Annotated in this window: 212 protein-coding genes, 4 tRNA genes and 1 pseudogene (2 of these 217 only partly in view); 110 read left to right on the top strand and 107 right to left on the bottom strand. The window is 63.2% G+C overall.

The features are described from left to right. From VVT58_RS11755 to VVT58_RS11745, 3 genes are all read right to left on the bottom strand, one after another. Nucleotides 1-37: the beginning of a type II toxin-antitoxin system death-on-curing family toxin gene (locus VVT58_RS11755; protein WP_327753146.1), read on the bottom strand. The gene continues 344 nt to the left of window position 1, outside the view; the window shows 37 of its 381 coding nt (coding positions 1-37); the start codon lies at nt 35-37; its stop codon lies off the left edge, out of view. 4 nt (nt 38-41) lie between these two features. Then, the gene (locus tag VVT58_RS11750) at nt 42-269 is read right to left on the bottom strand and encodes an AbrB/MazE/SpoVT family DNA-binding domain-containing protein (protein ID WP_084466085.1); all 228 of its coding nucleotides are present in this window, start codon (nt 267-269) and stop codon (nt 42-44) included. Nucleotides 270-506: 237 nt separating this feature from the next. Next, nucleotides 507-581, bottom strand: a tRNA-Gly gene (locus tag VVT58_RS11745). A 254-nt stretch (nt 582-835) separates the two neighbouring features. On the opposite strand from VVT58_RS11745, the gene paoA reads away from it, so the two are divergent. Genes paoA through VVT58_RS11720 form a run of 5 tightly spaced genes read left to right on the top strand, consistent with a single transcriptional unit; the run spans nt 836 to nt 7,569 of the window. Beyond that, entirely contained in the window at nt 836-1,468 is a 633-nt protein-coding gene (gene paoA, locus VVT58_RS11740) for an aldehyde dehydrogenase iron-sulfur subunit PaoA (RefSeq protein ID WP_327753137.1), read from the top strand. Beyond that, the gene (locus VVT58_RS11735; protein WP_327753136.1) at nt 1,465-2,415 is read left to right on the top strand and encodes an FAD binding domain-containing protein; all 951 of its coding nucleotides are present in this window, start codon (nt 1,465-1,467) and stop codon (nt 2,413-2,415) included. The genes paoA and VVT58_RS11735 overlap by 4 nt, the downstream gene beginning before the upstream one ends. A 3-nt stretch (nt 2,416-2,418) precedes the next feature. Continuing rightward, nucleotides 2,419-4,635: an aldehyde oxidoreductase molybdenum-binding subunit PaoC gene (paoC, locus tag VVT58_RS11730; protein WP_327753135.1), complete on the top strand. Its 2,217-nt coding sequence runs from the start codon at nt 2,419-2,421 to the stop codon at nt 4,633-4,635. Between the two features lie 54 nt (nt 4,636-4,689). Next, nucleotides 4,690-6,723: a TonB-dependent receptor domain-containing protein gene (locus VVT58_RS11725; RefSeq protein ID WP_327753134.1), complete on the top strand. Its 2,034-nt coding sequence runs from the start codon at nt 4,690-4,692 to the stop codon at nt 6,721-6,723. A gap of 60 nt (nt 6,724-6,783) precedes the next feature. After that, a complete protein-coding gene (locus tag VVT58_RS11720) occupies nt 6,784-7,569 on the top strand; it encodes a S1/P1 nuclease (protein WP_351999979.1) in 786 nt (261 codons plus the stop codon). 165 nt (nt 7,570-7,734) lie between these two features. Here the strand turns inward: VVT58_RS11720 and VVT58_RS11715 are convergent, their stop codons facing one another. Next, the gene (locus VVT58_RS11715) at nt 7,735-8,202 is read right to left on the bottom strand and encodes a low molecular weight protein-tyrosine-phosphatase (protein ID WP_066553957.1); all 468 of its coding nucleotides are present in this window, start codon (nt 8,200-8,202) and stop codon (nt 7,735-7,737) included. Next, on the bottom strand, nt 8,199-9,650 hold the full coding sequence (locus VVT58_RS11710; RefSeq protein ID WP_066553960.1) for an ATP-binding protein: 1,452 nt from the start codon (nt 9,648-9,650) through the stop codon (nt 8,199-8,201). Before VVT58_RS11710 ends, VVT58_RS11715 begins: the two co-directional genes overlap by 4 nt. 136 nt (nt 9,651-9,786) lie before the next feature. Here VVT58_RS11710 and ppc point away from each other — a divergent pair, with 136 nt between their 5' ends. From ppc to VVT58_RS11695, 3 genes are all read left to right on the top strand, one after another. Beyond that, a complete protein-coding gene (gene ppc / locus VVT58_RS11705) occupies nt 9,787-12,486 on the top strand; it encodes a phosphoenolpyruvate carboxylase (RefSeq protein WP_327753131.1) in 2,700 nt (899 codons plus the stop codon). Between the two features lie 347 nt (nt 12,487-12,833). After that, entirely contained in the window at nt 12,834-13,424 is a 591-nt protein-coding gene (locus VVT58_RS11700) for a hypothetical protein (RefSeq protein WP_327753129.1), read from the top strand. Beyond that, nucleotides 13,424-14,095, top strand: coding sequence for a hypothetical protein (locus VVT58_RS11695; protein ID WP_327753127.1), 672 nt, complete (start codon nt 13,424-13,426; stop codon nt 14,093-14,095). The genes VVT58_RS11700 and VVT58_RS11695 overlap by 1 nt, the downstream gene beginning before the upstream one ends. Here VVT58_RS11695 and VVT58_RS11690 read toward each other — a convergent pair. Continuing rightward, nucleotides 14,082-14,534: a peptidylprolyl isomerase gene (locus tag VVT58_RS11690; RefSeq protein ID WP_327753125.1), complete on the bottom strand. Its 453-nt coding sequence runs from the start codon at nt 14,532-14,534 to the stop codon at nt 14,082-14,084. The two genes, VVT58_RS11695 and VVT58_RS11690, sit on opposite strands and share 14 nt — an antisense overlap. A 145-nt stretch (nt 14,535-14,679) precedes the next feature. On the opposite strand from VVT58_RS11690, the gene mgtE reads away from it, so the two are divergent. Together mgtE and VVT58_RS11680 are read left to right on the top strand one after the other, a co-directional pair. Further along, complete coding sequence (gene mgtE, locus VVT58_RS11685) at nt 14,680-16,107, top strand: magnesium transporter (RefSeq protein ID WP_087576330.1); 1,428 nt, start codon at nt 14,680-14,682, stop codon at nt 16,105-16,107. Between the two features lie 40 nt (nt 16,108-16,147). Next, nucleotides 16,148-16,546: a DUF1489 family protein gene (locus VVT58_RS11680; protein ID WP_066553972.1), complete on the top strand. Its 399-nt coding sequence runs from the start codon at nt 16,148-16,150 to the stop codon at nt 16,544-16,546. Between the two features lie 87 nt (nt 16,547-16,633). Here VVT58_RS11680 and VVT58_RS11675 read toward each other — a convergent pair whose 3' ends face one another. From VVT58_RS11675 to VVT58_RS11660, 4 genes are all read right to left on the bottom strand, one after another. Continuing rightward, on the bottom strand, nt 16,634-16,822 hold the full coding sequence (locus VVT58_RS11675) for a hypothetical protein (protein WP_327753122.1): 189 nt from the start codon (nt 16,820-16,822) through the stop codon (nt 16,634-16,636). After that, nucleotides 16,815-17,279 carry a hemerythrin domain-containing protein gene (locus VVT58_RS11670; RefSeq protein WP_327753120.1) on the bottom strand — a complete coding sequence of 155 codons (465 nt, stop codon included), beginning with the start codon at nt 17,277-17,279 and terminating at the stop codon, nt 16,815-16,817. Before VVT58_RS11670 ends, VVT58_RS11675 begins: the two co-directional genes overlap by 8 nt. Nucleotides 17,280-17,331: 52 nt before the next feature. Continuing rightward, nucleotides 17,332-17,628 carry a hypothetical protein gene (locus VVT58_RS11665; RefSeq protein ID WP_405053740.1) on the bottom strand — a complete coding sequence of 99 codons (297 nt, stop codon included), beginning with the start codon at nt 17,626-17,628 and terminating at the stop codon, nt 17,332-17,334. 189 nt (nt 17,629-17,817) lie between these two features. Then, nucleotides 17,818-18,576, bottom strand: coding sequence for a class II aldolase/adducin family protein (locus VVT58_RS11660; RefSeq protein WP_087575580.1), 759 nt, complete (start codon nt 18,574-18,576; stop codon nt 17,818-17,820). A 223-nt stretch (nt 18,577-18,799) separates the two neighbouring features. Here VVT58_RS11660 and rpsU point away from each other — a divergent pair, with 223 nt between their 5' ends. Beyond that, nucleotides 18,800-19,006 carry a 30S ribosomal protein S21 gene (gene rpsU, locus VVT58_RS11655; protein ID WP_004208618.1) on the top strand — a complete coding sequence of 69 codons (207 nt, stop codon included), beginning with the start codon at nt 18,800-18,802 and terminating at the stop codon, nt 19,004-19,006. Between the two features lie 84 nt (nt 19,007-19,090). Further along, nucleotides 19,091-19,654: an FKBP-type peptidyl-prolyl cis-trans isomerase gene (locus VVT58_RS11650; RefSeq protein ID WP_087575581.1), complete on the top strand. Its 564-nt coding sequence runs from the start codon at nt 19,091-19,093 to the stop codon at nt 19,652-19,654. A gap of 389 nt (nt 19,655-20,043) precedes the next feature. Here the strand turns inward: VVT58_RS11650 and lepB are convergent, their stop codons facing one another. From lepB to pyrE, 4 genes are read right to left on the bottom strand one after another with little or no spacing between them, the layout of a single operon-like run. After that, nucleotides 20,044-20,934: a signal peptidase I gene (lepB, locus tag VVT58_RS11645; RefSeq protein ID WP_087575582.1), complete on the bottom strand. Its 891-nt coding sequence runs from the start codon at nt 20,932-20,934 to the stop codon at nt 20,044-20,046. Nucleotides 20,935-20,965: 31 nt separating this feature from the next. Further along, on the bottom strand, nt 20,966-21,367 hold the full coding sequence (gene acpS, locus VVT58_RS11640; protein ID WP_066553988.1) for a holo-ACP synthase: 402 nt from the start codon (nt 21,365-21,367) through the stop codon (nt 20,966-20,968). After that, nucleotides 21,364-22,101 (bottom strand): pyridoxine 5'-phosphate synthase, encoded by a 738-nt coding sequence (locus tag VVT58_RS11635; protein ID WP_066553990.1) that lies wholly within the window; start codon nt 22,099-22,101, stop codon nt 21,364-21,366. The genes acpS and VVT58_RS11635 overlap by 4 nt, the downstream gene beginning before the upstream one ends. A 6-nt stretch (nt 22,102-22,107) precedes the next feature. Next, nucleotides 22,108-22,689: an orotate phosphoribosyltransferase gene (gene pyrE, locus VVT58_RS11630; RefSeq protein ID WP_087575583.1), complete on the bottom strand. Its 582-nt coding sequence runs from the start codon at nt 22,687-22,689 to the stop codon at nt 22,108-22,110. 274 nt (nt 22,690-22,963) lie between these two features. Between pyrE and coxB the strand changes: the two genes are divergently transcribed. The 10 genes from coxB to VVT58_RS11580 all read left to right on the top strand — a co-directional run bounded on the left by coxB (nt 22,964) and on the right by VVT58_RS11580 (nt 31,689). Then, a complete protein-coding gene (gene coxB, locus VVT58_RS11625; protein WP_087575584.1) occupies nt 22,964-23,971 on the top strand; it encodes a cytochrome c oxidase subunit II in 1,008 nt (335 codons plus the stop codon). 18 nt (nt 23,972-23,989) lie between these two features. Continuing rightward, nucleotides 23,990-25,657 carry a cytochrome c oxidase subunit I gene (gene ctaD, locus VVT58_RS11620; protein WP_066553993.1) on the top strand — a complete coding sequence of 556 codons (1,668 nt, stop codon included), beginning with the start codon at nt 23,990-23,992 and terminating at the stop codon, nt 25,655-25,657. Nucleotides 25,658-25,774: 117 nt separating this feature from the next. After that, the gene (locus VVT58_RS11615) at nt 25,775-26,695 is read left to right on the top strand and encodes a heme o synthase (protein WP_066553995.1); all 921 of its coding nucleotides are present in this window, start codon (nt 25,775-25,777) and stop codon (nt 26,693-26,695) included. After that, nucleotides 26,692-26,823: a hypothetical protein gene (locus VVT58_RS11610; protein ID WP_254911587.1), complete on the top strand. Its 132-nt coding sequence runs from the start codon at nt 26,692-26,694 to the stop codon at nt 26,821-26,823. Before VVT58_RS11615 ends, VVT58_RS11610 begins: the two co-directional genes overlap by 4 nt. Continuing rightward, nucleotides 26,823-27,398, top strand: coding sequence for a cytochrome c oxidase assembly protein (locus VVT58_RS11605; protein WP_327753115.1), 576 nt, complete (start codon nt 26,823-26,825; stop codon nt 27,396-27,398). The genes VVT58_RS11610 and VVT58_RS11605 overlap by 1 nt, the downstream gene beginning before the upstream one ends. A gap of 36 nt (nt 27,399-27,434) precedes the next feature. Further along, complete coding sequence (locus VVT58_RS11600; RefSeq protein WP_327753114.1) at nt 27,435-28,265, top strand: cytochrome c oxidase subunit 3; 831 nt, start codon at nt 27,435-27,437, stop codon at nt 28,263-28,265. 72 nt (nt 28,266-28,337) lie between these two features. After that, complete coding sequence (locus tag VVT58_RS11595) at nt 28,338-28,748, top strand: DUF983 domain-containing protein (RefSeq protein WP_327753113.1); 411 nt, start codon at nt 28,338-28,340, stop codon at nt 28,746-28,748. Beyond that, on the top strand, nt 28,745-29,371 hold the full coding sequence (locus VVT58_RS11590) for an SURF1 family protein (RefSeq protein WP_327753112.1): 627 nt from the start codon (nt 28,745-28,747) through the stop codon (nt 29,369-29,371). The genes VVT58_RS11595 and VVT58_RS11590 overlap by 4 nt, the downstream gene beginning before the upstream one ends. A 44-nt stretch (nt 29,372-29,415) precedes the next feature. After that, nucleotides 29,416-30,816, top strand: a complete 1,401-nt coding sequence (thrC, locus tag VVT58_RS11585) for a threonine synthase (RefSeq protein ID WP_327753111.1) — start codon at nt 29,416-29,418, stop codon at nt 30,814-30,816. A gap of 3 nt (nt 30,817-30,819) precedes the next feature. Beyond that, complete coding sequence (locus tag VVT58_RS11580) at nt 30,820-31,689, top strand: class I SAM-dependent methyltransferase (RefSeq protein ID WP_327753110.1); 870 nt, start codon at nt 30,820-30,822, stop codon at nt 31,687-31,689. Between the two features lie 206 nt (nt 31,690-31,895). Here the strand turns inward: VVT58_RS11580 and VVT58_RS11575 are convergent, their stop codons facing one another. The 6 genes from VVT58_RS11575 to VVT58_RS11550 all read right to left on the bottom strand — a co-directional run bounded on the left by VVT58_RS11575 (nt 31,896) and on the right by VVT58_RS11550 (nt 38,094). Then, nucleotides 31,896-32,405 (bottom strand): beta-carotene hydroxylase, encoded by a 510-nt coding sequence (locus VVT58_RS11575; RefSeq protein WP_327753109.1) that lies wholly within the window; start codon nt 32,403-32,405, stop codon nt 31,896-31,898. Nucleotides 32,406-32,509: 104 nt separating this feature from the next. Further along, nucleotides 32,510-33,283, bottom strand: coding sequence for a TorF family putative porin (locus VVT58_RS11570; RefSeq protein WP_327753108.1), 774 nt, complete (start codon nt 33,281-33,283; stop codon nt 32,510-32,512). Nucleotides 33,284-33,539: 256 nt separating this feature from the next. Then, complete coding sequence (locus tag VVT58_RS11565) at nt 33,540-34,796, bottom strand: mechanosensitive ion channel domain-containing protein (protein WP_327753107.1); 1,257 nt, start codon at nt 34,794-34,796, stop codon at nt 33,540-33,542. After that, entirely contained in the window at nt 34,793-35,998 is a 1,206-nt protein-coding gene (gene metC / locus VVT58_RS11560) for a cystathionine beta-lyase (RefSeq protein ID WP_327753106.1), read from the bottom strand. Before metC ends, VVT58_RS11565 begins: the two co-directional genes overlap by 4 nt. Then, the gene (sseA, locus tag VVT58_RS11555) at nt 35,995-36,840 is read right to left on the bottom strand and encodes a 3-mercaptopyruvate sulfurtransferase (RefSeq protein ID WP_327753105.1); all 846 of its coding nucleotides are present in this window, start codon (nt 36,838-36,840) and stop codon (nt 35,995-35,997) included. Before sseA ends, metC begins: the two co-directional genes overlap by 4 nt. A gap of 69 nt (nt 36,841-36,909) precedes the next feature. Next, complete coding sequence (locus VVT58_RS11550) at nt 36,910-38,094, bottom strand: hypothetical protein (protein ID WP_327753104.1); 1,185 nt, start codon at nt 38,092-38,094, stop codon at nt 36,910-36,912. A 115-nt stretch (nt 38,095-38,209) separates the two neighbouring features. On the opposite strand from VVT58_RS11550, the gene queF reads away from it, so the two are divergent. Further along, nucleotides 38,210-38,668, top strand: a complete 459-nt coding sequence (gene queF / locus VVT58_RS11545) for a preQ(1) synthase (protein ID WP_066554028.1) — start codon at nt 38,210-38,212, stop codon at nt 38,666-38,668. A gap of 212 nt (nt 38,669-38,880) precedes the next feature. After that, complete coding sequence (locus tag VVT58_RS11540; protein WP_327753103.1) at nt 38,881-41,526, top strand: M1 family metallopeptidase; 2,646 nt, start codon at nt 38,881-38,883, stop codon at nt 41,524-41,526. Between the two features lie 46 nt (nt 41,527-41,572). On the opposite strand, the gene VVT58_RS11535 is transcribed toward VVT58_RS11540, so the two are convergent. Both VVT58_RS11535 and VVT58_RS11530 read right to left on the bottom strand, forming a co-directional pair. After that, nucleotides 41,573-42,892: an acetyl-CoA hydrolase/transferase C-terminal domain-containing protein gene (locus VVT58_RS11535; protein ID WP_327753102.1), complete on the bottom strand. Its 1,320-nt coding sequence runs from the start codon at nt 42,890-42,892 to the stop codon at nt 41,573-41,575. Nucleotides 42,893-43,008: 116 nt separating this feature from the next. Further along, nucleotides 43,009-44,082, bottom strand: a complete 1,074-nt coding sequence (locus VVT58_RS11530; RefSeq protein WP_327753101.1) for a phytase — start codon at nt 44,080-44,082, stop codon at nt 43,009-43,011. A gap of 181 nt (nt 44,083-44,263) precedes the next feature. Between VVT58_RS11530 and VVT58_RS11525 the strand changes: the two genes are divergently transcribed. Beyond that, nucleotides 44,264-47,044 (top strand): TonB-dependent receptor, encoded by a 2,781-nt coding sequence (locus VVT58_RS11525; RefSeq protein WP_327753100.1) that lies wholly within the window; start codon nt 44,264-44,266, stop codon nt 47,042-47,044. 232 nt (nt 47,045-47,276) lie between these two features. On the opposite strand, the gene VVT58_RS11520 is transcribed toward VVT58_RS11525, so the two are convergent. The 3 genes from VVT58_RS11520 to hspQ form a co-directional block, all read right to left on the bottom strand. Continuing rightward, on the bottom strand, nt 47,277-49,214 hold the full coding sequence (locus VVT58_RS11520) for an OPT family oligopeptide transporter (protein WP_405053739.1): 1,938 nt from the start codon (nt 49,212-49,214) through the stop codon (nt 47,277-47,279). A 109-nt stretch (nt 49,215-49,323) separates the two neighbouring features. Then, nucleotides 49,324-50,115 (bottom strand): GDSL-type esterase/lipase family protein, encoded by a 792-nt coding sequence (locus VVT58_RS11515; protein ID WP_327753098.1) that lies wholly within the window; start codon nt 50,113-50,115, stop codon nt 49,324-49,326. Next, nucleotides 50,072-50,443, bottom strand: a complete 372-nt coding sequence (hspQ, locus tag VVT58_RS11510; protein ID WP_327753097.1) for a heat shock protein HspQ — start codon at nt 50,441-50,443, stop codon at nt 50,072-50,074. Before hspQ ends, VVT58_RS11515 begins: the two co-directional genes overlap by 44 nt. Nucleotides 50,444-50,565: 122 nt before the next feature. On the opposite strand from hspQ, the gene VVT58_RS11505 reads away from it, so the two are divergent. The 8 genes from VVT58_RS11505 (at nt 50,566) to VVT58_RS11470 (ending at nt 62,871) form a co-directional block, all read left to right on the top strand. Beyond that, nucleotides 50,566-50,655 (top strand) — tRNA-Ser (locus VVT58_RS11505). A 153-nt stretch (nt 50,656-50,808) separates the two neighbouring features. Then, nucleotides 50,809-52,131 carry a phage integrase central domain-containing protein gene (locus VVT58_RS11500; protein WP_327753096.1) on the top strand — a complete coding sequence of 441 codons (1,323 nt, stop codon included), beginning with the start codon at nt 50,809-50,811 and terminating at the stop codon, nt 52,129-52,131. Between the two features lie 295 nt (nt 52,132-52,426). Further along, nucleotides 52,427-52,636 (top strand): helix-turn-helix domain-containing protein, encoded by a 210-nt coding sequence (locus tag VVT58_RS11495; RefSeq protein WP_327753145.1) that lies wholly within the window; start codon nt 52,427-52,429, stop codon nt 52,634-52,636. Further along, the gene (locus VVT58_RS11490; RefSeq protein ID WP_327753095.1) at nt 52,636-55,380 is read left to right on the top strand and encodes a DUF499 domain-containing protein; all 2,745 of its coding nucleotides are present in this window, start codon (nt 52,636-52,638) and stop codon (nt 55,378-55,380) included. The genes VVT58_RS11495 and VVT58_RS11490 overlap by 1 nt, the downstream gene beginning before the upstream one ends. After that, entirely contained in the window at nt 55,380-56,369 is a 990-nt protein-coding gene (locus VVT58_RS11485; protein WP_327753094.1) for a hypothetical protein, read from the top strand. Before VVT58_RS11490 ends, VVT58_RS11485 begins: the two co-directional genes overlap by 1 nt. Before the next feature lie 12 nt (nt 56,370-56,381). Beyond that, a complete protein-coding gene (locus VVT58_RS11480) occupies nt 56,382-59,585 on the top strand; it encodes a hypothetical protein (protein WP_327753093.1) in 3,204 nt (1,067 codons plus the stop codon). After that, nucleotides 59,582-60,082 (top strand): hypothetical protein, encoded by a 501-nt coding sequence (locus tag VVT58_RS11475; RefSeq protein WP_327753092.1) that lies wholly within the window; start codon nt 59,582-59,584, stop codon nt 60,080-60,082. The genes VVT58_RS11480 and VVT58_RS11475 overlap by 4 nt, the downstream gene beginning before the upstream one ends. Before the next feature lie 11 nt (nt 60,083-60,093). Continuing rightward, on the top strand, nt 60,094-62,871 hold the full coding sequence (locus VVT58_RS11470; protein WP_327753091.1) for an SNF2-related protein: 2,778 nt from the start codon (nt 60,094-60,096) through the stop codon (nt 62,869-62,871). Nucleotides 62,872-63,057: 186 nt separating this feature from the next. On the opposite strand, the gene VVT58_RS11465 is transcribed toward VVT58_RS11470, so the two are convergent. Beyond that, nucleotides 63,058-63,246, bottom strand: coding sequence for an AlpA family phage regulatory protein (locus VVT58_RS11465; RefSeq protein WP_327753090.1), 189 nt, complete (start codon nt 63,244-63,246; stop codon nt 63,058-63,060). 127 nt (nt 63,247-63,373) lie between these two features. Continuing rightward, nucleotides 63,374-64,873 carry a hypothetical protein gene (locus VVT58_RS11460; RefSeq protein ID WP_327753089.1) on the bottom strand — a complete coding sequence of 500 codons (1,500 nt, stop codon included), beginning with the start codon at nt 64,871-64,873 and terminating at the stop codon, nt 63,374-63,376. A 155-nt stretch (nt 64,874-65,028) separates the two neighbouring features. Here VVT58_RS11460 and VVT58_RS11455 point away from each other — a divergent pair, with 155 nt between their 5' ends. The 7 genes from VVT58_RS11455 (at nt 65,029) to VVT58_RS11425 (ending at nt 72,750) form a co-directional block, all read left to right on the top strand. Beyond that, on the top strand, nt 65,029-65,481 hold the full coding sequence (locus VVT58_RS11455; protein ID WP_327753088.1) for a hypothetical protein: 453 nt from the start codon (nt 65,029-65,031) through the stop codon (nt 65,479-65,481). Nucleotides 65,482-65,577: 96 nt separating this feature from the next. After that, nucleotides 65,578-65,757 carry a hypothetical protein gene (locus tag VVT58_RS11450; RefSeq protein WP_327753087.1) on the top strand — a complete coding sequence of 60 codons (180 nt, stop codon included), beginning with the start codon at nt 65,578-65,580 and terminating at the stop codon, nt 65,755-65,757. Nucleotides 65,758-65,905: 148 nt separating this feature from the next. After that, nucleotides 65,906-66,667 carry a division plane positioning ATPase MipZ gene (locus tag VVT58_RS11445; protein ID WP_327753086.1) on the top strand — a complete coding sequence of 254 codons (762 nt, stop codon included), beginning with the start codon at nt 65,906-65,908 and terminating at the stop codon, nt 66,665-66,667. Then, on the top strand, nt 66,664-67,248 hold the full coding sequence (locus VVT58_RS11440; RefSeq protein ID WP_327753085.1) for a hypothetical protein: 585 nt from the start codon (nt 66,664-66,666) through the stop codon (nt 67,246-67,248). Before VVT58_RS11445 ends, VVT58_RS11440 begins: the two co-directional genes overlap by 4 nt. A 292-nt stretch (nt 67,249-67,540) precedes the next feature. Then, on the top strand, nt 67,541-67,864 hold the full coding sequence (locus VVT58_RS11435) for a plasmid mobilization protein (RefSeq protein ID WP_351999977.1): 324 nt from the start codon (nt 67,541-67,543) through the stop codon (nt 67,862-67,864). After that, the gene (locus VVT58_RS11430) at nt 67,861-69,360 is read left to right on the top strand and encodes a relaxase/mobilization nuclease domain-containing protein (RefSeq protein ID WP_327753082.1); all 1,500 of its coding nucleotides are present in this window, start codon (nt 67,861-67,863) and stop codon (nt 69,358-69,360) included. The genes VVT58_RS11435 and VVT58_RS11430 overlap by 4 nt, the downstream gene beginning before the upstream one ends. Before the next feature lie 201 nt (nt 69,361-69,561). Beyond that, entirely contained in the window at nt 69,562-72,750 is a 3,189-nt protein-coding gene (locus tag VVT58_RS11425; RefSeq protein WP_327753081.1) for a hypothetical protein, read from the top strand. A gap of 110 nt (nt 72,751-72,860) precedes the next feature. On the opposite strand, the gene istB is transcribed toward VVT58_RS11425, so the two are convergent. The 9 genes from istB to VVT58_RS11380 form a co-directional block, all read right to left on the bottom strand. Next, complete coding sequence (gene istB / locus VVT58_RS11420) at nt 72,861-73,589, bottom strand: IS21-like element helper ATPase IstB (RefSeq protein ID WP_031304487.1); 729 nt, start codon at nt 73,587-73,589, stop codon at nt 72,861-72,863. Further along, nucleotides 73,576-75,090: an IS21 family transposase gene (gene istA / locus VVT58_RS11415; RefSeq protein ID WP_021238707.1), complete on the bottom strand. Its 1,515-nt coding sequence runs from the start codon at nt 75,088-75,090 to the stop codon at nt 73,576-73,578. Before istA ends, istB begins: the two co-directional genes overlap by 14 nt. 299 nt (nt 75,091-75,389) lie before the next feature. Continuing rightward, nucleotides 75,390-76,169, bottom strand: a complete 780-nt coding sequence (locus tag VVT58_RS11410; protein ID WP_327753208.1) for a reverse transcriptase domain-containing protein — start codon at nt 76,167-76,169, stop codon at nt 75,390-75,392. Next, on the bottom strand, nt 76,169-76,663 hold the full coding sequence (locus VVT58_RS11405; RefSeq protein ID WP_327753207.1) for a hypothetical protein: 495 nt from the start codon (nt 76,661-76,663) through the stop codon (nt 76,169-76,171). The genes VVT58_RS11410 and VVT58_RS11405 overlap by 1 nt, the downstream gene beginning before the upstream one ends. Before the next feature lie 838 nt (nt 76,664-77,501). After that, complete coding sequence (locus tag VVT58_RS11400; protein ID WP_327753206.1) at nt 77,502-77,954, bottom strand: cyclophilin-like fold protein; 453 nt, start codon at nt 77,952-77,954, stop codon at nt 77,502-77,504. 146 nt (nt 77,955-78,100) lie between these two features. Next, nucleotides 78,101-78,361, bottom strand: coding sequence for a hypothetical protein (locus tag VVT58_RS11395; RefSeq protein WP_327753205.1), 261 nt, complete (start codon nt 78,359-78,361; stop codon nt 78,101-78,103). A 74-nt stretch (nt 78,362-78,435) separates the two neighbouring features. Further along, the gene (dmpG, locus tag VVT58_RS11390; protein WP_327753204.1) at nt 78,436-79,455 is read right to left on the bottom strand and encodes a 4-hydroxy-2-oxovalerate aldolase; all 1,020 of its coding nucleotides are present in this window, start codon (nt 79,453-79,455) and stop codon (nt 78,436-78,438) included. After that, the gene (locus VVT58_RS11385) at nt 79,452-80,384 is read right to left on the bottom strand and encodes an acetaldehyde dehydrogenase (acetylating) (RefSeq protein ID WP_327753211.1); all 933 of its coding nucleotides are present in this window, start codon (nt 80,382-80,384) and stop codon (nt 79,452-79,454) included. Before VVT58_RS11385 ends, dmpG begins: the two co-directional genes overlap by 4 nt. Nucleotides 80,385-80,386: 2 nt before the next feature. Beyond that, entirely contained in the window at nt 80,387-81,172 is a 786-nt protein-coding gene (locus VVT58_RS11380) for a fumarylacetoacetate hydrolase family protein (RefSeq protein WP_327753203.1), read from the bottom strand. Between the two features lie 86 nt (nt 81,173-81,258). On the opposite strand from VVT58_RS11380, the gene VVT58_RS11375 reads away from it, so the two are divergent. After that, complete coding sequence (locus VVT58_RS11375; protein WP_327753202.1) at nt 81,259-82,029, top strand: IclR family transcriptional regulator; 771 nt, start codon at nt 81,259-81,261, stop codon at nt 82,027-82,029. Nucleotides 82,030-82,169: 140 nt separating this feature from the next. Here VVT58_RS11375 and VVT58_RS11370 read toward each other — a convergent pair whose 3' ends face one another. From VVT58_RS11370 to VVT58_RS11330, 9 genes are read right to left on the bottom strand one after another with little or no spacing between them, the layout of a single operon-like run. Next, complete coding sequence (locus VVT58_RS11370) at nt 82,170-83,138, bottom strand: 3-carboxyethylcatechol 2,3-dioxygenase (protein WP_327753201.1); 969 nt, start codon at nt 83,136-83,138, stop codon at nt 82,170-82,172. Between the two features lie 39 nt (nt 83,139-83,177). Beyond that, nucleotides 83,178-84,050 carry an alpha/beta fold hydrolase gene (locus tag VVT58_RS11365; RefSeq protein WP_327753200.1) on the bottom strand — a complete coding sequence of 291 codons (873 nt, stop codon included), beginning with the start codon at nt 84,048-84,050 and terminating at the stop codon, nt 83,178-83,180. Nucleotides 84,051-84,085: 35 nt separating this feature from the next. Continuing rightward, a complete protein-coding gene (locus VVT58_RS11360; protein WP_327753199.1) occupies nt 84,086-84,832 on the bottom strand; it encodes an SDR family NAD(P)-dependent oxidoreductase in 747 nt (248 codons plus the stop codon). A gap of 15 nt (nt 84,833-84,847) precedes the next feature. After that, nucleotides 84,848-86,242 carry an amidase gene (locus tag VVT58_RS11355; RefSeq protein WP_327753198.1) on the bottom strand — a complete coding sequence of 465 codons (1,395 nt, stop codon included), beginning with the start codon at nt 86,240-86,242 and terminating at the stop codon, nt 84,848-84,850. Between the two features lie 60 nt (nt 86,243-86,302). Then, the gene (locus VVT58_RS11350) at nt 86,303-86,830 is read right to left on the bottom strand and encodes a cupin domain-containing protein (RefSeq protein ID WP_327753197.1); all 528 of its coding nucleotides are present in this window, start codon (nt 86,828-86,830) and stop codon (nt 86,303-86,305) included. 26 nt (nt 86,831-86,856) lie between these two features. Further along, entirely contained in the window at nt 86,857-87,960 is a 1,104-nt protein-coding gene (locus tag VVT58_RS11345; RefSeq protein WP_327753196.1) for an alcohol dehydrogenase catalytic domain-containing protein, read from the bottom strand. Between the two features lie 24 nt (nt 87,961-87,984). Next, nucleotides 87,985-89,313, bottom strand: a complete 1,329-nt coding sequence (locus VVT58_RS11340) for an acetylornithine deacetylase (protein WP_327753195.1) — start codon at nt 89,311-89,313, stop codon at nt 87,985-87,987. Then, on the bottom strand, nt 89,310-90,347 hold the full coding sequence (locus VVT58_RS11335) for a ring-hydroxylating dioxygenase ferredoxin reductase family protein (protein ID WP_327753194.1): 1,038 nt from the start codon (nt 90,345-90,347) through the stop codon (nt 89,310-89,312). The genes VVT58_RS11340 and VVT58_RS11335 overlap by 4 nt, the downstream gene beginning before the upstream one ends. Nucleotides 90,348-90,350: 3 nt before the next feature. Further along, a complete protein-coding gene (locus tag VVT58_RS11330) occupies nt 90,351-91,697 on the bottom strand; it encodes a Rieske 2Fe-2S domain-containing protein (protein ID WP_327753193.1) in 1,347 nt (448 codons plus the stop codon). Nucleotides 91,698-91,881: 184 nt separating this feature from the next. On the opposite strand from VVT58_RS11330, the gene VVT58_RS11325 reads away from it, so the two are divergent. Next, nucleotides 91,882-92,460 (top strand): winged helix DNA-binding protein, encoded by a 579-nt coding sequence (locus tag VVT58_RS11325; protein WP_327753192.1) that lies wholly within the window; start codon nt 91,882-91,884, stop codon nt 92,458-92,460. A 26-nt stretch (nt 92,461-92,486) separates the two neighbouring features. Here VVT58_RS11325 and VVT58_RS11320 read toward each other — a convergent pair whose 3' ends face one another. The 9 genes and pseudogenes from VVT58_RS11320 to VVT58_RS11280 form a co-directional block, all read right to left on the bottom strand. Further along, on the bottom strand, nt 92,487-93,431 hold the full coding sequence (locus tag VVT58_RS11320; protein WP_327753191.1) for an XdhC family protein: 945 nt from the start codon (nt 93,429-93,431) through the stop codon (nt 92,487-92,489). Nucleotides 93,432-93,458: 27 nt separating this feature from the next. After that, on the bottom strand, nt 93,459-94,124 hold the full coding sequence (locus VVT58_RS11315) for an SRPBCC family protein (protein WP_327753190.1): 666 nt from the start codon (nt 94,122-94,124) through the stop codon (nt 93,459-93,461). A 16-nt stretch (nt 94,125-94,140) separates the two neighbouring features. After that, the gene (locus VVT58_RS11310; protein WP_327753188.1) at nt 94,141-96,531 is read right to left on the bottom strand and encodes a xanthine dehydrogenase family protein molybdopterin-binding subunit; all 2,391 of its coding nucleotides are present in this window, start codon (nt 96,529-96,531) and stop codon (nt 94,141-94,143) included. Further along, a complete protein-coding gene (locus VVT58_RS11305) occupies nt 96,528-97,052 on the bottom strand; it encodes a (2Fe-2S)-binding protein (RefSeq protein ID WP_327753187.1) in 525 nt (174 codons plus the stop codon). Before VVT58_RS11305 ends, VVT58_RS11310 begins: the two co-directional genes overlap by 4 nt. Beyond that, entirely contained in the window at nt 97,052-97,906 is an 855-nt protein-coding gene (locus VVT58_RS11300) for a xanthine dehydrogenase family protein subunit M (protein ID WP_327753186.1), read from the bottom strand. The genes VVT58_RS11305 and VVT58_RS11300 overlap by 1 nt, the downstream gene beginning before the upstream one ends. A gap of 41 nt (nt 97,907-97,947) precedes the next feature. Beyond that, nucleotides 97,948-100,344, bottom strand: coding sequence for a TonB-dependent receptor domain-containing protein (locus VVT58_RS11295; RefSeq protein ID WP_327753185.1), 2,397 nt, complete (start codon nt 100,342-100,344; stop codon nt 97,948-97,950). Between the two features lie 886 nt (nt 100,345-101,230). Further along, complete coding sequence (locus VVT58_RS11290; RefSeq protein WP_327753184.1) at nt 101,231-102,559, bottom strand: type II toxin-antitoxin system HipA family toxin; 1,329 nt, start codon at nt 102,557-102,559, stop codon at nt 101,231-101,233. A 1-nt stretch (nt 102,560) separates the two neighbouring features. Beyond that, nucleotides 102,561-102,809, bottom strand: coding sequence for a helix-turn-helix domain-containing protein (locus tag VVT58_RS11285; RefSeq protein WP_327753183.1), 249 nt, complete (start codon nt 102,807-102,809; stop codon nt 102,561-102,563). 164 nt (nt 102,810-102,973) lie between these two features. Further along, nucleotides 102,974-103,297 (bottom strand): annotated as a pseudogene (locus tag VVT58_RS11280) (tyrosine-type recombinase/integrase); the annotation flags it as partial. On the opposite strand from VVT58_RS11280, the gene VVT58_RS11275 reads away from it, so the two are divergent. From VVT58_RS11275 to VVT58_RS11235, 9 genes are all read left to right on the top strand, one after another. Then, nucleotides 103,266-104,339 (top strand): autotransporter outer membrane beta-barrel domain-containing protein, encoded by a 1,074-nt coding sequence (locus VVT58_RS11275; RefSeq protein ID WP_327753182.1) that lies wholly within the window; start codon nt 103,266-103,268, stop codon nt 104,337-104,339. The pseudogene VVT58_RS11280 and the gene VVT58_RS11275 overlap by 32 nt on opposite strands. 188 nt (nt 104,340-104,527) lie before the next feature. After that, the gene (locus tag VVT58_RS11270) at nt 104,528-104,818 is read left to right on the top strand and encodes a hypothetical protein (protein WP_327753181.1); all 291 of its coding nucleotides are present in this window, start codon (nt 104,528-104,530) and stop codon (nt 104,816-104,818) included. A 58-nt stretch (nt 104,819-104,876) separates the two neighbouring features. Beyond that, complete coding sequence (locus tag VVT58_RS11265) at nt 104,877-105,194, top strand: MbcA/ParS/Xre antitoxin family protein (protein ID WP_327753180.1); 318 nt, start codon at nt 104,877-104,879, stop codon at nt 105,192-105,194. Nucleotides 105,195-105,499: 305 nt separating this feature from the next. Continuing rightward, the gene (locus tag VVT58_RS11260; RefSeq protein WP_327753179.1) at nt 105,500-106,684 is read left to right on the top strand and encodes a Fic family protein; all 1,185 of its coding nucleotides are present in this window, start codon (nt 105,500-105,502) and stop codon (nt 106,682-106,684) included. A 323-nt stretch (nt 106,685-107,007) separates the two neighbouring features. After that, nucleotides 107,008-107,883, top strand: a complete 876-nt coding sequence (locus VVT58_RS11255) for a M12 family metallopeptidase (protein WP_327753178.1) — start codon at nt 107,008-107,010, stop codon at nt 107,881-107,883. Beyond that, on the top strand, nt 107,883-110,978 hold the full coding sequence (locus tag VVT58_RS11250) for a hypothetical protein (protein ID WP_327753177.1): 3,096 nt from the start codon (nt 107,883-107,885) through the stop codon (nt 110,976-110,978). The genes VVT58_RS11255 and VVT58_RS11250 overlap by 1 nt, the downstream gene beginning before the upstream one ends. Continuing rightward, nucleotides 110,975-114,586: a hypothetical protein gene (locus tag VVT58_RS11245; RefSeq protein ID WP_327753176.1), complete on the top strand. Its 3,612-nt coding sequence runs from the start codon at nt 110,975-110,977 to the stop codon at nt 114,584-114,586. The genes VVT58_RS11250 and VVT58_RS11245 overlap by 4 nt, the downstream gene beginning before the upstream one ends. 666 nt (nt 114,587-115,252) lie before the next feature. After that, nucleotides 115,253-116,239 (top strand): GSU2403 family nucleotidyltransferase fold protein, encoded by a 987-nt coding sequence (locus tag VVT58_RS11240; protein WP_327753175.1) that lies wholly within the window; start codon nt 115,253-115,255, stop codon nt 116,237-116,239. A gap of 429 nt (nt 116,240-116,668) precedes the next feature. Further along, nucleotides 116,669-116,917: a hypothetical protein gene (locus VVT58_RS11235; RefSeq protein WP_327753174.1), complete on the top strand. Its 249-nt coding sequence runs from the start codon at nt 116,669-116,671 to the stop codon at nt 116,915-116,917. A 412-nt stretch (nt 116,918-117,329) separates the two neighbouring features. Here the strand turns inward: VVT58_RS11235 and VVT58_RS11230 are convergent, their stop codons facing one another. Beyond that, the gene (locus tag VVT58_RS11230; RefSeq protein WP_327753173.1) at nt 117,330-118,532 is read right to left on the bottom strand and encodes a phosphatidylserine/phosphatidylglycerophosphate/cardiolipin synthase family protein; all 1,203 of its coding nucleotides are present in this window, start codon (nt 118,530-118,532) and stop codon (nt 117,330-117,332) included. Between the two features lie 120 nt (nt 118,533-118,652). Here VVT58_RS11230 and rpoZ point away from each other — a divergent pair, with 120 nt between their 5' ends. Further along, nucleotides 118,653-118,997 carry a DNA-directed RNA polymerase subunit omega gene (rpoZ, locus tag VVT58_RS11225; protein WP_007688625.1) on the top strand — a complete coding sequence of 115 codons (345 nt, stop codon included), beginning with the start codon at nt 118,653-118,655 and terminating at the stop codon, nt 118,995-118,997. A gap of 149 nt (nt 118,998-119,146) precedes the next feature. Beyond that, entirely contained in the window at nt 119,147-119,773 is a 627-nt protein-coding gene (locus VVT58_RS11220) for a cation transporter (protein WP_327753172.1), read from the top strand. Here VVT58_RS11220 and mprF read toward each other — a convergent pair. The 4 genes from mprF to VVT58_RS11200 are packed head-to-tail and all read right to left on the bottom strand — an operon-like array spanning nt 119,770 to nt 125,093. Then, nucleotides 119,770-122,445: a bifunctional lysylphosphatidylglycerol flippase/synthetase MprF gene (mprF, locus tag VVT58_RS11215; RefSeq protein ID WP_327753171.1), complete on the bottom strand. Its 2,676-nt coding sequence runs from the start codon at nt 122,443-122,445 to the stop codon at nt 119,770-119,772. The two genes, VVT58_RS11220 and mprF, sit on opposite strands and share 4 nt — an antisense overlap. Next, entirely contained in the window at nt 122,442-123,863 is a 1,422-nt protein-coding gene (locus VVT58_RS11210; protein ID WP_327753170.1) for an AcvB/VirJ family lysyl-phosphatidylglycerol hydrolase, read from the bottom strand. The genes mprF and VVT58_RS11210 overlap by 4 nt, the downstream gene beginning before the upstream one ends. Continuing rightward, nucleotides 123,860-124,291: a DUF2147 domain-containing protein gene (locus tag VVT58_RS11205; RefSeq protein WP_066554341.1), complete on the bottom strand. Its 432-nt coding sequence runs from the start codon at nt 124,289-124,291 to the stop codon at nt 123,860-123,862. The genes VVT58_RS11210 and VVT58_RS11205 overlap by 4 nt, the downstream gene beginning before the upstream one ends. Before the next feature lie 43 nt (nt 124,292-124,334). After that, on the bottom strand, nt 124,335-125,093 hold the full coding sequence (locus VVT58_RS11200; protein WP_327753169.1) for an AcvB/VirJ family lysyl-phosphatidylglycerol hydrolase: 759 nt from the start codon (nt 125,091-125,093) through the stop codon (nt 124,335-124,337). 381 nt (nt 125,094-125,474) lie between these two features. Between VVT58_RS11200 and VVT58_RS11195 the strand changes: the two genes are divergently transcribed. The 3 genes from VVT58_RS11195 to VVT58_RS11185 are packed head-to-tail and all read left to right on the top strand — an operon-like array spanning nt 125,475 to nt 127,942. Then, complete coding sequence (locus tag VVT58_RS11195) at nt 125,475-126,683, top strand: glycosyltransferase family 1 protein (RefSeq protein WP_327753210.1); 1,209 nt, start codon at nt 125,475-125,477, stop codon at nt 126,681-126,683. A 7-nt stretch (nt 126,684-126,690) separates the two neighbouring features. Beyond that, nucleotides 126,691-127,215, top strand: a complete 525-nt coding sequence (locus VVT58_RS11190; protein ID WP_327753168.1) for a sigma-70 family RNA polymerase sigma factor — start codon at nt 126,691-126,693, stop codon at nt 127,213-127,215. Then, nucleotides 127,208-127,942: an anti-sigma factor gene (locus VVT58_RS11185; RefSeq protein WP_066554337.1), complete on the top strand. Its 735-nt coding sequence runs from the start codon at nt 127,208-127,210 to the stop codon at nt 127,940-127,942. Before VVT58_RS11190 ends, VVT58_RS11185 begins: the two co-directional genes overlap by 8 nt. Nucleotides 127,943-128,000: 58 nt before the next feature. Here the strand turns inward: VVT58_RS11185 and VVT58_RS11180 are convergent, their stop codons facing one another. After that, a complete protein-coding gene (locus VVT58_RS11180) occupies nt 128,001-128,594 on the bottom strand; it encodes a nitroreductase family protein (protein WP_327753167.1) in 594 nt (197 codons plus the stop codon). 103 nt (nt 128,595-128,697) lie between these two features. Continuing rightward, complete coding sequence (locus VVT58_RS11175; RefSeq protein ID WP_066554327.1) at nt 128,698-128,877, bottom strand: hypothetical protein; 180 nt, start codon at nt 128,875-128,877, stop codon at nt 128,698-128,700. A 221-nt stretch (nt 128,878-129,098) separates the two neighbouring features. On the opposite strand from VVT58_RS11175, the gene VVT58_RS11170 reads away from it, so the two are divergent. The 4 genes from VVT58_RS11170 to VVT58_RS11155 all read left to right on the top strand — a co-directional run bounded on the left by VVT58_RS11170 (nt 129,099) and on the right by VVT58_RS11155 (nt 135,148). After that, entirely contained in the window at nt 129,099-132,428 is a 3,330-nt protein-coding gene (locus VVT58_RS11170) for a glycosyltransferase (protein ID WP_327753165.1), read from the top strand. A gap of 62 nt (nt 132,429-132,490) precedes the next feature. Continuing rightward, nucleotides 132,491-132,892 carry a PDZ domain-containing protein gene (locus VVT58_RS11165; RefSeq protein WP_327753164.1) on the top strand — a complete coding sequence of 134 codons (402 nt, stop codon included), beginning with the start codon at nt 132,491-132,493 and terminating at the stop codon, nt 132,890-132,892. Beyond that, nucleotides 132,889-133,587 (top strand): response regulator transcription factor, encoded by a 699-nt coding sequence (locus VVT58_RS11160; RefSeq protein ID WP_327753163.1) that lies wholly within the window; start codon nt 132,889-132,891, stop codon nt 133,585-133,587. The genes VVT58_RS11165 and VVT58_RS11160 overlap by 4 nt, the downstream gene beginning before the upstream one ends. 238 nt (nt 133,588-133,825) lie before the next feature. Further along, nucleotides 133,826-135,148: a sensor histidine kinase gene (locus VVT58_RS11155; RefSeq protein ID WP_405053703.1), complete on the top strand. Its 1,323-nt coding sequence runs from the start codon at nt 133,826-133,828 to the stop codon at nt 135,146-135,148. 14 nt (nt 135,149-135,162) lie between these two features. On the opposite strand, the gene VVT58_RS11150 is transcribed toward VVT58_RS11155, so the two are convergent. Next, the gene (locus tag VVT58_RS11150) at nt 135,163-136,104 is read right to left on the bottom strand and encodes an IS110 family transposase (RefSeq protein ID WP_327754298.1); all 942 of its coding nucleotides are present in this window, start codon (nt 136,102-136,104) and stop codon (nt 135,163-135,165) included. Nucleotides 136,105-136,737: 633 nt separating this feature from the next. Here VVT58_RS11150 and VVT58_RS11145 point away from each other — a divergent pair. Further along, complete coding sequence (locus VVT58_RS11145) at nt 136,738-137,727, top strand: LacI family DNA-binding transcriptional regulator (RefSeq protein WP_327755060.1); 990 nt, start codon at nt 136,738-136,740, stop codon at nt 137,725-137,727. A 156-nt stretch (nt 137,728-137,883) separates the two neighbouring features. On the opposite strand, the gene VVT58_RS11140 is transcribed toward VVT58_RS11145, so the two are convergent. Beyond that, nucleotides 137,884-138,741 (bottom strand): SMP-30/gluconolactonase/LRE family protein, encoded by an 858-nt coding sequence (locus VVT58_RS11140; protein WP_327755059.1) that lies wholly within the window; start codon nt 138,739-138,741, stop codon nt 137,884-137,886. A gap of 10 nt (nt 138,742-138,751) precedes the next feature. Next, on the bottom strand, nt 138,752-139,909 hold the full coding sequence (locus tag VVT58_RS11135; RefSeq protein ID WP_405053702.1) for an aldose epimerase family protein: 1,158 nt from the start codon (nt 139,907-139,909) through the stop codon (nt 138,752-138,754). Between the two features lie 115 nt (nt 139,910-140,024). On the opposite strand from VVT58_RS11135, the gene VVT58_RS11130 reads away from it, so the two are divergent. Beyond that, on the top strand, nt 140,025-141,329 hold the full coding sequence (locus VVT58_RS11130; protein ID WP_327755057.1) for a sugar MFS transporter: 1,305 nt from the start codon (nt 140,025-140,027) through the stop codon (nt 141,327-141,329). A 155-nt stretch (nt 141,330-141,484) separates the two neighbouring features. Here VVT58_RS11130 and VVT58_RS11125 read toward each other — a convergent pair whose 3' ends face one another. After that, complete coding sequence (locus tag VVT58_RS11125; RefSeq protein ID WP_327755055.1) at nt 141,485-142,249, bottom strand: FadR/GntR family transcriptional regulator; 765 nt, start codon at nt 142,247-142,249, stop codon at nt 141,485-141,487. A gap of 248 nt (nt 142,250-142,497) precedes the next feature. Between VVT58_RS11125 and araD1 the strand changes: the two genes are divergently transcribed. The 6 genes from araD1 to VVT58_RS11095 all read left to right on the top strand — a co-directional run bounded on the left by araD1 (nt 142,498) and on the right by VVT58_RS11095 (nt 151,774). Next, nucleotides 142,498-143,490, top strand: coding sequence for an AraD1 family protein (gene araD1 / locus VVT58_RS11120; RefSeq protein ID WP_327755054.1), 993 nt, complete (start codon nt 142,498-142,500; stop codon nt 143,488-143,490). Nucleotides 143,491-143,494: 4 nt separating this feature from the next. Beyond that, the gene (locus VVT58_RS11115) at nt 143,495-144,421 is read left to right on the top strand and encodes a Gfo/Idh/MocA family oxidoreductase (protein WP_327755053.1); all 927 of its coding nucleotides are present in this window, start codon (nt 143,495-143,497) and stop codon (nt 144,419-144,421) included. Between the two features lie 17 nt (nt 144,422-144,438). After that, nucleotides 144,439-146,001: an alpha-N-arabinofuranosidase gene (locus VVT58_RS11110; RefSeq protein ID WP_087576047.1), complete on the top strand. Its 1,563-nt coding sequence runs from the start codon at nt 144,439-144,441 to the stop codon at nt 145,999-146,001. A gap of 159 nt (nt 146,002-146,160) precedes the next feature. Then, nucleotides 146,161-147,174, top strand: coding sequence for an arabinan endo-1,5-alpha-L-arabinosidase (locus tag VVT58_RS11105; RefSeq protein WP_405053701.1), 1,014 nt, complete (start codon nt 146,161-146,163; stop codon nt 147,172-147,174). Between the two features lie 93 nt (nt 147,175-147,267). Beyond that, nucleotides 147,268-148,692, top strand: coding sequence for a glycoside hydrolase family 43 protein (locus tag VVT58_RS11100; protein WP_327755052.1), 1,425 nt, complete (start codon nt 147,268-147,270; stop codon nt 148,690-148,692). 244 nt (nt 148,693-148,936) lie between these two features. Continuing rightward, complete coding sequence (locus VVT58_RS11095) at nt 148,937-151,774, top strand: TonB-dependent receptor (protein WP_327755051.1); 2,838 nt, start codon at nt 148,937-148,939, stop codon at nt 151,772-151,774. A 251-nt stretch (nt 151,775-152,025) separates the two neighbouring features. On the opposite strand, the gene VVT58_RS11090 is transcribed toward VVT58_RS11095, so the two are convergent. Both VVT58_RS11090 and VVT58_RS11085 read right to left on the bottom strand, forming a co-directional pair. Next, on the bottom strand, nt 152,026-154,209 hold the full coding sequence (locus tag VVT58_RS11090; RefSeq protein WP_327755050.1) for a TonB-dependent receptor domain-containing protein: 2,184 nt from the start codon (nt 154,207-154,209) through the stop codon (nt 152,026-152,028). A gap of 470 nt (nt 154,210-154,679) precedes the next feature. Further along, nucleotides 154,680-155,033 (bottom strand): hypothetical protein, encoded by a 354-nt coding sequence (locus VVT58_RS11085; RefSeq protein WP_327755049.1) that lies wholly within the window; start codon nt 155,031-155,033, stop codon nt 154,680-154,682. Between VVT58_RS11085 and VVT58_RS11080 the strand changes: the two genes are divergently transcribed. Beyond that, nucleotides 155,023-155,241, top strand: coding sequence for an SDR family oxidoreductase (locus VVT58_RS11080; RefSeq protein WP_327755048.1), 219 nt, complete (start codon nt 155,023-155,025; stop codon nt 155,239-155,241). The genes VVT58_RS11085 and VVT58_RS11080 overlap by 11 nt on opposite strands. A 127-nt stretch (nt 155,242-155,368) precedes the next feature. On the opposite strand, the gene VVT58_RS24415 is transcribed toward VVT58_RS11080, so the two are convergent. From VVT58_RS24415 to groES, 3 genes are all read right to left on the bottom strand, one after another. Further along, on the bottom strand, nt 155,369-155,575 hold the full coding sequence (locus VVT58_RS24415; RefSeq protein ID WP_405053700.1) for a hypothetical protein: 207 nt from the start codon (nt 155,573-155,575) through the stop codon (nt 155,369-155,371). A 464-nt stretch (nt 155,576-156,039) separates the two neighbouring features. Continuing rightward, nucleotides 156,040-157,659 carry a chaperonin GroEL gene (gene groL / locus VVT58_RS11075; protein WP_327755047.1) on the bottom strand — a complete coding sequence of 540 codons (1,620 nt, stop codon included), beginning with the start codon at nt 157,657-157,659 and terminating at the stop codon, nt 156,040-156,042. 55 nt (nt 157,660-157,714) lie between these two features. Then, nucleotides 157,715-158,029 carry a co-chaperone GroES gene (gene groES / locus VVT58_RS11070; RefSeq protein WP_072596869.1) on the bottom strand — a complete coding sequence of 105 codons (315 nt, stop codon included), beginning with the start codon at nt 158,027-158,029 and terminating at the stop codon, nt 157,715-157,717. Between the two features lie 249 nt (nt 158,030-158,278). Between groES and VVT58_RS11065 the strand changes: the two genes are divergently transcribed. The 3 genes from VVT58_RS11065 to VVT58_RS11055 are packed head-to-tail and all read left to right on the top strand — an operon-like array spanning nt 158,279 to nt 159,152. After that, the gene (locus VVT58_RS11065) at nt 158,279-158,515 is read left to right on the top strand and encodes a hypothetical protein (protein WP_062061345.1); all 237 of its coding nucleotides are present in this window, start codon (nt 158,279-158,281) and stop codon (nt 158,513-158,515) included. Then, the gene (locus tag VVT58_RS11060; RefSeq protein ID WP_062061348.1) at nt 158,512-158,781 is read left to right on the top strand and encodes an usg protein; all 270 of its coding nucleotides are present in this window, start codon (nt 158,512-158,514) and stop codon (nt 158,779-158,781) included. The genes VVT58_RS11065 and VVT58_RS11060 overlap by 4 nt, the downstream gene beginning before the upstream one ends. Next, nucleotides 158,778-159,152: a hypothetical protein gene (locus VVT58_RS11055; protein ID WP_062061351.1), complete on the top strand. Its 375-nt coding sequence runs from the start codon at nt 158,778-158,780 to the stop codon at nt 159,150-159,152. The genes VVT58_RS11060 and VVT58_RS11055 overlap by 4 nt, the downstream gene beginning before the upstream one ends. Nucleotides 159,153-159,195: 43 nt before the next feature. On the opposite strand, the gene VVT58_RS11050 is transcribed toward VVT58_RS11055, so the two are convergent. From VVT58_RS11050 to VVT58_RS11035, 4 genes are all read right to left on the bottom strand, one after another. Next, nucleotides 159,196-159,747 carry a hypothetical protein gene (locus tag VVT58_RS11050; protein WP_327755045.1) on the bottom strand — a complete coding sequence of 184 codons (552 nt, stop codon included), beginning with the start codon at nt 159,745-159,747 and terminating at the stop codon, nt 159,196-159,198. 47 nt (nt 159,748-159,794) lie between these two features. Further along, on the bottom strand, nt 159,795-160,172 hold the full coding sequence (locus VVT58_RS11045) for an NADH dehydrogenase ubiquinone Fe-S protein 4 (protein ID WP_327755044.1): 378 nt from the start codon (nt 160,170-160,172) through the stop codon (nt 159,795-159,797). A 94-nt stretch (nt 160,173-160,266) separates the two neighbouring features. Further along, nucleotides 160,267-160,788, bottom strand: a complete 522-nt coding sequence (locus VVT58_RS11040; RefSeq protein ID WP_062068276.1) for an Hsp20/alpha crystallin family protein — start codon at nt 160,786-160,788, stop codon at nt 160,267-160,269. Nucleotides 160,789-160,872: 84 nt separating this feature from the next. Further along, nucleotides 160,873-161,346 carry an Hsp20 family protein gene (locus VVT58_RS11035; RefSeq protein WP_327755043.1) on the bottom strand — a complete coding sequence of 158 codons (474 nt, stop codon included), beginning with the start codon at nt 161,344-161,346 and terminating at the stop codon, nt 160,873-160,875. Nucleotides 161,347-161,790: 444 nt separating this feature from the next. On the opposite strand from VVT58_RS11035, the gene VVT58_RS11030 reads away from it, so the two are divergent. Genes VVT58_RS11030 through VVT58_RS11020 form a run of 3 tightly spaced genes read left to right on the top strand, consistent with a single transcriptional unit; the run spans nt 161,791 to nt 162,912 of the window. After that, nucleotides 161,791-162,429, top strand: coding sequence for a Bax inhibitor-1/YccA family protein (locus VVT58_RS11030; protein ID WP_327755071.1), 639 nt, complete (start codon nt 161,791-161,793; stop codon nt 162,427-162,429). A gap of 16 nt (nt 162,430-162,445) precedes the next feature. Beyond that, nucleotides 162,446-162,595, top strand: a complete 150-nt coding sequence (locus tag VVT58_RS11025; RefSeq protein WP_327755042.1) for a hypothetical protein — start codon at nt 162,446-162,448, stop codon at nt 162,593-162,595. Next, nucleotides 162,592-162,912 (top strand): hypothetical protein, encoded by a 321-nt coding sequence (locus VVT58_RS11020; RefSeq protein WP_327755041.1) that lies wholly within the window; start codon nt 162,592-162,594, stop codon nt 162,910-162,912. Before VVT58_RS11025 ends, VVT58_RS11020 begins: the two co-directional genes overlap by 4 nt. Before the next feature lie 43 nt (nt 162,913-162,955). Here VVT58_RS11020 and VVT58_RS11015 read toward each other — a convergent pair whose 3' ends face one another. Further along, nucleotides 162,956-163,468, bottom strand: a complete 513-nt coding sequence (locus tag VVT58_RS11015) for a hemerythrin domain-containing protein (RefSeq protein WP_327755040.1) — start codon at nt 163,466-163,468, stop codon at nt 162,956-162,958. A 121-nt stretch (nt 163,469-163,589) separates the two neighbouring features. Between VVT58_RS11015 and VVT58_RS11010 the strand changes: the two genes are divergently transcribed. The 5 genes from VVT58_RS11010 (at nt 163,590) to VVT58_RS10990 (ending at nt 167,177) form a co-directional block, all read left to right on the top strand. After that, entirely contained in the window at nt 163,590-164,216 is a 627-nt protein-coding gene (locus tag VVT58_RS11010) for an isochorismatase family cysteine hydrolase (protein ID WP_327755039.1), read from the top strand. A 116-nt stretch (nt 164,217-164,332) separates the two neighbouring features. Continuing rightward, a complete protein-coding gene (locus VVT58_RS11005; RefSeq protein ID WP_327755070.1) occupies nt 164,333-164,989 on the top strand; it encodes a DUF6766 family protein in 657 nt (218 codons plus the stop codon). Continuing rightward, entirely contained in the window at nt 164,872-165,510 is a 639-nt protein-coding gene (locus tag VVT58_RS11000; RefSeq protein WP_327755069.1) for an alginate export family protein, read from the top strand. Before VVT58_RS11005 ends, VVT58_RS11000 begins: the two co-directional genes overlap by 118 nt. Before the next feature lie 67 nt (nt 165,511-165,577). Beyond that, the gene (locus VVT58_RS10995) at nt 165,578-166,780 is read left to right on the top strand and encodes an ATP-dependent DNA ligase (protein WP_351999974.1); all 1,203 of its coding nucleotides are present in this window, start codon (nt 165,578-165,580) and stop codon (nt 166,778-166,780) included. Continuing rightward, nucleotides 166,773-167,177 (top strand): GFA family protein, encoded by a 405-nt coding sequence (locus tag VVT58_RS10990; RefSeq protein WP_327755037.1) that lies wholly within the window; start codon nt 166,773-166,775, stop codon nt 167,175-167,177. The genes VVT58_RS10995 and VVT58_RS10990 overlap by 8 nt, the downstream gene beginning before the upstream one ends. A 146-nt stretch (nt 167,178-167,323) precedes the next feature. Here the strand turns inward: VVT58_RS10990 and VVT58_RS10985 are convergent, their stop codons facing one another. Together VVT58_RS10985 and VVT58_RS10980 are read right to left on the bottom strand one after the other, a co-directional pair. Continuing rightward, nucleotides 167,324-168,130 carry a phage integrase central domain-containing protein gene (locus tag VVT58_RS10985; protein WP_327755036.1) on the bottom strand — a complete coding sequence of 269 codons (807 nt, stop codon included), beginning with the start codon at nt 168,128-168,130 and terminating at the stop codon, nt 167,324-167,326. 182 nt (nt 168,131-168,312) lie between these two features. Beyond that, nucleotides 168,313-168,403: transfer RNA gene (locus VVT58_RS10980), tRNA-Ser, on the bottom strand. Between the two features lie 285 nt (nt 168,404-168,688). Here VVT58_RS10980 and ald point away from each other — a divergent pair. The 5 genes from ald to VVT58_RS10955 all read left to right on the top strand — a co-directional run bounded on the left by ald (nt 168,689) and on the right by VVT58_RS10955 (nt 175,967). Next, nucleotides 168,689-169,804 (top strand): alanine dehydrogenase, encoded by a 1,116-nt coding sequence (gene ald, locus VVT58_RS10975; RefSeq protein WP_327755035.1) that lies wholly within the window; start codon nt 168,689-168,691, stop codon nt 169,802-169,804. 417 nt (nt 169,805-170,221) lie between these two features. Further along, a complete protein-coding gene (locus VVT58_RS10970; protein WP_066554529.1) occupies nt 170,222-171,052 on the top strand; it encodes a sulfite exporter TauE/SafE family protein in 831 nt (276 codons plus the stop codon). 207 nt (nt 171,053-171,259) lie between these two features. Then, a complete protein-coding gene (locus tag VVT58_RS10965) occupies nt 171,260-171,625 on the top strand; it encodes a hypothetical protein (RefSeq protein WP_066554530.1) in 366 nt (121 codons plus the stop codon). A gap of 51 nt (nt 171,626-171,676) precedes the next feature. Further along, nucleotides 171,677-173,434 (top strand): sulfotransferase, encoded by a 1,758-nt coding sequence (locus VVT58_RS10960; protein ID WP_327755034.1) that lies wholly within the window; start codon nt 171,677-171,679, stop codon nt 173,432-173,434. Between the two features lie 130 nt (nt 173,435-173,564). After that, nucleotides 173,565-175,967, top strand: coding sequence for a TonB-dependent receptor (locus VVT58_RS10955; protein WP_327755033.1), 2,403 nt, complete (start codon nt 173,565-173,567; stop codon nt 175,965-175,967). Nucleotides 175,968-176,128: 161 nt separating this feature from the next. Here the strand turns inward: VVT58_RS10955 and VVT58_RS10950 are convergent, their stop codons facing one another. The 6 genes from VVT58_RS10950 to ung all read right to left on the bottom strand — a co-directional run bounded on the left by VVT58_RS10950 (nt 176,129) and on the right by ung (nt 184,370). After that, complete coding sequence (locus VVT58_RS10950) at nt 176,129-177,019, bottom strand: transglutaminase family protein (protein ID WP_327755032.1); 891 nt, start codon at nt 177,017-177,019, stop codon at nt 176,129-176,131. After that, a complete protein-coding gene (locus VVT58_RS10945) occupies nt 177,016-179,493 on the bottom strand; it encodes a circularly permuted type 2 ATP-grasp protein (RefSeq protein WP_327755031.1) in 2,478 nt (825 codons plus the stop codon). The genes VVT58_RS10950 and VVT58_RS10945 overlap by 4 nt, the downstream gene beginning before the upstream one ends. After that, on the bottom strand, nt 179,490-182,819 hold the full coding sequence (locus tag VVT58_RS10940) for a transglutaminase family protein (protein WP_327755030.1): 3,330 nt from the start codon (nt 182,817-182,819) through the stop codon (nt 179,490-179,492). Before VVT58_RS10940 ends, VVT58_RS10945 begins: the two co-directional genes overlap by 4 nt. 66 nt (nt 182,820-182,885) lie before the next feature. Next, nucleotides 182,886-183,317 carry a DUF488 domain-containing protein gene (locus VVT58_RS10935; protein WP_327755068.1) on the bottom strand — a complete coding sequence of 144 codons (432 nt, stop codon included), beginning with the start codon at nt 183,315-183,317 and terminating at the stop codon, nt 182,886-182,888. A gap of 94 nt (nt 183,318-183,411) precedes the next feature. After that, nucleotides 183,412-183,675, bottom strand: coding sequence for a hypothetical protein (locus tag VVT58_RS10930; protein WP_087575341.1), 264 nt, complete (start codon nt 183,673-183,675; stop codon nt 183,412-183,414). Then, the gene (ung, locus tag VVT58_RS10925; RefSeq protein WP_327755029.1) at nt 183,672-184,370 is read right to left on the bottom strand and encodes a uracil-DNA glycosylase; all 699 of its coding nucleotides are present in this window, start codon (nt 184,368-184,370) and stop codon (nt 183,672-183,674) included. The genes VVT58_RS10930 and ung overlap by 4 nt, the downstream gene beginning before the upstream one ends. 92 nt (nt 184,371-184,462) lie before the next feature. On the opposite strand from ung, the gene VVT58_RS10920 reads away from it, so the two are divergent. The 3 genes from VVT58_RS10920 (at nt 184,463) to VVT58_RS10910 (ending at nt 186,961) form a co-directional block, all read left to right on the top strand. Then, the gene (locus tag VVT58_RS10920; protein ID WP_327755028.1) at nt 184,463-185,434 is read left to right on the top strand and encodes a serine hydrolase; all 972 of its coding nucleotides are present in this window, start codon (nt 184,463-184,465) and stop codon (nt 185,432-185,434) included. A gap of 66 nt (nt 185,435-185,500) precedes the next feature. Further along, nucleotides 185,501-185,866: a DUF962 domain-containing protein gene (locus tag VVT58_RS10915; protein WP_327755027.1), complete on the top strand. Its 366-nt coding sequence runs from the start codon at nt 185,501-185,503 to the stop codon at nt 185,864-185,866. Between the two features lie 39 nt (nt 185,867-185,905). Continuing rightward, entirely contained in the window at nt 185,906-186,961 is a 1,056-nt protein-coding gene (locus VVT58_RS10910; protein ID WP_327755026.1) for a GNAT family N-acetyltransferase, read from the top strand. On the opposite strand, the gene VVT58_RS10905 is transcribed toward VVT58_RS10910, so the two are convergent. Continuing rightward, entirely contained in the window at nt 186,939-187,778 is an 840-nt protein-coding gene (locus tag VVT58_RS10905; protein WP_327755025.1) for a cupin-like domain-containing protein, read from the bottom strand. The genes VVT58_RS10910 and VVT58_RS10905 overlap by 23 nt on opposite strands. A 10-nt stretch (nt 187,779-187,788) precedes the next feature. Beyond that, nucleotides 187,789-188,904, bottom strand: coding sequence for a GNAT family N-acetyltransferase (locus tag VVT58_RS10900; protein ID WP_327755024.1), 1,116 nt, complete (start codon nt 188,902-188,904; stop codon nt 187,789-187,791). A 339-nt stretch (nt 188,905-189,243) separates the two neighbouring features. Between VVT58_RS10900 and VVT58_RS10895 the strand changes: the two genes are divergently transcribed. The 4 genes from VVT58_RS10895 (at nt 189,244) to VVT58_RS10880 (ending at nt 193,163) form a co-directional block, all read left to right on the top strand. Continuing rightward, nucleotides 189,244-190,239 carry an NAD-dependent epimerase/dehydratase family protein gene (locus tag VVT58_RS10895; protein ID WP_327755023.1) on the top strand — a complete coding sequence of 332 codons (996 nt, stop codon included), beginning with the start codon at nt 189,244-189,246 and terminating at the stop codon, nt 190,237-190,239. Between the two features lie 330 nt (nt 190,240-190,569). Next, nucleotides 190,570-191,577, top strand: coding sequence for an SIS domain-containing protein (locus VVT58_RS10890; RefSeq protein WP_066554567.1), 1,008 nt, complete (start codon nt 190,570-190,572; stop codon nt 191,575-191,577). 148 nt (nt 191,578-191,725) lie between these two features. After that, complete coding sequence (locus tag VVT58_RS10885) at nt 191,726-192,547, top strand: 3-deoxy-manno-octulosonate cytidylyltransferase (protein WP_327755022.1); 822 nt, start codon at nt 191,726-191,728, stop codon at nt 192,545-192,547. Nucleotide 192,548: 1 nt separating this feature from the next. Beyond that, entirely contained in the window at nt 192,549-193,163 is a 615-nt protein-coding gene (locus VVT58_RS10880; protein WP_327755021.1) for a histidine phosphatase family protein, read from the top strand. On the opposite strand, the gene VVT58_RS10875 is transcribed toward VVT58_RS10880, so the two are convergent. The 3 genes from VVT58_RS10875 to VVT58_RS10865 are packed head-to-tail and all read right to left on the bottom strand — an operon-like array spanning nt 193,138 to nt 194,965. Continuing rightward, nucleotides 193,138-193,692 (bottom strand): LptA/OstA family protein, encoded by a 555-nt coding sequence (locus VVT58_RS10875; RefSeq protein WP_327755020.1) that lies wholly within the window; start codon nt 193,690-193,692, stop codon nt 193,138-193,140. The genes VVT58_RS10880 and VVT58_RS10875 overlap by 26 nt on opposite strands. Further along, nucleotides 193,692-194,339 (bottom strand): LPS export ABC transporter periplasmic protein LptC, encoded by a 648-nt coding sequence (locus VVT58_RS10870; protein WP_066554580.1) that lies wholly within the window; start codon nt 194,337-194,339, stop codon nt 193,692-193,694. Before VVT58_RS10870 ends, VVT58_RS10875 begins: the two co-directional genes overlap by 1 nt. A gap of 8 nt (nt 194,340-194,347) precedes the next feature. Continuing rightward, on the bottom strand, nt 194,348-194,965 hold the full coding sequence (locus VVT58_RS10865) for a ribonuclease D (RefSeq protein ID WP_066554583.1): 618 nt from the start codon (nt 194,963-194,965) through the stop codon (nt 194,348-194,350). A 244-nt stretch (nt 194,966-195,209) separates the two neighbouring features. Between VVT58_RS10865 and VVT58_RS10860 the strand changes: the two genes are divergently transcribed. The 3 genes from VVT58_RS10860 (at nt 195,210) to VVT58_RS10850 (ending at nt 197,113) form a co-directional block, all read left to right on the top strand. Next, complete coding sequence (locus VVT58_RS10860; protein WP_327755019.1) at nt 195,210-196,028, top strand: cold-shock protein; 819 nt, start codon at nt 195,210-195,212, stop codon at nt 196,026-196,028. 202 nt (nt 196,029-196,230) lie between these two features. After that, on the top strand, nt 196,231-196,878 hold the full coding sequence (locus VVT58_RS10855) for a DUF433 domain-containing protein (protein WP_327755018.1): 648 nt from the start codon (nt 196,231-196,233) through the stop codon (nt 196,876-196,878). Nucleotides 196,879-196,897: 19 nt separating this feature from the next. Further along, nucleotides 196,898-197,113: a DUF5615 family PIN-like protein gene (locus tag VVT58_RS10850; RefSeq protein WP_350339866.1), complete on the top strand. Its 216-nt coding sequence runs from the start codon at nt 196,898-196,900 to the stop codon at nt 197,111-197,113. Between the two features lie 171 nt (nt 197,114-197,284). Here the strand turns inward: VVT58_RS10850 and VVT58_RS10845 are convergent, their stop codons facing one another. After that, a complete protein-coding gene (locus VVT58_RS10845; protein WP_327755017.1) occupies nt 197,285-198,688 on the bottom strand; it encodes a short-chain fatty acyl-CoA regulator family protein in 1,404 nt (467 codons plus the stop codon). A 124-nt stretch (nt 198,689-198,812) separates the two neighbouring features. On the opposite strand from VVT58_RS10845, the gene VVT58_RS10840 reads away from it, so the two are divergent. Continuing rightward, nucleotides 198,813-198,980: a hypothetical protein gene (locus tag VVT58_RS10840; RefSeq protein WP_169576117.1), complete on the top strand. Its 168-nt coding sequence runs from the start codon at nt 198,813-198,815 to the stop codon at nt 198,978-198,980. A gap of 61 nt (nt 198,981-199,041) precedes the next feature. On the opposite strand, the gene VVT58_RS10835 is transcribed toward VVT58_RS10840, so the two are convergent. From VVT58_RS10835 to VVT58_RS10820, 4 genes are all read right to left on the bottom strand, one after another. Beyond that, nucleotides 199,042-200,043, bottom strand: a complete 1,002-nt coding sequence (locus VVT58_RS10835; protein ID WP_327755016.1) for an anion permease — start codon at nt 200,041-200,043, stop codon at nt 199,042-199,044. 18 nt (nt 200,044-200,061) lie between these two features. Continuing rightward, nucleotides 200,062-201,177, bottom strand: a complete 1,116-nt coding sequence (locus VVT58_RS10830; RefSeq protein ID WP_087574831.1) for a DUF47 family protein — start codon at nt 201,175-201,177, stop codon at nt 200,062-200,064. A 105-nt stretch (nt 201,178-201,282) separates the two neighbouring features. Next, entirely contained in the window at nt 201,283-203,397 is a 2,115-nt protein-coding gene (locus tag VVT58_RS10825) for a TonB-dependent receptor domain-containing protein (RefSeq protein ID WP_327755014.1), read from the bottom strand. A 128-nt stretch (nt 203,398-203,525) separates the two neighbouring features. Next, nucleotides 203,526-204,449 carry a LysR family transcriptional regulator gene (locus VVT58_RS10820; RefSeq protein WP_327755013.1) on the bottom strand — a complete coding sequence of 308 codons (924 nt, stop codon included), beginning with the start codon at nt 204,447-204,449 and terminating at the stop codon, nt 203,526-203,528. 112 nt (nt 204,450-204,561) lie between these two features. On the opposite strand from VVT58_RS10820, the gene VVT58_RS10815 reads away from it, so the two are divergent. The 7 genes from VVT58_RS10815 (at nt 204,562) to VVT58_RS10785 (ending at nt 210,304) form a co-directional block, all read left to right on the top strand. Further along, nucleotides 204,562-204,635, top strand: a tRNA-Gly gene (locus tag VVT58_RS10815). A gap of 27 nt (nt 204,636-204,662) precedes the next feature. Further along, a complete protein-coding gene (locus VVT58_RS10810) occupies nt 204,663-204,857 on the top strand; it encodes a DUF4169 family protein (protein WP_327755012.1) in 195 nt (64 codons plus the stop codon). Between the two features lie 234 nt (nt 204,858-205,091). Beyond that, complete coding sequence (locus VVT58_RS10805) at nt 205,092-205,973, top strand: hypothetical protein (RefSeq protein ID WP_327755011.1); 882 nt, start codon at nt 205,092-205,094, stop codon at nt 205,971-205,973. 161 nt (nt 205,974-206,134) lie between these two features. Next, nucleotides 206,135-207,352 carry an argininosuccinate synthase gene (locus VVT58_RS10800; RefSeq protein WP_176597416.1) on the top strand — a complete coding sequence of 406 codons (1,218 nt, stop codon included), beginning with the start codon at nt 206,135-206,137 and terminating at the stop codon, nt 207,350-207,352. A gap of 180 nt (nt 207,353-207,532) precedes the next feature. Continuing rightward, the gene (locus tag VVT58_RS10795) at nt 207,533-208,162 is read left to right on the top strand and encodes an EF-hand domain-containing protein (protein ID WP_327755010.1); all 630 of its coding nucleotides are present in this window, start codon (nt 207,533-207,535) and stop codon (nt 208,160-208,162) included. Between the two features lie 73 nt (nt 208,163-208,235). Beyond that, entirely contained in the window at nt 208,236-208,955 is a 720-nt protein-coding gene (locus VVT58_RS10790) for a response regulator (RefSeq protein ID WP_066554609.1), read from the top strand. Next, nucleotides 208,952-210,304, top strand: coding sequence for an ATP-binding protein (locus VVT58_RS10785; protein WP_327755009.1), 1,353 nt, complete (start codon nt 208,952-208,954; stop codon nt 210,302-210,304). The genes VVT58_RS10790 and VVT58_RS10785 overlap by 4 nt, the downstream gene beginning before the upstream one ends. Before the next feature lie 302 nt (nt 210,305-210,606). Here VVT58_RS10785 and VVT58_RS10780 read toward each other — a convergent pair whose 3' ends face one another. The 14 genes from VVT58_RS10780 to flgB form a co-directional block, all read right to left on the bottom strand. Further along, nucleotides 210,607-211,206 (bottom strand): hypothetical protein, encoded by a 600-nt coding sequence (locus VVT58_RS10780; protein WP_327755008.1) that lies wholly within the window; start codon nt 211,204-211,206, stop codon nt 210,607-210,609. 102 nt (nt 211,207-211,308) lie between these two features. Next, complete coding sequence (locus tag VVT58_RS10775; RefSeq protein WP_066554617.1) at nt 211,309-212,364, bottom strand: flagellar motor protein MotB; 1,056 nt, start codon at nt 212,362-212,364, stop codon at nt 211,309-211,311. A gap of 3 nt (nt 212,365-212,367) precedes the next feature. Then, nucleotides 212,368-213,231 (bottom strand): flagellar motor stator protein MotA, encoded by an 864-nt coding sequence (gene motA, locus VVT58_RS10770; protein WP_066554621.1) that lies wholly within the window; start codon nt 213,229-213,231, stop codon nt 212,368-212,370. A 244-nt stretch (nt 213,232-213,475) separates the two neighbouring features. Beyond that, nucleotides 213,476-214,321, bottom strand: coding sequence for a flagellin (locus VVT58_RS10765; RefSeq protein ID WP_327755007.1), 846 nt, complete (start codon nt 214,319-214,321; stop codon nt 213,476-213,478). Between the two features lie 18 nt (nt 214,322-214,339). After that, nucleotides 214,340-215,674, bottom strand: a complete 1,335-nt coding sequence (gene flgK / locus VVT58_RS10760; protein ID WP_327755006.1) for a flagellar hook-associated protein FlgK — start codon at nt 215,672-215,674, stop codon at nt 214,340-214,342. Continuing rightward, entirely contained in the window at nt 215,671-215,994 is a 324-nt protein-coding gene (locus tag VVT58_RS10755; protein WP_327755005.1) for a rod-binding protein, read from the bottom strand. The genes flgK and VVT58_RS10755 overlap by 4 nt, the downstream gene beginning before the upstream one ends. After that, on the bottom strand, nt 215,994-217,247 hold the full coding sequence (locus tag VVT58_RS10750; RefSeq protein WP_327755003.1) for a flagellar basal body P-ring protein FlgI: 1,254 nt from the start codon (nt 217,245-217,247) through the stop codon (nt 215,994-215,996). The genes VVT58_RS10755 and VVT58_RS10750 overlap by 1 nt, the downstream gene beginning before the upstream one ends. Beyond that, nucleotides 217,247-217,924 (bottom strand): flagellar basal body L-ring protein FlgH, encoded by a 678-nt coding sequence (locus tag VVT58_RS10745; RefSeq protein WP_327755067.1) that lies wholly within the window; start codon nt 217,922-217,924, stop codon nt 217,247-217,249. Before VVT58_RS10745 ends, VVT58_RS10750 begins: the two co-directional genes overlap by 1 nt. An 8-nt stretch (nt 217,925-217,932) precedes the next feature. After that, on the bottom strand, nt 217,933-218,721 hold the full coding sequence (flgG, locus tag VVT58_RS10740) for a flagellar basal-body rod protein FlgG (protein WP_327755001.1): 789 nt from the start codon (nt 218,719-218,721) through the stop codon (nt 217,933-217,935). A 63-nt stretch (nt 218,722-218,784) separates the two neighbouring features. After that, complete coding sequence (gene flgF, locus VVT58_RS10735; protein WP_327755000.1) at nt 218,785-219,528, bottom strand: flagellar basal-body rod protein FlgF; 744 nt, start codon at nt 219,526-219,528, stop codon at nt 218,785-218,787. Nucleotides 219,529-219,600: 72 nt separating this feature from the next. Further along, nucleotides 219,601-220,443: a flagellar hook-basal body complex protein gene (locus VVT58_RS10730; RefSeq protein ID WP_327754999.1), complete on the bottom strand. Its 843-nt coding sequence runs from the start codon at nt 220,441-220,443 to the stop codon at nt 219,601-219,603. 54 nt (nt 220,444-220,497) lie between these two features. Continuing rightward, on the bottom strand, nt 220,498-221,154 hold the full coding sequence (locus tag VVT58_RS10725) for a flagellar hook capping FlgD N-terminal domain-containing protein (RefSeq protein WP_327754998.1): 657 nt from the start codon (nt 221,152-221,154) through the stop codon (nt 220,498-220,500). Continuing rightward, nucleotides 221,151-221,561, bottom strand: coding sequence for a flagellar basal body rod protein FlgC (gene flgC / locus VVT58_RS10720; protein ID WP_327754997.1), 411 nt, complete (start codon nt 221,559-221,561; stop codon nt 221,151-221,153). The genes VVT58_RS10725 and flgC overlap by 4 nt, the downstream gene beginning before the upstream one ends. Before the next feature lie 2 nt (nt 221,562-221,563). Further along, on the bottom strand, nt 221,564-221,932 hold the full coding sequence (gene flgB / locus VVT58_RS10715) for a flagellar basal body rod protein FlgB (RefSeq protein WP_066554657.1): 369 nt from the start codon (nt 221,930-221,932) through the stop codon (nt 221,564-221,566). Between the two features lie 260 nt (nt 221,933-222,192). On the opposite strand from flgB, the gene VVT58_RS10710 reads away from it, so the two are divergent. The 7 genes from VVT58_RS10710 to flhA form a co-directional block, all read left to right on the top strand. Next, entirely contained in the window at nt 222,193-222,861 is a 669-nt protein-coding gene (locus VVT58_RS10710; protein WP_327754996.1) for a MotA/TolQ/ExbB proton channel family protein, read from the top strand. After that, entirely contained in the window at nt 222,858-223,343 is a 486-nt protein-coding gene (locus tag VVT58_RS10705) for a flagellar motor protein MotB (RefSeq protein ID WP_327754995.1), read from the top strand. Before VVT58_RS10710 ends, VVT58_RS10705 begins: the two co-directional genes overlap by 4 nt. A 65-nt stretch (nt 223,344-223,408) precedes the next feature. Beyond that, complete coding sequence (locus tag VVT58_RS10700) at nt 223,409-223,957, top strand: flagella basal body P-ring formation protein FlgA (protein ID WP_327754994.1); 549 nt, start codon at nt 223,409-223,411, stop codon at nt 223,955-223,957. 46 nt (nt 223,958-224,003) lie between these two features. Next, entirely contained in the window at nt 224,004-224,285 is a 282-nt protein-coding gene (gene flgM / locus VVT58_RS10695; RefSeq protein WP_327754993.1) for a flagellar biosynthesis anti-sigma factor FlgM, read from the top strand. An 8-nt stretch (nt 224,286-224,293) separates the two neighbouring features. Continuing rightward, nucleotides 224,294-224,602, top strand: coding sequence for a hypothetical protein (locus tag VVT58_RS10690; protein ID WP_066554674.1), 309 nt, complete (start codon nt 224,294-224,296; stop codon nt 224,600-224,602). Nucleotides 224,603-224,759: 157 nt separating this feature from the next. Beyond that, nucleotides 224,760-225,581: a flagellar biosynthesis protein FlgJ gene (locus VVT58_RS10685; RefSeq protein ID WP_087574571.1), complete on the top strand. Its 822-nt coding sequence runs from the start codon at nt 224,760-224,762 to the stop codon at nt 225,579-225,581. A gap of 9 nt (nt 225,582-225,590) precedes the next feature. Then, nucleotides 225,591-226,490 carry the 5' end (the start) of a flagellar biosynthesis protein FlhA gene (gene flhA, locus VVT58_RS10680; RefSeq protein ID WP_327754992.1) on the top strand. Its footprint extends 1,233 nt past the window's final position, so the window shows 900 of its 2,133 coding nt (coding positions 1-900); the start codon lies at nt 225,591-225,593; the stop codon falls past the right edge of the window.

Below are 226,490 nucleotides of genomic sequence, written 5' to 3'. Positions count from 1 at the left end.
TGGCGACTGCGACCGTGACCCATATCCAATTCTGCACTGATTTATTTGGCGAGTTCACGGAGCGCGCGCTTGCGCCGAAGCATTACCTCGCGAGCAGCGGCCATCTGGGCTTCAAAATCAGGTGCCGCTGCACTCAACTCGATGCCTCGAGGAGTCGTAACCAGTGAAAGGGTTTCACCCACCTGGACATTGAGGTGCGCCAGAACATCGCGGGGCAGGATGACGCCCGCGCTATTTCCAATTTTGGTAATTTTAAGAGCGCTGTTCATACTGGCGTTATAACGGAAGCAGATATTGAAGACAAGTGGGCCAGGGTGAGCCGAATCCAGTCAGAAGGTCCAGGTGCTTCGTTTATGACGCATGATTTGCCGTTGCACTATTCCAACGGACGCAGGCGCACATTGATGGCCAATTTTACTCGGTGGTAGACGGGTGGTAGACGAGCCGAAAATGAAAAAGGCCGCCGGTTGGCGACTCTTTTAAGTTCTTGTTTTCCTTGGGAAAACTGGAGCGGGCGAAGGGATTCGAACCCTCGACCCCAACCTTGGCAAGGTTGTGCTCTACCCCTGAGCTACGCCCGCTCTGGCGGCCGGAGGAGGTGTCCTCTCGGCGGGTGGGGGGGCAACTAGCAGCGGCTTCCCACCTCGGCAAGGGAGAATCTGCAGGAAGCCATTTTTTTCTCCGCGAAGCCATTTCGTCCCAAATAGCGGAATCATGCATTGCGCCTTGGCGCTGCGTTGCGATATGCTACTGTTCATTCCCTAAATCTCTGACGTACTGACGGATATAATCGCCTCCCATTTCGTATCGCATGGGGATTAGGAGGAGTGCAGCTATGACCGCCGAACCATTGACGCGCCGCAGCCTGCTCCAGGGTAGCGCCGCTGCCGCCGCCGCGATCCCCGCTTTGGGAGAGGCGCAGGCGGCTCCCGCCAGACGCAAGGAAGGAGCGCCGATGACGCCTGTAGGACTGACCGTGAACGGCCGCGAAGTGCATCTTCAACTCGACCCGCGCACGACGCTGCTCGATGCCCTGCGCGAACATTTGCACCTGACCGGCACGAAGAAGGGCTGCGATCATGGGCAATGCGGTGCCTGCACGGTGATTGTCGAGGGGCGGCGGATCAATAGCTGCCTCACCCTCGCCGTGATGCATGAGGGCGATCATGTGACCACCATCGAAGGGATCGGCACGCCGGAAAAGCTCCATCCCATGCAGCGCGCCTTCATCACTCATGACGGCTATCAATGCGGCTATTGCACGCCTGGCCAGATCTGTTCGGCGGTGGCGGTGCTGGAGGAGATCGAGGCGGGCATCCCCAGCCACGCCACGCAAGAGCTCGACCGCGTCGCCTTTTCCGAGAGCGAGGTGCGCGAACGGATGAGCGGCAATATCTGCCGCTGCGCCGCCTATCCCAACATCGTCGCGGCGATTCGCGAAGTCGCGGAGGAGGGGGTAAAGGCATGAGGCCATTCACCTACAGCCGCGCAGCTAGCGTCGAGGAAGCGGCGAAGACCGCCGCCGCGACCCAGGGCGCGCGCTTCATCGCGGGCGGCACCAATCTGCTCGACCTGATGAAGCTCCAGATCGAGACGCCGGCCCATCTGATCGACGTCAATCATCTGGGCCTCGACCGCATCGAGCCGACGGCGGAAGGCGGCCTGCGGATCGGGGCGATGGTCCGCAATACCGATCTCGCCGCCGACAAAGCGGTTCGCCGCGATTATGCGGTGTTGAGCCGCGCTCTGCTGGCGGGCGCGTCCGGGCAACTCCGCAACAAGGCGACGACGGGCGGCAACCTGCTCCAGCGCACCCGCTGCCCTTATTTCTACGACACGCGCATGCCCTGCAACAAGCGCAAGCCGGGCAGCGGTTGCGGCGCGCTAAAGGGCATGAGTCGCAGCCTCGCCATCCTGGGCACCAGCGAAGCCTGCATCGCGCAGCATCCCTCCGACATGGCGGTGGCGCTGCGCCTGCTGGATGCCAGCGTCGACACGGCGAGCGCCGACGGCAGCCGCCGGACGATCCCGATCGCTGATTTCCACCTCTTGCCCGGCGATACGCCGGAGGTGGAAAATGCGCTGAGGCCCGGCGAGCTCATCACTTCGGTCACTTTGCCCAAGCCGCTGGGCGGCACCCATGTCTATCGCAAGGTGCGCGATCGCGCTTCCTATGCGTTCGCTTTGGTGTCGGTCGCGGCGGTGTTCGCGACGGACGGGCATGCGCGTTTCGCCTTCGGCGGTATAGGGACCAAGCCCTGGCGCACCGACTCCGCCGATGCGGCAGCGCCGTCCGGCGCGGCCGCCGTCGCGGAGGCGGCGCTCAGCGGCGCGCGCCCGACCGCGCACAATGCGTTCAAGCAGCAACTGACCGCCCGCACCCTTGCCTCGCTCTACCGTCAGAAGGGGGGCTGAGCCATGAAGTTCGACACGCCAGCCACCATCAACCCGATCGACCGGGGCCGCGTCATCGGCATACCCCATGACCGGATAGACGGCGCCGCGAAGGTCACCGGCACCGCGCCCTATGCCTATGAACGGCATGATGCCGCGCCCAACGCCGCCTATGGCTGGATCGTCGGTTCGGCCATCGCCAAGGGGCGGATCGGCGCCATGGACCTGCGCGCAGCGGAGGCCGCGCCCGGCGTGCTGGGCATCGTCACGCACCAGAATGCGGGGCCGCTCGGCAAAGGTAATATGAACACCGCCCATCTGCTCGGCGGGCCGCAGATCGAACATTATGAGCAGGCGGTGGCGCTGGTGATCGCGGACACGCTGGAAAATGCGCGTGACGCCGCCCAGCTCGTCCGCATCGACTATGCCGTGGAACAGGGCCGGTTCGACCTTGCGGCGGAGCGCATGAACGGCGTCCCGCCCGAAGGCGGCTTCGGCGGGCCTGCCGACACCAGGGCGGGCGATTTCGATGCCGGCTTCGCCAAAGCGGCGGTGAAGATCGACCAGAGCTATACCACCCCCGACCAAAGCCATGCGATGATGGAGCCGCATGCGACCATCGCCGCCTGGAACGGCGACAAGCTCACCCTCTGGACCTCGAACCAGATGATCGCCTGGAGCGTGGGCGAGATGGCGAAGACGCTGAAGATTCCCAAGGAGAATATCCGCTTCGTCTCCCCCTATATCGGTGGCGGCTTCGGCGCGAAGCTGTTCCTGCGGGCGGATGCGTTGCTGGCGGCGCTCGGGGCGCGCATGGTCGGCCGTCCGGTCAAAGTCGCGATCGCCCGGCCGCAAATCCCCAACAACACCACTCATCGTCCCGCCACCATCCAGCGCATCCGCATCGGCGCCGACAAGCATGGCGTGATCGACGCCATCGCGCATGAGGTCTGGTCGGGCGACCTGCCCGGCGGCGGGGCGGAGACGGCGGCGCAGCAGACGCGTCTGCTCTATCGCGGCGCCAACCGGCTGACGACGCATCGCCTGTCGACGCTGGACCTGCCGGAGGGCAACGCCATGCGCGCGCCGGGCGAGGCGGTTGGCCTGCTCGCGCTGGAAGTCGCGATGGACGAGCTGGCCGAGGCCTGCGGCGTCGATCCGGTGGAACTGCGCATCCGCAACGATGTGCAATATGATCCGGAAGCCGGACCGCAGCGTCCCTTTTCCAGCCGCAAGCTAGTCGAGTGTCTGCGCGAAGGCGCGGAACGCTTTGGCTGGAACCGCCGCAATCCCAAGCCGGGGCAGGTGCGCGACGGTCGCTGGCTGGTCGGCATGGGCGTCGCCTCCGCCTTCCGCAACAATCTGGTCATGAAATCGGGGGCGCGCATCGGCGTCGATGCCAGGGGGCATGTCATCGTCGAAACCGACATGACCGATATCGGCACCGGCAGCTACACGATCATCGGCCAGACCGCGGCGGAAATGCTGGGCGTGCCGCTGGAGGCCGTGATCGTGCGTCTGGGCGACAGCCGCTTTCCCGCCTCGGCCGGGTCGGGCGGGCAATGGGGCGCCAACAGCGCCACGGCGGGCGTCTATGCCGCCGCCATGGCCCTGCGCGCGAAGCTGGCGGAAAAGGCGGGCTTCGCGGTGGACCAGGCGCTGTTCGAAGATGGCCTGGTGCGCCTGGGCAACCAGTCCCAGCCGCTCGGCACGCTTGCGGGGCGCGAGGGGCTTTGGGCGGAGGACAGCATCGACTTTGGCGACCTCGCCAAACGTTATGCGCAGGCCACGTTCGGCGCGCATTTCTGCGAGGTCGGCGTCGACATCGACACCGCCGAAGTCCGCGTCCGCCGCATGGGCGGGGCCTTCGCCGCCGGGCGCATCCTCAACCCCAAATCGGCGCGCAGCCAGGTGATCGGCGCGATGACCATGGGGGTCGGCGCGGCGCTGATGGAGGAACTGAGCGTCGACACCCGATTCGGCTTTTTCGTCAATCACGACATGGCCGAATATCTGGTGCCGGTGCATGCCGACATTCCTGATCAGGACGTGCTGTTCGTCGAGGAACTGGACGACAAAAGCTCGCCCATGAAGGCCAAGGGCGTCGGTGAACTGGGCATTTGCGGTGCGGGGGCGGCGGTCGCCAATGCGATCTACAATGCCACGGGCATAAGGCTGCGCGATTATCCGCTGACGATCGACAAGATTCTGGCCGCGTCAATCGGAAAAAGGGTCGCTTGAACTTCTCCGTCGGTGCCCCTAGTCCCCTCCGCAAAAGAGGTGGGAAAGGGCGCCATGAAATATCTTCCGCTGTCACTGGCTTTGGCCGCACTACCGACCGTCGCGGTCGCCGAGACGGAGGCGCCCGATCCGGCCCGCATCGTCGTGACGGGGGAGGGGCTTTCCCTGCCGCCCGGAACGCCGGCCTATGGATCAGTGATCATCGACCGGGATCGGCTGACCAACAGCGCCTCCGGCCGGATCGAAAACGTGCTGGGCGATGTCGCCGGTTTCCAGCAGTTCCGCCGCTCCGACAGCCGTTCGGCCAATCCTTCGGCGCAGGGGGCGACATTGCGCGCTCTGGGCGGCAATGCGTCCAGCCGGACGCTGGTGCTGCTCGACGGCGTGCCCATGGCCGATCCCTTTTTCGGCTATATCCCGTTCAGCGCGCTGGTGCCCGACCGCCTGTCGGTGGTGCGGGTGACGCGGGGTGGCGGGATAGGAGCCTTCGGCGCGGGCGCGGTGGCGGGGACCATCGAACTGGCCAGCGCCACCCGTGACCAGCTCCCGACCTTCGGCGCCAGCGCCTTCTACGGCAGCAGGGACGCGACCGAACTCTCCGCCAGCCTGACCCCGGATCTGGGCAACGGCTATGTTTCGCTGTCGGGCCGTTGGGACCGGGGCGACGGGTTCCAGACCACGCCCAAGGACCAGCGCGTCGCCGCCACCGCGCCCGCCGCCTATGACGGCTGGTCGACCAATTTGCGCGCCGTCGCGCCGCTTTCCGCCACATCGGAAATCCAGTTTCGCGGCACCATCTTCCACGATGAGCGTACCCTGCGCTTCAAGGGCGCGGACAGTATGAGCGAGGGGCAGGACGCCAGCATCCGCTTCATCTCCCGCAGCGCGTGGCAGGTCGATGCGCTGGCCTATATCCAGGCGCGCAACTTCTCCAACATCGTGATCTCGGCCTCCAGCTTCCGCAAGTCGCTCGACCAGCGCAACACGCCCTCGACCGGCATCGGCGGCAAGATCGAGCTGCGCCCGCCGGTCGGTCCCGATCATGTGCTGCGCATCGGCGCCGACACCCGCTTCGCCACCGGCGACATGTTCGAGGACGCCTATAACGCCAATATCGCCGCCAATCCCGTCACCGCCCGGCGCCATGCGGGCGGCGAGCAGATGACCACCGGCCTCTTTGCTGAGGATGACTGGACGCTGGGCCGCCTGGTCCTGACCGGCGGGGTGCGGGCGGATCGCTGGACGATCAGCGACGGCTTCTTCCGCGCCACCGGCACGGGCGCGGCGAACAACAGCTTTGCCAATCGTTCCGACTGGCAGTTCTCCGGAAGGGCGGGTGCGCTTTACCGGATCAGCGATGCCGTCGCCCTACGCGGCGCGGGCTATACCGGCTTTCGGCTGCCGACGCTCAACGAACTGTACCGGCCTTTCGTGGTCAGTTCTGCCACGTCGATGGTGACTACTAATGCCAACCCGGCACTTGAAAGCGAGAAGTTAAAAGGTGTTGAGGCAGGTGTCGATGTAACGCCCGTTTCCGGTGTAAGCCTGTCAGCGACCGCCTTCTATAATCGCCTCGACAACGCCATTGGCAATGTCACCCGGAGTTCAACGGTTGTGGCAGGGCGACAAATCATTGTACGGGAACGCCAGAACATTGATGCCATCATTGCCAAAGGCTTTGAGCTCACGGCATCCGCTCGAGCAGGCGATTTCCTGCTTTCGGCTTCCTACGCCTATAGCCACAGTAGCGTGCATGCGCCGGGCATGGCCTTTGACGGCCTCACCCCCGCGCAAAGCCCGCGTCATGCCGCCAGCGCCACGCTCGCCTGGGAGCCGAAGCAAGGTCCGGCGCTCTCCGCCACGATGCGCTATGTCAGCAAGCAATATGAGGACGATCTCCAGACCGATGTGCTGCCCCACGCGCTGACGGTCGACGCGGTGGCGCGCTTGCCCCTCGGCCATGGCGTGACCCTGGTCGCGCGCGGCGAGAATCTCTTCGACGAGGAGGTGATTACCCGCAACGCCGGAGGGTCCATCGACCTTGGCACGCCCCGGACGCTGTGGATCGGTTTCCGTTTCGCAAGCTGAAGCGCAACCCTCTGAAAAAGCGCGCTGGCTGAGGCCGGGCAAAGCTGTATGAGGGACGCCATGCGCCTTTCATTCCTCTTCGCCCTGCCGTTCCTCGCCGCTTCGCCCGCCCAGGCCTGGGGGCCGATCGGTCACCGGATCGCCGGCGCCATAGCCGACCAGAATCTGAGCGGCGCGGCGCGCGCCCAGGTCCGCCTGCTGCTGGGGACGGAGGATCTGGCGGAGGCGTCGACCTGGCCCGACGACATGCGGTCCGACCCTGCCGAATATTGGCGCAAGACGGCCAGCCCCTGGCATTATGTCACGGTCAAGCAGGGCGATCACTACAGCCCATCCGACGCCCCGAAGGAGGGCGACGCGATGACCGCCCTGACCCGCTTCACCGCAATCCTGCGCGATCCCAAGGCGTCGCTGGACGACCGCCGCCAAGCACTGCGTTTCGTCGTTCACATCATCGGGGATCTGCATCAACCGCTGCATGTCGGCGGCGGCGATGACCGTGGCGGCAATGATGTGAAGGTCACCTTCTTCGGTGCGGCGACCAATCTGCATTCGGTCTGGGATTCGGGCCTGATCGAGCAGCGCGCCCTGTCCTATTCGGAATATGCGAACTGGCTGTCGCGTTCGATCACGCCGCAGCAGATGATCGCCTGGAGCATCTGCGATCCCGATAGTTGGACTCGCGAAAGCATTGCGCTGCGCAAGACCGTCTATCCGGCCGATCCGGCTTTGTCCTGGGACTATGTCTATCAGCATCGCGCCGAGCTGGACGACCGGCTGCGCCGTGCGGGCGTCCGCATCGCCGCCTGCCTGAACGCAATTTTCGATTCCCCGCAACAGCCCTAAGGCCAATCGACATTCAGCCCTGACGGCCTGCAAATGGCGCTTTTCCGTGCTTCCGGTGCTCACGTACTTTTAGTACGCTGCGCTCCGGGTCACGAAAAACCACCATTTTCGGCACGTCATCATCTGAATGTCGATTGGCCTTAGGGCTTGGCTAAGCAGCCCGCGCTAATCCCGATCCCGCAACCGCTCCACGATCGCCCTGGCGGCGCGTGTCACATCATCCCAGGTCACGTCGAACCCGGCATCGTCGCCAAAATAAGGATCGGTGACCCCGCTCCCTTCGCGTCCCGGCACCAGGTCCATCAGCAGCCGCAATTCCGCTGTGCCATCCGAAGGCCGCACCCGCCGCAGGTTCCGCAGATTCTCCGCATCCAGCGCGAAGACATAATCGAACCGCTGGAAATCCACAGCCGTCACCTGCCGCCCGCGATAGCCCGAAATATCGATCCCATGCCGCAGCGCCACCGCCTGCGCCCGGTTATCCGGCGGCGATCCCACATGCCAGTCCCCGGTTCCGGCCGAATCCACCTCGACCGCCAGCCCGGCCCGCTCCGCCTCCGCCCGCAGAGCAGCCTCCGCCAGCGGCGACCGGCAGATATTGCCCAGACAGACGAAGAGGATCGAAGCGCTCATCCCTCTGCCGCCGTGCTCAGCCCCAATTGGGGCACGCCAAGGGAACGCCGCCCGCCGAAATCGGTCCGCGCCACGATCACGCCCAGCTTCTCCATATAGTCGATCAGCCGCCGCACCCGGCCCGGCGAACTGGTGCCATAGGCCCGCGCCAGCGCCACGTCATCCGGACAGGGCAGTCCCTCCATCGCCGCCCGCGCAATCAGCAGGAAGGGCGCCAGCATATCCTCCGGCAGAGGCTCCGCAGCACGCATCGCATCGTCCCAGCGTGGATCGGCGGCGTCGAACATCCCCGCCTGCGCCATGGCAAAACGCTTGCGGAAGGCGGGCAGGTCGAGCGGCGGCGTCCGCAATCCCTTCATCCGGCACCGCACGCCGAAATCCTGATAGAGCGTCGACACGCTCGGCTGCGCTTCGCCCAGATCAGCGACGATTTCCTCCAGCACGGCGATCACCACCGGCTCATTCTGCCCGAAATCCAGTTCCGGCGCGGCAGGCTTGGCCGAAGGCGCGGCGGCCAGCGCCCGCATCAATTCCTCGGCGGGCAGCGGTGGTGGCTCGGCTCGCGGCGGGGGAGAGAGCAGGCTTTCCTCTTCGCCCGCGCTTGCGAACAGCAACTCCTGCAAATCCCCGGTGGTCGCGACCGGCGGCGGCATCAGCTTGTGGGTGCCGCCCCGCGTGCTGGTCTTGACCGATCCGATCTTCACCGCCACCGGCCGCCGGCAGATCGCCGGACCCAAAGCCAGAAATCGCCCGCGCTCCAGATCGCGGATCTGCTCGGCCTGCCGCCGCTCCATGCCCAGCAGGTCAGCCGCGCGCGCCATGTCGATGTCGAGGAAAGTGCGCCCCATCAGGAAGTTCGACGCCTCCGCCGCGACATTCTTGGCGAGCTTGGCCAGCCGCTGCGTCGCGATCACGCCCGCCAGCCCGCGCTTGCGCCCCCGACACATCAGGTTCGTCATCGCCGCCAGCGACAGCCGCCGCGCCTCGTCCGATACGTCGCCCGCCGCCACCGGAGCGAACATCTGCGCCTCATCGACCACCACCAGCGCGGGATACCAGTGATCGCGCGGTGCATCGAACAGGGTCGAGAGGAAAGTCGCGGCGCATTTCATCTGCGCCTCCAGCTCCAGCGATTCGAGACTCAACACCACCGAGGCGCGATGCTCGCGAATCCTTGCCGCCATCTTGACGATCTCGCGCTCATTATAGTCGCCCGCGTCGATCACCACATGGCCATATTCGTCGGCCAGCGTGACGAAATCGCCCTCCGGATCGATCACCACCTGCTGGACCAGCGCGGCGCTTTCCTCCAGCAGCCGACGCAGCAGGTGCGACTTGCCCGACCCCGAATTGCCCTGAACGAGCAGTCGGGTGGCAAGCAATTCCTCGACATCGACCAGAACGGGATTGCCCGATCCGTCATTTCCTATGCTGATGCTGGCGGTCACGGCTTTCCTTTGGCGCATGCCGGGGTATTCGCGCAACCCTGCTGTCAAAACCGGAAGGCAGGAGCACAGCATCTCTCTCGGCAAGGGTGCGGATTCCCTTGACCATCCCATTGTTGCGATGCAGCATCGATCCATCATGGCGACTCTTGCACCCTCTTCCGCGCCTGCGGTCACGCAGAACCCCGATATCCGCTATCTTGGCCGCCTGCTGGGCGACGTCATCCGCGCCTATGGTGGGGAGAAGATCTACAAACAGACCGAATATATCCGCTCCGCCTCAGTCGACCGGGCGCGTGGGTTGCATGGCGCGGATGTGGTCGATACTGGTCTCGACGCGCTTAGCCTGGACGACACCTTGTCCTTCGTGCGCGGTTTCATGCTGTTCTCGATGCTTGCCAATCTGGCCGAGGATCGCCAGGGCGTCGCCGCCGAACCCGGCGCCGATGTCGCCTCCGCCGTGGAGAAGCTCGAATCGCACGGCATCGACCGCGAAGCGATCCTCTACCTGCTTTCCCATGCGCTGATCGTCCCCGTCCTCACCGCCCACCCGACCGAGGTGCGGCGCAAGAGCATGATCGATCATAAGAACCGCATCGCGGACCTGATGCTGCTCAAGGATGGCGGCCGGACGGAAACCGACGAGGGCGAAAATCTCGACGAGGCGATCTTCCGCCAGATCGCGCTGCTCTGGCAGACGCGCCCGCTGCGCCGCGAAAAGCTGTTCGTCGCGGACGAGATCGAAAATGTTCTCGCTTATTTCCGCGACGTCTTCCTGCCGGTGCTGCCCGCCCTCTATGCCCGCTGGGAACGGGTGCTGGGCGCCCGCCCGCAAAGTTTCCTGCGCGTCGGCAACTGGATCGGCGGCGACCGCGACGGCAATCCCTTCGTGCAGGCGCCACAGCTTCGCCTCGCGCTCGCCAAAGGCTGCGAAGCCGCGCTGAGCTTCTATATGGATGCGCTCCACGCCCTGGGCGCGGAACTGTCGCTCTCCACCGAACTGGCCCATGTGTCGCAGGCGGTGCTGGACCTGGCCGACGCCAGCGGCGACATTTCGCCCAGTCGTCAGGACGAGCCCTATCGCCGCGCCATTTCCGGCATCTACGCCCGGCTCGCCGCCACCTACCGGGCGCTGGCGGGCAAAGATCCGTCCCGCCCTTCGACGCTCAAGGGGGAGCCTTATGCCAACCCCGCCGACCTGCGCCGCGATCTGGTAACGGTCGCGCAAGGCCTGGCGAGCGAAGGCAATGGCGCTTTGGCGACGGGAGGCGCGCTCGGCCGCCTGATCCGCGCGGTCGAAACCTTCGGCTTCCACCTCGCTACGCTCGACATGCGGCAGAACAGCGACGTCCACCAGAGCGTCGTGGCCGAATTGCTGAAAGTCGCCGGGGTCGAGGCCGACTATGCCAGCCTCGACGAATATGCCCGCATCGCCCTGCTGCGGCGGGAGCTGGCGAACAACCGGCCGCTCGGCACGGCCTTTTTCGAATATTCGGAACAGACCGCCTCCGAACTCGCGATCGTCCATGCCGCCGCCGAAGCGCACCGCATCTACGGCCCGCAATGCATCACCCATTATATCATCTCCAAGGCGGAGAGCGTTTCCGACCTGCTCGAAGTCAACATCATCCTCAAGGAAGCGGGCCTTTGGCGCGCCGGCACCGATGGCGCGCCGCCGCAGGCCGCGATCATGGCCGTGCCCCTCTTCGAAACCATTGCCGACCTTGAGGCCGCGCCCAAGATCATGGGCGCCTATTTCGGCCTGCCCGAAATCGCGGGGGTGGTGCAGGCACGCGGCCATCAGGAAGTGATGATCGGCTATTCGGACAGCAACAAGGATGGCGGCTACATCACCTCCACCTGGGGGCTGTTCCAGGCGAGCAAGGCGCTGGCTCCGGTCTTTGCCGACGCCAGCACCGCGATGCAGCTTTTCCACGGCCGCGGCGGCGCGGTCGGGCGCGGCGGCGGCTCCTCCTTCGCGGCGATCCAGGCCCAGCCCAAGGGCACGGTGCAGGGCCGCATCCGCATCACCGAACAGGGCGAGGTGATCGCCGCCAAATTCGGCACCCGCGACGTCGCCATGACCAATTTGGAGGCGATGACCAGCGCGACCCTGCTCGCGTCGCTGGAACCCGAAGCGATTTCAGACCGCGACGCCGCCCGCTTCGCCGCGGCCATGGATGAACTGTCGAAAACCGCCTTCGCCGCCTATCGCGGCCTGGTCTACGGGACGGAGGGTTTCAAGGAATTCTTCCGCCAGTTGACGCCGATACAGGAAATCTCCGGCCTCAAAATCGGCTCGCGCCCTGCCAGCCGCACCAAAAGCACCCGGATCGAGGATCTGCGCGCCATCCCCTGGGTGTTCAGTTGGGCGCAGGCCCGCGTGATGCTGCCGGGCTGGTATGGCGTGGGCCATGCGCTCAACGCCTTTGAGGACAAGGCGCTGCTGGCCGACATGGCGCAGCACTGGTCCTTCCTGCAATCCGCGCTTGCCAATCTGGAGATGGTGCTGGCCAAGTCCGACCTCGGCATCGCCGCCCATTATCTGCCGCTGGTCGAGGATCAGGCACGGGGGACCGAGATTTTCGACCGCATCCACGAAGGCTGGGACATGACCCATGACGGCCTGCTCGCCGCCACCGGCCAGTCGCGCCTGCTGGAGAAGAATCCGAAGCTGGACACGTCGATCCGCCTGCGCCTGCCCTATATCGAGCCGTTGAACCTGCTTCAGGTCGAACTGATGAAGCGCCACCGCAGCGGCGAAGACGACCCGCGCATCAAGGAAGGCATCGAACTGTCGATCAACGCGATTGCGACGGCTCTGAGGAACAGCGGCTGATAGGGGTGGGAAGCGGACTTTCGGTTTCCGTTCGCCCTGAGCTTGTCGAAGGGTCTTGCTGAGCGAAGGCGAAGCATGGGAGCCTCGCTCCGCTCGGCTGAGGGCTTCGACTTGCCGAAGGCAAGTTTATCCTGAGCGCCTGCCTTGGCAGGCAGACGAAGGGCTCAGCCCGAACGGATATCACGCGTCAGCTTTTGGCCAAACCCTGTCCCACCTACCCAATTTCCCATCCTGCAGCCTCTGATCCACGTCAGATCCAATCCGCCCACCCAAATCCCAGCCATTCACAACCAATTCAAACAGCCCGCGTTATGCATGGGATGGATGCAGGATTAAGGAGAAAGGCGATGGCCTGGACCGGACAGAGGTTCCTCGCCGCAATCGGCCTTGCCGGCGCGCTGGCCTTGGGCGGCTGCGCTTATGACGATGGCTATTATGGCGGCGTGAGTGTCGGCAGCGGCTATTATGGCGGCGGCTATTATGATGATGCCTGGGGGCCGGGCTATTATCGCCCCGGCTATTATAGCGGCTGGTATGACGGCTATTACTATCCCGGCAGCGGCTATTATGTGTACAACCGCAGCGGCCAGCGCCAACGCTGGAACGACGGTCAGCGCCGCTATTGGGAAGGCCGCCGTGAAACCCGCCGCGAAGAGGGCAGGCGCGGCGACTGGAACGATGGCGCGCCGCGCCGGAGCTGGCGGGAGCGTTCCGGTGGCGACGGCAATCGGTGGAACGGAAATTGGAGGAATGCCCGTCAGGGCAATCCCTCCGCGGGCGCTCCGGCGCCGCAGCCAGGAAGGGGGCAAGGGGATATGACGACATCACGACCCGAACGCAATTGGGGCGATGCGCCGCGCGCGCGCTCCGATGGCGGTGCGCGATCCGATGGCGGCGGCAGGTCGCGGCGTGACGGCTGGCGAGGCCGGCGCGACTGATGCGGGTTCGGTACAGCGCGGCCCTATGCCTGCTCCTGCTCGCGGCCTGCGACGGCCGGGAGGAGAGCGCGATCGACAATCTGGCTAATGGCGCGAACGCGGCGCAGGTCGAAAATACTGTCCGGGCGGAGGCGCAGGCGGCGCTGGAGCCGCTCAATCCGCCCGCGCCCGGCACGCCCGGCGGCCTGCCGGTCGACCCCCAGCCCGTGGTGGAGGAAGATTCGATCGACCCCAAGGGCGCGCAGGGCGCCGCCCAGGTCGTGCAGGGCTATTATGGCCTGCTGGAGGAAAAGCGCTATGACGACGCGCAGGATCTCTGGAACGACAACAGCGCTATCGGCGCCGAGGATGATGTGCGTTTCGCCGCCCGCTTCCGCGGGTTCAGCGAGGTTCACGCCCATGTCGGCGCACCGGGGCAGATGGAGGGCGCGGCGGGATCGCTGTTCGTGACCGTGCCGGTGCAGGTCTATGGCCGCATCGCGGCGAACGGCAAGCCCTGGTATCGGCTGCGTCAGGTGACGCTGCGCCGGGCCAATGACGTGCCCGGCTCCAGCGAGGCGGACCGCCGCTGGCATATCGAAAGCATCGGTCCCTATGAACCGCCTGCGCAGGAGGCGGCGGAGACGGGCAATGCCATCTCCGCCACTGACGGACTTCTCAGGAAACCGTAGCCTTCACGATCTTGCCGGGGGTCTTGGGCGGCTCACCCTTGGGCAGGGCGTCGACATGTTCCATGCCGGACGTGACTTCGCCCCAGACGGTGTACTGGCCATCAAGGAAGGTGGCGTCGTCGAAGCAGATGAAGAACTGGCTGTTGGCGCTGTTCGGGTTCATCGCGCGGGCCATGGAGCAGACGCCGCGGACATGCGGTTCACGGCTGAATTCGGCCTTGATGTCGGGCAGCTTGGAACCGCCCATGCCGGTGCCGGTCGGGTCGCCGCCCTGCGCCATGAAGCCGGGGATGACGCGGTGGAACACGACGCCGTCATAAAAGCCTTCCTTGGCCAGCGTGGTAATGCGCTCGACATGGCCGGGGGCAAGGTCGGCGCGCAGCTTGATGACGACGTCGCCGCCGCTGTCGAGGCTAAGGGTCAGGGTATCGTCAGCCATGAAAAATCCTCTCTTGGGGGAAAATGGGAATGATCGACCATATAAAGCGTTAAGGCCGGGATGGAAGCGTCTTGGGGCATTGCAATTATGACGAGCATCGGCAAAAGCGGGCGAATGTTACAGGAACCGGACAGTAGGGGACGCGATGAGCGAACGAGCCGATACGGCCGAACCCCGGCCGGACGAATTGGGCGATATTGCCGCTGAGCAGGCCGAATCCCGCCATGACGAGGATGATCGGCTGAAGGGTCAATTCGTCTCCGCCGTGCTCGACGCGGTGGAGGAGGATGATCGCGACCGCGCGCGCGAACTGGTCTCGCCGCTGCACCCCGCCGACATTGCCGACCTTCTCGAACTCACCCCGTCCGAACGGCGCGGGGCGGTGGCGGCGGCGCTGGGCGATCTGGTCGGCGCGGAGGTTCTTTCCGAACTCAACGACTATGTCCGGGAGGATATTCTCGACGCGCTGCTGCCCGAGCAGGTGGCGGAGTTCGCCGCCGAACTCGACACTGACGATGCCGTCGCCATCATCGAGGATATGGAGGAGGCCGACCAGCAGGCCGTCCTCGAAGCGATGGAACCGGAAGACCGCGCCGCGATCGAAAGCGCGCTGTCCTATCCGGAGGAATCCGCCGGCCGCCTGATGCAGCGCGACCTGGTCGCGGTGCCGGAGCATATGACGGTCGGGCAGGTGATCGACTATCTGCGCGACAATCGCGACCTGACGTCGGATTTCTGGGAAATCTTCGTCGTCGACGAAGCGCATAAGCCGATCGGCACCTGCCAGTTGAGCTGGGTGCTGACCTGCCCGCGCAGCGTCGCCATGGCCGACCTGATGAAGCGCGAACAGACGCTGATCCCGGTCGACATGGACCAGGAGGAAGTCGCGCTGCGCTTCCAGAAATATGCGCTGATCTCCGCCGCTGTGGTGGACGCCAGCGGGCGGCTGGTCGGCATGATCACGGTCGACGACATCGTCCACATCATCTCCGAGGAAGCGGGCGAGGACATACTCCGCCTGTCGGGCGCGGGCGAGGGCGACATCAACCAGCCGATTCTGGAAACCGTGCGCACGCGTTTGTCCTGGCTGGTGGTCAATCTGGGCACCGCCATTCTCGCGGCATCGGTGGTCGGGCTGTTCCAGGCGACCATCTCCAAATATGTCGTGCTCGCCGTGCTGATGCCGATCGTGTCGGGCATGGGCGGCAATGCGGGGACGCAGACCATGGCTGTGGCGGTGCGCGCGCTCGCCACCAATCAGCTCACCAGTTCCAACACCATCCGCCAGATCGTCCGCGAATTCCGCATCGCCAGCGCCAACGGCATGGCGCTGGGCATATTGATCGGCGTTGCGGTGGGGTTGATCTACGGCAATCATGATCTGGGCATCGTCATTGCGCTGGCCATGCTCATCAACAATCTGGTGGCGGGTTTGTCGGGCATATTGATCCCGGTCGCGCTGGATCGGGTGAATGTCGATCCCGCCGTGTCATCCGCCGTGTTCGTGACGACGATGACGGACGTGATGGGTTTCTTCTCCTTCCTCGGCCTCGCCACGGTCTGGGGCTTGTAACGGGCCTTGACCGCCGCCGGTCAGCGCCCATCTTCGCTCCATGCCGCTCCACCTCACCAAGATCGCCTTTCAGAGCGAAAGCCCCGCCACGCTCCGCGCCTGGCTGGAAAGCCATGCGGAGGAAGCGCGCCTGACCACGCGCTATCTGCCCAAGCGGCTGGAGGAATTGGCAGGCGGCTCGCTCTACTGGATTCACGGGCATCAGCTTGTGGGCCGCAGTCCGATCTTGGGCTTTCAGGAAACCGGGCAGGGCCGCTATTGGATCAGGCTCGAACCGCGCCTGATCCCGGTCCGCGCGCAGCCCAAGCGCGCCCATCAGGGCTGGCGTTATCTAGAGGGCAAGGACGCGCCGCCCGATCTGGGTGCGGGCGAGGCCGATGATCTGGATGCGATGCCGACCAGGTTGCTGGGGGAGCTGTCGCGGTTGGGATTGCTGTAAGGTCTTGGTTGCCGTGTTCCTGCGAAGGCAGGAACCCAGTCCCGCCGTCTGAACTGGGCTCCTGCCTTCGCAAGAGCATGCTGGTCATCAGACGAGCATCTTCACCCGCTCTCCAATCTCTCGCAACTCCTTCACGAAGCGCGCTCGTTCCTCCATTTTGCGCGTTTCATCCGGCACTCGCGGCAGATAGCTGGAGCCTCGGGCGCCGCTCTCCAAAGCGATCGGCGTACCGCCGTAGCGCCCAGGGACTCTCCTCGCGCAGATGGCCCTACTCATCCGCTTCCGCGCGCTGCAATTCGGCCGGTTTGCGCTTCGCGAACAGCGCCGCCAGCTTCTGCTCCTCCTCGGCGGTCAGCTCCCCAGCCGCGTCGGGAAACATCTCCTTCTCTTCCTCATCGATATGGTGAAGATAGCGCTGCTTGAGCTGGGCGAAGACGCCGTTCCACTCCTCGCCATTGAAGGAAAGGCTGGCTAGTTCCTCCAGATAATCGTCGATTTCCTTATGCTCGGAAACGCTGTGCTGGGCATCTTCGCGCAGATCGGGCCGCGCCAGCATGGTGGCGTAGAGCGTCTCTTCCTCCGCCGCCGCATGGGCCGTCACTTCCACCTTGAACTGTTCGAACAGCTTTTCCAGCCGGTCGGGCTGGTCCTTCGCATCGGCCATCTTGTCGAATATCTGGCGATGCGCGTCATGATCCTGTTTCAATCGGTCGAAAATGCTGGCGTCGGCCATGGACATGCTCCTTCTCGTCAGGAAGGAACAACGATGGATCGCGGCTTTGGGTTCAGCCGAAAAGGGCGCGAAAGATGATCGCGACGGGAATCCAGAGCAGCCCGCCGATAACGCTGGCGGACCAGAGCTGCACCAGGTCGCGGCGGAAGCGCACCGCCAAGCCATGCGTGGACAGACCGCTCCGGTCGAGCATTTCCCAGCGCCGTTCCAGCCCCCGCGCCGCGACGGCGAAGCCGCCGATCGCGATGATGATGCCCAGATGCAACAGCAGCGATCCGCCCATCTTGGCGACGATGAAAATCTGAAGCACGCAGAAAACGACCAGGGCGGCGGCCAGATGGGTGCTCATCCGCCGGGAATGACCCGTGCGGCGGGTTGCGCCATCGTTCCACTTCGTCGCCAAAAAACCGACCCCTTCCTTGCGTCGGACAAGGAAAACATGAACGCCCGCATCGATCAACGGCAAAATGCGGGCGACTCACGGAAAAAGCTCATATTGGGTGGTGGGCGGCGCGACGTTCAGGTGCAGCCGAACGGCCTAATCGCGCCAGCTCGAATCGATGCGGTCGATCCGGCGGACCATCGCCTCGAAATCGGGAACGCCGGGGCCGGCGGGCAATTGCACGCCGCTCAGGTCGCGCTGATGCACGGCGACGACCTCGGGCGGAATCTCCATCGGGGTTCCCGCCGCGCCGGTCGCCACCTGAATCTCGCAGGCGCGCTGGAGCATCCACTGGGTCAGAAAGGCTTCCGGCAGCGACTTCGCCATGACCAGCGTGCCGTGATTGCGCAGCATCATGATGCGGCGGGCGCCCAGATGGGCGATCAGCCGCTCGCCCTCTTCGGGACGGATCGTGACGCCTTCGAAGTCATGATAGGCGATTCGGCCGGTGAAGGCCGCGGCGTAGAAATTGGTGGGGGTTAGCCCCTCGCGTGTGGCGCTCACCGCCATGCCGGCGGTGGTGTGGGTGTGGATGATGCAATGGGCGTCGGGCAGATGGCGATGGAAGATGCTGTGCTGGGTGAAGCCGGCGCGATTGACCGGATAGGGGCTGCCGTCCAGCACATGGCCGTCAATGTCGATCTTGACGAGGCTGGACGCGGTCACTTCGCTGTAGAGCAGGCCGAAGGGGTTAATCAGAAAGGCGTTTTTCTCTTCCGGCACGCGCAGGGTGATGTGGTTGTAGATCAGCTCCGACCAGCCCAGATGATCGAAAATGCGGTAACAGGCGGCAAGTTGCTGGCGGGCGGCCCATTCCGATGCTGACATGTCGGGGCGTTTGGCGGCGGTTGCCATGGCGATCCTCCTTGCTATTTTATGGTGCCGACTATCCCCCTTGCGCCGGGCTGTGTCGAGAGGGGCGGCTTTTGGGTTGAATTTGCGCGACTCTGCTGGTAGGGCGCGCCCCACACGGCGCAGGGTGACCTGCGGCGACTCACCGCTATTTCATTCGGGTGGCCCGTCGGGAAGGGTTATTTCCTGGCGATCCGTCCGTTTTCGACTGGAGTTTGACTGGCTTATGCAAATCATCGTTCGCGACAACAATGTCGACCAGGCCCTGCGCGCGCTCAAGAAGAAGCTGCAGCGTGAGGGCGTGTATCGCGAGATGAAGCTGCGCCGTCACTATGAGAAGCCCTCGGAAAAGCGCGCCCGCGAAAAGGCAGCGGCCGTTCGCCGCGCCCGCAAGCTGGAGCGCAAGCGCGCCGAGCGCGACGGCGTCCGTTAAGGACTGCCGTTTCCGGGACGGTCGCCTGATCGTCCCTTTCTCCTGCTGAAAACGTCACCCGCATCAATCCGCGAGGCATAGCGCATGTCCACCACGGCCGTTCCCCTTCGTCCTATCGCCAAGGGGTCGCTGACGCGTCTCTGGATCGGTGTCGCCGCGGTCGCGCTGGCTGCCGGTGGTTTGGCCTGGGCCGGGCAGCAGGGCGTGAAGCCCTCGCCCACCAGCTTCCTGGTGCATAATGGCGGCGAAGAGGGCGTGGTGACGACCGAATCGGGCCTGCAGTACAAGGTGCTGGAGGAAGGCGCCGGTCCCAGCCCGACCGCCGCCGACGTGGCGCTGGTGGGCTATAAGGGCACGCTGCTCGATGGCACGGTGTTCGACGAGAATCCGCAGACCGCGATGCCGGTCGACGGCGTGGTTCCCGGCTTCTCCGAAGGCCTGCAGAAGATGAAGAAGGGCGGCAAGTACCGCCTGTGGATTCCGCCGCAGCTTGGCTATGGCGAGCAGGCGGCAGGTCCGATCCCGGCCAATTCGGTGCTGGTGTTCGACGTCCAACTGCATGATTTCAAGTCCAAGGCGGACATCATGCGGATGCAGCAGATGATGCAGCAGCAGGGCGCGATGCCGCAGGGCATGCCGGGCCATTGAGTTCGGCATAGTTGGAAAAGCCAAAAGGGTCGGGATTTCCCGGCCCTTTTTTCTTGGAATGTCTCCTGTTCGGTGTGACTCGTGCTCCTGCGCAGGCAGGAACCCAGTTCTGCCGCCCGATCCGACACTTGTTTCGTTCGGGGGTCTTCGCAGCAGTACGCGGTTCTCAACGGCTATCCCGGAACAGGAACCGCACTCCTCTCAGCCCTCGGCGCCCATGATCAGCAAGATCGGCTGCTCTAGGCCTTTGTTTTGCCGCGTTTTCCGAGTCAGCAGATGATTTTATCTGCTTAGAAAACGCTCTAGCAGAACGAGCAGCGCCATTCGCTGGGGCCGGATTCCTCGATGCGGTTTTCGTCCCGCTTAACCCAAGCCCCTATCCGAAAAGCTTATTTCGGCGGAGTAACGCTCGCCGGGCGCAGGCTGTTCCCCGCGCGTCCGCCGCGGAAGGCATGCAGCCAGCTCAGCGGGTTCCAGGACGAATCGCCATCCAGGGAAAAGGTGATGAACTCCGCCCGGCCGCCAATGGCTTCCCACGGCACCGGTCCGCCCAGCCCATTTTCCTCCAGCGGCGCGCGGCTGTCGGCGCTGTTGTCGCGATTGTCGCCCATCAGGAAAACATGATTCGCCGGGACGCGCACCGGCCCATACCAGTCGAGCGTGCTCGGCCCCATGTCGATGGTGACATAGGTCTTGCCATTGGGCAGCACTTCCTGGCGCACCGGCAGTTCGCACCAGCCTTTGCCGTTCACGTCCGTCACCAGCGCGCCGGGGAATTGCGTGGGCGGGCAGGGAGCATTGCCGTCCACCGGAATGCGGATCGGTTTCAGCACCTTCTGCGGCACCGGCACGCCGTTCAGCACGACCTGGCCGCTGCGCACCTCCACTATATCGCCCGGCAGGCCGATGACCCGCTTGATATAATCCTCCCGCTTGTTCTGCGGCGAGACGATGACGATGTCGCCGCGTTCCGGCATGCGCCCGAAAATCCGCCCTTTCAGGAACGGCAGCGGGTGGAAGCTGGGCGAGACATAGGACCAGCCATAGGGAAATTTGCTCACCACCAGCCGGTCGCCCTTCAGCAGCACCGGCATCATCGATTCGCTGGGAATGTAGAAGGGCTTGGCGACGAGACTGTGGAAAGCCAGGACAGCCAGGATCAGCAGGGTGATGCTCTTGACCTCCTGCCACCAGTCGACCGAGGTCTTTTCCGGTTCGGATGCCGGGGCCGGCTGTTCGGAGGGGGCAGGGTCGTTCTGGGTCATGTCGGCTGCCGTCATGGGAGGATTTCCGGCTGGAGAGGCGCTGCGCTTATAACGGCAGAACTTCGATGATCACAAAGGCTTGTGCCCATGGATGATCGTCGGTTAGCGTCAAGTGAACGACCGGGCGATGTCCCGCCGGAACCAGCGAATCCAGCCGGGCGAGCGCCCCGCCGGTCAGGTGCAGCGTCGGCGCGCCGCTGGGGCCGTTGACGACGCCGATATCCTTCATGAACACGCCCTTCCTGAAGCCGGTGCCGACGGCCTTGGAAAAGGCTTCCTTGGCGGCGAAGCGCTTGGCGAGCGTGCCCGCCTTGGTGAAGGGGCGGCGATTGGCCTTGGCCCGCTCGACATCGGTGAACACGCGATTCTCGAACCGCTCCCCGAAGCGATCGAGCGAATTCTGGATTCGCTCGATATTGCAGAGGTCGGAGCCCAGGCCGATGATCAACGGGCCAGATCCATCTGGCGGCGCATTTCGCGGATGCTGCTCTCCAGCCCGCTGAAGATCGCCTCACCAATCAGGAAATGGCCGATATTGAGTTCTGCGACCTGCGGAATGGCGGCGATCGGCCCGACATTGTCGAAGGTCAGGCCATGGCCCGCATGCGGTTCTATGCCGTTTTTGGCAGCCAGTGCCGCCGCATCGGCCAGCCGGCGGAGTTCCTCGGCTCGTTCCGAGCCCTCCAGATGCGCATAGCGCCCCGTGTGCAGCTCAACCACCGGCGCGCCGAGGCGAATCGCCGCCTCGATCTGCGCCGCATCCGGCTCGATGAACAGGCTGACGCGGACGCCCGCCTGACCCAGCGCGCCGACGATCGGCCGCAACGCTTCGATCTGCCCTGCGGCGTCAAGGCCGCCCTCGGTCGTCCGCTCCTCCCGCTTTTCCGGCACGATGCAGGCGGCGTGCGGCCGATGCTTGAGCGCGATGCCCAGCATCTCCTGCGTCGCCGCCATTTCCAGATTGAGCGGCACGGTCAGCGCCGCCATCAGCGTGGCAATATCCTCATCGCGGATATGCCGCCGATCCTCGCGCAGATGAGCGGTGATGCCGTCGGCGCCCGCCTTGGCCGCCAGCAGCGCGGCCTTGACCGGGTCGGGATGCGCCCCCCCCCGCGCGTTGCGGATGGTCGCCACATGATCGATGTTGACGCCCAGGCGCAAAGGGGAAGGGGAGTGGGGCATGAGACTCTATTGCTTCCGGCTGCCGGGCTTGATCGCCGGGATCGCCGCCAGCTCGGGCGGGATCTGGTCGGCATCGTAGACCGGGAAGTTGATGCTGACGAGCGGGTAGAAGGGCACGCCCAATTCCACCTCGCCGGCCGATCGGTCGACCAGCGCGGCTTCGGCCAGGACGATGCCCCCTTCGGCCTCGACCGCTTCGATCGCCTGGCGCGAAGAGAGGCCCGTAGTCACCACATCCTCGACCATCAGCACCTTTTGCCCCGGCGTGATCGCGAAACCGCGACGCAGTTCGAATGTGCCTTCGGGCCGTTCGAGGAACACGGCATCCTTGTCGAGCGCGCGGCCGATTTCATGACCGATGATGAGGCCGCCCATGGCGGGCGAAACCACCAGGTCGATTTCCTGCCGCAGCTCGCGCGGCAATTTCTGCACGGTCGCGCGCGCCAGCCGGCCCGCGCGCTCCGCGTTCATCAGTACGCGCGCGCATTGGAGGTAATTGGCGCTGCGGCGGCCCGAGGACAGAATGAAATGCCCCTCCAGCAACGCGCCCGCAGCCCTGAATTCCGCTAATACTTCCTCGTCGGTCATCCGTGTCTTCGATCCATTCGCCCATGCCGTCCGCTGGCTTGCAAGACGGCATGCCTTCCCTGTCACAAGTCACCCCGTGATCGCGCCCCTGTGCGCGGGAAGCGAGATAGGCTCACCAACTAGGCGTTGCAACAGCGAAGAAAATCTGGTTGGGGAACCTTGAGGCGTAAAAAAAGATGCTTATAAGCCGCGGCAGACCGAAACGGGCGGGGGGACGTGCATGCGTGTGTCTTCGTTGCAGCGGCGCCAAGGGGTTACGGGGTAAGAAGACGCTATGAAAAAGGTGAAATCGCTCGTTCTTGCCGGGTTGTTGGCCTTCGCGCCCACGCTCGCGATGAACGGTCCGGTGCTGGCCCAGGAGAATGCCGCGGTCGCGGCTCCAGCCACCGGGAATGAGGCTGCTGCCGCCGATTCGGCCAGCAATGCCGCGGCGCCCGCCGCAGACGCTGCTCCCGCCGCCAAGGTGGCCGCCCCGCCGCGCATGAAGCCCACGCTGGGCATTGGCATGCCGATGCCGGGCGAAATCACCCTTCAGAAGCAGTTCTCGCCAACCGGCCACACAGCGCGCTGGCTGCATGACGTGCTGCTGCTGCCGATCATCACCATCATCTCGGTCTTCGTGCTGATCCTGATGCTCTATGTGATGGTCCGTTTCCGCCGCAGCGCCAATCCGACGCCTTCCAAAACCTCGCACAATACGGTGATCGAGGTGATCTGGACGGTGGTGCCGGTGGTGATCCTGCTGGCGATCGCGGTGCCCTCGATCGGCCTGCTCGCGGACCAGTACAAGCCCGCGCCCAAGGATGCGCTGACCGTCAAGGTCACCGGCTATCAATGGTATTGGGGCTATGAATATCCCGACAATGCCATTCCGGAATTCGTGTCCAACCTGCTGCCCAGGGATAAGGCGGAGGCGAATGGCGAGCCCTATCTGCTGGCGCCGGACAATCGCCTGGTCCTGCCGGTCGGCCGCCCGATCAAGCTGATCATCACCGGCGCCGACGTGATCCACAGCTTCGCGGTTCCCTCGCTCTGGGTGAAGATGGACGCGGTGCCGGGCCGCCTCAACGAGAAGAGCTTCACCATCGAGAAGCCGGGCGTCTATTACGGCCAGTGTTCGGAGCTTTGCGGCGCGCGCCACGGCTTCATGCCGATCGCGATCGAGGCGCTGGAACCCGCGCAGTTCGACCAGTGGCTGCTTTCGCAGGGCGGCAAGCTTCAGGGCGCTGCCGCAGCGACCACGGCCGAGGCTCCCGCGCCCGCCGCCCCCGCCAAGCTTTGATGTAAGGGCATAGACGCCATGACCACCATTACCGCAGATCATCACGGCGATCATGTGCATGAGCATCATGACGCCGACCACAAGCCGGCCTTCTTCCAGCGTTGGTTCATGTCGACCAACCACAAGGATATCGGCACCCTCTATCTGATCTTCGCGATCGTCGCCGGCATCATCGGCGGCGCGATCTCGGGCCTGATGCGCGCGGAACTCGCCGCGCCGGGCATCCAGTATCTCCAGGCCTGGGCGCAGTATAGCGACGGGCCGAGCGCCACGCTGGATCAGGCCTATCACCTCTGGAACGTGCTGATCACCGCCCACGGCCTCATCATGGTCTTCTTCATGGTGATGCCCGCGATGATCGGCGGCTTTGGCAACTGGTTCGTGCCGATCATGATCGGCGCGCCGGACATGGCCTTCCCGCGGATGAACAATATCAGCTTCTGGCTGCTCATCCCGGCTTTCGCCCTGCTGCTCGGATCGACCTTCGTGCCCGGCGGCACCGGCAACGGCGCGGGCACCGGCTGGACGGTCTATGCGCCGCTCTCGACCAGTGGGTCGGCGGGTCCGGCGGTCGACATGGCGATCCTCTCGCTTCACATCGCGGGCGCCAGCTCGATCCTGGGTGCGGTCAACTTCATTACCACCATCCTCAACATGCGTGCGCCGGGCATGACCCTGCACAAGATGCCGTTGTTCGTCTGGTCGGTGCTGGTCACTGCCTTCCTGCTGCTGCTCGCGCTGCCGGTTCTGGCCGCCGCGATCACCATGCTGCTGACCGACCGCAATTTCGGCACGACCTTCTATGATGCCGCCGGCGGTGGCGATCCGGAGCTGTACCAGCATCTCTTCTGGTTCTTCGGCCACCCCGAAGTGTACATCATGATTTTGCCGGGCTTCGGCATCATCAGCCAGATCGTCTCGACCTTCAGCCGTAAGCCCGTCTTCGGTTATCTCGGCATGGCATACGCCATGGTCGCGATCGGCGTCGTCGGTTTCGTCGTCTGGGCGCACCACATGTTCACCACCGGCATGTCGGTGAATGTGAAGATGTACTTCACCGCCGCAACGATGGTGATCGCGGTGCCCACCGGCATCAAGATCTTCTCCTGGATCGCGACGATTTGGGGCGGTTCGATCAGCTACAAGACCCCGATGGTCTGGGCGCTGGGCTTCATCTTCCTGTTCACCGTGGGCGGCGTCACCGGCGTGGTGCTGGCCAATGGCGGCGTCGACGACGTGCTGCACGACACCTATTATGTGGTGGCGCACTTCCACTATGTGCTGTCGCTGGGCGCGGTGTTCGGCCTGTTCGCGGGCTTCTACTACTGGTTCCCGAAAATGTCGGGCCGGATGTACAATGAATTCCTCGGCCATCTGCACTTCTGGGTGTTCTTCGTCGGCGTGAACATGCTGTTCTTCCCGATGCACTTCCTGGGCCTGTCGGGCATGCCGCGCCGCTATCCCGACTATCCGGAGGCCTTTGCCTATTGGAACAAGGTCGCGAGCCACGGCTATGAGATCATGGCGGTTGGCATGCTGATCTTCTTCGTCAACCTTGTCTGGTCGCTGGTCGCCGGCAAGAAGGCGGAAGGCAATCCCTGGGGCGAAGGCGCCACCACGCTCGAATGGACGCTGCCGAGCCCGCCGCCTTTCCACCAGTTCGAAACGTTGCCGGTCATCGACTGATCGCGACGACGGGCGTTCCGGTTTGCCGGAACGCCGGGATTGGCGTAAAGGCCGCCAATTCCTGGAAACAGGGCGATCCCGGCGCGGTCATCGTGCCGGGTGCCGCATGAGGAGACTATGGCAAGTACGCCGATCATGTCCGAAGGTTCGGCTTCCGTGATTCCCGCGCATTGGCGGGACTTCGTCGCGCTGACGAAGCCCAGGGTGATGACGCTGGTCGTCTTTACCGGGCTTTGCGGTCTGCTCGCGGCGCCAGGTCACATCCATCCGGTTCTGGCCTTCACGGCGATTCTCTGCATCGCGCTCGGTGCAGGCGCGGCGGCCACGCTCAACCAATGGTATGAGGCGGACATCGACGCGAAGATGAAACGCACGGCCAACCGTCCGCTGCCTGCGGGCCGGATGGACCGGCAGTCCGCGCTGCATTTCGGCGTCGGGCTATCCTTCTTCTCCGTGCTGCTCATGGGCATTGCGACCAACTGGCTGGCCGCGGCCGTGCTGGCTGTGTCGATCCTATTCTACGTCTTCGTCTACACCATCTGGCTCAAACCCCGGACCGCGCAGAATATCGTGATCGGCGGCGCGGCAGGCGCGTTTCCGCCGGTGATCGGCTGGGCGGCGGTGACGGGTGACATCAGCGCCTTGCCGGTCGCCCTGTTCATGCTGATCTTCTTTTGGACGCCGCCGCATTTCTGGGCGCTCGCCCTGTTCGTGAAGACGGATTATGCCGCAGCAGGCATTCCCATGCTGCCGGTCGTCTCCGGCGAAGTGGTGACGCGCCGCCAGATCTGGTTCTACACCGCGATCATGGCGGTGGCGGCGATGGCGCCGGTGCTGATGCATTTGACCGGGCCGATTTACGGAACAACCGCTCTGCTGGGCACCGCACTCTTCGTGATCATGGCCTTTCAGATCCTCCGCCGGCGCGAGAGCGACCCCGCGCGCATGGCGCCGGAAAGACGGCTGTTCAAATATTCGATCCTCTATCTCTTTCTGCTCTTTGGCGCGGTAGTCGTCGACCGGTGGGTGTTCGCATGACTCCAGAAGAAGACAGGCAGGTCCGCGCCCGGCAGAAATCCCGCGCCATCGTGACGGGGCTGCTATTGGGTGCTCTAGTCATCCTCTTTTACGCGATCACCATCGCCAAAATCGGTGGGGGGCATTGATGGCGAGCCTTCCCCCTTCACCCTTCGACCGGGATCGCCGCAATCGTCGGACGATGATCGCCATGGCGGGCGTGGGCTTTGCCATGCTGGGTCTCGGCTTCGCCTCGGTGCCGCTCTATCGCATGTTCTGCGAGCGAACCGGCTTTGGCGGCACCACGCAGCGCGCCGCTGCTGACGTCCAGGTCAGTGAGGCGGTGGGGCACCGCATATCGATTCGCTTCGATTCCAACGTGACCCCCGGCATGCCATGGCAGTTTTATCCCGAACGCCGCACCCAGACAGTGACGATCGGTGCGCGCAACATGGCGATCTTCGTTGCGAAGAACATGTCGGACAAGCCGGTCACCGGCAGCGCCAGCTTCAACGTCACGCCTTTGCAGGCGGGCGTTTATTTCACTAAGATCCAGTGCTTCTGCTTCAGCCAGCAAACGCTTCAGCCGGGACAGCAGGTGCGCATGCCTGTCATCTATTATGTCGATCCGAAGATATTGACGGATGCCGACAATAAGGACACGCAGGAAATCACGCTCAGCTACACCTTCTATCCTGTTGAGCAGGATAAAAAGCCAAGCTAAGGCTCAATTATAACGCGAACGGGGATGAGAAACGTCATGGCAGGCGCCAAGAACCACGATTATCATATTCTTCCGCCCAGCATCTGGCCCTTTTTCGGCTCCATGTCGGCGCTGGTCATGGCTTTCGGCGCGATCATGTGGATGCATCCCGATGCGATGCCGGCCGGTGGCGGCTGGGTTTTCCTGATCGGCGTCATGGGCGTGCTGTTCACCATGTATAGTTGGTGGGCCAATGTCATTGCAGAGGCCCATGCCGGCGATCACACGCCGGTGGTTCAACTCCACCTGCGCTACGGCATGATCCTGTTCATCGCTTCGGAAGTCATGTTCTTCGTGGGCTGGTTCTGGTCCTTCTTCGACTTCTCGCTCTTCCCCAGCCAGTTGGCGCCGATCGAGGGCATGTTCCCCTCCAAGGGCATCGAGGTGATGAACGCCTTCGAACTGCCGCTGCTCAACACGCTGATCCTGCTCTGCTCTGGCACGACCGTCACCTGGGCGCATCATGCGCTGATCCATGGCGACCGCGAAGGGTTGAAGAGGGGGCTGACGCTCACCGTCATCTTGGGCGTGCTCTTCTCGTCCATCCAGGCCTATGAATATGCCCATGCGCCGTTCCCGTTCGGCGGCAGCCCCTATAGCTCGGCCTTCTACATGGCGACCGGCTTCCATGGCTTCCACGTTCTTATCGGCACCATATTCCTGCTGGTGAACCTGATCCGCGCGCATAAGGGCGATTTCACCCCGCGCCAGCATTTCGGCTTCGAGGCTGCCGCCTGGTACTGGCATTTCGTCGACGTGGTGTGGCTGTTCCTCTTCGTCGCCATCTATGTCTGGGGCGGCTGGGGCGCGCCGGTCCACGGCGGTTGATCCTTCCGCTGATGATTTCGCGAATGACGGCCGGACCTGTTCCGGCCGTTTTCTTTTTGAGGAGCGGGCATTATGCCTGACGCCATGCCATCGCCTGAGCCTCAATCCCCCACGCCGCAGCCCTTGCTGGCCGCTGCGGCCATGGGCGCTTGTCCGCAATGCGGAGCGCAGACCCTGTTTGGGGGGCCGGTCCGTTTTGCGGCATCCTGTCGCTCCTGCGGGCTGGACTATGGCCAGTTCAATGTCGGGGACGGTCCTGCGGCGTTCCTGACCCTGATCATCGGCGCCCTCATGGTGGCGATGGCGTTGATATTGGAATTGAAGGTCCACCCTCCGCTCTGGCTGCACATCTTGCTTTGGACGCCGTTGACCGTGGCCGCAGTGATCGGGAGCCTGCGGGTGGCCAAGGGCGCGTTGCTGATTCTGGAATATCGCAACAAGGCGCGGGAGGGGCGCTTGACCGCGCCGGATCGCGACGCATGAGCCGCCGCCTGCCTCTCCTCCCGACGCTGATCGTCGCAGCGGCAGTGCTGGTGATGATCGGCCTTGGCGTCTGGCAATTGCAGCGCCGGGCCGAAAAGGATGCGATGCTCGATCTGGTCGCCTCCAATCCGGCCAAGCCGCCGGTCGCCTTTCCCGCTTATCCGCCGGTGCCATCCGAACTGTTGTTCCGTCGGTCGTCCACCCATTGCCTTCGCGTGGTCCGCTGGCACAGCGAAGCGGGGCGCGCAGCCGATGGCTCGGTCGGCTACCGCTATATTGCCGAATGCGCGACCGGCGCGGAGGGTCCCGGCGTGCTGGTGGCGGCGGGCGTGGCCAGGACGCCGGACGCGAAGCCCCAATGGCGCGGCGGCCAGATGCGCGGGTGGATAGGGGAAGAGCCCGATCATCGCTCGCTCCTGTCGCGGATCAGCGGCAGGGCAATGCCCCTGCGGCCGATGCTGATCGCGGGAGAGGCCGTGCCGGGCTTCAAGCCGCTCGCGCCGCCCACGGCCGCGGACGTGCCCAACAACCATCTGGCCTATGCCGTGCAGTGGTTTTTCTTCGCCGCAATCGCGGTGGTCATCTACCTGCTCGCCCTGCGCAAACGGACGGCGCTGCCTTAAAAGCTTGCCCGAAGGCGCGTCCAGCGCTACCGGGCTACCCCATCATGCAATATGTGAGCACCAGGGGGAGCGCGCCCGCGCTCGGGTTCGAGGATGTGACGCTGGCTGGGCTGGCGTCCGATGGCGGACTCTATCTGCCGGAAAGCTGGCCTGGCTTTTCCGCAGAGGATATTCGCGCGCTTGCGGGCCTGTCCTATGTCGAAACGGCCGTGCGGGTCATGGCGCCCTTCGTCGCCGGGTCGCTCAGCGAGGAGGAACTGCGCGAGCTGTGCACCGCCGCCTATGGCCGGTTCAGCCATGATGCGGTGACGCCGCTGGTGCAGCTCGACCACCGGCATTGGCTGCTGGAGCTGTTCCACGGGCCGACGCTGGCGTTCAAGGACGTCGCGCTGCAACTGCTCGGCCAGTTGTTCGAGCGCTTCCTGTCCCGCCGCGAGGATCACCTGACCATCGTCGGCGCGACCTCCGGCGATACCGGGTCGGCGGCGATCGATGCCGTCGCGGGTCGTGAGAAGATCGACATCTTCATGCTGCATCCCGAAGGCCGCGTGTCCGACGTCCAGCGCCGCCAGATGACCACGGTGCTGGCGCCCAATGTCTATAATATCGCCATCGACGGCAGCTTCGACGACGCGCAGGCGCTGGTGAAGGCGATGTTCAACGATGCGGCCTTCGCCCGCCGCTTCAACCTGTCGGCGGTGAACAGCATCAACTGGGCGCGGCTGATGGCGCAGGTCGTCTATTATTTCTACGCCGCCGTCCGCCTGGGCGCGCCGGAGCGGGCGATCGCCTTTTCCGTGCCCACCGGCAATTTCGGTGATGTGTTCGCGGGCTATGTCGCGGCGAAGATGGGGCTGCCGGTCGCGAAGCTGATGGTGGCGACCAACGTCAACGACATCCTCCATCGCGCACTGTCCGAAGGCGATTACAGCCAGGGTCAGGTCGTGGCGACCGCAACGCCCAGCATGGACATCCAGGTCAGCTCCAATTTCGAGCGGCTGCTGTTCGATGCGGGCGGGCGCGACGGCAAGGCGCTGGCGGAACAGATGAAGGGTTTCGAGGCGAGCAAGGCGATGCGCCTCACCAATGCGCAGCGCGACGGCGCGTCGGCGCTCTTCACTTCCGCCCGGGTCGATGCCGACAGCATGACCATGGCGATGCGCTGGGCCTATGACGCGGCGGGGCAGGTGATCGATCCGCACAGCGCGGTCGGGCTGGCGGCGGCGCGGGCGATCGATCTCGATCCGGCGGTGCCGGTGGTCACGCTGGCGACGGCGCATGCGGCCAAGTTCCCCACGGCGGTCGAGCGCGCCACGGGCATCCGTCCTTCGCTGCCCTCGCGCGTGGGCGACCTGTTCGCGCGGGAAGAGGCCTATGCCAAGCTGCCCGGCACCTTCGACGCGGTCACCGCCTATGTCGCGGAGCGGGCGACGCCGAGGAGCTGAGGCTTGGACCTTCAGACCCTCATTGGCGAGCCTTGGTCCGACTATGGCCTGATCGATTCGGGCCATGGGCGAAAGCTGGAGCGCTATGGCCGCTTCCGCTTCATCCGGCCCGAGCCGCAGGCCATGTGGGCGCCGGCGCAGGACGACTGGAAGGCGGACGGCGAATTCATTCCCGGTTCCGACGAGGAAGGCGGCGGCCGCTGGTTCTATGAGCGGCCCGTGCCGGCCGAGGGCTGGCCGCTGCACTGGAACGAGGTGACGTTCCAGTCGAGTTGCACGCCCTTCCGCCATCTGGGTTTCTTTCCCGACATGGCGCCGGTCTGGGACTGGATGCGCGGCAAGATCGCCGGGAAAGATCAGGCTCAGGTCATGAACCTGTTCGGCTATACCGGCGTCGGCACGCTGGCGATGGTGGCGGGGGGCGCGCAGATGGTGCATGTCGACGCCTCCAAGAAGTCGGTGGCGCAGGCGCGGGCCAATGCGGCGCTATCGGGGCTGGAGGACCGGCCGGTACGCTGGATCGTCGATGACGCGGCCAAGTTCGTGGCGCGGGAAGTGCGACGCGGGCGGCGCTATGACGGCATATTGCTCGATCCGCCCAAATATGGGCGCGGGCCGGATGGCGAGGTCTGGCGGCTGGAAGAAGATCTGCCGGGGCTCATCGCCAATTGCCGGCAGTTGCTGGATGGGGACAGCCGGTTTCTGTTCCTGACGGTTTATGCGGTCCGGATGTCGGCGCTGGCGATTGGGGAATTGTTGAGCCAAGCCTTTGCCGATCTGCCCGGCGCGGTGGAAGCGGGTGAACTGGCGGTGCGTGAGGAAGCCCGCGGGCTGATGCTGCCGACCGCGATCTGGGCGCGATGGAGCCGCTGAGCTTTTCAGGGCTGTCCGGTTGCTGAAATAGGGTGGCCGCTTTTGGCCATTTTCCGTCATTAAGCGCATCCGTGTTCCTGCGAAGGCAGGAACCCAGTCCCGCCGTTTGTAGATCATCGCAGCGCGGGAACTAGGCTCCTGCCTTCGCAGGAGCACGATGCGTTCCAAGGAAACGGCGCAAGTAGACCGCCCCCTATCCATCCCCCTCAACCCTCCAAACCACCCTTGGCCACTCGCAGGCCAGCCTTGCCGTTCGCGGCGAGTTCGCGCTTCAACTCTTCCGGGCGGGGCGCCACGAGGAAGCCGAAGCTGACACAGCCCTGCTTGCTCTCGACCGCATGATGCAGGCGGTGGGCCTGGACGATCCGCTTCATATAGGCAGAGCGAGGGACATAGCGGTGCGCGACACGGCGGTGGACGATGATGTCATGGAAGCCGAGATAGATGGCGCCATAGGCCGCGACGCCTGCGCCGACCACCGTCGCCCAATCGCCCCAATGCCACTGCACGCCGCCCAGCAGCAGCAGGATCGAGGGCATGGCGAAGATCACGAAATAAAGGTCGTTCGCCTCCCACCGGCCGGGACGCGCCCGGTGATGGCTGGCATGCAGGAACCAGCCCGGCCCATGCATCACCCAGCGGTGCATGACATAGGCGAAGCCCTCCATCGCGGCGACCGTGGCGAGGAAGATCAGGGCGAGCAGCAGGGCGTTCATGTGGCCACTATAGGGCGAGGCCCGCGCTCAGGCGACCCGCAAAGGGCAAGAAAAAGGCCGCGATCCATTGGATCGCGGCCCCCTTCGTGACTTTTGTCAGGTGATCAGAAGGACGCGGTGATCGAACCGACCACACCGGCCTTGCTGATGTTGCGGCCGCTGGGGCTGTAGAGCGACTTGTCGGTGTCGACATAGGACACGCCGAAGGTCAGGTGGCTCCAGGTGTAGGTCGCGCCGACGTTCCAGTCGGTATATTCCTTGCCGATGGTCAGGTAGCTGGGACCGAAGCTGTGGCCAAGGTGCGCCGACACGCCCAGCGGGGTGTTCGGGATGCTGGCCGACAGGTCACCGGCGACGTACAGATTGTCTTCCTTGGGGCCGCCGCCAGGAATCTGGCTGCCAAGGCCGATCGCGGCCTGCTTTGGCGCATAGGCAGCGCTCAGCTTGGCGGTTGCCGGGCCGAAGGTACCCTTGACTGAGGCATAGGGTTCGAAAAAGTCGGAATTGATACCGCCGGTACCGGGATAATAGTAGTACAGCACACCTGCGTCGAAGGTGGCCGCACCGACCGTCTTCGAATAGCCAGCGATCAGATCGAGTTCCTGGTCGCCGCCATTGTAGACATAATCATCGATCGAAGAACCCCAAACCGAGACATAGAAGCCCGATGCATGGGTAACGGTGATGCCGCCCTGCAGCGCGAAGCGCTTGTCGGTCTGCGAAATGCCGCGGAAGCGATAGTCGGTGACGACAGCCGCATTGCCGGTGACGGTCAGTTCCGGAGTGGGCTCGTCCTGGGCGAAGGCCGGTGCCGACACGGCGGCAGCCAGAGCGCATGCAAGAATGGGGGCCGAGAGGCCGAGAATGGACTTACGCATATGGTTTCCCCTTGGTCGTTATCTGCGATCGTCCCGCCTGCGTCATGGTCCCAAGTCTCTATCGCCCTGCACGGGATGGACCGGGTTGCCTCAACGGATTGAGGAAATGCCTTTCCCCGTTGCGGCGCACAAGATTTTATTGCCGTTACGTGTCGTTTGCTTCTTCAATGTTGCTGGCCTGCAACAAAATCAGGCATGATTATGGCGCTGCGCGGCGTTTCGCGCGCTTTCCGCCATAATTGTCGCGGGCGAGCGGTTATCGCAGCGGCGTGACATCGCGCGGCGCGTGGATGACGCGCTGCGGATAGGGGATGGTGATGCCATGCTCGCGGAACAGCAGCCACAGCCGGCCCAACACATCGGACTTCACATTGCCGACGCCGCTTTCCGGGTCGCTGATCCACACCAATATGTCATGTTCGACGCGGTTTTCGCCAAAGGCGGTGAGCCAGACATTGGGCTTGGGACTGCGCAGCACGCGGGGGCTTTCCTGCGCGGCGCGCAGCATCAGTTCCTGCGCAAGCTTGAGGTCGCTGTCATAGCCGATGCCGACGGGGATGCGGACGCGGACGTTGCGGTCGGAATAGGACCAGTTCTCCACCTCCTGCGTCATCAGATTCTCGTTCGGGATCAGATGTTCCTTGCCGTCGCGGGTGATGACGCTGACGGCGCGCACGCCGATCTTGTTCACCCAGCCGAAGCTGTCGCCCACCACGATGACGTCGCCCGGCTTGATCGAACGGTCCATCAGCAGGATGATCCCGGCGATGAGGTTGCCGAAGGTCTTTTGCAGGCCGAAGCCGACCGCCAGCCCCAGCGCGCCGGAAAAGACCGCGAAGGCGGTAAGGTCGATGCCGAGCAGGTCGACGCCGATGAAGAAGGCGGCGACCACCACGACGATGGCGGCCAGTTTCTGGGCCAGCAGCTTCTGCGTGGCGTCCAGGCCATGGGCGCGGGTGATGCTGCGCCCGACGATGCGGTTGGTCAGGCGCACCAGGGCGAAGAGCGCGACGCAGATGGCGGCCATGCTGACCAGGCCGAGCAGGGTGACGCGCCGCTTGCCGAGGTCGAGGCCGACGCCGTCGAGCATGTCGGCCACCGGGGCGAAGCCGCCGCTGCTGCCCGAAAGGACCATGACGAAGAGCAGCAGGGCGATGGGCAGGACGGCGAGGCGCGCTATGGCGAGGCTGCGCAGAATATGCACGGCAAGCAGCGAAAGCGACAGGGCAAGCGCCGCGCCCAGGATGAGATGCGCGAAATCCCCGATCGGCCAGAAGGCGACGGCGACCGCGATCATGGCGGCAGCGATGATATGGTGCAGGATCGGCCGCAAATGCCCCGCCAGCGCTTCGCCCAAGCCACGGAAGCGGCGGCGCAACCGCGGCGAGGCGAAGCGGGCGAGCGCGCCAGCGACCAGATAGAGGGCGACGGCCAGCGCCAGCGCGATCAGGGGATGGACGATGGCGGGATCGCCGGGCAGCCGGGACAGCAGCTCGGGCAGGCCCGGCGTCATCCGCGCGCGGCCCGGAAACGGGCGAGGCCCGCGTCGAGATCAGCGATCAGGTCGTCGGGGTCTTCCAGGCCGATTTGCAGGCGGACGGCGGGGCCTTCGGCTTGCCAGACGGTGGCCGTGCGGTAGCGGGCCGGGTCGACCGGGAGTGCGAGGCTTTCAAAGCCGCCCCAGCTGTAGCCGATGCCGAAATGGGCGAGGCCGTCGATCAGGGCGGCGCGGGATTGTTCGTTGCCGCCCTTGAGGACGAAGCTGAACAGCCCGCTGGAGCCGGTGAAGTCACGTCGCCACAGGTCGTGGCCGGGGCAGGAGGGCAGGGCGGGGTGGAGCACACGGGCGACGTCGGGCTGCTTAGACAGCCATTGCGCGATGCGCAGCGCGCTCGCCTGATGCTGGTTCAGGCGGACGCCCAATGTGCGCAGGCCGCGCGCGGCGAGCCAGGCATCGTCGGGGCTGGCCATCTGGCCGAACAGATAGGCGGCCTGACGGATTTTCGGGAAGAAGGCCGGGCTGGCCGTCACCGATCCCATCATCACATCGCTATGGCCGACAATATATTTGGTGCAGGCGAGGATGCTGATGTCGACGCCATGGGCCAGGGCGGGGAAGAAATAGGGCGTGGCCCAGGTGTTGTCGATCAGGGTCGCGATGCCCTTTTCCCGCGCTATGGCGGCGATGGCGGGCACGTCCTGCACCTCGAAGGTCAGGCTGCCGGGGCTTTCCAGGAAGATGGCGCGGGTGGTTTCCGTGATCAGGTCCGCAACGCCGCTGCCGACGGTCGGATCGTAATAGACCGTTTCTATGCCGAGCGGACGCAGCATCTGTTCGCAGAAATTGCGGGTCGGGTCATAGGCGCTGTCGACCATCAGCAACTGGTCGCCGGGCTTCAGCACCGCCATCAGCGCGCAGGCGATGGCCGCGACGCCCGAAGGATAGAGCATCGTGCCTTCGGCGCCCGGCTCCATTTCGGTAAGGGCGTCGGCCAGGCTCCATGACGTCGGCGTGCCCTTGCGGCCGTAGAACAGGCGTTCGTGCGTGCTGCGTCCCGCCGCGCTGCGCAGATGCGCGACATCGTCATAGAGGATGGTCGATGCGCGCCAGACCGGCGGATTGACGATGCCGCCGGGCTGGCCGGGCATGCCGGTCCATTCGGGCTTGCGGCCCGCCTGCGCCAGTTGGGTGAGAGGCTTGCGATCCTTGCTCATGCGGCCCCTGTCGCTTTCGGCGTGGCAGGGTCCAGGCCCCATTCGGACCAGCTTCCATCATAGAGGGTGACGTCGGTCTTGCCGAGCAGTTCCAGCCCAGAGAGGATGATCGCTGCCGTCACGCCGCTGCCGCAGCTCGTGATGATCGGGCGCGCAAAATCCGTGCCCGCGTCGAGGAAGAGGCGACGAAGCTCCTCGCCCTGTTTCATGCTGTTGTCGGCATTGTAGAAGGCGGAAGAGGGGATGTTGCGGCTGTGCGGGATATGGCCCGACGCCATGCCGGGCCGGGGCTCCTTTTCCTCGCCGGTGAAGCGCGGCGCGCCCCTGGCGTCGAGCACCTGTTCGGACTGGGTTTCGAGATTGGCCAGAAGGTCTTCCTTGGTGCGCACCTGGCCGGGGGCGCGGCGGGCGATGGCATTGCCGCGTGGCGGGGTGGGAATGCCGCTTTCCGTGGGGCGTCCTTCGGCCAGCCATTTGACGAGGCCGCCGTCGAGAATCGCGGCGCTCTTGCCCAGCCCGAAGAGGCGCATCATCCACCAGCCGCGCGCGGCGCTGTGGGTGGGGCTGTTGTCATAGACGATGATGCGGCTGTCGGCGTCTATGCCAAGCTGCCGGCAACGCTCGGTCATGAAGGCGTCGGTGGGCAGCATGCCGGGGCGCGGATCGTTCGGATCGGCCAGCGTCGGCAGGTCGAGAAAGGTCGCGCCGGGGATATGGGCGGCTTCGAACTCGGCCCTCGGGTCGCGGGGGGTGCCGGGGAGGAAAAGGCTGGCATCGACGATTCTAAGGTCGGGTTTGCCCAGCTCGTTCGCCAGCCAGTCGGTGGATACCAATATGTTCATGCGGCCTTTTCCTCTGTGCTTGCGTCCTTTTTAGGATCGGCAGGCGAAGGTGGGAAGGGCCGATCGACCTTAGCTGGCGAGGGAAAGCGCGGTCGCGCGGCTGCCGGGGGTGCGATATTGGCGCGGGCCAAGGTCCAGGCGGAAGGGCGAGAGGCGCTCGACCGGTGGCGATTGTTCCTCGCCCACGATGAAGGCGCGGCCGGTGCGGCCGATTCCTTCGCTGCCGCCCGTCCAGCGATATTGCGCATCAAAGGCGATCAGCGGGATCAAAAGGGCGCGCTGGCCCATCTGGATCGCGGCGATTTCCTGGGCGTTGAGCCGCATCTCTCCGGTCAGCCTCTGCGTCTCGCCCGGCGCGATCGAAACGATGGAATGGACGGGAAGCCCGGTTTCGCCTGCAAAAAACTGCTGGAACAGCGCCTGTTGCTGCGCGTCGGCATTCGCGATCAGGCTGCGGACGAGAATGTCCTCCGCTGTTTGCGTGCCCCGGTTGTGGAGCGTCAGCATGTAGCCGATCGTTGCGCCCATGAGTGTCAGGCGGGCGGCCTGCACGTCCATGGCGAGGTCAAGCCAGGGGCGGTCGGTGGCGGCGGGCGCGGGTTCGGGCTTGGCCGGGGCTGGAGGAGGGACGGGAGCCGCCTTGGGCTGCGCGGGCCGGGGCGCTGGCGGCGGGGGGGCTGGTTCGGGTTCGTAATAGGCTTCCTCGACCTCTTCCGGCTTTCGGCGGCGCAGCCAGAGGAAGGCGCCGATCAGCAGGGCGACACCGGCCGGGGCGGCGATCCAGGGCCAGTTGGCGGCGGGCTCTTCCGCAGGCGCTAGCGGAGCCACTTGTGGTGCAGGAGTTGCGCCATTGTCGGCAGGCGGGAAGGCTTGGTTCTCGACCGCCGGGGGTGCCGATGGGGGTTCGCCGGGAGCGGCGCTCTCGGGCGGCGTTTGGCTTTGAGGCGCCGGTCGAGGGGCGCGCCGGGGTTCGGCCGGGCGGCGTTGCTGCGGCTGCTGGGGCGCAGGCTGCGGCGTGGGAATGACGACTGGCGGCACCTGGATCGTCGGGGCGACGACCGGAGGCGGCGTCACCGTCGCGGGCGCGCCGCGAAAGACGTCGAGTTCCGGGCCTTGCCGGTTGGGATTGGTCGTTTGCGGCTGCGTCGTGCGCGGCAGGTTGAAAACCGGATCGGCGGCGTTTTCCTGCTGGGCGAGGGCGGACGTGGCCAGCATCAGCGGCGTGGCGAACAGAAGCGAGAAACGGAACCCCATGGGTCGCAGCCAAGGCATAAGCCCCAGTGAACCCGCCATGAACGAAAGGCAAGAGAGGAGACCAGAGGTTGCTGGGCGATGACATATGCCGTGCAATCGCGTAGATGGCCTGCCCATGACTGACATGCCGACTCCGCTCCATCTGGGCCAGACCAGTGCCCTGCCCGCACGTCCCGAAGACGCCGTGCTGGACTATGTGCCCAATCCCAGGCCGGGCAAGCCCTATCTGGTGCGCTTCACCGCGCCCGAATTCACCTCGCTCTGCCCGGTGACGGGGCAGCCGGATTTCGCGCATCTGGTGATCGACTATGCGCCCGCCGCGACCATCGTCGAATCGAAATCGCTGAAGCTGTTCCTGGGGGCGTTCCGCAACCATGCCGCTTTCCATGAGGATTGCACCGTGGGAATCGGGGAGCGGCTGTTCGTGGAGATGAATCCGCTCTGGCTGCGCATCGGCGGCTATTGGTATCCGCGTGGCGGGATTCCGATCGACGTGTTCTGGCAGTCGGGGGAGCCGCCCGCCGGGCTTTGGCTGCCTTCGCAGGATGTGCCGGGCTATCGCGGGCGGGGCTAAGTTCGCCCGAAGAGAATCGTGCTCCTGCCTTCGCAGGAGCACGGGATATTTGCGGCCCGGCCTGTTGTTTGACAAACGGACAACAACATTCGACCAACGACATCGGCGGCGGGACGCCCGGCTTGACCGACAGGCCGAAACAGCCGATCCCCCTGTCATCATGGCGCGCGCCCTTCGCCGCGCCGTTCCAACGTGTCGGAGTTGCGAACCTCATGTCCTTTTCGAAGATTCTTCCGCTGATGCTGGCGGCTGCGCCCCTTGCCATGGCGGTGCCGGCCTTGGCGCAGACGGCGCCTGCCGGCCCCGCTGCCGGCGTCACCACCCAATTGCCGCGTGGCGCCGCGCCCAGCCATTATGCGATTCAGGTCACGCCCGATGCGGCGAACCTCAAATTCACCGGCAAGGTGACGATCGACATCACCGTGGCGCAGGCCATGCCCGCGCTGGTGCTGAACGCCGCCGATCTGACGGTGAGCGGCGTCACGCTCACTCCCGCAAAGGGCAAGGCGGTGAAGGGAACCGCCAAGGTCGACGCCGATGCGCAGACCGTGACCTTCGATTTCGGCAAGCCGGTCCAGCCTGGCAGCTACAAGCTCGCCATCGATTATACGGGCACCATCAACACCCAGGCGAACGGCCTGTTCGCGCTCGACTATACCGACAATGACGGCAAGGCGAAGCGCGCGCTCTTCACCCAGTTCGAGGCGCCCGATGCCCGCCGTTTCGTGCCGAGCTTCGATGAACCGAGCTACAAGGCGACCTTCGACCTCTCCGCCGTCATCCCCGCCGACCAGCTTGCGGTCAGCAACATGCCGGTCAAGAGCAGCACCGATGCGGCCGGCGGCAAGAAGCTGGTCACTTTCGGCACCAGCCCCAAAATGTCCTCCTATCTGCTGTTCTTCGGCCTGGGCGAGCTGGAGCGCGCCACAAAACAAGCAGGCGCGACCGAAGTTGGCGTGATCACCGGCAAGGGCAATACGGGCAAGGCGCAACTGGCGCTCGACGCGTCGGCGGCGATCCTGCCTTATTATAACGACTATTTCGGCGTGCCCTTCCCGCTGCCCAAGCTGGATAACGTCGCCGGACCGGGCCAGAGCCAGTTCTTCTCCGCCATGGAGAATTGGGGCGCGATCTTCACCTTCGAACGCGCACTGCTGGTCGATCCGCGCTTTACCTCCGAAAGCACGCGTCGGGTGATCTACTCCATCGTCGCGCATGAAATGGCGCACCAGTGGTTTGGCGACCTCGTCACCATGGCCTGGTGGGACGATCTCTGGCTGAACGAAGGTTTTGCAAGCTGGATGGCCACCAAGGTCACCGACAAGCTCAACCCGGAATGGGAAATGCTGCTGTCCCGCGTCAATGGCCGCGAGCGCGCGATGAGCCTCGATTCGCTGGTGACGACCCATCCGATCCTCCAGAAGATCCATACCGTCGATGAGGTGAACCAGGCCTTTGACGACATCACCTATGAAAAGGGTGAGGCGGTCATCACCATGCTGGAGGGCTTTGCCGGGGAGGAGGCGTGGCGCTCGGGCATCCGCGCCTATATGAAGCAGCATGCCTATGGGAACACCGTGACCGACGATCTTTGGAAGGCGGTCGAGGGCGCGGGCGCCAAGGGCGTGGTCGGCATCGCGCATGACTTCACCAGCCAGCCGGGCATTCCGCTGGTGAAGGTGGACTCGGCCCAATGCCAGGGCGGTTCGACCCTGCTGTCGTTGAGCCAAGGCGAGTTCAGCCGCGATCGCAAGGACAAGACGCCGCTGCGCTGGAATGTGCCGGTCATGGCGCAGACCATCGGCGGGACGCAGCAGCAACTGATCCTCAATGGCAGCGCGCAGGTCACGCTGCCCGGTTGCGGCGCCTATGTGATCAATGCGGGGCAGACGGGCTATTATCGCTCGCTCTATCCGGAAGCGAACGTCAAGGCATTGGCGAAGGACTTCACCAAGCTCGCCTCCATGGATCAGATCGGCCTGTTGGCGGATAATTTCCAGTTGGGGTTGGGCGGCTACCAGCCCATGGGTCTGGCGCTCGACCTGATCGACGCGGTGCCCGTCAATGCCAGCCCGGCCGTGCTGGCCGAGGTGCCGGGCTATCTCGACAGCGCGCATAGCATGCTGGAGAGCGACAAGGCGGCGCAGGCGCGGGTCACGGCCTATGCCTCGAAGAAGCTGAGCCCGGTGCTGGCGACCGTCGGCTTCGACGCGCAGCCGGGTGAAAATCCGCAGGTGCCGGTGCTGCGTTCGGCTTTGGTGTCGACGCTGGGCGGCATGGGCGACAAGGCCGTGGTGGCCGAGGCGAACAAGCGCTTTGCCGCGCTGGCCGGCAATCCGGCGGCGCTGGATGGGCCGCTGCGCAACGTCTGGCTGCGGATCATCGCGGAAAATGCCGATGCCGCGACCTGGGAGAAGCTGCGTGGCCTCGCCAATGGGGCGAAGACGGACCTTGAAAAGAGCACGACCTTCGCGCTGTTGGGCGTCGCGAAGGATGAGGCGCTGGCGGCCAAGGCGCTCGACCTCGCCATGACCGACGAGCCGGGCAAGACCACCAGCGCGGCGATCATCTCCGCCGTGGGCGGGGAGCATTCGATGCTGGCGGTCGACTATGTGCTGGCGCATCGCCAGCAATATGAGGCGATGATCGACGTGTCGGCGCGGTCCCAGGCGATCGCGCGGCTGGGCGGCAACTCCGCCGATCCGGTGATGGTGACGAAGCTGGATGGCTATGCGAGCCAGTATCTGACGCCGGAATCGCGCAAGGTGGTGGATCGCTCCATCGCCGCGATCAAGACGCGGATCGAGACGCGGGCACGGCTGAAGCCCGCGCTGCTGGCCTGGTTCGCCAAGAAGTGAGATTGGGGGCGGTGGAGCGATCTACCGCCCTTCTTCTTGGAGCGCGCTACAGCAACCGCCGCTCAAACGCGCCCCGTTCCAGCTCTTCCCGGAAATCGGGATGAGCAATCCCGATCAGTGCGCGGGCGCGTTCCGATAGCGTCTTGCCCTTCATGTCGACCCAGCCATATTCGGTGACGACGATATGCGTATCGGTGCGCGGCGTCGTCACCGGCCCAGCGAGCCAGGGCACGATCCGCGAAACCGTCCCCTTGGCCGCAGTCGAGTGGCAGGCGATGATCGACCGGCCGCCCTTCGACGCATAGGCGCCGCGCACGAAATCGAGCTGGCCGCCAGTGCCGCTATATTGGCGCCCATTCATATATTCGGAATTGCAGGCGCCGCTCAGGTCGACCTGAATGGTGGCGTTGACCGAAATCACCCGGTCGTTTTGCGCGATGATGTGCGGTGCGTTCACATGCTCGACCGGATGCGCCGCCAGTGCCGGATTATCATGCAGGAAGTCGTAAAGCCCCTGGTCGCCCATGGCGAAGGTGAAGACCGAGCGGCCCGGATGGATGCTTTTCCGGCTGTTGTCGACCACGCCCGCCTTGATCAGGCTGACGAGGCCGGGGGTGAGCAGTTCGGTGTGGATGCCGAGCTGCCGATGATTCATCAGCGCGGCGCAGACCGCGTCCGGCACGGCGCCGATGCCCATTTGCAGGCAGGCGCCGTCCCCCACCATCTCCGCGATGATGGCGCCGATCGCTTCGTCATTGGCGGTGCGCGGCAGCGGCGGGATCTGCACCAGCGGGGCGTGGTTCTCGACGATCGCCGTGACTGCCGAGAGCGGGATTTTGCAGTCGCCATGGACATAGGGCATGGCGGGATTGACCTCGACGATCAGCCGGGCGCCGCTGCGTGCGACCATCAGCGCATAGTCGGTGTTGGTGCCCAGGCTGAAACAGCCGCCGGCGTCCATCGGCGAGACGGTGACGAACAGCGTGTCGACGCGAAGATGTTCGGTCAGGACGCGAGGAATCTGGTGGAACTGGACGGGGAGCGTCTCGACCAGACTGTGCGTGGTGCCGGCGCGCAGGGCGTCCGTGTTGCGTTCGACGCTGCCATGGAAGAGGCTGACATGGCGGATGCGGTCGCTGAGGTCGGGCGAAAGGATCGACTGGCTCGCGTTGGCGCAGGCGAGCATGCAGTAGAGCGTGCCGCCGGTGAGGTCGCCGGAGCGGACGCGGTCGGCCAACGCGTCCATCAGCGCGGGCGGATAGCTGACGGCGAGGCCGACCACCATCTTCGCGCCGTCGGGGACCAGCGCGGCCGCCTGCGCGGCGGTCATGGTCTTGGCGCGGTAATTTTCTGTGATGGGCATCATATTCTCCCCGGACTTTTGGGAGATTGTCGCGCTGTTCACACGAGAGCGCAATGGCGACGAAAGTAGGGGGTGGGCCTTAAAGGCCATCCCCCGACCCCGCCGAAGGGAGGGTGCCTTTAGCGGGCTATGCCGAGCGTCCTGGCGATGTCGTCCCACGCGACCAGCTTGAAATTCTGGGCCGCCGTGGCGTTGTGGCCGTCCTGGGCCACGAAGAGCCCGCCGGGATAGTTCGGCCCGAAATCCCCCAGCATCAGGTCGATGCCGTCGGTTTCCTCCGACCCACCAATGGCGCCGTCGACCACGCGGAATCGACCGGCATAGCGGTCGTCGCTCAGGCGATAGGCGACATAGGCGTTGTCGCCCTGGCTGGAGACGAGAACATAGCCGTCCTTCTCGCCCATGGGCGCGATGGCGACGCCTTCGGCATCCATGACAAGGTTCTTGCCGTCCGCCGCCGCGATCTTCGTCGGCGCGGCCGGGCCGGTCGGTCGGGCATCGAAGCGCCAGAGGCCGACATCCTCCTCCGCCACATAGAGGATGCCGGTGCGGTCATCGACCGCGCAGCCCTCCGACTGGGTGCCGAGCTTCATGGTCCGGACGATCCTGCCGGTCGGCGTGGCGCCCGAGGTTTCGAGGGCGATCTGGTTCACCGTGCCGTCCTTGAGCACGATGAAGGCGTAGGTCGCTTCCGGTGCGCCATAGAGGCAGATGCCATAGGCCTCCCCCTTGCCCGCATCGACCTTGCCGAGCGTCGTCAGCCGGGCGGTGGCGGGGTCGAGGCGGAAGAGGGCGAGCCTGGCATTCGTCACATCATTGCGGTCGCTGGCGACGACGAGGATGCCGTTCCGGCCGTTGATCGTCACATTGTCGCGCAGGTCGACATTGTTGACCCGTCCCGCGTCGAGAAAGTCGCGGGTCTTGCCGTCGAGGCCATAGACATAAAGCCCGGCCTTCTTGTCGGTGCCGACGATCAGGCTTTGCGCCGGGTTGGCGGCGTTGCGCCAGATTGCCGGATCGTCCGCCGCATCGGCATTGGCCGTGCCGACGGGTGCTGTTTCCCCCCGTGCCGTGACGTTCACGGCGGGAGTGGCGTTGGCGATGCGCTGGGCCAAGGGCGGTTCGGTCGCCGTGGTGGCGCAGGCGCCGAGCAGAAGGACGGCGCAAAGCCCGGCAAATGAGCATCTGGTCATGGATTTCCCCCGTTTCGAGATGCTTCCTGGACATGCTCCATGACAGGGATGTGACGGGACAGGCGCAAATATTGGTCCATATGTCACTGATCTGTCACCATAATTTCATCTGGTTGTATTCCTGCCGCCCTAGGTGCCCCGCCAAGCCATTTCGACAGGGCTGTTCCAACAGGGGGATATCATGCAGCATAAATTCGCCCGGCGCCGCGCCGGCGCCACATTCGTTCGCCTGAGCCTGGCATGCGGTATTGCGGGCTGGGCGCTGGCATCGTCCGACGCCATGGCCCAACCCGCAATGGCGGCGCCCGCCGCTGAAGAGGATATGGGCCAGATCGTCGTCACCGGCACCCGCCCGATCGCTGAATCCGAAGCCGCCGCTCTGGAAATCCAGAAGAACAGCGATTCTCTGGTCACGGTCGCCGCGTCCGATTCCGTGGGCCGCCTGCCCGACCAGAATATCGCCCAGGCCGCCAGCCGCCTGCCCGGCATCAGTGTCGAGCGGGATCAGGGCCAGGCCCGCTACATCAACCTGCGCGGCGCGCCCAAGACCTGGACCACCCTGTCGTTCGACGGCATCAATGTGGTCAGCCCGGAAGGCCGCGACGCCCGCTTCGATTCCATCCCGTCCGCCATCGCGGGCAAGATCATCGTGTCGAAGGCGGTGACGCCCGACATGCCGGGCGAAACGGTCGCGGGCAATGTCAACGTCATCACCCGGTCTGCCTTCGACTATGACGGCTTCCATCTGGCGGGCAAGGGCGGCCTTGGCTTTGCCGAGCTTGGCGACAAGCGGGAATATGAAGGGGCGCTGGTCGTTTCCAACCGCTTCCAGACCGGCATCGGGGAGATCGGCGTGCTGCTTTCGGGCAGCTATTATGAACGCAATATGGTCACCGACAATTTCGAGACCGACTATGAGCGGGTGGGCGCGCAGGATAGCCGTCCCGGCAACGAGACACGCTTCTGGGCGCACGAAGCCGAGAACAAGCTGTACCGGCTGACCCGCAAGAACTGGTCCGTATCGGGCCGGGTCGACTGGAAGCCGGACGCGCAGAACACGGTCTCGCTGCGTTCGATCTACACCATCTTCACCGACGACGAGGCGCGGGACAATTACCGCTTCGATCTGGACGACCGCCAGAGCGACGGCTCGACCTCCTCGGCGGCCTGCATGATCACGCCGAACGCGACGCCGACCAACAGCGGCTATGCCGATGTCTGCATCGGCAACACGCCGCAGCAGGGAACGGTCTACGGCATCGACATCCGCCAGCGCTCGACCCTGCGCGCCTTCCGCCAGTCGGTCTTCACCAACACGCTGGCGGGCGACCATGAATTCGCCGACGGCTGGAAGCTGAGCTGGATCGGCAACTACACCGAGTCGAAGGACGACCGTTCGGTCGTCGGTGAAGCGACCTGGGACAGCCCTAGCACGCGCAACCTGCGGCCGACCGTCGCCTATGATTTTTCCGACCCGAACCTGTCGCGCCTGACGCTCTACCGCACGTTGCAACTTGCCAGCCCGACGCGTTACACCGCCGGGGCGCAGGTCACGGACGTCGACAGCTTCACCAAGCCGCTCTCGGGCTTCACCGTGCTGGACGCGGTCGACACGACCAAGGCCTATACCGGCCGACTGGTGCTGGCGCGCGAACTGGAGCATGCCACGCTGAAGGCGGGCATCCAATATGACCGCCGAACCAAGGTCGCTGACGAACAGCAGATCACGCTGAGCGCCGCGCAGGCCGGGACGATCATGCCCACGGACTATAACCAGTTCTCGCTCGACCAGAAATTCCTGGGCGAGATCCCGATGGGCTACACCTTCCATTATTTCGACACGGACAAGATGCGCGCCGCGTCGAAGGCGGCGCAGGCGGCCTTCTCCTTCGCGCCCAACACCGGCAACAATTATGACGTACGGGAAGAAATTATTGCCGGTTACCTGATGGGCACCTTCCGCTACGACTGGGGTTCGGTCATCGGCGGCGTGCGCGTCGAGCATATCAAGAACCGCGGCTCGGCGGTCGGCACCATTGCGGGCGTCAGCGGCCTCGTCACGGCGGAAGCCACGCAGACGCTGGCCTTCCCCAGCCTGCACATCAATTACAATATCGACGACACGAAGAAGCTGCGCCTCTCCTTCAACAGCGGCGCCGCCCGCGCAGACTATGACCAGTTGCGTCCCAATGTCGTCGTCAACGACAGCAACGAGACGATTTCCGGCGGCAATCCGGCGATCAAGCCCGAGCGCGCCTATGGCGTCGACGCCTATTTCGAATGGTATCTGCGTCCGCAGGGCTATCTGATGATCGGCACCTTCTACAAGAAGATCGAGGATTTCCTCTACACCTCTTCACGCACTTTCAATTCGAGCGCGCTCAACAGCAACGGCATCGATCGTTCGGGCTACAGGTTCAGCGGCCTGGTCAACGGCGGTTCGGGCCGCATCTACGGCCTGGAAGCCGCCGCGCAGTTGCAGCTTGAGCCATGGACGGACAGCCTGGGCTTGCCCGAATTCCTCGGAGGCTTCGGCGTATCGGCCAATCTTACGCTTAATAATAGCAAGGTGAATCTGCCGGGCCGCACGCTCCGCCTGCCCGGCACGTCGGACTTCGTCTACAATATCGGCGGCTATTACGAGAAATATGGCCTGTCGATCCGTCTGCAATATCAGAACCGCAGCAAATGGCTGGATACGGTCGGTTCGCTGGCCGATGGCGGCGACACTTATTGGGACTCGGACGACGAGCTGGATTTCTCGGCGCGCTATGCGGTGACGAAGAATTTCGAAATCTATTTCGATGCGTCGAACCTGCTCAACCATCCGGGCCGCCGCTTCTCCGATCCGGGCAGCCTGCTGCGCGCGAGCGGCGTGCAGGCGCCCAACACCAGCAACCAAACGATCGAGTGGGAGCGCTTCGGCCGCCGCTATACGGGCGGCATCCGGTTCAACTTCTGATCCGGCGGAATGGGATTGAGAAGGGGGCTGCCTGGGGGCGGCCCCCTTTTTTATTGGATTCCAGGATGCATAGGATTTGGCCGAAAATCGTCAGTTGCGGATGCGTGAGTCCTCCCCTCCCCTTCAGGGGAGGGGATTGAGGGGTGGGGGCGTGCCCCACGCGCAAACTCGGCCTATGGGGCATTCCCCCACCCCAACCGCTCCCCTGAAGGGGAGGGGCTTAATGGCAGCTTCACCCCAGCGGGGCGCTAGCCCAATGCCTTAGCCTCCCGTAAAGCGCCGCAATCACGCCAAAGAAGGCGATCACCGAAAGCACCACAGCCCAGGGGTTCTCCGCTACCAAAGCCAGCGGCGCGTCGCTGTCTGTCGCCGCGACGATCCCCGCAAAGGCGACGCCGAACAGGCTTTCGCCCACGATGAAGCCGGTCGCCATCAGCACGCCCATGCGCTCGGCAAATTCGGGGTGGGACTGGCGCAGCGCCCAGCGGTTGTAGAAATGCCCAATCGCCGCGCCGACCGGGATCAGCAGGGTCAGCGCCATGGGCAGGTAGATGCCCATGCCGACCGCGAGCGGCGGCAGGCGCAGCTTGCCCGCCTTGCCCAGCGTCTCGTCAATGGCGACGACGACCACGCCGATCCCCGCGCCGAAGCCGATCAGCTTCCAGTCAAGATCGCCGCCCAGCACGCCCTTGGCCAGAGCGGAGATCAGTGCCGCCTGCGGGGCGGGAAGGGCGCTCGCCTTGGCGCCCGGCGCGCCCGCAAAGCCGAAGGCGCTGTTGAGCAGGTCCAGCACCGGCGGGATCACCAGGGCGCCAAAGATCACGCCGAGGACCAGAGCGACCTGCTGTTTCCAGGGGGTCGCGCCGACGAGCTGGCCGGTTTTCAGATCCTGCAAATTGTCGTTGGAGATGGTCGCGACGCCGAAGACGATCGCGGTCGTGAACAGGGCATAGGCGATGAGCGCCTGGCTTTGCTTAGGGTCGCCGCCCGAGCCGTAGATCGCCGCGAGGATCAGCGAGGCGCCCAGCACGGCGAGGATGCCGACGCCGGAAATCGGGCTGTTCGACGCGCCGATCAGGCCCGCCATATAGCCGCAGACCGAAGCGATGACGATGCCCGCGACCAATATATAGGCCAGCGTCAGCGCAATGATCGGCACGGGGTTGAGCGCGATCGGTCCGCCCTGCGCGAACACCCAGAGCAGGATGGCGATGGGAATGAGCGAAGCGAGGATGGTGCCGCCGACGATGCCGATCGGCAGATCGCGCTCGGTGATGTCGAGCAGGCCTGCATTGCCCGCCTTGCGGACCTTGGCGGCGGCGAGGGCGGAGCGGATGCCGCTGATGATGGGGCCAAGGATCTTGAGCAGCGTCCAGATCGCCGCCACGCCGATCGTGCCCGCGCCGATGAAGCGCGCCTTCATGCGGAAGGTGGTGCCGACCAGTTCCGAAAGGTCCGCGCCTGCGGGAAGCGGGGCGGTGAGATAGGGGACGAGGCCGACCCAGCTTATCAGCAGGCCGAAGAACATGGCGACGCCCACCGACAGGCCGACCAGATGGCCGACGCCGATCAGCGCCATGGAAAAGCTGGTGGAGACACTGGAGGCGCCCGCGCCGAATTTGAAGAAGGTGGCGGCTTCCTCCGCGATCAGCCTGGTCTTGGCGAGGATCGCGAAGGCGGCGGCAGCGACCGAACTGGCGATGATGGCGGCAAGGCCGCGCTTATTCTCCTCCAGCCCTTCGCGGGAGCCTGCGCCCACTTTCAGCACTTCGGCAGCGGCCACGCCCTCGGGATAGGGCAGGTCGGAGCCGGTAACGAGCGCGCGGCGAAGCGGCACCGAATACATGACGCCCAATATGCCGCCCAGCGCGATGGTGAAGGCGCTGAGCCAATAGGGGAAACCCTGCCACCAGCCGATGATCACCAGTCCCGGCAGCACGAAGATGATCGCGGACAGCGTGCCGGCGGCCGAGGCAATGGTCTGGACGATGTTGTTTTCCAGGATCGTGCCGGTCGCGAACAGCCGCAGCACAGCCATGGAAATGACGGCCGCCGGGATGGAGGTGGCGAAGGTCAGGCCGATCTTCAGCCCCAGATAGACGTTCGCCGCGGTGAACAGCAAGGTGATCAGCGCGCCCAATATCACGCCGCGAAGCGTCAGCTCCGCCATGGGGGCCGCCTTGGCCGAATCACTTGTCACTGGTCTGTCCCCTTGCCTGCGGCTGTTTTATCAACGTCCGGTAATAATGTTGCTTGAGCGTGGATCAATCGGAAAGTGCTCAGGAAGGAGAAGTGGGCTTGAGATCGGCGGCAACGGCCTCGTCCAGATAGGCGTCGACCAGCTTGGTCCAGAGCGTGTAGCCGCGAGGGTTCATATGCAAGCCGTCGGGACGGAACAGCGATGCATCGGGCAGGCCGTCAGCCGCCAGCAGCACGCGGCCGACATCCAGATAATCGAAGCGGGTCACGCGCGCCCGCGCCGCCACGGTCATGTTGACCGCCGCCATTTTCGGCCAGAGCGTCCAGCGGATCGGGCTGGGCTTCAGCGACAGATAGGCGATATGCGCCTTGGGATAATCGGTGCGAAGCTGCCTCAGCAGGGTCAGGATATTGTTCGCGACCTCGGCCGGGGCGGCTCCGGCGGCCAGATCATTTTCCCCGACATAGACCAGGATGGAGCGCGGCTTGGCCTTGGGCAGCAGGCGCTTGTAATAACGCAGCACATCCGGCGTGGTCGCGCCGCCAAAGCCGCGATTGACCGTGCCGACATCCGGAAAACTGCCGCTTATGTCCCACAGGCGGATGCTGGAACTGCCCAGGAACAGCGTGGCGTCGGTGACGGCCGGTCCCGCCTCATTGGCCTTGGCGAAGGCCTCGATCTCTCGCGAAAAGGGAAAGGCGGGATCGGGATTGACCTTGAGCGCCGATGCTGGAAGCGCCGATGCCGGCGGCGCGGCCTGCACCAGTCCGCCAGGCGCGAGCAGCAGGGCGAGCCCGAGCAGCGCCCGGCTCGCCTGGATGCCGCCCTTAATGGCGATGGAGCGGGCGTAGCTGATATTTGCCGTTCGCATAGGTGCCGAACATGTCGGAAATGGCGGGATGGTCGACAGGTTCCTCGCTGTCGTCCGCGATCAGATTCTGCTGGCTGACATAGGCGACATAGCTGCTTTCGTCATTCTCAGCGAGCAGATGGTAGAAGGGCTGGTCCTTGTCCGGCCGCGCCTCTTCGGGAATGGCCTGATACCATTCGTCGCTATTGGCGAAGACCGGATCGATATCGAACACCACGCCGCGAAAACCGAAGCGCAGGTGCTGCACCACGTCACCGATGCTGAAGCGGGCGTGGACGATCGGCGGGGCGGTAACATCGGGTCCGAAAATCTGATTCATGTTGTTCATATGACGCAATTTAGGATGCTTGCGGTACGAAACAAGAAAAATGCTCGCCGCTGCTTGGCAAGGTGGAAATCATTCGCTAATGGCCGCCGCTCGACCGGGACGGCACGCGCCGGACCTTCTGCGGAGAGGTGGCAGAGTGGTCGAATGCACCGCACTCGAAATGCGGCGTGCCGGCAACGGTACCGAGGGTTCGAATCCCTCCCTCTCCGCCACTTAAGCATCCGATCGGATCCAACAGTATCCATAAAAGCCCGTATTAACGGGATTTTAGGCGATTCGCGTGTCCAAGCGCATCCAGCGATATCCAGCCCAAGCCAGCGGCATTTGGGGGCATTTTGGGGGCATCGAATAGAGGATTTGGGGGCATGCTGACTGACGCTGCAATTCGCAAGGCGAAGCCTAGGGACAAGGACTACAAGCTTGCCGATTCCGGGGGGTTGTATCTGTTCGTAACGAAAGCCGGCCACCGCAGCTGGCGGCTCAAATACCGTTTCGCAGATAAAGAGAAGCGCCTCGTGTTGGGAAGCTACCCCGATCTGTCCTTGGTCGAGGCTAGGGACATGCGGGATGACGCCAAACGGATGTTACGGGACGGCCGCGATCCGGTGATCGAGGCGAAGAAGCGCAAGCTCGCCAACGTGGCTCAGATGGAGAACACGTTCGAGAAGGTGGGCAGGCAATGGTATGCCGATCAAGTGGCTCGCTGGAAGCCGGTCCACGCCGCGGATGTCATCACGAGCCTAGAGCGAGATATTTTTCCTGCCATCGGTGGGCTTCCGATAACCGACATCGATGAGCCTCTACTCCTCGCCACACTTAAAAAAGTTGAAGCGCGAGGGTCTATAGAGACCTCTCATCGCTTGCTACAGCGGTGTTCAGCGATATTCAAATACGGCAAGGGTCTTGGTGCGTGCCGCGAGAATCCTGCCGCTGATATGAAGGTCAGCCTGAAGGCCGTTCCCCCTGCACGCAGGTGGCCCGCGCTGACTGAGATGGATGAGATTCAGGCATTGATTCGTGCGGTTGATTGCTCGGCCTCCCATCCGATTACCCGTCTCGCATCAAGAATGATGGCGCTGACCGCTCAGCGGCCAGGGATGATTCGAACCGCGCCGTGGAGCGAGTTCGAAGGCATCGATTGGGATAAGCCAGATGAGCTTGCGGACAGGCCGCTGTGGCGTATCCCAGCTGCCCGCATCAAGCTCATGCTGGTACTCCGTGAAGATGAGGTGTTCGAGCATATTGTCCCGCTTTCGCACCAAGCTGTGGAGGTTCTGCGTGTCGCCCGTCTCCTTTCGGGTCGCGGCCCTTTGGCATTTCCTGGGGCGCGCAGCGGCTTGGAACCGTTGAGTGAAAATGCCGTCGGATATTTGTACAATCGGATCGGCTTCAAGGGGCGGCACGTGCCGCATGGATGGCGCTCGTCCTTCTCGACCACAATGAATGGCCTTGTGGAGCGATCGCATCCTGGTGCAGATCGTCTCCTGATCGATCGGCTCATCATCGACCTTATGCTGGCACATATTCCAGCTGGGATGTCAGGCAGTGAGCTGATCTACAATCGTGCCGCGTATATGGATCGAAGGAGAGAGCTGGCGCAGCAATGGGCAGACATGATCATGCAGGGTCAAGCTTCGGCGACCCACCTTGTGGGAGGGCCCCGGAGGTCACGGTCTAACACGCGCTAGTCTTAGAGCCAAGGATCGCTATTTGTGGAATCTCCGATTACCCTGAAGGAACTCGGATTTTGTTTAAACAGTAAAGCTGCTGGCACTGCGTCGGCGGCATATATCCGCCGTCGGCGCCTCGTCTCCTGCCCATAATGCTGCATTGATTTGCCGCTTTCAGCGATTGCTTCTCAGTCAGCTAAGCCACCGATTGTAACAGCTTAGACGGACAAGCTGCCTTAGGCTGTGTTCCATCAGGCTAGCAATTTTGAAGATTCTTGAATATTTTACCGTAGGGTTGCGCGAGAGGTCCACAGTGACCGACGAGATTTTGACTATCCGGGAAGTTGCCATCTTTCTGAAGGTGACAGAGCGGACGATTTATAGGCTTGCAGCGGAGGGCCAAATCCCTTCGTTCAAGGTGGGCGGCTCATGGCGCTTCCAGCGAACGGACCTTCTCCAGTGGATGAGGGATCAATCGCCGGAGCAATTTGACCGTCGGCCAGATGGGGGGAATGGCGAGTAATGTTGGGTTTGACGCTTCGGGAAGAATTTCGCAGCAAGCGCCTCAAGGGCACAGCGATCGAGCTTTCTAATGATTCCAACACCGGCGCCACCCAGATCGCCGCTCAGGAATTTCTCAATATCACTTATCCCACGCACGATCTGCTGAAGGGTATCGACGCGGTTGGTCCCGGCAAGGGCAGGCCCGTGGTCGTGATCGGCGAACGCGGCCTGGGTAAGTCGCACTTGATGGCCGCGTTGTATCATGCCGTCACTGATCCTGCTTCAACGCAAGCTTGGCTCACTAACTGGTCCCACACTCTGGGAGAACCCGGCCTTGCCTCCATTGGCCTGCGTGACGGCATGGAGGTGATTGGTGAGAGTCTTCACCGCCAAAGATACAAATTCCTGTGGGATCTTCTCTTCGACCGCCATCCCCACGGCACTTACATCAAGGGCAAGTGGGAAGGGATGGGATCGTCCAAAACGGACATTCCTTCGGATCAGCTCATTGTCGAGATGCTCGAAAAAGCGCCGGCCATGCTGCTGCTCGATGAGTTTCAGACCTGGTTCGACGGCCTGACCAACACCAAGCAATATCCTTGGAAGGTATGGGCGTTCAATTTCATCCAGATTCTATCGGAAATCGCCAAGGAGCGACCCGATCTCCTCGTGCTGGTTATCTCTGTCCGAAACGGCAGCAGCGACGCATATCAGCAGGTGCATCGAGTTAACCCGGTGGCGATCGACTTCCAAGCTGGCGGGAATGCAGAGCGAATCCAGCAAGATCGCCGGAGGATGCTGCTTCATCGGCTCTTCGATAATAGGTTGCAGATTGCCGATGGCACAATCTCCAGCCTCATAGACGCCCATGTTGCGGAGAATTTCCGCCTTCTCGACGTTCCTCCGGCTGAACAGGATCGCAAGTTGGCAGAATACAGGGAATCCTGGCCTTTTGCGCCGCACCTTTTGCGTCTCCTTGAAGAGCAAGTGCTGATCGCCACCGACGCGCAGGAAACGCGCGACATGATCCGCATTCTGGCGAACCTATATAAAAGCCGGGGCGAAACGGTTCCGGTGCTGACTGCGGCTGACTTCCGATTGGACGACGATGCTTCAGGCATCGGCGCGCTTCTCGATTCCGTTTCGAACGAGCATCACCGCACGCTGCGCGCGAAGGCCCAGCAGAACATCATATCGGTTACGGAGGCCGTCTCCAGCCACACCAGCTTCTTGCCACATTTGCAGGAAATCATTGGCGCTCTCTGGCTTCGATCCATCGCGGTCGGCAATCTTGCCGGTGCTGAGCCGGCAACCCTTCAACTGGACATAACCCGCGCCAATGCCGTTGACGACAATGCGTTTCAGGCGGAATTGGCCACCATCGTTGAGAACAGCTTCAACATCCATCAGGATGGCCTGCGTTTGGTTTTCCGCGAGGAAGAGAACCCACGCGCGAAACTCATGGCGTGCGCCCGTAATGATAAGCTGTTCACAGACGGATCAGATCAAGTCCAGCTCGCCAAACAGATACGATATGTCATCAGCGGTTCCGACGATGTGGCAAAGCAGTATCGAGTGATCGCGTTGCCGCGTTCGTGGCAGAGCGATCCTTGGTCGTCATTAGAGGAAGCCGAGCATCCCGACCGCTGGGACGACAGGATTCCGGTTCTCGTCCTTCCAGAAGAACCCGAAAATCTGCCGCCGATGCTCGGCCGCTGGCTGAAAGATCACCTGCAAAAGCGCCGCAATACGGTCAGATTCTTGCTGCCAAAATCTGGTTCGCTCAATGCCTTCCAGGATCGCGACCTGCTCATACTCGCGCGTGCAGAGATGAAGGCACAGGAATGGAGCGGGCAAAGCCCTGAATATAAAAAGCTTCACACCGAATTTCAGAATGCGCTGCGCGATATTCTCAGGAAGCGCTTTGACCGCTTCGCTGTGCTTCATCGCTGGAATTTCGCTGAGCCAGCGCAATGCCTGTTCAGCGTTGAAACACTCAAAAAGCAAGGCGCACAGATACCTGAATCGATCGAAGAAATTCTCATCAATGATTTGTTCGTGCCGGAGGATTTCGAGGCGCTCGTTCTGGAAGCCGCCGCAGACAATTCTTCGGTCGGCAAATTGCTGAAGGAGCTGCAAGAACCGCGGCCCGCTGGTCAGGATTGCATTCCATGGCTGGGGGAGACGGCGATGAAGGAGCGCATCGTCCGTCTCTGCGCTCGTGGCAAGATCGCCATCAATCTTCGCGGGATGGAGCTATTGCAGGCTCAATCCGGCGAGGACGACGAAAGCGCGTGGAAGCGTCTTCGTCCTAAACTCTCATTCACAGGGCGGCAGCTTGACGAAATTACGTTGATGCTGCCTTCGGCCGCTCCATCGACTGGCGGAAGCGCGCCAGCGCCCACGGCAGCGCAAACCGAGAGTCCCGCCGGTGGCGGTCTGTTCGACGCACCTTCCGACCAAGCGCCATTTAGTCCCGAAGGATCGTCCCCCGTGTCATCGGACCCAGGGGCGCCGACCAGTATTTTCGGCGGATCGACAAGCCAATCAGGAGCGAAGCCGAGACTGCCGCTCAGCACGCCGGCGACCTCACCGCTCAACTTGATCGGTAAACTGGAAGGGTGGGGCATAGGCCCGGCCACCAAGGTCGCGGACGTGGCCATCAAGGTATCAGCGGCCAACGGCGCCCAGCTCAAAGAGCTGCTTAAAAAGCTGCCCGATGGCATGACCTTCGAGATCAGCCTTGAGCGGGAGGACGACTGATGGCGCTCGATGCCGCCATGCTGACGGGCTTGGTCGAAGGCTCCGATGAGGAAGCTTGGCGCGTCATCATCAACCATGCGATCGACATAGCCGCTAAGCCCTTGCTACCCGAAAAAAGCACCGGCGAAGTCATAAGGCGGGAAAGGGAAATCGGCCTTCTCGATCATTTCCTTTCGTCCTCTGCGTGGGATCTCTGGCAGAATTTTGGTTCCGCCGTCGAGCGGACTTCCGACCGCTTGGTGCGGTGGTGGTCCGAGCCCTACAGTGCCAAAGCAATTCTTATCTTGGACGGCCTGTCGTTACGCGAGCTGCCGTGGCTTCTGCAAGGCGCGGAGCAGCACGGCTTCACGCTGCACAACGTCTCAGCCTTCGCTTCTGAATTGCCCGGCGAAACCAACGAATTTGCGCGCTCTCTCGGTTTTGGAAGCCGAAGCCAGTTGCAGAACAATGGGGGAGGGGGAGCGCACCGGCTGCAACAGACCGCAACCGAAACGGTAGATATGCCGTGGAAGGACTGCGAAGCACTGATAACGGCGGCCCAAAATTGGGTCTTCTGGCATCACTGGCCCGACAGCAAAATCCATGATGGGGCTGTAGCGGGCCAAGGGCTAGACACCTTAACTCGCGATGCCGCAGATCAGCTCACAAGCGCAGATTTCTGGTCATTTGTCGAACATCTTGCAACAGGTCGTCGCCTCGTCATCACCTCCGACCATGGCTATGCAGCGACCGGCTATTTTCCCGATGCGGAGGGGGAAGTTAGCCAATATCTCAAATCCACCTTCTCCAGCGGCAGAAGCGCAAAGGGGCAGGGCGAGACTGGTCCATTCGTTCCGCCGGTTGCGATGCAGATTGCAGGTCCGCACGGCGACCATCGCCTCGCTGTTGGCCGATGGAAATGGAAAAGCCCTGGCGGCTACCCGACACTCACTCACGGGGGACTCTCTCTGCTTGAGGTGCTGTCGCCGTTTGTCGAAATTACAAAGTAAGGACTGCCGCTAATGGCATCGAAGAAAGAACTGCTTGGGCAGGACGTTACGAAAGCGGTTGGCGCAGGAAAGATCGTCGCTCTCGAAACTGTCGATTTTAATGATCCTGCGCGTCCCAAAACCTGCCTTGAGGTAGATTTTCCAATCCTACCGGTGAATCAGGTCGCGATCATTGAGGGTAACGCTGGGAAGCCAATCTATCAAATGTCAAAGTGGTGGGCGAGGCGCCGTTCGAGCGTGTTTCGCTCCATGCTCATTGCCGCTGCTACCAAAGCGCCCGATGACCCATCCCACGCTTCTCGGCACGTTTGGGACAATTATTACGCCAACCATCAAAAGAAAGGCGCTTTCAAGAATTTGAAGGTTGCTGACGTGTTCATGGGGGGTGGGACCACGCTTGTCGAAGGCTCTCGCCTGGGTATGAACATGGTGGGGAACGATCTGAACCCTGTTGCCTGGTTTGTGGTAAAGCAGGAACTGGCCGACGTTGATCTCGACAATGTACGGTCACTTATCGCTGACATTGAATCTGAAGTTAAGCCGAAAATAATTCCGTACTATTATTGCGACGGACCTAACGGCGAAAAGGGTAAATGGACGCAGATTTCAACAAACAAAGTGATGCCTGTTGATTTCGACCCTTTAACTCTCAATGTCGATCAACGCAGCGACTACAGATATGATGGTCCAGAGGCCATCTATACATTCTGGTCGAAGCATGGCCCCTGTCAGGTTACAGGATGCGGCCATCGCACCCCCATAATGACCAGTCCTGTTATAGCCGTGAAAACCCTGACAGTCAGGCATTGGGAGCGTAAATGCGGTCATTGCGGGACTGGCTTTCACGTTGAAGAAGAAGCTGCACGCATGGCCCCGGACGTGCCGCTATATGTTGCGCCTTCGGAGTATCCATATTCGATACTCGACCGCAAAAAGGGGGCGATCTGCCCATCGTGCGGCAAGGCAGAACTGGCAAACCTCGGAAAAGGCTCGAATAAAAAGGTTTCTCTTACTCTCCTTGTTCACCCCCATTGGCTTGCCGGGAGTGCAAAGCGCGACGCAGATGGTCAGCCAATGGGTGGGTCAGCGCAGGATGAGCTTGCATCGACCATTCGATGGAATGATGCGCGAGCGGCCCAAATCGAATTGCTGGAGGTTCGTGGCGAGTTACCCGATGTCGTAACCTGCCCAAATTCTGGCGTCAGTTTTGCTCCTCAAAAGGGCACTGTGCCAAAAAAGTCCCATTATACTTGCGGTGCATGTGGCACTGTTCAAGATGTTCTCGACACCATCAAGGCATCTGGCAAAACCGGCCCAATGGCAGGTTATGCCGTGCAGGCATATTCCCCGGATCGCGACAAATCGGGCGCACCTTATGGGGGTCGCTTCTTCGCCCCATTCGATCAAAGGCAAGCTGCTCAATATGATGCCGCGCTGACCGAATGGGACGAACGCAAAGATGGGGATTTGGCCCCATACTGGCCTCGATCGGAGCTGCCATACGGCTTTATGACGCATCATCTACAAGGCGGCGTGCCCAACCATGGCTTCACGCATTGGTGGACGATGTTTAATCCCCGCCAGCTTCTCGTTCATACACAGCTTTTAAAAGCAATCGCAACCGTCGGTGACTACGATTGGGATGTGCGCGAATATGTGTTGGGTGCATTCCAAAACTATCTACGTAATCAGAGCATGTTTTCGTTTTGGCACGTGAAAAAGGATCATTTTGTTCCGGCCCTATCGAATAACAACTTTCATCCGAAATCAACTCTGATTGAGGTCGGAGTCTTTTCGCCTATGGGCTATGGGCCATGGTCTTCTACCGTCCCCCCCATAGTTGAGGGACGCGATTGGGCCATTAATCCTTGGGAAGCTGTCAGCGCAGAAGGGCTTTCACGGACGAACAGCGAACTTGGATCGAAAATACCTGGAAAAAGTCAGAAGGTTTATCCCGGTGATGCGGTTCGACCGGCGCGACAGACTTGCGGCTCATCTACGGACCTAAATTTTCTTTCCGATAACAGTTTCGATCTTGTCGTAACTGACCCTCCCTTTGGCGGCCTACTTCACTATTCTGAACTTGCAGATTACTTTTATGTTTGGCTTAGGCTTGTTTTGAAGGATCGCTATCCCGAATATTTTTCAGGTGAATATACCCCGAAATCATTGGAGGCGGTCGCCAACAGCGCGCGTGAACCAGAAGATCCTGATGGTTTTTATAAGCGCTTGCTTACCCAATGCTGGCGTGAGGCGCATCGTATCTTGAAGCCGGGAGGCATCCTAACTTTTACGTTTCATCATAGTGAAGATGAGCCGTGGGTTGCGGTTCTTGAGTCGTTGTTCGACGCGGGTTTTTATTTGGAAGCAACCTACCCCATTCGCTCTGACGAGACGAAGGGTGACGGTGAGTTTGGCTCCAAGACTATCGAATATGACATCATTCACGTTTGCCGAAAGCGAACCGAGGAGCCGACGCCGGTTAGCTGGGGTCGGATGCGGCGTGAGGTGATGGCAGACGTTCGACAGTTGCAGGCTATGCTGGAAAACCACGCCAAAGAGGGACTTCCTGCCGCCGACATACAGGTCATCCGGCGCGGCAAGGCGCTCGAATATTTCTCCCGCCACTATGGCCGCGTATATGTTGACGAGGATCGTAGCATCTCCGTCAAAGAGGCGCTCGTCGGCATAAATCAGCTCATTGATGAGGATGCCGACAAAGGGAAAGAGTCGCCCCCGGTCAATGCGGAACCCATAACGCGGCAGTTCCTTCGGACCTTTGGCACGGCCGTCGAGATGAAACGTGACCAGCTCCAGAAATTCCTCAAGGGGTCGATAACGACGCCTGACGAGTTTGAGCAGCGGGGTTGGTGTTCGGAAAAGAGCAAGGTTTTCACACGGGTTGATCCGCTCTCTTTTGCGCGGGATTGGTCGGGCCGACACAAGCGCCGGCTCACCTCCGATCTCGACCAGGCCCTTGTTCTGATAGGCTCATGCTTTGATGGAAGCGGTATCAACGCCTCTGACACCCTCAAGAATGAGAATTTCAAGCCGCATGTAGCGTTGAAGCCGCTCCTCGAATGGCTTCAGCGCAACGGTCCTGACGCAAAAAACCGAAATGCAGCCTCCGTTGCTTTGACGATCTACAACAGTTGGGCGGCAACCCAAGCGGTCAAGCCCCAGCAGGGATCGCTGTTTGAGGAGTATGAAGTTTGAAACATACCCTCGACACGGTATGGCAACGCCGCGGAACAAGCTGGATTTGGGACGAAGAGGCCCGCAACCAGGTCTGCACGGCGGGGGAGGTTTGGAGCCTGCGACAGTTTCTCCGGTGCGCGGGAAACTGGCCCGATGATCTTCCCAGCAATATGAACAACACACTGGTCGTCGCGGGCTTGGACGGGTGCCTCGACCTCCTGACACCGAGCGATGCGGAAGCGTGGTTGGGCGATACCGTCAAGCACGCCATTCTCTCATTCCAATCTCATTATGAGAGCGAGGCTGCGCTGATCTTCTGGCTTCCGTCGGGCCAAGGTCGGATCAAATTACACCCGGCTACGGATTCGATCGATTGGCGCTGCGCAGCTCCACACTCTGACCATTCCCTGGCGTTTGGCCGTATCCTCTGGGGCGAGGCGAACGAGTATCCTCAAGAAATTCTGCTGCGGGAAGGTGCCAAGCCCGCAGGTCTTTTCCATTTGCGCATCACCTGATGAGGTCCGGCGTGGAAGCCTTGCACCAGTTCCGGCCCGGCGAACGAATTACCCATCAGGAGTTTGGTCAGGGCGTCGTTCTTGAACCGGCTCATGACGGCTATCTGCGTGCCTTCTTCAGCGCGGGCGAGCGCAGAGTTTCGCTCTCGACGGTGCGGGCTGAGCTATCTCGGACTGAACGTGTCCTGCGGTCAGTAGATAGCGGAGACGAACGCGCTCGCCGGGCCTGGCTGTCATTTGAGGCTCAGACGCTACCCATTATGGAAAGTGCTTCGGCGCTCACCTCCGCGAAAATTGACCTGCTGCCTCATCAGGTCGTGCTAACTCATCGCGTTGCGACAGCCTCACCAAGACGGTTCCTAATCGCGGATGAAGTTGGCCTAGGTAAAACTATCGAAACTGCGCTGGTTCTGCGTGAATTGGCAAGTCGTGGAGAGCTAGAACGGGCATTGATGATTGTTCCTGCTGGCCTCGTGAATAATTGGCATCGCGAATTGAATGAGGTGTTTAATTTAGATTTCGAGGTTTTTGGCTCGGAAGGCGATATTACCGATCGAAAAACTAACGCATTTGCCAAGCATGATCGGCTAATTGCCAGCATCGACACACTCAAACGCCCTGCTCGCATCAAACGCCTTTTAGAAGCACAGCGCTGGGATCTCGTTGTTTTTGACGAGGCCCATCATCTGACCGCGCATCGTGTCGGTGGGAAGGTCCGTAAAACCGAGAATTATAAGCTCGCTGAGGCGTTGAAAGACCATGCCCGCGATCTGCTGATTTTGTCGGCCACGCCGCACCAAGGCAACCATTTCCAGTTTTGGATGCTGATCCAGCTTCTCAATCCGACGCTTTTTAATGCGCCAGATGAGATGATCGAACATCGGCATCGACTGAATACCGTCATGTTCCGGCGGACTAAAGCCGATGCCTGCCAACCTGACGGCTCCCCCCTATTTGCGCGTCGGTGGGTTCATACCGAGTCCTTTCTCATGAATGAGGCGGAACGGCATTTTTATGAGAAGCTCAGAGAGTATCTGGAAGACGGCTTCAATTTGGCGCGACGCCAGGGCGGGAAAGGCCGCGCCTTGGGCTTCCTCATGGCAATTTTCCAGAAGATCGCGGCATCAAGCTTTGCAGCGGTGCGACGGACGCTAAAACGCCGCCTTCTGATGCTCACGCTCCACGAGGCGCATCTTCGTGATAGGGACATGGATATTGAGGGCCGGGAGCGCCTGCTGGATGAGGCACGTGAACTGCTTCATGGCGAGTTCAACCTTGCGCACGATCCGATCGGGCGGAGTGAGGTCGATCGCATAATCGCTGATCTGAAATATCGCCTTGTGAAAAAGCTCGATGAAGAAGCTTTGGAAATGGCCTCCGATCCCTACGCGAGCGAGTTTTCAGCCATGCACGCTGAGGAAGCTGCGGCGGCAGTCGTGGACCTTCACCTCCCCGAAGAACGGCTTCGGATAGACGATCTCCTCCAAGCATTTCCGCCCCAGCGCGAAACCAAGGCCCAGAAATTGCTTGACGGCTTGGGCACGCTCTGGCGGCAAAACCCTCAAGAGAAGATAGTGATTTTCGCTACTTATCTCGGCACGGTGGACCTGATCGCGCAGGAGATTGAGCGTGCGTTCCCCGGTCAGGGGGTTGTCGTGCTGCGAGGCGGCGACCACGGGGCAAAGGCCGCAGCGGAGCGAAAGTTCCGGCAGAAGGATGGCCCTCGCGTCCTCGTTTGCACCGCTGCGGGGCGAGAAGGCATCAACCTTCAGTTCGCCCGTATCCTCTTCAATTTTGATTTGCCCTGGAACCCCATGGATTTGGAACAGCGGATCGGCCGCATCCATCGCTATGGGCAAAACCATACCGCTCAGGTCTACAACCTAGTGCTGTCAGATACGATTGAAGGTCGGATCTTCCTGCTCCTCGATGAAAAACTTGCGGAAATCGCGCGCACGGTAGGCAAGGTCGATGACCAAGGAAATGTCGCCGAAGATTTGAGGGCGCAAATCCTTGGCCAGTTGTCTGAAAGGCTAAACTATGACCGCCTATACCAAGAGGCTTTGTCCGATCCTGAGCTAAAGCGCACGCACGTTGAGCTTGAGGCCGCATTAGCGAACTCACGCGAAGCGCGAGAGGTCGTTTTCGATTTATTCCAGGATTTGGATGGGTTTAGTCTCGATGACTACAAGCCGTTCTCTGACATATCATCGAGTATGGATCGGCTCGTTCAGTTCCTTAGACGGAGCGTTGAGGATCAAGGCTCGACCCTGCGACCAACTGGCGCGGGCACTTATGTGTTGGAAGCCAAGGGCGCGCCCGCAGTGCAATTCACGACCGATCGAGACACGGCTAGCGCCTCAGACGGTGTGCAATTGCTGGGGCTGGATCATCCCATCATACATAATGCCTTGGATCGCTGGGCCAATCTTCCCCCCGAAGAAATTGGGCTTTCGGTGACGTCGGCAGAGGTGGATAAGCCTTCTGTTCTGTCGCTATGGAAAGTCACCAGCTCCACAGCAAGCGGCGAGCGCAGGGTCATCATGCAGCCGATCGCAGTCGGGGCAGACGGGACGCGCATTCCGGCTATCGAACGGCAGCTTGACCGCTATTGGCAAGCATCACCGTCCCCGCGCTCGCTCTCTGTCGAGCAGCGTATCGAGCTGTTTGCGACAGCAGTCGAGCCTACGCTACAAAGAGAACTTCGCCACAAGGGAACCGTCAACGCGGACGGGAGCTACGCGGCTGAACTTGTCGGCTACATTGAAATTTGTCCGTCGAATTTTTAGTGTTGATCGAGCGCAGGTTCGCAGGTTCGCTTGGTATAGCAACAAGCTTCTATATTTGTTGGAAAAAGCAATTTTCTACCATGCTGGCTCGCAGCGATATTCAATCTCAGATCTGTCGTCGGATCGGAGCGTGCGCTTTTTACCGAATGGGTGAATGGACGTTGATAGTATTGGTCTAACTGTTTCTTACGTCGGGTTGGTACACCACTCGTTTATCTCCTCTTCGCGCCAAGCGGCGCAGTTGCGCGAGATTTGAATTTGTGCCGGAAAGGAGCCAGCGCCTATTTTGTTGTACAACGTCGATCTCTTTAGCCCTGTCCGGCGCATGACTTCTGGAAGCCGCAGGAATGTTGAATTGGCTCCGCTCGTCGGCATCTTCGGCCCCGATGACGTCCCATATGACATGCATATGGGAAGGATAGCGGAGATGAGGCATTGCCGCTCTTTGGCGGGAAGATGGCTAAGTGCCTGTGCCAAGCTCGACACCAACTCCGCTACGTCGTCAGAATCGGCTCGGTGCGCGCGGATTGCTGCGCGAGCGGCGGACAATTGAGTATTTATTGCGCGGGCGTTGGACATGCCTAACCTTAGGCTCGGCCATGGCGCACTTCGCGGTAGATGATGGCAAATTTAATCCCAAGCGGTAGTCAGGCAACAAATCCAGCTCTTGCACTCCCACCAAGCCTATCGTGTCGGCGAGCGGCACAGTGCCTCGACTAATCGCACTTTTCATCGGGTAATCTCGCTTTGCATCCTTTAGCAGGGATATGCCGGCCACGTTGCCATCTTTCTCATGCGATTCCATTTGTTTTAACAGAGCGAGAGCATCTCCATTCGAGCTAAATCCTGTACCGGCTTGATCATCCTTCAGGATCAGTGTTCTAATAACGAAGAGAATTGCGGTGGCGTCCTTCTGCCTCTTGGCGGGCAAATCCGCCGTTAGCCATGCTTGAAAAGCGATCTCTCGTCGATTTGCATTGATCGATGTCAGATCTCTTTTTCTTCTCGATAAGTTAATTAGCCGGTGAGCGGCAAAGGCGATTTGAATCCCCGCGCTTACACCAAAAAAATAAGTAGATGCAGCTGTACTTTTGAATCTATCGCTTCCATGTTTCGGGGAAGCCTTAAAAGCTGGATCGGCTTTTACTTGGACAAGGTATTCTTTCATTTCGACGAAAAAGTCGTATATCTCTTTGCTGATATGACCGAAGCTCTCGTCGTGATCGATCTCGGAAATTCCTAGAGAACTTGCAGTTTGTTTCGCAAAGCTTTCATCGAATCTTTGAGCGAGCACGGGAGGTTGCCCCCGAAGCATTGGAAGCTCGTAAATTTTTCGTCTATTTTGCTCAAACCGATAGACATACGCATTGACGATGTCGAACACGAGGTCAAACGCAGCACGTTCCGTCACGTCAGTGTAGCCGAAAGGTAAAAATTTGCCCGCATCCAAAGCGACGGCTCGTGCTGCAATAAGTTGCATTTCGAACATCGAATAAAGCACCAGCAGGTCCGCAATGGACGAGTTCACCCGGGCCAGATGTTCTCCAGGCAACGCTGAAATTTCGATTGAATTTAGAGCGTCTTCTAAATTCCCGCTAATTATATCGACAAATAGCAGCGGATCTTTTTCACGAATCTTGATAAGATTTGATGCCAATTCCGGCAGCTGAATCTTTAAAGCTTTAGCAACAAGGTCCCGGCCCTCCGCATGAGGGCAGGCACATAGCATGTGGTTCAAAACATTGATAATGTGGTCTTGGCTTTTGTCCTCAAGGCTGAGGGCGAGATCGCGTGGCATTCGGATGCGATGGTCCATCAGGTGTCCGATGGGTAAACTAGCAAGATCCGTTTCTGTGAACAGGCGAGCTAGATACTGTTGTCGATCCATCCCATGCGTCTGACCCCGCAGCACGACGTCCCTCGCCATTGCGCGGATCATCTCCATGTCCACCGGTTCGCTTCCAAAGCCGCGCGGGAAAAAATCTGAAAGATCTTCGAACATGTATTTTTGCTCCGGTGGATTGGATCCAACCCCGTGGAGGAAGACCCTAAAGGTCTGATTAAAAATCGAATCGTATACCGCGCGGCGTTCCTCGATTCCTGTCTAACATCGTCCTCATCGAGCCACTGTGGTTCGGTTTAGATGAGGACGTAAAGATGACTAACGATGAAGCGGAGCTCGGCGCGGAGGTCGCGCGTGAGTTGCTGGCAGATCGCGAATTGCTTGCCGCGCCCCAGGTAGCGGCCGCCCGGTTCGTGAAAGCGCTACTGGCGGCGAACCCTCGGGTGAAACTGCCCGCGATTGTCGCCAACCAGAGGGCCAAGGATTGGATGGAGGCTGCGCGCGTTACGCCGTCGATCCTCCGTGAGGCGCTAGCTGCTGGTCGCAAGGAGTTGAAATCGGCTAGCGCTGAAACAGCGCTGAAAAGGCCAAAGAAGCGCCAGAAGTATGCGCCCGTCGACGCCGAGCCGGTCTCGACGCGAAATCCGCGGCAGCAAACCGCTTCGGGGACTTCAGTCCCTGCGGACGCGAGGAGCGCTCACAGCGTCATTGCTCCCAAGCGCGCACCTCACGCTGATCTCTACAGTGACGTGATGGTGCCGAACTAACTCTCCTTTCTAAAGCTTTTCATAAAAATGGCGGGCGCCTTGATCGTGTCATCTGCCCGCATCTTTTCGAAATGACGCCCAACAGGACTCAAAATCGTGACCATGATTATCGATCAAAATGCTGCCAATCACCGAGAGCTACATGCCGTTGAAGGTACTTCTGTGATCTTCGTCACCGGAGGCAAAGGAGGCGCAGGTAAGTCATTAAAGGCCTTAAACTTTATGCGTTTTTCTCCCACTAACCGGCCACAGGCTCCCTCGCAGAAATGGCGTTGAAAGCTCCGGCAAGCGCAGACTAGCTAGCGTATAACCCGCGCCGGCATGGATTGAAGAACTGCCGCCAGGCGCTCTGCGCTTCCGTCAAGAACGCTCATCAACTCGATCAGCGACCTACATTGATCAAATTTTTCGAGGAGTGCACGTTATGTCTGCAAAGACAGGATCAATTTGCCCTGAATTTCCGCCACTCGCGACTTCACCGCCTGCGCCTATCATTGTCGTCAATGGCGACAAGGGCGGAATCGGCAAATCTCTCATTGCGCGTATTTTGGCCGCATTTCTCCGGTCAGCCGGCTACCTTGTCATCGGCTTCGATTGCGATGCGCGCAATGCGCATTTGGATCGATATTATCGTAGCGTCATGCCCGTAACGAGGGCTTATCTTCGCCATACGGATGGTTGGGGACTGCTTCTTGATGGGTGGGAGAATTCCCCTTCAAACGCCGTCCTCCTCGTCGATATGCCCGGGAATATCGGCGACGCGCTGGAACGCGAGATGCACCGGGTGAATCGGGCCGTAGCAAAGCTCAATCGCGACATTTTGCATGTTTGGGTGATTGATGAGGAGCAGGACGGAATCACCCTGTTGAACCGCGTCAAAGATTTCGCGCCTCCAGAGCAAACTCTGATCGTGATGAACGGTCGGTTCGGTGACAGTCCCCGGTCATTTGTATTGTGGCACGAGTCCGAACTGCGTGACGAAATGCTTGCGGCTGGAGCGTCGGAAACGTTCATCCCGGCGCTGCAAATTCGGCCTCGTACGAAGATCGCCCGCGCACGTTGCCCGTTCGATGATTTGTCGATGTTGACGCTTAGCGTGTCCGAACAGGTCGACTTTGAGCTGTGGTGGGACGATCTCACCCGGGCCTTTCGTCCGTTTTGCGAACAATCGGGGTTGGTCCTATGAGGCAACTTGTCGAACAGATGTATCGTGACCTGTTGGAGCGCGAAGCAAGTTCCGAAGATTACGTCAAAATGGAAAAATTTCTCCGACGCCTTCCTGCGGGAATGCGGGATTCACCGGGTGTTCTTGCTGAGATAATCTTTCGGTTAGAACATATCCGCCAGATTGATGAAGTCGTCCAGCGGGCCTCATTCGAGGCGCAACAGACCGTTCATCGAGACCTACCAAAACGAGTTGAGAAGGCAGCGGAAACTGCCTTCTATACCTTTCGCGATCTGATGCCAGTCGATAGTCGAGATGCCATGGCGCGCCTCTATCGCTGGGGTGCATTTTGGATGCTGTTCGTCTTGATCTCTGGCTTCATCACTGGCGGCGCCGGCACCAAATGGTGGCTCTCACGTCCGGAAATCCGCCACCACGCAATCTCGGAAATCAATTTCAACCACTGCATTGATGCCACCTTCGGTGCAGCAGTGATCAAACTGCAGAGCCAGGGCAATGCTGCGGATTATGACGCTGAAAAGTTCCGCAGCGATTCTCGCATTTGTGCGGCAGAGTACGCCGATCGTCTCGCAAATCAGTAGTTAGAGGCCTGTGAGCTCAACGTTGTTGGGCTGACAGGCGCTTCCCTCCGCCTTCGGCTGCGTCCGCAGATGCCTGCGGGCTTAAGTTTAATGTGCTTTCAAACTAACGCGGGAGGAAATTAGCCAGGGCTGGCCAACGACTACCGCGCATCCGGGCGCTGGACGTCAGCTCTGTCGCGTGCCGCTCTGTCGCAGCCGTCGTCGTGGCCGGACCTGGCCGGGGAGGAGCGTTGCCCTCCCCTGGACCCCTCCCTCCGTGACGTACGAAACCCTTGTTTCTGGAGAAAATGAAATGACCCATCGCTCAGGCAGCGAGGTTCGAGTGCGCACCGTCGTGCTTCCGACGCGCTGGTCTCCTACCGAGTACGATCTCCTGCAGGAAATCGCAGAACATTCGGATGTCTCCGCTGCCGAGGTGCTCCGCCGCCTCGTGCGGCAATCGCACCCGCAGTTGATCCCTTCCCGCAGCCTTGTTCATGATGTTCGGCGCATCGGCCAGAACATCAATCAGATCGCGCGTCACGCGAATACTGCGCGTTCAGTCGAGCTTCTCGATGCGCTGCAATCCGCATATGCCGATTTGCTCGACGCTATCCGCCGGATGCTTGCGTCGTGATCCCCGCAATCAGCTGGGGGCGAAATTTCGCCGGCCTGGAGATCTATCTTGTCAAAAACCGCGATCACGAGATCCTGGAGCTGCGAGAAGTCTCATCGCTGCAAAACGCATCCGCCGAAATGGCCCTGGTCGCTGAACAGGCGCCTCGGGCCACAGCGGTCGTGATGCACATTTCGCTCTCTGCAGCCCTCTGCGACGGCCGGCTCTCCGACGAAACCTGGAAGCAGATAATCGACGCTGTGCTCGCTGAATTTAACCTTAGCGGCCACCAGCTGATTGCCGTTCGTCATCGTGACAAAGGCTATGACCATATCCACCTCATGATCTGCACCGTGTCGCCCTTAACGTTTAAAACACCTGAAAAGCAGCTGTTTCTTGCACCACATGCACGAACGAAAGGGGTTCCTTCGTTCGCACTCAAAAAGGAGCAGGTCGAGCAGTTGCCCGCGAAGGATATCGTCAAGCGCTCCTTCAATCAGTTCGCGCTCTATCGGTTGCAGGACCTTTGCCGCTTGATAGAGAAGCGGCTCAACCTCCGCCAACTGCGTACCCACCTTGAGATGGACGGGGCCCGGGAGGTTGGTCCCTCGCGTCGTACCAAGGCTGCGCATGAACATCGTGCGAACAGAACTGGAGAGCAGTCTCTTCTCGAAAGGGCGGACGCGATTCGCGCAGCTCTGGATATGCGAAGCTGGGACGCAGCTGGACGAGCCCTTGCTGCCATCGGTGTCGGGTTCGAAGCTGCTCTACGGAAAAGGAAAACGGCATCCCCCAAGATCGTCGGGCTGACGCTCTACGATCTGCGCAGCGCCAACAACCGCATAAAGGCCTCCGATCTGGATACCGCGCAGCGCAGGTTTGGCTTACTTCAGATTGAAAAGCGGCGGCCTTCAGACGCGATTTCGTTTGAGCGATGGTGGCCGGAGAATGCCGATTACCTGCGCATCTACCCGGAGGTGAAGGTCGACGAGGTTAAGCCAGATCGGACAGAATTCGAGGCGTACCGGGCGCAGCATTTCGAAGCGCGCCGGCTTGCGCGTCTGGAGCGAGAAAAACGCAAACGTGAGCATCGGGCGAGGCGCAAGGCTCTGTCACAGCAGCTGACGAAACAGCGCAAGGAAGAGGCTGCACGTCTACCTCCTTCGGAACGACGATCGTTCAGCGTTGTTTTCACGAAGAGCGTGCGGCTGCCTCAGCTCAAAGCGGTGGATGACGAGTATCGGGCCCAAGTAGCAGAACTGCGGCTACCGCGGCTAATGAGCTTTGCAGGCTTTATGGCACTAAGGGCATCCGAAAAGGCGGCGACGCAGGGGCAGGGCTCGGTATCTCAAGAACAACCCTCAATCAGACCGATCACAAGGAACCCTGTTGCGGAACCGACAGCACGGTCCGGTGTGCAAACTCAACTTGAACCGAAGCCCCAGAATGAAGAGGCTGATCCCGACTTCGATCTTCAGCAGGCTTGGCTGGACCAGCAATCAGGCCGGTCGCGTTGAGTTTCTAATCGATACTCGGCGGCCCCGCTCGCGGGCGGCATCATCAAACATCGTTCGCGAGCGCGGCCGGTCTGCGACCATAAATGTCGCAGACCGGTCCGAGTTGCTCAGCTCATGTGAAGGGCATGGAAAGTTAACAAAAAAACCGTAGCTCGACGGAGCGAGTGACGTTAGCTGAACGCCACAAAATGGGGGACTGAATTGCTAGACGCAGAGTTCAAGGCTTGGCTCGCCGCGCGAGGAGCAAATACCGAAACCGGACGCAGCACTCGAGCGCATGCAGTTCGGACAATCGAGAACAATCTTGCTGCGCTTGGTTCGCCCTATGGAGATCTTGCTGAGGCATGGCACGCAGATAAATTCATCCATCTTCGTCAGCATCTGCAGGCAATGCAGGCCGATTTTCATAACGGCGGCACTGACTTTAAGATACTCATGCCGCAGTCTGAAAAGCCGTTGAATAGGCTGGCTAGCTGGCGCTCCTGGCTCGGCCAATATGGTCAGTTTCTAGAAGGCGAGGCTTTGAGCGACCGCGACGCTGACGCCATCCGACTGCACGTGCTTGAAACCTACGTTGAGCCAGCACGTGAGCGCGACGAGGATAGCGTTGAAGTTCTGGTGCGCGACGTTAACGCAGCGCTAGGCCTGAAGGAGGCTTGGCCCAATATCTGCCAGGCTCTTGCCGGACGTAAGTTTCGCGAGATGGCGGATGTGAGGCTTGCTGAGCGTGTCGGAGCGAATATTAGCCCTGCTACGATCCTCCGTTTTGATCTGGTGGCAAACGAAGGCGACGTCGAGGGAGAACTGCGCAAGCGATACGGCATCCCGATCGTGGATACCGCGAAGATGCTGGCATTCGCTCTGCCCGACGGACGTCAGCTTGCGTGGGAGCGTACGGTTTCGATACCGCAAATCTGGATCGAAGATAGCGCGGATCGAGAGTCTTGCCCCCTTCCGCTCCACCGCACTTATGTTGCCACGCAAGCGCGACATTCCAATCTGCCGCCTCGGCTGAAGCATAGGGCAGCAAATGGGCATAGGGCTCGGCCCGTTCTGATCGTTCGGCCAACGGATGCGTCCAATCTTGCTGAGCTCTTGGACTGGTATGAGGATGCCGCCCCTTATGTAGATCGTGACTGGCTAGATCGTTTGCGCCGTGCGTTTCTGGAGCGTCATCCAGAATTTGTGAGCTTCGAAGAGGGCGCCACTTACACGTCCAGTGAAGGGCGTATGCGTCGTGATCTGGTCGCACACGTACAGGCTCTTGTTGGGCAGATAAGCGGCGGCACTCAAGATGGTCCATCCTTGGGCGCAGCGCTGCTCGACCTGCTTGTAGGTAAAGCCAGCGTACCATGCGAACTGCTCGACTGGCGCGTTATCAATCTGGTCCAAACCATGCGAGGCGATAACCCGGGCGTGGTGGAGCAAGCGGCTGAGGATCTCTTTCGATCGGACGACGACGTTGCCGGCGTGATCTCTTTCGTTTCGACTATCTGGCCCTTGATGCTGCCTCACGCGCAAGCGAACCCATACGCGGAGAGCCGGACAATATCGACAATGGTTCGAGCGTTGGTCGCTCCTGAAGGGATGTTTGGCATCCGCTCCACGCCCACCGACAACGCATGTTGGATGTTGAGCGGCAGCCCCGCATTTCAAGCAAATCCGCTAACCGAAGGCGAGTTGGTCAATGTGATGCGCCTCGTTCGAACGGTAGAGCGGATCATGCGCGACGAATGGCAATGGGCGCCTCGCGATCTCTGGGATGTGCAAGGCTTCATCTGGGAAACCTGTCAGGAGCGATTGCCCGATTTTGGGCCGGAGACGAGCGCGCTGATCGATCACACACGCATTTGGCTCGTCACCTCTCGCGATGGAGACGAAGATGGGTTCGCTACATTCGTGGAGGAGGGGACATGGCACCTGCTCTACGACAGCGGCAGCAAATATAATCAAATGGTTCGCGAAATGCAGGTCGGCGATCGGATCGTCTTGCGGGATTATCTTGCGAACCAACGAAACGCCCCGTTCGAGACCAATGGCAAGCCGGTCAGTGCTATGCGCGTCAGAGCTATCGGGATCGTAACGGCGAATGATCAAGACGGCCGCCGGGTTCAGGTGGATTGGGAAATATTGGCCGAGCCGCGCCTCTGGTGGCTCTATACCAACAACGACACTGTTTGGCGCCTTCGACCTGAGCGCGACGCCGCGCGTAAATTGGCGGCGTTCATTTTCGACGGCGAAGCGCAAGATATCGACTGGTTTCTAAATTCACCTTTTTGGCGTGATCGCCTCAATGCATCACAGGATGAAGAATTCATGCTCAATCCGACCAACCTCATTCTCTACGGCCCCCCGGGGACGGGCAAGACCTACTCCACGGCGCGGGAAGCTGTGCGCTTGTGTGATGGTTCTGTTGATTTTTCCGAAACTCCCGAAGGCCGGACAGCCCTCATGGCACGTTATCGCGAGCTTGAGTTGGAGAAGCGCATTGCGTTCGTCACCTTCCATCAGGCCTACGATTACGAGAATTTCGTAGAAGGATTGCGGCCGGCCGACGACGCTGAAGAACAAGGCGCCGGGTTCCGGCTGAAGGCATACCCCGGCATTTTGCGTGAAATTTGCGCGCTCGCTGAACATGCTCGCAAGAAGGCGGAAGCAGGTGAGTCAGGTTCAGCAATCGATCTTTCCACCTGTCACTTCTGGAAAATGGGCTTGGGTGCCATTCGGCAGGAAGAAGACGTTTACGAGGCGGCGCTAAAGGACGGATATATCGCTCTCGGCTGGGGGAGAGCCGAGGATTGGAGCGATGATCGCTTCTCGACGGTCGAGGCCATCAAGTCTCACTGGTTGTCGCTCAATCCCGAAAGCCAGGAGCCCAGCAATTGGACTCAGACCCACCGCTTCCGCAACGATATGGCGATCGGTGACATCGTCATCATTCCTTTCGGTAACAGCGCATTTCGAGCAGTTGGGCAGATCCTAGGCGATTACGAGTTCATCCCTGAAGCTGAAGGCTATTTCGCCCACCGTCGCAAGGTGAAATGGCTGATGACATCTGATGATCCGCTTCCACTTGACGCTATCATCGATGGCAATTTCACTATGCGCACTGTTTACGAGATACCTCGTAGGCGCATCAACATTCCAGCGCTGAGCCGTCTGCTTACAGCTGACGAGGAACCTCGCGAGGGACAGGATAATTCCACTAAACCAGACGAGTTCGTCTTGGTGATCGATGAGATCAATCGGGCTAACATCTCCAAAGTTTTCGGAGAACTGATCACGCTTCTGGAGCCAGACAAGCGTCTCGGAATGCCTAACGTGTCAAACGGCGTTCAAAAGGGACCCCCGATCGGCGTCGAAGAGGGACCCCCTTTTCAGATAATATGATGCTGGTTTGTTGAAGATGGCCTTGCGCTGCGTGCGGCGGAGGGCGGGCGTAGCCCGACCGGAGGCGCGCGCAGCGCAAGATAGATTTTTGAAGGCGCCGAAGGTGGCTGTCAGCTGCGGTTTTTGAAGCGCCAGCTGTCGTTGCCCGTCTCGACGATATCGCAGTGGTGGGTGACGCGGTCGAGCAGCGCCGTGGTCATCTTGGGATCGCCGAACACGGTCGGCCATTCGCCGAAGGCGAGGTTCGTGGTGATGATGACGCTGGTCCGCTCATAAAGCTTGCTGATGAGGTGGAACAGCAACTGCCCTCCCGAGCGGGCGAACGGCAGATAACCGAGCTCGTCGAGAACGATCAGGTCGAGCCGCGACAGCTGCGCCGCCAGGGTCCCGCCTTTGCCGATCCGGGTCTCCTCTTCGAGGCGTGTCACCAGATCGACGGTGTTGAAGTAGCGGGCGCGAGCGCCCCTTCGCACGACATTGGCGGTGATCGCGATGGCGAGGTGGGTCTTGCCTGTCCCCGTGCCGCCGACCAGCACGATATTGCGGCGAGGCGGGAGGAAGGAGCCATCGTGAAGGGAGCGGATCATCTCCTCATTGATCGGTGTGCCCTCGAAGCTGAACCGCTCCAGGTCCTTCACCACGGGCAGCCTCGCAGCCGTCATCCGATAGCGGATGGAGGCTGCATCCCGGTGGGTCGCCTCAGCACGGAGCAGGTCGGTCAGTATCTCCATGGTGGTGCGCTTGCGCTGGAGGCCGGTGGTGACCGCCTCGTCGAACGCCGCCGCCATGCCCTTGAGTCCGAGGCCGCGCATCGTGTCGATCATATCATGCCGCTGCATCATAGCCTCGCAGCAGATCATAGCGGGCACAGTCGGCGAGCGGAGGATGCTGCAGCATCCGGTCTTCCGAAGTGACGATGCTGTGGGGTGTCGCCGGCTCGCGGCGCCGGGAGAGGATGTTGAGGATCAGCTCGTCGCTGGCCGTTCCGTTCGCCAACGCTTCGCGCACGGCAGCCTCTACCGGCTCCAGGCCATCGGTGAGCACCGCCGAGAGGACCCGCACGAACCTGCGATCGGCCTCGTCCCCGGTGCCGAGCCTTCGCCGTAATCGGTGCAGGGCGGGCGGCAGATCCCAGTCCTGGAACGGTGCGCCGTTACGCAGCGCGCCGGGCTTGTGCGCGAGGACCGGCAGATAATGCCAGGGATCGTATATCGTGCGGTTCCGACCGAAGTGGCGCTCATGCTCCCCGACGATCGCATCGCCGCAGCGTATGACGATGCGATCGGCATAGGAGCGCACCTGAACGGTCCGGCGTGCGGCCGTCGACATGACCGAGTAGCGGTTGCGATCGAAGCTGATGAGGCAGGTGCCGGTGACGGCATGCTCGCTCTCATGGAAGCCGTCGAACGGTGCCAGGATCGGCTGCAGGGCCGGTCGCTCCATATCCAGCGCCTCGGCGACGGTAATATCCCCGCGTTCGGGATGGGCATGATGCTCGGCCCAGCGCCGGCACTCGGCCTCCAGCCACCCGTTGAGCTCGGCCAGGCTGGCGAACCGGAGCCGCGGCTGGAAGAAGCGGCCTCGGATTGTCTGGACCTGCTGCTCGACCTGGCCCTTCTCCCATCCCGCCGCCGGCGAGCAGGCGGTCGGCTCGACCATGTAATGATCGGTCATGATCAGGAAGCGGCGGTTGAACACACGCTCCTTGCCGGTGAACACGGCCGTCACCGCCGTCTTCATATTATCGTAGATACCGCGTCGCGGCACACCGCCGAAGAACGCGAACGCCCGGGCATGGGCATCGAACAGCATCTCCTGGCCCTCGCGCGGATAGGCCCGGACATAGGGTGCGCGCGAGTCGCAGAGACGCATATGCGCCACCTTCACCCGCATCGGCTTGCCGGCGATCTCCACATCCTCGTGGCTCCAGTCGAACTGGTAGGCCTCACCCGGCTGGAAGGTCATCGGGATGAACGCCGGTGCGCCTTCGCCAGCATCCTTCCGCCGCGCAGCACGCCAGCGCGCCGCATAGCGGCGCACCGCATCATAGGATCCATCGAACCCCTCGCGCACCAGCAGGTCATGGATACGCGTCATCCGTAGCCGATCGCGGCGGCCGCGACCTTCGTTCTCCTCAAGCAGCGCATCGAGACGATCCTGATAAGGACCGATCCGCGGCAGCGGCTGGACTTTGCGCTGATAGTTGAACGCCGCCTCCGGCGACCGGATCGCTTTGCGGACGACCTTCCGCGACAAACGAAGGTCACGAGCGATCGCCTTGATCGCCTTACCCGCTGCATGCTCACGCCGAATCCGAACCACTGTCTCCACGATCAACATCCCGTTCTCGCCAACTGATCAAAACCAGTCGGCCGACTAAATCCCCGGGATGAAGGGGTCCTTTTTGCACGCCGATCACCCCACGAAGGGGGTGCCTATTGCACGCTGATCCTCACTCGGAACCGGGTCTTGGAGGCAAGCGACATTCACGCGTCGTCGCTTACCGGTAGAGTCAGGAAGTGGCGCGGTGTCGTGCGGCGCGCCTGTGGGGCTTGCCAGACGATCCGTTTCCACTCCCTGCTCATCGAACCGGACATGCAGATCTCCCGCATCCGGCTCTCGGACAAGACATCACGCCTTCACCCACGGCGAGCTGCGGCCAAGTCCGCCAGACGCACGAGGCCGAAGCGCTCGTAGAGCTCGGGGGTGTGATAGGCTCCCTCTCGCCGTCGTCTGGTTTTGTATTTGGCGCGCAGCCACCGACGCAATCGCACCGCTGTGTAGCTGTCGACGGCCCGGTATGCCCTGCTCGTGGTGCCGACCGAGAAGTAGTTGGCCCATCCGCGCAGCACCCGGTTCATCTTGGCCACCAGATATGTGGTATCCTGCCAAGTACCTGCCCGGTCTGTGAGAGTGTGGATCGTGTCGACCACCCTCTGGATGCTCTTCTTTGATGGCCGGTAGCCCATGTAGGCTTTGCCGGTTGTCGCGGAGTACATCCGACCGAACGTATATCCCAGAAAGTCGAACATCTCGTCCGGCACCTTGCAGATGCGTGTCTTTTCCTCGTTCACCGTCAGCTTCAGCTTCTCCATGAGCCCGCGCATCTGATCGAGCGCGGCTTCCGCGTTGCCCTTCGCACACAGGATCACGAGATCGTCGGCATAGGTGATGAGCCGCGAGCCGAGGCGTTTCCCAAGGCCGAGCTTCCGCCATCCCAGCACGAACCGGCGCATGTAGAGATTCGCAAGCAGCGGTGAGATGGGTGAACCTTGCGGAATCCCGCGCCGCTGATCCTGGGCCTGCGTCGTGCGCTTCTTCCGGCCCTTGTCGTCCGTTTCCTCGACAGCACATTCCAACCAGGATTTGATCAGATGCAGCACGCGCGGATCGACGATCCGGCGCGATACTGATTTCATCAGCTCAAGGTGGGGATGCTGCCAAAGTAGTCGGCAAGGTCGGCGTCTACGACATCCGGTCGGCCCCGGAACAGCTGCTCCTCCACCTCGACCACGGCCTGCTGGGCATTGCGCCCGGCTCGATAGGCATAGATTTCCGGTGGAAGGTCGGCTTCGAAGATCGGCTCTAGCACCAGCATTGCTGCTGTCATGCAGACCCGATCCCGCACGGTGGAAATGCCCAGCGGCCTGAGTTTGCCGTTGGCTTTTGGTATGTAGACACGTCTGATCCGTTCCGGTCGGTACGTCTCCTCCCTGAGCGCAAGCGCCAGTTCCGCCAGCCACCGCTCGGCGCCATATTCCTCGATATCCGCAAAGTCCTGTCCATCCACACCCGGCGCGCCCTTGTTCGAGCGACACTGGGCGTAGGCATGGGCCAGAATGTCATCGCGGCTGATCTTGTCGTACAGCGCATAGAAACGATAGCCGGTTTCTGCCTTCGCTTTCGCGTGCAACGCCTTCTGCAGTTTCTGGACGGTTTTCAGAGTTGATAGGTTTCCCAATCTCCTGCCCCTCACCACTTGTTGCGTTCGTCTTGAACTGAGGCTCCTTCCCTCCACCGGCGTTACCCGGCTTCCTCGGTACTACGGGCCTCTCCGCCACCCCATCGCGCCCTTCCCATCCCTCGCGGGCGTCCGGTTGCCGATCCCTCGGCACGTGATGGGGCTTCCCGTGTTGCGTGCACTTTCCTTGCGTACATGCTGTCGCCACTACCCCGGTGCAGCAGACGGGCTCGAACGTCGCTCAAACTCGCCCGTCCATATCAACCTTCCCCGTAAGGGTTAACGGGTCGGCCTGCACATCGGCATTTTCGAGGATTGCTCAGCGTTCACTCATGTTACGGCCTGTACGCTCGCGGTCACCTATGTGACCGTCATCCGGGGGCTTCAGACATATCGTCACCTCCATGCCTGCCCCGGTTGCTTCCGGCTGGAGCATCGCCGGGCGGGCCTTTCACCCGCTAGAAAGTGCCGCCTTTGCACGGCGCACACCCTTCTTTGCCGCTCAGAAGCCAATTCCCGATGCTTAAGTCCGGACGTTCAGCTATATCAGCTACGGCCCTGAAAACTGGCCGATCGGCGATCGGCCGGTTCAGAGCAGGGATGCTGGGTAAGCACCCGTTTGCATGGTGTCGCCTCTCGACCAGTAGGGGTCGTTGGGCATGGATCAAACTCGGTTAGAGGCTGCCGTTCGTTAGAAGAAGGTGCGACAGCTTTGGATGCGCCATCGTCTCCGGGCCGCTGTCCAGGGCCTCGAAAACCAGCCCCCGCCGCTCGCGCCGCTGTGCTTCTATCAACGCAGCCGCAAAACCCCGTCCGCCTTCCGGGCGTTCATAGAGCTGGCGCGCGACCAACGCGCCACATCATAATAAGGCAAGCGATGCTCAATTCGCCGCTCGGCTTGACGGATTGTAACCGAAAGCGGATCTGCGCCCGCGAATTCCATCGGATCACCGTCAGGCCGGCCGAGAAGGCTCAGTCCGGGCGACTGATGTCCATCGCGATAAAAAATCGCGAGATTGCCCCATGACGCGTAGAAGGCCACGTTGCCGGCCCGCGGCGTTACCGCGTCCGGCGCGCCCTTCCGCGTCAACGGGCGCGGCAGATCCGCGATCCTCTCGCTCCCGCCATAATCCTTGAGGGTCAAAGTCAAGGGCAGCTGTGCGAGGAAGTCGCGCGCCGCAGGACCATCGTCGATATGCGCCTTCCATTTGCGGGAGTCCGCGACAATCTCGATGGTCGTCATGGTTGGTGTGTTCTCCGCTGCCCCGATCGCTGTCAAACGCGCGTTCGACGCCACAGCGTGCCCCGGCTCGGCGCGAGCCGCATCCCGTCGTGGTCAGCATTTGCAATGGACAATGCGATCCGGGCGAGATGCCGGGCCATGGTCAGCTATTCGCCCCGGCAACCTGCCGCTTCTTGCCGAACACCGATTGCTCCGCCGACCCGCGACGGGTCGGGCCGCTGGAACTGGCCGGTGATGGTGACCTTGCCGGTGAAATACTCAGCCGGGCCATCGAGGGTTTTCATGTCCGCCTTGCGGGTGGTCTCCATGATCTTCCTTCCTTGTGCTTGGGTGACGCTTGCCGGTGCGATGAGCGAAGCAAGCAGAATGCTGATGGTAAATCCGATTGCAAACAGCCGCTGGCGCAAGTGCAAATCGCTTTTGTATTGACATCGTAATTAAGGGGCATGGCAATTTCGTATTGCCATGCCCTTCCTTTTTGTTATCGGCTCATATCCAGCGCGATGTCGACGATCATATCCTCCTGCCCGCCGACCATCTTGCGCCGACCGACTTCGGTGAGGATCGAGCGGGTATCGACGCCATAATCCACCGAAGCCTTTTCCGCATGGCGCAGGAAGGAGGAATAGACCCCCGCATAGCCGAGCGTCAGCGTCTCCCGGTCGACGCGGACCGGGCGGTCCTGCAACGGACGGACCAGATCTTCCGCCGCGTCCATCAGCGCGTAGAGATCGCAGCCATGTTTCCAGCCGCAGCGGTCGGCGGCGGCGATGAACACCTCCAGCGGCGCATTGCCTGCGCCCGCGCCCATGCCGGCCAAGCTGGCGTCGACGCGCAGCGCGCCATTTTCCACCGCGATCATCGAGTTGGCGACGCCCAGCGACAGATTATGGTGCGCATGCACGCCGCGCTGCGTCTCCGGCTTCAGCACGCGATCATAGGCCTGGAGCCGCGCGGCATAGTCGTTCATGTTCATCGCGCCGCCGCTGTCGGTGACATAGACGCAGTGGGCACCATAATCTTCCATCAGCTTGGCCTGTCCGGCGAGCGATTCCGGGTCCGTCATGTGGCTCATCATCAGGAAGCCCGACACGTCCATGCCCAGATTGCGGGCCGCCTCTATATGCTGTTTCGAGACGTCGGCTTCGGTGCAATGGGTGGCGATGCGGACCGAACGGACGCCCAGGTCATAGGCGCGTTTCAGGTCATGCACCGTGCCGATGCCCGGCAACAGCAGGGTGGTGAGGACGCTATGTTCCAGCACTTCGGCCACCGCGGCGATCCAGTCCCAGTCGGTGTGCGCGCCGAAGCCATAGTTGAAGCTGGACCCTTGCAGGCCGTCGCCATGGGCGACTTCGATGGCGTCGACCTTGGCCCGGTCGAGCGCTTTCGCGATCGCCTTGACATGGTCGAGGCCATATTGGTGACGGATGGCGTGCATGCCGTCGCGCAGGGTGACGTCCTGAATATAGAGCTTTGTCTGGGTGGGATCGAAGGTCATGCTGCCATCCTTTCCGCGATACGCTCGGCAGTCCGCAGCGCGGCCGAGGTCATGATGTCGAGATTGCCCGCATAGGCAGGCAGATAATGGGCCGCGCCCTCCACTTCGAGGAAGACCGTGACCTTGAGGCCGGTGAAGTCGCCGCCCATCTCCGGGATATGCAGCGGCTTGTTGGAGCCGATATGTTCGAACTGCACTTCCTGCTTCAGGCGATAGCCGGGGACGTAGGTCTGCACTTCGGCCACCATGTCCGCGACGCTCTGGCGGATGGCGTCCTGATCGCCGTCTTCGGCGAGGCAATAGACGGTGTCGCGCATGATGAGCGGCGGTTCGGCCGGGTTGAGGATGATGATCGCCTTGCCCCGCGTGGCGCCGCCGACATCGACGATCGCCTGGCTGGTGGTTTCGGTGAACTCGTCGATATTGGCGCGGGTGCCGGGACCTGCGCTCTTGGACGAGATCGACGCGACGATCTCGCCATAATGGACCTTCGCCACGCGGTTGACGGCATGGACCATCGGAATGGTCGCCTGCCCGCCGCAGGTCACCATGTTCACATTGTCCGCGTCCAGATTTGCGAGGCCATTGACCGGCGGGATGGTGAAGGGGCCGATGGCGGCGGGCGTCAGGTCGATCACCTTCTTGCCATGGGACTGGAGCACTTCATTGTGACGCTTGTGCGCGCCCGCCGAGGTCGCGTCGAACACGATCTTGATGTCGGCGAATTCGGGCATGGCGACGAGGCCGTCAATGCCCTCCGCCGTGATGGGCACGCCCATGCGCGCGGCGCGCTTCAAGCCATCGGATTCCGGGTCGATGCCGACGAACGCGCCCATTTCCAGCGTGTCCGACAGGCGCATGATCTTGATCATCAGGTCGGTGCCGATATTGCCCGACCCGATGATGGCCGCCTTTGTCTTGGCCATGATATTCAAGCCTTTCCATAAGTGAATTGGGTTTCGCCAATGCCGCCGACGACGGCCCGGACGTGATCGCCGGGATTGAGCGCGACCATCGGGCCGAGAGCGCCCGCCAGCAGGACATCGCCCGCCTTGAGCGGTTCGCCGCGCCGGGCCAGCGTCTGCGCCAGCCATGCAGCGGCATTGAGCGGATTGCCCATCACCGCCGCGCCTGCGCCCAGCGACACGGGCGCGCCGTTGACTTCCATCACCATGCCGCAGCTGTAGAGATCGAGTCCCTCCAGCGGCTTGCCCTCCTGCGCGAGGACGAAGAAGGCCGAGGAGCCGTTGTCCGCGACGGTGTCGGCGAAGGTGATCTTCCAGTCCGCGATGCGGCTGTCGACGATTTCGATGGCGGCGTGGACGCTGGCGACGGCCTGCGCCACCATGGCGGGGGTGGTGTCGGGATCGGGCAGGTCGGCGCCGAGGATGAAGGCGATCTCCGCCTCCGCCTTGGGTTGCAGGGCCCGGGCGGGGTCGAGCGTGCCGCCGTCAGTGATCTGCATGTCGTCGAACAGGACGCCGAAGTCCGGCTGGTCGACGCCCAACTGCTGCTGCACGGCCTTGGCCGTCAGGCCCGCCTTGCGGCCGACGATGCGGCGTCCCTGCTCTTCCCAATGGCGGGTGTTGATCGTCTGAATGGCGTAAGCGCTGTCGGCATCCTGCGGTTCCAGCCCGTCGCGCATCGGGGGCACCGCACCGTCCGTATAGGCGTCCCGCAAGCGGCGGGCGAGGTCTTCATGATTGGGGGAAAGCATCGAGCCCTTGTCCTCTCTCTGTCCCCGCACTTTTACGAAAACCCGCCGCTTGGCGCCAGCCGTGCGCCCTGCTATCTTCTCACATTATGAGAGAAGGCACGCCGCAGCTCAGTTCGTTCAAGCGCACGCTCGCCATGCTGGAAGCCGTGGTGGACGATGGCGGGTCCAGCAGCGTCGCGGAAATGGCGCGCAGGCTCGACATCCCGGTGGCGACAGCGCATCGACAGATCGCGACGCTGGTGGCCGAAGATTATCTGCGACCGCTGGGCAAGGGGCGGCATGTCGCCGGGTCGCGCCTGATGAAGCTGGCGCAGCGGCTGGATGAAAAGCAACTGATCGCCAATGTCGCGGCGCCGATCCTGCACCGTCTGGCGAGCAAAGTGAGCAGCACTGTGCAGTTGGGAACGCTGGAAAATGAAATGGTCACCTATCGGATCAAGACCGGACAGGGGGCCAGTGCACTATTCACCAAGGTCGGAATGCAGTTGGAGGCCTATTGTTCGGGCATGGGCAAGGTGCTGCTAGCCCATCTGCCCGACACGGACAGGGACCATTATCTGGCGGGCGGACCATTCGTGCCTTTGACGGCGAAGACCATTACCGAACCGGCCACATTGGCCAAGGAATTGACGAAAGTACGCGAGCAAGGTTTTGCGATCGATGATGGCGAGATTGCCGATGGCCTGCTGTGCATGGCCGTCCCCATCCGCAATGCAGCGCAGGACGTCGTCGCGGCGATATCCGTCTCGCAAGCCGGCAATGACCGTAAACGCATGGCCGATGACGCGCTGCTGACGATGCTTCTACAAGCTGCGTCCGAGATAGAGACGGAAGCGAATAGCGACGCGGATCGCTAGAGTATCTCAATTGAGCGAAAACGCTCTGTTCCTCGTTGCCGCAATTTCGAACCGAATGGGCATTACACGGCCATGTCCGAAAATGCCTCAGAGTGTCCCGACACCTCGCGCATTGGACCCACCGCGTAGGCCAGACCTCTTCAATTGCCCTGCTCAGTGCTGGCGGTTTGGGACCAGGCACTCATCAGGCCCATGCCCGTGATCCATTCCGGAACGGGTTCATAGAATTCAGATGCCACTCGGTAGGAGCCACCCCGGGAAAGAGCAGCCATAGCCGCGACCCAGCAGCGCACTTCATTGGCGCCGCCCCCTCCCGCGTCGATGACCTCGCTTTCGATCCAATCATCCGCGATCTTGGTCTCGCCATTAGCCATGGCAGCCATGAAGCGCCGGTCCCATTCGGGATTGAGGTCACGCAGGCCGGTCTTCCCGCCTTTGAACGCCACTCCAGCCCGGAAGACGTTGCTCTGCCGCACTATGCGGTCGGTGAAGGATGTTGCCCCTCCCGCGATCATGCGCTCTTTCGTTTCGGGGCTTGCCGTCGCGATATTGGGAAGCGGTGGATCGTGGGACAGGCCGCCGGAACCGATGAACAGGATCCGCTCTGGCCGTCCCTTGGCCCATTCGCCCACCGCTTCACCCAGCGCGCGGGCGCGACGGAAGGGCGGGCGTGGTCCTGCCGCACAGTTGATGAAAACCGGCAGCACCGGCGGCATCCTGCCTCCGCTTTCGCTGGCCAGCAGTTCGAGCGGCTGGGTTGCGCCATGATCGACCAGCATGTCGAACGACAGTGCGACGTCCACGCCCTGCTCCAGCACCGAGGCCGTGAGGGAAAGCGCGGCTTCCTCATCGACCGGCAGTTCCCCCGGCACCGACCCATAGTCGCCCAAAGACCTTGCCCGCGCACCGATGCAGAAGGGCGGCAGGATATTATACTGAAACCCGTTCATATGGTCGGGATAGAAGGCGACGATCAGGTTCGGCTGCATCGCATCGAAGGCCCGTGCCGCTTCCTGCACGGCGGCTTTGAAACGCCCTTCCGTTTCCGCTCCGGCGCGGTTGCGATCCATGAGCGGCGAATGACTCATGCAGATGGAACCGATGATCATATCCTCAATCCTTTTAGGCGCTTTTCTCGTTTTGGAAGATCAGTGACGCAGGAAGTCCAGCACCATCCGGTTGAATTCATCGGCATGCTCCCACTGCGCCCAATGGCCGCACTGGTTGAAGATGTGCAGCCGGGAATTGGGAATCCCCGCGACCAGGCGCAGACCGCCATCCATCGGCACCACCCGGTCCTGACGTCCCCAGACGATCAGCGTCGAGGCAGCCAGCGAAGGCAGGCGAGGGCCGAAATCGGGGAACTGGCGTGGATTGAGGTCAGATGACTTGACGAAATTCTCCAGATGATCCTTCCGATTCAGCATATTGGCCAGACGCGCTTCAAGCAGGTCGTCTGTCAGGACCGAGGCGTCGAATACGAAGACTTCGTTGAAGCGCTTGAGATTTTCGATCGTGGGATTGCTGTACAGGCCATTGAGCAGCTTGATCCCCTCTGTCGGCATCGGCGCGAACAGGCTCATGCCGCCGGTTCCGCCGCCCATCAGGACCAGCTTGCCGGTCTGCTCGGGATAGGTGAGGCCGAACGCCACGGCGGTATGCCCGCCCATGGAATTGCCCAATATGTGAATGCGGCCGATGCCCAGCGCGTCGATCACACCCTTGACGATGCGGGCGTTAAGGTCCGACCGTGATCCGCTGTTGACGATGCTGTTGCTCTTGCCCCAGCCGGGAAGGTCGATCAGCAGCACGCGAAATCCGGCCTCTACCAACGGGTCGAGATTGCGATGGAAATTCGCCCAGCCGCTGGCGCCCGGCCCGGAACCATGCAGCATCACGACGACCTCGGCGCCCTTTTCCAGATCATGGGCGCCCAGATCGTTATAGTGGATGTTGAGGTCGCGATCGCCTTCCCGCACGGTGACGAAACGGCTGGAGCTTTCTTCGCTGATGGTCATCATGATGTTCCTGTTCCAGAATAGGGGTATTGGCGACGTCAGCCGCAGGACATGCCGCCGTCGACCGACAGCACTGCACCGGTGACATAGGCCGCGCGCGGGGACATGAGCCAAAGCACAGCCTCGGCCACCTCGGCCGGTTGCCCGATGCGGCCCACCGGCACGATATCGTCCATCGCATGAGCGTCGCCGCCCGTGACCTTGAGGAAATTGGGTGTGTGTGTGCCACCGGGGCAGACTGCGTTGACCCGGACCCTTGTTTTCGCGCCGTCCAGCGCCACCGCCTTGGTCAGGCCGACGACCGCGAATTTGCTGGCGACATAATGGGACAGGCCGGGCATCGCCTTCAACCCGAAGATCGACGCATTATTGACGATGACGCCGCCACCGCCGGCCGCCATCGCCTCGAACTGATATTTCACGCCCCAATAGGTCGCCTTGAAATTCAGGTCGATCACCCATTCGGCTTCCTCTTCGGGAATCTGATGGATCGGCTTGAAATCGGCATGGCCGCCCGCATTGTTGAAGGCCAGGTCGAGACGACCGAAGCGACGCACCGCCTCCGCCACCGCAGCCTGAATCTCTTCGCGGACCGAGACGTCGGCGCTGTGGGCGAAGGCCTTGCCGCCCAGCGCCTCTATCTCGTTGCAGACCTCCTCCAACGGGGCGAGCCGCCGCCCGACCAGCAGCAGCGTCGCGCCTTCCCGCGCCATGGCGAGCGCCGCCGCGCGTCCCATGCCCGATCCGCCGCCGGTGACGATGCCATATTTGCCGCTCAATTCCACGCCATGTCTCTCCTGTCAGTCGATCGGGTGGCGCAGATGCCAGTCCGTTTCGCGCTGGAAGGCCATCGCGGCGCGCAACAGCACATCCTCCCGCCCGCGTGCGGCGACCAGCTGGAAGCCCAGCGGCGCACCAGCCGAGGTGGGACGGCAGGGCAGACAAAGCGCGGGCTGTCCGCCCAGATTGAACGGCGCGGTGAAGGAGATCAGCCGCGTATTGGCATCGGGGTCTTCGGCCAGCGCGCCCAGCCGGTCCAGTGTCGGCGCAGCATAAGGCAGGACGGGCAGGATCAGCATGTCGACATCGGCCAACAGCGCATCCAGACGGCCGCGCAGGTCCATGCGGATCAACCGTGGCTTCTGATAATCCATGGCGGACGCATCCCGGCCCAGGCCGATCAGACGGCTGAGCGCCACGCCATAGTCGTCCGCGCGCGCCGGATAGGTCGCTGCATGGGCCAGCGCCGCCTCCACCCCGGCCAGCAACTCCCATTGCGCCGCGCCCGACAGCATGTCGGGCAGGGCGACCTCCCGCACGCTGCCTCCCAGGCCTGCGAAAACCGATACAGCCTCCCCGATCGCGGTGCCCAGTTCGGCGTCGCATCCCGCCAGCGCGAGCGGCGCATGGCCAATCCTGACGCCACCAAGGTCGATGGCCGCCTCCCCATCGAGAGGGTCTGGCCGACCTGGCCAGCTTGTCGGATCGGCCGGATCATGTCCGGCGATAATCGCGTAGAGCAGCGCTACGTCCCAGGCGCTGCGCGCCATCGGCCCGACATGATCGAGGCTGGCAGCCAGTTCGAACGCGCCATGGCGGCTGACTCGGCCCCAACTCGGCTTCAAGCCGGTCAGCCCGTTGGCGACGCCGGGGAAGCGGATAGAGCCACCCGTGTCCGATCCCAGCGATGCGAAGCTCAACCCGGCGGCCACAGCCACGCCCGAACCGCTTGACGACGCGCCGGTCCACAATGCCTCCCCCCAGGGATTGACCGGGGGCTCGACCGCGGGGTGGTGCATCGCAAAGGCGCCCTCCGTCATCTGGAGCTTGCCGAAAATGACCGCGCCCGCCTCCCGCAGCCTGCGCACCACGGTCGCATCCTCGGTTGGACGGAAATCCCGATGGATGGTCATGCCCGCTGCCGTCGGCATGTCGGACGTCCAGAACAAATCCTTCACCGCGATGGGAATGCCGGTCAGCGCCCCGCCCGCGCCCCGCGCCAGCAGGCTGTCGGCTACCCGCGCCTTTTCCATCGCGCCATCTGCATCGAGAAAGGCGAAGCCATGCAGCCGGGGATCGAGGCGACCGATCCTCTCCAGCATATGGGCCATCAGTTCGACGGCGGAAATCTTCCGCCGCCGCAACATGCCGCCAATCGTCGCCAGATCGGCATAATGAAGGTCGTTTCGGATCATCTGACTCTGGTTTCCGATGTCATCAAAGAGCGGGCGGAGCATGGCGCCCCGCCCCAGCGCCTATTCGCCGCCGATCAGGATCGAGGCCATGCGGGCGGGCTTGTCGCTCAGATTGCGCCACGCATGGTGGGTGCCGTTCTGGATCACCACGTCCCCGGCCTTTAGATGGGTGAGTTCCCCATCATCCAGTTCCATCCACAATTCCCCTTCCAATATGATGTCGTAATCGACGGTCCGGGTCTTGTGCATGCCCGAACCATCGGCATCGAAGGTTTCGGCAAGACCGGGCAGGAACTGCATCTGTTCCGCCCCGGCCGCCACGGGATCGAAATCAGCTGACGTCATCACGCTGTCCGGCGGGAACTGGACGATGATGAGGGCGGATCCATGCGGCGTCGGCAGCATCGACGTCACCTTGGCCACCGGGTCATTCCCGTCGAAGGGCAGGGCCGGAACGGCCGGAGCCGCCCAAGCCAGCGTCGTCTGAAACCCCGGCACCGCCGCGAAATCATGGGTGTTGGCGACCGGGCCGTCGGACAGGACATAGGATTTGCCATCCCGTTCCGCCGTGACGATGCGTCTTACCATTGGCTTTCTCCTTGGCTCGTGTGGGTTCAGGGTTTGACGACGACGTTGACGAAACCGCCGACCCGCTTTTCGGCGGTGGCCAGCGCCTCGTTCGCCTGATCGAGGGAGAAGAGGCGATGCTCGAACACCGACAGGTCCAGCGTCCCCGCCGCCGCCATCGCCGCCATGTCCTGCCCTTCGGCCACGGTGAACCACAGCGACCCGATCAGGCTGACCTGCGCGCACATCAGCTGGTGCATATTGAGGGACATGGGCGCGTTCATGCCGCCCACATCGACCAGCCGTCCGCCGCGCCGCAGCGCTTCGATCGCGTCCATCATCACCTGGGCGGGTGCGCCCGGCCCCATGGTGTCCAGCACCGCGTCAACACCGATCCCGTCGGTCAGGCGGTGCGCCCATTCGCCCACCGGCTCCTCGCCGGAGGACAGCACGAAAATACGCGACGGGTCGATCGCCCGCACCCGCTCCAGCAATTCCTTGTTGCGCGCCACGCCCAAGATGCGGGTCGCTCCCATGGCCAGCGCCAGCAACACCGCGCCCAGACCCAGCGTGCCGCTCGCCCCGTTGATCAGCACGGTCCGCCCCGGTCCGACGCCCGCCTTGATCAGGCCGGAATAGGCGGTGCCCAGATAGCCGAAACGGGCCGCCTGCTCGAAACTCACCGCGTCGGGCAGCTTGACCAGGCCATTGGCGGGCGCGGTCGCATATTGGCTGAAGCCGCCATAGGGATAGTTGCGATAGACCTCCTTCGAGGCTGGGCCGAAGCCGAAATAGCCCTGAAAGGTGAAGGCCGTGCAGTTGATCGCGTCCAGGGATCGGCAGGCATGGCAGGAGCCGCAGGACCGGCCGGGATTGATATAGACCCTGTCGCCCGGAACGATGCCGGTCACCATCTCGCCCACCTCTTCCACGACTCCGGCGGCGTCGAGACCATAGATGGCGGGGAGTTCGGGCACTGTCAGATAAGAGCGGTCGCCATAATTGCTCATCACATTGCGCAGATTGGGGACGACGCCCGCCGCCTTGATCGCGATCGCCACGTCATGGGGGCGCGGCACCGGCCGGTCGATTTCGTCCACCTGAAAGGCGCCGCCCGGCGTATGGACACGCGCCGCGTTCATGCTGGCCATATACTTTCTCCTTGTTCGTCTGGATTATGAAAGGCCCAATTCGCTGCGCGGGCGGGTCAATGTGTCGATCAGTGCGTAGGCAATCTTCTGCGCGCAGGGCATGAGATCGGGAATATAGGTCGCGCCCATGCCGCCCAAGCCTTCGGCCAGGGGCTCGGGCGATCCGGTCGCGGGCCAGGGCCAGCCGATCCGCGCGGTCGGCACGCCATAACGCCGCAACGCCGCGCCGTCGGTCTGCCCGCCCAGCGGATCGGGTACGGGATGGGGTTGCCCTTCAATGGCTTCCCAGCCGCGCCGCGCCGACTGGATGATCCAGTTGTCGGGATCGGTGGTGCCGCCCGGAACCGAGCCGTACATTTCCCATTCCAGCTCCAGATCGGGGAAACGCGCCGACAGGTCGCGCATGAAGGCAGCAAATTGCGCTTTCACTTCCGCTGGGCTGGTGCGCGGATTGATGCGCACGTCGAAGAACAGTTCCGTCACCGCCGAAGGGAAGGACGGCCGTTCGTCGGAGCCGGAACGGATGCCCGCGATCCAGCCATGCGGCTTCACCACGCCCGACGTGTTGCGCTCGGCATAGTCGATCAGCCATTGCTCCAGTTCGGGGATGACCGTCGCCGCCGGCACGATGGAGCTGCGGAAACCGGGCGTGCCGCGCGGCACGCCGGCATAGCCGTAGCTGCCCAATATGCGCAGCTTGAACCAGCCGATGCCCGGTTCCTCATGATAGACGAAGTTCCACGGCTTCATGATGATGGCGAAATCCGCCGCAGCGCCGCGCGCCAACAGATGGTGCAGGCCGTTCGACATGCCCGCATGGTCGCGGGCGGCAATATCGACCGGCATGCCGCCATCGGCCAGACCGAAGAGCAGGTCGCCGGTCAGCGGCACCTCCGCCTCGATCAGTGCGGTCGCCACCTCGGTCAGCGTGGCGATCATCCCCTTGGGATTGGATGCGCCCAGACCATAGACCCAGTCGCCCAGCAGCTTCGCTTTGGGGTGGAGGTCGACGAAATGGGACGGGCCGACCCAGGGCTGGTCGTCCTCATTGCCCTCCAAATGCGTGTCGATGGGGCAATAGAGCATGACCGCCGCGCCGCCGCCGCTGCCCCGCTTTTCGGCGAGGACATTGCCGGTGCGCTCGTTCATCGGCATGTAGCGCGCGTTCATGCCGATCCCGCCGAGCGTCGCGGCCATGAACTGGCTGGCATCCCGCGCCGCGCCGGTCGGGCTGTGAATATCGGTCAGCGCGAAGAGCAGCCGCTTCAGCCGTTCAGGATCGAGGCGCGCAATCGTCGCATCGAGCCATGCCTGACGTTGCTCCCCGAAAGGCACTTGCACCGTGGGTTTCATGGGGTCACTCCCGTCGTTTCGCTGGGCACGAACTGTTCCGCGAAGATGTTTTCCGGTTTGACGCCCAGCGCCTCCAACCGGGCATGGGCCGCCTCGATCATCCGGGGTGGGCCGCAGAGATAGGCCACGGTGTCGGGGTCGCTGACGTCCTCCGGCAGAAGCGCATCGACCGGCGTGCCGCCAAGCAGATCGCCCGTCGCGCCCCGATCGACGGAGATACGGGACCGGAAGGTCGGCATCCATTGTTCGCGCAGCATGATCGCATCCAGGCCAAACAGCGCATCGGGATCGGTGCAGCCAAAGCTCAACAGCATGCGCGGCCTGCGGCCCGACTGTTCGCGCAGCGCATCCAGGATAGACAGCATCGGCGCGAGGCCCGTGCCGCCAGCGACCAGAATATGCGGCGCGCGCACCTTTTCCCGAAGGAAGAAGGCCCCGAACGCCCCCTCTATCTCGACCACATCGTCGGGCTTTGCCCTGTCGGTCAGCCATTCCGACATGACGCCGCCCGGCAACAGGCGAATCAGGAATTCCAGTCGCGGCAAATCCTTGGGCGTGCTGGCCGGGGAATAGCTGCGCACGGCGCCGATGCCGGGCACGCTGATCTGGAAAAACTGGCCGGGGCGGAAATCGACCCAATTGTCCGCCGCCAGTTCCAGCCGAAGGCGCACCACATTGGACGCGATCCGCTCCACCTCATCGACGAAGGCGTTAGCTTTGGTCGCCCTGACCGTCCCCGCCTCGCTGTCATAGCCCATTTCGAAGCGGCAGGCGCCGACGGCGTGGGTCTGGCACAGCAGGCGCATGCCCGCTTCATATTCGCTGCGCAGCAAGGTGGTGTGCCCAGCCGCCTGCCGGGTTTCCCCCTCGACCAGCTTTGCAATGCAACTTGAACAGCTGCCCGACCGGCATTGGTAGAGCAACGGCAGCTCAGCCGCGAGGCCGGCATCGAGTATGGTATCCCCCGCCGTCACGCTGACGGAGCGTTCCACCCCGTCAGCGAAAGCGAAGAGGACGTCAGCAGCGTCGGCCACGGGTCATTCCTCGATCTTATGGACTTTATAGCCCGGCGGTACGCCTTCCGCGAGGCGGCGCATGCGCAGGCTGGTCGTCGGAATCTTGCCGTCCACGCCACGCGGCACCTTGGCGATGCCACGGTTCCAGCGCGAGGCGAGCTTGCGCCAGGTGATCGGCGACACGTCGGTGGAAACGAGCTGCTCCTCGTCCCAGCCGCTCCCGTCGGCGTAGAAATCCTGCATCGCTTCGCGGGCGTAGATGTCGCAGTCGTTGAAGCCATTCAGCGCCAGCGGCTTGTAGAAGGTCTTGTACCGATAGTCGTAGGCCTTGCGATCCTCCTCTGTCGGACAGATCTTTACCAGCACTTCCCAATATTCATGCGTGTCGTTGGTGATCGGCACATACCATTCATACTGGACGACATGTTCTTCCGGCCAGTTCTCGACCATGAGGACACCCGGCATCACCACCGATGTGCGGTAGAAGCGTCCGTTCATCCCTTCGATCTTCAGGCCGAGCTTTTCATTTTCAAGGATCGGTGCCCATTTGTCGGTGAACAGCCACTGGACCATGCCCTTGGGGCCGTCCTCATCCTCGACCACCTCGATGCAATCCTCGGATGTCGGCACGATGCCCAGCGGCAAGGTCCAGTTCAGCGCGTGAACGATCGAGTTATCCTTGTGGACCAGGATATGCGCGTTATCGAAGCCGTTTTCGCAGGCGATGCGCCAATCGCCGAAACCGGTGCGGTGCATGCCCTTCACCACCGCATTGTCGTCGAGGATGCTCGGCGCCGCAGGCCAGAGAGGATGGGGGAAACGTTCGCTGTTTTCCGGGAAGCGGAAAGGCAGATCCTGCGCCAGCGGCGGCACGTCTTCCAGCGCGAAGTCATCTTCCCGCACGAAAACGAAGATCATGCCCGCGACTTCCTCAACCGGATAGGTGGTGAGGCCCGTCGTGCCGATCAGGGGATCATCGGGATTGGCGACGATGGTCGACAGCTTGCCGTTTTCCAGATCGAAGGTGAAGCCGTGATACCAGCAGCTGATCGTATCCTTGGTGAAGCAGGTCGGCTTGGCCGACAGGCGCACGCCGCGATGGACGCACTGGTCCTTGAGCGCATGGATCTTGCCGTTGACCCGGCGCAGCACGATCGGGATGCCGCAAATCTGGATGCCTTCGACGGCCTCCTCGGGCAATTCTTCGCTGAAAAGCGCGGGGTACCAGTGATTGATGAAGCCCCAGGCCGCGTCCTTATAGGGCTGATACTGGTTTTGCAGTCCACTGTCATTCACGCGGGCCGCCCCGGCACCGCTGTCGCCGCGAACTTCACGCCGCCGCACGATCGAACTGTCGCTCTCGCTCATTGCTCTCTCCGCCGTTCCTGATTCTTGTCCGGCGCCACCTGTTGCGCGCCGGCCTCTATCGGTTGTCCCGAACCATAATGAGAAAGCCATAGCATCAACTGAAAGTCAATAGAGTTTCAATTGATCGTGGATAAAAACGATTTGCGAGTTGAACGGAATTTCCCGTTGCGGTAGGGGGCAGGCCATGCAATCCGTTGAGGCAGAACCCGGCAAATCCCAGATGAGCAGCGTGATGGAACCGAAATATTATAGAGGCTGGCACCTCGCGAAATCGGACTTCGAATATAAGGTCACGAATTTCGAATGGTCGATGTTGCGATTCTCGGAATCGTTCGCGCGTTTCGTCGCCGAAACAGGGTCCGTCATTTTTGGCGGCGACCTGAAGATGTCCGAACATATCATCCTGCACGTCATTCGCATGCAGGACCGACCCAAGAACAGCGCGACCATTGCGCGGCTGATGAACAGGGATGACATCCCCAACATCCAATACAGCCTTCGCAAGCTTGAATCGGCAGGCCTGATCCAGAAGATCCGGGAAGGGAAAGGCAACCAGTTCACCTATGTGGTTAGCGAACTTGGTGAAAAGGTGACGGATGAATATCACGACATCAAGGCGCAGATCCTGATGAATCGGCTGATGGAAATCCAGAACGCTCCGGATAAGCTGGAGATGCTGACCAATTTCCTGTCGATCCTCACCGGCGTCTATGAAGAGGCCGGCCGGGACAGCGCGACGATCACGCCCAATGAGCGGCCATAGCGCTGACCGGCACACAGCCGCTTGGCTCATGAACCTGTGAGCATGTGCGACTGATAGAGCGCCGCGATCTGGCTGAGAACGGATAGCGCCAGCGTGTCCGGATCGCGTGTCGCCGGGATCAGGCCGATCGGTCCCGTCAGGCGCGCCAGCATCCCGTCGGCCATGCCACGCGACCGCAGCCCTTCCAGCCGCCGCGCCTGCGTCGCCCGGCTGCCCATCGCGCCGATGAACAGCGCCTCCTGCTCCAGCGCCTGCCCAATCAGATCCAGTTCCCAGTCATGATCGTGGAACAGCATCACCACCGCCGTATGGGCGTCGGTGCGCAAATGGTCCGACCGGGCCGGGGTCTTGAGCAGCCCGGCCGACATGCCTGATCCTGACAGGCGCGCGACGATGTCAGGGTCGGGCGAAAGAACCGCGACCTCCGCGCCGTAGGCGCAGGCGAGCCGCGCCAGCGCCTCTGTTTCCGCGCCATGGCCCAGGATCATCAGACGAAGATCGGGTTGATGGCGCGCCACAAACGCTCCCCCGCGCCAGCCGCTGCCGGTGATGGACGCGGGCCATTCCGCGGCAAGGGTGCCATCCCGGCCGATGACGAGCGCGATCGGCACGCGATCCTCCAGCCTATGCCGGACCGTTGCGATGCTTTCCCGCGCAGGATCGGGCACGATCAGCAGGTCAAGACCACCGCCGCAGGGCAGTTTTATGTCGATATAGGGCGAACCGACGCCGAAACGCAGCCATTCGGTGACGCCGGACGCCATGATGCGCAGCGCCTCACCGACGACGGCAGCCTCGACGCAGCCGCCGGAAAGGGAGCCATGATAGGCGCCGCTCTCCGTGATGGCCATATGCGTGCCGGGCGCGCGGGACGATTGGCCGATGACATCGGTGATCGTCACCAGCGCGGTGCGCTCTCCCCGTGCCGCGGCATCGTCCAGAAACCGGAAAAGGGTCGCCGCGCCCTTCATTGGCAAACCTGCCTCGACCGCCCGTCATCACCCGTGGGCGACGAGATAGATCAGGGTCGCCGCCGAGATCAGCAGATGGATGACCGGCAGGCTGCGGCTGAGGACCGGCCCCCAGGCCAAGCCGACCAGATCGAGCGCCTCATTGTCATCCGCCGTCCAATCCTGCCCCCCCGCCGATGCAACGGCGGCGGGTTGTGGCGTCGATGGCGCGGAAGCGGTCACTGCCGCAGGACCGCCTTCCTGCGCATTGCTGTTCAGGATGAGCCTCTCCAGCCGCCGGGCGAATTCCTGCATCAGCTTGCCGCCGATTTCGTCGATCATGCCGGTTCCGAATTGCGCGGCGCGGCCGTTCAGCTCATATTCGCTGTCGATCGCCACCTCGCAGCCGCCCGGAACGGACGAAGCCTGCATCGTGACCAGCGCCTTCGCGCCGCCGCCGCCGCGCACTTCCTTGCCCACGCCCTCGACTTTCAGGCGATGGTTTGCATCGTCCCGCTCGACGAAATGCAAATCCCCGCGATAGGCCATTTCGATCGGGCCAAGCTTCACCTTCATGCGGCCGACATAATCATCGCCTTCGCCGGACTCGATTCCGGCGCCGGGCATGCAGGGCGCGACGCGGCGAACGTCGAGCAGGACCGGCCATGCCTGTTCGACCGGCACGGGCAATTTGAAACGATATTGGAAATTCACCGATCCGGCTCCTTGGTCAAACTGTGGAATTATTGGCCCGTTCGATCACGCCAGCCTTCGACAAGGCCTCGAATATGCGCTGGGGCGAGGCGGGAAACTGTTCGATCGCGGCACCGAGGCAGGCCAGCGCGTCATTGACCGCGCCCGCCACCGCCGCCGGTGTCGAAATCATCGCGGATTCGCCCATTCCCTTGATGCCGCCGGGCACCAGCGACGACGGCGTTTCCAAATGGGAAATCTCGATATCCGGTATGTCGAGGCTGGTCGGCAACAGATAATCCTGGAAGGTGGAGGTGATGAGTTGCCCCCGCTCGTCATGCACCAGCTCTTCCAGCAGGATCATGCCAACCCCCTGGGCCATGCCGCCCCTGATCTGCCCCTCGACGATCATCGGGTTGATCATCCGGCCGCAATCCTCGACCGCATACATTTTCTCGACCCGCGCCATGCAGGTTTCCATGTCGATCTCGACGATGACCGCATGGCCGCCATTGGCGAGCACGATGTCGGACGGGTCGAACGCCGCCGTCGCCTCCAGCGCCGGGTCGAAATCGTCGGGATGGGTCGCCTCCGCGAAATAGGCCGCGCCCGCGACCGCCGCGAACGGCATGGTGCGGCCGGGATCGTCGCGGACATGGATCATCCCCCCGGACATTTCGATGTCGTCCGGTGCGGCCTGAAGCAGCCGCGCCGCGACCGCCCGCATCCGGCCCCGCACCATTTCGGCGGCGCGCCCGATGGTCCCCGCGCCGAACACCGCCGACCGGCTGGCCACGGTGCCGAAACCGACCGCATGATGGGTGCTGCCCGCCAATATGGTCACATCCTCGACCGGAACGCCGAACGCATCGGCCGCGATCTGCGCCAGCGTGGTGGGGTGCCCCTGACCCGAGGAGACGATGCCGGTCGTGACCGTGACCTTGCCGGTGGGTTCGACGCGGACCGTGGCGGTGTCATGCGAGGTGAGCGGATAATCGAGGAAATTGAGCGCCCGCGTGCCGATGCCGCTGACTTCGCTGAAGATCGAAATCCCAAGGCCCAGCAGCCGCCCTTCCTTGAGCGCCTCCTGCTGCCGCTTGCGGAAATCCTCATAGCCGACCATCGCCTCCAGCCGGTCCACCGTCTCCAGGAAGGTCCCCTCGCGGATCGTCATGCCTGCACGGGTCTGGTAGGGCAGATCCTCCTGCCGGATCACGTTGCGCCGCCTGATTTCGAAGGGCGACAGCCCCAGTTTGCGCGCCGCCCGGTCGATCAACACCTCCCGCGCGAGCGTCGGCGCGGTAAAGCCGACGCCGCGATAGGCGCCGATCGGGCATTTGTTCGTGGTGACGGACAGGGATTGGGCGGACAGCGCGGCGATCTTGTAGGGATCGGTGACGACCAATATGCCCGCATGTCCCTCGACCAGCGGGGTCCAGGGCAGGCTATTATAGGCGCCGCTGTCGGTGATCACCCGGTCGCGCAGCGCGAGGAAGCGGCCCTGATCGTCCACGGCAAGCGCCATGTCGTTGATCTGCTGCTTCGCCTGCGGAGCGCGGAACAGATTTTCCTGCCGGTCCTCGATCCAGCTTACCGGCCGTCCCAGTTCGATACTAAGCAGGCAGGTCAGCAATTCTTCCGGGTGGAGATGCGCCTTCTGACCGAAGCCGCCGCCGACCGCCGGGGTTATGACCTCCAGATTATGCTCCGGGAACTGGAGGAAAATCGCGGTCATCGTCTTGATGAAGCTGGGCATCTGCGTCGCCGACCAGCAGGTGAGCGTGCCGCTGGTCCATTCATGCCGGGCGACGAAGCCCCGCGTTTCCATCGGTGCCGCGTTGACGCGCGGGGTGTGGAAACAGCCCTGGACCGAAAGCGCGGCGTTGGCGAAGGCGTCCTCCACCGGGTCGGTCACGCGGTTCGAATGATAGACCATGTTGGCCGGCACGGCGGCATTGGCCAGATCGTCCGCGTCGATCGCCGCCACCGCGTCAGTGACGACGGGCAGTTCCTCGATATCGGCCTCGATCCGCTCCAGCGCATCCTCCGCCTGCGCGCGGCTGTGCGCGACAACGACGGCAATCCCCTCGCCGACAAAGCAGATCTCGTCATGGGCCAGCAGGGGCTGGACCGTCGCGACGAAGCCCTTCTGTTCAAGGGTCGATGCGATTCCGGGACAGCGCGCATGGCTGTCCTGCCCGGTCCAGATCAGTTCCACCCCCGGCATCGCCTGCGCGGCGGCGGTATCGATGTGCCGGATTCGGCCATGGGCGACCGGGCTGCGCAGGATTGCGACATGCAGCATGTCGGGCAGCACGATATCCGCGATATAACGCGCGCGTCCGGTCAGCAGGCCGGGATCTTCGCGGCGCGGGATGGACGTCCCGATGGATTTGGGCCGGATCTGGGCGACTTCGCTCTTGCTCATGCGGCCTGTCCCTGATCCCCGTCAACAATGCCGACCTGCCCGTTTTCGGCATAGTCCATGATCGCATCCACGATCGTCTGATAGCCGGTGCAGCGGCAGATATTGCCGGACAGCACCTCCCGCACCTCCTCCCGCGTCGGGCAGGGATTTTCAGCGAGCAGCACCTGCGACGTCGCCAATATGCCCGCCGTGCAGAAACCGCATTGCAGCGCATGATGTCGGCGAAATGCCTCCTGCAAGGGGTGCAGGCTGTTGCCCTCGGCCAGGCTTTCGACGGTACGGATCCTCTTTCCGTTCGCCTGCACGCCCAGCATCAGGCAGGATCGCACCGGCACGTCGTCGACGATGATGGTGCAGGCGCCGCAGACGCCATGCTCGCATCCGATCCGCACGCCATACAGGCCCAGTTCCTCGCGCAGCGTATCCGCCAGGCTGAGGCGCGGCAGCACGCTGAAGCGCCGTTCGCGTCCATTGACGGTGGCGATCACATCCAGTTTTTGATCTTCGTCTGCGCGCCGCATCACATGGCTCCGGTTGCAAGGCGGGTAAGGGCGCGGCGCATCAGGGCCGTGGCCAGCGACAGCCGATAATCAGCGCTGGCATGGGTGTCCGACCGGGCGTGGATGCCCGATGCCGCCATTGCGGCGGCTTCCCGGATGACGGATGGCGTCAATTCTCTTTCGGCGAGATAGGCCTCCGCCTCGGCAGCGCGGATCGGGCGGTCGGAAATGCTGCCGAACATCAGCCGCGCCTCACGGCAGATGCCGTCCTCGACCCGCACCCCTGCGGCGGCCATCGCGATCGCCAGATCGCCCGACCGGCGCGCCATTTCCTCAAAAGCCCAATCCATGCCGGAAAAGGGAAGCTCGACACCGGTCAGTATTTCTCCCGGCTCGATCGCCGTCGTATAATGGCCCTGGAAGAAGTCGGCGGCGGGCAGCGCGCGCGCCCCCCCCGGCCCCTGCAACAGCAGCATGCCGTCGAGCGCGGACACGACAAGCGGCATTTCCGCTCCCGCATCCGCATGGGCGATGCTGCCCCCGAACGTGCCCCTGTTACGCACCGCCTGATGCGCGACATGATGCAGCGCCTGGGACATGAGGGGGAAATGCATCCAGATATCGAGCGACGCCGCGTTGGCAGCATGCGTCACCATGGCGCCGATGCGCATCGAGTCCGGCAGCACCGCGCTTTGCCGGAGCATGTCGATGCCGCCGAGATCGACCAGCATCCCCGGCGCGGCAACGCGCAGCGCCATCATAGGCAACAGGGATTGCCCGCCCGCCAGCGGGCGGGAATCCTCATCGTCATTCAGCAATTCAATCGCTTCGGCGATCGATGTGGGGCAGGCATAGGAAAAAGGCGGAAACTTCATGAACCTGATACTCCGCGTCTTCTCATACCCGCCCCATCAGTTCAGTTGAACTTGAACGCTACAGTTACACCATAAGTCGCCGGTTGTCCCGAAAAGCGCGCAATAGTGTCATAGTCGGTGAAGATGTTCGTGACATAATATTTGTCGAACACATTCTTGCCGAACACCGTCACGCGCCAGCGACCGTCGTTGAACGAAGCGCCCGCCCGCAGGTCCACCAGCGAATAGCCAGGGATGGTGTAGGTGTCTTCGGGCGCCACTGACGAGGCGAAATCCGACGTCAGCACCAGCCCGCGCGAACCCCCGATATTGGCATTGGCCTTGCTGCGCGTCGAAAAGACCACGCCGACAAAGGGTTCGGCATTGCCCATCTGCCATTTATAATCCGCAGACAGCCGCAACTGATATTTGGGCGTATAGGGAATGACCGATCCCTTATAGTCGATCGACCCACCGGCCGTATCGAGCCCCACGAATTGCGTGACCTTGCTGTCGAGGATGGAACCCGACGCGCCGAGCGTCAATCCGCGCACCGGCGCAAATGTCATGTCGAGTTCGGCACCGATCATCCGCGACTTGGGAATATTGTCGAGCGCATCGAGAACGCCGAAAATGGGATCGACGATCTTCGAGCGAAGCTGCTTGTCCTTATAATCGTAATAGAAACCAGCGCCAGTGATCTGAAGTCGACGATCGAACGCCGAGAATTTGAAACCGGCCTCATAGGACCGCAGCGACTCCTGCGTGACCGGCAGGAACTGTTCGAACGTAGCCGCCGACGCGATCGGGAAACTGCCTGCCTTATATCCCTGAGCCACGTTGACGTAGAGCAGTGCGCTGCTCGACAGCTTGTAATCGACGCCCGCGCGCCAGGAGACATTGTCTTCCTTCAGCGTGTCGCGGAATTCACCGGGCAGATAGGTCGCGGGCGTTCCATCCTCGGTGGTATTATCAAGCGGCGCGCAACCCAGGCCGATCGGCGGCACGGGAACGCCCGTAGGCGTAAACCCGGCGACCGGGAAGAATCCCAGCTGGATCGCGTTGGCGAGGCCGTCGAACGCGGCAGCGAAGGTGCCATCGCCCGGATCACCCGTGCAGGTCGCCGCCGTTCGCCGCGCATTAGTGTAGCGGGCGCCGCCCTTCAGCGTGATCTGGTCGCTAATGTCATATTCGACATTCCCGAAGAAGGCATAGTTGCGCATATGCTGGTCGGAATAGACGTAGGCGCCGGTATAGCCGAAAATGGGCGCCGTGCTGATGTCCGATAATGTCTGCAACTGATATTCATAGACATGGCTTTTCTCGTAATTGGCGCCAACCACCCAGCGCAGGGCGCTATTCGGCTTGTTCGCGACCCGAAGCTCCTGGCTGAAAGATTTGATGCGGCCCCGGTCGATGATGAAGTCATCCGCCATCAGCGTGGTCCCGTCGGTTTCGAAACCCTGATCGGGCTTGTAATCGACATAGGACGTGATCGACGTCACCGTGATATTGTCTGCGACATCCCAATTGATGCGAGCTGACCCTTGGAGCAGGCGGTTATCCGCATGCGGACGGGTCGCCGGTGTCCAGTCCGCCGCGCGCGCCTTGAACGGCGCAAAGGGGAAATCCCGCAAGGCCTGAACCGTGGTCGACGGCGATTGCGACAACAGGGTCTGATATTGCGGCGCCTGCGGATCGCTCTGGTCGCGCCAGCCGTTCAGATTGACCTCGACGCTGACGGTTTCGACCGGATCCCAGTCGAGCAGCAGACGTGCGCCATAATAGGCGGCTTCGCCCAGCTTGTCGTTGCGGGTGTAGCTATACTGCCAGTCGTCGGCATGCGCTCCGGTAACGGCCAGACGAGCGCGCAGCGTATTCGTCAGCGGTCCGCTGACATAGGCATTGCCTTCCACCCGGTTGAAGCGACCATAGGTTAGGTCACCGCCCATCTCGAAACTTTTCGTAGGCTTGGCCGCGACGAAATTGATTGCGCCGCCGGTAGAATTCTGGCCGAATAATGTCCCTTGCGGACCCTTGAGGACTTCCACGCGCTCCAGATCGAAATTGGCATGGGTGGACAGCGCCGGGAACGACAGCGGAACCTGATCGACATACACGCTGGTGGTCGGATAAGCCGCGAGAGACGTTTCATAGAAGCCGACGCCACGCAGCGTGTAAACCGGCGTCTGGGTCGCCGATGGCGAATAGCTCAGGCCCGGGATCGAATTTGCCAGGTCGCTCAGCGAAACGATGTTCTGATTTTTGAGCGCATCCCCGCTCAGGGCGGTGATGGCAAGGCCCACCTTGTTGATCGATTGTTCCCGCTTATTGGCGGTAACAATGATTTCCGCAGTGCCACTCGCCGCTTCCTGAGCCAGTGCCGCCATCGGCGACAATGCGAACAGCGATACCGATCCCAGGCAAAGCCCGAGAATTCCATTTTTACGGGCATTCATCCCAATATCTCCCCATCACAGCTTAAAGCCTGTGGCGCGCAATCCTCGGTGCTCTTTTGCGGGCATGGCGCATTCCTGCTTTCGCCTTGCCCCCGGCACATTCGGTTGTTTTTAACGCCTGACCATATGCATAGACACTTCCAATATTTAGTCAATAGATTTTCCATTGAAGATCAATTGTAATTAATTTTTTGACGCGAGGCGTTTTCTCTGCGCATGGCCAAAAACTGAAATCGTGCGAGCAATGCATTGAAATTAAATATTAAATAGGCAGGCGTGGCTGAGTGATATTGAGAGCATTGCGACCTGCGGTTGCATTTCGCTGCTTCGCGACAATGTTCTGGCGCGTGCAATCACGGCCCAAGGCCTTTGTCGAGATACGCCTGGCCACAGGATAAAAGGCATATTCCTAGGCACAGAAGCGGAAGAGGGCCGTGGCGCTCATTGCGATGCCTACGGCGCAGTCAGACCTTCCCCATTAGCATTAGGCATGGTCCACGACAGCCACGTCCGGAGCTGAAAGGACGATAGGCAGCTATCCCGGATTTTCACTTCGAAGCCGACAGTCGCGAAAGTCCCAAATCCGGCGTTCGCGTTTGACCAAACCGACCCCTTATTGTCGTTCAGCCGTCAGATTTCGATGTCGAAGTGCGGCCTGTCCTCAAGCAGGCAACTCGGCATTATCTCAGCCGCACACCTTGCCTGGGCCAGGCTACTATGACCGACATAGACACCGCTCAGGAGCCAAGCCTGTTTGGTTTCCCTGTCGGTCTCCACAATCGCCTTCCACTAGAAACGCAAGACCGAATACCACCGATATCCCCGTGAATTTTAGTCGATCCTTTGCGTCAAATAGCGCGTTGATCGCATTGACACGATAGGGTGCTTATAATTCCTTGAGCCCTGTATCGAGAAGCGCCAAGCGGTCCGCGATCGCATTGCGGATGCTCTCATGAACACTGTCTGCAAAATCATCCGGCATCTTTGAACGAGCATCTTCTGACGCGCGTTCTGCCTTTTCCCTGATGTCCGTAACCACCTTTCGGACGATCGTGGGACCAAGGCCTGCCGCCTTTGCGGTCTGCACAAAGTGGCGCCCGAGCACCTCTTCGATTCGATAGTGGCGATTTCGCCCTGCTGACATAGCGAGGCGGAAGTTGCGCTGGCCAAGTTGACCGCGGTCGACTGCCTGCTGGACAGACAGCACATCATAATAGGGGGTTAGCTTGAATCCACCGCGCGGCCGGAGGAACAGACTGAAGTTTTTGGCATGTCCATCAGTTGCCCCGATCAGCCAGAATATGATCTGGCTTGCCAGAAACGCCATCTGATCTTTGGAAGGATCGTCACTGCCGGCTAACAGGCGGATGATTTCCAGCGCCGAAGGTCCGCCCTCATTCTGGTACTTCCGCGAAGACGGGATGCCGAGCGCCTGGCAGCAGTCTTCCTGAGGCAGGCGCAGAAGCCGTCCGTCAGGCCGCCAGCGGCGGTCGAAGCGCTCAACCACGAGAACGCGCCGCTCTCCAAATGTGACGATATCTGTGTGTGCGATGGGCAATCCAAATGCTTCAAGAAGCTTGAGGCAATAATGCTCGTTGTCGACGCTGGCCGTCATATCAATCATGCCGGTTGAGGTCGGGATTTCTCCGAGCAGTGGCTTCAGTATATGTGTTGTCGGGGTTGTACCAACCGGGCGCTTCCATTGCCCTTCATGACGCAGAAGCGCCGTCTTCTCCTGCGCCCCGGCGATCGAAATTCGGAATTCCCGCTCTGGGTCGATGCCAAGCGGCTTTCCCTTGAGATCAGCCAAGAGCCGTTCGATTTCTTCATCGCTGATCGGCTCGGCTTGGATTTTCCCGCTCACATCGAGGTCATCGCCGTCAGCCAGAAACTGCATGGCGCCCACGCAGTCGCGCCCGATCCTAGCCAGCAAACTATAGGGATCGATGCCTTCCGCACCGGTTCGTTCCGCGACGCGGCGCCGAATGTCCGGGCTGTCGGGCAACAGATTATCGAAGACGGCGACCACTGGCGCTCCCCGATAAGGCGCTTTTCGGAGTGGAAGGGATAGGGACGCGGCGAAGGCGTGCTCCCAATCGAGCCAGCTTGCCTCATATTGGAAGGATACGGCCCCGCTGGGTTCCTTTTCCAGGCGACCTATCTGGCGATTGTTAATGAGCACCCTCAAGGGGGCATGGGTCTTGCTGCGTGTCATGTCAGAATATGTCTTCGATATCCTTGCCGCCCTTGCTGCGTGGTCCGAGTTGTAGATCCAGATCCAGAGCAGCCATTATGCCGAATAAGGTGTCCAGCCGCGTACCCTCATGGCCGTTCTCTATCCTGGAGACGGTTTTTTGTCCGGTGCCTACAAGGTCAGCGAGGCCCTTTTGGGTGAGGTTGCGATTTACGCGCGCGTTATGGATGGCTGCGCCGAGTTGCAGAGGAGATCGGATTAGTTGAGCCATGTGGATACCTCTCAAATCAGCATACCCTACGAGGTATAAATCTGCAATATACCTTATGTGACTTACCAGGCCGTTATACCCTACAGGGATTAAAATCGTTTTATACCCTCTGGGGTATGGATGGCGATCATTCCATACTCGCCTACCACCTTTCCTTGAGCGCTCTACCTTCGCGGGAAATTCGCCTTCAGAACCCTCCCACCCACCTGCAATCCATCAAGATAGTTCGACCAGTGCCGCATCATCCTGACGCGCTCGTCCCAATGGGTGCCGCGCGCATAGGCTCGGCGAACTTCATTGGATTCGACGTGGGCTAGTTGGCGCTCAATGGCGTCCGGATGCCACTTGCCCATTTCGTTCAAAAGTGTGCTGGCGGTGGCTCTGAACCCATGAGCCGTCACCTCGTCTTTCCCGAACCCAAGCCGTCGGAGCGCGGCATTCAAAGTATTGTCGGTAATGGGCCGCTCAGCGGAGCGGACGCTGGGAAACGGCTTTGCGACGGTGACGGAGATCGCCAATGCGCAGGACATCGCCAACATCGCGGCTGGGCTTGATTGGCGTCTGAACAGCGCACAGGCGGCGCAGGTCTTCAACGAGCTTTCCTCGGCTGAGATCTACGGTTCGCTTGCCGCTGTCGATCAGAACGCGGTCTTCAACACCACCGTCAACCGCCTGGCCGCTCGTCGCAGCTATGGTGAGGCGCTGGGCACCCAGCTCTGGTTCAACCCCTCGGCGAACTTCGCCAAGACGGGTGGCACCAAGTCGGGCGCGTCGAAGATCAAGACCAACAGCTATGGTGGTGCGTTCGGTATCGACGTCGCCTATCAGGAAGATGGCGCCTTCGGCATCGGTTTTGGCTACGGCCAGCATGATGTGACCGCTCAGGGTTCGCCGGAAGAAGCGCAGGTTCGCACCTACACCATCGGTGCCTATGCGACCCAGGGCTTCGGCCCCTTCTACGGCAGCTTCCAGTTCGCCTACGGCTTCTCGAAGTTCGAAGTCGAACGGGACCTGACCCTGCTGGCTCGCACCATCAAGGGCGACTTCAAGGGCAAGCAGCTGGATGCGAGCATTGAGCTGGGCTATGACTTCTCTGCCGGCGGCAGTCTGGTGGTGACGCCTTACGGCAAGCTGGCGCTGCGTCGCTGGTCGATGAACGGCTTCACCGAAGAAGGCGGCGCGGGCATCGGCCTGCGGGTCGAAGACGCGTCGAAGACGGTCTTCTCGCCGGTGCTGGGCGTCAAGGCGGGAGCTTTGCTGGGTGATGCCGATGGGATCGCCTACCGTCCCTATGCCAAGGTGCAGTACAGCTTCCAGGGCAACATCGGCAGCGACCGCACGGTCCAGTATCTGGGCGGCGGCGATGCGTTCCGCCTGAAGGGTGTTGATCCGGACGGTAACGGCCTGATCGAACTGGGCGTTGATGCTTCGGTCAACAAGCGCGTCAACCTCTTCCTCTCCGGCGGTTATGGCTTCGGTGGCCACAACTCGATCGGCCAGGTTCGGGGTGGCATCAGCTTCGGCTTCTGACACAACGCACTAGCAAAGGAAGGGCGCGGCGGTTTCGGCGCGCCCTTTCGTTTGCATGTCCGCTTTGCTCTCGCGCGTGTGTGATGGGAATGTCGAGCACAGGTCAGCGGCTAGGAAGAATTCTGCTGCGTCCAAATTTGTCGCGCCGCCTATTCAGATCCAACGGAGAAGATATTGGTGCAGAATCAATGAGTAAACATAACGTGAACAACTTTGGACAAAGCGCAGAAGCGCACAAGACGCTTGCTCGTCTCCTTATGGAAAGGCTCGCGCATTATGGTGTGCAGATTTTGACTAACGACAGCGGTGCGATATGTTTTTTCGTACCTTCTCCCGGCCACCTCGATCGTCCTTGGGCAGACGGTGAATATGCGCATGGGCTAGAAGATGGTGCGATACGCGAACTGCAGCAGCTTGTCAGATCTTCGCCCCTGCTCGCCCAAGCCATTTTGGAGGAAGTCGCGATTACCGGGCAGTGATCGGCTTCTGCATGAACAGCGACATTGCGGCACGTTGGACGAATGGAGGAGTGACGCAATGGCTGACGAAAAACGGAATTTGCTCGATGAGTTGATCGCCAACATCGGCCCAGAAAACCTGCCGGACGAGATTGATTTTGGTCCTCCGGTTGGAAATGAAGTTGGCAGCCGACAGATCGTCGGGGAACGAATTTTGCGGGTTCTTGAATTTGCATCGTCCAATTGCGCCGATGCATCGAACTTGCATGAGTTCATGCGCCACCCCCATCCCATGCTAGGCGGCGAGTCGCCAATCGTTTGTGCGGTCTCCCGCAAGGCTGGTGCAGATCGCGTGATGAATCTGTTAGGCCGCGCCGCGCACTCTGGAGGCGTTTAGGTGCCATTGGGCAATGTCGCGGACCTTTTTGTCACTCGGCAATATCTGGACGATCAGCTATTGGTCTAAAAGGGCAAAGGAAATTATAAGAGTCTTCGCGATGGAAGGATGTTGTGATGAACGATGAAGACGTCCCTGGCGGCTAAGACCGTGATGCGTCCGGATATGTCGGAGGTGAATGGTGCCGGCATTGAGGCAGTTTCCGGGTGAATCCCTTATTAAGCGCATTGCGCGCCTTCTCTTATTGAGGTTTTTGCCATTAAACCTTACTATGGCTATGTTTTAAGGTCTTATGGTAAGGGTTAATGAACAGAAACAATCTCGCGCATGCAGTTCGCGAGCGGCTTGTCCGTTATCCTGAACCTCATGCCAGTCACTATGGTGTCCTGCCGCTTCCGCCTCCAGAATCAGCCCTGCCGCTGGGATCAGCGCAGCCCGCACATGAACGAGCGCTCGCTATGCTCGGACGTGCCGAAGCTCTCGCGGCGAGCCTGCCGGACCCCTATATTATCAGCCGTACGCTGAGCCGTCGCGAAGCAGTCGACAGCTCGGCCATTGAAGGCACGAACAGCACGCTCGACGAACTCCTGACAATCGAGGAAGAGGATGACGACGCGCGCGACGCCGCCCGTCAGGTACGGGACTATGCGCTGACCCTCGATCGCCTCCTGCCTCGTGCTGCAGCCGAGGGCATCGACATCTTTACAGTGCAGATGATCCAGGAACTCCACCACGAGGCGATGCAGCACGACCCGGAATATCCTGATTCGGCAGGGGCGCTGCGCAATATCGTGGTCTGGATCGGCGGTACGGGTCATATTTCGACATCGACCTATAATCCGGCGCCACCTGGGCAGGTGGGGGCCTGCCTTGAGGATACGGCCGCCTATATGCGCTGCGAAGGCATGCAGGCGATGACGCAGAGCCTGATCACCCGCATGGCGATTGCCCATGCGCATTTCGAAGCGGTACACCCCTTCCGAGACGGCAACGGTCGTGTTGGCCGCCTTTTGCTGCCGATGATGATGGCAGCGGAAGGGCAGGTGCCGCTCTATCTCGCACCCTATATCGCCGCAAACCGCGACGGCTATTATTCGGGCCTCAAAATCGCTCAACAACGGCTCGAATGGGGACCGCTCGTTGGCTATCTGTCCGATGCCATAACTGGAACGGTGGAAGAACTCTTCGCAACGCGGGATGGGTTGAATGCCTTGAAGGAACAGTGGCGCGGGCGAAGGAAGTTCCGATCGAACTCCGCTGCACTGCGGGCACTGGACCTCCTTAGCGACTATCCCGTCGTCACTATGAAGCGGCTGGCTCAGAAACTTGGGGTATCGCGACCGCAGGCCCTTTCCGCAATTAACCAACTGATGGAGGCAGGCATCTTGTCGGAGCGGACCGGCTACAGTCGCAACCGGATCTTTGCAGCCCAAGAAGTCCTGGCCATCGTCAACAGGCCTTTCGGCAGCAATCCTTCCGAGCGATCGTGACCCCTTGTTCGCTTTCTTTCTGCGGTAGCCAAACACCTCTGGGCGACCGGCTTTGGCCGGTAACCGACTGTCAGCTGAAAGGGCAATTTATGCAAAAGCTGACATCAGGCGATGTCGCTTTCTCTCAGATCGACATCAGGCACTTGAGCTGGTGACTGTCTAATCAAAGTGGTTCGGTGGCAATTCAGGTCGCTATAGTTCCAATTGGGGGCATTCAAGTCTGTACACAGTTGACTCGACTCGGTTGCTCAGTTCTGTTGGTGCCGCGCGGTAACGAGGGGCTTGGCCATGCCAACAGTGGCTCGTGAAGAATGGGCGTCGCAATGCGCGACCGCCATGTGGATCACGGTTACAACGTGGCGATGAGGTTCGCGCTCGCCGCCGCTCTGGTCGGTGTCCTCATGGCACCACCGGCGAATGCGTCGAACACCGTCACCAAATCGATGATGCTCTGGCCGGTAAGGAAGATCCCGTTCACCGTGTGCGAGCAGACCATCGGAAACCTGGGCGATCTGGCGCTGATTACGCGCTTGGTCGGGCGTGGTTGCACCGGACACACGACGCTTTCAGCGGGTATGGCCGCCCGGGTTCGCGCCGCGGTCGCCATCTGGAACGACAAGTTCAAGGACAACGTCACATTCGAGGAAGTCGACACGCGGGGCAGATACAAGTCGCTGGTCGTTTTTGCCGGTGGCGAAGGCTGCCAGACAAACGTCACTGGCTATGCGGGCCAATCGTCCAAGCACGTGAATCTCGCGGACGGCTGCGACACCTACAGGGTGCTGCACGAGATGTTGCATGTCGTTGGTTTGCACCATGAACAAAAGCGCGGCGACCGTGATCTGTATCTCGATGTGAGATTGCCGACGCCCGCCGAGGACAAAGACGTTCGTAAACAGCAGCTACGTTGGGCGCACCAATATGACCCTGAAGGCCGTTGCCGCGGGGAGTACGACTTCTTCTCGCTAATGCATTACTCGCTGAAGGGCGATCCGAAGATCTTCCCCAAGGTCACCCTCACCGATGCTGGCGCCAAGCTGCTCATGAAGCAGGGGCATACCGAAGGTGATATTGGGCAACGCAGGGCATTCAGCGATAGCGACAGCGTCGCGGTCAAGGCGCTTTACCCCGCCGTGCAACCGCTAATGAAGGACGCGGTCATCTGTCCCAAGCCCGACGCGCCCGGGTTCCAACGCTGATGGCGCGGCGCGGCGAGCACGGAGAGGAGCCCGAGGGCGTGCTTCCCGTCACGCGGCGCGAACTGATGCTCGGGGGAATGGCGCTGGCGGGCGCGGCGAGCTTGTCGGGCTGTGCCACGCCCCATTGGCGAAGAACCGATCCACAGTCCGGTGAACCGGTCATCGACTTTTTCGTGCACCGCGCCGAAGACCAGGTGCGCCTCCGCTTCACCTTCTGGAATGCGCGCATAGCGCCCTTCTGGCCGGGCCGGATCTCGCTCAAGAAGATTAATCGCAACAAGCCCTATCTGGCGCGCGTCGAATTCCCCCCGCAGCATGTGCTCGAACGGGCCTTCAAGGAGAACGCGCTAGACTCCGACCTGCCCGGCGAGCCGCCGATCGCCGCGCTGCTGGCTGAGCCGACGCGCCTCGTCTTCGAGATCGACTGGGCCAATCACTACTTCCCGCTGACGCTCGATAATCTGCTCGACTGGTCGAGCTGGCGCATGCGCCTCGTCCCGAGCACGCGCGACGAGGCCGCGATCGCGCCACCAACGCCGTTCGAGACGAGCATCGAACTGCCGGCAAGGTTGGTGCTGTCCCCCGGCGACACCGACCGTTGGGCGACCCCGCGCGGGCAGCCGCGACCCGGCGAACGGACGGAATTGTGGCATGCCCGGTTGACGGGCAACAGTCCGGACTTGGGCCCGACGCTGCGCGCGGTATGGAGTCCCGATGTCAAGACATCCGCGTCCCAGGATTGCTTTACCAATTCATTATCTCCAAAGGATCGGCGCGAGCTCGTCCTGCTGACGCACACGCCAAAGCACGGCGCCGAGCCTATCGCGCCCGAGCTGCTGTTGCTGACCGCGAAGGGTGGTTGGCTCAAACTGCGCAAGGATTTCGACCGGAAGGCGCCGGCCAATTTGGGATTCTTGAAAAGCTGGGAGCATCGCACTGTTGAGGGGCGCGACGAATACGTGCAGATCCAGCTCGCCGCCGTGCTTTATCCGTTCGGCTTTTCAGTTTCAGTAGTGATCACCACCGAGCGCAAGCTTAACGCGTCACCGTCGGGCGCGCTGACGGCGTTTCTGCGCCAACGTATCCAGATCAAGTTCGAAGAGCCGACGCGCGAGTTCGTCTTGTGGGACATGCCATTCACCGCGTTGTCGCCGCTCGACACATTGTCGCCCGCGCTCGACGACCCGCGGGACTTGTCCGGTGTGACTGATTGGCGCGAAGGCGTCTTCTGGCCGTCGATCGGCGGCCAGCCGTACGAGTTCCGCTTCGTCGCCACCGATCATGACGGCCAACGCGTCACGTTCACCGCCCCGCTGTTGTGCATCATGGAGGTCACCAAGGCGAAGGCGCCCGGCTTGCTTGACACGGCGATGGCCCTGTACCGGACGGCGCCGGTCGAGCTCAGGCGCCGGGCCCTTGGTGGCGCGCAAGTCGCCACCAGCCCCTCGGCGATCATCGGTCGCACGGTGGTCGGTGTCGACCAGATGGATTTCGATGGCCGCCTGATGGCCGAGCGCCATGATGAGCGCCAAGAAATTCCCTGGCGCGGGTTCGAACCCAAAGTCCCACAATTATCCGCCCGGCTGAGTAATGCCTCGGCGAATAACGCGGTCACTAGGGCCGAACCGAGCTGGTTCGAACCCTATGATCTCGAGGTCGCCGGCAACCACAATGAGGTGTTCCTGGTCGCGGGGCCTGGCCCCGCCGCCGAGGTCACATTTGGTGGGAGCACCGCTGAATCGGGCGGCTTTCTCGCGCCGCGGTTCAAAGTCGGCGGGGTCAGCCGGATCAACGGGCCGTTCGGTCAGCAAGCAGCGAAGCTGCGCGGCGCCGGTGATTTCGCGGCGGGCCGTTTCAACCCGCTCGACTTTTTCGGCGTGGACGCGAAGATTTTTGGCGGCGTCTCGCTAACGTCGATCTTCGAGGAAATTCTAGGCGAAGCCGCCGGCGTGAACGTGCCGGCGATCCTCTCTGAGCTTCAGCAATATACTGACAGCCTGCCTTACTGGGAGCACAGTTTCAACTGGGAGACCGACCGGCTCAAAAGCTCGCCCAAATTTGGCGAGCTGGAGCCGATCTTTCTCGTTTCGGGGGACAGCGACGCGGCGGGATTGGCCGCCGACGTGCCGACCATGCTCGTCGCCAAGGGCAGCGCAGTGGTGCCAATCTTCGATCCGCTTGGCGCGTCGTTCCAGTTCGAAGCGTCGATCAGCAATTTCTACCTGCAGTTGGTCGCCTACGGGCAAGGCGTCCGGCTCAAGGTAAATCGCTGCACCTTTGTCTCGTCGTCAAGGGCCAAGACCCGCTTTGACATCGATATTGGCGACTATGAGCTCGTCGGCAAATTGCTGTCGTTCGTGAAGCTGCTGCAGGACTATCTCTCGAAATTTGACCGCGACAGCCCGATCCATGTGACCCCTCAGGGCGTCACGCTGAATCTGCCGAGCATCAGCCTACCGCCGATCCTGCTTGGCGCCTTCAATCTCGAGAACGTCCGGATCGTGTCGGGCGCCTTCCTTCCGTTCGACGGCAAGCCGCTCGAATTCTGGTTCGCCCTGTCATCTCCCGACGACCCATGCATAGTGACGGTCGGAATTTTTGGGGGCGGGGGGCATATTCGCCTGGCGATCGACGCCGAGGGCGTCAAAAGTATCGCCGCGGCCCTAAACTTTGGCGCGTACAAGGCCTTCCAAATAGGTCCGGTCCAAGGTCGCGGGTTCATCCTCGGGGGACTCAGCTACGCGTCAAAGCGCATCGCCAACCCTGCGCCTGGTGGCCCGCTGGAAGTGACCAAGATCGATTATGGCGCCTTCGTCCACGCCGGCGGCTCGGGCACCGTGCTCGGCTTCCTGTCGATCGCGATCGACTATCATCTCGGTCTGTACATCGAACAAGTGGGCACGTCTTCGCGGATGCACGGCGCGGTCGTCGTGACCTACAGCTTCAAGATCGGCTTCTTTAAAAAGAAGGTGCCGGTCCGCTTCGAAAAGGAATTCGCGGGATCCGGCGCTTCTGCGGCGCGCGCGCTTGCCGCGCCCGACGAGAATCCGATGACGCCCGCGCAGTGGCGCGATTATCGATTGGCCTTCGCATGAAAACCCAGATCGTGTTCACTGTCCTACCACGGCCGGTGTGGACCGCAAACCCGCGCATTTCGATCTTCACGACGCTCAGCCCGTCCGCCGACGCGCCGGGGGCGACGCTCGCCGATTTCCCGACGCTCAAGAATTGGCCGACGATCATTCGCGCCTCGAGCTTCGACCTCTACCGACTCGACGGCGCCGCGCCGATCAGGGTCGGACAGTGCAACATCCGACCTTATGCCTCGGCCACGGCGGCGCAGGCGCTGTGGCGGGCGATGCTCCCCGACGCGACACGCGTCTCGGTGCCGGAGGCCGCGCCCTTGACCGCGCCCAGTATCCTCAGCTTCGATTTCGCGGCGCTCGTCGACTTCATCGCGCATGTCTACCGACCGGCGATCTCAAGCCAATCGGCTGGGTCGCTGGGCAATGTCACCGGGCTCGACTGGTGGGGCAGCGAAGAGATCACGCGGACGCTCGAGACGCGTGCCGCCACGCCGCGTTCGGTGTTCTGGGATTTCGCGCGCTATCACTTGCCCGACCATCGCGCTACGCGTCTTCTGGCCGATGAGCCGAGCATCGACGATTTCGACCAGCGCTTGAGCGAAATCGGCAATTATCCCGCGCTGTACCGCTATCTCGGGCTGATCCTCGACGCTGAGGTCGAACTAGCGCCGGGCGCGAGCTTGCCGGCGGATGGTGCGCTGGCCGTTGCCCCGCAAATCGCCTCGCCTCATGCCGATCCGCGAGACTTGGTGCTGCCTTGGTCCAAGTACGAGACAATCGCGAGCGGCGACACGACCTACGCGCACATGGCATCCGACGAGGTGCGGCTGAGCGGCTTCTACACACTCAGTCCGGAGCGCATCCGGGTCATCCAGTACGACCTCAACACCGCGACTTATGGGGTGATGGCGGCGGCGCGCGCGCAGAAGGAAATCGCGGACGGATTGATCGCGGCGGGCGATGTGTCGAACGCGGCGCCAGCGCTCTCCTCGCCAGGCTTTTCGCTCTACGACAAGCAGATCTTGGCGGATCTGAACGCGACAGGCGCGCGAATCGCGGAACTGCACCGGAAATCGCTGACCCTGGGCGTGTCGCTGCCCGACCCGGACGCGCCGGTCCTGACGGCGGCCGATACCGAGGCGGGCTGCCGGGTCGACGTGTTTTGGAGCCGTACCAATCGCTGGCATTCGCTATGCGACCAGCAGCTGACAGCGATCCTCGCGAGCGGCGCGAACCTCGACCTCGGCCAGTTCGGGCCGAGCGAGGGCATGATTTCGCTGGCGACCAGTTCGACGGTCGCCACGGGGTCGCCCGACCAAAGCCAGCCCAAGACCTCGCAGCGCCTGTTCGGCTTCATGGGCTGGAGCCTGACGGTGGCGCGGCCGCATGTGGGGGTAGACGCGGAAGGGAAGCCGGCACCCGTTCCCGAACAGGCGGTTCGCTGGCGTGTCGACGCCAAGGTCGCGCCTGGCTCGCTCGCCAAGCTGCGCTTCGGCGACAGCTATGCCTTCCGCTGCCGCTCGACCGATCTTGCCGGCAACAGCTGGTCGCTTGCTATCGCTAATAAGTTGGCCAACGCGGTGCCTGGTGTACAGACCGAGCCGCAGCGCTTCCTGCGCAACGAGCCCATCGCACCACCGATCGTGGTCTCGCCGGAACCGCTGACTACCGGCGAGACCAAGGCGGTGCTGGCGGTCGGCAAGGGTCGGGGCGTTTCGCGCCGCTTGGCCTATTCTCCGAGGAGCTCCGCCGATCTGCTCGAGAAGCATGGCGTCTTCGATCCGCTGACGCTTGACGCGAGTTTCGCGCTCATGACATTGGCCACGCGCCGGACCGCGCCGGGCACCGACGAGCTCAAATTTCCTTACGCGGCCGATCCGATGGCGTCGGGGGTGTCCGCGCTGGTCGAGGGCGGCGGGATCGAGCAGCCGCTTGGCGGCGTGGCGATTGCCGGGTCGGTCGAGCGCGGCCAAGACGACGCGGTTGAGATCGTCCTGAAGACCGGCCGGTTTTCTGCGCGTCGGCAGGGCCGCAAGTTCATCGTCTCGCTGCCGAAGGGCGATAGTCGTCGACTGCGTTTGCGCAGTTCGGTCATCGCCGCCGACCGCGAGCTGTTCGCCTTCGACATTGAGGGGACGGAGCCACCGGACACTGTGACGCCTGCGGTGGATCTGTTGCTGGTCCATCCGAGCGAAGTGCCGCTGGCCGCGCCGGCCAGCGGCCAGCCGGCAATCGTGCCGCGCCGGCGCGGCGAGACGCACATCGTCTATCTCGATCCGGGCGTGACCGTCGATGCGCCGACAACGTCGCGGTTGACGTTCGAAGGCGCATGGCGCGATGGCGTTGATGATCCACAAAAGCCCGGCTGGGACGAGCGTTCGGGCTCGGGAATCATTGCCAAGGTCGATGTGCCGCTTGAGCCGACGCACCCGCTGGCGTTCGAGGCGGCGCGGCATTTCCCGAAAGGCTCGCCGCTGCGGCTGCGGACCTCGGCCGGCCTCACCGGGCAAATCGGGTTGTCCGGTACGCACCCTGATCCATCGAACAAGTTCGATTTCCAGGACACGCAAGCGCATGTCGTCCAGGTCACCCCGGTGGCACATGCGCGCCACGCCGAATTCTTCGCGGCCAATGTCGTCAAGCCATTGCCCGGGGCGCCGATCACGCTCGTCGTGCCGAGCACCGCCAACCCGTCGGTGCCGGCGGTCGACTTCATCTTGCCGACGACCGTTCGCTCGCGCGTGCGCGCGCCGCATGTGCAAGTGGCGCAACGCACCGAGGGCTGGGCGCTTCGCGTCTTCCTGCAGCGGGATTGGCGGCGAGGCGAGCAACTGGCAGTGGTGTTTGGGCCGCCGACACGGGACGACACGGTGAACCCGCCCCCGAATGGACTTGGCGTAAGCGCGCGGACGGATGGCCAATCGGGCATCGGCCAGGATCCGTTGGTGCGCGCGAACGCTCCACTGGCGATGTTGACCCCGGCAGACTTCGAAGGTGGCGAGCCGCGCTCGTGCCTGATGCCGATAGACGATCGCTATTTCGCGGCGGGCGAGAGTGCCTACGCTGCGCCCGTCGAGTTTGTCGCGCTTGAGCCCCAGCTCGATACAGAGAAAAATCGACGCTATGTCGACCTCAAGTTCAAGGCCCGGCCGGCTTATTTGCCGTTCGTCCGCCTGATCCTCGCGCGCTACAATCCGCTGTCGATCCCAGGCGCCGAGCTGTCGCGGGGGACGCTGGCGCAATGGGCCCAGCTCGGCGGCAACCGTAGCATCAGCGCGGCGCGTGTCGCCGACCGGCAGTACAAAGTGCGCATCATCGCCGATGCGGCCGATCAATCGCTGCCGAAAAGCCGCACGCGTTTTGTCGCCCATGCCGAGTATAGCGAATACAACCGCGCGTCCGAATATGGTTGGGAAAAGGACGAGGGCAGCGACGTGGAGCTCGCGCAGGTGTGGCAGCAGGGCGTGTTCGCTTGGGAGGCTGTTATCACGATGCACCCTTGGCGCCTGCTCGGGCAGCGGCGTATCATCATTGAGGAACTGCTCGACCTCAAGGCTGAAGAATGCGGCGGTGTGCCGGTTTCACGGATGATCGCCTTCGAGGTCCTCGATCTTTAGCGAAGCCAGTAAGGTACGGGCTAGCATCGCGCGATGAGCCGACTGACCGGCGTTTTCACCTTTCTACGTCGCCTGTTAGGGTTTGGCCAACCAGTCTCGGTCACGACAAGCCCGCAGCCGAGTGAGTGCGCCCCAGCGTGAATCTGGAGGAATGGCGCGGCGACGGACCGCCGCTGCAGAGGTCGTGAAAGGCTTGCATGCCCGAACAAGAACGATCTTCAAAGCCGAACTGACGCCCGCGGGCATGCAGTTTCGCTGCACGGCCAGCGCAGTCTGAATGAACGGCTGCTTCGAGGGCTCATCGCCGTCCGCCCGAACGGCCAACGTTGGCGCGTAGCCGCCGGGCAGATTTACGAACGCTCAGGCTACCGCGTGATGGGCGGCTTGCAGTTCACAGACAGGAGTGCCTTGGCGCTTGAAGAACCGCGAAGCTGCCCGATAGCCCAAGAGAAACGTCATCGGCATGGGGTGAGCTAGCGGCGGTCGCAAGGCGACGCCTCCTACCCCACCACCGAGCGTCTCCTGATCCGATAGGCAGCGCGCAGCGAATTAACCGAGAATCGAATTTACCCTGCATATGGCAACATTCGAAGATCGCTGGGTAAACGTTGCAATATGTATATTTACCCCGCATATGCAAAAAATCTTAAATTTGCAGGGTAAAGCATGACGGTCCAATCCTTCTCTGACGAACAGGCACGGGTGATCGTCAATCTCGAGCAGGCTTATCAGGTCTGGATGGAGGCCCTGCGTACGCTCAATGACATGCCTTATAATATGCGGATCAAGGAGGTTTCCGGGCGGGAATATCTCTACGAAGTGACCGACCGGCTCGGAAATATGAAGAGCAGGGGGCTGCTCGACGCCGGAAAACAGGTCCAGTTCGACGAATATAAGGCTGAAAAGGCTGAACTGAAGGACCGTCTTGCACAGAGCAAGGCCACCCTCAAAGAACAAGGGAGCCTCTACCGTGCGCTGCGTCTTCCTATGCTTCCGGTGGAAGCGGGCAAGATTCTGCGCGAAGCGGATCGCATGCGCTTTTTAGGCGAACAGGCGATGGTCGTGGGAACCAATGCGCTGGTCGCCTACGCGCTGGAGGCAAATGGTTTCATACGCGATGCCCCAGACACCACCATCGACTTCGATATGGCTCTGACCGCGATCGAAGCCGATGAAGACCGGCCGACATTGTGGAAGGTCCTCAAGGAGGTCGATATGACCTATTCGGTCAATGCCGAACGCCCGTTCCAGGCGCGCAATGCCAAAGCTTATGAAATTGAGATCCTATCGGCTCCCAGTCGGATTGGCGGGCAGATTGCGCGTGATAAGCCTCGCCCCGTTCCTCTCGCCGAGCAGGAATGGCTTCTCTACGGTCGCCCGATCGATCGAGTGGTCGGCGTGCGCGACGGCGAAGCGGCGCGACTGGTGGTCCCTGATCCACGATGGTTTGCTCTTCAAAAGCTTTGGATGGCAAAGAAACCAGAGCGCAACCCGCAGAAAAAACCGAAGGACCGCAAGCAGGGCATCGCGATACTCAACGCGGTCTGGCAAACGATGCCGCATTATCCGCTCGATACGGCGTTTTATGGTCAGCTACCTGACGAACTGAAGCCGCATTTTGACCATTGGAATGCTCAGAAGCCAGCGCGATAGCACCCGTGCCATATGTTGCCCGTTCGAACTTTCCCTTGAGGGTACCGCCCCTCCGCTCCGGATGGAGCACCGCTTTGGTGATCCGCCATAAGGCGTATCCGGTCGAGGTCTGCTTCCACGTCGGCCTCGATGGCGTGCAGGAATGATCTGAACACGGAGTGCGGCTCTTCCATGCTGAGTCAACGTGGCGGCCACCCGCCACGCATCGTGCGGGAGCGGACACGCTTCGGCTCGTGTTGGCGCTGTTGGAGCTGATCTGAGCACCCCGGAGATGTAGCATCTGAAGCCAGTTCTCTCTCTTGGCGCGCGCCTCCGCCCCGCTAGGAACCGGCCATCAGGCGATTATTATCGAAGTCAGGAAGATGTGAAGTGAATTGCGTCCGAAGGATGAAATTCAGGAGCCTCGCGGCGATAGAAGGGATCTGGAATATGATGGTGGTGAGCATTCAGATTTGGCCGGGTGGCGACGAGTCCTTCAGGTTCGAGATCGGTCGAATGGAGGTTAGCAACATGAGCAATTTAGCCGAAATCAGCGATTATTATGCCCACGTCATCCAGCAAAGTGCGCCTGGGCTGGATGTGGATGCCATCGACCGGATCGTGTGGGCAAAAGGGCACCCTCGTCGTGAAGGTGCCTGGGCCCTAGTCAAGCGGGTGCTTGACCATCTCGACGGGTAAGGGCTGGTTAACTGGTCAGAAACGACGCAGCGGTGACATTGCCCTAGACATGGTCCTCCGAGGCGTTCGGAATTTCTGGGCGGAACTGGGCGCGCTGCCGATCGGCTGAATTGCCCTCGACGGCCCGGCAAGTTCCGGACCAAAGCTTCGCGAAAGCCGCTATTCGGTTGATCCATGAGGGTCACGAAATAGGTGTGGTTTGCAGTGCCGGACATGCTACGCCCGACGCTTGAAGCCCGAGAAGTCCCTTCAGTTTTAGCCGGCAGAAGCGAGCTTACTTGTTCACTCTTGAAGATTGGGGGCATTTGAAGGGGCATCTGGTAGAGAGTCGGTTATAATAATTTAATGAAATCAGGGGCTTGTAGAAAATGTTCGTTTCCCTCCCTCTCCGCCACCGGCTTACTCCCCCGCCCTAATCGGCGTCCGGATTGCGGAAGTTGAGGCGGCGGGTCACGGTGTAATCCAGCACGCCGACCAGAAAATAGCTGATCCACTGCTTTATCAGGGTCGGCAGGCTGCGCTGGGCGCGGTGTGTCGCCAGCGTCACCTGCCGGCTTTGCTCGACGCGCCGGTCGATGAAGGCGCGCATCGCTTCAGCAAAGCCCGCATCCTCCACCCGCAGCATGATCTCCAGATTGAGGAACAGGCTGCGCATGTCGAAATTGGCCGAGCCGATATAGACCGCGTCGTCCACCACGATCAGCTTCATATGCAGCTTGCAGGGCTGATATTCCCATATCTCCACCCCGCGCTTGAGCAGGGGGCCATAGAGCAGCCGCGCCGCCGCGACGGTGGCGCCATTGTCGGACCGGGAGGGCAGGACCAGGCGCGACCCCTTCCACCGCGCGGCATAAGCAAGGCGTTTCAGCATCCCCCGGCCCGGCGAGAAATAGGCCGCCACCATGTCGAGCCGCCGCGCCCGCTCCAGATCATGCTTCACCAGTTGCGCCCAGGGGCTGAGCCGCCGGGTCGGGCCGCCGATCACCCAGCGCATCGGCTCGCCCGCAACGCTGTGGAGGGGGCTGTGCCAGTTGCGCACCATGCGGCGCAGCGTGCGGAAACGCTGCTTGCGCGTCGAAACCCAGCGCCAGAGCTGGCCATACCAGCTCGCCATCGCCTGCACCTGCGGCCCTTCCACCAGCAGCCCGATGTCGTGCCAGCAATCCTCCGCCGGAATCCCGAAATAGCCATCCTCGACATTGAAGCCGCCCATCAGCAGCCGCCGGTCGTCGGCAATCGCCAGTTTCTGATGGTTGCGGATCAGATAGCGCATCGAGCGGCGCGCACCGAAGCGGCCGAAATGCCCGCCCGCCGCCACCAGCGGGTCGAAAAAGGCAAGCGGCGTCGCCCCCGATCCGAAGGCGTCGATCATCAGCGTGACCGCCACTCCCCGCGCCCGCGCCGCGACCAGCCGGTCGAGGATCAACTGCCCGCTGCCGTCCGCGGCGAAGATATAATAATAGAGCTTTAGGCTCTCATGCGCGCCGTCGATCAGGTCGACCAGCGCCTGCCGCAGCGCCGGTCCCGCCTCGATCACGCGCAGGCGGTTGGCGTGCAGCGACAGGCCGATCTGCTCCTCGCCACGCCGCGGCTCTGCCTGCCCGATGCTTGCCATGCTCCGTTCATGCCCGCATTTGGGGCGGCTGGCCACGACTTTATGGGCTTTTCATTGACTCTTGATACGGGCGCTGTTAGGCGCGCCTTTCACGATTTCTCTTGGTTCAGGAGCGCCCGTTTGGCCCGCGTTACCGTCGAAGATTGCGTCGACAAGGTTACCAACCGTTTTGACCTCGTCCTGCTTGCCGCGCAGCGCGCCCGCGAGATTTCGGGCGGCGCAGAGCTGACTCTGGACCGCGACCGCGACAAAAACCCCGTCGTCGCCCTGCGCGAGATCGCGGAGGAAACCGTCCTGCCGGTCGATCTGCATGATTCGCTCGTCGCCTCGCTGCAGAAGGTGCAGATCGACGACGACGATACGCCGGACGAAATCGGTTCGATCGCCCAGTCGGCGGAGGCTCTGCGCCTGACCGCCGCCGCGCCGCCGCGCAACCAGAATATCGGCGGCGACTACGACGGCTGATCCCGTTCATCAGTTTGGAGAGGGAATGAGGCTCGGCCTGCGCAAGCAGGACCGGGCCTCACCGTTTTTGGGGTGGGGTTTTGGGCTTGGCTGCAAGCGACCACTAGCGAAAGTTCAGCGCCGCCGCCATAAAGCCGTTAGGAGGATTTATGGCTGACCACTGTTGCGCCGGGAAAGGCAAGGAACTCGAAAGGCTTGCTCGCCAAGTGGAGCAGCGGCGCGTTCTTCAAACAGTGCTGGCAATCAACGCCATCATGTTCGTGGCCGAGTTTACAGCCGGGGCCATCGCGGGTTCTGCTGCGCTGATGGCGGATAGCGTCGATATGCTGGGCGACGCGCTGGTCTATGGACTGAGCATTTATGCGCTGTCTCGTTCCGAGCGTTGGAAAGGCGGCGCGGCTTTAGCGAAGGGCATCTTCATTCTCGCCTTTGGAGTCGGGATCGCCATCGACATCTTAGCCAAAATCCAATCCGGCATTCCCCCATCATCAACGCTGATGCTGGTGTTCGGCGGTATCGCTCTTGCTGCGAATTTGACTTGCTTGAGGCTGCTGTGGCGCTTCCGTCAGCAGGACGTGAACATGGCGAGCACTTTCGAGTGCTCGCGCAATGACGTCATTTCAAACGTTGGTGTTCTTGCCGCTGCCGGAGGGGTGGCGCTCAGTGCGTCACCTTGGCCTGACATTATCATAGGGGCGTTGATCGCGGTTCTTTTCCTGCGCTCCGCGCTTCACGTTATCCGCACCTCGATACCGGTTGTGCGGGCACCAGCCTAATGATTGCCAATGTCTGCTAACCACTCCATCGGCGCCAGAGGCTCCGACAACGCGTCGTTCCCATCGTTCAACCTCACCGCAGGCGACGCAACCGGCCTGCGCCGCCTTGTCCGTGTCGCCGCGCTTCCCGGTCCGCCGCCGACCAGCTTTTGCAGATCGATCATCCCGCGGGACAGGGAGATGCCGCGCGGCCCGGCAATGAAGCGTGGCTCCCAGCGCGGGGCATATTTGTCCTTATAGGCGCGCAGCCCCTCAAAGCCGTAGAAACTCTCGCCATGGCGGAAGAAGAAGGCGCCCGCCTTGGCCCAGAAGGGCGAGAGACGCCGCGCCTCTATGCCCGAAAGCGGGGCAAGGCCTAGGGTGAACCAGTCATAGCCTTGGCTATGCCCCCATTGCATCAGGCGGATGAACAGGAAGTCCATCGCGCCATAGGGCATTTGCGTCGCATGGCGCATCAGGTCGACCGACAATTCGCGGCGATTGGCAGTCGCCCAGATATTGGCGAAGGCGACGATGCGCCCATCCTGCCGGACGAGGGCGCAGTCGCAGGTCGCGATATAGGCCGGGTCGAAGCGGCCGACGCTGAACGCCTTTTCGCCATGGCCCTTGGCGGCGAGCCATTCGTCGGAAATCGCCTCCAGCTCCTCCAGCAGCGGCGGGACGGCGTGCGCGGGCACGATCTCGAAGATCGCGCCTTCGCGCATGGCGCGGCGTTCGGCATAGCGCAGCGGTTTGGCGTCCGGCCCCTCCAGCGTGAAGTGATGCAGGTCGACGCGGGCTTCCTCGCCATATTTGACGATGGCGAAACCCAGGTCGATCGCCAGCGGCAGGGCGTCGAGGCTCAGTTGATAGAGCAGCAGGCGGCCCTGTTCGGCATCCGCCATCTCGCGCAATTGCCAGAGCAGGTCGGGCCATTCCGTCCGGTCTCCGACAGGGTCGCCCATGACGATCCAGCTATGCCCCTGCACCTGATACATGACGAAAGCCCGGCCCGTGTCGGAGGTCAGGAACAGCTTGTCGCCGGTGGTCGCGAGGAAGGCGTCGGTCCGCTCGGCCAGCGCCAAAGCGTCGGCGCTGAAGGCGGTGGACGGGCGATCGACATGCCGGGGCGCGGTCGCCGGGCGGAACATGCGCCAGAAGGCGGCGCCGACCGCCAGCACCGCGCTCGCAAGGCCTGCGCGCAGGAAGCGGGCGGCATTGGCGTGCGGGCCGAAATGCCACCATATGTCGTTCTGATAATCGACATGCTTATAGGCGAAGAAGCCGATCCAGATCGACAGGCCGACCGCCACCGCCAGCGTCGCGATCCAGGCGGGGGTCAGCGCCTCGGCGGTGAAGCTGGTGCGGCGGTAGAAGGCGCCCCGCGTCCATTGCAGCAGCGCGGCGATGAGGAGCAGCGCGCTCGCTTCCTCATAGTCCAGCCCCTTGATCAGCGAGAAGAGCGCGCCCGCCAGCAGCAGCGCTCGGGTCATCCAGAAGGCGGCGTCGAGCCTGCGATAGAGGCCCGATGCCAGCAGAATCAGCAGCGTGCCGATGATGCTCGCGGCGAAGTGGGACGCCTCTACGAAGGTCAGCGGCAGCCAGTCGGTGACGATGTGCATGCGGTGCTGGATCGCGGGCAAGGCGCCGGAAATCAGCAGGATCACGCCGCCCACCGCCACCAGCAGCGACAGCATGACCGGCGCCATGCCGGATGCCGCCGCCTGTGCCCCATCCAGCACCCGGCTGACGGGATGGCGCCAGCTATTGCCTTCATGCAGGGCGATGGCGATGACGCCCAGCAGCAAGGGGATCAGATAATAGATCAGGCGATAGGCGATCAGCGCCGCCAGCAGGCTGGGCCTGTCCACATCGGGCAGGGCGGCGAGGATCACCGCCTCGAATATGCCGAGGCCGCCGGGCACATGGCTGACCAAAGTGACGATGATCGCCAGCGCATAGGCCAGGAACAGCGTGGGATAGAGCGCCGGTGCGATGCCCGGCACCAGGATGAACAGCGCGGCGCTGGCGGCGGCAAGGTCGATGCTGGCGACGCCGATCTGGGCGGCCGCCTGCATCCTGGTCGGCAGCGCCAGCCTCCAGCCGAACAGGCGCGGTGCGCGGCCGGGGCCAAGGACGAACAGCGCCGCCATCGTCAGGATCAGGATCGCCCCGCCCGCCAGCCTTTGCAGCGGCATGCCGATCGTCCATCCCATGATGCCGATATCCGCCGGATGGACCAGCATCAGCGCGCCCGCCAGCACAAACACCCCGCCCCAGAAGGACAGGCCCGCCGAGACGATGATGCGCGCAATGTCGCCGCCCTCAAGGCCAGCAGCGGTGTAGATGCGGTAGCGCGCCGACCCGCCGGTCAGCAGCGACAGGCCCAGATTATGGCTGAGCGTGTAACTGCAGAAGGAGGCGAGTGCCGCCGTCCGCCACGGCAAGGGCCGCCCGACGATCCGCAGCGCGACATAGTCGTAGAAGGTGAGCGCGACATAGCTCGCCGCCGTCAGCGCCAGCGCCCCGGCCAGCCGCCAGCCCGCGATCAGGTGCACGGCATGGCGAATATCCTTCAGCCGCACCTCCGCCAGCAGGCCGTGCAGCGTCACCAGCCCCAGCGCCGCCACCGCCAGCGTGACGGCGACCGTCAGCGGCGCTTTCCAGGCCTTGATCCGCTCGACCAGGATCATATCGTCAGCCCCTTGAGCATATGAGTCACCAGCAGCGGGGCGTTGCGGTCGAAATGATGGCCGCCGGGCACGACCACCATCTGCGCCAGCCCTTGGGGGATGGAGGGGCAGGCGCTGTCATTCTCCAGCGTTCCGCGCACGCAGAGCATGGGCAGGCCGCGCAGCCGCGCTATGGCGGGAATGGTGGGATATTGGCGGTTCGAATCCATGTTCAGCCAGCTACTCATGTGAAACTGAAAATCGGCGCTGGGGCTGAGGCCCAGCAGCGAGAGACGCCGCACCTGAGCGCGCTGGGGCGCGGGCAGGCCGCCGACGATATAGGGCAGCACATCCGCGCCGAAGCTGTAGCCGACCAGCAGGACGCGGGGCCGCCGCCAATGGCGGGAATAGCCCCGGATGATGGCGCTGAGGTCGTGGGCTGCGCCGTGGGGCGTGCGCTCGCTCCAGAAATAGGACAGGCTGTCCACGCCGACGACCGGGATGCCCGCATGGGCGAGCTGGCCCGCCACATCCTTGTCCAGCCCGACCCAGCCGCCGTCGCCCGAATAGATGACCGCCATCATGTCGGTGCGCGGCGCGGCGGCGTCGGTGACGATGTTCAGCGGCAATCCGGTGGGCAGCGCGGCATCGGCGGGTGGCGCGGCGAGGAAAGGCCGAATCTGGGAGAGCAGCGCGACCTCCCCCTCTCCCCTCGCGACCGTTATCAGCCTGCCGCTGCCGGTGCGGGCGACGAAGCGCTGCAATGCGGGGCGTGGGGCTTCGGCCAGCGCGATCCAGGGCGAAGGGAGTCGGCGGCTGGGGGCGAAGGCGAAGCCATGATGGGGACGAGCGATGGCGGCGACCTTCAGGCTGCCCGACCGGCACCAGGACCGGCCACCATCCAGAAGCGGCGTGAAGTCCTGCGAGAACACCGCCTTGTACGCGCCATTGGGTCCGGAGGCGAGCGTCGCATAGGCCAGCGCCGCCCCTTCGCCCCGGCCGATCAGGATCGGCTTGCTGTACATGGGCAGCGCCAGCCGGTGTTGCAGGTCGCGAGCCAGGGCGATGATGCCGTAATTGGGATTGATGCAGCGGTGCGAAGCCTGCAACGCCGTCAGAAAGGAGGGGGTGGAGATGCCCGCCACCAGCGCGCCCCGCGCCGCCAGGGCGCGGGCGGTGTCGGCGCTGTCATCGTCCCAGCCATTGCTGCCTGAGAGCGCCAGCACCACTCCGTTCGGCACGCCCGCGGGCCGGTAGACTGCGATTGGCCCCATGGGCGGAAGGCTGTAGCGGCTTTCCGCGATCGGTCCCGTCGCGCCGGGCACAGGATCGGCCGCCGCCCGCGCCGGGTTCATTACGTTGACGGTCGACAGCAGCAAGCCCGCCCCCGCCAGCAGGCCGGGTATCAACCAGAGACGGGCGTGGCGAAAATCGATCATGACTGCCCCGGCAACCGCTCGATCCGGGTCCAGAGCTGCGACTTGCAGATCAGACCGCCCAATATGCAGCCCTTGACCCGCAACTGGCCCGGCGAAAGCTGGCTGATCTGCGAACTGAAGCGGCGGCCCAGATCGGGGACGAAGACGGTGCCGCGCCATTGTCCCTTGCCCTCGGCGCGATAGTCTTCCAGCAATTCGGTGCCGACCAGCCGGGCTGTGCCGCCGTCGCGCGCATCGGCCTGCGCTTCGCGGTCGGCCCAGACGATCCAGCCGCACAGCCGGTCGCCGCAGGGTCCGGTGCGCACGGCGACATTATTATGCGGGCCGAGCCACAATCCTTGGGGTTGTCGGCCTTCGGGCTGAGGGACCGGCACATTTGCGGCCGTAGCCAGAAGCGCCAGCGCTGCCCAAAGCCTCCCCATCGCCATATGACCCATCCTTTCCCGGAACGATCACCGCTTCTGGACCCTTTCAGATTGCGGGAGGCTCTGCTCTGTCTGAACTTTTGGCAATGTTCGGGGCGGTTGGCAGGGCGCGGAGCAGGGTTGCCGCCACCAGCGCGCTGTCGTCGCGCAGGAAATGGCCGCCGGGCAAGCCGATGATGCGGACATTGGACTGGCGCCAGCCGGGGCAGAGGCTGCCGCTCTCCGCCAGACCGTGGATGCAGATCACCGGCGCCCAGTCGAGCGCATGGGCGGCGGGCGCGGCCGGGCCGTCGTCGCCAAAGTCGAACACCCCGCCCGGCGTTGCGCGGAACAGCATGGTGTCGGCGGGCACGATCAGCGCGACCATGGCTATCCGGGCGCGCAGCGAAGGCGGCAGGCGTTCCAGCCCGGCGAGCAGCATGTTCGCGCCGAAGGATTGCCCTGCCAGCACCAGCCTGCGCGCGCCGGGCAGGGCCAGGGCGCGGCGGGCCGCCTGCTCCACCAGCTTGCCGCTTTCCTCCGGCGATTGGCGGCGGGCGAAGGCGGTCAGAGAATTGAAGCCCAGCACCGGCAGACCGCCCTGCGCCATATGACCGGCGATCACTGGCCCCATGCCCGCATTGAACCCCATATCGCCGGAGAAGAAGACCGCTACCGTGCCGCCATCCCCTGGAGTCGCAGCCGGAACGACGGTGAAGACCCGTCCGTTCGGATAGCCGAGATAGCGGCAATAGGCGGCAGCGCCCGCGAGCAGCGCCGCCAGGAATGCGAGCGCCAGAATGAAGCGAGGTCGGAGCCGAGTCACATCTTCAATCTAGGCCGTAAACTCATGAATGTCGCGCTCGAGGTTTGAGGCAAAAAGGCCCAGCACAAGGAGAGAGGGCGCAGGAATATGTCGATATTTCAAGCCCTCTCGACGCCGGGATGGGCCTTTTTGGTCAAATCCGCAGGACGCCAAAATGGCTTCCATCTCGAACCGAAATGCGCTTGCAAAGGTGTTCAACCTTCGCGGCGCGCATTTCGGCCCGATATGTTCGCCATTTTGGCGCCTCGAACGCGATATTTATGAGTTTACGGCCTAGCGTCGGTCATTTTCCTGTAAACGCCCCGCATCTGGAGGGAATAGACCGCTCCCGCCCCGCGTATACCGGGCATGAACAACGCCGCCGACCTTCGCGCCGACCATATGCGCCTTCCCGAATCCCGCCTCGCGCTGACGGGCGCGCTGGGCCGTCCGCTGCGTGTCGCGCTGTTTTCCGGCAATTATGATTGCGTGCGCGATGGCGCCAATCAGGCGCTCAACCGGCTGGTCGCCTATCTGCTGCATCGCGTGCGGGCGCAGGTGCGCATCTATTCGCCCACCGCGCCGCGCAAGGCGTTCGAGTCGGTGGGCGATGTGCGCTCCGTCCGATCGATCAGCATTCCCGGCCGTCCCGAATATCGCGTCGCGCTGGGTTTCCCTCCCGCCACCCGGCAGGATTTCGAGGCGTTCGCGCCCGACATCGTCCATCTCTCGGCCCCCGACCTGCTGGGGCGGCAGGCGCAGAAACATGCCCGCGCACAAGGCATTCCGGTGGTCGCCAGCCTGCACACCCGCTTCGAAACCTATCTCGACTATTACCGCCTGTCCTTCCTGCGCGGGCCGGTGGAGCGCTATCTCGACCGCTTCTATGGCGATTGCGACCGGATTCTCTGTCCCACCTGGCCGATCGCGCGGGACATGGAGGCCCGGCTCGGAACCGGGCGCGTCGCCCTGTGGGGGCGCGGCATCGACCCCGCCTGTTTCCGTCCGGAGCTGCGCGATCAGGCTTTGCGGTCCAGCCTCGGCTATGATGCGGAGGATATGGTGCCGCTGTTCTTCGGCCGGCTGGTGCTGGAAAAGGGTCTGCGCATCTTTGCCGAAACCATCGACGCCGTCCGGGCGCAGGGGCTGGCCGTCCGGCCCTTGATCATCGGGGAGGGACCGGCGCGGGGCTGGCTGGCCGAACGGCTGCCCAACGCCACCTTCATGGGCCATTTGTCGGGCGAGGCTTTGGGCCGCGCCGTCGCCAGCGCCGACATCCTCATCAACCCCTCGGTCACGGAAGCCTTCGGCAACGTCAATCTGGAGGCGATGGCATCGGGCCTCGCCATCGTCTCCGCCAATGTGCCCAGCGCGTCGACCCTGATAACCGAAGGATGCACCGGCCTGCTGGTGCCGCCCAAGGATGTCGGAGCCTATGCGGCGGCGGTTGCCGGTTTGGTCCGCCAGCCGCATCGCCGCGCCGCGCTGGGCACTGCGGCGGCCGAGGCGGCGGCCCGCTTCACCTGGGACGATGTGCTGGAGGATGTGGCGCGCAGCTATGCCGAGGCGTTGCACATGCCGCTTGCCACCCCGGCGGCGTGGGCGGCATGACAGCAGGATGATGGACGACGGTTCAGACATCAGGCACGATCTGGCCGCGATGCGACGCTATGCCCGGTCGCTGACCCGCGACGATCAGGAGGCCGACGATGTGGTGCAGGACGCCCTCGTCCGCGCCATCGAGCGGCAGGAGACGTTCCAGCCCGACCGCAACCGCCGCCGCTGGCTGCTCGCGATCGTCCACAATGTCTTCTTCTCCGCCAAGCGGCGCGAGGCGTCGGAGGCGCGGCGCAACAGCCGCTTTGCCGAAACGCTGGTCGACCGGCTGGAGCCGGGGCAGGAGGAACATGCCCGGCTAGTCCAGATTGCGCGGCAGTTTGCCGCCTTGCCCGAACATCACCGCGCCGTGCTGCACCTGACGGCGATAGAGGGTTTCAGCTACCAGCAGGCGGCGGAAACCCTGGGCGTGCCGGTGGGCACGGTGATGTCGCGGCTGGCGCGGGCGCGCGCGGCATTGAGAGAAAGGGAACAGGGGCAGCCGGGTGGAGCTGGCCTCCGGCTGATAGGAGGAAGCGATGACTGATCGCCCAACCGATCTGAAAATTACCGATCAGGAGATTGACGCCTATGTGGACGGCGAGCTGGATGTGGAGCGGCGCTTCGTCGTCGAAACCCATCTCTCGCATCAGCCCGACCTTGCCGCCCGGGTCATGGGCGACCTCAGCGTCCGCAGCGGGCTTTGCATGCTGACGCAGGACGGCCGGCCGGTGCCTGCCGGTCTGGCGGAAATGGCCGAACGATTGGCGCACCCGCCGAAAAGCCGCTGGCGCCGGATGATGCCGATGGGCCTGGCGACATCGGGGCTGGCGGCCGCCTTTGCCGTGTGGATGGTGGGCTTCGAACGCCCGCCTGCCTATGTCAGCTATGCGGTCGCCTCGCACCGGATTGCGATGCTGCGCGCCGACATGAATTCGCAGATCGAAGCGCCCCGCTTCGATGCGCGGGAAGTCGCGCTCAACACCCGCATCGCCATGCCGCAACTGCCCGACGACTGGCATGTCACCGACGTCCAGCTATTCCCGACCGACAAGGCGCCCGCGCTGCTGATGGCGGTGCGCACCGATGCGGGGCACAGGATGACGATCTTCGCCGTGCATGAGAAAACCGCCGCGCCCGAACATCCCGATGCGGTGCGGGAGGGCAGGCAGTCGGTGGCCTATTGGCGGCGCGGCGACATGTCCTACGCCCTGACCGGCGATCAGGAGCCGGGGACGATGGACGCGACGGCGGAGGCGCTGGCGCGGATTTGAGGGGGGGCGCCGCCATGATCCCCTGATGCAGCAGCGGGTTCTGGCGGCTCCTTACCGCTTAAGCCGGGAAATTGCCCGCTGTGACGAACTCCGCAATATCCTTGCGGCCGCTCGGCGCTTCGCGTGACTGGAGCGCTTCGGGCAGGATCGCCTTGTCCGCGATGCGGCCGATCGCGACGGCGGCTTCGATGCGGAAACGGTCGGGCACGCCCAGTTCCACCCGCGCCTTGTCGAAATCGACGCCGGTCATGGCGTGGCTGTGATAGCCGAGCCGCGTCGCCTGCAACGCCAGCAGCGCCCAGGCCGCGCCCGCGTCGAAGCTGTGGCTGTGCGAGGGCTTGGCCTCTTCCGAACCCGGCGCGGCGATCAGCGTGTCGGACAGGATATAGACCAGCGCCGAGGCATTCTGCACCCAGCTCTGGTTGAAGGGCAGCAGCACGCCCAGAAAGCGGCTCCAGTCGGCGCCGTCGCGGGTGGCGTAGAGCAGGCGCCAGGGCTGATAGTTGAAGGCGGAGGGCGCCCAGCGGGTGGCGTCGAAGATCGTGTCCAGATCCTCCTGCGGGATCACGGAGGAATCGAAGGCGCGCGGCGACCAGCGGTCAAGGAAAAGCGGTTCGACGGCGCGGGTCACGGCGCGGGCGGTGGCTGACATAATATCTCCCTGAAATTCATGGATGGAGCGGCGCGAAGGCCGTCCGGACGATGGCCGCGATATCGGAAGCGGAGTCGGTAAGGACAAGCCCGTCAGAGCATTTTCACCGCAGATCGAGCGACGGTTCCAAAATCTCCGCCCTATCGCTGGCATTGTCCTGCATGAGCGCGACGGCGTCAGGCCCGCGATCGATCAGGACGCGGTCCGGCTCCCGCAGCAATTCACGCTTCATGGCGTCGCTCCAGCGACCCCAATGCCGACCGATTGCCGAGCGCCATTCCATCTGTCCTCTCCCCTGCCGAATCGAGACGGCTTCTTATCTAGTTTGCAGGTAGAGATTTGTCTTTCAAGCTTTGCTGATCGAGGCGGTAGAAAAGCTTGATTGGGCGGACATAAAATCCTCCCCCACTCCCGATCATGACCAATATTTCATGAACGGCTCATCGGCCCGGCAAGGCCTGGCGCGTAAAGGCGGGCTCCTAAAACAGGGCGACAGCGCGAACCATGAGCAGACCGATCTTCTTCGATCCCACCGGCCGCAGGGGGCTTTGGGCGCGGCGCCTGCTGGCGGGCGGATTGCTTTCGATCCTGCTCGCCGCCATCGCCTTTGCCACCACGCTGGTCGCCGTGCCGTCGGAGCGCGATCTCGCCCTGCCGCTTCCTCAGCCCCATGCGGCGCGCCTGTCGGGCATCTCCACCCTGCGCCGGGACATCGCCAAATGGCTGCCGCATTGGGGCAAGCATCAGGTCCAGGCCCGGCCGCTGAATGTCGGCTTCTACGTGCCTGGCGAGGAAAGCAGCATCGCGTCGCTGCGCCGCCATGTCGGACAGCTCGACTGGGTGGTGCCCGCGCTGATCGCCGTGCCCGGCCCCGGCAAGCCGATCCATGTCGCGACCGATCCGGCGTTCGACCGCATGATCGCCGCCATGCCCCGTCCGCCCAAGGTGCTGCCGATGGTGCAGAATATCGGCAAGGAAAGCTGGGACGGCGCGGGCGCGGCGCAACTGCTGCGCGATCCCGCCGCCGCGCAGGCGCTCGCCCGGCAGCTCGGCGCTTATGTCGCTCGCCGCCATGAGGCCGGCATGGTCATGGACTTCGAATCGCTGCCGGGCAGCGCCATGCCCGGCTATCTGCGCTTCCTCCACATGCTGCGCGCCGCCATGCCCCATGGCACGAAAATCGCGCTGACCGTGCCCGCCGGCGAGGACGGCTGGCCGCTCGCCCGCTTCGCCGCCGTGGCTGACCGGGTGATCCTGATGGATTACGACCAGCATTGGCAGGGCGGCGAGCCCGGTCCGATCGCCGCGCAGGGCTGGTTCGCGCGGCAGGCGGAGGTCGCCTTGCGCGAGATCGGCGCCAATCACATCATCGTCGCGCTCGGCAGCTATGCCTATGACTGGCATGGCGCCGAAGGCCACAGCACCGCCGATGCGCTGTCGCTGGACGAAGCCTGGCTCGCCGCGCATGACAGCGATGCACGCCCGCTTTACGACGCGGCCAGCGGCAATGCGGGCTTCGCCTATGACGAGGCGGGGCAACGCCACCAGATCTGGATGCTGGACGCCGCCGCGAGCTGGAACGAACTGCTGGTGCTGAAGCGCCTCGGCATCCAGAGCGTCGCCTTGTGGCGGCTGGGCAGCGAAGACCCCGGCATCTGGGCGGACCTGACCGCCTGGCGCAATGGCGGCCGCCCGAACCTGAGTGTCGTAACGAGCACGCTCAGCACCGATGTCGAGGGGGCGGGCGAGATATTGCGGATCACCGCCACGCCGACGGAGGGCCATCGCGCCGTGGCCTTCGGGCCGCAGGGGGCGATCGAGCATGAAAGCTATGATGCGCTGCCAACGCCCTATCAGGTTCAGCGCACCGGCGCGCAGCATCCGAAGATGCTGGCGCTGACCTTCGACGACGGGCCGGATGCGGACTGGACGCCGAAAATCCTGAAGGTGCTGGAGCAGATGCATGCGCCCGCGACCTTCTTCGTGATCGGGGAAAATGCGCTGGAACATCCGGGGCTGCTGCAACGGATCGTCGCGGACGGGGATGAGATCGGCAACCACACCTACGACCACCCCAACCTCGCCACCTGGTCCGAGGAGCCGACCCGGTTGCAGCTCAACGCCACGCAGCGGTTGGTGCAGGCCTATACCGGGCACAGCATGCGGCTGTTCCGCGCCCCCTATTTCGGGGATGCGGAGCCGACCACGGCGGACGAGCTGGAACCGGCACTGGCCGCGCAGAAGCTGGGTTATACGGTGGTCGGCCTGCACGTCGATCCCAATGACTGGCAGCGCCCCGGCACCGACGCGATCGTGCGGCAGGTGATCGATCAGGTGCATTCGAACAGCGCCGACCGATCGGAAAATGTCATCCTGCTCCACGATGGCGGCGGCGAACGGTCGCAGACGGTGGAGGCGCTGCCCCGCATCATCGCGCAATTGAGGGCGGAGGGTTATCGCTTCGTGCCGGTGTCGCAGCTTGCCGGGCTTCCCGCGCAGGCCGCCATGCCGCTGGTCAAGGCCAGCGACCTGCTGGCGGTGCGCGTGGATGTCGCGGTGTTCGTGGTGCTGGCGGCGCTTTCGGCGCTGCTTGGCTGGATTTTCTATGTCGCGATCTCGCTGGGGCTGGCGCGGGCGGTGCTGATGACGCTGCTCGCCTGGTTCCAGGCGCGGCGGGGACGGCCTGTGCCGCCGGAATATCAGCCGACCGTTTCGGTCATCATCCCCGCCTATAATGAAGCGCGGGTCATCGAAACCTCGGTCCGCCGCGTGCTGGCCAGCGACTATCCGGCGCTGCAACTGATCGTCGCGGACGATGGATCGAAGGATGCGACCAGCGCCATCGTCGCGCAGGCCTTTGCCGGCGATCCCCGCGTGACGCTGCTGACGCTCCCCAATGGCGGCAAGGCGGCGGCGCTCAACCGGGCCTTGCGCGAGGCAAAGGGCGAGATCGTCATCGCCCTCGACGCCGATACCCAGTTCGAGCCGTGGACCATAACCCGCCTTGCCCGCTGGTTCGCTGACCCGGCCATCGGCGCGGTGGCGGGCGATGCGCGGGTCGGCAATCGGGTCAACCTCGTCACTCGCTGGCAGGCGGTCGAATATATCACCGCGCAGAATCTGGAGCGCCGCGCCCTGGCCGGGTTCGACGCCATGACGGTCGTGCCGGGCGCGGTCGGCGCGTGGCGGCGGGCGGCGCTGGACGCGGTGGGCGGCTATCCCGAAAATACGCTGGCGGAGGATCAGGACCTGACCATCGCGATCCAGCGGGCGGGCTGGCGCGTCACCTACGATCCCGAAGCCGTCGCCTGGACCGAAGCGCCCGAAAGCTTCAGGACGCTCGCCAAGCAACGCTATCGCTGGGCGTTCGGCACGCTGCAATGCCTGTGGAAGCATCGCCGCATCCTGCGCGATCGGCGGCCCACGGGGCTTGCTCTGGTCGGTTTGCCGCAGTCCTGGCTGTTCCAGATATTGTTCGCCGCCATCTCTCCCCTCATCGATCTGGCGCTCGTCACCTCGATCATCGGCACCATCGTCCGGGTGCATCAGCATGGCTGGGCGCAGACCAGCAACGACGTGTGGACCATGGGGCTTTACTGGCTGGCCTTCACCAGCATCGATGTGCTCTGCGGCTGGGTCGCCTATGCGCTCGACAATCGCGACGTGGGCTATCCGCCGCATCTGCTGGTCGCGCAGCGCTTCGTCTATCGCCAGATCATGTATTGGGTGGTGGTGCGGGCCATCGCCTCGGCCATTGGCGGCTGGGTCGTGGGCTGGGGCAAGCTGGAGCGGACCGGGCGCGTCGCCGTCGCGCCCGTTCCGTCCGGGGCATGAACAAAGCTTAACATGACTTGGCCGAACCCATCGATCATCCTGCATCCCATGAAAGCCACGCCATGGACCGGCAGAGACTGAGCAACGCCGCATCGGGCGCGCTGCTGGCCGCCCTTGCGCTCTGCGCCATGGCGATGAGCAGCGCCTTCTTCCTGCATACGCGCCATGCCGCCGAGGAGCGGATGGAGGCCATCGCGGCCAAGGCCCGCGCCCTCCCCGGCGTGACCCTGACGGACGGTCATCCCGGCGTCATCGTCACCAGCATGGAAACCGATGGCCAGGCGGCGCGGCTCGGCATCAGCGTCGGGGACGGCGTGGTCAGCCTGAACGGCACGCCGATCAGTTCGCTGGATCAGGCCAGCGCCTATCTGTTACACCATCCCCAGCCACGGATAGCGTTGGGGCTGAAACATGCGGATCGGATGCGCGTGGTGATGCTGGACCGGCCGGAAGGGGGACGATGAGCCACAAGATATTGGTGGTGGAGGATGACGCCGCCACCGCCGCCTATGTAGCCAAGGGCATGAGCGAGGCGGGCTTCACCGTCGACCAGGCGGACAATGGCCGCGACGGCCTGTTCCTGGCGAGCGACGGCAGCTATGGCGCGATCATCCTCGACCGGATGATGCCGGCGATGGACGGCATGGCGATGCTGAAGGCGCTGCGCGCCGCGGGGATCGAAACACCGGTCATCATCCTGTCCGCGCTCGGCACGCCGGAGGACCGGGTGGAAGGGCTGACCAGCGGCGCCGACGATTATCTGGTGAAACCCTTCGCCTTTGCCGAACTGCTGGCCCGCGTGCAATTGCTGCTGCGCCGGGGTGGCAGCGGCAGCGCGGTCGTCACCAACCTGCGCCATGAGGATCTGGAGATGGACCTGCTTTCCCGCCGGGTGAAGCGGGGATCGCGCACCATCGACCTGCAACCGCGCGAATTCCGCCTGCTGGAATTCTTCCTGCGCCATCCCGATCAGGTGGTGACGCGGACCATGCTGCTGGAAGGGGTGTGGGATTATCATTTCGATCCGGGTACGAACGTCATCGACGTGCATGTCAGCCGCCTGCGCCGCAAGCTGGACGAAGGCGGCGAGGCCGGTGGTTCCAGGCCGCTGCTGCATACGGTGCGCGGCATGGGGTATCGGCTGGGGCCGGAGAATTAGGGCGTGTGGGGAGGTGGCCATGACAGCTTTTGGTCAGTTTCGGACATCAACAATCGTCATCCCAGCGAAAGCTGGGATCTCGTGAGGCCAGGCTGTGCGCTCTCGCCTGAGATCCCAGCTTTCGCTGGGATGACGGAAATGATGTCCGCTCTCCACCCAAAAAGGCCCATTAGCAATCTCTAAGACCCTCCATAACCGCCGCTGGTTCGCCTTTGCCCGCTCGACCATCGGGCGGTTCGTGGGCCTGGCCTTCCTCTGCCAGTTTCTGGTGACGGGCGGCGTGCTGCTGTTCGTCCAGCAGGCGAGCCAGCGCACCGTCGTCGCCGCCGACCAGCAGGCGGTGGAGGATACCCGCGACGACCTGCTCGCCCTCCATCGAAGCGGCAGCGCGGCGGCCCTGCGCAGCGAAATCGCGCGCCGTTTCCGCGGTGTGGAGGGGGAACGCGCCGTGCTGCTGCAGACCGATGCGGCGGGGCGCCCGGTCAGCGGCAATCTGGGCGCCTGGCCCGCCAGCCTGTCCGCCGACGGACGCTGGCGGATCATATCGCTCTACCGCATCGGCCGCGACGAGCCGGAGCCGATCGGCGTCATCCCCGTGAAGCTGAAGGGCGGCGGGCAATTGCTGACCGGCATGGTCATTTCCAACAGCCTGCAACTGGCGCGCATCTATGAGGAGGCGCTGAGCGTCGCCTTCATCATGAGCCTGGTGCTGGCGCTGGGCATCGCCATCATGCTGGGCCGCATATTGGCACGGCAAGTGTCCGACATCGCGCAGACCGCCAATGATGTCGCGGTGGGCGCGCTCGACCGGCGGGTGCCGACCGACGGCAGCGGCGACGCCTTCGACCGGCTTGGGACATCGATCAACGCCATGCTGGAGCGGATCGACGCGCTGGTCACGCAGCTCCGGATGATGACCGACGGGTTGGCCCATGACCTCAAGTCGCCGGTGACGCGCCTGATCTCCGTCGTCGAACAGGCCAGCGCCCAGACGCGCGACGACATCGCGCTCGATGCGTTGGAAAAGGTGCATCATGAGGCGCAGACGCTGCGCTCCATGCTGACCACGGCGCTGCTGATCAGCCGGACCGAGGCGGGCTTTGGCGGCGATCAGCGGCGCAACACCCATGTCGGGGAATTGCTGCGCGACGTGGGCGAAATCTATGGCCCGCTGGTGGAAGATAGCGGCTTTGCGCTGACCGTTTCCGCGCCTGAATCGCTGGTCTTTCCGCTCCATCGCGAACTGGTGAGCCAGTCGCTCGCCAATCTCATCGAAAATGCGCTTCATTATGCGGAGGGCGGCGACCGCATCGACCTGAGCGCCGCGCTGGAGGACGGTCATCTGCTGATCAGCGTGGCCGATAACGGCCCCGGCATCGCTGCGGAAAGCCATGCCGCCGCATTGAAGCGGTTCGGCCGGCTCGACCCGGCTCGGGGCAAACCCGGATCGGGGCTGGGCCTGTCACTCGTGGAAGCGGTGGCGCGGCTGCACCATGGCGGGGTGACGCTGGCGGATAATGGCCCCGGCCTGCGGGTCATGCTGACCCTGCTGCGACCTTAGAGTATCCGTGATGGTCAAGCGAGTGATTTGCGCCAGATGCGATCTGCCTTGAGCAGGGCATTTGCGGTGACGATGAGCTTTCTCATGACGGCAGTGATGGCGAGTTTTGGTGGTTTTCCGCCGGCGATGAGTTGTCGATATTTTGCCTTGAGATCGGGGTTGAAGCGGGCAGCGACGAGGGCAGGCATATAGAGGGCTTTGCGGACGTTTGCGCGGCCGCCTCGAATGAAGCTCTTGCCTTTCCACTGGCCGGACTGTCTGGCGACAGGAGCGAGACCGGCGAGTGATGCGGCCTGTTTGTTATCAAGGCTGCCGAGTTCGGGCATGATGGCGATGAGTTGATTGGCGGTCAGCGTTCCGAGGCCATCGATGCTGGTGAGGATGTTATGGCGGCGGACCAGAGCCGGATCAGCAGCGATGATCTGGGCGATTTCAGCATCGAGTGCTTCGATATGGCGTGCGATCTGGTCGAGGCGCTGCCTGCACTGGCGCTTCAGGAAAGGAATGGTGAGTTTCTGATCTCGGTTCTTGAGTGCAGTACGATCCCGAACCAGTCCGTCGCGGGCATTGATGAGTTCGGCCAGCAGCACCTGATTTGCACATGGCGCTGGCCTGATGGGAGGTTGCACGGTGGCTGCCATGCGGGCCAGCAGGGCGGCATCGATGCGGTCGGTCTTGGCGAGGGTGCCGGTGGCCTGAGCAAAGCGTCTGGCTCGTTCGGGATTGAGCCTGACGCAGGGCATGTGAGCGAGCGCCTGTTCTATTGCACGATGGTAAGTTCCCGTTGCTTCATAGGCGATTTGCGCGACTGTCCATTGTTCGAGCCATGCGATCAGCGCCTTGTGGCCCTTGGTGGTATTGGGGAACTGCCGGGCAGCTGAGGCAGGGTGGGCATGGCAATCGAGTGTTGCTTTGGAGATGTCGATGCCAAGGGTTTGTGGTAGATCATTGCTCATCTTTTCCGTGTCCCATGCTTGTCATCCGGGCCACAAAGCCCCGGTATCCGTTCGGGCCTGAAGGAAAAGAAAGGGGCGATCCAACTCTAACCCGGTCCCTGATCGACCGGCATCGATGCGCGATCCGTCCCCTTCCACCCGTTCCGGGGTGGCCACCCCGGAACGGGCATCTCATCCTGACCCAAACGGACAACAATGTCATAAGACAAGCATCGTGCGCAAAAGTGGGAACCGGCTTTGCGCAAAAAACAATGACTCGGAAAACGCGGCAAAACAAAGGTCTAGAGCAGCCGATCCGATGCAATCGGGTCGGATGCTGCTCTAGAAAAGCGCATCCCGGGCGATGGCCTGATGCGTGCAGTTCATCCGACCGCCGCCCGGGATGACAGCCGTTGCCTTGCTTGGAGAGTATGACAACGTTGTCTTATCCCTCTAGCTGCTTGCCGATGCCGGATCAAGGCGATTTTTCATGTCATCTCCTGCAAGCTTGGGCGGGGATGCTGCCTGTTTACGCCAGCGGCTCGAAATGGGGGACGGCGGCGCGACCATATCGCAGGCAAAGGTTGTTTCCTTGCCCCGCCTTCCATGGCAAGAGCTGCGAATGGCCGTCCTTCGCTTCACGCATCGCCGCTGATGTCCAGCATCCATGACGTCGCGGCGCTGGCGGGCGTATCGATCAAGACCGTGTCCAGGGTGGTCAACAAGGCGCCCAATGTCAGCGAGGAGCTGCGCGAACGGGTGACGGCGGCGATCCGCCAGCTCGGCTACCGGCCCAACCAGTCGGCGCGGCGGCTGGCGGGCGGCCGGTCGTTCATGATCGCCTTCCTCTACAACAACCCGGCCCCCTCCTATAATAGCGGCATCCAGTCGGGCGCGGCGAGCCGGTGCCGGGATCTGGGCTATCATCTGGTGGTCGAACCGATGCCGCTGGCGGGCGAAGAGCGGTTCGCCATTCTCGACCGGCTGGTCGCGGCGCTGCGGCCCGATGGCGTCTTCCTGGTGCCGCCGCTGTCCGACGACGCGCCCTTGCTCCAGCGCCTGTCCGAACTGAAGCTGCCCTGCGCCCGCATCGCCGGATCGGTGATGGCGGAAAGCTTCAACATTCCGACGCCCGAACGCGCGGCGGGGCGGATGATCGCGGATCATCTGATCGGCCTTGGCCATCGCCGCGTCGGCGTTATCACCCCGCCCGCCAGCCACAAGGCCGCCATGCAGCGTGTCGAGGGCTTTCGCGACGGTCTGGCCGGGGCGGACCTGCCGCTGGATGAAGCATTGTTCGTGGAAGGCGCGTTCGATTTCGAGTCAGGAATCAAGGCAGGCGAGCATCTGCTGACCCGAAGCGACCGCCCGACCGCTATCTTCGCCACCAATGACGATATGGCGCTCGGCGCGCTGACCGTCGCGCATCGGCTGAAATTGCGCGTGCCGGAGGATCTGTCGGTCGTCGGTTTCGACGACACGCCCGCCGGCCTCACCGCCTGGCCGCCGCTCACCACCGTCAGCCAGCCGCTGGAGGCGATGGGCGGCGCGGTGATCGATGCCTTGGTAGGCGGTCCGGCAGATGCGCCGCAGTTCGACTTTACTCTGGTGCGGCGGGATAGTTCTGGGCGGGCGCCGGTTTAGGGTGGAAGGCGGACGCTTCCTGTTTTGTCATTCCCGCGAAGGCGGGAATCCATCTCCCAGCGTTGCATCAAGCGGTTAGGTCGGGAGATGGATCCCCGCCTTCGCGGGGATGACGAACTTCGAAAATGTCCGGAAATGGCCAATTACAGCCTGCACCTACCCCACATATGGATAAGTCGGCAGACCCTGCACGCCGGGGAAGACCTCAAAAAACGCTCCATCATATTCGCTCTCGGGCAAGCCGGTCGCCGCCGAGCTGACGAACATCCGGTCCAGCCTCTCCCCGGCGAAGCAGATGTTCGTCACCTGCTTGGCGGGTAGGGCGATCGACCGATCCAGCTTCCCTTCGGGCGTGAAGCGGCTGATCCGTCCGCCGCCCCAATGCGCGATCCAGAGATGCCCTTGCGCATCCACGGTCATGCCGTCGGGATAGCCATCTTCTTCGGCAAAGCGGATGAAAGGCTGGCGATCGGTCAAGCCACCCTCGGCCGTCCGGGCGAAGCGGTACATCTGCCGCCTGGCCGTATCGCTATGGTAGAGCCACTGGCCGCAGGGCGAGAAAGCCGGTCCGTTGGGCACGCGATAGCCGCTGTCCATCACCGTCCAACTCCCATCGGGATCGAGCCGGTAAAGCGCCCCGACATCCTGCTCCTCCGCCATGTCCATGGTGCCGCACCAGATGGCGCCGCTGCTATCCGCCTTGCCGTCATTCATGCGGCTGCCGGGCAGATGCGGCTCTGGGTCGCCCAGGGGCGTGATCGCCAGCGGATCGAGCGCGATCCGGGCAAAGCCGCTCTGGAACCCGCCGATGAAGCCGCCGCCCGCTCGCTCGACCACCCAGCCGATCGGTTCGGGCATGGCCCAGCGCTGAACGACGCCATCATCAAGCGACAGCCGGTTGAGCGCTTTGCCAAGAATATCGGTCCAGTAGACCGCATTCTCCCGTGCGGACCACAGCGTCCCTTCGCCCAGCGTGTCGCGCGCCTCGCGCTCGATCTTGCGCCATTCAGCCATGGTCAGCCCCTCAGCGCTGGACCGACAGGCGATAGATCATCTGGTGATGATAGGGTTTGCCGGGGTCGACCCGCGCCGACAGGAATTGCGGCTGGTTGGGCGAGTTCGGGAATTTCTGTGGCTCCAGCGCGATGCCGTCGCCCATGCGGTAAAGGTGCCCGTGCTTGCCGACCAGCGTGCCGTCGAGGAAATTGCCTGCGTAGAATTGCACGCCGGGTTCCGTGGTCAGCACCTCCAGCACGCGGCCCGAAGCCGGGTCTTCCAGCCGCGCCGCCAATTCGGGCGTTTTGGTCGCGCCCTTGTCCAGCGCGAAATTATGGTCATAGCCGCGCCCGGCGACGATCTGCGCATCGCGGCCGTCGCGAATGCCGTCCGCCACGCGGCGGGGTGCGCGGAAATCGAATACGCTTCCTTCCACCGGCTGCAATTCGCCGGTCGGGATCAGGTTCGCGTCGACCGGGGTGAAGGCCTTGGCCGGGATGGTCAGCATATGGCCGAGCGCCCCATTCGCCGATCCTTCGCCCGCCAGATTGAAGATGGCGTGGTTGGTCATGTTGACGATGGTCGGCTTGCTGGTCTTCGCGTCGAAGGCGATGCCCAGATTGCCCGCCTCGTCCAGCGTATAGGTGACGGTGGCGTCGAGCTGCCCCGGATAGCCCGAATCGCCGTCCGGGCTGGTCAGCGACAGGACCAGCGTGGCGGTCGGCCCGCTTTTCAGCGACATGACCTTCCACGCCTGCTTGTCGAAACCCTTGCCGCCGCCGTGCAGCGAATTGGCCTTGTCGTTGAGCGGCAACTGATAGCTCTTGCCGTCCAGCGTGAACTTGCCGCCTGCTATGCGATTGGCATAGCGGCCCACGGTGACGCCGAAATAATTGGGATGGTCGACATAGCCGGCCAGATCGTCATAGCCCAGCAGCACGTCGGCCACTTTCCCGCTGCGGTCCGGCCCGGCCAGCTTCTGCAACGTCGCGCCATAGGTCAGGATGGTGGCCGACACGCCCTGCGCATTTTTGAGCGTGATCGCCTCGATCGCGGTGCCGTCGGCCAGCTTGCCCGCGGGTGCGCGGCCCGCTTCCGCCGCAAGAGCCGCAGTGCTTGTCATCATGAGGAGGCTGCCGTATGACAACGTTGCCAAGACTGATCTGTTCATAAGGGCCTTTCGCATGCTGTTCCTCCCCGACGCCATTGACGCGCCGCGGACGGGGATATACTCCTACATAATAATCGGACGCAACCCTGTTCCGGCGGCGCTCCGTTTCGACACTTCCGGAGAAGGATGAATGGCAGGACCCGTTTCCTCTGCAGCCGCGCCCGCCGCGGCCTATAATCCCGGCACGCGCTACGGCCCTGCCTTGACGCTGCTCGCCAGCCTCTTCTTCATGTGGGGCTTCATCACCGTCATCAACAATACGCTGCTGCCGCATCTGCGCAGCGTGTTCGAACTCAGCTACACTCAGACGACGCTGATCGAATCGGTGTGGTTCATCGCTTATTTCTTCGCCTCCATCCCGTCGGCCAAGCTGATCGAGCGGATCGGTTACAAGAGGTCAATGGTGACGGGCCTGCTGATCATGGCGGCGGGCGCGCTGGGCATGATGCTGGCCGCGTCCATCCCCTCCTATGGCGTGACTTTGGTCATGCTGTTCGTCATCGCCAGCGGCATCACCTTGCTTCAGGTCGCGGCGAACCCCTATGTCGCGGTGGTCGGCAAGCCCGAAACCGCCTCCTCGCGGCTCAATCTGGTGCAGGCGATGAACTCGGCGGGCACCATGCTGGCTCCGATGTTCGGCGCCTATCTGATCCTCGGCCGGTCGAAGGGCGGCACCGCGCAGGGCGAAATCGTGCTGACCCAGGCCGAACGCCTGGCCGACGCCCAGTCCGTGGTCCTGCCCTATGCGCTGGTGGCCGTCGTGCTGGTCGTGCTGGCCGTGGTGATCGCGCGTTTCCCGCTGCCCGACATGGGCACCTCCACCTCGCGGCTTGCCAAGGAGGAACGCAAGCGTCTCTCGCTCTGGTCGCATCGCAATCTGGTGTTCGGCATTCCCGCGATCTTCATCTATCTGATCGCGGAAATCGGCGTCGCCAATCTGTTCGTGAACTTCGTCAGCCAGCCCAGCATCGCCAACCTCACCCATGAGCAGGCGGGCCGTTACCTGACCTTCCTCTGGGGCGGGATGATGGTCGGCCGCTTTGCCGGCAGCGCGATCATGCAGCGCTTCGACGCGGGCAAGGTGCTGGCGGCTTTCTCGATCGGCGCGTTCATCGTGATGATAACCACCGTCTTTGCCCATGGGCCGGTCGCCATGTGGTCGCTGATTTTGGTGGGCCTGTTCCACTCGATCATGTTCCCGACGATCTTCACCCTTGGCATCAAGGGGCTGGGGCCGCTGACGGAAGAAGGATCGGGCCTGTTGATCATGGCGATCGCCGGGGGGGCGCTGGTGGTGGTGCAGGGCTGGCTGGCTGACCATTTCGGGTTGCAGACCAGCTTTCTGCTGACGGCGGTGTGCGAGCTTTACATCCTGTTCTACGCGCTGTGGGGGTCGAAGCCGACCCACGCGCTGCCGGATCAGCATCTGGATTGAGTTGGGCATAAGCCAATAAAAAGGCCGGAGCGGACACTCGCTCCGGCCTTTTTTCATTCAAACATCCGTTCGTTTCGAGCGAAGTCGAGAAACGGATAGCGCACCCTTCTCGTTTCTCGACTTCGCTCGAAACGAACGGATGGAGGATTGGCCGCTTAGCGCGTCATCGCGCTCGCCGTATCCTCCAGCGCCAGGTCGACCAGCACGCCCATCGCCTCCGCCGCCGCCGCCGCGTCACCCGCCGCGATGGCGTCGAACACCCGCACATGATCCGGGATAGGATTACGCGGCAGGGCGCGGGAGCGTTGCTTGAACTGGGTCGTCCAGTTGACCGCGGCGCCGATGCTGGCCGACAGCGTTTGCAGCGCATCATTGCCGGTCGCGTTCAATATCGCATTGTGGAAATCGCGATCCGCCGCCCGCCCGGCCTCGGTCGCCAGCGTATGGCGGCGCATCGCGGCCAGCGCGTCCTTCATCAGCCTGATGTCATCCTTTGTCCGCCGCGTCGCCGCCAGCCGCGCCGCCGCCGGTTCGACGATCGCCCGCAGCTCGAACAGGTCGCGCACGAACTGCACATCCGGTTCCCCGGCAAAGGCCCAGGCCAGCACTTCAGGATCGAGCAGGTTCCAGCGATTGCGCGGCAGCACTCGCGTCCCCGCCTTGGGCCGGCTTTCCACCAGCCCCTTGGCGGTCAGCACCTGAATCGCCTCGCGATAGGCGCTGCGCGACACTTCCAGTTCCTCGGCAAAGGCGACTTCGCCCGAGAGCACGTCGCCCGGCGCATATTGGCCGGACAAGATCGCCGTCCCCAACTTGTGCGCAATGGCGCCATGCAGCCGCCTGCCCGGACCCCGAGCCTCCTTGGCTGTACCCGCTTCGCCCCCGCCAGCCCCCTTCAAGAGCCGCTTTTCCTCAGCCATTCTTACTCCTCCGACCACCTTCTTAGCAGTCGATCGGGCAAGGCGAAACACAATCATTGCCTTCCCCGACTTCCTGTAATATGTCGGAGTAATAAGGAGATTCACAGGACGGATAAAGCCCCGTCTTTCGAACCGCCGGGCAGGCGGGATGGCGCGTGACAATCTTGCGCGCATGAAATGACTGACAATTCGACCTTTTGATGAAATTTAGCCAGCGCCGGCAGAGGCGCGCGGGAGGAGATTTTTTCATGACTTTGCGCCTGTTGCAGTACCGTGCCGACAGCGGTACCCGTTCCGTCATCGCTGCCCAAGGCGATGCGGCGCATTTTCTTGTCGGTGTTGAAACCATCCGCGCCCTGGCGCTGGACGCCATCGCCAAGGGCGTTTCGCTGACCGAAATCGTCGCCGCCACCGCCAAGGGCGACGCCGTCGACATCGCCGCGAAATATGAGGCTGGCCGCCTGCTCGCGCCGATCGACCATGAGGACGCCGCGCATGTGCAACTGACCGGGACCGGCCTGACGCACCTCGGTTCCGCCGAAGGCCGCGACAAGATGCACCGCGAGGCCGCCTCCGCCGAGACCAAGACCGATTCGATGCGCATGTTCCTGGAAGGTCTGGAAGGCGGCAAGCCCACCCCCGGCGCCGTCGGTCAGCAACCCGAATGGTTCTACAAGGGCGACGGTTCGCAGCTTGTCGGCCCGACCGATCCGCTGACCATGCCCGCCTTCGCCCAGGATGGCGGCGAGGAGCCGGAAATCGCGGGCATCTACATCATCGGTCCTGATGGCCAGCCCTATCGCCTCGGCCTCGCGCTCGCCAATGAGTTCAGCGACCATGTGACCGAGCGGCACAATTATCTCTGGCTTGCCCACTCCAAATTGCGTCAGGCGTCGCTTGGCCCGGAACTGCTGGTCGGCCCCGCGCCGGAGCATATCGAGGGCAGCAGCCGCATCCTGCGCAATGGCGAAACGATCTGGGAAAAGCCCTTCCTCTCGGGCGAGGGCAATATGTCGCACAGCCTGGCGAACCTCGAACATCATCATTTCAAATATGATCTGTTCCGCCGCCCCGGTGACGTGCATGTCCATTTCTTCGGCACGGCTACCCTGTCCTTCACCGACGGCGTGGCGACACAGGAAGGCGATGTGTTCGAAATCCTCGCCGCGCCCTTCACCCTGCCGGTGCGCAATCCGCTCAAGCGCGCCGCGCCGGTCGAAGTGACGGTCCAAGTCCTCTAAGGTCATGGACCCGATCCGCATCGCTATCGTCGGCATCGGCAAGATCGCGCGGGACCAGCATGTCCCCGCGATCCGGGGCAACAGTGCCTTCAGCCTCGCCGCGACCGTCAGCCCGCAGGATGCGGGGTTGGAGGGCGTGCCGCATCTCGCCAGCCTCGATGCGCTGCTTAGCGAGGGACCGGCGGTCGACGCCATCGCGCTCTGCACCCCGCCGCAGGTTCGGTACGAGCTGGCGTCGCAGGCCTTGGCGCGGGGCATCCACCTGTTCCTCGAAAAGCCGCCCGGCGCCACGCTGGCCGAAGTGGCCGCGCTCGAAGCACAGGCGGACAAGGTCGGCGTCAGCCTGTTCGCGGCGTGGCATTCGCGCTTTGCTGCGGGCGTGGCTCCGGCTCGCGCCTGGCTGGCCGAACGGAAGATCGAAAAAGTGTCCATCGTCTGGCGCGAAGATGTGCGCGTCTGGCATCCGGGACAGGCGTGGATCTGGGAACCGGGTGGCCTCGGCGTGTTCGATCCGGGGATCAATGCGCTCTCCATCGTCACCCATATCCTGCCGCGTCCCTTCTTTCTGAGGCAGGCGACGCTGGTGCTGCCCGAAAATCGCGCCGCGCCGATCGCCGCCGATATCGTCTTTCGCGACACGGCGGGCGCGGACATCCACATGGACCTCGACTGGCGCCAGACCGGCCCACAAAGCTGGGACATCATCGTCGAAACCGATGCAGGCATGCTGAAGCTGAGCCAAGGCGGCGCCGTGCTGTCGCTGCCCAGCGGCACCGAGCATGGCGAGGATATCGAATATGCGGGCCTCTACAGCCGCTTCGCCACGCTGATTCGGGGCGGACGGAGCGATGTGGACACAGCCCCGCTGCGGCTGGTTGCCGATGCCTTCCTGCGCGGTCGGCGCGAAACGACCAACGCCTTTTACGACTAATCTCAAGGGAGAGAGGAATGTTGAAAGCCCTGCGCCGCACGACTGCCGCGCTTCTGCTCTGCGCCACCGCGCTCACCGGCGCACAGGCCCAGACCGATGGCAAGCCGACGATGGCGACGATCCATGCCGACAAGCCCGGCCCAACCTATGACAAGGCGATCTTCACCCAGTTTGCCGAGCATCTGGGCAACGGCATTTATGGCGGCCTGTGGGTCGGCAATGACAGGTCGATCCCCAACACCAACGGCTTCCGCAACGATGTGGTCGCGGCGCTGCGCAATCTGTCCGTGCCGATCATCCGCTGGCCGGGCGGCTGTTTTGCCGACGAATATCATTGGCGCGAGGGCATCGGTCCCAAGAAGGACCGCCCGACCAAGGTCAACACTCATTGGGGCGGCGTGACCGAGCCGAACTCGGTCGGCACCCATGAGTTTTTCGAACTGCTCCGTCAGGTCGGCGCGCAGGCCTATATTGCGGGCAATGTCGGCAATGGCACGCCGCAGGAAATGGCCGAGTGGGTCGAATATATGACCGCGCCCGCAGGCAGCCTAGCCGACCTGCGCGCCAAAAACGGGCATAAGGAGCCGTGGGCCGTCCCCTATTTCGGCGTCGGCAATGAGCTGTGGGGCTGCGGCGGCAATATGCGGCCGGAGTTCGCGGCGGACGAAACCCGCCGCTATGCGACCTTCGTGAAAGCCCCCGCAGGCACCAGGATCATGAAGATCGCGGCAGGCGCCAATGTCGATGATTATAATTGGACCGAGACGATGATGCGGGTGGCGGGCGACCGGCTCGATGGGCTGTCGCTCCATTATTATGTCCACCCGGCGGGCGGCTGGCCTCCGCGTGCGCCTGCGGTGGACTTCGACGAGACGGGCTGGGCGGATGCGCTGGCGGGCGCGCTCAAGATGGACGAGCTGATCACCAGGCACAGCGCGATCATGGACAAATATGATCCGCAAAAGCGCGTCTTCCTGGCGGTCGATGAATGGGGCGCCTGGTATGCGCAGGACCCCGGCACGCATCCGGGTTTCCTGCGGCAGCAGAACACGCTGCGCGACGCGCTGATCGCCTCGATCCACCTCGATATCTTCGCCAAACATGCCGACCGCGTGCGCATGACCGCCATCGCGCAGATGGTGAATGTGTTGCAGGCGATGATCCTGACCGAAGGCAAGAAGATGGTGCTCACCCCCACCTATCATGTCTTCGAAATGTACAAGCCCTGGCAGGACGCCACGGTGCTGCCGATCGACATCGACACGCCCTGGTATCACAAGGACAAGTATGTGATGCCCGCTGTCAGCGGATCGGTGGTGAGGGCCAAGGACGGCAAGGTCCATGTCGGCCTGTCGAACCTCGACCCCAACCAGACCAACATGGTGACGGTGAAGCTGGATGGCCTGAACGCGGCGAGCGTGTCGGGCCGCATCCTGACGGCCCCGGCGATCAATGCGCACAACAGTTTCGACGATCCGCAAGTGGTGAAGCCCGCCGCCTTCACCGGCGCGCAGGTGAACGGCGGCACGCTGACCGTCGCCTTGCCGCCCAAATCGGTGGTGGTGCTGGAACTGCAATAAAGCCTTTGGAGCGGGCGGAGGGTGGAATGGCCGCCCGCTCCATCCTTTTTAGGGGTTCCGTGTTCCTGCGAAGGCAGGAACCCAGTTGAAACGGCGGAACTGGGCTCCTGCCTTCGCAGGAGCACATGACGCCCAGAACCGCTGTCGAAAAGAGTCCGCATGGCGCTGTCAAATATGTTGAAAATGGCGAGCCTCGCCCTCCTCGCCTGCGCGAGCATCGCCGGGGCTGAGACGCTAAACAGCCGTCTGACCGGCGACCTCACGCCGACCCACGATCCCGTCATCATCCGCGAGGGCGACAGCTATCACGTCTTCAGCACCGGCCACGGCCAGCGCCTGATCGAGACCCGCACCTCGCCGGACTTGATCCACTGGACAGCGGGCGATCCGGTCTTCACCGCGCTTCCCGCATGGGCGACCAGGGCGATCCCCGGCAGCGACGGCATGTGGGCGCCCGACATCAGTTTCGTGAACGGCCGCTACCGGCTCTATTATTCGGTCTCGACCTTCGGTTCGAACCGCTCCGCCATCGGCCTTGCGACCAGCCCGACACTCAATCCCGAGGCGCCGAACTATGGCTGGCGCGACGAGGGGCTGGTGGTGATGTCGACCAAAGCGGACGACTATAACGCCATCGACCCCAATTTCGTCATCGACCGCGAAGGCCGCCACTGGCTGACGCTGGGCAGTTTCTGGACCGGCATCAAGCTGTTCGAGCTGGACAGGAAAACGGGGAAACCGTTGCATCCCGGCGAGAAACCTATTTCCATCGCCCGCCGACCCGCACCCGCAGGCGGCCCGGCTCCGGTCGAGGCGCCGTTCATCGTCGATCACGGGGGCTATTATTGGCTGATGGCGTCCTACGACTATTGCTGCAAGGGCGTGAACAGCAGCTATTATACCGTGATCGGCCGGTCGAAGGCGATCACCGGCCCCTATCTGGGTAAGGATGGCAGCCCGATGATGCAGGGCGGCGGCACCATCTTCCTGCGCGCCGACCTTCAGGAACAGCAGCGCTGGCGCGGCCCCGGCCATGCGGGTTGGCTGCATGACCGGGATGGCAAGGAGTATGTCGTCTACCACGCCTATGACAAGCAGGCGAACGGCGCGCCCACGCTCAGGATCGCGCCGGTTCGCTGGGGCGCGGATGGCTGGCCTGTTGCAGATTATTGAGAACTCGCCCTCACCCTTTCCCTCTCCCAGCGGGAGAGGGAGGGAGGCGCGAAGCGCCGGAAGGGTGAGGGCGCCCCAAGAGGAGAGCTTTGAATGAACCCCATGAACCGCCGCCTATTCCTCGCCGGAACAGCCGCGTTGTCCGCAACACCACTCATTGCGCGCGCCGCCCAGCCAGCGCAACCCGCCCCGGTCCCGGTCAACCCGCTGGTGAAGCAGCGCGCCGACGCGCAGGTCTTCCGCCATGAAGACGGCTATTATTACCTCACCGGCTCCGTCCCCGAATATGACCGGCTGGTCCTGCGCCGATCGAAGACCCTGGCGGGCCTGACCACCGCCGAGGAAGCCATCCTCTGGCGTCACGAGAAGACCGGCCCGCTGTCGGGCTTCATCTGGGCGCCCGAACTGCACCAGATCGACGGGAGGTGGATCATGTACTTCGCCGCCGGTCCCAGCGGCGGCGGAGAGGATGTGTTCCGCATCCGCACCTATGCCGTGGTCTGCGATGGCCCCGACCCGATGACCGGCAAATGGACCGTCCTTGGCCAGTTCCAGGCGCCCTGGGACAGCTTCAACCTCGATTCCACCAGCTTCGTCCATCGCGGCCAGCGCTATTTCGCCTGGGCGCAGCGCGAGCCGGGGATCGAGACCAACTCCAACCTCTACATCGCTCCGCTGGCATCGCCGCTGAAACTGGCAAGCAAAGCCACCCGCCTGACCATCCCGACGCTCGACTGGGAAATAGGCGGTTACAAGGTGGCCGAAGCCCCCGCCGTTTTGCACCGCAACGGCCGCCTGTTCATGGCCTATTCGGCCAGCGCCACCGATGCGCGCTATTGCCTGGGCCTGCTGACCGCGCCCGAGGATGCCGACATCATGGACCCCAATGTCTGGGTGAAGTCGCCGCAGCCGGTGTTCACCACCTGCAAGGAAACCAGCGTCTACGGCCCCGGCCACAACAGCTTCACCGTGGATGAAAAGGGCCGCGACATATTGGTCTATCATGGCCGCGACTATGAGGCGATCAAGGGAGATCCGCTGTTCAACCCCGACCGCCACACCCGCATCCAGCGCCTCTATTACAAGGCTGACGGCACGCCCGATTTCGGCGTCCCCGTCGGCAATGGCCCACTGCCCGAGCGCTTCGCCTCCGCCGTCGATCCAAAGGCGCTGCTCGCCCATGAGGGCACCCGCCTGATCGCGAGCAATCCGTCTTTGCCCGCCACCCAGTTCCGCCAGACCGCAGGCCGTGCGGGGCCGCAGAGCGTGATGTTGTCCCCCATATTGCTGCCCGACCATTATCTGGTCGCGGCCAGGGACGGTTCCGTCGCCCTTACCAGGGACGACCGCAGCGCCGACTTCGCGATGCGCAGCCAGTTCGTCCTATTCCCTGACGACAGATCGGGCACGGTCCGCTTCGTATCGATCACCGTCACCGGCAAGGCGCTCGGCTTGGCGAATGGGCAGGTCCGCCTCGTCGGCAGCCGCGACGCTGCTGCGCGTTGGATTACCGACTGACCCACTTCTAAGTCTGACAAATAAAAGGAATAAATCTGTCTCCCTTCTCGGGGGACGGCTTCTTCATGCTGGCGCCATCCCGCATGAACCTCCATTTTTCGGGCTGAGACAAATTTGCCACAAGCGGATATTTTTTCTTAAGCAGCGGCACAGATTCCCTCTTGCCTTCTATTACTCCGAGAAATAATTAGTCTGAGTAATTCCAGTGCCCAACGCACCCAAATCTCCAAGGGGAGGATCAACCATGGCCATGAAGCCAGTCGCTTTCACGTCTGCATCCCTGCTCGCCCTTATGCTGGCGGGCGCCGCCCACGCCCAGACTCAAGCCGCGCCTGAAGCCGTCCCGCAGCAGGACGAAACCAATGACATCGTCGTCACCGGCGTCCGCGCCTCGATCGTCGGCGCGCTCAACGTCCGCAAGGAATCGACCCAGATCGTCGATTCGATCGTCGCGGAAGATGTCGGCAAACTGCCGGACAATAATGTGGTCGAGGCGCTCCAGCGCGTCACCGGCATCCAGGTCACGAACCGCACCGGCGGCGAGGCGGCGGCGATCTCGATCCGTGGCCTGCCCGACGCGCTGACCACCCTCAACGGCCGCAACATCTTCACCGCCGCCGGTCAGTCCTTCCAGTTGCAGGACGTGTCGGCCAACCTCGTCAAGCGCGTCGACGTGTTCAAGACCCGCTCCGCCGACCAGATCGAAACCGGCCTTGCGGGGCAGGTCGATGTCGAAACCCGCCGCCCGTTCGACTTTAACGGCTTCGCCATTTCCGGCCTTGCCCGCGGCATCTACAATGAGCAGGCCGACAGCTATAATCCGAACGTCGCGCTGCTGGTCAGCGACCGCTGGGAAACCGGCATTGGCGACATCGGCATTTTGGTGAACGGCAGCTACAGCCGCACCAAATATCGCGACCAGACGGTGACGGCGGGCGCCTTCGTCCCGTTTGCCACCATGACCCCGCCCACCGGAACCGGCCTGACGGCTTTCCAGCGCATCTTCCCGGTCGGCCGCGACCCGATCACCGGAGAGTTCGGCCGGGCACCGGCACTGGGCGCATGGGATCCCGGCCTCAACAGCGGCCTTTCAACGGCGGCCGGCGCCACGATGGACGTCAACGGCGTCGAAACGCCCTATTATCTGTCGCGCGACGCGGCCTTCAGCTCCGACCTCTACGGCAAGCGCGAGCGCCCCTCCTTCAACGTCGCGCTGCAATGGGCGCCCAACAGCAGCTCGGTCTACACCGCCGAAGTCTTCTATGCGGGCTTCCGGGGCGAAACGTTCAACAGCCTGCAATTCAGCTTCGTCGATTATTGGGCGAACCCGCAAGCGCCGACGCTCTATGACGGCACCAACATCGTCAAGGCGCGCACCGCCAACAGCGTCTACGGCTTCAACAGCGGCGACTTCACCAAGACCAGCACCGACAGCTTCGTCTATGCGCTGAACGGCAAATGGGATCTGGGCGATCGCGGCAAGATCATCGGTGACATCGCCTATCAGACCAGCAAGGTGAAGACCTCCTTCCTTGCCATGCGGACGGATCGCGTCGCCAACTCGATCGACGTGGATTTCAACGCAGGCGGCGGCATCCCTTCCTATCATTTCGACGATGACAGCCTGCTGGCCGATCCCGGCGTCTGGAACGTCGCCCAGCTTTACGACAATGCCAATCGCGACAAGGGCAGCGCCATCACCGGCACGCTCGACGGCTATTATAGCTGGGACGAAGGCTTTCTGCGTCAGATCAAGGCAGGCATCCGCATCGACCAGCGCAAGGCGTCGACCGCCGTGCGTTCCCAGGATGCCGGTGGCCCGCTGGTCCGGACCACGCTGGCCGGGCTGGGCGAAGGCGCCGCCTTCACCAATTCCGACTTCTATCAGGGCCGCGCCGATGTGCCGTCGAGCTGGACCCTGGCCAATGGCTATTGGCTATATGACAATGCCGACACCGTCCGCGGCCTCTATGGCCTGAAGACCTCCGACCAGCTCGCGCTGCAAAAGACGTTCGACATCGATGAAAGCACCATCGCCATGTATCTGCAGGCCGATGGCGAGGTGTCGATCTTCGGCCGTCCGCTGAAATTGCAGGCGGGCGTGCGCTATGTGACGGTCGACACCGACTATAATTTCTTCGACCGTTACAATGGCGGCGCACAGACCCGCGTGTCGTCGGGGTCGGACCGCTTCCTGCCCAGCTTCACCGCGCGCTACGAGATTTTCGACAATCTGCGCCTGCGCTTCAACTATGGCGAAACGCTGCGCCGCCCGAATTTCAGCGACATCAACCCCAATTACAACCTGACCGGCGACCTCACCAATGTCGGCTATGGCAGCGGCACGGCGGGCACGGCGACGCTCAAACCCACCCATTCGAAGAATTTCGACGTGGCGCTGGAATGGTATTTCGAACGCAACAGCGCCATCACGCTGACCGGCTTCCGCCGCGAGATTCAGGGTCTGGTCGTGCCGCTGACGGTTCAGGAATATATCCCGAACAACGGCATCGTCGCCGGCGCGACGAACAATTTCGCCATCACCCGTCCGGTCAACGCATCGAACGGCGTGCTCAAGGGGCTGGAACTGGGCCTGACCTATTTCCCCAGCTACCTGCCGGGACCGCTCAATGGCCTGGGCTTCGTGGGCAGCGTCACCGTGCTGGATTCCAAGCAGAATATTCCGGAAACCAACTCGGCTGGCGTCGTTACCGGCGAATCCACCTCGTCCTTCTTCGGCGTGTCGGACCTCAGCTACAACGCGACGCTCGCCTATGATAACGGCCCGATCGGCGCGCGCCTGTCTTATATCTGGCGCAAGGAGTTTCTGGCGAACAACGAAGCCCGCCTGTTCGCCAACCCGATCGGCGTGTGGCGCAACCCAGAAAAGAGTCTGGACCTTCAGCTCACCTGGAACGTCAACGACCGTCTGGGCGTGACCTTCGACGCGGTGAACCTGACCAAGTCGAAGCAGCAGACCTATTACAAGTTCGAGGATGTGGGCGGGCCCGATCGGTTCAACCTCGGCACCACCCTGCTGGCGCGCACCTTCGCGCTGGGCGTCCGCTACACGTTCAAGTGAGAGCGGCCGGTAAATGAGTGCCCGATGGGATGCGGTGTCTCCTCACCGCATCCCATTTCCATGGCGGCCGATCCGGGAGACTCTCCATCCCCGGACCGGCCGCCATTTTGTTTGCTATGACGGGGGGCGCGCTCCGCTCCGGTTCGAGTCTGGAGCGGTGAACGATCACCTTGAATCGTTCACCGCTCCATTCCTTCTTGTTTTCCCGCGTTCCGCGACTTGCCGGCTGTCGCAGACGGCTTCGGAATGCTCTAGAACTTGGCCTCGAACTGAATGCCTATGTTCCTCGGCCGCGGACGGAAGGCCAGAGTCGGCACCGCAGGAGCAGACATGGTCCCGTCCCAGTTCGTCAGGTTCTGGACATAGATCGAGAAAGTCTTGTTCGTGTGGGTCGCAAGCTCGAAGCTGGCGTTGACGATCATCGGCTTGCCGCTTCGGTAGACGCCTACCCCCACGCCCTGGCCGTTGTCCTGCGAGATCCTGAGCGCCACGTCGGAACGGTAGGTCGCCGAAAGATTGAGGCGCCCGTCCAGACTGTCGCTGATCGGGAAGGTGTAGTTGGCAAAGGCGTTGCCGGTCCATTCGGGCGAGTTGGCCGTCCTGTCGCCCTTGCGGTACAGAACCAGAGTTCCCGCCTCTATGTTCTTGTCCAGGGTCAGCCCGCTGTAGCTCAGGCCGCCGCCGATCTGGAAACCGGTCGCGGGATGCAGGGTCAGGCTCAAATCGGCGCCAAAGCCGCTGGCCGAGGGGCCGTTGACCGTGGCCGGGGTATAGGCTCCGTTGTAGAGAATCTGCCCGAGCTGCTGCACATTGACCCATTTGATGTAGAACAGCGCCGTCTCGAAGGTGGCCAGGCCGCCCAACAGGCTGCCCTTTGTACCGACTTCATAATTGTGGACGGTGTCGGCCTTGGCGGGCGGCAGGCCGGGCGCCGCCACCAGGGCCAGCGGTCCCTGGTTCAAGCCGCTGCGGAACCCCTGTGAATAGGAAGCATAAGCGGTGAAGGACGGGCTGGGCAGCCAGGTCGCGACGACCCGCGGGGTGACGGACTTGAACTTCGCCTCGACGGTGGACGGCGGGATGAAACCGCCCGGGAGAACCTCTGTGGTCGAGGTGTCGTGGAAATAGCGCAGGCCGCCGGTCAGTTCGAACCTGTCATCGGCGAAGGTGCGGGTGAGCTGCCCGAACACGGCGTAGGATTTGGAGGAGTCACGCGAATAGAGCGGTGCCGGCAGCAGTCCTTCCGCGATGAAATTAACGCCGCCACGCGCGTTGCGGTAGAATGCGCCCGCCGACCAGCGCCATGAACCCGAACCGACGGAATTGAAGAGCAGTTCCTCGGTGAACACCTTGGTCGGGGACCATGCGATCAACTGGACGGGGACCGCGCCCCCCGTGACATAGCTGAAATCGCTTTTGATGGTCTGGTCGAAATCGAGATAGCTTGTCGCGCTCGACACCGACATGAAGGGCAGGTCGTAGGTGATCTTCGCGCTATACGCCTTGAATTCCGTCACCCCCGGCTGCGCGACGGTTGTCGACTGGTTTCCCGCGTCATCCGCATAATCGCCGCCATCATAGCTGTCATGCTCATACCAGGCGCTCAGATCGATCTTGAGATTGTCGGTCGGAACCGCAGCAAGTTTGAAGCGCAGGCTCTTGTTGAGGGCGCCATTGGCGTTTTTCTTGCCCCGGACCGGCTGCTCGACCCAACCGCCCAGGCTTTCGATATCGGCAACGGCACGGATAGCCAGCTTGTCCTCGATCAGCGGAATATTGACCGCCGCGTCTGCCCGGAAGCCCGGATCGCCGCCCTTGGTGACCGACGCGCCGCCGCGCGCCTTGAATTCGAATTTCGTCGGATCGGCATCGTTGGTGAGGATGCGGACGACACCGTTGAGCGCACTCGCACCATAGAGCGTGCCTTGCGGGCCGCGCAGCACTTCGATCCGCGCCATGTCGTAGCTGTTGGTGTTCGGCACGACGGCCGCACGCACCAGGGCAAAGGGAATGGCATCGATATAATAGCCGACCGTGGACGATCCCGCCCCCGAAGGAGCGCCAGGCGACACGCCGCGAATGGATACCTGGGTCAGATTGCCCGCATCGTTGCCGGTTTGCGAGATACCCGGAACCTGAAGCAGCGCCTCCAGCGTGCCACCCGTGGCCTGCTTGTCGAGCGCCTTTCCGCCGAGCACAGCGACGGAGATCGGCACCTTCAGCAGGCGTTCCTCGCGCTTCTGCGCGGTGACGACGATATCGTCGACGCTGTTGACAAGCTGGTCGGTCGCTTGCTGCGCCTGCACTGGCTGAACAACGAGTGATGCGGCAAGCGACGCCGATGCTACGGAGGCCAGGCGAACTAGTCGGCTAAGCGATACGTGCTGGCGATTCATCTTGGACTCTATCGACGCTTCGGTCACTTCTACCCCCATCTTTATTTCTTTGACAGCGTTCGTGCATCTTGGGCTGACTGCTTCCGGCATCTCAGCGGCATCGAACGGCTCGTCGGAAAATCCGCGAAGGTCGTTGTGACGGTGACGTATTTTGTCCCTTTTGGCGTTCACCGACCCGACCAGCGCCCTGCATTCACTTTCCGGCTGAAGCCCTCATAGCCTCCACGAATTACGGTCTGCACCGTCGCTCGGAGGAGATGTCCCCGGTTTACCGCCAGGCACATCTCCTCGTTGCCCAGTCATTGCCCCCAATGCATTCAATCAGAATACACTAGTCTTGTTGACATCCAATGACGTTACGGACAGGCATTCGTTGCTTCTCAAGCAACGGTTCGCCCATGGTTGTGGAGAAGGCCGCGCGCGATCCACGCAGCCCGTAATGCCGGGGCAACCTGCTCCATCAAGCGATCGGCCGACGGCATTCCTCGATCATCGACCTTAAGCGCATGTCAACCAGGGCAAATACAGGCTGGCCCCCGAACAGCGGCGCGGAAGAGCATGAACGGATGGTTTTGACCAAAGTCGAACCGGCCGGCGCCTGGCCTTGGCCACGCCTGCGCCAAGGCGCTCGCGGGCGAGGGCGTCAACGTCGTCATCAATGCGCGCACCGCCGCAACGCTGGAGGAGGCGGCCGCCGAAATCGGCGCGCACGCGCCCGATGTCGCGGTGACGACGGTGGTCGGCAGCGTGCCGAACCCGCGGTTCGATCGGCGCTCGTCGCCGCGGCAGGCAAGGTCGATATCCTCGTCAACCTTCGTGTTCGGGCTGGTGCCGCAATATTCGGGCAAGGGCGTGACGATCAACAATCTGCTCCCTGGCCCGTTCGATACGGGACGGCTCCGCAATTCGAAGGAAATTACAAGGCATCTGACCGGCAATGCCGTCGCGGGCCGCGTCGGCGATCCCGACGAGATGGGCGCCATGTGCGCCTTCCTGTGCAGCCGTCACGTCGGCTATTTGACCGGCCAGAATATCCTGATGGACGGCGGGCTTTACCCCGGCAGCTTTTAGAGCGGTTTTCCGCCAATCGACCGGCCCGACAAGGTTGCCGATCCCGCTGACCTCGAGGCTGTTTTCCAGATTGAGGCGGATAGCGAACGCAGTGCAAGTCGGCTGAAGGATTTTCGCTCCGTAAGCCTCACCATGAACGCGGGCACCTTCGCATAAGCCATGGCAGCGAAGTGCCCCTCCTTCTTGGGTTGTCGTGGAAGCCCCTTGGTGATCGCGCGCATAAGCGCTTCCGTCTCACGATAACCCAAGGCGTAGCCCAATCGAGAACGCTACCGATCCCCTGCCGGACCCGGCGCGCTGTCTCGGGCTTGGCAAGCCAGATATCTGACAGCATGTTTCGGATCATGGGACCGGTGATCTCATGATGCTGAAAGCCGCAAAAAAGCTGGGCTTAGTGATTCGAAACGGATGAAAAAGGACAGGGTGGTGGCGGAGCGGGAGGGATTCGAACTGGTCGGCTAAGCGGCTGATTTATCCCGCTTCTGACCAATCCGAATTTCCGCGATACCTCGGAATATACCTCGTCGACTTTTTCCTCTGAAAACCGGTACTTGGCAGCTCAGTTCGACTGCGTGCACCGTAATCGAACCCACGATACAACGCAAGTTTGCGACCATGTGGGAATGACTGCATCTGGGAGAGAGCCGCCGTCCCATAGCAATAAGTCGACCGACAGCTGTTGCCAGGAGCCGACATCCAGCAGTTGCCTGACCGGCATCGAAGAATAATAGAAAGGGACTTGTCGCTCTTAAGCTCTTAAGCTCCGGGGAGCCCGAGTATCGGGCTCCCCGTCTCACGTCAGTAGTCCATCGCCGGCATCGGCGCGGCCTTTTCCTCTTTCGGCACTTCGGCGACGAGGGCCTCGGTAGTGATGAGGAGCGAGGCGACAGAGGCCGCGTCCTGCAGCGCGGTACGCACGACCTTGGCCGGGTCGATCACACCGGCCTGGACGAGATCCTGGTACTCGCCGGACGCTGCGTTGAAGCCCCAGTTGTAGTCGTCGCTCTCGAGCAGCTTGCCGACGATCCAGGCGCCGTCCTCGCCGGCGTTCTCGGCGATCTGTCGGGCGGGGGCGCGTAGCGCCCGGCGGACGATGTCGATGCCCGACTGCTGGTCGTCATTGGCGGCCTTGAGGCCATCCAGCGCCTTGAGCGCGCGCAGCAACGACACGCCGCCGCCGGGCAGGATGCCCTCTTCGACCGCGGCGCGGGTGGCATGCAGCGCATCGTCGACCCGGTCTTTCTTCTCCTTGACCTCGACTTCGGTCGCACCGCCGACGCGGATCACCGCGACACCGCCGGCAAGCTTGGCGAGCCGTTCCTGCAGCTTCTCGCGATCATAATCGCTGGTGGTCGTCTCGATCTGCTGGCGGATCTGCGCGACGCGGCCGTCGATATCGGCCTTGGTACCGACGCCGTCGATGATCGTGGTGTTGTCCTTGTCGATCGTGACTTTCTTGGCGCGGCCGAGCATGCCGATCGTCACGTTCTCGAGCTTGGTGCCGAGCTCCTCACTGACGACATTGCCACCGGTGAGGACGGCGATATCCTCGAGCATCGCCTTGCGGCGATCGCCGAAGCCCGGCGCCTTGACCGCCGCGATCTTGAGGCCGCCGCGCAGCTTGTTGACGACCAAGGTCGCCAGGGCCTCGCCCTCCACATCCTCGGCGATGATCAGCAGCGGGCGGCCCGATTGGACGACCTTCTCGAGCAGCGGCACGAGGGCCTGCAGGTTCGACAGCTTCTTCTCGTGGATCAGGATGTACGGATCATCCAGTTCCACCTTGAGCTTCTCGGCATTGGTGATGAAGTACGGCGAGAGGTAGCCGCGGTCGAACTGCATACCCTCGACGGTCTCGAGCTCGGTCGCGAGGCTCTTGGCCTCCTCGACCGTGATCACGCCCTCATTGCCGACCTTCTCCATTGCCTCGGCAAGGATTCGGCCCACTTCCTCGTCGCCATTGGCCGAGATTGTCGCGACCTGCGCGATCTCGCTATTGGCGCTCACCTTCCTGGCATGGGCTTCGAGGTCGGCGACGACGGTGGTCACCGCCAGATCGATGCCGCGCTTGATGTCCATCGGGTTCATGCCCGCAGCGACGGCCTTCGAGCCTTCGCGCACGATCGCCTGGGCGAGCACGGTCGCTGTGGTGGTGCCGTCGCCGGCCTTGTCGTTCTGCTTGCTTGCGACCTCGCGCAGCATCTGCGCGCCCATATTCTCGAACTTGTCGGCAAGTTCGATTTCCTTGGCGACGGTGACGCCGTCCTTGGTGATGCGGGGGGCGCCGAAGCTCTTCTCGATGACGACGTTGCGGCCCTTGGGGCCAAGCGTCACCTTGACCGCGTTCGCGAGCGTATCGACGCCGCGCAGCATGCGGTCACGCGCGTCCGATGCAAATTTGACTTCCTTTGCAGCCATCGCTGCTACTCCTTTCTATGTCCTTCCTGAATGTTCGAGGGATGAGGGCGGTCGATCAGGCCGCCTGCTTGAGCGGCACGACGTTGTCGATCACGCCAAGGATATCGCTCTCCTTCATGATGAGCAGATCCTCGCCATCGATCTTGACCTCGGTGCCCGACCATTTGCCGAACAGGATCCGATCACCGGCCTTCACCGACAGTTCGACGAGCGTGCCGTTGTCGTCGCGGGCGCCCGGCCCGACGGCGACAACCTCGCCTTCCTGCGGTTTTTCCTTGGCGGTGTCAGGGATGATGATGCCGCCCGAGGTCTTCTCCTCGGCGTCGATGCGACGGACGACCACACGGTCGTGCAAGGGGCGGAAATGCATGGCAAAACCTCCAGATGCAAAACATGATGTGACAACCCTGCCGTTCATCCGAACGACAGGTTTCGCTGAGCTAGGAAAACCGATTTTTCCGTTCAAGAGGGGGAATGAAATTTTTTGGCACTCTTGGCGTTGGAGTGCCAATCCGGTCCAACTTGCCTCTTGACGAGACTCGGAACGGAACCAAAATTCTCCGGTGCGGGTCTGTCCCGCATCAACGAAAGGAGCGACACAAGGAAAGGAGTTTTGGCCATGTCGCAGCCCTACGCACGTTTTCTTCACCCCTTTGATGTTGCGCGGCATCCGGATTTGGAACCCGAAGTGAAGCGTGCCATCCTCGCATCCTGGGCATCGGATCGATCTGCCGTGCGAGACAAGCCGGCGCTTCGCAAACCCCCGGGCGCAAAACGCGCCGTACCGATCGATGAAGTGCTCGCCGCCATGCGCTCGCTCGACGAAGGCAGGGATTCGGGTAGTCGGCTTCAATGAGGGATCGCGCTTTCCTCGCTCAGCTGCAGGGATATGGGCTAACCACCGCCGAAGTGCACTACTACCGGCCGGACGCCCCTTCACTACTGCAGCTGTACGTTTGGCAGGAGTATGATCTTGCGCCCGATTTCCCGGTGCTGTTCGACTTCCTCGATCATTGGCGGCGCGAGATCGAGGCGGCGCTCCACTCGGTGCAAATCGCGCACGACCAGCTTGTTCGTCCGACCGAGTGGCGCGCCGTCGATGGCGTGATCAGGATGCAATGACGAGGGGGCCGCTGCGAAAGTGGCGCGAACGCGGCGGCCGCCGCGTCCGCATTGCCTTGCCATTCGACGACATCATGGAGTTCGCGCTCGCGCTCCTGTCGGTGCCGCCCGAGGAACTTGAGGCGCTGGGCTGGAGCTTTGCCGATCGCAAGCGGCTGCTCGATCATTTTCTGCGCTCAGGCAAGGCCGCGCAGCGGATCGCGCCCGATCGTCTCGGAGCCATGCCGATCGAGCTCCGCCTGCCGCAGCGCGACGTCGACCGGCTGCAGCACTTCGCGCGCCGCGAGCTTCCCAAGGCGGCGAGCAGCGCCGGCGTGATCGACCGGGTCCTCGCCGCGCTGGATCGGGCATCCCATCGGCAGCGCGGGTGAATCGTGAAAGGCCCGGGAGAAATTGCTTCTCCCGGGCCATCGCTCAAATGGTCTTCGCTGGTGATGCCAGCTTGCCATGATCGGCAACGGCTTGAACCGGCCCGCGTGACGGTGCGCCGCAGTCACCGGAACTACTCGAAACGACCTTTGGCTGCTGGTCCGCGCCGAGCGACGTTACCTGGATGCTGCGGCTGCAAGTACCGTTTCCGGTGCTGGTAGAGACGAAGCGATAGCTCACGGTTCCTGCCGGCAGGGTGCCGAAGGCGGCCCGGTCCGGCGTTGCGCCTCTGGCCGCCGCCGCTTCGAGCATCCGCGCCTGGCGGAACATCGCATCCATCTGCCGATCCATGTCGGCGGCGATCCGGTCGAACAGCGCGAACGGCGCGGTTATCGCCGGATCGGCAAATCGCACCGGCGCGAACCTCATCGCCGGCTCAACGGTGACCTTGGGCGCCACATCGCCCTGGTACTCGATCCGGGCAAGCGAGCCGTCGGGCAAGTCGATAGTCATGACCCGGTTGTGGTTTGCGGCCGCGATAGCCGTCCCCGCGGTGGCGATTGCCGCCGCGCCGGCCAAGACGGCTGTACGAAGCAATTTTCGCATCATTCGTCCTTTCGTTGCTGGTTTGGTGGGTGAGAGATCTAACCGGCCACGCTGAACCTTGGATGACAATCACGCTCTGCCGCAGCGATCGGATAGGCACCGCAGCAACGCGCATGCGGACCTGTCGGCGAGCAGCACAGCACTGGAGCGGGCGCCGCTGGCAGATAAGCGTGAAGCGGGCGCTGGCGACGCGCCTCTCCATGGACTGAGAAACGCAATCCTTGCCGCTGGCAATAGTTCGCCGCCGCCTCCAAGTTGGGAAAGCGCAGCTCGATCGTCTCGAGCGGATCGCCGCCGCCGGTCCATCCGGTTAGTGGATCCGCCACTGGCCGCCAGCGAGGCGCGAAGCGAACCTTCCACTGTTCGCGTCGGCCTCGTCCGCCTTGATTAGTGACCGGCAGCACCGGCTCTATCATGGCACAGGCCTCGCGTGGCAGCGCGCTGGACGGGTCAGGCCCGGTGTGATTGTCGTTGGCGAATGGCCCGGAACCGAGGTTCCGGGCCAGACCGTCACGCCGCCTTGCCATTGACCGGGATGCGGCGGACATTTTCGTTCGCCGCCTCCGTCTTGGGCAGGGTGACCGTCAACACGCCGTTCCTGAACGTCGCGTTCGCCTGGTCACGGTCGACCCCCTTGGGCAGTCCGATACGCCGTTCAAAGCGGCCGTAGCTGCGCTCGCTATAGCCACGATCCTTGTCTTCGACCTCGGACCGCTTCTCGCCGCGAAGCGTTAGCGCACCGTCTTCGACGGTAATCTCCACGTCCTTCTCGTCGAGACCCGGCAGTTCCGCCGTGACGCGGATCTCCTTGTCGGTCTCGCCGAGCTCCACATGGGGCCAACCGGCAGCGCGGTCGAGGCCGGCGAAGGCGGGCACGCCGAAGCCGCGGAAGACGTCGTCGAACAGTCGGTTCACCTCGCGATGGAGCGAGAGCAGCGGGTGGGTATCATTGTCGCGGCCGCGCTCGGCACTGACCGGGACAGGGAGCCGGTTTTCCTGCCGGCTCCAGGGAATGAGATCACGAAAAGCCATGATGGTCATCTCCTTTTCTGGCTGGAAGGGTAAAGGCCTGCCGGCCCGCAGAGTGCGGCGCCGGCAAACCAGTTAAACTAAGGATCAAGCCGCTTCGCGGACCTTGTCCTTGGGCGCCTCGATCTGATCCTGGGCAGCATTGCTGCCGCCGATCTCGATCCGGCGCGGCTTCATCGCCTCGGGGACGACACGCTTGAGCGCGATGCTCAGCAGGCCGTTCTCAAAGCTGGCATTGCCGGCTTCCACGAAGTCAGCGAGCTGGAAGCGCCGCTCGAAGGCGCGCGCGGCGATACCGCGATGCAGATAGGCGCCCTTGCCGTTATCCTCGGCGCGTTTGCCGGTGACGGTGAGCTGGTTCTGCTGCGCCACCACCTCGATGTCTTCGGGTCGGAAGCCGGCGACTGCCAGCGTGATGCGATAGCTGTCCTCGCCATCCTTCAGGATGTCGAAGGGCGGATAGCCATCGTCTTCACGCGCGCCTGCTTCGAGCAGGTTGAACAGGCGATCGAAGCCTACGGTCGAGCGCCGATAGGGCGCGAAATCAAAGTTAGTTCTCATTTCCAAATCCTCCTATGAAGCGATCTGGGCATGAGAGGCGCCGGTAGCGGAGAGCCGACGCTCTCTATGTCCAACCGGACCCGAACGGCGTCCGGCGATAAAAAATCTAGGAAGGGTTTGAAGGCTTTCAAGAGATTTTTTTCACCGCGCATTTGAGCAGCAAAGCGAATTCTCGGCTCTTGAAATCATCACGGAAAACACAAGATTTTGCCTGCGGACCGGGCCCCTCTGGCGGCGGCTGCAAAGCCTCCGTGATGTCGGACCGCATCGAGTGCGCTCGGTGCAGGATCGCGCAGCTTCAAGGCGAAGCTGGCCGAGTGCCTCCTTGACCTGAAATCAATGGAATGAGGCATGAACAAACATTTTGACCCAGTTACGTATCCGCCGCCTTCGTCGGCGCGCGCAGCGAGCGCGGCCGTTTATGACGAGGGTCTTCGCCAGCACATGCTCGGCGTCTACCGCAACATGGCGCTGGGCCTCGGTATCACGGCGCTCGTTGCGCTACTGATTGCGAGCACACCGACGCTCTATCAGCCGATCTTCGGTACGCCGCTGAAGTGGGTCGCGATCTTCGCACCTTTGGCGTTCATACTGTTCTTCTCGTTCCGGGCGGAAAAGATGACGACGGTACAGGCGCGCACGGCCTTCTATGCCTTTGCGGTCGTGATGGGCGTGTCGATGGCGAGCATCTTTCTCGTCTTCACCGGCACCAGCATCGCACTGGCCTTCTTCAGCGCGGCGGCGGTGTTCGCAGGCATGAGCCTGTGGGGCTATACGACCAATGTCGACCTGTCGCGCTGGACCACCTTCCTGATGGTCGGATTGATCGGCGTGGTGATCGCCACCCTGGTGAACCTGTTCGTCGGTTCCTCGAGGCTCCAGCTCGTCTTCTCAATCGTCGGCGTGCTTGTGTTCACAGGCCTGACCGCATGGGACACGCAGCGGCTGAAGAGCGAGTATCTGGCCTATGCTGGAAGCGAACGAGCCGAAAAGCTGGCGGTGATGGGCGCGCTGTCGCTCTATCTCAACCTCATCAACCTCTTCCAGCTGCTGCTGAGCCTGTTCGGCCAGCGCGAGGAATGACGAAGGAGGCCAGGCCATGACGAGCAAATCCGCCACGGCTCCCCATGCCGGTGCGGGCAGCAACGCCCGCACCGGCATTCCGTTGCTCAGCCGCAACTGGGTATGGTTTGTGGTCCGTGGCGTCCTTGCCCTGATCCTGGGTACAGTCGCCTTCCTGTTCCCGTGAGCGCGCTGTTCGCCTTCACCATGGTGTTCGCCGTCTATGCCGGCGCCGACGGCCTGCTGTCTACGATCGCTGGCCTGCGCGGCGTCATCGGCATCGCGGTCGCGGCCTTGTTCGTACTTACGCATGACGGACTTCGCCCTACGGACAAGGATAGCGCTGAAACTGGCCGCGGACCGGCGGCCGACGCCCGGCCGAACGATAATGGCCCCGATCCGCGGACTGGCGGCGGGCAACCCCAGGAAGATGTCGAGGATCGGCCTGGCGTCAGCACTGTGACGCCTGAGGACTATCCGGAGGATCAGCGCGCGAAAGGCTGAAGCGCGGCGCGCCCGGCGTGGACCGGTACGCCGCGTCCCGGCGTCACGCAGTGACGAGATTGACGGCGGTCGGCTTGGCGGGCGGAAGCCCGCCGGCCTGGGCCAGGAGGAGAAGCTCCTGCTTGCGCGCGAGCATCTGATCGCGCAGCGACACGAGGTCGACGTCGGTCTCACGACATTGCGCGAACATGCCTTCGGACGGCATTTCTTCCTCGTGCACATGGTGCTTGATCTCTTCAGACAGCACCGTGACCTTTGCGTCGTAAAAGTCCGCCTCGGCCTGTGAGCCGGCGATATCGTTGATTAGCACCTTGGCACCGTCATGCTCAACATAGGCCTCGTCGAGGGTGTCGTCCTCGATCTTGCCGCGAAAAGCGGGATAGAAAATCTCTTCCTCGATCGTCGTATGGATCTTGAGTTCGGTACAGATCTTGAGCGCGATGGCCTGCTTCCTGGCGCTGTCCTTGGTCTTCTCGAACTGCTCGAAAAGCGTCTCCACCTCGCGGTGGTCCGCCTTGAGCAATGCGATCGCGTCGGTGAACTGCTGCTTTGCCATGATGTCCTCCTGTTCGGCCCCCGACCGAAACACTTTGCTGCGCTGCACAGTTCCACCACTCGTAGATGATAGGCGCAGGCGGGCAACCCGCGGCGGCTCGAGACGTTTGCCCAAAGGAGCGATGCTGGACAGTGAACAGACGACAGGCCCTGACGCCGCTGCGCGCGACCGCGCGGGTGGCGCCATCGCGCTTCTCATCATCGACATGATCAATTCCTTCGATTTCGAAGGCGCCGGGCTGATCCAGCCCAAGGCGGCGGCGGCGGCCGACGCGATTCTCGCGCTCAGGTCCACGGTCGAGCAGGCCGGATGGCCAGTCGTCTACGTCAACGACAATTTCGGCGAATGGCATTCGGAGAAGTCGCGCCTGGTGGATCGCGCGCTGGCGAAGGCAAACCCGGTCACGGCCAAGCTCAAGCCCGAAGATCAGGATTATTTCATCATCAAGCCGCAATTTTCCGGCTTCTACGCCACCAACCTGCAAGTGCTGCTTCCCAAGCTTGGAGTCAGCCGGCTGATCCTCACCGGGATCGCCAGCGACATCTGCATCCTGTTCACTGCGGCCGACGCCCATATGCGCGACTATGCGCTGTGGATCCCGGAGGACACGGTCGCCGCGGAACAGGACGAGCGCGGCGCCTGGGCGCTCGAGATCATGCGCGAGAGCATGGGCGCGGAGACCGCGCCGACCACGGACCTGACGCTTCAGGACTGGACCGCGAGGCTCAACGAGGCGGGCATCCGCTAGCCCTCGCCCCCTTGACATCCGGTCGGAGCGCCGGCGCCATGCCACATTCCGGACAAGGGAGCGATCCCTGCCCGGCGACGTTTAACCTCGACAAGATGTATACAGGGACGAGGGACATGCGGCTGCTGCGGGACAATGGACTGACGATCGTGCTCCTGTTGCTGTTCGCCGGGAGCATCGTCGGGCAGTGGCTGTCGGGATGGCATGTCGCCAACGAAGACGCGCTGCGGCACGGCCAGGCGCTGATGAGCCTCGGCGATTACACGATCAGCCCCGAATTCCTGTCGTCCGTGTTCGAGAATTGGGAGAGCGAGTTCCTACAGATGGCGGCCTATGTCGTCCTAACCGCCATTCTCGTCCAGCGCGGCTCGTCGGAATCGAAGGACCCCGACAGCCCGCCGCGCGACGACGATCTCGGCCTCCAAGCGCGCAAGCCGGGTGCTCCGGCCATCCTGGGCTGGGGGCCGCTGTGGCGCGCGCTTTACGCCCGGTCGCTCGGCATCGCGCTCGGGCTGCTTTTCCTCGTCTCCTTCGTGCTCCACTGGACCCAGAGCGCGCGGGCCGCGGCACAGGAGGCTCTCGAACATGGCGAGGTGGCGCCGACCATCATCGGCTATCTCGGCGACGCACAGCTCTGGTTCGAGTCCTTCCAGAACTGGCAGAGCGAATTCCTATCCACCGCGGTGCTCGTCCTGCTCTCGATCATCTTGCGGCAGCGCGAGTCCCCCGAGTCCAAGCCGGTCGCGGCATCGCACAGCCACACGGGCGACTGACCCAGCAGGTCGCCGCGAGCTTCCTTCATGCCGATATCGGCTATAGTTTCGGACATCAGTGGAAGCCGCGCCTGTCGCTCGAGTTCGATCGCGCGACCGGCGACAAGCCAGGCGGCAGCTTCAACCGCTTCGACACGCTGTTCGGCATGCGCCGGGCCGACCTTGCGCCCGCCGGCCTCTACAATGCGGTCGCACGCACCAATGTCGTCACGCCGGGCATCCGCATCGAGGTCACGCCGACCAAGCGGCTCGATGCCTTCGCTGCCTATCGTGCGATGTGGCTCGAGGCGCGTGAGGATTCGTTCTCGAGCACCGCTGTCCGTGACGCTGCGGGCCGCTCCGGAACTTTTGCTGGGCATCAGCACGAAGCGCGCATCCGCTACTGGCTGGTGCCCGAAAAGCTTCGCTTCGAGTTTGACGGGCTGCTGTTCGCCAAGGGCCGCTTCCTCACTGACGCGCCTAACGCCCCGCCGGGTCGCTCGACCCGCTATGGCTCGTTCAACCTGACCGCGAGTTTCTAAATCCGCTATCAGTCCTGCACGTAGCGGATGGCGCCGGTTCGGATGGTCGCGATCAGCGCGATAGCCTTTGTCCCTTTACGCGACGAGACGCCTATGCAACGCGCGCCTATGTCGGTTCGCGAGCTGGACCTCGCACACGCCCTCTTTAAGTAGCCGGGAAACCATGGTGCGCGCGACGGGTTGTGCCGTCATGTCCGATGCTAAGCAGGAGTCCATAGCGAAGCTAGCTGCGCCTGTTGGCAAGGTTCCAGTCGCGCCGATGGAAGCGTTGCTGGTTGAGATGCTGCCGGAAGTACCGGGCTGGCAATTTGAACCCAAATGGGATGGCTTTCGCGCCATCGTCGCGCGCGATGGCGATGAGATCGAGATCTGGTCCAAATCGGGCAAGCCGCTCGGCCGCTATTTCCCCGAAATGGTCAAGCAAATCGCAGGGCTGAAGCAACGCCATCTGCTTCTCGACGGCGAACTCGTCATCCCAATCGATGACGCGCTATCGTTCGATGCTCTCCAGGCCCGGCTGCATCCCGCCGCCTCGCGCATCGCCAAACTGTCGAAGGAAACCCCCGCGCAGCTCATCCTGTTCGATGCTCTGGCGATCGGCGGCAAGGATTTGCGGGACAAGCCTCTGAGTGATCGCCGGGCTGCGCTGGAGGCGTTGCACCGGACCATGAAGGACGACCGCATCCTGCTCTCACCGGCCTCGCTGGATGCAGGACAGGCCATGGATTGGCTGAAGGCCAGCGGCGGCGCGCTCGATGGCGTGATCGCCAAGCCGCTCGACGAGCCCTATCGATCGGGCGAGCGTGCGATGCGCAAGGTCAAGCAGCTGCGGACCGCCGACTGCGTGGTCGGCGGCTATCGCAAGACCGACAAGGGCGGCGTCGCCTCGTTGCTGCTCGGGCTCTTCAATGAAGCCGACATGCTCGATCTGGTCGGGTTCTGCTCGGGTTTCACTGCTGCCGAGCGCAAGGCCCTCGCCAAGCGTCTCGAGCCGCATGCGGGCGGTGCGGGGTTCACCGGCAAAGCGCCCGGCGGCCCCAGTCGCTGGAACCCCGAGAAGAGCGGCGACTATATCGCCCTCGACCATGAGTTGATCGCCGAAGTGATCTATGACCAGGTCACTGCCGGCCGCTTCCGGCACGGCACGCGTTTCCATCGCTGGCGCCCGGACAAAGCAGGCGAGCAATGCACCTTCGACCAGCTGATCCGCGAATTGCGGCCCGCCGAGCTTCTCCAGCTGATCGACAATGCGAGTGATGCCGATGCCTGAGGTGAGCGGCGGATGTCTCTGCGGCCAGGTGCGCATTACGGCGCGCGGTGAACCGTATCGGGTCGGCATCTGCCACTGTCTCGACTGCCGGAAACATCATGGAGCGCTGTTCTTCGCCGCCGCCATCTTCCCCGAACAGGCCGTCAGTATCGACGGGGAGACCCGCGCCTATCGCGGCCGGCATTTCTGCCCAGACTGCGGCAGCTCGGTGTTCGCCCATCATGAGGACGAGATCGAGCTGCATCTGGGCACGCTCGATGCGCCCGGCCAATTTCTGCCGACCTATGAGAATTGGACGGTGCGCCGCGAGGCCTGGCTCCCGCTCTTCTCGCTCGATCATCAATATACGCAGGATCGCGAAACGGGCGACCGCCATGATCGCGGCGAGACCGAGTGACCGAGTGACCGAGTGACCGACGCGTCGCTCAGGCCGCGTCAGGCGCCAAGGATTTCGCCTTGCTGTCGGCCCAGCGCTTGCCCGCATCGCCGCCCCAGAGCAGCCAGGCGATGAACCCCGCAGACGGGTCGCTGTCCGAATTCCAACTATGGGACTTCGTGTCCTTGTCGACCGCATGGCACGCGAAGAAGCTGTGCATCGATTTGATATCGGCTTCGGACAGGTCGCGCCGCTCGGCGAGCTGATGCGCGCTGCCGACACCGACTTGCGTGCCGCCACGGTCGAACTTCTCGCTCCGCCGTCGCGATCATCTTGCGCAGCGGGACGAGCGTGGTGATCGCCGGCTGTCGGCCCTTCCGCAGCGGCTTCAGGACCGCGCCGAGCTTCTCGGCCGGGTCCGTCGTCGCGATGCCCTGCGCGATCGCATAGACGAACACGGCGGAGATTCGCTGCCGGATGCGCTTGGCGGTCTCGATCGACCCGCGGGCCTCGACTTCGCGCAGTGCTGCCAGGACAAGCGGCGGCGTCAGCTGCGCGATCGGAAGATCGCCGATCGACGGAAAGATGTCGCGCTCGAGGCTGCGGATGATGTCGGCGGCATGGATCTTCGCCCACTGCGCCTTGGCGTTCTCGTGCCACTCGCGCGCGACTTTCTCGAAGGTCTGGCGCGCGGCCTCGAGGTTTGCCTCGATCCTGAGCTTCTTCGCGACGCCAGGGTCATTGCCTTCGCTCAGGATGGCATAGGCTTCGTCCCGCTTGGCGCGGGCGTCGGCCAGCGAGACCATCGGGTAAGCGCCGAACGCCATCGTCTTGTTCTTGCCGTCGTAGACATAGTTCCAGTGCCACAGCTTGCCGCCGCCGGGGGCGACGAGCAGGAAGAGGCGGTTGGTGTCGGTCAGCTTGTAGGATTTCGGCCGCGGCTTGGCGTTGCGGACCTTGGTGTCGGTGAGCATGGCTCGGTCTCCTGAGATACCTCGTTTTTCGACCGGCGATACCTCGTTTTCGGCCCTCCGAATCGCTGGATGGGCATGGACGGGCACGGACGGCCGAGGCCGAACCGGTCTGCTAAACGTCGGTAATCAGGAGGAAAAAGTCGATCCCAGTGGTCTTCTGCGGACCCCTGTGGAATGGTCCGTGGCGGAGCGGGAGGGATTCGAACCCTCGATACGCTTTTGACGTATACTCACTTTCCAGGCGAGCGCCTTCGACCACTCGGCCACCGCTCCGCATTGCACTGGAGGCGGCTCCCTATCGTGCGTCGGCGCGCTAGGCAAGGGGATGCTTTACTTTCCTTTCTCTCCCATGCTTGATTGCGCCATGCCGATCCGTTTCCTCGCTTTCCTGACCGCGCTTTTCCTGCCTGTTCCGGCCCTTGCCGCTCATCCGGCGACCCCCTCCGCCATCGTCGCGCAGGCGCCATAAGGCTCCGGCCGGTCAAAACGGGTAAAATGCCGGAACGATGATTATCTAAAGATAATTACAGCCCCGCCGCCAAAATGGAGAGGATGGTCATGATCGTAGGCACCGTCAGAGAGATCAAGAATCACGAATATCGTGTCGGTCTGACGCCGGAGAGCGTGCATGAACTGACCGCCCACGGCCATCGCGTGCTGGTGGAAAGCGGCGCGGGGGAGGGGATCGGCGCGCATGACCGCCTCTATGCCCGCGCCGGGGCGGAGATTGTGGATGATCCGGCCAGCATCTTCGCGGCGGCGGAGATGATCGTGAAGGTCAAGGAACCCCAGCCGGAGGAGCGCGCCCTGCTGCGCCCCGGCCAGATTCTCTACACCTATCTGCATCTGGCGCCCGATCCCGATCAGACGCGGGAGCTGATGGCGTCGGGCGCGATCGGCATCGCCTATGAAACGGTGACGGACGCCCATGGCGGGCTGCCGCTGCTCAAGCCCATGAGCCAGGTCGCCGGACGCATGGCGATCCAGGCCGGGGCGACCGCGCTGGAAAAGGCGCATGGCGGGCGGGGCGTGCTGTTGGGCGGGGTGCCGGGCGTCCTTCCGGCGAAGGTCGCGGTGATCGGCGGCGGCGTGGTCGGCTTCAACGCGGCGCAGATGGCGGCGGGTCTGGGCGCGGATGTCACCATCCTTGACCGCAGCCCGGAAGTGCTGGAGCGGCTGGGCATCCATTTCGAGGCGCGGGCGAAGACGCGCTTTTCCAACCGGGCCAATCTGGCGGAATGCGTCGAGGAGGCTGATCTGGTGATCGGCGCGGTGCTGATCCCCGGCGCCGCCGCGCCCAAGCTGGTGTCGGCGGATATGCTCAAGACCATGAAAAAGGGCGCTGTTCTGGTCGACGTCGCGATCGACCAGGGCGGCTGTTTCGAAACCAGCCACCCCACCACCCATGACGACCCCACCTATATCGTCGATGGCATCGTCCATTATTGCGTCGCCAACATGCCGGGCGCGGTGGCGCGGACCAGCACCTATGCGCTCAACAATGTGACCTTGCCCCACGCGTTGAAAATCGCGGACCTGGGGTGGAAGGAAGCGCTGCGGGCGGACCGGCATCTGCTGGACGGGTTGAATGTGTGGAACGGCCGGATCACCTACCAGGCCGTGGCGCAGGAGCTGGATCTGCCTTACACGCCCGCGGAAGAGGCTATTGGATAGAGGGCTGTGGCGGCAGGTTTTGGTCAGTTCCAGCCATTGAGAGGCACGTGTTCCTGCGAAGGCAGGAACCCAGTTCCTACGGTGCGACGATCCACGAACGTCGGGACTGGGCTCCTGCCTTCGCAGGAGCACGGTGCACTTCAAGGAAAGCGACGCAAAAGCGGACCTTCCGCTCTCCACCCATTTCCGTTTCCCTTCCCCCACTCTCCACAATATTGCTCCCCCCTTTGCGGGTTCCCCGGCTTCGTTCGTTTTGCGTGGATGTGGGGGCTGTTGATCGTCCCTGCCACGCACGTTCCGCCGAAGAGAGGCATGGGTTTCCAACATGGTCGATTGCACAGCTTCCGCCGCCTTGATCCATAGAGGCATCTTCCCCAACAGTGCCGCCTGCGCCATAGCGTCGGGGGAGCAGCGCTGATGCAGGGTGACATGATGACTTGGCTAGTACCCCTGGTCGCGATGCTGGGCGCGGGCCTGTTCGCCGGTTTCGCGGCGGGGATTTTCGGGATTGGCGGCGGCTTCGTGGTGGTGCCGGCGCTGTTCGTGGTGCTGCCGCTGCTGGGCGGCACGCATGATGCCATTGCCCATGTCGCCATCGGCACATCGGCGGCGACGATCATCGTGACGTCGATCCGCTCGCTGCTCGCCCATGCCAAGCGTGGCGCGGTGGAGTTCGAGGTGCTCAAGACCTGGGCGCCGTGGATCATCCTGGGCGACGGCGCCGGCGTGCTGCTGGCCGGTCATGTGGACGGGCACATCCTGACCATGATCTTCGCCGTCGGCGTGTTCCTGATGTCGCTCAATTTCCTGCTGCCCAAGGTCGGCGGCAAGGTGATCAGCGACACCATGCCTTCTGGCATCGCCCGCGTCGGCATAGCCGGGGGCTTGGGCACCTTTTCCGCTCTGCTCGGCATTGGCGGCGGCACCATCGCCATCATGGTGATGACGCTATGCGGCCGCTCGATCCACCGCGCCATCGCCACCGCATCGGGCATCGGCACGCTGATCGCCATCCCCAGCGCCATCGGCTTCGCGCTGATCGGCCTTAAGGAAAGCGGCTTGCCCTGGGGATCGCTGGGCTATGTCAACATTCCCGCGACGCTGGCCATCGCCTCCATGTCGATCCTCACCGCGCCGCTGGGCGTGGCGGCGGCGCACAGCCTGCCCGCCGCACCGCTCAAGAAATTCTTCGGCGTCTATCTGGTCGTCATCGCCTTCGTCATGTTCCGCAACGCCATCAAGATGTGACTTCCTCCGACCGCCCGTGGCCCCTGCACAGGCCACGGGCGGATTTTATTCAAACTATTGATATTATTTGTTTTAATGTCATTTTATGCGCTCCTCCGGTCGACGCTGGAGCGCATTTCATCCATTCTGCACATCCGTTCATGCACAAAATCCCCTTTTCCGGACGTTGAACCCGACAGAGTTCGCATCAGGAAGAGGAGAAGAGACATGAACCGCTCGATTGTCGCCAGCGCCCTTGCCATCCTCGCCATGGCGCCGGTTTCCGCGATGGCCGCGCCCTATGGCGCGATGAGCTATGAAGAAAGGCTCGCCGCCGCCGAGGACGACATGACCCTGCCCGCGCCGATTGCGGGCGTGCAGAATAAATATTGGTTCAACTATCGCACCGACCTGGCCGAAGCCCGCAAGGAGCTGGCCCACGACCTGCGCCACGCCACCGATGCGGAGGATGAGCGGGACGCGTGGGACGAATATCGCATCGAACTGGCCGATGCGCGCCACGATTATGTGAAGGAAATGCGCGAGAAAGGCTATCGCCCCGGCCAGGTCCGCGTCTACGGCTCCGGCCGCTAGCGGGACATGTCCCGCTTGCTAAGCCGCGTGCAGCTTGACATTTAGGGGTGGATGCGGGGCGAAAGCTATTCTTCCATCAGGCAAGCGCTTGCGCAGAACCCCGCGCAGGCGCTTGCGCTGTGCCTCGACCGGCTTAGGCAGGCCGCCGGGGATGCCGAGGCGCATCGCCTCGCCGCCCGAGCCCTGCGCGCCCTGAAGCGGGATGGGGAGGCGGAGCGGCATGAATCCGCCGCGATCGACGCCGCCGCCACCGACCCGGCGCTCCAGCAGGCCGCCGTCGCCCTGCTCGACAACCGCCTGCATCTGGCCGAGCCGATCCTGCGCGGGCGGCTCAAGGACAATCCCTTCGACGTCGCGGCGATCCGCATGCTGGCCGAACTGGCGGGCCGGATCGGGCGCAATGCCGATGCGGAAAAGCTGCTGCGCCGGGCGCTGGAACTGGCGCCCGGCTTCACCGCTGCCCGCGCCAATCTGGCGACCGCGCTGCACCGCCAGAACAAGACCGCGCAGGCGCTGGAGGAACTGGACCGGTTGCAGGACCAGTCCAACCCCGCGCACGCCAATCTGCGCGCCGCGGTGCTGGGTCGGCTGGGCGATTTCGACGAAGCCATCGCGCTTTACGAGCAGATATTGGCTCAGGCGGCTGGCCAGCCGAAAATCTGGATGAGCTACGGCCATGCGCTCAAGACGGTGGGCCGGACAGCCGACAGCATCGCCGCCTACCGTCGCGCCACCGCGCTGCGCCCGGCCTTTGGCGAGGCGTGGTGGAGCATCGCCAATCTGAAGACGGCGGCCTTCGACGCCACCGACATCGCCGCCATGTCCAACGCGCTCAACGACGCACAGGCCAGCGCGGAGGACCGCTTCCACCTGCATTTCGCGCTGGGCAAGGCATTGAGCGACCAGGGCGAGACCGGCGCCGCCTTCACTCATTATGCCGAAGCGAACCGCCTGCGCCGCATCGCCCAACCCTATGAGGCGGCGCGCACCACCCGCGCGGTCGATGCGGCGATCGGCCTGTTCACCCCGGATTTCTTCGCCACGCGACAGGGCAGGGGCTGCGCCGCGCCCGACCCGATCTTCATCGTCGGCTTGCCGCGCGCCGGCTCCACGCTGATCGAGCAAATCCTCTCCAGCCACAGCCAGGTCGAAGGGACGATGGAACTGCCCGACCTGCCCGCTCTGGTCGCGGAACTGCGGCAGGAGGGCGAATGGCCGACCTTGCTGCGCGACCTGGACCCCGCCCGCCTGCGCGCCTTGGGGGAGGCCTATATCGACCGCACCCGCATCCAGCGGCGCGAAGGGCGGCCCTATTTCATCGACAAGCTGCCCAATAACTGGCTGCATGTCGGCCTTATCCACCTGATCCTGCCCCATGCGCGGATCATCGATGCGCGGCGCCACCCGCTTGATTGCGGCTATTCCAATTTCCGCCAGCATTTCGCGCGGGGGCAGGCGTTCAGTTACGACCTTGGCGACATCGGCCATTATTATGCCGACTATGTCCGGCTGATGGCGCATGTCGACGCCGTGTTGCCGGGGCGCGTCCACCGCGTCGTCCACGAACGGCTGCTCGACGATCCGGAAACGGAGGTGCGCGCCCTGCTCGCCGCGCTAGGTCTGCCGTTCGAGGAAGCCTGCCTGCACTTCCACCAGAACCGCCGCGCCGTGCGCACCGCCAGCAGCGAACAGGTCCGCCGCCCGATCAACCGCGATGGAGAGGGTCAATGGCGCGCCGTCGAAGCGCAACTCCAGCCCCTGATCGCTGCCCTTGGCCCCGTGCTGAACAGCTATCCCGACGCGCCCTGACCGTGGCTTTCGGGTAACAATCGCCTGAAAAAGCGCATGATTGTCGGGACGCAACGATTTTCCATTGCGCGCTTCCGGCAGTTGATGACAATTTCCCGCAGAAACTCGTGCACCTGAGGGGAGGTAGCCGATGTCAGGTCGCTTACGCTTGATGGAGTTTTCGTCCGCATTGCTGGCCACCACGGCCATGGCCTTTCCCGCCATGGCGCAACAGGCCGCGCCACCCGCCGACAGCGACGTGATCGTCGTCACCGCCCAGCGCCGCGAGGAACGGTTGCAGGACGTGCCGATCAGCATCAACGCGCTCGGCCAGGCCAAGCTGGAACAGGCCAATGCCAAGGCGCTGGACGATTATGCCAAGCTGCTGCCCAGCGTCTCCATCCAGTCCTTCGGCCCCAGCCAGGCGCAGGTCTTCTTCCGCGGCGTGGCTACCGGCTCGGGCGGCCCGCCGCTGCATATCGGGCCGCTGCCGACCAGCAGCACCTATGTCGACGAAATCCCGGTCACGACCATCGGCGGCATGGTCGATGTCCATCTTTATGACGTGGCGCGGATCGAAGCGCTGGCCGGGCCGCAGGGCACGCTGTTCGGCGCCAGTTCGCTGTCCGGCACGCTGCGCATCATCACCAACCGTCCGGAACTGGGCAAGACCACCGGCAGCATCGACCTGCAAGTCAACAAGTTCAGCAAGGGCGACTTCGGCGGATCGGCGGAAGGCTATATCAACCTGCCGATCAGCGACAATGCCGCGCTGCGCGTCGTCGGCTTCTATGACCGGGCCGGCGGCTATATCGACAATATCCCCGGCACGCGCACCTTCACGCTGGACGATAACGACCCCAGCACCAACCTCACCGTCAACAACAACGCGCTGGTCGAAAACGACTATAATGATGTCGAAACCTGGGGTGGCCGCGCCGCGCTGCGCGTCGACCTGGACGACAACTGGACGGTCACGCCGCAATTTCTCTACCAAAGCCAGATCGCCCATGGCGGCTTCTTCTACGATCCGACCAAGGGCTATCTGAACGTCACCGACTATCTGCCCAGCCGCAACAAGGACCGCTGGTGGCAGGCTGCGCTGACCATCCAGGGCAAGCTCAGCGACTGGGATATCACCTATTCGGGCGGCTATTTCGAGCGCAAGGTCGATAATATAGCCGATTATTCCTATTATTCGGTCGCTTACGACAGCTACACCTATGTCGACGATAACGGCGTGACGCAGCCGGGCTTCACCACCTTTTTCCCGGACGCCAACGGCCATCCCATCGACCCGACGCAAACAGCGCACCAGTTCGACAAATATACCAAGCACACGCAGGAATTGCGCGTGAACTCGCCCACCGACAAGCCGTTCCGGCTGGCCGCGGGCATGTTCCTTCAGGTCCAGACCGACAAGATCGGGGCCGACTATCAGACGGTCGGCATCGGTTCGATCCCCACGCCGATCTGGCTCACCCCCTTCGGCACCAGCGACACCGTGTTCCTCACCCGCGTCAAGCGCAAGGACCGCGACTATGCCATGTTCACGCAGGGCGAATATGACATTGTGCCCAATGTCACGCTGATCGCGGGCATTCGCGGCTATGTGGCCCACAACACCATCTACGGCTTTTCCGGCACCAACAGCGCCAGCAATCTCGATCCGGCCAATTGTTTCCCCACCAGCCTACCCGACGTCCCCTGCGCCAATGTGCACAAGAAGCAGGTGGAATCGGGCGTCATCTGGCGCGGCGGCATCAAATGGCAGGTGGCGAGCGACATCATGCTCTACGGCACCGTTTCGCGCGGCTACCGGCCGGGCGGCAACAACCGGCGGCCAGGGGTCAATCCGTTCAAATCGGACAAGCTCGACAATTTCGAACTGGGCTGGAAAAGCCGTTTCGGGCGCTTCACCTTCAACGGCGCCGCCTTCTACCAGAAATGGCGCGATCTCCAGTTCGGGCTGGTGCCGGTCGGCCAGAATGGCGTCACCAACACCTATAATGCGGGCAACGCGCGCATCTATGGCGTGGAGGGCGACCTGTCCGCCCGCTTCGGCGGCCTCAGCCTGTCGGCCAGCGCCACCTATGTCGACGCGCAGCTCACCAGCGATTTCTGCGAAGTCGATCCAGTGACGAAGAATATCGTCTGCAACCCCGGCGTCCCGCCCGCCGCGGCCAAGGGCACGCGCTTGCCGATCATGCCGCGCTTCAAGGGTTCGGCCACGGCGCGCTATGAATGGCCGCTCGGCGCGATGACGGCCTTCGTGCAGGGATCGGTGTCGCATCAGGGCGGCACGCGCACCTTCCTGACCGATGCGGATTATGCGGCGGTCGGGCCGACCAAACCCTTCACCACCGCCGATTTCTCGATCGGCACCCATTGGGATAGCTGGCGGATAGAGGCGTTCATCCAGAACGCCTTCAACAGCCATGGCGCGCTGGGCAAGAACACCATCTGCGCCACGGAAATCTGCGGCGCCTATGCCCGGACCTACCCGACCAAGCCGCAATTTTTCGGCCTGAAACTGGGCTATGATTTTGAGTAGCGGGTGGGAAACCGGCGCGATTGAATGAAATCGTCATTCCCGCGAAAGCGGGAATCCATCTCCCATAAGTCGCCCCAGAGGGAAGGCTCAGGAGATAGATTGGCTGCGCCGAACTTCGTTTCCCGCCTACGCGGGAATGACGTAAATGCTTGATGGGGCACTCAAACCCCTTCCTCCTCCGGCATGACGTCCACCATCACCTGGACATTCTGCCCGGAGCCGCCCACGAACAGCCCATCCATCGGCGCGACGTCGGCATAATCCCGCCCCATGGCGACGAACAAATGCCCGTCCCCGGTAATCACCCCATTGGTCGGATCGAAGCCGATCCACCCCCGCGTCGGCCCGCACCACAGCATCACCCAGGCATGCATCGCGTCCGCGCCGACCAGCCGCGCCATCCCCGGCGGCGGATCGGTGCGCAAATAACCGCTCACATAGGCGGCAGGCAGCCCGAACCAGCGCAACGCCGCCACCATCACATGGGCAAAGTCCTGACACACCCCATGGCGCGCCGCAAAGGCCTCCGCCACTGGCGTCGCCGCATCGGTCGCCCCGCTCACATAGGCGAACGCGCTCTTGATCCGCTGCGCCAGTTCCAGCGCCCCCCCCACAATCGGCCGCCCGGGCGCAAGCAAATCCCCCGCCCAAGCCCCGATCTCCGCCGCCAATGGCACACGCGGCGAGGCGTAGAGATAATGCGCCGGTCCCGCCGGTCCCATGTCCCGCGCCGCCAAAGCCGCCTCCGCCACCGCGCCGATGGTTGGATCATCCTCTTGCGGTTCAATGGGCGGGCCGCCCTGCACCCCGGCACGGAAGCTGCTGTCGATGCGGATTTCCTGCAACGGACTGTCGATCTCGATCCGCGCGACATTCACCGGCCACGCCCCCGGCCGCGATTCGATGGAAGCGGGCGCGGGATCGACCGCCAGATGATAATCCGACGTCCACTGCCCCGGCCATGGCGCGGGCCGAAGCCGCAGGTTGAAGCGCGCCAACTGCACCGGCGCATCATAATGCACGATGGTCTGATGCCGGATGTGGTAAATCATGACAGCAGGCTGACGCCCTCGCTCTTTTCCTTGCGCCGTTGCAGGAAATAACGCTGCCCGATGGCATCCGAAAGACCGAGCAATCGGCTCTCCGCGTCGGCCAGATCGGCCATGCTCAATGCATCCCCGGTCAGCGGCACCAACCGCGCCGCCAGCATCGCCGCCAGCCGCTGCGGCTCCTCCGGCATGCCGTCGCCATGCAGCGCGGGCAGCGCCGCGACATGCTCCGCCAATCTCTGCACCTGATAGACGATCGAGCGCGGATTTTGCGGTTCCAGCGCCACCAGATCGCGCACCGGCGCCAGCGCAGGCCCGGCGAGATAGCGGTTGCGATAGCTGATCTGGCTGTCGTTGAGATCGAGCAGCACGGTCAGATCATCCGCCGACGCCCAGTCGGCCCCGAACAGCATGGCCAGGCGGCAGCCGTTGATCGCCCGCTCCATCCGCCGCCCCATGTCGTGGAAGCGCCACCCTTCGGTCCGCCCCATATTCTCCGCCGCCAACCCGGAAAGCGCCGAAATCCGCTCGATCATGCGGGAAGAGGCTTCCAGCAAAGTCTCCGTCACCCCGCCGTCGAAATCGGGCAGGGGCAGGCGCACCAGCCGCCAATAATCCACCGCCAGCCGATCGCGCAGCCCTTCGCCAATCCCTGCCACCGCTGCCAGCAGCGCACGCACGCTGCCCGGTTGCGTGCCGTCGCCCAAAGCCTGCGCGCAAAGCGGCCCGACCGCCCCCGCCGCGTCGGGAATGGCCCCCCAAAGGGCAAGCTGCCCCATCAGCCGATCCATGGTGGGCGATCCGACGGCCGGTCCCAGATCGGCCTCGATCGACCCGCCGACGATCGACCGGATCACCCGCGCCGTCATCTCCGTGCGCTCGATATAGCGGCCCAGCCAATAGAGATTGTCCGCCGCCTTGGCGGGCAGCATGCCGCCCACGCGCCGGATGGCGGGTGCGGCCGCCACCGCCGAAAGCCCGTCCTGGGGCACGGGCTTGGCGTCCAGCACGCACATGTCCGCCGACAGATCGCCTTCGCCCATCAGCGCGGCGCGAATGTCGCCATGCGCCGCCAGCCGCGTGAAGGCGCCCGGCATGATCCGCCATTGCCCCAGCTCGTCCCGCGCCACGAACACGCGCAGGGTGAAGGGCAGGGGGGTCAGCTTTCCGTCCACGATCGCAGGCGTGGTCGACAGCCGTACCACCTCCTGCCCGACATAGTCCATCGGCCGCCGCGCCATGGCGTCCAGCAAGGCCGCCCGCTGCGCCGCATCCATGGCCGATCCGGGCAGGAAGCGCGTGCCCGTCAGCCCCGCCACATCGCGGTCGAAGGCCGATCCCACCACCAGCTCGTCCATCGCGTCCGCGACATGCGCCCGCTCCGCGCTCTGCCCGCACCACCAGGTCGCGATATTGGGCAGGATGAGGTCCGCCCCCAGCACCTCCCGCGCCAGCCCCGGCAGAAAGGCCGCCATGGCCCGCGATTCGATCACGCCCACGCCCGGCCAGTTGGCCAGCATCAGCCCGCCCTTCACGCAGGCGTCGAACAGGTCCGGCACGCCGATGCGCGATTCCGCGTCGAACGCCAGCGGATCGATGAAGCGGCTGTCCATCCAGCGCCACAGCCCATCGACCCGCTTCAATCCCTGGATCGTGCGCACGAACAATTGCCCGTCGGACACGATCAGATCCTCGCCCTCGACCAGCAACAGGCCCAGATAGCGCGCCAGATGCGCTTGCTCGGCATAGCTCTGGTTGAAGCGTCCCGGCGACAGCAGGCCGATGCGCGGATCGCTCCGCTCGCAATCGGCCGCCAGCCCGCGCCGCAAATCGCTCAGAAAAGGCGCCAGCCGCCGCACATTGAGCGCGCCCAGCAAATCCCCGGTCGCCCGCGATAGGGCCAGCCGGTTCTCCAGCGCATAGCCCACGCCCACCGGGGTCCGCACCCGGTCCGCCAGCACCCGCCATTCGCCATCCGGCCCCCGCGCCAGATCGGCGGCGTAGAAATGGATGAAATGCCCATGGGGCGGCGGCGCGCCGGTCATCACCCGCCAATGATGGGGGCTGCCGGTGATGACGCTGGCGGGCAGCTTGCCGTCCCGGACCAGCGATTGCGTGCTGTATATGTCGCTGATGACGCGCTCCAGCAACTGCGCCCGCTGGACCAGGCCTTGCTCGATATGCGTCCATTCCTGCGCGCCGATCAGCAGCGGAACGGGGCTGAGCGGCCAGGGCCGTTCCTGCTGATCCCCGGTCAGGCGGAAGGCCAGCCCCAGATCGACCGCCTGCCGCCCGACATTGCCCGCCAGCACCGCCGGATCACCCTGCGCCTGAACCGACAGCCGCTCCAGCATGGCCCGCCAATGGCCCGCCATCTCCTTGCTGGCCCCGGCGAACAGATCGCCCTTGGGCGCCCTCGCCAGATAGGTCTCGGCCCAGCCCGCCGCGTCTACAGGAAGGGCGCCAGCCATGTTCATGGATGCCGGAAACGCAGGTCCAGCGTCATCGGGAACTCGCTCGGAGCCTCGGCGGGCGGCATGTCGACCGGGCCGGGCGTATGGCCATGATCCTGAAACCGCGCCTTGCGCCGCGCCTCCGCCTCATAGGCGTTGATCGGCAGCGTGTCGTAATGGCGCCCGCCCGGATGCGCGACATGATAGACGCAGCCGCCCAGCGACCGCCCGCTCCAGCTATCCAGCACGTCGAAGGTCAGTGGCGCGTTGACCGGCAGGGCCGGGTGCAGACAGGCCGCCGGCGCCCAGGCCTTATAACGCACGCCGCCCACCGCCTCGCCCGGCACGGATGTCGGCGTCATCGGCACGCGCCGCCCATTGCAGGCGACGATATGCCGCCCGGCGATCAGGCCCGTCGCCCGCACCTGCAACCGCTCGGTCGAACTATCGACATAGCGCACGGTCCCGCCGATCGCGCCTGTCTCGCCCAGCACGTTCCACGGCTCCAGCGCGTGGGAAATCTCCAGCCCCACGCCGCCCGCATCGACTGCGCCATGGATCGGGAAGCGGAACTGTTTCTGCGCCTCGAACCAGTTGGCATCGAAATCGTAGCCCGCGCCGCGCAGGTCGCCCAGCACCTCCAGAAAATCCGCCCAGACGAAATGCGGCAGCATGAAGCGGTCGTGCAGCGCCGTCCCCCAGCGCACCAGATTGCCCTGCTGCGGCTGGCGCCAGAACCACGCCGTCAGCGCCCGCAACAGCAATTGCTGCGCCAGACTCATCTTCGGCTCCGGCGGCATTTCGAAGCCGCGAAACTCCAGCAACCCCAACCGCCCGGTCGGCCCATCGGGCGAGAACATCTTGTCGATGCAGATTTCGGTGCGGTGGGTGTTGCCCGTCACATCGACCAGCAGATTGCGGAACAGCCGGTCCACCAGCCAGGGCGGCGGCGCATCACCCTTGCCCGGAGCAGGCACCTGCGCCAGCGCGATCTCCAGCTCATACAGCCCATCATGCCGCGCCTCATCGATGCGCGGCGCCTGACTGGTCGGCCCGATGCACAGCCCCGAAAACAGATAGGAGAGGGAAGGATGCCGCTGCCAGTACAGCACAAAGCTTTTCAGCAGATCGGGCCGCCGGATGAAGGGCGAATCGATGAGGCTCGGCCCGCCCAGCACGATATGATTGCCGCCCCCGGTGCCCACGGATCGCCCGTCGACCATGAACTTGTCGGCGGTCAGATCACAGGTCCGCGCCAGCGCATAAAGCCGCTCGGTGATCTCCACCGTCTCGTCCCAACTCGCGGCGGGCTGCACATTCACCTCGATCACGCCGGGATCGGGCGTGGCCTTGAGCACCTGCAATCGCGGATCGGGCGGTGGCGCATAGCCCTCGATCCGCACGGGAATCCGCATCGCTTCCGCCGCGCCCTCTATTTCCGCCACCAGTTCCAGATAATCCTCCAGGGCTTCCACCGGCGGCAGGAAGATCGACAGGAAATGCCCGCGCGGTTCCACCGTCACGGCGGTGCGCACCGCCCCTTCGATATGGAACTGCTCGACCCGCTCCTGCGCGACAGTCCCGCCCGGCGCATCCGGCACCCGCTGCACTGGCTGGGCATGAACCTCATCCAGCGTGGCGCGGAAATCCGGCAAAGGCCCACGCGGCTCGCTCGGATCGCGGGGATGGATATAGGGAAAGGCCGCCTCCGGCACATGCGGCAGCGACCCCAAGGGCAGGCGATAGCCCAGCGCCGAATCCCCCGGCACCGCGAACAGCTTGCCGCGCCGGAGTTGCCATATCTCGCTCTGCCAACGCGGCGTCGGCACCTGGCTCTGCCAACGCTGCACCGGCAGCACGAAACCCACCGGCTGGTCCAGCCCCCGCTCGAACGCCCGCACCATTCTTGCGCGGGCTTCGGGATCGGAAATCTTGGGATCATCGGGCGATGTGTTGACCGGCAGGTCCGCTTCCTTGACCGCCCACACCGCCGGGTCTTCATAGACCGGCTGGATATGCTCGGACGTAAAGCCCATCGCGCCCGCCATATGCGCGATAAAGGCCTCGGCATCCTCCGCCGTCACCGCCCGCGCATCGTCAGCCGCCACCTCATCCGCGATCAGCCCGGCATCCCGCCAGATCGGCACCCCATCCTGCCGCCAATACACCGCATAGGCCCAGCGCGGCAGGCTCTCGCCCGGATACCATTTGCCCTGCCCATGGTGCAGCAGTCCGCCCGGCGCGAACGTCTCCCGCAGCCCCCGGATCAGCCGGTCGGCATAGCCCGCCTTGGTCGGCCCGACGGCATCGCCATTCCACTCGCCTTCGTCGCCGCCATTTTCCGCCACAAAAGTCGGCTCGCCCCCGGTGGTCAGCCGCACATCCTGAGCTTGCAAGTCGGCATCGACCTTCGCCCCCAGCGCCATCACCGCATCCCAGCGCGCATCGGTAAAGGGCTTGGTGATCCGCACCGCCTCGGCAATGCGGCTGACCCCCATGGAAAAGTGGAAATCCACCTCCGCCGGTTCCGCCATGCCGCTGATCGGCGCGGCGGATCGATAATGCGGCGTCGCGCAGAGCGGAATATGCCCTTCGCCCGCGAACATGCCCGATGTCGCATCCAGCGCCACCCAACCCGCGCCAGGCACATAGGCCTCCGCCCAGGCGTGGAGGTCGACGACGTCCTGCGAAACCCCCTTCGGTCCCTCCAAAGGCTCGACGTCCGCGACCAACTGAATCGAATAGCCCGACACGAAACGCGCCGCAAAGCCCAGCCGCCGCAGCAATTGCACCAGCAGCCAGGCCGAATCCCGGCACGATCCGGTGCCGATCTCCAGCGTCTCCTCCGGCCCCTGCACGCCGGTTTCCATGCGGATCACATAGCCGACCCGTTGCTGGAGCTGCCGGTTCACCTCGACCAGAAAGTCGATCGTGCGCCCTGCAAAGCCCTTGTGGCTCTCCACCAGCGCCTCGAACAGCGGCCCCTGATCCTCCAGCTCGAAATAGGCGGCGAGGTCGGTTTTGAGCTGCTCGTCATAGGCGAAGGGATAATCCTCCGCATAAGGTTCGACGAAAAAGTCGAACGGATTGATGATGTCGAGATCGGCCAGCAGATCGACCTCGACCGAGAAATGATCGACGGGCTCTGGAAAGACGATCCGCGCCAGCCAATTGCCATGCGGGTCCTGCTGCCAGTTGAGGAAATGCCCGGACGGCTCGATCTTCAACGCATAGTTAGGGATTTTCGTCCGGCTGTGCGGCGCGGGCCGCAATCGGATCACCTGCGGCCCAAGCTTGATCGGGCGGCTGTAGCGATAGGACGTCAGGTGGTGGAGCGCGGCCTTCAGCATGGAAGCGATGAAACGCCACCCCCTGCTGCAATGCAATATACAATCGTTTTGCGCCCAAAGATTCTGTCAGGGCAACAAATCCACCCGCTCCGCATCCGGCATCACCGCATCCAGCAGCAGCGAGCGATGGCAGGCCGCCGCATCCCGCTCGAAACAGAGCACAGCCACCGGCTGCTCCTGCGCCATTTCAATCAGTTGCGCCGCCTGCACCATCGCCTCAGGCAGCTCCAACTGCCCCGCATAAATCTCCGCCAGCCGCTTGCGATCGCCTTTGCGCGCCGCCTCGCGCCCGGCGGCGGGCGTGCCCAGCGCCTTCAGCCCGACATAGTCGATCCCTGCCTCCCGCAGCCCGGCGGCCAGGATATTCTTGGAAAAGCCCGGCCGCCGCGACAGCGGCACCGCCCGGACATCGGCCAGCAGGGTAACACCCGCCGCCTGCAACGTCGCGATCACCTCGTCCTGCGTCGCGCCTTCATAGCCGATGGTGAAGATTCGCATGTCCAACAGAATACCGTGTTCCTGCGAAGGCAGGAACCCAGTTCAAACGGCGGGACTGGGTTCCTGCCTCCGCAGGAACACGGAGCAACAAACGCTACCCGTCCCCCTCGGCCCGTTCCATCATCTCCATGAAATCCCGTGCCGCGTCGCGGTCAGCCGGGTCCGCGAACGCCTCGTCCAGATCGGGCGCATCGCCCAGCAGGAACATCAGCGACCAGAGCGCAAAGCGCCGCCGCCCGTCCGTCTCCAGCCCGAAATCGACCCGCATATGCTCGATCCCGGCCGCCAGCGCGTCGGGCGTCAGCGCGTCCACGTCCCGCACCCCGAAATAGCGGTGCAACTGATCGTCGAAATTCATGGCACCGGCACCGTTTCGGGCAAACCCCAGTCGATCGACCCGCGCCCTTTCTCGTCCAGAAAGGCATTGGCCTTCGAAAAATGGCGACAGCCCAAAAAGCCGTTATGCGCCGACAGGGGGGAGGGGTGCGCCGCCTTCAGCACCAGATGCCGCGTCCCGTCGACAAACTCCGCCTTGCGCTGCGCATAGGCGCCCCAGAGCAGGAAGACCACCGGCTCGACCTTCTGGTTGACCAGCCGGATGATGGCGTCGGTAAACTGTTCCCAGCCGCGTTTCTGGTGGGATGCGGCCTTGCCCATCTCCACCGTCAGCACGCTGTTCAGCAGCAGCACGCCCTGACCCGCCCAATGCTCCAGAAAGCCGTGGCGCGGCGGGCGCAAACCCAGATCGCTCTGCAATTCCTTGTAGATATTGACCAGCGACGGCGGCGTGCGCACGCCCGGCTTCACCGAAAAGCACAGCCCATGCGCCTGCCCCTCGCCATGATAGGGATCTTGCCCCAGCACCACCACCTTCACCTTGTCGAGCGGCGTCAGGTCCAGCGCCCGGAAATATTCGCTGCCCTTGGGAAAGACGCGCTTTCCCTGCGCCTTCTCCTCTTCCAGAAAGCGCTTCAACCCCTGCATATAGGGGCTTGCGAATTCCCCGCGCAGCGGCGCGCGCCAGCTCTCGTCCAGCTTGATAGTGTCGCTCATGGCCCGGCGTGATGAACCGGGGCGTGAACCGATGTCAACGATCCTTCTTTCCCGCCCTTGCGCTGGACCGGCGAATCGGGAAAATAAGCAGGATGCCGCGCCTTCGTACCAAGCTGATCGCCTTCCTCGGGCTTTTCCTCGCCCCCTTGCCCACCGCCGACGCCTTCGGGCCGACGGCGAACCCGGTCGAACATAACGCGCAATCGCGTCTGATGGCCGAATTCGCCCGCTTCTCGACGCTGACCGACGGCACGGTCGGTATCGCCGTGCGCGACCTCGGCACCGGGGAGACGCTGGCTTATAATGGCGACACGCTGTTCCCGATGGCCAGCACCTACAAGGTGGCGGTCGCGGCCAGGATTCTCTCGCTGCTCGACGCGGGCAGCCTCAGCCTCGACGAACCGCTGCTTCGCCTCGGCCGCCCGCTGCCGGTGCGCACGCTGCTGGAAATGAGCCTGACCTTGAGCGACAATGAGGCGACCGACGCCCTCGTCGCCCGCGCAGGCGGCCCGCAGGCGGTGAACGACTGGGTCCATGCCGCGGGGATCAAGGGGCTGCGCGTCGACAGCAACACCCGCGACCTGCTTGCCCGCGCCAAGGTGGCCGGCGTGGGCTTCGGGGATGAAGCCGCCATGGAGTCCGGCCTTTCCGCCGCCCAGCGCGACGCGCGCGACATGCCCAATATCGGCTTCACCGCCGACCCCCGCGACACCGCCACGCCGCGCGCGATGGACGACCTGCTCGCTGCGATCCGCCTGGGCAAGCTGTTGAAGCCGCAGACGACCGCGCTGATGCTGTCGATCATGGAACGCTGCAAGACCGGCAAGGCCCGGCTGCGCGCCATGCTGCCCCCCGGCACGCGCATCGCGCACAAGACCGGGACGCTGAACGGCCTTGGCAATGATACGGGCATCATCACCCTGCCGGACGGGCGGATATTCGTCATTTCGGTCTTCGTGATGAAGGACTATAAGGGGCATGAGATGCGCGACCGCATCATGGCCGAAGCGGCGCGGGCCGCTTATGATTATTTCCTGTTCGCCCCCGATCGGCACACGGCCTGACGCATCGATCTTAACTTCGATCACCTTTCCCGTTAGCCTGGAAGGCGATGGAGGAGGGGGAGTGCGATGGACGGCAAGGCTGCGTTCAGGGACTTCTGGCCCTATTATCTCCAGGAACATGCCCATGCGGGCACGCGGGCGATGCACTATGCCGGCACCAGCCTGGTCGTGCTGCTGCTCGCCGCGCTGCCCGTCGCGGGAAGCTGGTGGATGGTCCCCGCGCTGCCGCTGGCAGGCTATGGCTTCGCCTGGGCAGGCCACAGCCTGATCGAACATAACCGCCCCGCGACCTTCCGCTATCCCCTCTGGTCGCTCCGCGCCGATTTCGTGATGTGGTTCCGTTTCATGACCGGCCGCATGGGCCGCGATCTCAAACGCGCGGGCGTTCGCCCGGATGGCTCGATCGATCCCGCCCTGCGCCGCCAATTATAGTCCCTTGATCCTCGCCACGGCTCTGCCAAAAGGGCCGCAATGGCCCTCACCGCCCAATTCACCCGCCTGCCCGATCCCGCGATCCTCGCCCCCCGCTGGCAAGCGCTGGAGGCCCGCGCGGATGCCGGCTTTTTCCTCGGCTGGACGTGGACCGGCGCCTGGCTGGAAAGCTACGGCGTCCGCCCCGAACTCCTCGCCGTCACCGACGCGCAGGGACGGGACATCGCGCTTGCCTTGTTCGGCCACGCCATGCAGCCCCGCCTGCTCGGCCCCACCGCCACATTGTCGCTCAACCAGTCGGGCGATGCCGCCGCCGATCGCCCCTTCATCGAATATAACGGCCTGCTGATCGCGAAGGGCAGGGAAGGGGAGGCGACCGAAGCCGCCCTTCAAGCCCTCCAGAAACGCAAGGACTGGCGCACCCTGCGCCTCAGCGGCATCGCGCCCGGTTCGCCGCTTCTTGAAATCCCTGCCCGCCGCAAGACCCGCCTCGACCGCTCCCCCGTCTATCAGGTCGACCTCGACGCCGTCCGCGCCTCCGATTATCTCGCGCTACTCAGCGCCAACAGCCGCAGCCAGATTCGCCGCGCTATCAAGGACCATGGCGGCGCGCTCCCCGCCATCACCCAGGCCAGCGCCACGGAAATCGGACCCTGGCTTGATGAAATGCAGGCTCTCAACACCGGGCGCCACGCCGACAATGCCTGGGACGACCCGGCCTTTCGCCGCTTCGCCACCACGCTCGCCACCCGCAGCGATAAGGTCGAACTGCTCCGCTTCACCGATAGCGGGGGAGTCGTGGGCCTGCTCCTCAACTTCCTCCACGACGGCACGGCGATGAACTACCAGTCCGCCTTCGCCGCCCCGCGCACCGCCAAGGACAAGCCCGGCCTGCTCTGCCACGCCGCCGCCATCGGCCATTATGCAGCGCGCAACCTGAAACTCTACTCCCTGCTCGCCGGCAAGGACCGCTACAAGCAAAGCCTCGCCACCCGGCAGGAAGCACTGGAATGGTGGCAGATCGACCGCTTCAGCCCCCGCCTCGAAGCCGAAGCCATCCTCCGCAAAATCCTTAAGCGCCCAGCTTCCGCATGATCCGATAGGCCAGCCGCCGCACCCCCCGCGCCTCAGGCCTCGCCCCAACCCGCGCCGTCGGCAGCCTGCGCCGCCGCAACAGCGCGTTCAGGCTATGCAACTCGCCCTCGGCCACGCTCCGCTCCGACCGCCAGGTGACGGACAGGCTGACCGACACGACAGGGCCATTCTCCACGAAATGCGGCGCCTTCACCGGCACATGAAGGGCATCCCCCGGCAACAGCGTCACCGCCATCGCCCGGTCGCGAAACCCTTCCCGCCAGTCCAGATTGCGATGCCCGCCCGCATGGAAGGCCTCGCTCTGCACGGCAGGCACCAATTCCTCGTCGCCCGCCGGAAAGACCGTCATGGTCTTCTCCCCCCTGATCTGGAGCAGGATATTATGCTCCGGGTCCATGTGGAACGGCGTCACGCTCCCCGGCGAGGAGAGGAAGATAAAGGCTTCCCGGTGCAGCATCGGCCCGGTCTCCCGCTCCACCAGCACCGCCAGCTCGCCCAGCGCCCGGTCCAGCAAAGCGCCATAATCCGCATCCCGCTCGACATTCTTCAGCACCGCCCAACTGCCGTTCGTCTCGATCGTCCGGATCGTCTCGCCCAGGCTCAACCCGTTGGAAGGCGTATCCTCCGCCCGCACGCCCAGCGGCAATTTGCCCAGATTATATTCCACGCAAGCGGCAGGCATCCGCTCCGCCAGCCCGGCCAAAGCCTCCAGCGTCAGCAACTCATGCCCCACCAGCCCATGGCTCAATTTCGCCGCCCGATCGGGATAGGCCGCCGCAAAATCCGCCCGCGCCCCCTCCGAAAACACCGCGTTCATAGCTGCCCTCTCAATCCTGACCTTTCAGGCGCCGCCCCAGCGCCTCGACGCCATTGGCCAGCGCGAAAGCCGCACTTCGGCCCGCGCCGCGCAGGGCAATGCGATATTGGGTAATCGTCCGCCGCTCGGCCCACAGGCTGTCGATCATCGGATGATCCGCCGCCGCGCAGCTATCCATCCAGCCGATGCCGGGATCGCCCAGCACCGCATGCAGATTGGCGATCTCGATCAGCACCCCCGGCGAAAAGCGGCCCAAAGCCTCGTCGAATGCGATCTTGAAGGAAAAGGCGCCTTCGCCATGCCGGAAATTGACCAGCATCGCGATCGCCCGCCCATCCAGGTCCATGCGCAGGAAATGCAGCAATCCGCTCTCGAACGCCGCCGCGCAGGCCGCTCGGAAGAAAGCCGCATCATCGACCTTGCAGGCCAATGCCGACCCTTCCGACCCCTTCCAGCCCGAAGCCTCCAGCGCCAGAAATTCGCCGCACCACGCCGCGAGTTCCCCCCCATCGGCCAGCACCCGGCTCTCGACCGCGCCCATATCCGCCAGCCGCTTCTGCAAGCGCCGCAATTCCTTGCGCTTCTTGGCGCGCACATGGGCTTCCCAATAGGCGTCCGCGTCCATATCCGACCGCAGCATCGCCCGGTCGTAGCGATGGACCTCGCGCCGTCCCCGCCGCTGCTCGACGCATAGCGCCTCCAGCGCCGCCGCATTGGCGCCCGCCGCATCCAGCCCGCGCAGGTGCAGGAAACCCGGCGCCCAGGGCGCGTCGTCCAACTGCCCCAACAGGCTGCGCCAGGCCGCGATTTCCTCGCCCCGCCGAATCAGCGGCGCGCCGAAGAAAATATGGTCGTGCATCCAGTTGGTGACGCAGCTCACCGGCAATCGCCCATGCCGCGGCGCGACCACCACCGGCATCAGCCCGATCAGATCGCTGCCCCGCTGCGCTTCCAGCACCCGCACGATCCTGTCGCCCGCCAGATGATCCAGCGCCGCGCACAGCATTTCGGGCATGTAGAAGGCATTGGCCTCCGCCGCCTCGTCCGCCAGCGCGGCCCATCGCGCGCGCTGCACCGGGGCATAGGCGCGCGCATTCGCCAATGCGGGATGGGAAGCCATGTCCATGGCTCCGGCCTTAGCCGCCAATGATTAGGGAAAGGCTAATCCGCGACAGATCATGGCCAGTTGCTGACGAGAGATATCCGTTCGGGCTGAGCGAAGTCGAAGCCCTCAGCCGAGCGGAGCGAGGCTTCCATGCTTCGCCTTCGCTCAGCAGGGCCCTTCGACAAGCTCAGGGCGAACGAAAACTGAAAGTCCACTCCCACCCATGACCAGCCCCAATATTCCCTTCCCCAACCCCAACAATTTTAGGCACTGATACGCCCCTTATGGGGAAAGCCCTTTACATCCCCCACCGGAAAGTCTGTGAAGAACCGAGCCAAGCAAAGACAGGAACAACGCGGCATGACAATCCTCGTGACCGGCGCCGCCGGCTTCATCGGCATGGCCGTGGCGGACCGTCTGCTGGCGCAAGGGCGCGCCGTCTTCGGCATCGACAATATGAACGACTATTACCCCGTCTCGCTGAAGCGCGACCGGATCGCCGCCCTGCATGATCGCCATGGCGGCCTGTTCACCTTTGCCGAACTGGACTTTGCCGACATGGACGCGCTCCAGGCGGCGCTGCACGACCATCCCATCGATGCGATCATCCATCTCGGCGCCCAGGCGGGCGTGCGCTATTCGCTGATCAACCCGCACGCCTATGTCCGCTCCAACCTGGCGGGCCACGTCAACATGCTGGAAGTGGCGCGGGAACGGCGGGTGCGGCATCTGGTCTATGCCTCTTCCTCCTCCGTCTATGGCGGCAACGACACGCTGCCCTTCCGGGTCGAGGACCGCACCGACCATCCCGTCTCGCTCTACGCCGCGACCAAGCGCGCCGATGAGCTGATGAGCGAGACCTACGCCCATCTCTTCCGCATTCCGATGACGGGCCTGCGCTTCTTCACCGTCTACGGCCCCTGGGGCCGCCCCGACATGGCGATGTGGATCTTCACCTCGAAAATCCTCGCGGGCGAGCCGATCCCGGTGTTCAACCATGGCCGGATGCAGCGCGACTTCACCTATATCGACGATATCGTCAGCGGCGTGATCGGCTGCCTGGACCATGCGCCGGAGGATGACGGCGCGCCCAAGGCGGGCGGCAGCCGCTCGCCCCACCGGCTCTACAATATCGGCAACAACCGCCCCGAAGAGCTGATGCACCTCATCGCCGTTCTGGAGGATGCCTGCGGCCGGAAGGCGGAAATCGACTTCCAGCCGATGCAGCCGGGCGATGTCCCCGCGACCTTCGCGGACATCAGCGCCATCGCGCAGGATATCGGCTTCGCGCCGGCCACCGGCATCGAAACCGGCGTGCCGCGTTTCGTCGACTGGTATCGCGCCTATCACGGATAAGGGTGGCGCGCCGCAAAAGCAGCGCAAAACAGCACCGGCGGCAAAAGGTTCCGCCATCGGCCGAACTTATTGAGCGATTGATCGCTTTTTGGTCCATTGTGGCGTTAATGGCGCGTAAATCTTCATTCGCACTTGCGAAATAGATTGCCAATTCTAAGGGAAGACGCCTATCCACATCAGCCGGGTGCCGGTTGGTTCCAACCGGTCGGGTCGCGGAACGAGGTAAGGGCGGAACACCGTGGGGCGGTGGTTCGTCGCCGCTATCGTAAGCTGGGAACCAGGCGTCAGTCTGGAAAAACCGGCGTCGATGGCGGAAAAAAGGGCTTACGCGTGTCGACAGTAACGAAGATCGTGCCATTCGGCTCAGGCGGGCGGATCGCGGAAACCGCGCGACGCACCTTGTCCATCGCGGCGGAGGGGCTGAACGCCCTTGAGGCGCAATTCACCGATCGGGAATTTTCGGCCAATTTCCTGCGGCTGATCGGCGTCATCATGAATGTCCGGGGCCGGGTGATCGTCACCGGCATGGGCAAGAGCGGCATCGTCGCGCGCAAGATGACGGCGACGCTCACCTCAACCGGCACGCCCGCCATCTTCCTGCACCCCGCCGACGCCGGTCATGGCGATCTGGGCATGGTGACGCCGGACGACGTGGTGCTGATGCTGTCCCATTCGGGCGAGTCCAACGAACTCGGCCCCATCATCCAATATTGCAAGCGCTTCGCCATCCCCCTGCTGGGCATGACCGCGCGGTCGCACAGCACGGTCGCGGCGGCGTCGGACATCTGCATCCTGATGCCCAATGTGAAGGAAGCCTGCCCCAATTCGCTCGCGCCGACGACCTCCACCACGATCCAGATGGCCTTTGGCGACGCGCTGGCCATCGCGCTGATGGAAATGCGCGGTTTTTCGGCGGACGATTTCCACAAATTCCACCCCAATGGCCGGCTGGGCGCGCAACTCGTCAAGGTGCGCGAACTCATGGCCTCGGGCGGCGACGTGCCCCGCGTGGAGGAAGACGCCTCGCTGCTGGACGCCACCATCGAAATGACCCGAGCCCGCCTGGGCGGCACGGCTGTCGTCAACGGCAGGGGCGAACTGATCGGCGCCTTCACCGATGGCGACCTGCGCCGCACCGTCACCGGCACCCGCCATATGAACGAGCCGGTCGGCCGTCACATGACGGTTGAGCCCGTTTCGGTCAGCCCGGAAGAACTGGCCTCCGAAGCCCTGCGGCTGATGCACGACCATAATATCACCCTCCTTTTCGTTTGCGAAAAGGATCGCCTGGTCGGCGCTGTCCATATGCACGACCTGCTCCACGCAGGCGTCGCCTGAGAGGCGATCGTCACTCGCCCCAAGAGCAACCGTGCTCCTGCGAAGGCACTGGCGCGAGACAAGTGGCTTGCGACAGCCCGGTCCCGCCGCCTGACTGCTTTTCTTCACATGCCATTTCGCACAGCCCCTCAACGCCGCTCCACCTGAGATGACCTCTCCCACGCTCGTCGTCATTCCCGCGCGCGCAGGCTCCTCCCGCCTGCCGCGCAAGCCCCTGCGCCTGATCGCAGGCCGCACGCTGCTGCACCGGACCATCGCCATGGCCCGCGCCGCAACCGCCGGTCTCCCTCACGCGAAACTGCTGGTCGCCACGGATGACGAGGAAATAGCCGCCCACGCCCGCGCCGCAGGGTGCGATGCCGCCATGACCGACAGCGCCATCGCCACCGGCTCCGGCCGCGCCCTCGCCGCTGCCCGCCAATGCGAGAACCAACCCCGCTTCATCGTCAACCTCCAGGGCGACAGCCCCTTTCAGCCCGAAGGCACGGTCCGCGCCGTCATCGCCGCGCTGGAATCCGGCGCCGATGTCGCCACTCCGGTCATCGCCCTCGACTGGCCCGCGCTCGACGCCCTGCGCGACCACAAGACGCGCTCGCCCTTCAGCGGCACCACCTGCGCCCGCGCGCCCGATGGCCGCGCCCTCTGGTTCTCCAAAACCATCATCCCGGCGATCCGGGACGAGCATGTCCTTCGGCAAAGCCGGGAACGGTCCCCGGTCTGGCGCCATGTCGGCCTCTACGGCTATACGCTCGACGCGCTGACCCGCTTCGAATCCACCCCGCCGACGACGCTCGAAAATCTCGAAGGCCTGGAACAACTCCGCCTGCTGGAACTCGGCATCCCCATCACCACCGTTCCGGTCAGCCCGCCCAGCTTCGACAGCTCCGGCATCGACACCGAAGCCGATATCGCCCGCGTCGAAGCCCTGATCGCCACCCACGGCGACCCGACACCGCCACTGGCCCTGTAAGATGCGCCGCATCTTCATCATCCGTCACGGCAACACTTTCGAAAGCAGCGCCGACGCCCGCCGCATCGGCGCAGGCACCGACATACCGCTGGTCGAAAGCGGCTGCGCCCAGGCCGACCGCCTCGGCGCCTGGTTCGCGGCGCAGAATCTCCCGATCCGCCGCCTCCACAGCAGCCCGCTCCTCCGCGCCCAGCAAACCGCCACCCGCATCGCCGCCGCCACCGGCCACCCCGTCGACGGCCCGCTGCCCTGGCTCAACGAAATCGATCATGGCCCCGACGAAGGCCGTCCCGAAGCGCAAGTCCTCGCCCGCCTCGGCGCGCAAGCTCTCACCGCCTGGGACGAGCAAGGCATCGCGCCCAAAGATTGGATCGTGGATGCCGAATCCCGCATCGCCGCCTGGAAAGACTGGTTCGCGCAAGCAGGGGAGGGCGTCGACCTCCTCGTCACCAGCAACGGCGCCGCCCGCTTTGCGCTCCTCGCGCTAGGCCTGCCGCTGGCGAACCTCAAACTCCGCACCGGCGCTTTCGGTGAACTGACGATCGACGAAACGGGCCGCGCCCAGCTCATCCGCTGGGACGAACGCCCGCTCAATTCTTCCGCTGCGGCACAGTAAACGTCCCCGACACGCGCCCGCCGGAGCTGCCCGTCACACCCGAACCGCCACCCCCGGCAGCCCGCCCATCCACGGTAGACCGCCCGCTGTTGAGGTCGATCACCAGCCGCCCGCCGGTCAGCCGGTTCGCCCCCTGCGTCAGCGACACATTGCCCAACATGGTGATCAGCCGGCTGTTGAGGTCGTAGATGGCGACATTGCCCTTCGCCGTCTCATTCCCCTTGGTCACGACGACATTGCCCGAAGCATCGATCCGGTCGATCTCCACCCCGCTGGTCCCGCCGCCCGGCTGGTTCCGGTAGGCCACCGTCATCCGCGCCGCATTCAGCGTCATGCCCGCCTGCGTCACCTCGACATGGCCGGACACGACGACGCGGTCGGCGCGGTCCTGCACCTCGATCCGGTCGGCGGTGAAGTTCACCGGCGCATTGCTGTCATGATTCTTCAGCACCTGCGCATCCGCCCCGACATACATCAGTCCGGCCGCACCCAGAACGCTCAAGGACACCAAAAGAAGGGGCTTTTTCATCACTTCCGCCCTTTGAGGCCATTTTGTTCGATACGCAAGCTCGCTCGCCCGTTCAGCGTCACCGTCCGCGCGCCCAGATCCGCTTCCAGATGGTCGCCGCTGAACGTGCCGATCGGTATCCGCCCGTCCACGCGCCCGGCGCTCTGCATCCGCCGCGTCTTGAGGTCGACGCCCACATCCCGCGTCGTCATCCTGTATCCGCCCTCAGACTCGAACTGCACCGGCCCGTCGATCGCGACCCGCTCCGTATCCATGTCGTACCGGCCCTTCTGCGCCCGCAACAGGGCTTGCCCATCGGACAGCAATATCCGCGCCGACATGTCGTTCAGATCCACGATCGGCTCCCGCGAACTCTTCTGCACCGCAGAGCCCGCCCGCAGCGAAAAGGGCTGCCCCTTGCTGTCTTCCCCGCGATAGAGCGCCTCGGTCACGCGCATCCGCTCCTTCGCCACCTCGACCTTGTTCTTGTCGAGCACGAAGCTGACCTTGTCCCCGCCGGTAAAGGGCGCCGTCGCCAGCAACGCCGCCAGCACGCCCACCGCCGCCGGCAGCCAGTTTTTGAGCAGCCCGACCAGCCGGTCATGGCTCCCCCCCGGCCTAGCCCAATGGCGGCGCAGATTGCGTTGCTGATCGGCCTGAATCGACATGGAAACCCTTACATATGCGCGAAGATATCGATCTCCGGCCATCCCTCCAGGTCCAGCGCGGCCCGATGCGGCAGGAAATCGAAACAGGCCTGCGCCAGCTCCATCCGCCCCTCGCGCACCAGCCGCTTGTCCAGCTCCGCCTTCAACGCATGCAGATAGCGCACGTCGGACGCCGCATATTCCTTCTGCGCGTCGGACAGCACCGGCCCGCCCCAGTCGCTCGACTGCTGCACCTTGGACAGCTCCTGCCCCAGCAATTCGCGCACCAGTTCTTTCAGGCCATGGCGGTCGGTATAGGTCCGCACCAGCCGCGAGGCGATCTTGGTGCAATATACGGGCGCGGCCACCACGCCCAGATAATGTTTGAGCGCCGCAATATCGAACCGCCCGAAATGATAGAGCTTCAGCCGCTCCGGATCGGCCAGCACCGCGCGCAGATGGGGCGCGGCATAATCGCTGCCGGGGTTGAAGCGCACCAGATGCTCGTCCCCCTTGCCGTCGCTGATCTGCACCACGCACAGGCGGTCGCGGGGCGTGATCAGCCCCATGGTTTCGGTGTCGACGGCGATCGGGCCGGGGGCAAGGACGCCCTCGGGCAGATCCTCTTCATGGAAATGGACGGTCATGATTCCCCTCTATGGCCAAAGCCGCCATATCGCAATCACCGCCTGCATGGGGGAACGAAAGGCGCCCAACCGGTCCCAAAATCGCCATTTCCGGCCCTTTGCCTGCCTCAAAAATCATTCGCGCTCCCCTGAAAAGTTGATATAGTGAGTCCCAAACCGCGTGCTAGCGGTGGATTCTGCATGTCATTCGCCCGACATGTTTGTCCGGTTTAGTCTGGGGCGAAGCGAAAGTGACCAACAGGGCATGAGTTTTGATAGAGGTCGCCGCGGCGGGCGCGGCAAGGACAAGCGCGACGGTTTCGGCGACGAAGGTTTCTATGAGGGTGGCCGCGGCGGCTTCGGCGGTGATCGCGGTGGCTTTGGCGGTGGCGGTTTCGGCGGTGATCGTTTTGGCGGCGGCGGCGGTGGTGGCTTCGGCGGTGACCGCGGCGGCTTCGGCGGCGGCGGCGGTGGTGGCCGCGGCGGCTTTGGCGGCGGTGGTGGCGGCTTCGGCGGCGGCGGCGGCGGTGGCCGCGGCATGCCCGCCCAGGTCGTCGGTGAAGGCACCGGCGTGGTCAAGTTCTTCAACGGCCAGAAGGGTTTCGGCTTCATCGTCCGTGACGATGGCGCGGAAGACGTATTCGTCCACATCAGCGCTGTAGAGCAGGCGGGCCTGACCGGCCTGGCCGAAGGTCAGCAGCTCGGCTTCACGCTGGTCGATCGCGGCGGCAAAGTGTCGGCAACCGATCTCAAGATTGAGGGCGAACCGCTCCCCGTTACCGATCGCGCGCCTCGCGAGCCCCGCGCAGGCGGCTTTGGCGACCGTCCGGGCGGCGGCGATCGCGGCCCGCAGCGCCAGCTCACGGGTGAGCGCGCCAGCGGCACGGTTAAGTTCTTCAACGCCATGAAGGGCTTCGGCTTCATCCAGCGCGACGACGGCCAGCCCGACGCGTTCGTGCACATCAGCGCCGTCGAACGCGCCGGCATGAGCGCTCTCAACGAAGGTGATCGTCTCGATTTCGAACTCGAAGTCGACCGTCGCGGCAAGTACGCGGCCGTGAACCTTCAGACGAAGGCCGACTGATAAACATCTGACCGCTTTCGCGGAGAGGATAGAAGGGGTCGCCTGCCCGGCGGCCCCTTTTTTTGGGCAATGCCTTAGCTGACGAGAATGGAACTTGCGTGTTAACCAATTCCTTATATTGGGATCGCACAATTTGCTTTGAGCCTCGGTGATCACCAGATAGGTTTCGGTTGAGATGAAAAAATATGAAAGGAGCGACACAATGGATGACCGTAGCGTCCTCGCTGCTTTCGGTGCGGAGCATGTGGAGCGACTAACTGGTCTATCCCGGCACCAGTTGCGGGAATGGGATAAAGCTGGCTTTTTTGCTCCTACCTATGCCTATGAAAACAGGCGTTTGGCTTATAGTAGGGTCTATTCGTTTCAGGATATTGTGGGCCTGCGCACGCTTGCGGTGTTGAGCAAAAAGCACCGAATACCAGTAGCTGAACTTAAGCGTGTAGCCGCTAAACTCGCGAAATGGAGCGACACTCCTTGGTCGAGTTTGACTTTGTATGTGCTCAACCGCGAGGTTCATTTTCATAATCCCGACACCGGAAGGATTGAAGGCGCTATTAGCGGCCAGTTTGCTGCTGCCATTCCGTTGGAAAACGTGATGGAGGATATGCGGCGGCAGTCCGACAAGTTGCGGAAGCGCGACAAGCAAGACATAGGAAAAGTGGAACGGCACAGGTACACGATGCGGAACGCATGGGTTGTCGCTGGCACTCGTATTCCCGTTACGGCGGTCTATAGCTTTGCTGACGCGGGTTATACCCACAAGCAGATAGTTGATGAGTATCCATCACTTACTTTAAGCGATGTTAAATTTATACTCGCCCAGCGTAATGAATTGACACGCACAGCATAACTGGCCTTAGTGGGGAGGCATGCATTTCCTCCTCGACCAGAATGTTGCGCGAAGTGTCGCTGATACGCTGAGACGATTAGGTCATACATGTGATTTTAGTCGTGACTTGATACCGGCTGATGCCGCGGACCCAGTTGTTGCGGTTGCTGCGGAGCAGTTGGGAGCAATTCTCATTAGCCACGACAGAGATTTTAAGACTATCGCGCCGCGCGTTGCTGACGGACATAAGGCGTGATATCGACGTCTCAGTCGAATTGCTCTGGAGTGTCCTGAAGCTATGGCGGCAGCTCGATTGGAAGAGCTGATGCCGATCATCGAAATAACTTGGCAACTTCAACAATCAAAATCTGACAAGCGCATGATATTTCATGTAACTCGAACTGGTTTTAGGCTTGGGTAGACATTCTCAAACCCGCCGAAACGGAAACGGCGCCACCGTCCGCTCATAGCCATGCAAATCCAGCGCCCGGGTCACCGGCGGCAGGGCGCGGTCGGGGCAGTTGCGCCGCTCGCACAGATGGCAGGTCGGCCCGACCTGCGTCGCCGCGCCTTTCTCCACATCGATCCCGTCGGCATGCACGATCCTTGGCCCATGCTTCGCCTCGCAACCGAGCGCGATCGCGGACCGCCCCCGCGCGCCGCCCTCCATTGGCAGGCCGATGGTCAGGCTGATGAAGCGCCGCCCATCCATCGTCTCGATCAGTTGCGGGCGCACCGCGTCCGGCTCCTGGCTTTCATGCGCGTCCCAGCGCGGGCAGGTGCCGCCCAGCCGCGCAAAAGGCCAGGCCTCGCCATCGAAGCGCTTGGAGACTTGTCCCGCCCTGTCCACCTTCGCCATGAAGAAGGGCACGCCCCGCGCTCCCGTCCGGCCCAGGCTGGTCAGGCGATGCGCCAGTTGCTCCATCGACACGCCAAAGCGCGCCCGCAACAGCGGCAGGTCGTGCCGGCTCTGCTCGGCCGCCTTGGCGAAGCGGTCATAGGGCATGATCAGCGCCGCCGCGGCATAGTTGGTGAGCGCGATCCCGGCGAGGCGGCGGCTGTCCTCGTCCGGCGGTCCCGCCCGCGTCACCTGGCTGCCGATCGCGTCCGCCAGTTCCTGCGCGCAAAGCTGATAGGCCACCGCGAACAGCCGCCCCGAAGAAGCCAGCCGCTCGCTCAGCAACAGCCGCCGCCGGTGCATGTCATAATGGCGCAGCGTCCCGGCAAGCACATCCTCCCGCACGATCTGCACCGCCATGCCATGGCGTTCCTTCAGCCGCGCCCTGATGCCCGCCTGCATGGCCGAGGGATCGTCCCCCAACTCCTCCGCCAGCGATTCCGCCGCGGCGTCCAGTTCAGCAAAATGATTGCCCGCCCGCGATATCGTCTCGCGCAGCCAGTCCAGCGGCGCATGCAGCGGCGCCACGCTCCCCGGACCCGCCGCGACCTGCTCGGGCAGGCGGCGCAAGTCGCTCAAGGCGCGGTAGAACCGACCGATCGCCTCGCTGACCCCCGGATAATTTTCCGCGACCTCCAACACCTCGTCGCGGGCGATCCCGATGTCGCGCACCAGCGCATCGGACAGGATTTCCCCCAGCGCGCTGGCCGCGCCTTCCTGCGTGCTGGCGACGAAATCGCGAATGTCGATGTCATAGACATTGGCCAGCCGCAGCAGCATCTGCGCCGTCAGCGGCCGCTGGTTGCGCTCCAGATGGTTCAGGTAACTGGGCGAAACCCCCAATTCCTCCGCCATCCGCGTCTGGTTCAGCCCCAGCTCCCGCCGCAACACGCGCAGCTTGGGGCCAAGATAGAGTTTCCGATCATCAGCCATACTGTCATTATGTCAAAGAATGACAGTATGAACAAGTCACCTCATGACACCGCTCCACTAATCGCCCTTACCTTGTGGGATCATTCATGGTTTCTGATGTCATCCCAACGGAAAGGAACCCCAGATGGAAACGACCGAAACACGCGAACCCACCCGTTCCCGCGCAGTTTTCTCGCAGGAGGATTTCGGCCTGATCCGCACCGCCATCGCCCATTATCTGCGCGAGGTTCAGGACAAGCCGGAATCCGTCAAATACGCCAATCTCTACCACCGCCTCGGCCGGGTGAGCTGATCGTTCCCAAAGGGTCAGGAGAGGAAGGGCGCGGTCGTCAATCGACCGCGCTCTCTTCGTATCAGAACAGCCGGGCTAGGCCATAGAAAGCCGCGCCAATGATGGCGGCGGCGGGCAGGGTCACGACCCAGGCGACGATAATGCTCGACGCCACATTCCACCGCACCGCCGACAACCGCCGCGAAGCGCCCACGCCGACGATGGCGCCGGTGATCGTATGGGTGGTCGATACCGGCACGCCCAGATGCGTCGCCAGGAACAGGGTCATCGCCCCGCCGGTCTCCGCGCAGAAACCCTGCGCCGGGGTCAGCCGCGTGATCTTCGACCCCATGGTATGGACGATCTTCCACCCGCCCAACAGCGTGCCCATGCCCATCGCCGCCTGACAGCTCAGCACCACCCAGAAGGGCACGTGGAAATCGCCGGTCAGCATGCCCTGCGAATAGAGCAGCACGGCGATGATCCCCATGGTCTTCTGCGCGTCATTGCCGCCATGGCCGAGCGAATAGAGCGAAGCCGACACAAGCTGCAACTTGCGGAACACCCGGTCCGAGCCCTGCGGCGTGAAGCGGCGGAAGATCCAACTGATGATCAGCACCAGCAGCAACGCCAGCACCAGCCCGATGGCGGGCGACAGCACGATGGCCGCGCTGGTCTTGAACACCCCGCTCCACACCACGGCGGAGAGTCCCGCCTTGGCCGTCCCCGCGCCCAGCAACCCGCCGATCAGCGCATGGCTGCTGGAGGAGGGTATCCCCAATCCCCAGGTGATCAGATTCCACGCAATCGCCCCCATCAGCGCGCCGAAGATCACCTGCGGATCGATGATGCTGGCGTCGACAATGCCTTTGCCCACCGTCTCCGCCACATGCAGGCCGAAGAACAGGAAGGCGATGAAGTTGAAGAACGCCGCCCAGGCGACCGCATATTGCGGCTTCAACACCCGCGTCGACACGATGGTCGCGATCGAATTGGCCGCGTCGTGCAGGCCGTTCAGAAAGTCGAACAGCAGCGCGACGCCGATCAGCGCGACCAGCAGCGGTAAGGCGATATGGGCTTCCATGGTTCTGTTCTGGCCGGGTCAGGCGTGGTCTATGACCAGGCCGGAAATCTCGTTGGCGACGTCCTCGAAGCGGTCGGTCACCTTTTCCAGATGGCTGTAAATCTCGTTGCCGACGACGAAGTCCATCGGATTGCCCTGCCGCGCCTGGGCATAGAGCGCCTTGAGGCCCGTTTCATGCAATATGTCGGCATGTCCCTCCAGCTTCACCAGCCGCTCGGTCAGGTCATGCAGCCGCGCCGAATTGAGGTTCAGCGACCGCAGCAGCGGCATCGCCTCCGCCGTGATCCGCGCGCATTCGACGATCAGCGCGCTCATATCCTGCATCTGGGCGGGAAATTCCTTCACCTCGAACAGGGAGATTGCCTTGGCGGTCTTGTTCATCTGGTCGATGGCGTCATCCATCACCCCGATCAGGCCCGTGATGGCGCTGCGGTCGAACGGCGTCACGAAGATGCGGCGGACGTCCTGGAGCACTTCGCGGATGATGTCGTCCGCTTCATGCTCGCGGTCCGAAATCTCCTTGATATGGGCATCGATGTCCGGCCCGCCCTTGAGCAGCTTGGCGAGCGCATCGGCGCCGGCGACCAAGGTCACGGCATGATCCTCAAACTGCTCGAAAAAGCGCCCTTGCTTGGGCATCAGCGCGTGAAACCAGCGCAGCATTCCAGTCCTTTCGGTTTGCCATTCTCTGATCCGCAACAACGTCCGCACGAACAGGCCCGGGTCCCTGGGCGGTTCGCGAAAGGCTGCGATAATGGATTGTAGATCGGGTTCGTCGACGGCCTTTGCAGCTTCTGCCACGGGGAACCAACGCAGTTCCCGCTGCCCTTGTTCGGGCCATTGCGGCAACTGGCCGGTCACTGCAAGCGGGAAAACCTCGACCGTGGCTTCTTTGGTGTCGCCCCGCCGCCGCTTCTTGTCGTAGCGATAGCGGCCGATCGGCGCGGGGCAGGCGATGCCGTGAATGCCCGCTTCCTCAAAGGCTTCCAGTTCGGCGGCGCGGTGCCCGGCCATGCCCTTGATGCGATTGCCCTTGGGAATCACCCAGCGCCGCGTTTCGCGCGAGGTGATCAGAAGAATGCGCATCGACCCATCGGGATCGGTCGCATAGGGAAGGGCGGCGATCTGACGCATCAGCCGCCTTTATACGCCGCGAGGCGTGCATGACTTATGAATGGCCACCCCTGAATCACCGGCGCCTTGTAACAAAATCGTCACATTGCGCAATCGATCCGCTTGTCAGATCGACAGACGGGCCGTCACCCGGATATCGCGTCCCGCCAAGGGCGCGTAATCCTTGAGGAAACTAGCCGCCCGCCGCGCCTCCACATCGAAGATGTTGTTGGCGGACAGGGTGATGGTCGTCCGGTCATTGCCCTTGATGGGCTTGAAGGAGAGCGACGCGTTGACCAGCGTGAAGCCGTCGGTCGGCGTTTCGGTGTCGGCAATGCGATCCTGCGCGAAGCTGTGTTCGACCTCGCTGCGCAGGTTTAGCCGGTCGCCCCGCAATTCAACGCCCCCCAATAGGCGCAGCGGTGGAATCCGCGGAGCCGGGCCAGATCCCTTGATGGTGGCGCGGACATAGTCGGCCACCCCATCGAGATTGATGGCATAGCCGCCGATCTGCCCGACTTTCAGCGTGCCTTCCGCCTCGAAGCCGAGATAGCGGGCATTGGCCTGCAAATTCTGATAGCAGGGGAAGTCGAGCGGTTCGCCGCCATTGACCGCCATGCAGACGCTGTCATCGGCCAGGGAATCATAGATATAGCCGTCGAACCAATTGTGATAGGCGGATAGCGAGATCGTATAGCCCTTGCCCTGGCCGCGTAGCGTGCCTTCAATGCCCCAGCTTTTTTCCGGCCCGAAATTGGGATTGCCCAGTTCAAAGGCCTGTGTCCCGGCATGGTTGCCGCGCGCGAACAATTCCTCCGCCGATGGCGCGCGTTCGGTGCGGGACAGGTTCAACCCGGCGCGCCAGCCGGGGATGATTTCCTGGCTGATCCCCAGCGAACCGGACAGCGCGTCGAAGCTGCGATGATAGGCCGGGTTGAGCAGCGTCTCGTCGGCATCCGCGCCGACCCGCGTATGTTCGTAACGCCCGCCCAGTTCGACCCGCGTCGTGCCCAGGTCGAAGGACTGCAAGGTAAAGAAGCCCAATTGTTCGGTTTCGTTGCGCGGCAGGAATTTCTCTTCCCCCACGACATGGAAATTGCGGGCGAAGAACTGCGCGCCGATCGCGCCGTCCCAGCCGCCGCGCTTGGCCTGCACCAGTTCCAGCCGCGATTCGATCGACTGGTTGTAGAAGGTCGTGCCGACCGCGCCCGATTCCTCGATTTCCTGATGCTGGTAATCGGCAAAGCCCGCGCGCAGGCGGATGGATTCCAGGAAGCCGCCATTGACGGGCAGTTCGGCGCGCAGATCGGCGCGGTCCTGCTTCATGTGCAGCCGAACCTGCTCCGCCGTGCCATTGGGATCGAGTGAATAGCGCACCGGCACGCCGTAGAAATTGTCGGTATGCGCGACCGAGAAGCCCAGATTCCCCCCGTCGGTGATCAGCGCCGCGCCGCCTGCCACTTCCCAGGTCCGCGCTGCGCTGTTGGGCAGCTTGCCGCGCAGATCGGCCAGCTCCTCAATCGCCGGATCGCTGCTAGCGGCGGCCTGTGCGCGCAGGGCGGGGGTCAGGATGTAATTGCCGGTGTCGAGATCGCCGCTCTTCGAATAGCTGCCGTCGAAATGGACCACGAACTTGTCACCGATCGGCGCCTCGATCTCGCCCGATCCGGTGCGCTCATTGGCGGCGCTGCCATAGGTGGCGATGCCGTCGATATGGATCGGCTCATCGGGCACGCGGCGGGGGATGCGGCTGTCGATCACATTGACCACGCCGCCAATGGCCGACGACCCGTAGAGCAGCGCTGCCGGTCCGCGCAGCACCTCGATCCGATCGGCGGTCAGAGGGTTGATCGCCACCGCATGGTCGACCGAGGTGTTCGACACGTCGAAACTGCCGATGCCGTCGGTCAGGATGCGGACGCGCTCGCCCTGGAAGCCGCGAAGGACGGGGCGGGAGGCGTTGGGGCCGAAGGAGGTCGCTGAAACGCCCGGTTGGTGGGCCAGCGTGTCGCCAATGGTGGGGCGCAGCGCGCGGGTCAGCGCTTCGCCCGAAACCACGGAGGTGCCCGACAATATGTCGCCCTGCCGTCGGGGGATGATGGCGGTAACGACGATGTCCGCTCGTTGATCATGATAGGCCTGTGGCGCGGTGTCGCTGGCGGCGTCTTGGGCAAATGCAGGAAAGGCGGCAGAAAGTGCGGATAGGGCGCAACCGGCACGCAACAGCGCGGAACGATACATTCGGTTCGTCATCCTTGAATCGGGAGGAGATGCGCTCTCCTATCTGAAATGATATAGCATATCAATACCGCTTCGGCGCATGAATAAGCATTGGCCGCGAAATCGCCTCATCCAGCCGCAAATAACAGTTAAAGAAAGAGAAATTCTGCCAGCGCGGCGGCGGCGGCAGGGCTTTGCGGACGGACGGCCTGCCGCACTTCTATGGCTGGCAGAGGGCGTTCGAGCGCGATCCGCCTGATCCCCGTCATCCGCCCCAGATCGCGTGCCAGCGGGCCGAAGGCGGCGAAGCAGCCGGCCCCTTCGCGCAGGATGGTCATGATGTCGAAGAGATTGTCGGTTTCCAGAACGGGATTGCCCAGCCGCACGCCGCCGCGCATCAGCGCCTCGTCGATGATCAGCCGCAGGCCGTTGCGCGGTTCCATGGCGAGCGTCGGCATGTCGGCCAGCTCCGTCATCGCCACGCTTTCGCGGCGGGCGAGCGGATGGTCGACGCCGGCATAGAGGTTGATTTGCTCCGACCACCCATAGCGGGAGGGCGGATCCTTCGTTTCGCCCAAGGCGTAGAAATAGGCGATGTCGGCCTTGCCCCGATGCAGCGCCCATGCGGCTTCGTCGGCCAGATGGACCGTCAGGTCGAGCGTGATCGCGATATCGTCATTCGCCGCCTCGAAAGCTGCCAGAGCCTCCTGAAAATGGCCGAAGACCGGCGCGGGCGCGGCCAGGACGATGGTCTCCCGCGAGGGCGATGGGGGCGGCGGGGAAGCGCCGGACGGCGGTGGCGCGATGTCGTCGGCCTGATCGACTTGCCAATTGTCCGGCTGATCCTGCGACAGCAGGGTCATGGCCTGCGCCGTTTTCCGACCCGCCGCGGTGAGGCGGGCTTCTCCGGCCAGATCGTCGAACAGGCGGTAGCCCAGGCGCAGTTCCAATGATGCCAGATCCCGCGCCACGTCATCAGGAGTGACGCCCAGGTCGCGGGCGCATCGCGAAAGGCTGCCCGATGCCACCATCTGCGCGAATATGTCCAACTGGCGCAGGGAAGGCGTGGTCATGCCACCTGTTAGTGCAAATATCGCGTGGGGTTAAGGCGGATATTGGCCCCTTTTGTCACTTTGCCATATTGACGAACCCCGTCCGATGATGGCAGGGCGCTCAACCTGACGGGCGGGTATAGCTCAATGGTAGAGCACTAGCCTTCCAAGCTTGTGATGCGGGTTCGATCCCCGCTACCCGCTCCATTTCCTCATAGAGGCCCGTCCCTGCTTATGGGCGACATCATCAATCTTCGGCAGGCCCGCAAGGCCAAGGCGCGTGCGGACAAGGACCGTCTGGCGCAAAGCAATCGCGCCAAATTCCGGCGCACGAAGGCCGAACGTCTGGTTCAGTCCTTGGAAGAAGAACGGAAAAACCGTCAGATCGAGGGCGCGCGTCTGGACAATAAGAGCAACGATCCCAAGTAACGGTTCGTTATTTCCCATGGAAATGGAAAATATGCCCATCGCTGAATGCCTTTGATAAGGATGAATGGCTGTTAAGATTGGCTGCGTTCGGATCAATTCGTCGGCGGTTTCGCCCGATTGGTCTGGAATGGCGGCGGGGCATTGCGCTGAATCGTCAAGCTTGCGGGTTCAACCTGGGCTATGACTGGATACACTCGCTCAGTTCGCCCGGCCAGGGCCGCGATTGCCGCTGTTTTGGCCTTCAGTTCCCCCGCGCTGTTCGCGCAGACCGTCATACCGCCCCCCGACCCGGCGGTCGCGGTTCCCCAGGCCGAACCCGCGCCGCAGGCTGCCGCGCCTGCTCCGGTTTTCGCGCCGACACAGCCGATGGTCCAACCTACACCCCCGGTCGAGCAGCGTTTGGATGCCGCCATCGCGGCGTCCAAGGCTGAGAATGCCGAACTCGCGCCACTTGTCGCAGTGAAGCGTGCCGCGCCTAAAGCGGCAGCCAGGACGGTAGCGCGGACAGTTGAGCCGGCTGCGCCTCGCGCCGAACCGCCGGTACAGCGTGCCGCATCCTCTCCGACACCGCCGCCGCCGGCCGAAACCGTGGCCCCGGCTGAATCAGCAGTGCCTGCACCCCAGGCGCCTGTTCCACCGTCGGAGGCCGGGATCGATCCAGCGCTGTTATGGGCTTTGGGCGGCGGTTCTCTGCTGCTCGTCGGGCTGGCGGGCGCAGCGCTGTTGCGCGGACGCAAGCGGCGCGTTGTGGAAGAGGAATGGGTGGAAGAGGTGAGGCAGCCTGCGCCCATGGAACCAGCACCTACGCCTGCTCCGGCCATGCCGCTGATGACTCCGCCCCCGGTGAGCGTCACCGCGCAGAGTGAAGAGGATCGCATTCTTGAGGCGATGGTGGCAGCGCCGCCCAGCCCCGAAAACCCGTTCCGCACCCATGCGAAGCGGATGACCCGCGCGAGATTCCTGCTTGCCCAGCAACAGAAGCAAGCGGCAATCCCGTCGGCTCCGGTCACGGCCCCGGCCGATTCGCCCCGGCCGATGACGACGCCCGCGCAGACGGTCTATCGCTTCGGTTCGGACCGGCGGCGCGAGGGCGTCTTCAAGCCACGGACAAGCTGAGTCCGATCGACTTCTGTCGAAAAAAGGGGATGCCGGTTTCGATCGGCGTCCCCTTCGTCATGCTATAGTTCCCTCGATTCGGTTGCACTGGAACGCACGGCCTGATACCGGCCCGCCGGTAATTGCATGGCCGCTCAGGCCCGCCTCAAGGAAAGTTGCCCATGTCCGACAAGATCAACCGCATCGTTCTTGCCTTCTCAGGTGGGCTGGATACCAGCGTGATCCTGAAATGGCTGCAACAGACCTACCAGTGCGAGGTGGTGACCTTCACCGCTGACCTCGGCCAGGGCGAGGAACTGGAGCCGGCCCGCGCCAAGGCGCAGCTCATGGGCGTCAAGGAAGAGCATATCTTCATCGACGACCTGCGCGAAGAATTCGTGAAGGACTATGTCTTCCCGATGATGCGCTCCAACGCGCTTTATGAAGGGCTCTATCTGCTCGGCACCTCGATCGCCCGCCCGCTGATCGCCAAGCGCCAGATCGAGATCGCGAAAATGGTCGGTGCCGATGCGGTGTCGCATGGCGCGACCGGCAAGGGCAATGACCAGGTCCGCTTCGAACTGGGCTATTATGGCCTCGCCCCGGACATCAAGGTGATCGCCCCGTGGCGCGAATGGGATCTGACCAGCCGCACCAAGCTGATCGAATTCGCTGAAAAGCACCAGATTCCGATCCCGCGCGACAAGCGCGGCGAAAGCCCCTTCTCGACCGACGCGAACATGCTGCACACCAGCTCCGAGGGTAAGGTGCTGGAAGATCCGTGGGAAGAAACCCCGGACTATGTCTATTCGCGCACGGTCAATCCGGAGGATGCGCCCGACGCGCCCGAATATATCACCGTCGATTTCGAGCGTGGCGACGGCGTGGCGATCAACGGCGTCGGCATGTCGCCCGCGACTCTGCTGGAGACGCTCAACGAATATGGCCGCAAGCATGGTATCGGCCGCCTCGATCTCGTCGAGAACCGCTTCGTCGGCATGAAGTCGCGCGGCATGTACGAAACGCCGGGCGGCACCATCTATCATCTCGCCCATCGGGGGATCGAGCAACTGACGCTGGATCGCGGCGCCGCGCATCTCAAGGACGAGCTGGCGCCGCGCTATGCCGAACTCATCTATAACGGCTTCTGGTTCTCGCCGGAGCGTGAGATGTTGCAGGCCGCGATCGACCATAGCCAGGAAAAAGTGACCGGCACCGTTCGCCTGAAGCTCTACAAGGGCGGCGTCTATGTCGTCGGCCGCAAATCTCCCAACTCGCTCTATAGCGAGAAGGTCGTGACTTTCGAGGACGATGCCGGCGCCTATGACCAGCGCGACGCGGCGGGCTTCATCAAGCTTAACGCGCTTCGCTTGCGTTTGTTGGGACGGCGCGATCGTTGATCGCGCCTTGGAGTCTGCGTCTGCTGGGACGCCGCGACTGTTGAGGAAAGTCCGTCCCCCGATACAAATTGCGACATTTTACCGGGTGACGTGACAAATTTGCGGGACAAAACTCCCCGACAAGCGTTTTCATGGACGGCAAGGCGCCGTTCGTGACAGGCGCTTTGAAGGAAGACCCCAATGATCCGCAAATTCATGACCACGGTGGCTGTTGGCTCGCTGTTCGTCGGCGGGCTCGCCGCCACCCACCTTGCCTTCGCGCAGGATGACGGCCCCCACGCTGGTGGAGCGCGGGGCGGCGGCATGCTGATGATGGCCGATGCCAATGAGGACGGCGCCGTCACCAAGGCGGAACTGACCGTCGCGTTGGAAGCCCGCTTCGCCAGGCTCGACGCGAACAAGGACGGCAAGCTTGACCAGGCGGATCGCGACATCCTCCGTCAGCAACGGCTCGATGAACGTTTCGCCGCGCTCGATACCGACAAGAACGGCCAGATCAGCAAGGCGGAATTTGCCGCCGGGCATCAGGGCCATGATGGCATGCATGACCATATGGGCAAGCCCGATGAGCCGGACGGCCGTGGCCATCGCGGATGGGGACACGGCATGGGCGGCAGAGGCGACGAGATGAAGAAGGACGGCGCCATCACCAAGGCCGAGTTCTTGGCCCGCCCGCTCGCCATGTTCGACAAGGCCGACGCCAATCATGACGGCAAGGTGACCGCCGACGAGATGAAGGCGGCGCGGCAGGCCTTCCGCGACGGCTGGCGCGACCGCAAGGGTCCGCCGTCACCGCCACCCGCGAACTAAGGGCAGGGGCGAAGGCGTTGATTGCACGCCTTCGCCCTTCCAACCCGCACCCAGCCATGACAAGAGCCGGACCATGAGCGAACGACCCCATTTGCTGCTCGTCGACGACGAGCGCTCGATCCGCGAGCCGCTGGCGCAATATCTCGTCCGCAACGGCTTTCGCGTCACGGCCGTCGAAAATGCGGGGGAAGCGCGGATGCGTCTCAACGCCAACGCCATCGATCTGGTGATCCTGGACATCATGATGCCGGGCGAGGACGGGCTGTCGCTCTGCCGCCATATCCGCGAAACCAGTGAGATCCCGGTCATCCTGCTGACGGCGAAATCGGAAGAGACGGACCGCATCGTGGGCCTGGAAATGGGGGCGGACGATTATGTGCTGAAGCCTTTCTCCCCGCGCGAACTGGTCGCCCGCATCAAGGTGATCTTCCGCCGCGTCGCGACTGGCGGCCAGCGCGTCACAGCGCCTGATGGCGCCACCTATGCCTTTGCGGGCTGGCTGCTCAAGACGCAGGAACGCACGCTGGTCGACGGCGAGGGGGTGGCGCTGCCGCTCTCCACGGCGGAATATAATCTGATGCTGGCCTTCACGACGCGGCCCAATCAGGTGTTGAGCCGCGACCAGTTGCTGGACATCACCCAGGGGCGGGAGGCCAATGCCTTCGACCGGGCGATCGACAACCAGATCAGCCGTCTGCGCAAGAAGATCGAGCCGGACCCCAGAAATCCGACCTTGATCAAGACGGTCTGGGGCGGCGGCTATACTTTGTCCGCGGATGTGCGCAGGCTGTGAAGCGGCTGCGTCTTTGGCCGCAAAGCCTCGTTGGCCAGATCATCATCCTGGTCGCGCTGGCGTTGTTCGTGGCGCAGGCGATCAATTTCGCCCTGCTGCTGCGCGAACGCCAGCGGATCGAGCTGACGTCCCAGACAGCGCCGGGCGTCTACCGGATCGTCGACGCGCTCGACAACCGGCCGGACCGGCGCGGCGATGACGCCGACCGGCGGGGCCGCGTGCGTTTCCTTGCCGCCGCGCCGGTGTTGCAGGGACAACCCCGCCCCGATGTCGAACGCCGTGCCAAGGCGATGTTCGACGATATCGGCCTTGCGGTCCGTTCCATTCATGCGGTCGAACAGAGCCAGGCGCTGCCGCCGCGGCGCTGGGACAATTTCCGTCGGCGGGCGGCCGGGGGAAGGCCCGGCAATATGCGCATGGCGCGCCTCGCCATGGCGGTGGAATATGAGCCCGGCAAATGGGCGCTGACGCAGGCGCGCATTGGGGACCGGCCACCGCGCTTTGGCGGATGGCTGGTGGGGCAGACGCTGATCCTGTACGGGATCGTGCTGTTGCCGCTGCTGTGGGTGGGGCGCAGATTGGCGCGGCCATTGAAACAGTTGACTGGGTCGGCGGAGCAATTCGCCCGCACCGGATCGGCGGACCCGGTCGAGGAACGCGGTCCCGGCGATGTCCGACAACTCACCATGGCCTTCAATGCCATGCGCAGCCGCATCTTCGCGATGCTGAACGAGAAGGACCGGATGCTGGGCGCGATCGGCCATGATCTGCGCACGCCGCTGGCATCGCTGCGGGTGCGGGCCGAATCGGTCGAGGACGAGGGCGAGCGCGCCCGCATGTCCGAGACGATCGAGGAAATGAACCGGATGCTGGAGGATATCCTCTCGCTGGCCCGCGCGGGCCGCAGCAGCGAGGCCCGGCAGAAGGTCGACCTGTCGGCGCTGGCCGATGCGGTGGTCGAGGATTTTCTGGAACTGGGTTCGCCTGTCGACCTGGCGGACAGCGACCGCGCAGTCGCCAATGTGCGCCCGCAGCAGATTCGCCGGGCGCTGCGCAATCTCATCGAAAACGCCATCGTCTATGGCGAGCGGGCGCATGTCTCGGTGGAGCGGGGCGAGGATGTGATCCGCATGATCGTGGCGGATGACGGCCCCGGCATATCCGAGGATCGGATGGAAGAGATGATGGAGCCGTTCACCCGGCTCGAAGGCTCGCGCAATCGGGAAACCGGGGGGGCTGGGCTGGGTCTGGCGCTGGTGCGGGCGATCATGGCGGAGCATGGCGGAGCGTTGAAACTGGCCAACCGGGCGCAGGGAGGGTTGGAGGCAAGTTTGGTTTTGCCGGCTTGAAATGGCCATTTTCCGCCGAAGTTCACAGTGTATGCGCGCGCGTGCCTGGGCGCGCGTAGGCGTGAGGGCGTGATGTGTCGGACGTTTCAAAGAAGGGATGTGGGATAGGCCAGTCGGCGCGGAATAGGACAGGTTTAATTGTGCGTTGATGGAGTAATAGGATGTTTTTGTGAGGAGCCTGTGGCCATTGGGTTACGGGTGAGTTGAGGCTTGGCTTGGGCCGTAAAGGGAGGATCTGAAAACGACCAGTTTTTGCCGTTAATGCGTCTCGGGCAGATTTCCTTTAGCAGACATGATGCTGATCATCCGTGCGGAAACGATATGCGCTGCCGCGCCTGCCTTCCGAGATCATCCTCGATATAGATTTGTGTCATCTTCGGGGTCCAGCGAAACGAAGGAGAAGCCTCTTCCGCCAGTCCGCATGGCACTGCAGCGATCATTGCCTCTCGGCAATGATCGGGCGGCTCAAAGAAGTCGCTTGGTCCGAATTTTTGCAGATCACCACCCCATGTTGGCCAAGGCATACGTCCGTTTCCGCGACCATAAGCATCGATCAAATCTATAGATCGAAGGATCAGCGACAGAAAACTTGCTTCACCGTGACCTGATGAACCTTCGATAAAAGGAGCAATTTCAGTTGCATCTAGTGCAAATGAAACGCGTCGAATGCCATCGTCGTGGAGTATCGAGTGCATTACGCCAAGTTGCCTTAGCGCCGTGGCTACTGCCCCGTATTCGCTCAAATCATAGTTCGATATCGGCATTCCAACGATGCTAGGCCCGTGGTGATTGTGCCACCATGACTGCTCTTCACTAAGCATGCGAGCAACGGCCTCGCCAAATTTCCCCGCGCAAATGCGAAGTGCAAGCGGAGCCGGGGTATGATCGTCAATGGTTTTCATAATCCTATGGTGTAGGCAGTAAAGTTTAACAGGATGTCGGCTTTGGCTCATCGGATCCTGCAAGCCGCCATTCCGCCATCCACCCAAATCAGCCAATTCGCCTCAATGCTTGCCAGGCTTGTTCGAGGTGCCCTTCGCGGTCGGGTTGAGCAACTGCGCGCCCGCAGGCAGGCTCGTCCCGCCCATGTCCAGCTTCTGCGCTTCGCTGCGGGCGATGGTCATCGGATTGTCGCGTTCCTTGATCGCCGCCTTGGTTTCCGCGTCAACCTGCTCATCTGAATCGCTGTCCCCCGCACCCCGGCTCCACCCCAGGATGATCGACATGCGCCGGTTGCGCGGATCGTAGACATCGCCCTTCGCGAAAGGCTCGCGATCGGCCACGCCCTCGATCCGGGCGAAGCGGTCATTGCCGATGCCGCTCGCGGCCAGCGCCTTGCGGGTCGCTTCGGCGCGGGCGGACGACAGCATCCAATTGTTCATCGTCTGGCCCGAACTATAGGGCAGGCCATCGGTATGCCCGCGCACGATCAGCGGATTGGGCATGGTCTGGATCGTCTTGGCAACCTCATCCACCAGTTCGCGCGCCTGCGGCAGCAGCCGGTCAGTGCCCATGGCGAACATGGCGAAATCCGCCTCGTCGATCAGGTCGATGCGCAGTCCTTCCCGCGTTTCGGTGAAGCGGACATTCTTGCGCAGCTTGTTGATGCCCTGGCGGCGGGCCATGCGCGCCTCCAGTTCCTTCTTGATCGATTCGAACTTGGCGCGGTCGGCTGCCTTGGTCGCCTTGCCACCCTGATCCTTCGTGCCCGACGCGTCGCGCGGCATGGTGATGGCCAGATTGCCCTGACCGCCGGTGGTCGGGTAATTTTCCTTGCCCATCATGCTGTCGCCGCCGAACATGCCGTTGGAGCCTGCGGAATTTTCCTTCATCTGCACCAGGGTCGGCGTGAAATAGTCGGCCAGCCCCTTGCGCTGCTTTTCCGTGGTCGCGCCCAGCAGCCACATCAGCAGGAAGAAGGCCATCATCGCCGTCACGAAGTCGGCATAGGCGACCTTCCATGCGCCGCCATGATGGCCGCCATGACCCTCCACGATGATCTTCTTGACGATGATCGGCCGGGGTTCGGGCTCGTTCGCCCCGCGCTTCTTCTCGGCCATGGCTTATTTGCCCCGCATGCCGTCGAACACTTCGGCAAAGGCCGGCTGGTTCGCATGGGTCAGGCTGGAGCGCGCCGCCTCGATCACCAGCGGCTGCGGATGGCCGTGCAGCGACGCGACGATGATCTGCTTGACGACATGGTACATCGACCCGTCAGCCTCGATCACGGCGCGGCAGCGATTGGCGAAGGGATTGACCATGCCATAGGCGAGCAACACGCCCAGGAAAGTGCCGACCAGCGCCGAACCGATCATGCCGCCCAATATGGCCGGGGGCTGGTCGATCGAACCCATGGTCTTGACCACGCCCAGCACCGCCGCGACGATGCCCAGCGCGGGAAGCGCGTCGGCCAGTCCCTGAAGATTGTCGGCGGGCTTTAGCGATTCATGATGATGGGTTTTGAGCGCATTATCCATGACTTCCTCGACCGCATGGGGATCGAGCGTGCCGGAGGAGACGACGACCAGCCGCAACGTGTCGCTGATCAGGTGGATCAGCGTCTTGTCGCCCATCAGGCGCGGATATTCGGAGAAGATGACCGAGCTGCTCGGATCCTCGATATGCGGTTCCAGGGCCACCGGCCCTTCGACGCGCAAAGTCTTCATCAGCTTGGAGACGAGGAAGATGCAGTCGAGAAAATCCTGCTTCTTATATTTCGGCCCCTTGAACACCTTGCCAAGACCGCCGCCCAGCGCCTTCAGGTCCGCGCCCGAATTGCCGATGATGAGCGCGCCGACAGCGGCGCCGCCGATGATGATCATTTCATGCGGAAGCGCGTGCAGAACCGGGCCGATGTCGCCGCCTGTAAAGATGAAGCCGCCGAACACCATGGCGAGCAGCACGACCAGGCCGATGATTGCGAACATGATTATCCCCGAAATTCTGCCCGAAGGCGCCGTCTTGATCGAAGCATCGCATGAAAGACGCTCTCGATTGGTTAATACGGCTTGGTTATCTGATGGTTTAGGGCGTCAGTCGAAAAATCCGTGGCGGCATTGCCGACAGGAAACGAAAATATTTCAGTATGTTATAGAAGGGCGGGCCATATAAGCGCGGCGTGCTCCCGCGAGAGCAGGAGCACGGAGCCAAGTCAGCCCGACAACTTATCGCTTATTTGATCAGATCGAACAGCGTCTGCTGGTTGATCCGCGCAAAGGCGGATTGCGCCGCATTCAACTGGAGCAGCTTGGCCGATACCGAGGAAATGACCTCGGTCAGATCGGTCGATTCCAGATCGGCGCGCCGTTCCTTGAGATCGATGTCGATATCGGTGAGGCGCGTGCCGATCACGTCCAGCCGGTCGCTGCGCACGCCCTGCTTGGTCTGTTCCAGGACGACGTGATTCTGCCCCGCCTTGATGGCGTCCAGCGCGGCGACGACATCGGCGTCGGTGCCGCTTTGCAAGGCTGTGATGCTCTGGCCCAATATGTCGTCCAGCGTCATCGGCGTGCCGTTCACGTCGATCCCTTCGGACACTTCCTGCCGGGTGCCGACCACCGCGAGATTAAGGCCGCGGCTCACCGGAACGAGCACGCTCTGCCCGTCGTCGAAGGTTGGGACGCCGTTATAATCCTTTTGGTTGAGCAGCGAATCGATCGTCGTGCGGATCGTCTTCATTTCCTCAATGATCGCGGTCTTGCTGGCGTCGTTCAGCGATCCGTTGCGCGCTGCCGTCACCAGTTCCTGCGCGCGGGTCAGCAGCGTGTTCATCTCCCCGAGATTGGATTCGGCATTGGCGGCGCGTGTCGTGCCGGTGCTGACATTGGACTGCCAGGCGGCCTGTTGCGCCTGCGCCCGGCCGATGTCCGACACCTGCACCCAGGCGAGCGCATTGTCCGATGGCTTGGTGAGCGTCTTGCCGGTCGAAATGGCGGTCTGGCCGTCGACAATGCCTTGGGAGAGCTGCTGCTGACGGCGGATTTCGGCCAGAAGGGTCTTGTTGGTGATGCCTACCATGGTTCGGTTCCTTGCCCTTCAGATGATCTGCAGGATCGCGTCGACGGTTTCCTTCGCGACCTGAAGGATCTTCGCGCAGCCCGAATAAGCCTGCTGGATGCGCAACAAATCGGCCGCCTCCATGTCGAGGTCGACGCCGCTCACCGCTTCGCGCGCGGTCACGGCCTGATCGCTGCGGCTCTGCGCCGTGGTCTGCTCCGCCTTGGTGGAGGAGAGGAGGTTGGCATGGGTCGCGATCAGCGCGGTCCAGCCCTGTTCGACGCTGCCATTGCCGCGCAGAGACGCCGAAACGGTCAGCAGATTGCCGTTCGGCGTGCCGTCCGACGATTTGGCGGCAAGCTGGGCCGGGTCGCTGATCAGCGCGGTGACACTGGCGGCGGTGGTTCCGGACAGCAGCGCCGCGCCGGCGGCGCCCGCATCGGTACGTCCCTGGGCATGCCAGGCGTTCATGTCGGTGACGAACTGCTGCGCCAGCGTGTCGAGGCTGGCGTGCCGATCGGCCACGGTAACGGCGGCGGAAAAAAGTCCGCCCAGCGCGCCGCTGGTCGGCGCGGCGAGCGCAGTGCCGCCGCTCGTCGCCAGCGCCAGCGTGCCGTTGCTATTGACGGTAAGGGCCAGGGGTGTGGCGCTGCTGCCCTGCACCAGCGTCTGGCCGTTCAGCGTGACCTGCGCCTGATCATGCGCGCCGAAGCTGACGTCGATATTGAGGTTGGACGACAATGTGCCCAGCGCCGCGTCGCGCCCGTCGAGCAGTTGCGCATAGGCCGAAGTGCCCGGCGCCGCGCGCAGCAGGCTGTTGTTGATGTCGGCCAGCGCCGAGAGCGCCTGGTTGATCGTCGTCACGGACGCCTGCGCCTCGGTCGCGATGCCGCTCGACACCTGGGTCAGATCCGCCGCCGTCTGCTGGAACGCTTGCGCGACGCGGCTGATGCTGTCCAGCGTCGTCACGCGCAGGGAGTTGTCGTTCGGGCTGGCGGCCAGCTTGTCCATATTTTGGAACATGCCGGTCATGAGCTGGCCGACGCCGGTTTCCGTGTCGTTGAGCGCCGTTTCCGAATCGGTTAGCCAGCGCATCCGCGCCACCGCGCTGCCGAGCTGCATATTGGTATAGCGTACCGTGGCATCCAGATAGGGATCGGTGGCGCGGTTGACGCTCTTGACGTCGGTGCCGCCGAAATTGCCGCGGGAAATATAGACGGCCATGGTCGCGGTGGAGGAACCGGACTCGATCGTCGTCACCGACCGGCGCGAATAGCCCTCCGTGCTGGCATTGGCGATATTCTCCGACACCGCCGCCATGGCGGTGCGATAGGCCTTTGTGCCGGACGCGCCGATGATGAAGAGGTCGCTCATTCAACCTTGCCTTCAGCCTGGCCCGCAGCGGCGGGGCTGGATGCGCCCAGCTTCGCGCCGAACTGGTGCATCAGCATTTCAGCGATGCCGAGCGTGCCCCGGCTCGCCATGCTGTCGGCGGTGCGGGCGTCGGCCATGTCGCGGAACTGATCGGTGGCGCTGGAATCGCTGATGCCCTCGGCCAGGCTGGCCGAGCGCATCGCGCCCATCATCTGGCGCAGGAAGATCGCCTCGAACTGCTGCGCGGCTTTTTCCAGCGACGCCTTGTTCTGGGTTCCGCCGGCTTGGGCCGCCGCCGTCGAAGTCGAGTGTATCTGCATCACAACACCACCAGTTCAGCCTTCAACGCGCCCGCCTGTTTCAGGGCTTCCAGGATCGCGACCATGTCTGCAGGGGAGGCGCCGATGGCGTTCACCGCTTTGACTATATCGGCCAAAGAGGCTCCACCTTTAAAATTAATCATCGGCCGCTTTTCCTGATCGATCGAAATCGAACTGGATTGCTCCACTGCCGTCTGCCCCTGAGAGAAGGGCGCGGGCTGAACCACGCGGGGCGATTCATTGACGCTGACGGTGATTTTCCCGTGCGCGATGGCGGCGGGATGGATCTTCACCGCGCCGTTGATGACGACGGTGCCGGTGCGGGCGTTGACGATCACCTTGGCGGGCGCGTCGGCGGGCGAAACCTCGATATTCTCGATCAGGCCCATCATCATGACGCGGTCGGTCGCGCCCGGCGCGGCGTCGATGGAGACCGAAACGGCATCCGTGGCCTTGGCGCGATGATCTCCGAAGGTGCGGTTGATGCCGTCCGCAACCCGAAGGGCGGTGGTGAGGTCGGCTTCCGAAAGGTTGAAGGTAAGGGTGGGCGCGGTGTCGAAGCCGGTGGCTACGGCGCGTTCGACCGTCGCGCCGCCCGGAATGCGCCCGGCGGAGGGAATGTTGACCGACACCTGGCTGCCGTCCGCGCCGGACACGCCGAGGCCGCCGACGGCGAGGTTGCCCTGCGCCATGCCGTAAATCTCGTTATCCGCGCCGCGCAACGGGGTCATGATCAGCGTGCCGCCGCGCAGCGACTTGGCCTTGCCGAGCGCCGAGACGGTGACGTCAAGCCGCTGGCCGGGCTTGGCGAAGGCGGGCAAGTCCGCCGTCACCAGCACCGCCGCCGCGTTCTTGAGCGCCGGATTGATCCCCTGCGGCAGCGTCAGGCCGAAACGCGAAACGACGCCCTTCATGCCCTGCGTCGCATAATCCAGGCTGTCGTCGCCCGTGCCAGCGAGGCCGACGACGATGCCGTACCCAGTGAGCTGGTTGGGACGCACGCCCTGGAAGGTGCCCAAATCCTTGATCCGCTCGGCATGGGCCGGGGCGGCAAAAAGGGTGAGGGTGGCCAACAGGGCGATGATGGCATCGCGCACCAGACGTTTGCCCAACAAAATGCCGTCATTCCCGCGCAGGCGGGAATCCATCTCCTGCCTTATCCTCCGATGCAAAGTCGGGAGATGGATCCCCGCCTTCGCGGGGATGACGGAGGAGGGAAGGAGACGCGAGAGGGAGGTCATAAGACGTTCCATCAGAAGGGGCTGATCATGGAGAAGAAGCGCTGCAACCAGCCCTGACGGCTGGCGCGGGCGATTTCCCCCTTGCCGGTGTAGATGATCCTGGCGTCGGCCACGCGGGTCGATGCGATGCGGTTGTCCGGGCCGATATCGGCCTGGCGGACGAGGCCGCTGATTTGGATATATTCGTCGCCGCGATTGAGCGTCAGCGCTTTCTCGCCCTTCACCAGCATCGTGCCGTTGGGATAGGTCGCCGCGATCGTCACGGTGATCTCGCCATTCAGCGCATTGGACTGGGTGGCGGCGCCCTTGCCGGTGAAGGCGTTGCTGCCGCTGGAGCCGATGTCGCTGGCGGAGAAGAGCTTCGACAGGGGGCCGGTGCTGGGCGGCGTCAGCGCGATGCTGCCGTCGCGGCTGGTGTCGGCGCTGTTGCTCTTGGTCGCCTGCGTCCTTTCGACCAGGACGATGGTGATGATGTCGCCCACGCTGGTTGCCCGCGCCCCGCTGGTGAGCGGGGTATAGCCCATCGACGCCTGGAAGATCGAACCGTTGGCCGCAGGCGCGGCAGGAGCGGCAACGACCGTGGGGGCATAAAATTGCCGCTCGGCATCGCGCTTCTTGCCGGCCATGGCCGGGGAGGCGGCAAGAGTGACCATCGACAGGGCGAGCAGGGAGGCGGAAGCGAGGCGCATCATCCGGCTCACAGTTGCTGGTTGACGTATTGGAGCATCTCGTCGGTCGCCTTGATCATCTTGGAATTGACCTCATAGGCGCGCTGGGTTTCGATCATGTCGACCAGCTCTTCCACGACATTGACGTTCGAGGTTTCGAGATAGCCCGAGCGGACGACGCCCCGGCCATCCAGCCCCGCGACGCCGACCTGCGGCGTGCCGCTGGCGGCGCTTTCCTTGAGCAGATTGCCGCCGACAGCGGTCAGGCCCGCCGGGTTCATGAAGCTCGCCAGTTCGATCTGGCCGAGCTGGGTCGGTTCGGTCTGTCCCTGAAGCGTGGCGGAGATGGTGCCGTCATTGCCGATGGTGACGCTGGTCGCGCCTTGCGGCACGGTGATTTGCGGGATCAGCGGCAGGCCGTCGCTGGTGACGACCGTGCCTTCGGCCGTGGTCGTGAAATTGCCGGCGCGGGTGTAGGCGATGGAGCCATCGGGTTGCTGCACCTGGAAATAGCCCGAACCCTCGATCGCCATGTCGAGGACATTCTCGGTCTGGTTGAGCGTGCCCTGCGTGTTGATCTTGGCCGTGCCCTGCAACGCGACGCCCGAGCCGAGATTGAGCCCGGTGGCGAACTTGTTCTCGCTGTCGGAATTGGCGCCCGCCGCCACGATCTGCTGATAGGCCAGCGTTTCGAAATCGGCGCGGTCGCGCTTGAAGCCGGTGGTGTTGACGTTCGCCAGATTGTTGGCGATCACGCGCATCTTCGTGTTCTGCGCGTCAAGGCCGGTGCGGGCGACATGAAGGGCTGCGTTGGTCATCGTCTATCTCCGTGAGGCAGGCTCATGCGGACTTCAAAGCAAGGGTCGTGCCAAAATTAACCATTAACTGTCGAGGCGCATCAGCGATGCGCCGCCGTCGTCGAGCTGCTTGGCGGTGTCGATCATCTTGACCTGGGTTTCCCAGGCGCGGCTGGCCTCGATCATCTGCACCAGCGCGGACGTCGCGTTGACGTTCGATCCCTCCAGCGAACCGCCGGTCACGCTGGCGAGCGGATCGTCGGGCAGCGCGCCGCCATTCACTTCGCGGAACAGCCCGTCCGTGCCCTTGGCGATGCTGGAGCCGACCGGGCTGACCAGTTTCAGCTTGTCGACCTGCTGCGGATTGGCGGGATCGCCGCCCTGCGGCACGCCCCAGATGCTGCCGTCCTTGGCGATGGAGACGCTGTCCATCTGGGGCAGGGTGATGGGTCCGCCCTCGCCCAGCACGGGCAGGCCGTCGCCGGTCGTGAGCAGGCCGCTGTCGGTGACTTTCAGGTCGCCGCGGCGCGTATAGGCTTCGCCGCCGTCCGGACCCTGAACGGCGAGCATCGCATCGCCGTTCAGGGCCACGTCCAGCGGATTGCCGGTTTCGGTGACCGCGCCTTGCGCCATGTCGGCGGCGATCACCTGTTCGGACGCCTGCGCCCGCGTGTTGAGGCTGTCGCCCTTGATCCAGCGCGTCTCGGCATTGGCGATTTCCGCGCGAAAGCCGGTGGTGTTGACGTTCGCCAGATTGTTGGAGATCGCCGCCTGCCGCGCCATCGCGCCGCGCATCGCGGTGAGTGCCGTATTGACGAGCCGGTCCATGGGTGAGTCCTGTTCTTGCGGGTGCCGGAAACAATCCTGTCATCCCCGCCTTCGCGGGGATGACGAAGGAGTTTAGGTGCGCATGTTCACGATGGTGGTCGACAGCGTGTTGGCCGCTTCGATCGCCTTCGAGTTCGCCTGGAAGTTGCGCTGGGCCGAGATCAGGCTGACCAGCTCTTCCGTGATATCGACATTGGAGCGTTCCAGCGCGCCCGAGCGGACCGAGCCGTAAAGGCCGCTATTGCCCATGCCGAGCATCGGCGTGCCGCTGGCGTTGGTGGCGGTCCAGTGCGCGTCGCCCTGCTGGCGCAGACCTTCCTGGCTGTTGAACGCGGCCATGGCGGTCGCGCCCAGATAGACGGTGGTGCCGTCCGCATAGACGCCGGTGATCTTGCCTTCTTCCGACACGCCCACGCTGGAAAGCTGGTTGCCGGTGCCGCCGTCGGGCCAGTTGGTCGGAACCTTGAGGTCGGAGAGCGATGCGGTGGTTACCGTGCCCGTGACCGTCGAAACGCCGGTGACCGGATCGAGCGGGATCACCTGGAGCCGGGCGCCGGTGGTGTCGACGGCATAGCGGCTCTCATCGACCGAGAAGGCGCCGTTGCGGGTATAGCTGACCTGATTGTCGGCGGTGCGCTTGACCGTGAAGAAGCCTTCGCCGGTGATGGCGAGGTCCAGCGTCTTGTCGGTGGTTTCGATGGTGCCCTGGGTGAACTGCTGGTTCACGCCCTGCACGCGGACGCCCTGGCCCGACACCTGGGTCGTGGTCTGCATCGGCGCGGACGAGAAGATGTCACCGAACACGGCCTTGCTCTTCTTGAACGCGGTCGAATTCACGTTGGCGACATTGTTGGAGATGGTCGAGAGGTCGGACTGGGCCGCCTTGAGACCGGAAAGCGAGATGTAGAAGGACATGGCGTTGCTCCTTGGGTGAAAAGGATTTTGGGGGTGAAAAGGATTCGAGTGAAGTTAGGCGAGGGAAATGGCGTCGGACGGGCTGTAGGTGCCCAATGGGGTAATGAGTTTGGACGAACTGCCGTCGGCGGGTGACTGGACGGCGGCGATGGTGGCCCAGCTTGCGACGCGGCTGGGCGTGGCGCCGTTGACCTTGATCTTCAGCGCATCGGTGGCGACGGTGTTGCCTGCGTCATCCTTGCCGTCCCAAAAGAAATTGACGTTGCCCGCAGGCTGATTGCCAAGGTCGATGGTCTTGAGGACGTTGCCGTTGCCGTCGACCAGATTGACGCTCGCGCCGCTGGTGGCGTCGGCAAAGCTCAGCTGGCCCATATATTGGCCGGCGGCGTCGGGCGCGGCGATATTGCTCTGGACCAGCATCGACTTGCCGATCCAGCTCGCCGCATCGCCCAGCCGGGTGCCGCTCAGTTCGGACGCCAGGCCTTTCAACGTCTGATTCATTTCCGCGATGCCGCTGCTATTGGTGATGGTCGCCATTTGCGAGACCATCTGGGCGTTATCCATCGGTTCGAACGGATCCTGCGTCTGCATCTGCGCGGTCAGCAGGCGCAGGAAATCCGCCTGGCCCATTTCCGACTTGCCGGTGCCGACATTGGCATAGGGGTTATAGACCGAAAGCCCCGCGCTGTCGGTTGCGGTGGTGGTCGTCATTTGCCGATCCTTATGGTTTCGAGCATCAGGGATTTGGCGGTGTTGAGCACCTGCACATTGTTCTGGTACATGCGGGCGGTCTCGATCATGTCGACCAGCTCCGCGCTGCTATCCACGGCCGCTTCCCAGACATCGCCATTCTTGTCGGCCAGCGGATGGTTGGGATCGTGGCGCTTGGTGGGCTGCGCATTGGTTGTGACGACATTCTGGACCTTGACGGTCGAGACGCCGGGGCTGTCGGTGACCGACTGGAACACCGGCTTGATCGCGCGATAGGCCTCCGCCGCGCTGCCGGTGACATTGCCGGCATTGGCCATGTTGGATGCGGTCGCGTTCAGGCGCACGAGCTGCGCGCTCATGGCGCGGCCGGCGATGTCGAAGACGTTCATGGGGCCAGAACCGCTCATGCTCATTCTCCCTTCAAGGCGCGCGTGATGGTGTTGATGCGGCCCTCAAGGAAGGAGAGGGTCGTGCGATATTTGACGGCGTTTTCCGCGAACAGCGTCTGTTCGGTGCTGAGTTCGACGGTGTTGCCGTCAAGGCTGGATTGCAGCGGCACGCGATAGCCCATCGAGTCATCGACAGCTTGCGACACGTCGGCGGCCGACTTGCTCTGCTGCGTGGTGGCTTCCTTCAGCGCGGACTCGAAATCGATGTCGCGCGCCTTGTAACCGGGCGTCGAGGCGTTCGCGATGTTGGACGCGAGCAGGGAGAGCCGCTGCGAGCGAAGCGCCAGCGCCTTTCCATGTATCCCGAACAATCCGTCTTCCAGCGACATTTTCGTCTTTCCGTTTTTTCGACCCTGAAGGCCTAAAACTTGCCGATCCTCCGCCGTTCTAAGGCCTGATGGCGTGAACTGCGGCTGATCCAGCCTGATATTCGCAAAAGCCGTGCCAATTTGCGTGGGTGACGCATCGGCAAGGCGGAAATGGCGGAAATCCGGGGGTTCGCATGGGCATGGCGGCAAGGGCGGCAGAAATTTGCCGGTCGGTGGCAGGGCTTTGCCGCCTGACCGGAGGATGAGTTGGGGACGGTGATATGGTCGGTATCTTGGCGCATTTGTTCGATCCCCTGACCTTGCTGGCGATGATGGCCGGCATCGGGATCGTTGCGCTGTTCCAGAATGGCGGGCGGGCGCTGGGCCGCGCCTTTGCCGCGTTGGCGCCTTTGCTGAGCGCCGATCCGGCAAAGGATCGCGACGCCGCGCGGGCGGCGCTGCTCAAGATCGATCAGGTGGCGCAACTGCGTGGCCTGGCCTGTACGGACCGGGTGAAGACCGCCAATCCTTTCCTGACCCAGGCTGCGCGCAAGCTCGCCAATTGCGAGAAGACCGATCAGTTCGAACTGTGGGCGGCACAGACTCTGGCAGACCGGGCCCAGCGGCATGCAAGCGCCCGCAACGTCTGGCTTTCGATTGCCGATGCCGCGCCCGCTTTGGGCATGGCGGGGACGATCATCGGGCTGGTCGGCATGTTCGCGGGCATGGACGATCCCGCCAAGCTGGGGCCGTCCATGGCGCTGGCCCTGCTCACCACTTTTTACGGCGTCGTGATCGCCAATATCATGGCCGCGCCCATCGCTGCGCGGCTGGCCGACCTGTCGGAACGTGAACTGGCCTGGCAGAAGGAAGTGGCGGACCGCATGGCGGCGATTGCGCGCCGGGAAAATGTGCCGCTGCGCCGCGCCTCGATCCGTGAGGTCGCATGAGCATCCTGACATCCTCCGGCGCCCGGCGCAGCCGCTGGGCGCTCAGCTTTGCCGATCTGCTGCTGCTACTGCTCGGCTTTTTCGTGATGTTGCAGGCCAGCGGGCAGCGCCGGGACGCGATGCTGGCGCAGGTGCGTCAGCAATTTGGCGGACGAGCGCTTGCCAAGGCGACGGAAATGCGGGCGGCCGAACTGTTCCTGCCGGGCGAGGCGCTGCTCACGCCCGCCGGAGAGGCGCGTCTGGCGGCCTTGGCGGGACATTTCGCTTCGGGCCGGACTCGGCTGGAGATCAGCAGCCAGGGGACCGATCCAGGGCGGCAGCGCTTTGATTCGTGGGATTTGGCGGCGGCGCGGCTGGGGGCCGTGGCGCGGGCCTTGAAAGACCATGGCGTCGGGCGGGACCGGCTGGTCATTCGCGGGCTGGACCAGCTCGACGGCGCTTCGGGCAAGGGGCAGGTCATCCGGGTCATGCCGGGCAGGTAATACAGCTTGGCACGATGTTTGCTTTTATCAATGGTTGATGCTGTCCGCTTCATCGGAGAGAAACCGTGACGAATTTCCCCAAGATCCTCCTTCTGGCGCTGTCCATATCGGCGTCCGATCCTGCGCTGGCGCAGCAGAAGTTCGAGAATCTGGACCGTATCGACAGTTTGGTTGCGATGACCGTCGGCGCCAATATAGGCGAGCCGGGCGGCCCGATCGCGCCGGTGGACCGGCGATTGCGGCTGGCCGCCTGCCCCACGACGCCCGGCGTCGACGGCCCGGTCTTCGGTGCGGCGATCGTCAAATGCGACGCCTTGGGCTGGCGCATCCGCGTGCCTTTGGGCGCGGGTGCGGCGGCGGCGTCTTCCGGGCCGGTTGCGCGCTACGCGCCTGCCGCGCGGGCCATCCCCAAGGAGGCCGTCGTGAAGAAAGGCGACCCCGTCCAACTGATGGCGGGCAATGCGAGTTTCAGCGTCTCGCGCATGATGGTCGCGGACGAGGATGGCGCCGTGGGTCAGACGATCCGCGTGCGCGAGGAAAAGAAAGCCGCGCCGATTCTGGCGCAGGTCGTGGAAATGGGAATAGTTCGTGTTCCGGGATTTAATAATTTTTGAACCCGGCCGTATATAGGCTGTGCGGGACGAATGAAGGATTGAAACGATGATCAAGTCTGTCGGCCAGAATATCAGCGCCGCCTTGGAGGCGACCCGCCTGAAGGAAGGCAGCAAGACAACACGCGCTTCGTCGGCTGGTTCGGCTGTCAGCGCATCTTCGGCGGCCAGTTCCGCCAGTCCTGCTGCCCGCATGGCGGCGGAAGGCGCGCCGGTCGACATGGATCGCGTGGCCGCCATCAAGGCCGCGATCGCGTCGGGCAATTATCCGGTCGATCCGGCGGCGATCGCTGATCGCATGATCGCCCTCGACCTGCCGGTCGCGGACTGAACCGTCCCATGCCGCTCGGTCTTGCAGCGCTGGATGCGTTGAACGCGGCTTTCGAAGAGCTGCGGTCGGTGCTGGACGGCACGGACGTTGCGGCGATCGAAGCGGCGACCCGCCGGATTGCCGCAGCCGCCTCCACCGTCCGCGCCATTGGCGTGTGGCGTTCCGATGAGGTGGTGCGGGAACGGCTGAAGGCTTTGCAGCCCCTGATCGAATCGGCGCGGGTTCGCACCAACCTGCTCGCCGATCATGCGAATCAGCGGTTGACCATTCTCGCCGCTCAGGGCGCAGAAACCGCGCCGCTGGTCTACGGCCGCTAAAAAAACCGCCATTTTCTGCTTGTTTCCGAAAGGCGCCCACGGGCGCCTTTTTGCGTCGAACCGAACGCGAAAAGCAAATTATGAGCGCGCGTTAACCAAATCTTGGCACGTCACTTGCTCTATTGACCCTCGATACCAATGGGGATTTGAGCAACCAGTGTCGGCTTTCGCAGACATCACCGCAACAGGCGCTTCGGCGGGCAATCGCGTGACCAACGCGATCGCCATGGCCAGCCGCAGGACAGGCGTGGACTTCGCCTATCTGCTGGGGCAGGCGAAAATCGAAAGCAGCCTGAACCCCACTGCCCGCGCGACGACTTCGTCCGCGACAGGGCTGTACCAGTTCGTCGATCAAAGCTGGCTGGCGGTCATCGACCAGCATGGCAGCGAATATGGCCTGGGCTGGGCTGCCGACGCGATCAGCCGGGGCAGCAACGGCCATTATTATGTGTCCGACCCCGATCTTCGCCAGCAGATCCTCGACCTGCGCAAGCATCCGGAAACCGCCTCCGTCATGGCGGCCGAACATGCCGCCGACAACAAGGCCACTCTGGAACAGCGGCTGGGCCGCGAGGCTGAGCCGGTCGATCTCTACATGGCCCATTTCCTGGGCGTTGGCGGGGCGAGCAAATTCCTGGCGATGAACGACCGCGCGCCCGACGCGACGGCAGCGTCAATGTTCCCGGCGGCGGCGCGGGCCAACCGCTCGATCTTCTACGACCGCCAGGGCAATGCCCGCAGCTTTGCCGAAATCCGCGGCCGCTTTGCCTCGAAGCTCCAGAAGGGTTTCGATTCGATCGGCACCGGCGATATTCAATATGCCGACAACGCGCTGCCCTCCGGCGCGAAGACGGTCCAGCCCGCCGATTATGTGCGGATCGAAACCCAGCGCCTTGCGACCGCCGCCGACGTCACCGTCCGGCCGGAACCGCAGACCGCGCGCCTCGCCTATCTCATGCTCGCCACCCTCGGAAGGTAACGGCCAAAGATGACTCCTGCCCAAGTCAAAGCGAAGATCTGGACGAGCGCCGCCAAGGGAGCGGTGTTGCCCTTTGCGACGCTGATGGTCGTGCTGTTCATGATGGTGCCGGTGCCTGCGTTCATGCTGGACGTCGGGTTCATCACCAACATCATGATCAGCCTGGCCGTGCTGATGGTGGCGCTGAATGCGGCGAAGCCGCTGGATTTCTCCAGCTTTCCGACTGTGCTGCTGTTCGCGACGCTGCTGCGGCTGGCGCTGAACGTCGCCTCGACCCGCGTGGTGCTGGTGCAGGGGCATGAAGGGTCGGACGCGGCGGGCCATGTGATCGAGGCCTTCGGTCACTTCCTGATCGGCGGCGATTATGTTGTCGGCATCTTCGTCTTCGCCATCCTGATGATCATCAACCTGGTCGTCATCACCAAGGGCGCGGGCCGCGTGTCGGAAGTGTCGGCGCGCTTCACCCTGGACGCTCTGCCCGGCAAGCAGATGGCGATCGACGCCGACCTGAACGCCGGCCTGCTGACGCCGGAAGAAGCCAAGGTTCGCCGCCGCGAAGTCGCGACCGAGGCGGATTTTTACGGTTCCATGGACGGTGCCAGCAAGTTCGTGAAGGGCGATGCGGTTGCAGGCATCCTGATCCTGGCCATCAACATCGTCGGCGGCATCATATTGGGCGTGGTCAGCCATGGCCTGTCGATCGGAGAGGCCGCGCAAACCTATATCGTTCTTGCCATCGGTGACGCGCTGGTCGCGCAGGTTCCGGCGCTGCTGCTCTCCATCGCGGCGGCGGCCATCGTCACCCGCGTCGGCAGCGAACAGGATCTGGGCGGCCAGATCACCAGCCAGTTCGGTTCGGGCAAGGCCTGGATTCCGGTGGCGGCGATCCTGACTTTCCTCGGCATTTTG

The organism is Sphingobium sp. SJ10-10, from assembly GCF_036038995.2.
Lineage (GTDB): Bacteria > Pseudomonadota > Alphaproteobacteria > Sphingomonadales > Sphingomonadaceae > Sphingobium.
The sequence above is the reverse complement of the archived record's forward strand: the minus strand, read 5'-3'. Positions and strand labels throughout refer to the sequence as shown.

Excerpts from the sequence above, each read along its gene's own strand:
- motA (WP_066554621.1), bottom strand. The coding sequence starts at position 213,231 with ATGTTCGCAATCATCGGCCTGGTCGTGCTGCTCGCCATGGTGTTCGGC.
- VVT58_RS11605 (WP_327753115.1), top strand. The coding sequence starts at position 26,823 with ATGGCGAGCCTTCCCCCTTCACCCTTCGACCGGGATCGCCGCAATCGT.
- VVT58_RS11240 (WP_327753175.1), top strand. The coding sequence starts at position 115,253 with ATGACGGTCCAATCCTTCTCTGACGAACAGGCACGGGTGATCGTCAAT.
- VVT58_RS10885 (WP_327755022.1), top strand. The coding sequence starts at position 191,726 with ATGACCTCTCCCACGCTCGTCGTCATTCCCGCGCGCGCAGGCTCCTCC.
- VVT58_RS10990 (WP_327755037.1), top strand. The coding sequence starts at position 166,773 with ATGCCTGAGGTGAGCGGCGGATGTCTCTGCGGCCAGGTGCGCATTACG.
- VVT58_RS11720 (WP_351999979.1), top strand. The coding sequence starts at position 6,784 with ATGCGCCTTTCATTCCTCTTCGCCCTGCCGTTCCTCGCCGCTTCGCCC.
- VVT58_RS10905 (WP_327755025.1), bottom strand. The coding sequence starts at position 187,778 with ATGAACGCGGTGTTTTCGGAGGGGGCGCGGGCGGATTTTGCGGCGGCC.
- VVT58_RS11340 (WP_327753195.1), bottom strand. The coding sequence starts at position 89,313 with ATGAAACCCACGGTGCAAGTGCCTTTCGGGGAGCAACGTCAGGCATGG.
- VVT58_RS11160 (WP_327753163.1), top strand. The coding sequence starts at position 132,889 with ATGAGCCACAAGATATTGGTGGTGGAGGATGACGCCGCCACCGCCGCC.
- VVT58_RS11485 (WP_327753094.1), top strand. The coding sequence starts at position 55,380 with ATGGCGCTCGATGCCGCCATGCTGACGGGCTTGGTCGAAGGCTCCGAT.
- VVT58_RS11695 (WP_327753127.1), top strand. The coding sequence starts at position 13,424 with ATGCGGGTTCGGTACAGCGCGGCCCTATGCCTGCTCCTGCTCGCGGCC.
- VVT58_RS11135 (WP_405053702.1), bottom strand. The coding sequence starts at position 139,909 with ATGCGAAAGGCCCTTATGAACAGATCAGTCTTGGCAACGTTGTCATAC.
- VVT58_RS10765 (WP_327755007.1), bottom strand. The coding sequence starts at position 214,321 with ATGGTAGGCATCACCAACAAGACCCTTCTGGCCGAAATCCGCCGTCAG.
- VVT58_RS10860 (WP_327755019.1), top strand. The coding sequence starts at position 195,210 with ATGAGTTTTGATAGAGGTCGCCGCGGCGGGCGCGGCAAGGACAAGCGC.
- VVT58_RS11650 (WP_087575581.1), top strand. The coding sequence starts at position 19,091 with ATGTCCACCACGGCCGTTCCCCTTCGTCCTATCGCCAAGGGGTCGCTG.
- VVT58_RS11040 (WP_062068276.1), bottom strand. The coding sequence starts at position 160,788 with ATGGCTTTTCGTGATCTCATTCCCTGGAGCCGGCAGGAAAACCGGCTC.
- VVT58_RS11465 (WP_327753090.1), bottom strand. The coding sequence starts at position 63,246 with ATGCCGACGAGCGGAGCCAATTCAACATTCCTGCGGCTTCCAGAAGTC.
- VVT58_RS11015 (WP_327755040.1), bottom strand. The coding sequence starts at position 163,468 with ATGGCAAAGCAGCAGTTCACCGACGCGATCGCATTGCTCAAGGCGGAC.
- sseA (WP_327753105.1), bottom strand. The coding sequence starts at position 36,840 with ATGAACATATTGGTATCCACCGACTGGCTGGCGAACGAGCTGGGCAAA.
- mprF (WP_327753171.1), bottom strand. The coding sequence starts at position 122,445 with ATGATCCTGGTCGAGCGGATCAAGGCCTGGAAAGCGCCGCTGACGGTC.
- VVT58_RS11110 (WP_087576047.1), top strand. The coding sequence starts at position 144,439 with ATGTTGAAAGCCCTGCGCCGCACGACTGCCGCGCTTCTGCTCTGCGCC.
- VVT58_RS11660 (WP_087575580.1), bottom strand. The coding sequence starts at position 18,576 with ATGGCAACCGCCGCCAAACGCCCCGACATGTCAGCATCGGAATGGGCC.
- VVT58_RS10855 (WP_327755018.1), top strand. The coding sequence starts at position 196,231 with ATGGATGACCGTAGCGTCCTCGCTGCTTTCGGTGCGGAGCATGTGGAG.
- VVT58_RS10900 (WP_327755024.1), bottom strand. The coding sequence starts at position 188,904 with ATGGACATGGCTTCCCATCCCGCATTGGCGAATGCGCGCGCCTATGCC.
- VVT58_RS10835 (WP_327755016.1), bottom strand. The coding sequence starts at position 200,043 with ATGGAAGCCCATATCGCCTTACCGCTGCTGGTCGCGCTGATCGGCGTC.
- VVT58_RS11530 (WP_327753101.1), bottom strand. The coding sequence starts at position 44,082 with ATGACCAGATGCTCATTTGCCGGGCTTTGCGCCGTCCTTCTGCTCGGC.
- VVT58_RS11140 (WP_327755059.1), bottom strand. The coding sequence starts at position 138,741 with ATGGCTGAATGGCGCAAGATCGAGCGCGAGGCGCGCGACACGCTGGGC.
- VVT58_RS11300 (WP_327753186.1), bottom strand. The coding sequence starts at position 97,906 with ATGAAGTTTCCGCCTTTTTCCTATGCCTGCCCCACATCGATCGCCGAA.
- VVT58_RS11285 (WP_327753183.1), bottom strand. The coding sequence starts at position 102,809 with ATGGCTCAACTAATCCGATCTCCTCTGCAACTCGGCGCAGCCATCCAT.
- VVT58_RS10935 (WP_327755068.1), bottom strand. The coding sequence starts at position 183,317 with ATGCGAATCTTCACCATCGGCTATGAAGGCGCGACGCAGGACGAGGTG.
- VVT58_RS10790 (WP_066554609.1), top strand. The coding sequence starts at position 208,236 with ATGAGCGAACGACCCCATTTGCTGCTCGTCGACGACGAGCGCTCGATC.
- VVT58_RS11150 (WP_327754298.1), bottom strand. The coding sequence starts at position 136,104 with ATGAGCAATGATCTACCACAAACCCTTGGCATCGACATCTCCAAAGCA.
- VVT58_RS11260 (WP_327753179.1), top strand. The coding sequence starts at position 105,500 with ATGAACAGAAACAATCTCGCGCATGCAGTTCGCGAGCGGCTTGTCCGT.
- araD1 (WP_327755054.1), top strand. The coding sequence starts at position 142,498 with ATGACTTTGCGCCTGTTGCAGTACCGTGCCGACAGCGGTACCCGTTCC.
- VVT58_RS11500 (WP_327753096.1), top strand. The coding sequence starts at position 50,809 with ATGCTGACTGACGCTGCAATTCGCAAGGCGAAGCCTAGGGACAAGGAC.
- VVT58_RS10810 (WP_327755012.1), top strand. The coding sequence starts at position 204,663 with ATGGGCGACATCATCAATCTTCGGCAGGCCCGCAAGGCCAAGGCGCGT.
- VVT58_RS10880 (WP_327755021.1), top strand. The coding sequence starts at position 192,549 with ATGCGCCGCATCTTCATCATCCGTCACGGCAACACTTTCGAAAGCAGC.
- ctaD (WP_066553993.1), top strand. The coding sequence starts at position 23,990 with ATGACCACCATTACCGCAGATCATCACGGCGATCATGTGCATGAGCAT.
- VVT58_RS11515 (WP_327753098.1), bottom strand. The coding sequence starts at position 50,115 with ATGCGAACGGCAAATATCAGCTACGCCCGCTCCATCGCCATTAAGGGC.
- VVT58_RS11025 (WP_327755042.1), top strand. The coding sequence starts at position 162,446 with ATGACGAGCAAATCCGCCACGGCTCCCCATGCCGGTGCGGGCAGCAAC.
- VVT58_RS11180 (WP_327753167.1), bottom strand. The coding sequence starts at position 128,594 with ATGTCAGCCACCGCCCGCGCCGTGACCCGCGCCGTCGAACCGCTTTTC.
- VVT58_RS10755 (WP_327755005.1), bottom strand. The coding sequence starts at position 215,994 with ATGCAGATACACTCGACTTCGACGGCGGCGGCCCAAGCCGGCGGAACC.
- queF (WP_066554028.1), top strand. The coding sequence starts at position 38,210 with ATGACTGACATGCCGACTCCGCTCCATCTGGGCCAGACCAGTGCCCTG.
- VVT58_RS11635 (WP_066553990.1), bottom strand. The coding sequence starts at position 22,101 with ATGCCCCACTCCCCTTCCCCTTTGCGCCTGGGCGTCAACATCGATCAT.
- VVT58_RS11250 (WP_327753177.1), top strand. The coding sequence starts at position 107,883 with ATGGCGCGGCGCGGCGAGCACGGAGAGGAGCCCGAGGGCGTGCTTCCC.
- VVT58_RS11095 (WP_327755051.1), top strand. The coding sequence starts at position 148,937 with ATGGCCATGAAGCCAGTCGCTTTCACGTCTGCATCCCTGCTCGCCCTT.
- flgC (WP_327754997.1), bottom strand. The coding sequence starts at position 221,561 with ATGAGCGGTTCTGGCCCCATGAACGTCTTCGACATCGCCGGCCGCGCC.
- paoC (WP_327753135.1), top strand. The coding sequence starts at position 2,419 with ATGAAGTTCGACACGCCAGCCACCATCAACCCGATCGACCGGGGCCGC.
- VVT58_RS11400 (WP_327753206.1), bottom strand. The coding sequence starts at position 77,954 with ATGACGACCATCGAGATTGTCGCGGACTCCCGCAAATGGAAGGCGCAT.
- VVT58_RS11005 (WP_327755070.1), top strand. The coding sequence starts at position 164,333 with ATGCGGCTGCTGCGGGACAATGGACTGACGATCGTGCTCCTGTTGCTG.
- istA (WP_021238707.1), bottom strand. The coding sequence starts at position 75,090 with ATGTTGATCGTGGAGACAGTGGTTCGGATTCGGCGTGAGCATGCAGCG.
- VVT58_RS11670 (WP_327753120.1), bottom strand. The coding sequence starts at position 17,279 with ATGGCCGACGCCAGCATTTTCGACCGATTGAAACAGGATCATGACGCG.
- VVT58_RS10705 (WP_327754995.1), top strand. The coding sequence starts at position 222,858 with ATGAGCATCCTGACATCCTCCGGCGCCCGGCGCAGCCGCTGGGCGCTC.
- VVT58_RS11365 (WP_327753200.1), bottom strand. The coding sequence starts at position 84,050 with ATGATGACCATCAGCGAAGAAAGCTCCAGCCGTTTCGTCACCGTGCGG.
- VVT58_RS11680 (WP_066553972.1), top strand. The coding sequence starts at position 16,148 with ATGCCGCTCCACCTCACCAAGATCGCCTTTCAGAGCGAAAGCCCCGCC.
- VVT58_RS11305 (WP_327753187.1), bottom strand. The coding sequence starts at position 97,052 with ATGCGGCGCGCAGACGAAGATCAAAAACTGGATGTGATCGCCACCGTC.
- VVT58_RS10825 (WP_327755014.1), bottom strand. The coding sequence starts at position 203,397 with ATGTATCGTTCCGCGCTGTTGCGTGCCGGTTGCGCCCTATCCGCACTT.
- VVT58_RS10915 (WP_327755027.1), top strand. The coding sequence starts at position 185,501 with ATGGACGGCAAGGCTGCGTTCAGGGACTTCTGGCCCTATTATCTCCAG.
- VVT58_RS10965 (WP_066554530.1), top strand. The coding sequence starts at position 171,260 with ATGAACCGCTCGATTGTCGCCAGCGCCCTTGCCATCCTCGCCATGGCG.
- VVT58_RS11270 (WP_327753181.1), top strand. The coding sequence starts at position 104,528 with ATGAGTAAACATAACGTGAACAACTTTGGACAAAGCGCAGAAGCGCAC.
- VVT58_RS11615 (WP_066553995.1), top strand. The coding sequence starts at position 25,775 with ATGGCAAGTACGCCGATCATGTCCGAAGGTTCGGCTTCCGTGATTCCC.
- VVT58_RS11125 (WP_327755055.1), bottom strand. The coding sequence starts at position 142,249 with ATGGCTGAGGAAAAGCGGCTCTTGAAGGGGGCTGGCGGGGGCGAAGCG.
- VVT58_RS11055 (WP_062061351.1), top strand. The coding sequence starts at position 158,778 with ATGACGAGGGGGCCGCTGCGAAAGTGGCGCGAACGCGGCGGCCGCCGC.
- VVT58_RS11550 (WP_327753104.1), bottom strand. The coding sequence starts at position 38,094 with ATGGGGTTCCGTTTCTCGCTTCTGTTCGCCACGCCGCTGATGCTGGCC.
- VVT58_RS11715 (WP_066553957.1), bottom strand. The coding sequence starts at position 8,202 with ATGAGCGCTTCGATCCTCTTCGTCTGTCTGGGCAATATCTGCCGGTCG.
- VVT58_RS10800 (WP_176597416.1), top strand. The coding sequence starts at position 206,135 with ATGTCCGACAAGATCAACCGCATCGTTCTTGCCTTCTCAGGTGGGCTG.
- flgK (WP_327755006.1), bottom strand. The coding sequence starts at position 215,674 with ATGAGCGACCTCTTCATCATCGGCGCGTCCGGCACAAAGGCCTATCGC.
- VVT58_RS10730 (WP_327754999.1), bottom strand. The coding sequence starts at position 220,443 with ATGTCCTTCTACATCTCGCTTTCCGGTCTCAAGGCGGCCCAGTCCGAC.
- VVT58_RS11575 (WP_327753109.1), bottom strand. The coding sequence starts at position 32,405 with ATGAACGCCCTGCTGCTCGCCCTGATCTTCCTCGCCACGGTCGCCGCG.
- VVT58_RS11325 (WP_327753192.1), top strand. The coding sequence starts at position 91,882 with ATGCAATCCGTTGAGGCAGAACCCGGCAAATCCCAGATGAGCAGCGTG.
- VVT58_RS11520 (WP_405053739.1), bottom strand. The coding sequence starts at position 49,214 with ATGGCGGAGCTGACGCTTCGCGGCGTGATATTGGGCGCGCTGATCACC.
- VVT58_RS11320 (WP_327753191.1), bottom strand. The coding sequence starts at position 93,431 with ATGAAGGGCGCGGCGACCCTTTTCCGGTTTCTGGACGATGCCGCGGCA.
- ald (WP_327755035.1), top strand. The coding sequence starts at position 168,689 with ATGATCGTAGGCACCGTCAGAGAGATCAAGAATCACGAATATCGTGTC.
- VVT58_RS11185 (WP_066554337.1), top strand. The coding sequence starts at position 127,208 with ATGACTGATCGCCCAACCGATCTGAAAATTACCGATCAGGAGATTGAC.
- VVT58_RS10845 (WP_327755017.1), bottom strand. The coding sequence starts at position 198,688 with ATGGCTGATGATCGGAAACTCTATCTTGGCCCCAAGCTGCGCGTGTTG.
- VVT58_RS10875 (WP_327755020.1), bottom strand. The coding sequence starts at position 193,692 with ATGAAAAAGCCCCTTCTTTTGGTGTCCTTGAGCGTTCTGGGTGCGGCC.
- lepB (WP_087575582.1), bottom strand. The coding sequence starts at position 20,934 with ATGACGGCAGCCGACATGACCCAGAACGACCCTGCCCCCTCCGAACAG.
- VVT58_RS10780 (WP_327755008.1), bottom strand. The coding sequence starts at position 211,206 with ATGAAAACCATTGACGATCATACCCCGGCTCCGCTTGCACTTCGCATT.
- VVT58_RS11750 (WP_084466085.1), bottom strand. The coding sequence starts at position 269 with ATGAACAGCGCTCTTAAAATTACCAAAATTGGAAATAGCGCGGGCGTC.
- VVT58_RS24415 (WP_405053700.1), bottom strand. The coding sequence starts at position 155,575 with ATGCTGTCAGATATCTGGCTTGCCAAGCCCGAGACAGCGCGCCGGGTC.
- VVT58_RS11230 (WP_327753173.1), bottom strand. The coding sequence starts at position 118,532 with ATGGCAAGCATCGGGCAGGCAGAGCCGCGGCGTGGCGAGGAGCAGATC.
- VVT58_RS11665 (WP_405053740.1), bottom strand. The coding sequence starts at position 17,628 with ATGAGCACCCATCTGGCCGCCGCCCTGGTCGTTTTCTGCGTGCTTCAG.
- VVT58_RS11010 (WP_327755039.1), top strand. The coding sequence starts at position 163,590 with ATGCTGGACAGTGAACAGACGACAGGCCCTGACGCCGCTGCGCGCGAC.
- VVT58_RS10960 (WP_327755034.1), top strand. The coding sequence starts at position 171,677 with ATGCGGGGCGAAAGCTATTCTTCCATCAGGCAAGCGCTTGCGCAGAAC.
- VVT58_RS11295 (WP_327753185.1), bottom strand. The coding sequence starts at position 100,344 with ATGAATGCCCGTAAAAATGGAATTCTCGGGCTTTGCCTGGGATCGGTA.
- VVT58_RS10840 (WP_169576117.1), top strand. The coding sequence starts at position 198,813 with ATGGAAACGACCGAAACACGCGAACCCACCCGTTCCCGCGCAGTTTTC.
- VVT58_RS10750 (WP_327755003.1), bottom strand. The coding sequence starts at position 217,247 with ATGGAACGTCTTATGACCTCCCTCTCGCGTCTCCTTCCCTCCTCCGTC.
- VVT58_RS11030 (WP_327755071.1), top strand. The coding sequence starts at position 161,791 with ATGCTCGGCGTCTACCGCAACATGGCGCTGGGCCTCGGTATCACGGCG.
- VVT58_RS11330 (WP_327753193.1), bottom strand. The coding sequence starts at position 91,697 with ATGAGCGAGAGCGACAGTTCGATCGTGCGGCGGCGTGAAGTTCGCGGC.
- metC (WP_327753106.1), bottom strand. The coding sequence starts at position 35,998 with ATGAGCAAGGATCGCAAGCCTCTCACCCAACTGGCGCAGGCGGGCCGC.
- coxB (WP_087575584.1), top strand. The coding sequence starts at position 22,964 with ATGAAAAAGGTGAAATCGCTCGTTCTTGCCGGGTTGTTGGCCTTCGCG.
- VVT58_RS11490 (WP_327753095.1), top strand. The coding sequence starts at position 52,636 with ATGTTGGGTTTGACGCTTCGGGAAGAATTTCGCAGCAAGCGCCTCAAG.
- VVT58_RS11565 (WP_327753107.1), bottom strand. The coding sequence starts at position 34,796 with ATGACGCCGGGCCTGCCCGAGCTGCTGTCCCGGCTGCCCGGCGATCCC.
- VVT58_RS11570 (WP_327753108.1), bottom strand. The coding sequence starts at position 33,283 with ATGCGTAAGTCCATTCTCGGCCTCTCGGCCCCCATTCTTGCATGCGCT.
- VVT58_RS10910 (WP_327755026.1), top strand. The coding sequence starts at position 185,906 with ATGGCCCTCACCGCCCAATTCACCCGCCTGCCCGATCCCGCGATCCTC.
- VVT58_RS11410 (WP_327753208.1), bottom strand. The coding sequence starts at position 76,169 with ATGAAATCAGTATCGCGCCGGATCGTCGATCCGCGCGTGCTGCATCTG.
- VVT58_RS11275 (WP_327753182.1), top strand. The coding sequence starts at position 103,266 with ATGGGCCGCTCAGCGGAGCGGACGCTGGGAAACGGCTTTGCGACGGTG.
- VVT58_RS10920 (WP_327755028.1), top strand. The coding sequence starts at position 184,463 with ATGCCGCGCCTTCGTACCAAGCTGATCGCCTTCCTCGGGCTTTTCCTC.
- VVT58_RS11165 (WP_327753164.1), top strand. The coding sequence starts at position 132,491 with ATGGACCGGCAGAGACTGAGCAACGCCGCATCGGGCGCGCTGCTGGCC.
- VVT58_RS11445 (WP_327753086.1), top strand. The coding sequence starts at position 65,906 with ATGTCTGCAAAGACAGGATCAATTTGCCCTGAATTTCCGCCACTCGCG.
- VVT58_RS10795 (WP_327755010.1), top strand. The coding sequence starts at position 207,533 with ATGATCCGCAAATTCATGACCACGGTGGCTGTTGGCTCGCTGTTCGTC.
- VVT58_RS11130 (WP_327755057.1), top strand. The coding sequence starts at position 140,025 with ATGGCAGGACCCGTTTCCTCTGCAGCCGCGCCCGCCGCGGCCTATAAT.
- VVT58_RS11535 (WP_327753102.1), bottom strand. The coding sequence starts at position 42,892 with ATGATGCCCATCACAGAAAATTACCGCGCCAAGACCATGACCGCCGCG.
- groL (WP_327755047.1), bottom strand. The coding sequence starts at position 157,659 with ATGGCTGCAAAGGAAGTCAAATTTGCATCGGACGCGCGTGACCGCATG.
- flgF (WP_327755000.1), bottom strand. The coding sequence starts at position 219,528 with ATGGACCGGCTCGTCAATACGGCACTCACCGCGATGCGCGGCGCGATG.
- VVT58_RS11145 (WP_327755060.1), top strand. The coding sequence starts at position 136,738 with ATGTCCAGCATCCATGACGTCGCGGCGCTGGCGGGCGTATCGATCAAG.
- VVT58_RS10940 (WP_327755030.1), bottom strand. The coding sequence starts at position 182,819 with ATGCTGAAGGCCGCGCTCCACCACCTGACGTCCTATCGCTACAGCCGC.
- VVT58_RS10865 (WP_066554583.1), bottom strand. The coding sequence starts at position 194,965 with ATGACCGTCCATTTCCATGAAGAGGATCTGCCCGAGGGCGTCCTTGCC.
- VVT58_RS10710 (WP_327754996.1), top strand. The coding sequence starts at position 222,193 with ATGGTCGGTATCTTGGCGCATTTGTTCGATCCCCTGACCTTGCTGGCG.
- VVT58_RS10830 (WP_087574831.1), bottom strand. The coding sequence starts at position 201,177 with ATGCGTCAGATCGCCGCCCTTCCCTATGCGACCGATCCCGATGGGTCG.
- pyrE (WP_087575583.1), bottom strand. The coding sequence starts at position 22,689 with ATGACCGACGAGGAAGTATTAGCGGAATTCAGGGCTGCGGGCGCGTTG.
- VVT58_RS11100 (WP_327755052.1), top strand. The coding sequence starts at position 147,268 with ATGAACCCCATGAACCGCCGCCTATTCCTCGCCGGAACAGCCGCGTTG.
- VVT58_RS11525 (WP_327753100.1), top strand. The coding sequence starts at position 44,264 with ATGCAGCATAAATTCGCCCGGCGCCGCGCCGGCGCCACATTCGTTCGC.
- VVT58_RS11265 (WP_327753180.1), top strand. The coding sequence starts at position 104,877 with ATGGCTGACGAAAAACGGAATTTGCTCGATGAGTTGATCGCCAACATC.
- rpsU (WP_004208618.1), top strand. The coding sequence starts at position 18,800 with ATGCAAATCATCGTTCGCGACAACAATGTCGACCAGGCCCTGCGCGCG.
- VVT58_RS11735 (WP_327753136.1), top strand. The coding sequence starts at position 1,465 with ATGAGGCCATTCACCTACAGCCGCGCAGCTAGCGTCGAGGAAGCGGCG.
- VVT58_RS11235 (WP_327753174.1), top strand. The coding sequence starts at position 116,669 with ATGATGGTGGTGAGCATTCAGATTTGGCCGGGTGGCGACGAGTCCTTC.
- VVT58_RS11675 (WP_327753122.1), bottom strand. The coding sequence starts at position 16,822 with ATGAGTAGGGCCATCTGCGCGAGGAGAGTCCCTGGGCGCTACGGCGGT.
- VVT58_RS11290 (WP_327753184.1), bottom strand. The coding sequence starts at position 102,559 with ATGACACGCAGCAAGACCCATGCCCCCTTGAGGGTGCTCATTAACAAT.
- VVT58_RS10690 (WP_066554674.1), top strand. The coding sequence starts at position 224,294 with ATGCCGCTCGGTCTTGCAGCGCTGGATGCGTTGAACGCGGCTTTCGAA.
- VVT58_RS10970 (WP_066554529.1), top strand. The coding sequence starts at position 170,222 with ATGCAGGGTGACATGATGACTTGGCTAGTACCCCTGGTCGCGATGCTG.
- VVT58_RS11035 (WP_327755043.1), bottom strand. The coding sequence starts at position 161,346 with ATGAGAACTAACTTTGATTTCGCGCCCTATCGGCGCTCGACCGTAGGC.
- hspQ (WP_327753097.1), bottom strand. The coding sequence starts at position 50,443 with ATGAACAACATGAATCAGATTTTCGGACCCGATGTTACCGCCCCGCCG.
- VVT58_RS10725 (WP_327754998.1), bottom strand. The coding sequence starts at position 221,154 with ATGACGACCACCACCGCAACCGACAGCGCGGGGCTTTCGGTCTATAAC.
- VVT58_RS11195 (WP_327753210.1), top strand. The coding sequence starts at position 125,475 with ATGCGCCTTCCCGAATCCCGCCTCGCGCTGACGGGCGCGCTGGGCCGT.
- VVT58_RS11175 (WP_066554327.1), bottom strand. The coding sequence starts at position 128,877 with ATGGAATGGCGCTCGGCAATCGGTCGGCATTGGGGTCGCTGGAGCGAC.
- VVT58_RS10850 (WP_350339866.1), top strand. The coding sequence starts at position 196,898 with ATGCATTTCCTCCTCGACCAGAATGTTGCGCGAAGTGTCGCTGATACG.
- flgG (WP_327755001.1), bottom strand. The coding sequence starts at position 218,721 with ATGACCAACGCAGCCCTTCATGTCGCCCGCACCGGCCTTGACGCGCAG.
- VVT58_RS11060 (WP_062061348.1), top strand. The coding sequence starts at position 158,512 with ATGAGGGATCGCGCTTTCCTCGCTCAGCTGCAGGGATATGGGCTAACC.
- VVT58_RS10870 (WP_066554580.1), bottom strand. The coding sequence starts at position 194,339 with ATGTCGATTCAGGCCGATCAGCAACGCAATCTGCGCCGCCATTGGGCT.
- VVT58_RS11205 (WP_066554341.1), bottom strand. The coding sequence starts at position 124,291 with ATGGCGATGGGGAGGCTTTGGGCAGCGCTGGCGCTTCTGGCTACGGCC.
- VVT58_RS11065 (WP_062061345.1), top strand. The coding sequence starts at position 158,279 with ATGTCGCAGCCCTACGCACGTTTTCTTCACCCCTTTGATGTTGCGCGG.
- VVT58_RS11590 (WP_327753112.1), top strand. The coding sequence starts at position 28,745 with ATGAGCCGCCGCCTGCCTCTCCTCCCGACGCTGATCGTCGCAGCGGCA.
- paoA (WP_327753137.1), top strand. The coding sequence starts at position 836 with ATGACCGCCGAACCATTGACGCGCCGCAGCCTGCTCCAGGGTAGCGCC.
- VVT58_RS11480 (WP_327753093.1), top strand. The coding sequence starts at position 56,382 with ATGGCATCGAAGAAAGAACTGCTTGGGCAGGACGTTACGAAAGCGGTT.
- VVT58_RS11455 (WP_327753088.1), top strand. The coding sequence starts at position 65,029 with ATGACTAACGATGAAGCGGAGCTCGGCGCGGAGGTCGCGCGTGAGTTG.
- VVT58_RS11105 (WP_405053701.1), top strand. The coding sequence starts at position 146,161 with ATGGCGCTGTCAAATATGTTGAAAATGGCGAGCCTCGCCCTCCTCGCC.
- thrC (WP_327753111.1), top strand. The coding sequence starts at position 29,416 with ATGCAATATGTGAGCACCAGGGGGAGCGCGCCCGCGCTCGGGTTCGAG.
- VVT58_RS11245 (WP_327753176.1), top strand. The coding sequence starts at position 110,975 with ATGAAAACCCAGATCGTGTTCACTGTCCTACCACGGCCGGTGTGGACC.
- flgB (WP_066554657.1), bottom strand. The coding sequence starts at position 221,932 with ATGTCGCTGGAAGACGGATTGTTCGGGATACATGGAAAGGCGCTGGCG.
- VVT58_RS11595 (WP_327753113.1), top strand. The coding sequence starts at position 28,338 with ATGCCTGACGCCATGCCATCGCCTGAGCCTCAATCCCCCACGCCGCAG.
- dmpG (WP_327753204.1), bottom strand. The coding sequence starts at position 79,455 with ATGACCTTCGATCCCACCCAGACAAAGCTCTATATTCAGGACGTCACC.
- VVT58_RS11045 (WP_327755044.1), bottom strand. The coding sequence starts at position 160,172 with ATGATAGAGCCGGTGCTGCCGGTCACTAATCAAGGCGGACGAGGCCGA.
- VVT58_RS11090 (WP_327755050.1), bottom strand. The coding sequence starts at position 154,209 with ATGGGGGTAGAAGTGACCGAAGCGTCGATAGAGTCCAAGATGAATCGC.
- flgM (WP_327754993.1), top strand. The coding sequence starts at position 224,004 with ATGATCAAGTCTGTCGGCCAGAATATCAGCGCCGCCTTGGAGGCGACC.
- VVT58_RS10820 (WP_327755013.1), bottom strand. The coding sequence starts at position 204,449 with ATGACCACGCCTTCCCTGCGCCAGTTGGACATATTCGCGCAGATGGTG.
- ung (WP_327755029.1), bottom strand. The coding sequence starts at position 184,370 with ATGAGCGACACTATCAAGCTGGACGAGAGCTGGCGCGCGCCGCTGCGC.
- VVT58_RS10775 (WP_066554617.1), bottom strand. The coding sequence starts at position 212,364 with ATGGCCGAGAAGAAGCGCGGGGCGAACGAGCCCGAACCCCGGCCGATC.
- VVT58_RS11115 (WP_327755053.1), top strand. The coding sequence starts at position 143,495 with ATGGACCCGATCCGCATCGCTATCGTCGGCATCGGCAAGATCGCGCGG.
- VVT58_RS11190 (WP_327753168.1), top strand. The coding sequence starts at position 126,691 with ATGATGGACGACGGTTCAGACATCAGGCACGATCTGGCCGCGATGCGA.
- VVT58_RS11345 (WP_327753196.1), bottom strand. The coding sequence starts at position 87,960 with ATGGCCAGCATGAACGCGGCGCGTGTCCATACGCCGGGCGGCGCCTTT.
- VVT58_RS11440 (WP_327753085.1), top strand. The coding sequence starts at position 66,664 with ATGAGGCAACTTGTCGAACAGATGTATCGTGACCTGTTGGAGCGCGAA.
- VVT58_RS11600 (WP_327753114.1), top strand. The coding sequence starts at position 27,435 with ATGGCAGGCGCCAAGAACCACGATTATCATATTCTTCCGCCCAGCATC.
- VVT58_RS10985 (WP_327755036.1), bottom strand. The coding sequence starts at position 168,130 with ATGCTCACCGACACCAAGGTCCGCAACGCCAAGCCGCGGCCGAAATCC.
- VVT58_RS11435 (WP_351999977.1), top strand. The coding sequence starts at position 67,541 with ATGACCCATCGCTCAGGCAGCGAGGTTCGAGTGCGCACCGTCGTGCTT.
- mgtE (WP_087576330.1), top strand. The coding sequence starts at position 14,680 with ATGAGCGAACGAGCCGATACGGCCGAACCCCGGCCGGACGAATTGGGC.
- VVT58_RS10955 (WP_327755033.1), top strand. The coding sequence starts at position 173,565 with ATGTCAGGTCGCTTACGCTTGATGGAGTTTTCGTCCGCATTGCTGGCC.
- groES (WP_072596869.1), bottom strand. The coding sequence starts at position 158,029 with ATGCATTTCCGCCCCTTGCACGACCGTGTGGTCGTCCGTCGCATCGAC.
- VVT58_RS11725 (WP_327753134.1), top strand. The coding sequence starts at position 4,690 with ATGAAATATCTTCCGCTGTCACTGGCTTTGGCCGCACTACCGACCGTC.
- VVT58_RS11310 (WP_327753188.1), bottom strand. The coding sequence starts at position 96,531 with ATGAGCAAGAGCGAAGTCGCCCAGATCCGGCCCAAATCCATCGGGACG.
- VVT58_RS11210 (WP_327753170.1), bottom strand. The coding sequence starts at position 123,863 with ATGATCGATTTTCGCCACGCCCGTCTCTGGTTGATACCCGGCCTGCTG.
- VVT58_RS11610 (WP_254911587.1), top strand. The coding sequence starts at position 26,692 with ATGACTCCAGAAGAAGACAGGCAGGTCCGCGCCCGGCAGAAATCCCGC.
- VVT58_RS10895 (WP_327755023.1), top strand. The coding sequence starts at position 189,244 with ATGACAATCCTCGTGACCGGCGCCGCCGGCTTCATCGGCATGGCCGTG.
- VVT58_RS11375 (WP_327753202.1), top strand. The coding sequence starts at position 81,259 with ATGAGAGAAGGCACGCCGCAGCTCAGTTCGTTCAAGCGCACGCTCGCC.
- VVT58_RS11170 (WP_327753165.1), top strand. The coding sequence starts at position 129,099 with ATGAGCAGACCGATCTTCTTCGATCCCACCGGCCGCAGGGGGCTTTGG.
- VVT58_RS11370 (WP_327753201.1), bottom strand. The coding sequence starts at position 83,138 with ATGATCATCGGTTCCATCTGCATGAGTCATTCGCCGCTCATGGATCGC.
- VVT58_RS11540 (WP_327753103.1), top strand. The coding sequence starts at position 38,881 with ATGTCCTTTTCGAAGATTCTTCCGCTGATGCTGGCGGCTGCGCCCCTT.
- VVT58_RS11350 (WP_327753197.1), bottom strand. The coding sequence starts at position 86,830 with ATGGTAAGACGCATCGTCACGGCGGAACGGGATGGCAAATCCTATGTC.
- VVT58_RS10945 (WP_327755031.1), bottom strand. The coding sequence starts at position 179,493 with ATGAACATGGCTGGCGCCCTTCCTGTAGACGCGGCGGGCTGGGCCGAG.
- VVT58_RS11690 (WP_327753125.1), bottom strand. The coding sequence starts at position 14,534 with ATGGCTGACGATACCCTGACCCTTAGCCTCGACAGCGGCGGCGACGTC.
- VVT58_RS11460 (WP_327753089.1), bottom strand. The coding sequence starts at position 64,873 with ATGTTCGAAGATCTTTCAGATTTTTTCCCGCGCGGCTTTGGAAGCGAA.
- VVT58_RS10950 (WP_327755032.1), bottom strand. The coding sequence starts at position 177,019 with ATGATTTACCACATCCGGCATCAGACCATCGTGCATTATGATGCGCCG.
- VVT58_RS11700 (WP_327753129.1), top strand. The coding sequence starts at position 12,834 with ATGGCCTGGACCGGACAGAGGTTCCTCGCCGCAATCGGCCTTGCCGGC.
- VVT58_RS11255 (WP_327753178.1), top strand. The coding sequence starts at position 107,008 with ATGCGCGACCGCCATGTGGATCACGGTTACAACGTGGCGATGAGGTTC.
- istB (WP_031304487.1), bottom strand. The coding sequence starts at position 73,589 with ATGCAGCGGCATGATATGATCGACACGATGCGCGGCCTCGGACTCAAG.
- VVT58_RS10930 (WP_087575341.1), bottom strand. The coding sequence starts at position 183,675 with ATGAATTTCGACGATCAGTTGCACCGCTATTTCGGGGTGCGGGACGTG.
- ppc (WP_327753131.1), top strand. The coding sequence starts at position 9,787 with ATGGCGACTCTTGCACCCTCTTCCGCGCCTGCGGTCACGCAGAACCCC.
- VVT58_RS11220 (WP_327753172.1), top strand. The coding sequence starts at position 119,147 with ATGGCTGACCACTGTTGCGCCGGGAAAGGCAAGGAACTCGAAAGGCTT.
- VVT58_RS11380 (WP_327753203.1), bottom strand. The coding sequence starts at position 81,172 with ATGCTTTCCCCCAATCATGAAGACCTCGCCCGCCGCTTGCGGGACGCC.
- VVT58_RS11355 (WP_327753198.1), bottom strand. The coding sequence starts at position 86,242 with ATGATCCGAAACGACCTTCATTATGCCGATCTGGCGACGATTGGCGGC.
- VVT58_RS10745 (WP_327755067.1), bottom strand. The coding sequence starts at position 217,924 with ATGCGCCTCGCTTCCGCCTCCCTGCTCGCCCTGTCGATGGTCACTCTT.